Annotated in this window: 189 protein-coding genes and 3 pseudogenes (2 of these 192 cut by a window edge); 91 read left to right on the forward strand and 101 right to left on the reverse strand. The window is 62.5% G+C overall.

Translation table 11 applies throughout. The features are described from left to right. Both C9990_RS13305 and C9990_RS13310 read left to right on the forward strand, forming a co-directional pair. Nucleotides 1–1,416, forward strand: the 3' portion of a protein-coding gene (locus C9990_RS13305; RefSeq protein ID WP_106803565.1) for a glucosidase. Its footprint begins 1,221 nt before the window's first position; 1,416 of the gene's 2,637 nt are visible here — the last part of the coding sequence; its start codon lies off the left edge, out of view; the stop codon is at nucleotides 1,414–1,416. A gap of 213 nt (nucleotides 1,417–1,629) precedes the next feature. Further along, nucleotides 1,630–2,223 carry a hypothetical protein gene (locus C9990_RS13310; protein WP_106803566.1) on the forward strand — a complete coding sequence of 198 codons (594 nt, stop codon included), beginning with the start codon at nucleotides 1,630–1,632 and terminating at the stop codon, nucleotides 2,221–2,223. A 62-nt stretch (nucleotides 2,224–2,285) separates the two neighbouring features. Here the strand turns inward: C9990_RS13310 and C9990_RS13315 are convergent, their stop codons facing one another. After that, entirely contained in the window at nucleotides 2,286–2,600 is a 315-nt protein-coding gene (locus tag C9990_RS13315; protein ID WP_016969749.1) for an SCP2 sterol-binding domain-containing protein, read from the reverse strand. Between the two features lie 56 nt (nucleotides 2,601–2,656). Continuing rightward, nucleotides 2,657–3,367, reverse strand: a complete 711-nt coding sequence (locus tag C9990_RS13320) for a histidine phosphatase family protein (RefSeq protein ID WP_106803567.1) — start codon at nucleotides 3,365–3,367, stop codon at nucleotides 2,657–2,659. Between the two features lie 193 nt (nucleotides 3,368–3,560). Between C9990_RS13320 and sohB the strand changes: the two genes are divergently transcribed. Then, the gene (gene sohB / locus C9990_RS13325; RefSeq protein ID WP_065907712.1) at nucleotides 3,561–4,586 is read left to right on the forward strand and encodes a protease SohB; all 1,026 of its coding nucleotides are present in this window, start codon (nucleotides 3,561–3,563) and stop codon (nucleotides 4,584–4,586) included. A gap of 114 nt (nucleotides 4,587–4,700) precedes the next feature. Here sohB and C9990_RS13330 read toward each other — a convergent pair whose 3' ends face one another. Beyond that, nucleotides 4,701–6,233: an MFS transporter gene (locus tag C9990_RS13330; RefSeq protein WP_106803568.1), complete on the reverse strand. Its 1,533-nt coding sequence runs from the start codon at nucleotides 6,231–6,233 to the stop codon at nucleotides 4,701–4,703. After that, the gene (locus tag C9990_RS13335; RefSeq protein WP_106803569.1) at nucleotides 6,230–6,715 is read right to left on the reverse strand and encodes a heme-binding protein; all 486 of its coding nucleotides are present in this window, start codon (nucleotides 6,713–6,715) and stop codon (nucleotides 6,230–6,232) included. The genes C9990_RS13330 and C9990_RS13335 overlap by 4 nt, the downstream gene beginning before the upstream one ends. Before the next feature lie 103 nt (nucleotides 6,716–6,818). Here C9990_RS13335 and C9990_RS13340 point away from each other — a divergent pair, with 103 nt between their 5' ends. Continuing rightward, complete coding sequence (locus tag C9990_RS13340; RefSeq protein ID WP_106803570.1) at nucleotides 6,819–7,715, forward strand: LysR family transcriptional regulator; 897 nt, start codon at nucleotides 6,819–6,821, stop codon at nucleotides 7,713–7,715. On the opposite strand, the gene dhaL is transcribed toward C9990_RS13340, so the two are convergent. The 7 genes from dhaL to C9990_RS13375 form a co-directional block, all read right to left on the reverse strand. Beyond that, nucleotides 7,672–8,319, reverse strand: coding sequence for a dihydroxyacetone kinase subunit DhaL (gene dhaL / locus C9990_RS13345; protein WP_106803571.1), 648 nt, complete (start codon nucleotides 8,317–8,319; stop codon nucleotides 7,672–7,674). The two genes, C9990_RS13340 and dhaL, sit on opposite strands and share 44 nt — an antisense overlap. 3 nt (nucleotides 8,320–8,322) lie before the next feature. Then, a complete protein-coding gene (locus tag C9990_RS13350) occupies nucleotides 8,323–9,324 on the reverse strand; it encodes a dihydroxyacetone kinase subunit DhaK (protein ID WP_106803572.1) in 1,002 nt (333 codons plus the stop codon). A 69-nt stretch (nucleotides 9,325–9,393) separates the two neighbouring features. Next, nucleotides 9,394–10,509 carry a zinc-binding dehydrogenase gene (locus C9990_RS13355; RefSeq protein ID WP_065907723.1) on the reverse strand — a complete coding sequence of 372 codons (1,116 nt, stop codon included), beginning with the start codon at nucleotides 10,507–10,509 and terminating at the stop codon, nucleotides 9,394–9,396. Nucleotides 10,510–10,535: 26 nt separating this feature from the next. Continuing rightward, entirely contained in the window at nucleotides 10,536–11,291 is a 756-nt protein-coding gene (locus C9990_RS13360; protein WP_065907725.1) for an SDR family oxidoreductase, read from the reverse strand. Between the two features lie 142 nt (nucleotides 11,292–11,433). Then, the gene (locus tag C9990_RS13365) at nucleotides 11,434–12,441 is read right to left on the reverse strand and encodes a substrate-binding domain-containing protein (RefSeq protein ID WP_106803573.1); all 1,008 of its coding nucleotides are present in this window, start codon (nucleotides 12,439–12,441) and stop codon (nucleotides 11,434–11,436) included. A gap of 34 nt (nucleotides 12,442–12,475) precedes the next feature. After that, nucleotides 12,476–13,462, reverse strand: a complete 987-nt coding sequence (locus C9990_RS13370) for an ABC transporter permease (RefSeq protein ID WP_106803574.1) — start codon at nucleotides 13,460–13,462, stop codon at nucleotides 12,476–12,478. Next, complete coding sequence (locus C9990_RS13375; protein WP_106803575.1) at nucleotides 13,459–14,946, reverse strand: sugar ABC transporter ATP-binding protein; 1,488 nt, start codon at nucleotides 14,944–14,946, stop codon at nucleotides 13,459–13,461. Before C9990_RS13375 ends, C9990_RS13370 begins: the two co-directional genes overlap by 4 nt. A 283-nt stretch (nucleotides 14,947–15,229) precedes the next feature. Here C9990_RS13375 and rpiB point away from each other — a divergent pair, with 283 nt between their 5' ends. The 3 genes from rpiB (at nucleotide 15,230) to C9990_RS13390 (ending at nucleotide 18,680) form a co-directional block, all read left to right on the forward strand. Continuing rightward, nucleotides 15,230–15,691 carry a ribose 5-phosphate isomerase B gene (rpiB, locus tag C9990_RS13380; RefSeq protein ID WP_016969738.1) on the forward strand — a complete coding sequence of 154 codons (462 nt, stop codon included), beginning with the start codon at nucleotides 15,230–15,232 and terminating at the stop codon, nucleotides 15,689–15,691. Between the two features lie 63 nt (nucleotides 15,692–15,754). After that, on the forward strand, nucleotides 15,755–16,735 hold the full coding sequence (locus C9990_RS13385; protein ID WP_025857542.1) for a sugar-binding transcriptional regulator: 981 nt from the start codon (nucleotides 15,755–15,757) through the stop codon (nucleotides 16,733–16,735). Between the two features lie 376 nt (nucleotides 16,736–17,111). Further along, nucleotides 17,112–18,680 (forward strand): TerC family protein, encoded by a 1,569-nt coding sequence (locus tag C9990_RS13390; RefSeq protein ID WP_106803576.1) that lies wholly within the window; start codon nucleotides 17,112–17,114, stop codon nucleotides 18,678–18,680. A gap of 28 nt (nucleotides 18,681–18,708) precedes the next feature. Here C9990_RS13390 and C9990_RS13395 read toward each other — a convergent pair. Both C9990_RS13395 and C9990_RS13400 read right to left on the reverse strand, forming a co-directional pair. After that, nucleotides 18,709–18,996: pseudogene (locus tag C9990_RS13395) on the reverse strand (thioredoxin family protein); the annotation flags it as partial. A 69-nt stretch (nucleotides 18,997–19,065) separates the two neighbouring features. Further along, nucleotides 19,066–19,320, reverse strand: coding sequence for a hypothetical protein (locus tag C9990_RS13400; protein WP_065907734.1), 255 nt, complete (start codon nucleotides 19,318–19,320; stop codon nucleotides 19,066–19,068). Between the two features lie 404 nt (nucleotides 19,321–19,724). On the opposite strand from C9990_RS13400, the gene C9990_RS13405 reads away from it, so the two are divergent. The 8 genes from C9990_RS13405 to C9990_RS13440 all read left to right on the forward strand — a co-directional run bounded on the left by C9990_RS13405 (nucleotide 19,725) and on the right by C9990_RS13440 (nucleotide 26,306). Continuing rightward, nucleotides 19,725–20,573, forward strand: a complete 849-nt coding sequence (locus C9990_RS13405) for a transporter substrate-binding domain-containing protein (protein ID WP_065907736.1) — start codon at nucleotides 19,725–19,727, stop codon at nucleotides 20,571–20,573. A gap of 52 nt (nucleotides 20,574–20,625) precedes the next feature. Continuing rightward, entirely contained in the window at nucleotides 20,626–21,288 is a 663-nt protein-coding gene (locus C9990_RS13410) for an amino acid ABC transporter permease (protein WP_065907738.1), read from the forward strand. Between the two features lie 11 nt (nucleotides 21,289–21,299). Then, entirely contained in the window at nucleotides 21,300–21,962 is a 663-nt protein-coding gene (locus tag C9990_RS13415) for an amino acid ABC transporter permease (RefSeq protein WP_065907739.1), read from the forward strand. Then, on the forward strand, nucleotides 21,959–22,741 hold the full coding sequence (locus C9990_RS13420; protein ID WP_065907741.1) for an amino acid ABC transporter ATP-binding protein: 783 nt from the start codon (nucleotides 21,959–21,961) through the stop codon (nucleotides 22,739–22,741). Before C9990_RS13415 ends, C9990_RS13420 begins: the two co-directional genes overlap by 4 nt. A gap of 26 nt (nucleotides 22,742–22,767) precedes the next feature. After that, entirely contained in the window at nucleotides 22,768–23,157 is a 390-nt protein-coding gene (locus tag C9990_RS13425) for a RidA family protein (protein WP_032896881.1), read from the forward strand. A 167-nt stretch (nucleotides 23,158–23,324) separates the two neighbouring features. Beyond that, nucleotides 23,325–24,089, forward strand: coding sequence for an IclR family transcriptional regulator (locus C9990_RS13430; protein WP_065907743.1), 765 nt, complete (start codon nucleotides 23,325–23,327; stop codon nucleotides 24,087–24,089). A gap of 9 nt (nucleotides 24,090–24,098) precedes the next feature. Beyond that, nucleotides 24,099–25,307 carry an amino acid deaminase gene (locus C9990_RS13435; protein ID WP_106803577.1) on the forward strand — a complete coding sequence of 403 codons (1,209 nt, stop codon included), beginning with the start codon at nucleotides 24,099–24,101 and terminating at the stop codon, nucleotides 25,305–25,307. A gap of 90 nt (nucleotides 25,308–25,397) precedes the next feature. Further along, entirely contained in the window at nucleotides 25,398–26,306 is a 909-nt protein-coding gene (locus C9990_RS13440; protein WP_106803578.1) for a sugar kinase, read from the forward strand. Between the two features lie 242 nt (nucleotides 26,307–26,548). Here C9990_RS13440 and C9990_RS13445 read toward each other — a convergent pair whose 3' ends face one another. From C9990_RS13445 to C9990_RS13515, 15 genes are all read right to left on the reverse strand, one after another. After that, entirely contained in the window at nucleotides 26,549–26,824 is a 276-nt protein-coding gene (locus C9990_RS13445) for a peptidylprolyl isomerase (RefSeq protein WP_003174397.1), read from the reverse strand. 43 nt (nucleotides 26,825–26,867) lie between these two features. Then, the gene (locus C9990_RS13450) at nucleotides 26,868–29,405 is read right to left on the reverse strand and encodes a PAS domain-containing protein (RefSeq protein ID WP_106803579.1); all 2,538 of its coding nucleotides are present in this window, start codon (nucleotides 29,403–29,405) and stop codon (nucleotides 26,868–26,870) included. Nucleotides 29,406–29,547: 142 nt separating this feature from the next. After that, complete coding sequence (locus C9990_RS13455) at nucleotides 29,548–31,500, reverse strand: acetoacetate--CoA ligase (RefSeq protein WP_106805649.1); 1,953 nt, start codon at nucleotides 31,498–31,500, stop codon at nucleotides 29,548–29,550. Nucleotides 31,501–31,566: 66 nt separating this feature from the next. Further along, entirely contained in the window at nucleotides 31,567–32,340 is a 774-nt protein-coding gene (locus tag C9990_RS13460; RefSeq protein ID WP_106803580.1) for a 3-hydroxybutyrate dehydrogenase, read from the reverse strand. Nucleotides 32,341–32,347: 7 nt separating this feature from the next. Next, nucleotides 32,348–33,739, reverse strand: a complete 1,392-nt coding sequence (locus tag C9990_RS13465; RefSeq protein WP_065907757.1) for a GntP family permease — start codon at nucleotides 33,737–33,739, stop codon at nucleotides 32,348–32,350. Nucleotides 33,740–34,025: 286 nt separating this feature from the next. Further along, nucleotides 34,026–35,432, reverse strand: coding sequence for a sigma-54-dependent Fis family transcriptional regulator (locus C9990_RS13470; RefSeq protein WP_106803581.1), 1,407 nt, complete (start codon nucleotides 35,430–35,432; stop codon nucleotides 34,026–34,028). A 138-nt stretch (nucleotides 35,433–35,570) separates the two neighbouring features. Further along, the gene (locus C9990_RS13475; protein ID WP_106803582.1) at nucleotides 35,571–37,142 is read right to left on the reverse strand and encodes an ABC transporter ATP-binding protein; all 1,572 of its coding nucleotides are present in this window, start codon (nucleotides 37,140–37,142) and stop codon (nucleotides 35,571–35,573) included. Nucleotides 37,143–37,152: 10 nt separating this feature from the next. Beyond that, nucleotides 37,153–38,175 (reverse strand): ABC transporter permease, encoded by a 1,023-nt coding sequence (locus C9990_RS13480; RefSeq protein WP_065907762.1) that lies wholly within the window; start codon nucleotides 38,173–38,175, stop codon nucleotides 37,153–37,155. Then, nucleotides 38,175–39,236 (reverse strand): microcin C ABC transporter permease YejB, encoded by a 1,062-nt coding sequence (locus C9990_RS13485; protein WP_106803584.1) that lies wholly within the window; start codon nucleotides 39,234–39,236, stop codon nucleotides 38,175–38,177. The genes C9990_RS13480 and C9990_RS13485 overlap by 1 nt, the downstream gene beginning before the upstream one ends. After that, nucleotides 39,236–41,095 carry an extracellular solute-binding protein gene (locus C9990_RS13490; RefSeq protein WP_106803585.1) on the reverse strand — a complete coding sequence of 620 codons (1,860 nt, stop codon included), beginning with the start codon at nucleotides 41,093–41,095 and terminating at the stop codon, nucleotides 39,236–39,238. The genes C9990_RS13485 and C9990_RS13490 overlap by 1 nt, the downstream gene beginning before the upstream one ends. 130 nt (nucleotides 41,096–41,225) lie before the next feature. Then, the gene (locus C9990_RS13495) at nucleotides 41,226–41,507 is read right to left on the reverse strand and encodes a peptidylprolyl isomerase (RefSeq protein WP_065887453.1); all 282 of its coding nucleotides are present in this window, start codon (nucleotides 41,505–41,507) and stop codon (nucleotides 41,226–41,228) included. A gap of 87 nt (nucleotides 41,508–41,594) precedes the next feature. Then, entirely contained in the window at nucleotides 41,595–42,440 is an 846-nt protein-coding gene (locus tag C9990_RS13500; protein WP_106803586.1) for a helix-turn-helix transcriptional regulator, read from the reverse strand. A 65-nt stretch (nucleotides 42,441–42,505) separates the two neighbouring features. Continuing rightward, nucleotides 42,506–43,924: an aminotransferase gene (locus C9990_RS13505; protein ID WP_106803587.1), complete on the reverse strand. Its 1,419-nt coding sequence runs from the start codon at nucleotides 43,922–43,924 to the stop codon at nucleotides 42,506–42,508. A gap of 25 nt (nucleotides 43,925–43,949) precedes the next feature. Further along, nucleotides 43,950–45,050, reverse strand: a complete 1,101-nt coding sequence (locus tag C9990_RS13510; RefSeq protein WP_106803588.1) for a polyamine ABC transporter substrate-binding protein — start codon at nucleotides 45,048–45,050, stop codon at nucleotides 43,950–43,952. 104 nt (nucleotides 45,051–45,154) lie between these two features. Continuing rightward, a complete protein-coding gene (locus tag C9990_RS13515; protein WP_065907782.1) occupies nucleotides 45,155–45,649 on the reverse strand; it encodes a DUF1543 domain-containing protein in 495 nt (164 codons plus the stop codon). 106 nt (nucleotides 45,650–45,755) lie between these two features. On the opposite strand from C9990_RS13515, the gene C9990_RS13520 reads away from it, so the two are divergent. Next, complete coding sequence (locus tag C9990_RS13520) at nucleotides 45,756–46,577, forward strand: aldo/keto reductase (protein ID WP_106803589.1); 822 nt, start codon at nucleotides 45,756–45,758, stop codon at nucleotides 46,575–46,577. Between the two features lie 52 nt (nucleotides 46,578–46,629). Here C9990_RS13520 and C9990_RS13525 read toward each other — a convergent pair whose 3' ends face one another. After that, nucleotides 46,630–47,145, reverse strand: a complete 516-nt coding sequence (locus tag C9990_RS13525) for an Hcp family type VI secretion system effector (RefSeq protein WP_106803590.1) — start codon at nucleotides 47,143–47,145, stop codon at nucleotides 46,630–46,632. 478 nt (nucleotides 47,146–47,623) lie between these two features. Here C9990_RS13525 and tssA point away from each other — a divergent pair, with 478 nt between their 5' ends. The 16 genes from tssA to C9990_RS13605 are packed head-to-tail and all read left to right on the forward strand — an operon-like array spanning nucleotide 47,624 to nucleotide 67,319. Then, nucleotides 47,624–49,177 carry a type VI secretion system protein TssA gene (tssA, locus tag C9990_RS13530; protein ID WP_106803591.1) on the forward strand — a complete coding sequence of 518 codons (1,554 nt, stop codon included), beginning with the start codon at nucleotides 47,624–47,626 and terminating at the stop codon, nucleotides 49,175–49,177. Between the two features lie 32 nt (nucleotides 49,178–49,209). Next, nucleotides 49,210–49,707: a type VI secretion system contractile sheath small subunit gene (tssB, locus tag C9990_RS13535; RefSeq protein ID WP_065907795.1), complete on the forward strand. Its 498-nt coding sequence runs from the start codon at nucleotides 49,210–49,212 to the stop codon at nucleotides 49,705–49,707. Nucleotides 49,708–49,735: 28 nt separating this feature from the next. Then, entirely contained in the window at nucleotides 49,736–51,211 is a 1,476-nt protein-coding gene (gene tssC, locus C9990_RS13540; protein ID WP_106803592.1) for a type VI secretion system contractile sheath large subunit, read from the forward strand. 14 nt (nucleotides 51,212–51,225) lie between these two features. Beyond that, nucleotides 51,226–51,627 (forward strand): type VI secretion system baseplate subunit TssE, encoded by a 402-nt coding sequence (gene tssE / locus C9990_RS13545; RefSeq protein WP_106805650.1) that lies wholly within the window; start codon nucleotides 51,226–51,228, stop codon nucleotides 51,625–51,627. Then, entirely contained in the window at nucleotides 51,617–53,404 is a 1,788-nt protein-coding gene (gene tssF / locus C9990_RS13550; protein WP_106803593.1) for a type VI secretion system baseplate subunit TssF, read from the forward strand. The genes tssE and tssF overlap by 11 nt, the downstream gene beginning before the upstream one ends. Continuing rightward, entirely contained in the window at nucleotides 53,368–54,375 is a 1,008-nt protein-coding gene (gene tssG / locus C9990_RS13555; RefSeq protein ID WP_065907802.1) for a type VI secretion system baseplate subunit TssG, read from the forward strand. The genes tssF and tssG overlap by 37 nt, the downstream gene beginning before the upstream one ends. A 12-nt stretch (nucleotides 54,376–54,387) precedes the next feature. Continuing rightward, nucleotides 54,388–56,820, forward strand: coding sequence for an AAA family ATPase (locus C9990_RS13560; RefSeq protein ID WP_106803594.1), 2,433 nt, complete (start codon nucleotides 54,388–54,390; stop codon nucleotides 56,818–56,820). Continuing rightward, on the forward strand, nucleotides 56,817–58,349 hold the full coding sequence (locus C9990_RS13565; RefSeq protein WP_106803595.1) for a sigma 54-interacting transcriptional regulator: 1,533 nt from the start codon (nucleotides 56,817–56,819) through the stop codon (nucleotides 58,347–58,349). Before C9990_RS13560 ends, C9990_RS13565 begins: the two co-directional genes overlap by 4 nt. Nucleotides 58,350–58,390: 41 nt before the next feature. Continuing rightward, nucleotides 58,391–58,522: a type VI secretion protein gene (locus C9990_RS32750; protein WP_106803596.1), complete on the forward strand. Its 132-nt coding sequence runs from the start codon at nucleotides 58,391–58,393 to the stop codon at nucleotides 58,520–58,522. Nucleotides 58,523–58,538: 16 nt separating this feature from the next. Continuing rightward, nucleotides 58,539–59,708: a type VI secretion system-associated FHA domain protein TagH gene (gene tagH, locus C9990_RS13575; RefSeq protein ID WP_106803597.1), complete on the forward strand. Its 1,170-nt coding sequence runs from the start codon at nucleotides 58,539–58,541 to the stop codon at nucleotides 59,706–59,708. 5 nt (nucleotides 59,709–59,713) lie between these two features. Then, on the forward strand, nucleotides 59,714–60,193 hold the full coding sequence (tssJ, locus tag C9990_RS13580; protein WP_065907870.1) for a type VI secretion system lipoprotein TssJ: 480 nt from the start codon (nucleotides 59,714–59,716) through the stop codon (nucleotides 60,191–60,193). A 1-nt stretch (nucleotide 60,194) separates the two neighbouring features. Beyond that, complete coding sequence (gene tssK, locus C9990_RS13585) at nucleotides 60,195–61,523, forward strand: type VI secretion system baseplate subunit TssK (RefSeq protein WP_106803598.1); 1,329 nt, start codon at nucleotides 60,195–60,197, stop codon at nucleotides 61,521–61,523. Between the two features lie 5 nt (nucleotides 61,524–61,528). Further along, complete coding sequence (icmH, locus tag C9990_RS13590) at nucleotides 61,529–62,392, forward strand: type IVB secretion system protein IcmH/DotU (protein WP_065907813.1); 864 nt, start codon at nucleotides 61,529–61,531, stop codon at nucleotides 62,390–62,392. Nucleotides 62,393–62,407: 15 nt separating this feature from the next. Next, entirely contained in the window at nucleotides 62,408–65,770 is a 3,363-nt protein-coding gene (gene tssM, locus C9990_RS13595; RefSeq protein ID WP_106803599.1) for a type VI secretion system membrane subunit TssM, read from the forward strand. Continuing rightward, entirely contained in the window at nucleotides 65,767–66,480 is a 714-nt protein-coding gene (locus C9990_RS13600; RefSeq protein ID WP_106803600.1) for a PP2C family serine/threonine-protein phosphatase, read from the forward strand. The genes tssM and C9990_RS13600 overlap by 4 nt, the downstream gene beginning before the upstream one ends. Continuing rightward, nucleotides 66,477–67,319, forward strand: coding sequence for a serine/threonine-protein kinase (locus tag C9990_RS13605; protein ID WP_106803601.1), 843 nt, complete (start codon nucleotides 66,477–66,479; stop codon nucleotides 67,317–67,319). Before C9990_RS13600 ends, C9990_RS13605 begins: the two co-directional genes overlap by 4 nt. Before the next feature lies 1 nt (nucleotide 67,320). Here the strand turns inward: C9990_RS13605 and C9990_RS13610 are convergent, their stop codons facing one another. The 3 genes from C9990_RS13610 to C9990_RS13620 form a co-directional block, all read right to left on the reverse strand. Beyond that, a complete protein-coding gene (locus tag C9990_RS13610; protein ID WP_065907827.1) occupies nucleotides 67,321–67,656 on the reverse strand; it encodes a DUF6388 family protein in 336 nt (111 codons plus the stop codon). Nucleotides 67,657–67,684: 28 nt separating this feature from the next. Then, a complete protein-coding gene (locus tag C9990_RS13615; protein ID WP_106803602.1) occupies nucleotides 67,685–67,930 on the reverse strand; it encodes a hypothetical protein in 246 nt (81 codons plus the stop codon). Between the two features lie 95 nt (nucleotides 67,931–68,025). Beyond that, complete coding sequence (locus tag C9990_RS13620) at nucleotides 68,026–69,345, reverse strand: serine hydrolase (protein WP_177410331.1); 1,320 nt, start codon at nucleotides 69,343–69,345, stop codon at nucleotides 68,026–68,028. Nucleotides 69,346–69,592: 247 nt separating this feature from the next. Between C9990_RS13620 and C9990_RS13625 the strand changes: the two genes are divergently transcribed. Then, complete coding sequence (locus C9990_RS13625) at nucleotides 69,593–71,668, forward strand: PTS sugar transporter subunit IIC/EAL domain-containing protein (RefSeq protein WP_106803604.1); 2,076 nt, start codon at nucleotides 69,593–69,595, stop codon at nucleotides 71,666–71,668. Here the strand turns inward: C9990_RS13625 and C9990_RS13630 are convergent. From C9990_RS13630 to C9990_RS13640, 3 genes are read right to left on the reverse strand one after another with little or no spacing between them, the layout of a single operon-like run. Beyond that, nucleotides 71,665–72,498, reverse strand: coding sequence for a metal-dependent hydrolase (locus C9990_RS13630; protein WP_106803605.1), 834 nt, complete (start codon nucleotides 72,496–72,498; stop codon nucleotides 71,665–71,667). The two genes, C9990_RS13625 and C9990_RS13630, sit on opposite strands and share 4 nt — an antisense overlap. Before the next feature lie 15 nt (nucleotides 72,499–72,513). Beyond that, nucleotides 72,514–73,404, reverse strand: a complete 891-nt coding sequence (locus C9990_RS13635) for an SDR family oxidoreductase (protein ID WP_106803606.1) — start codon at nucleotides 73,402–73,404, stop codon at nucleotides 72,514–72,516. Beyond that, a complete protein-coding gene (locus C9990_RS13640; RefSeq protein WP_106803607.1) occupies nucleotides 73,401–74,939 on the reverse strand; it encodes an NAD(P)/FAD-dependent oxidoreductase in 1,539 nt (512 codons plus the stop codon). The genes C9990_RS13635 and C9990_RS13640 overlap by 4 nt, the downstream gene beginning before the upstream one ends. 275 nt (nucleotides 74,940–75,214) lie before the next feature. Here C9990_RS13640 and C9990_RS13645 point away from each other — a divergent pair, with 275 nt between their 5' ends. From C9990_RS13645 to C9990_RS13690, 10 genes are all read left to right on the forward strand, one after another. Continuing rightward, nucleotides 75,215–76,213, forward strand: coding sequence for an alpha/beta fold hydrolase (locus C9990_RS13645; protein ID WP_106803608.1), 999 nt, complete (start codon nucleotides 75,215–75,217; stop codon nucleotides 76,211–76,213). A 306-nt stretch (nucleotides 76,214–76,519) separates the two neighbouring features. After that, nucleotides 76,520–77,800: an alkane 1-monooxygenase gene (locus C9990_RS13650; RefSeq protein ID WP_106803609.1), complete on the forward strand. Its 1,281-nt coding sequence runs from the start codon at nucleotides 76,520–76,522 to the stop codon at nucleotides 77,798–77,800. A 135-nt stretch (nucleotides 77,801–77,935) separates the two neighbouring features. After that, the gene (gene praA / locus C9990_RS13655; protein WP_065907845.1) at nucleotides 77,936–78,430 is read left to right on the forward strand and encodes an alkane oxidation protein activator PraA; all 495 of its coding nucleotides are present in this window, start codon (nucleotides 77,936–77,938) and stop codon (nucleotides 78,428–78,430) included. A gap of 134 nt (nucleotides 78,431–78,564) precedes the next feature. Next, a complete protein-coding gene (praB, locus tag C9990_RS13660; RefSeq protein WP_083221472.1) occupies nucleotides 78,565–79,077 on the forward strand; it encodes an alkane oxidation protein activator PraB in 513 nt (170 codons plus the stop codon). A gap of 202 nt (nucleotides 79,078–79,279) precedes the next feature. Beyond that, nucleotides 79,280–80,713: an outer membrane protein transport protein gene (locus tag C9990_RS13665; RefSeq protein ID WP_065907847.1), complete on the forward strand. Its 1,434-nt coding sequence runs from the start codon at nucleotides 79,280–79,282 to the stop codon at nucleotides 80,711–80,713. Nucleotides 80,714–80,994: 281 nt separating this feature from the next. Then, the gene (locus C9990_RS13670) at nucleotides 80,995–83,520 is read left to right on the forward strand and encodes an acyl-CoA dehydrogenase (protein WP_106803610.1); all 2,526 of its coding nucleotides are present in this window, start codon (nucleotides 80,995–80,997) and stop codon (nucleotides 83,518–83,520) included. Between the two features lie 157 nt (nucleotides 83,521–83,677). Further along, nucleotides 83,678–85,021, forward strand: coding sequence for a 3-oxoacyl-ACP reductase (locus C9990_RS13675; RefSeq protein ID WP_106803611.1), 1,344 nt, complete (start codon nucleotides 83,678–83,680; stop codon nucleotides 85,019–85,021). Between the two features lie 3 nt (nucleotides 85,022–85,024). After that, a complete protein-coding gene (locus C9990_RS13680) occupies nucleotides 85,025–85,915 on the forward strand; it encodes a MaoC/PaaZ C-terminal domain-containing protein (protein ID WP_106803612.1) in 891 nt (296 codons plus the stop codon). Beyond that, on the forward strand, nucleotides 85,908–87,206 hold the full coding sequence (locus C9990_RS13685) for an acetyl-CoA C-acetyltransferase (protein ID WP_106803613.1): 1,299 nt from the start codon (nucleotides 85,908–85,910) through the stop codon (nucleotides 87,204–87,206). The genes C9990_RS13680 and C9990_RS13685 overlap by 8 nt, the downstream gene beginning before the upstream one ends. A 31-nt stretch (nucleotides 87,207–87,237) precedes the next feature. Beyond that, nucleotides 87,238–88,944, forward strand: a complete 1,707-nt coding sequence (locus tag C9990_RS13690) for an AMP-binding protein (protein WP_106803614.1) — start codon at nucleotides 87,238–87,240, stop codon at nucleotides 88,942–88,944. A 655-nt stretch (nucleotides 88,945–89,599) separates the two neighbouring features. Here C9990_RS13690 and C9990_RS13700 read toward each other — a convergent pair. Then, nucleotides 89,600–90,715 carry a Gfo/Idh/MocA family protein gene (locus C9990_RS13700; RefSeq protein ID WP_065907858.1) on the reverse strand — a complete coding sequence of 372 codons (1,116 nt, stop codon included), beginning with the start codon at nucleotides 90,713–90,715 and terminating at the stop codon, nucleotides 89,600–89,602. Between the two features lie 391 nt (nucleotides 90,716–91,106). Here C9990_RS13700 and C9990_RS13705 point away from each other — a divergent pair, with 391 nt between their 5' ends. Further along, the gene (locus C9990_RS13705) at nucleotides 91,107–92,135 is read left to right on the forward strand and encodes a YCF48-related protein (RefSeq protein ID WP_177410370.1); all 1,029 of its coding nucleotides are present in this window, start codon (nucleotides 91,107–91,109) and stop codon (nucleotides 92,133–92,135) included. A gap of 16 nt (nucleotides 92,136–92,151) precedes the next feature. Then, nucleotides 92,152–94,527: an RND family transporter gene (locus C9990_RS13710; protein ID WP_065907861.1), complete on the forward strand. Its 2,376-nt coding sequence runs from the start codon at nucleotides 92,152–92,154 to the stop codon at nucleotides 94,525–94,527. A gap of 1,130 nt (nucleotides 94,528–95,657) precedes the next feature. Here the strand turns inward: C9990_RS13710 and C9990_RS13715 are convergent. Next, nucleotides 95,658–100,307 (reverse strand): hypothetical protein, encoded by a 4,650-nt coding sequence (locus C9990_RS13715; protein WP_106803616.1) that lies wholly within the window; start codon nucleotides 100,305–100,307, stop codon nucleotides 95,658–95,660. Between the two features lie 40 nt (nucleotides 100,308–100,347). Next, entirely contained in the window at nucleotides 100,348–105,171 is a 4,824-nt protein-coding gene (locus C9990_RS13720) for a dermonecrotic toxin domain-containing protein (protein ID WP_106803617.1), read from the reverse strand. A gap of 139 nt (nucleotides 105,172–105,310) precedes the next feature. Here C9990_RS13720 and C9990_RS13725 point away from each other — a divergent pair, with 139 nt between their 5' ends. The 3 genes from C9990_RS13725 (at nucleotide 105,311) to C9990_RS13735 (ending at nucleotide 107,099) form a co-directional block, all read left to right on the forward strand. Next, nucleotides 105,311–105,601, forward strand: a complete 291-nt coding sequence (locus C9990_RS13725; protein WP_106805651.1) for a DUF5629 family protein — start codon at nucleotides 105,311–105,313, stop codon at nucleotides 105,599–105,601. Beyond that, complete coding sequence (locus C9990_RS13730) at nucleotides 105,588–106,763, forward strand: lactonase family protein (protein ID WP_065907866.1); 1,176 nt, start codon at nucleotides 105,588–105,590, stop codon at nucleotides 106,761–106,763. The genes C9990_RS13725 and C9990_RS13730 overlap by 14 nt, the downstream gene beginning before the upstream one ends. A 156-nt stretch (nucleotides 106,764–106,919) precedes the next feature. After that, nucleotides 106,920–107,099 carry a hypothetical protein gene (locus tag C9990_RS13735; RefSeq protein WP_065907868.1) on the forward strand — a complete coding sequence of 60 codons (180 nt, stop codon included), beginning with the start codon at nucleotides 106,920–106,922 and terminating at the stop codon, nucleotides 107,097–107,099. 504 nt (nucleotides 107,100–107,603) lie between these two features. Here the strand turns inward: C9990_RS13735 and C9990_RS13740 are convergent. The 5 genes from C9990_RS13740 to C9990_RS13755 all read right to left on the reverse strand — a co-directional run bounded on the left by C9990_RS13740 (nucleotide 107,604) and on the right by C9990_RS13755 (nucleotide 114,416). Continuing rightward, complete coding sequence (locus tag C9990_RS13740; protein ID WP_065899479.1) at nucleotides 107,604–108,440, reverse strand: IS3 family transposase; 837 nt, start codon at nucleotides 108,438–108,440, stop codon at nucleotides 107,604–107,606. After that, nucleotides 108,437–108,739 carry an IS3 family transposase gene (locus tag C9990_RS32755; RefSeq protein ID WP_065899480.1) on the reverse strand — a complete coding sequence of 101 codons (303 nt, stop codon included), beginning with the start codon at nucleotides 108,737–108,739 and terminating at the stop codon, nucleotides 108,437–108,439. Before C9990_RS32755 ends, C9990_RS13740 begins: the two co-directional genes overlap by 4 nt. Nucleotides 108,740–108,943: 204 nt before the next feature. Next, nucleotides 108,944–109,543, reverse strand: a complete 600-nt coding sequence (locus C9990_RS13745; protein WP_106803618.1) for a glutathione S-transferase — start codon at nucleotides 109,541–109,543, stop codon at nucleotides 108,944–108,946. Then, nucleotides 109,540–113,178, reverse strand: coding sequence for an SbcC/MukB-like Walker B domain-containing protein (locus C9990_RS13750; RefSeq protein ID WP_106803619.1), 3,639 nt, complete (start codon nucleotides 113,176–113,178; stop codon nucleotides 109,540–109,542). The genes C9990_RS13745 and C9990_RS13750 overlap by 4 nt, the downstream gene beginning before the upstream one ends. Beyond that, nucleotides 113,175–114,416, reverse strand: a complete 1,242-nt coding sequence (locus C9990_RS13755) for an exonuclease SbcCD subunit D C-terminal domain-containing protein (protein WP_065907877.1) — start codon at nucleotides 114,414–114,416, stop codon at nucleotides 113,175–113,177. The genes C9990_RS13750 and C9990_RS13755 overlap by 4 nt, the downstream gene beginning before the upstream one ends. Nucleotides 114,417–114,553: 137 nt before the next feature. Here C9990_RS13755 and C9990_RS32310 point away from each other — a divergent pair, with 137 nt between their 5' ends. The 3 genes from C9990_RS32310 to C9990_RS13765 all read left to right on the forward strand — a co-directional run bounded on the left by C9990_RS32310 (nucleotide 114,554) and on the right by C9990_RS13765 (nucleotide 118,817). After that, nucleotides 114,554–114,829 (forward strand): hypothetical protein, encoded by a 276-nt coding sequence (locus C9990_RS32310; RefSeq protein ID WP_157955073.1) that lies wholly within the window; start codon nucleotides 114,554–114,556, stop codon nucleotides 114,827–114,829. A 30-nt stretch (nucleotides 114,830–114,859) separates the two neighbouring features. After that, entirely contained in the window at nucleotides 114,860–116,806 is a 1,947-nt protein-coding gene (locus tag C9990_RS13760) for a hypothetical protein (RefSeq protein ID WP_106803620.1), read from the forward strand. A gap of 97 nt (nucleotides 116,807–116,903) precedes the next feature. After that, nucleotides 116,904–118,817, forward strand: coding sequence for a hypothetical protein (locus C9990_RS13765; protein ID WP_106803621.1), 1,914 nt, complete (start codon nucleotides 116,904–116,906; stop codon nucleotides 118,815–118,817). A gap of 95 nt (nucleotides 118,818–118,912) precedes the next feature. On the opposite strand, the gene C9990_RS13770 is transcribed toward C9990_RS13765, so the two are convergent. The 8 genes from C9990_RS13770 to C9990_RS13815 form a co-directional block, all read right to left on the reverse strand. Then, nucleotides 118,913–121,954: a hypothetical protein gene (locus tag C9990_RS13770; RefSeq protein ID WP_106803622.1), complete on the reverse strand. Its 3,042-nt coding sequence runs from the start codon at nucleotides 121,952–121,954 to the stop codon at nucleotides 118,913–118,915. 848 nt (nucleotides 121,955–122,802) lie between these two features. Further along, complete coding sequence (locus C9990_RS13780; RefSeq protein ID WP_106803624.1) at nucleotides 122,803–124,443, reverse strand: BatD family protein; 1,641 nt, start codon at nucleotides 124,441–124,443, stop codon at nucleotides 122,803–122,805. Next, a complete protein-coding gene (locus tag C9990_RS13785; RefSeq protein WP_065907890.1) occupies nucleotides 124,440–126,179 on the reverse strand; it encodes a tetratricopeptide repeat protein in 1,740 nt (579 codons plus the stop codon). Before C9990_RS13785 ends, C9990_RS13780 begins: the two co-directional genes overlap by 4 nt. Continuing rightward, entirely contained in the window at nucleotides 126,176–127,264 is a 1,089-nt protein-coding gene (locus C9990_RS13790) for a VWA domain-containing protein (protein WP_106803625.1), read from the reverse strand. The genes C9990_RS13785 and C9990_RS13790 overlap by 4 nt, the downstream gene beginning before the upstream one ends. Continuing rightward, entirely contained in the window at nucleotides 127,257–127,751 is a 495-nt protein-coding gene (locus C9990_RS13795; RefSeq protein WP_065907893.1) for a DUF4381 domain-containing protein, read from the reverse strand. Before C9990_RS13795 ends, C9990_RS13790 begins: the two co-directional genes overlap by 8 nt. Then, on the reverse strand, nucleotides 127,748–128,680 hold the full coding sequence (locus tag C9990_RS13800; protein ID WP_106803626.1) for a DUF58 domain-containing protein: 933 nt from the start codon (nucleotides 128,678–128,680) through the stop codon (nucleotides 127,748–127,750). Before C9990_RS13800 ends, C9990_RS13795 begins: the two co-directional genes overlap by 4 nt. Before the next feature lie 5 nt (nucleotides 128,681–128,685). Continuing rightward, the gene (locus tag C9990_RS13805) at nucleotides 128,686–129,645 is read right to left on the reverse strand and encodes a MoxR family ATPase (protein WP_017739127.1); all 960 of its coding nucleotides are present in this window, start codon (nucleotides 129,643–129,645) and stop codon (nucleotides 128,686–128,688) included. An 823-nt stretch (nucleotides 129,646–130,468) separates the two neighbouring features. Next, nucleotides 130,469–130,822 (reverse strand): hypothetical protein, encoded by a 354-nt coding sequence (locus tag C9990_RS13815; protein WP_065907894.1) that lies wholly within the window; start codon nucleotides 130,820–130,822, stop codon nucleotides 130,469–130,471. A gap of 493 nt (nucleotides 130,823–131,315) precedes the next feature. Here C9990_RS13815 and C9990_RS13820 point away from each other — a divergent pair, with 493 nt between their 5' ends. Next, entirely contained in the window at nucleotides 131,316–136,184 is a 4,869-nt protein-coding gene (locus C9990_RS13820; protein WP_065907896.1) for an NAD-glutamate dehydrogenase, read from the forward strand. Nucleotides 136,185–136,232: 48 nt separating this feature from the next. Here the strand turns inward: C9990_RS13820 and C9990_RS13825 are convergent, their stop codons facing one another. Continuing rightward, the gene (locus C9990_RS13825; protein WP_106803627.1) at nucleotides 136,233–136,844 is read right to left on the reverse strand and encodes a hypothetical protein; all 612 of its coding nucleotides are present in this window, start codon (nucleotides 136,842–136,844) and stop codon (nucleotides 136,233–136,235) included. A gap of 145 nt (nucleotides 136,845–136,989) precedes the next feature. Here C9990_RS13825 and C9990_RS13830 point away from each other — a divergent pair, with 145 nt between their 5' ends. Beyond that, complete coding sequence (locus C9990_RS13830; RefSeq protein WP_106803628.1) at nucleotides 136,990–137,568, forward strand: TIGR00730 family Rossman fold protein; 579 nt, start codon at nucleotides 136,990–136,992, stop codon at nucleotides 137,566–137,568. 137 nt (nucleotides 137,569–137,705) lie between these two features. Here C9990_RS13830 and C9990_RS13835 read toward each other — a convergent pair whose 3' ends face one another. From C9990_RS13835 to C9990_RS13860, 6 genes are all read right to left on the reverse strand, one after another. After that, nucleotides 137,706–140,120: a TonB-dependent siderophore receptor gene (locus C9990_RS13835; protein WP_157955074.1), complete on the reverse strand. Its 2,415-nt coding sequence runs from the start codon at nucleotides 140,118–140,120 to the stop codon at nucleotides 137,706–137,708. Nucleotides 140,121–140,214: 94 nt separating this feature from the next. Continuing rightward, nucleotides 140,215–141,144, reverse strand: a complete 930-nt coding sequence (locus C9990_RS13840; RefSeq protein WP_106803630.1) for a FecR domain-containing protein — start codon at nucleotides 141,142–141,144, stop codon at nucleotides 140,215–140,217. Then, nucleotides 141,141–141,677, reverse strand: coding sequence for a sigma-70 family RNA polymerase sigma factor (locus C9990_RS13845; RefSeq protein WP_106803631.1), 537 nt, complete (start codon nucleotides 141,675–141,677; stop codon nucleotides 141,141–141,143). The genes C9990_RS13840 and C9990_RS13845 overlap by 4 nt, the downstream gene beginning before the upstream one ends. Before the next feature lie 72 nt (nucleotides 141,678–141,749). Then, entirely contained in the window at nucleotides 141,750–142,436 is a 687-nt protein-coding gene (locus C9990_RS13850) for a GntR family transcriptional regulator (protein WP_106803632.1), read from the reverse strand. Nucleotides 142,437–142,453: 17 nt separating this feature from the next. Then, nucleotides 142,454–143,155 carry a FadR/GntR family transcriptional regulator gene (locus C9990_RS13855; protein ID WP_065907910.1) on the reverse strand — a complete coding sequence of 234 codons (702 nt, stop codon included), beginning with the start codon at nucleotides 143,153–143,155 and terminating at the stop codon, nucleotides 142,454–142,456. 169 nt (nucleotides 143,156–143,324) lie between these two features. Beyond that, a complete protein-coding gene (locus C9990_RS13860) occupies nucleotides 143,325–144,650 on the reverse strand; it encodes a C4-dicarboxylate transporter DctA (protein WP_177343961.1) in 1,326 nt (441 codons plus the stop codon). Nucleotides 144,651–144,867: 217 nt separating this feature from the next. Here C9990_RS13860 and C9990_RS13865 point away from each other — a divergent pair, with 217 nt between their 5' ends. Then, a complete protein-coding gene (locus C9990_RS13865; protein ID WP_106803633.1) occupies nucleotides 144,868–145,497 on the forward strand; it encodes a DNA-3-methyladenine glycosylase I in 630 nt (209 codons plus the stop codon). Nucleotides 145,498–145,551: 54 nt separating this feature from the next. On the opposite strand, the gene C9990_RS13870 is transcribed toward C9990_RS13865, so the two are convergent. From C9990_RS13870 to C9990_RS13880, 3 genes are all read right to left on the reverse strand, one after another. Further along, nucleotides 145,552–145,953: a cupin domain-containing protein gene (locus C9990_RS13870; protein ID WP_065907916.1), complete on the reverse strand. Its 402-nt coding sequence runs from the start codon at nucleotides 145,951–145,953 to the stop codon at nucleotides 145,552–145,554. 96 nt (nucleotides 145,954–146,049) lie between these two features. Further along, a complete protein-coding gene (locus C9990_RS13875; protein ID WP_065907918.1) occupies nucleotides 146,050–146,331 on the reverse strand; it encodes a putative quinol monooxygenase in 282 nt (93 codons plus the stop codon). Between the two features lie 84 nt (nucleotides 146,332–146,415). Beyond that, the gene (locus C9990_RS13880; protein WP_065907920.1) at nucleotides 146,416–147,849 is read right to left on the reverse strand and encodes a PLP-dependent aminotransferase family protein; all 1,434 of its coding nucleotides are present in this window, start codon (nucleotides 147,847–147,849) and stop codon (nucleotides 146,416–146,418) included. A 155-nt stretch (nucleotides 147,850–148,004) separates the two neighbouring features. Here C9990_RS13880 and C9990_RS13885 point away from each other — a divergent pair, with 155 nt between their 5' ends. Beyond that, nucleotides 148,005–148,448: a carboxymuconolactone decarboxylase family protein gene (locus C9990_RS13885; protein ID WP_065907921.1), complete on the forward strand. Its 444-nt coding sequence runs from the start codon at nucleotides 148,005–148,007 to the stop codon at nucleotides 148,446–148,448. Here the strand turns inward: C9990_RS13885 and C9990_RS13890 are convergent, their stop codons facing one another. The 7 genes from C9990_RS13890 to C9990_RS13920 all read right to left on the reverse strand — a co-directional run bounded on the left by C9990_RS13890 (nucleotide 148,449) and on the right by C9990_RS13920 (nucleotide 153,941). Beyond that, a complete protein-coding gene (locus C9990_RS13890; RefSeq protein WP_003190816.1) occupies nucleotides 148,449–149,216 on the reverse strand; it encodes an SDR family oxidoreductase in 768 nt (255 codons plus the stop codon). A gap of 22 nt (nucleotides 149,217–149,238) precedes the next feature. Then, entirely contained in the window at nucleotides 149,239–150,306 is a 1,068-nt protein-coding gene (locus C9990_RS13895; protein WP_106803634.1) for a phosphotransferase family protein, read from the reverse strand. Between the two features lie 129 nt (nucleotides 150,307–150,435). Continuing rightward, the gene (locus C9990_RS13900; protein ID WP_106803635.1) at nucleotides 150,436–151,389 is read right to left on the reverse strand and encodes a 2-hydroxyacid dehydrogenase; all 954 of its coding nucleotides are present in this window, start codon (nucleotides 151,387–151,389) and stop codon (nucleotides 150,436–150,438) included. Between the two features lie 109 nt (nucleotides 151,390–151,498). Beyond that, nucleotides 151,499–152,023 (reverse strand): cysteine hydrolase family protein, encoded by a 525-nt coding sequence (locus C9990_RS13905; protein ID WP_106803636.1) that lies wholly within the window; start codon nucleotides 152,021–152,023, stop codon nucleotides 151,499–151,501. 182 nt (nucleotides 152,024–152,205) lie between these two features. Then, a complete protein-coding gene (locus C9990_RS13910; RefSeq protein ID WP_106803637.1) occupies nucleotides 152,206–152,799 on the reverse strand; it encodes a TetR/AcrR family transcriptional regulator in 594 nt (197 codons plus the stop codon). 152 nt (nucleotides 152,800–152,951) lie between these two features. Further along, nucleotides 152,952–153,386: a hypothetical protein gene (locus tag C9990_RS13915; RefSeq protein ID WP_106803638.1), complete on the reverse strand. Its 435-nt coding sequence runs from the start codon at nucleotides 153,384–153,386 to the stop codon at nucleotides 152,952–152,954. Nucleotides 153,387–153,440: 54 nt separating this feature from the next. Beyond that, the gene (locus C9990_RS13920) at nucleotides 153,441–153,941 is read right to left on the reverse strand and encodes a DUF4822 domain-containing protein (protein ID WP_106803639.1); all 501 of its coding nucleotides are present in this window, start codon (nucleotides 153,939–153,941) and stop codon (nucleotides 153,441–153,443) included. A 451-nt stretch (nucleotides 153,942–154,392) separates the two neighbouring features. Between C9990_RS13920 and C9990_RS13925 the strand changes: the two genes are divergently transcribed. Both C9990_RS13925 and C9990_RS13930 read left to right on the forward strand, forming a co-directional pair. Then, nucleotides 154,393–155,670: a serine/threonine transporter gene (locus C9990_RS13925; protein ID WP_065907935.1), complete on the forward strand. Its 1,278-nt coding sequence runs from the start codon at nucleotides 154,393–154,395 to the stop codon at nucleotides 155,668–155,670. A 120-nt stretch (nucleotides 155,671–155,790) separates the two neighbouring features. After that, nucleotides 155,791–157,440, forward strand: coding sequence for a SulP family inorganic anion transporter (locus C9990_RS13930; protein ID WP_256595078.1), 1,650 nt, complete (start codon nucleotides 155,791–155,793; stop codon nucleotides 157,438–157,440). A gap of 160 nt (nucleotides 157,441–157,600) precedes the next feature. On the opposite strand, the gene acnB is transcribed toward C9990_RS13930, so the two are convergent. Next, nucleotides 157,601–160,210, reverse strand: a complete 2,610-nt coding sequence (gene acnB, locus C9990_RS13935; protein WP_065907939.1) for a bifunctional aconitate hydratase 2/2-methylisocitrate dehydratase — start codon at nucleotides 160,208–160,210, stop codon at nucleotides 157,601–157,603. Nucleotides 160,211–160,605: 395 nt separating this feature from the next. On the opposite strand from acnB, the gene C9990_RS13940 reads away from it, so the two are divergent. Then, nucleotides 160,606–161,076, forward strand: a complete 471-nt coding sequence (locus tag C9990_RS13940) for a DUF1289 domain-containing protein (RefSeq protein WP_065907941.1) — start codon at nucleotides 160,606–160,608, stop codon at nucleotides 161,074–161,076. 42 nt (nucleotides 161,077–161,118) lie between these two features. Here the strand turns inward: C9990_RS13940 and C9990_RS13945 are convergent, their stop codons facing one another. Next, on the reverse strand, nucleotides 161,119–161,982 hold the full coding sequence (locus tag C9990_RS13945) for a universal stress protein (RefSeq protein ID WP_065907943.1): 864 nt from the start codon (nucleotides 161,980–161,982) through the stop codon (nucleotides 161,119–161,121). A gap of 150 nt (nucleotides 161,983–162,132) precedes the next feature. Here C9990_RS13945 and C9990_RS13950 point away from each other — a divergent pair, with 150 nt between their 5' ends. After that, entirely contained in the window at nucleotides 162,133–162,735 is a 603-nt protein-coding gene (locus tag C9990_RS13950; RefSeq protein ID WP_078048732.1) for a tRNA-(ms[2]io[6]A)-hydroxylase, read from the forward strand. Here C9990_RS13950 and C9990_RS13955 read toward each other — a convergent pair. Then, the gene (locus C9990_RS13955) at nucleotides 162,691–163,890 is read right to left on the reverse strand and encodes an MFS transporter (RefSeq protein WP_106803640.1); all 1,200 of its coding nucleotides are present in this window, start codon (nucleotides 163,888–163,890) and stop codon (nucleotides 162,691–162,693) included. The genes C9990_RS13950 and C9990_RS13955 overlap by 45 nt on opposite strands. Nucleotides 163,891–164,047: 157 nt before the next feature. On the opposite strand from C9990_RS13955, the gene C9990_RS13960 reads away from it, so the two are divergent. Together C9990_RS13960 and C9990_RS13965 are read left to right on the forward strand one after the other, a co-directional pair. Continuing rightward, the gene (locus C9990_RS13960; RefSeq protein ID WP_065907949.1) at nucleotides 164,048–164,755 is read left to right on the forward strand and encodes a response regulator; all 708 of its coding nucleotides are present in this window, start codon (nucleotides 164,048–164,050) and stop codon (nucleotides 164,753–164,755) included. Then, nucleotides 164,756–166,033 carry an ATP-binding protein gene (locus tag C9990_RS13965; protein ID WP_106803641.1) on the forward strand — a complete coding sequence of 426 codons (1,278 nt, stop codon included), beginning with the start codon at nucleotides 164,756–164,758 and terminating at the stop codon, nucleotides 166,031–166,033. A 68-nt stretch (nucleotides 166,034–166,101) separates the two neighbouring features. Here the strand turns inward: C9990_RS13965 and C9990_RS13970 are convergent, their stop codons facing one another. The 4 genes from C9990_RS13970 to C9990_RS13985 all read right to left on the reverse strand — a co-directional run bounded on the left by C9990_RS13970 (nucleotide 166,102) and on the right by C9990_RS13985 (nucleotide 170,244). Further along, nucleotides 166,102–166,893: a MipA/OmpV family protein gene (locus C9990_RS13970; RefSeq protein ID WP_083221476.1), complete on the reverse strand. Its 792-nt coding sequence runs from the start codon at nucleotides 166,891–166,893 to the stop codon at nucleotides 166,102–166,104. Nucleotides 166,894–166,913: 20 nt separating this feature from the next. Then, complete coding sequence (locus C9990_RS13975; protein WP_106803642.1) at nucleotides 166,914–168,737, reverse strand: serine hydrolase; 1,824 nt, start codon at nucleotides 168,735–168,737, stop codon at nucleotides 166,914–166,916. Nucleotides 168,738–168,831: 94 nt separating this feature from the next. Then, complete coding sequence (locus C9990_RS13980) at nucleotides 168,832–169,320, reverse strand: GFA family protein (RefSeq protein WP_106803643.1); 489 nt, start codon at nucleotides 169,318–169,320, stop codon at nucleotides 168,832–168,834. Nucleotides 169,321–169,353: 33 nt separating this feature from the next. Further along, nucleotides 169,354–170,244 carry a LysR family transcriptional regulator gene (locus C9990_RS13985; protein ID WP_065907961.1) on the reverse strand — a complete coding sequence of 297 codons (891 nt, stop codon included), beginning with the start codon at nucleotides 170,242–170,244 and terminating at the stop codon, nucleotides 169,354–169,356. 191 nt (nucleotides 170,245–170,435) lie between these two features. Between C9990_RS13985 and C9990_RS13990 the strand changes: the two genes are divergently transcribed. From C9990_RS13990 to dctM, 8 genes are all read left to right on the forward strand, one after another. Continuing rightward, nucleotides 170,436–171,254: a MaoC family dehydratase N-terminal domain-containing protein gene (locus C9990_RS13990; protein WP_106803644.1), complete on the forward strand. Its 819-nt coding sequence runs from the start codon at nucleotides 170,436–170,438 to the stop codon at nucleotides 171,252–171,254. A 29-nt stretch (nucleotides 171,255–171,283) separates the two neighbouring features. After that, nucleotides 171,284–172,447, forward strand: coding sequence for an acyl-CoA dehydrogenase family protein (locus tag C9990_RS13995; RefSeq protein WP_106803645.1), 1,164 nt, complete (start codon nucleotides 171,284–171,286; stop codon nucleotides 172,445–172,447). Nucleotides 172,448–172,457: 10 nt separating this feature from the next. Beyond that, nucleotides 172,458–173,807: an MmgE/PrpD family protein gene (locus C9990_RS14000; protein WP_106803646.1), complete on the forward strand. Its 1,350-nt coding sequence runs from the start codon at nucleotides 172,458–172,460 to the stop codon at nucleotides 173,805–173,807. Nucleotides 173,808–173,820: 13 nt separating this feature from the next. After that, complete coding sequence (locus tag C9990_RS14005) at nucleotides 173,821–175,014, forward strand: CaiB/BaiF CoA-transferase family protein (protein WP_106803647.1); 1,194 nt, start codon at nucleotides 173,821–173,823, stop codon at nucleotides 175,012–175,014. A gap of 123 nt (nucleotides 175,015–175,137) precedes the next feature. Continuing rightward, nucleotides 175,138–175,953, forward strand: a complete 816-nt coding sequence (locus C9990_RS14010) for a CoA ester lyase (RefSeq protein WP_106803648.1) — start codon at nucleotides 175,138–175,140, stop codon at nucleotides 175,951–175,953. Between the two features lie 172 nt (nucleotides 175,954–176,125). Further along, entirely contained in the window at nucleotides 176,126–177,109 is a 984-nt protein-coding gene (locus tag C9990_RS14015) for a TRAP transporter substrate-binding protein (RefSeq protein WP_106803649.1), read from the forward strand. Nucleotides 177,110–177,284: 175 nt separating this feature from the next. Then, the gene (locus tag C9990_RS14025; protein WP_065907970.1) at nucleotides 177,285–177,917 is read left to right on the forward strand and encodes a TRAP transporter small permease; all 633 of its coding nucleotides are present in this window, start codon (nucleotides 177,285–177,287) and stop codon (nucleotides 177,915–177,917) included. Next, entirely contained in the window at nucleotides 177,917–179,197 is a 1,281-nt protein-coding gene (gene dctM, locus C9990_RS14030) for a C4-dicarboxylate TRAP transporter large permease protein DctM (RefSeq protein WP_065907971.1), read from the forward strand. Before C9990_RS14025 ends, dctM begins: the two co-directional genes overlap by 1 nt. Nucleotides 179,198–179,276: 79 nt before the next feature. On the opposite strand, the gene ampC is transcribed toward dctM, so the two are convergent. Continuing rightward, nucleotides 179,277–180,431, reverse strand: a complete 1,155-nt coding sequence (gene ampC, locus C9990_RS14035) for a class C beta-lactamase (protein ID WP_106803650.1) — start codon at nucleotides 180,429–180,431, stop codon at nucleotides 179,277–179,279. Nucleotides 180,432–180,556: 125 nt separating this feature from the next. Here ampC and C9990_RS14040 point away from each other — a divergent pair, with 125 nt between their 5' ends. Then, nucleotides 180,557–181,432, forward strand: a complete 876-nt coding sequence (locus C9990_RS14040) for a LysR substrate-binding domain-containing protein (protein ID WP_106803651.1) — start codon at nucleotides 180,557–180,559, stop codon at nucleotides 181,430–181,432. Between the two features lie 394 nt (nucleotides 181,433–181,826). Beyond that, nucleotides 181,827–182,720: a LysR family transcriptional regulator gene (locus C9990_RS14045; protein ID WP_106803652.1), complete on the forward strand. Its 894-nt coding sequence runs from the start codon at nucleotides 181,827–181,829 to the stop codon at nucleotides 182,718–182,720. Here the strand turns inward: C9990_RS14045 and C9990_RS14050 are convergent, their stop codons facing one another. From C9990_RS14050 to C9990_RS14060, 3 genes are all read right to left on the reverse strand, one after another. Further along, the gene (locus tag C9990_RS14050) at nucleotides 182,721–183,296 is read right to left on the reverse strand and encodes a DUF1349 domain-containing protein (protein ID WP_106803653.1); all 576 of its coding nucleotides are present in this window, start codon (nucleotides 183,294–183,296) and stop codon (nucleotides 182,721–182,723) included. A gap of 69 nt (nucleotides 183,297–183,365) precedes the next feature. Then, the gene (locus tag C9990_RS14055) at nucleotides 183,366–184,868 is read right to left on the reverse strand and encodes an APC family permease (RefSeq protein ID WP_065907977.1); all 1,503 of its coding nucleotides are present in this window, start codon (nucleotides 184,866–184,868) and stop codon (nucleotides 183,366–183,368) included. Then, nucleotides 184,865–186,136 (reverse strand): aspartate aminotransferase family protein, encoded by a 1,272-nt coding sequence (locus C9990_RS14060; protein WP_106803654.1) that lies wholly within the window; start codon nucleotides 186,134–186,136, stop codon nucleotides 184,865–184,867. Before C9990_RS14060 ends, C9990_RS14055 begins: the two co-directional genes overlap by 4 nt. 243 nt (nucleotides 186,137–186,379) lie before the next feature. Here C9990_RS14060 and C9990_RS14065 point away from each other — a divergent pair, with 243 nt between their 5' ends. After that, on the forward strand, nucleotides 186,380–187,564 hold the full coding sequence (locus tag C9990_RS14065) for a DUF2252 domain-containing protein (RefSeq protein ID WP_106803655.1): 1,185 nt from the start codon (nucleotides 186,380–186,382) through the stop codon (nucleotides 187,562–187,564). Nucleotides 187,565–187,635: 71 nt separating this feature from the next. Here the strand turns inward: C9990_RS14065 and yghX are convergent, their stop codons facing one another. Both yghX and C9990_RS14075 read right to left on the reverse strand, forming a co-directional pair. Next, nucleotides 187,636–188,523, reverse strand: coding sequence for a YghX family hydrolase (gene yghX, locus C9990_RS14070; RefSeq protein ID WP_065907982.1), 888 nt, complete (start codon nucleotides 188,521–188,523; stop codon nucleotides 187,636–187,638). 44 nt (nucleotides 188,524–188,567) lie between these two features. Next, the gene (locus C9990_RS14075) at nucleotides 188,568–189,062 is read right to left on the reverse strand and encodes a PaaI family thioesterase (protein WP_065907984.1); all 495 of its coding nucleotides are present in this window, start codon (nucleotides 189,060–189,062) and stop codon (nucleotides 188,568–188,570) included. A 121-nt stretch (nucleotides 189,063–189,183) separates the two neighbouring features. On the opposite strand from C9990_RS14075, the gene C9990_RS14080 reads away from it, so the two are divergent. Then, nucleotides 189,184–189,738: a YceI family protein gene (locus tag C9990_RS14080; protein WP_106803656.1), complete on the forward strand. Its 555-nt coding sequence runs from the start codon at nucleotides 189,184–189,186 to the stop codon at nucleotides 189,736–189,738. On the opposite strand, the gene C9990_RS14085 is transcribed toward C9990_RS14080, so the two are convergent. Beyond that, the gene (locus tag C9990_RS14085) at nucleotides 189,735–190,625 is read right to left on the reverse strand and encodes a DMT family transporter (RefSeq protein ID WP_065907988.1); all 891 of its coding nucleotides are present in this window, start codon (nucleotides 190,623–190,625) and stop codon (nucleotides 189,735–189,737) included. The genes C9990_RS14080 and C9990_RS14085 overlap by 4 nt on opposite strands. Nucleotides 190,626–190,715: 90 nt before the next feature. Between C9990_RS14085 and C9990_RS14090 the strand changes: the two genes are divergently transcribed. Further along, nucleotides 190,716–192,044, forward strand: a complete 1,329-nt coding sequence (locus C9990_RS14090) for a PLP-dependent aminotransferase family protein (protein WP_106803657.1) — start codon at nucleotides 190,716–190,718, stop codon at nucleotides 192,042–192,044. Here C9990_RS14090 and C9990_RS14095 read toward each other — a convergent pair. Then, nucleotides 192,041–192,682 carry a LysE family translocator gene (locus tag C9990_RS14095; protein WP_065907990.1) on the reverse strand — a complete coding sequence of 214 codons (642 nt, stop codon included), beginning with the start codon at nucleotides 192,680–192,682 and terminating at the stop codon, nucleotides 192,041–192,043. The two genes, C9990_RS14090 and C9990_RS14095, sit on opposite strands and share 4 nt — an antisense overlap. A gap of 80 nt (nucleotides 192,683–192,762) precedes the next feature. Further along, entirely contained in the window at nucleotides 192,763–193,194 is a 432-nt protein-coding gene (locus C9990_RS14100) for a nuclear transport factor 2 family protein (protein WP_065907991.1), read from the reverse strand. A gap of 249 nt (nucleotides 193,195–193,443) precedes the next feature. On the opposite strand from C9990_RS14100, the gene C9990_RS14105 reads away from it, so the two are divergent. Genes C9990_RS14105 through C9990_RS14115 form a run of 3 tightly spaced genes read left to right on the forward strand, consistent with a single transcriptional unit; the run spans nucleotide 193,444 to nucleotide 194,868 of the window. Continuing rightward, nucleotides 193,444–193,662, forward strand: a complete 219-nt coding sequence (locus C9990_RS14105; protein ID WP_065907993.1) for a DUF6434 domain-containing protein — start codon at nucleotides 193,444–193,446, stop codon at nucleotides 193,660–193,662. Next, entirely contained in the window at nucleotides 193,659–194,129 is a 471-nt protein-coding gene (locus C9990_RS14110) for a RidA family protein (protein ID WP_065907995.1), read from the forward strand. The genes C9990_RS14105 and C9990_RS14110 overlap by 4 nt, the downstream gene beginning before the upstream one ends. Nucleotides 194,130–194,133: 4 nt before the next feature. Then, nucleotides 194,134–194,868: a CPBP family intramembrane glutamic endopeptidase gene (locus C9990_RS14115; RefSeq protein WP_065907996.1), complete on the forward strand. Its 735-nt coding sequence runs from the start codon at nucleotides 194,134–194,136 to the stop codon at nucleotides 194,866–194,868. Nucleotides 194,869–194,978: 110 nt separating this feature from the next. Here C9990_RS14115 and C9990_RS14120 read toward each other — a convergent pair whose 3' ends face one another. Both C9990_RS14120 and C9990_RS14125 read right to left on the reverse strand, forming a co-directional pair. Then, nucleotides 194,979–196,688 carry an amidase gene (locus C9990_RS14120; protein ID WP_106803658.1) on the reverse strand — a complete coding sequence of 570 codons (1,710 nt, stop codon included), beginning with the start codon at nucleotides 196,686–196,688 and terminating at the stop codon, nucleotides 194,979–194,981. A gap of 54 nt (nucleotides 196,689–196,742) precedes the next feature. Further along, entirely contained in the window at nucleotides 196,743–197,531 is a 789-nt protein-coding gene (locus C9990_RS14125) for a helix-turn-helix domain-containing protein (protein ID WP_106803659.1), read from the reverse strand. An 84-nt stretch (nucleotides 197,532–197,615) separates the two neighbouring features. Here C9990_RS14125 and C9990_RS14130 point away from each other — a divergent pair, with 84 nt between their 5' ends. Next, complete coding sequence (locus tag C9990_RS14130; RefSeq protein WP_106803660.1) at nucleotides 197,616–197,936, forward strand: DUF2834 domain-containing protein; 321 nt, start codon at nucleotides 197,616–197,618, stop codon at nucleotides 197,934–197,936. Nucleotides 197,937–198,094: 158 nt separating this feature from the next. On the opposite strand, the gene C9990_RS14135 is transcribed toward C9990_RS14130, so the two are convergent. The 3 genes from C9990_RS14135 to C9990_RS14145 are packed head-to-tail and all read right to left on the reverse strand — an operon-like array spanning nucleotide 198,095 to nucleotide 201,032. Next, on the reverse strand, nucleotides 198,095–199,018 hold the full coding sequence (locus C9990_RS14135; protein ID WP_106803661.1) for a sugar ABC transporter substrate-binding protein: 924 nt from the start codon (nucleotides 199,016–199,018) through the stop codon (nucleotides 198,095–198,097). Nucleotides 199,019–199,053: 35 nt separating this feature from the next. Next, complete coding sequence (locus C9990_RS14140) at nucleotides 199,054–200,187, reverse strand: phytanoyl-CoA dioxygenase family protein (RefSeq protein ID WP_106803662.1); 1,134 nt, start codon at nucleotides 200,185–200,187, stop codon at nucleotides 199,054–199,056. After that, complete coding sequence (locus tag C9990_RS14145; RefSeq protein ID WP_065908005.1) at nucleotides 200,187–201,032, reverse strand: SDR family oxidoreductase; 846 nt, start codon at nucleotides 201,030–201,032, stop codon at nucleotides 200,187–200,189. The genes C9990_RS14140 and C9990_RS14145 overlap by 1 nt, the downstream gene beginning before the upstream one ends. Before the next feature lie 124 nt (nucleotides 201,033–201,156). On the opposite strand from C9990_RS14145, the gene C9990_RS14150 reads away from it, so the two are divergent. After that, nucleotides 201,157–202,182, forward strand: a complete 1,026-nt coding sequence (locus C9990_RS14150; RefSeq protein ID WP_106803663.1) for a LacI family DNA-binding transcriptional regulator — start codon at nucleotides 201,157–201,159, stop codon at nucleotides 202,180–202,182. A 33-nt stretch (nucleotides 202,183–202,215) separates the two neighbouring features. Continuing rightward, complete coding sequence (gene iolG / locus C9990_RS14155; RefSeq protein ID WP_106803664.1) at nucleotides 202,216–203,220, forward strand: inositol 2-dehydrogenase; 1,005 nt, start codon at nucleotides 202,216–202,218, stop codon at nucleotides 203,218–203,220. 51 nt (nucleotides 203,221–203,271) lie between these two features. Here iolG and C9990_RS14160 read toward each other — a convergent pair whose 3' ends face one another. Next, nucleotides 203,272–204,435, reverse strand: coding sequence for a GGDEF domain-containing protein (locus C9990_RS14160; RefSeq protein WP_106803665.1), 1,164 nt, complete (start codon nucleotides 204,433–204,435; stop codon nucleotides 203,272–203,274). Nucleotides 204,436–204,544: 109 nt separating this feature from the next. Then, a complete protein-coding gene (locus C9990_RS14165; protein ID WP_065908015.1) occupies nucleotides 204,545–205,756 on the reverse strand; it encodes an MFS transporter in 1,212 nt (403 codons plus the stop codon). Nucleotides 205,757–205,853: 97 nt separating this feature from the next. Here C9990_RS14165 and C9990_RS14170 point away from each other — a divergent pair, with 97 nt between their 5' ends. Then, nucleotides 205,854–206,675, forward strand: coding sequence for a helix-turn-helix domain-containing protein (locus C9990_RS14170; RefSeq protein ID WP_065908017.1), 822 nt, complete (start codon nucleotides 205,854–205,856; stop codon nucleotides 206,673–206,675). Between the two features lie 3 nt (nucleotides 206,676–206,678). Continuing rightward, a pseudogene (locus C9990_RS14175) lies at nucleotides 206,679–207,068 on the forward strand (helix-turn-helix domain-containing protein); the annotation flags it as partial. On the opposite strand, the gene C9990_RS14180 reads toward C9990_RS14175, so the two are convergent. Together C9990_RS14180 and proP are read right to left on the reverse strand one after the other, a co-directional pair. After that, on the reverse strand, nucleotides 207,043–207,549 hold the full coding sequence (locus C9990_RS14180) for a GAF domain-containing protein (protein WP_065908023.1): 507 nt from the start codon (nucleotides 207,547–207,549) through the stop codon (nucleotides 207,043–207,045). The pseudogene C9990_RS14175 and the gene C9990_RS14180 overlap by 26 nt on opposite strands. Nucleotides 207,550–207,600: 51 nt before the next feature. Continuing rightward, nucleotides 207,601–209,103 (reverse strand): glycine betaine/L-proline transporter ProP, encoded by a 1,503-nt coding sequence (proP, locus tag C9990_RS14185; RefSeq protein ID WP_065908025.1) that lies wholly within the window; start codon nucleotides 209,101–209,103, stop codon nucleotides 207,601–207,603. 528 nt (nucleotides 209,104–209,631) lie between these two features. Between proP and C9990_RS14190 the strand changes: the two genes are divergently transcribed. After that, nucleotides 209,632–210,156, forward strand: coding sequence for a GNAT family N-acetyltransferase (locus tag C9990_RS14190; protein WP_065908027.1), 525 nt, complete (start codon nucleotides 209,632–209,634; stop codon nucleotides 210,154–210,156). Nucleotides 210,157–210,300: 144 nt separating this feature from the next. Then, complete coding sequence (locus C9990_RS14195) at nucleotides 210,301–211,704, forward strand: MFS transporter (RefSeq protein WP_106803666.1); 1,404 nt, start codon at nucleotides 210,301–210,303, stop codon at nucleotides 211,702–211,704. Nucleotides 211,705–211,746: 42 nt separating this feature from the next. On the opposite strand, the gene C9990_RS14200 is transcribed toward C9990_RS14195, so the two are convergent. The 4 genes from C9990_RS14200 to C9990_RS14215 form a co-directional block, all read right to left on the reverse strand. Further along, nucleotides 211,747–212,667 carry a bifunctional helix-turn-helix transcriptional regulator/GNAT family N-acetyltransferase gene (locus tag C9990_RS14200; RefSeq protein ID WP_106803667.1) on the reverse strand — a complete coding sequence of 307 codons (921 nt, stop codon included), beginning with the start codon at nucleotides 212,665–212,667 and terminating at the stop codon, nucleotides 211,747–211,749. A gap of 69 nt (nucleotides 212,668–212,736) precedes the next feature. After that, nucleotides 212,737–214,029, reverse strand: coding sequence for a sorbosone dehydrogenase family protein (locus C9990_RS14205; protein WP_106803668.1), 1,293 nt, complete (start codon nucleotides 214,027–214,029; stop codon nucleotides 212,737–212,739). Continuing rightward, nucleotides 214,026–214,448 carry a DUF2231 domain-containing protein gene (locus tag C9990_RS14210; protein WP_106803669.1) on the reverse strand — a complete coding sequence of 141 codons (423 nt, stop codon included), beginning with the start codon at nucleotides 214,446–214,448 and terminating at the stop codon, nucleotides 214,026–214,028. Before C9990_RS14210 ends, C9990_RS14205 begins: the two co-directional genes overlap by 4 nt. Before the next feature lie 90 nt (nucleotides 214,449–214,538). Further along, a complete protein-coding gene (locus tag C9990_RS14215; protein ID WP_065908037.1) occupies nucleotides 214,539–214,862 on the reverse strand; it encodes a hypothetical protein in 324 nt (107 codons plus the stop codon). Between the two features lie 262 nt (nucleotides 214,863–215,124). Here C9990_RS14215 and C9990_RS14220 point away from each other — a divergent pair, with 262 nt between their 5' ends. From C9990_RS14220 to C9990_RS14240, 4 genes are all read left to right on the forward strand, one after another. Then, the gene (locus C9990_RS14220; protein ID WP_106803670.1) at nucleotides 215,125–215,604 is read left to right on the forward strand and encodes an ATP-binding protein; all 480 of its coding nucleotides are present in this window, start codon (nucleotides 215,125–215,127) and stop codon (nucleotides 215,602–215,604) included. Beyond that, a complete protein-coding gene (locus C9990_RS14225) occupies nucleotides 215,601–216,395 on the forward strand; it encodes a nucleotidyltransferase domain-containing protein (protein ID WP_106803671.1) in 795 nt (264 codons plus the stop codon). The genes C9990_RS14220 and C9990_RS14225 overlap by 4 nt, the downstream gene beginning before the upstream one ends. Before the next feature lie 1,257 nt (nucleotides 216,396–217,652). Further along, nucleotides 217,653–218,555: a LysR family transcriptional regulator gene (locus C9990_RS14235; RefSeq protein WP_106803673.1), complete on the forward strand. Its 903-nt coding sequence runs from the start codon at nucleotides 217,653–217,655 to the stop codon at nucleotides 218,553–218,555. Nucleotides 218,556–218,634: 79 nt separating this feature from the next. Next, nucleotides 218,635–219,429 carry an alpha/beta fold hydrolase gene (locus C9990_RS14240; protein WP_106803674.1) on the forward strand — a complete coding sequence of 265 codons (795 nt, stop codon included), beginning with the start codon at nucleotides 218,635–218,637 and terminating at the stop codon, nucleotides 219,427–219,429. Here the strand turns inward: C9990_RS14240 and C9990_RS33070 are convergent. From C9990_RS33070 to C9990_RS14250, 3 genes and pseudogenes are all read right to left on the reverse strand, one after another. Next, complete coding sequence (locus C9990_RS33070; RefSeq protein ID WP_371920697.1) at nucleotides 219,419–220,186, reverse strand: methyl-accepting chemotaxis protein; 768 nt, start codon at nucleotides 220,184–220,186, stop codon at nucleotides 219,419–219,421. The genes C9990_RS14240 and C9990_RS33070 overlap by 11 nt on opposite strands. Before the next feature lie 87 nt (nucleotides 220,187–220,273). Next, nucleotides 220,274–221,371 (reverse strand): annotated as a pseudogene (locus C9990_RS33075) (cache domain-containing protein); the annotation flags it as partial. Nucleotides 221,372–221,509: 138 nt separating this feature from the next. Further along, complete coding sequence (locus tag C9990_RS14250; RefSeq protein ID WP_106803675.1) at nucleotides 221,510–225,511, reverse strand: bifunctional nitrate reductase/sulfite reductase flavoprotein subunit alpha; 4,002 nt, start codon at nucleotides 225,509–225,511, stop codon at nucleotides 221,510–221,512. 573 nt (nucleotides 225,512–226,084) lie between these two features. Here C9990_RS14250 and nirB point away from each other — a divergent pair. Together nirB and nirD are read left to right on the forward strand one after the other, a co-directional pair. Beyond that, complete coding sequence (gene nirB, locus C9990_RS14255) at nucleotides 226,085–228,628, forward strand: nitrite reductase large subunit NirB (RefSeq protein ID WP_106803676.1); 2,544 nt, start codon at nucleotides 226,085–226,087, stop codon at nucleotides 228,626–228,628. Further along, nucleotides 228,628–228,990: a nitrite reductase small subunit NirD gene (gene nirD, locus C9990_RS14260; RefSeq protein ID WP_106803677.1), complete on the forward strand. Its 363-nt coding sequence runs from the start codon at nucleotides 228,628–228,630 to the stop codon at nucleotides 228,988–228,990. Before nirB ends, nirD begins: the two co-directional genes overlap by 1 nt. A 358-nt stretch (nucleotides 228,991–229,348) precedes the next feature. On the opposite strand, the gene C9990_RS14265 is transcribed toward nirD, so the two are convergent. Beyond that, entirely contained in the window at nucleotides 229,349–229,846 is a 498-nt protein-coding gene (locus C9990_RS14265) for a MarR family winged helix-turn-helix transcriptional regulator (RefSeq protein WP_256595080.1), read from the reverse strand. A 49-nt stretch (nucleotides 229,847–229,895) separates the two neighbouring features. Here C9990_RS14265 and C9990_RS14270 point away from each other — a divergent pair, with 49 nt between their 5' ends. Then, nucleotides 229,896–230,150, forward strand: the start of a protein-coding gene (locus tag C9990_RS14270; RefSeq protein WP_106803679.1) for an FAD-dependent oxidoreductase. 1,236 nt of this gene lie beyond the right edge of the window; 255 of the gene's 1,491 nt are visible here — the first part of the coding sequence; it begins with the start codon at nucleotides 229,896–229,898; its stop codon lies beyond the right edge, outside the window.

A 230,150-nucleotide genomic window follows, 5' to 3' on the forward strand; every position in this document is an offset into this window, starting at 1 on the left:
CTGTCCAACTTCGACATCCTCTCCATGCCCGACACCTGGGAGTACCCGTGGTACGCCTCCTGGGACCAGGGCTTCCAGGCCGTGGCCTTTGCGCTGATTGACCCCGGGTATGCCAAGCAACAATTGCTGCTGCTGGTCAAAGACCGGTTCATGCACCCCAACGGCCAGCTGCCGGCCTATGAGTGGCGGTTCGATGATGCCAACCCGCCGGTGCATGCCTGGGCCAGTTGGCGTGTGTATCAGCAGGACAAGGCGCTGACCGGCGTCGGCGATATGGATTTCCTCGAGCGAATTTTCCACAAGCTGCTGCTGAATTTTTCCTGGTGGGTCAACCGCAAGGACGCCGAGGGGCGCAACCTGTTCCAGGGCGGTTTCCTCGGCCTGGACAATATCGCCTTGTTCGACCGCTCGGCCGCGTTGCCGCCGGGCTATCAACTGGACCAGGCCGACGGCACGGCGTGGGTCGCGGCGTATGCACTGGACCTGATGCGCATCGGGCTGGAGCTGGCCAAGCGCAACGTCGTCTATGTCGATATCGCGGTGAAGTTCTTCGAGCATTTCCTCTATATCGCCGGCGCGATCAACCGGGTCGATGACAGCGCCGAAGGGTTGTGGGACGAGCAGGACCGGTTTTTCTACGACGTGCTGCACCGTCCCGATGGCCAGAGCGAGCCGGTGCGCCTGCGTTCGATTGTCGGCCTGATGCCGTTGTTCGCGGTGCTGGTGCTGGAGCAGCGCGAGCATGAGGGCCTTGAAGGTCTGCGCGAGCGCCTGCTGGGCTTCATGCACCATCGGCCGGACCTGGCCAAGCTGGTGTCGCGCTGGAACGAACCGGGGCAGGGCAATCGCCTGTTGCTGGCCTTGTTGCGGGGCGAGCGCACCAAGGACTTGCTGCGGCGCATGCTCGATGACAACGAGTTTCTCTCGGCGTTTGGTGTGCGCTCCTTGTCCAAGGCCTTCGCCGAGCAGCCGCTGGGGCTGAAGATGAATGGCGACACTTTGTGCGCGCGCTACCAGCCTGGCGAATCCGATTCGCGCCTGTACGGCGGCAATTCCAACTGGCGCGGGCCGCTGTGGATGCCGGTGAACTACATGCTGATCGAATCGCTGCGCGAGTTTCACCGCTACTACGCGGATAACTTCTCGGTGGAGTACCCGACGGGCAGCGGTTATCTGGCGTCTCTTGAAGAAGTCGCCGACAGCCTCAGCCAACGTCTCACGCGATTGTTTTTGCGCGATGAAGATGGCCTGCGCCCGTCGATGGCGGGCTATGCGCAATTGGAAGCAGACCCGGCCAGTCGCGACCTGGTGTTGTTCCATGAGTATTTCCATGGCGAAACCGGGCGTGGGTTGGGGGCGTCGCACCAGACGGGGTGGAGTGCGTTGGTGGCGTTGTTGCTGCAGCCGAAAATCTAGGTTGCGCCACGGATCTGCTTTTCTGTGGGAGCTGGCTTGCCTGCGATGGCGTCGGCACTGCCTGCATCAAGGTTGTCGGCTCCACCGCTATCGCAGGCCAGCCAGCTCCCACATTGAAACTCCATGGCTTGCGAAATGGCAGGCAAAAAAATCCCGCCACCGAAAGGTCTGAATCAGGTAAATTCGCCACCCCTTCAGACAAGGATGTAGACGATGGCGAATGTTATCGCGCGGGTTGGCAGTGCAGGCCTATTAGGGGCACTGCTGATCACCTGCGCAGTGTTGATCACTTCACTGTATCCCCGGGAAAGCGCTGCGGCGCCGCTGATGATGCATTGCCGCGATTGCGAGAAAGGTGACGACACCTTCGATGCGACAAAATGGTTCAGCAGCGGTATGTACCGCCTTGAAACGGATATTGTTCCCAACCCGATGCGGACGATGACTCGCACTCATCCGGTGGTCTTCAAAGCCAAGGACAATGACCAACTGGTCGAGGCCGCGCTGCGTGGAATCGGCGATGTGCTCCCATCCTTCGATCCCCGCGCGTTTGAAGCACAGTGGCCCGTGTTAACCAAGCGCGTACGTTACAGCTACAGCTTTTTTATGCTGCCCGATGAACCCCGGGACCTCTATGACATGTACTTGCAAGTGGGCAAATACAAGCTGGTGATCGTGGTTGGGCTTGACGTCAATACCGGTGAAATCACCGCCGAGTATGACGGGCGTGTGATTCGTGAAAACGATGGTAATGACCCTGCGTACATGGACACGTTCGAAGAAATGGATGACGCCAACACCCGCTGACCGGGAGGCTGGCTGAACGAAAAATCCCGCCGAAAGGCGGGATTTTTTTGAGCGCGGGCTTATCAGGCCGGGAACAGCTCGCTCAGTTTCATGGCCAGCATCATGTCGCCTTCGGTGCGCAGCTTGCCGCTCATGAAGGCCTGCATGCCGTCGGTGTCGCCGCTGACGATGCCTTCCATGGTTTCGCCGTCGGTGACCAGGGTCACTTGGGCGTCAGGGTTTTCGCCTTCTAGCAGTTCGCAGGTGTTGTTCTTGACCACCAGCGAGAAGTTCTGGGTGTCGTCGATACGGAAACCGAACACCAGGTCCAGGCCGTCAGCAGCGGCTGGGTTGAATTTGGCTTTCATTGCTTCTACAGCTTTGGCTACGTCAGTCATGGTTTCGATCCTTTAGGGTAGAGTCCAGTGACCTTGGGGTCACGGTTGGCCGCAGTTCATCGGAACGTGATGAGCTGCGGCGCCTTCAACAGTTGCAAGTGGGTATGACTGTTGAAGGAAGCCAGTGCCACCTCGCGACCACGGAATTTCAGCTGGTTGAGCGAGGTGTTAACAATTTGCCAGTTCAGTTCGAAGGCCTGGGCCGCCGGCATTCGGGTTATCAGGTGGAGCAGGGCGGTGATGGTGCCGCCGGAGGTGAACACTGCAATCTTCTGTGCGTTGTCCGCGGCTTCCAGAATGCGTTGCAGGCCACCCTGGACCCGTTCGACGAAGCCCAGCCAGCTTTCCAGGCCCGGCGGATCATAGGTGCCGGCCAGCCAGCGCTCGATGATCAGGGCGAAGATGCGCTGGAATTCGCTGCGGTTCTGCGCGGCGTTGCGCAGGATCTCCAGGGCTTCGGGTTCGGTGGTCAGCAGGGCTGGAAGCAGGGCGCGGATAATCGCGTCGGCGTCGAATTCGTTGAAGGCGCTGTCGATTTCCAGGGCCGGTACCGGCAGGCCGAGGGCGCTGTACTGATCGAAGGCGGCCGTGGCGGTGTGCTGCTGGCGGCGCAGGTCGCCGGCCACGCAGCGGTCGAACACCAGGCCCAGGTCCGCCAGGTGGCGCCCGAGCACTTGCGCTTGTTCCACGCCGACGGGCGACAGGACGTCATAGTCGTCTGCACCGAAGGAGGCCTGGCCATGTCGAATCAGATAGATGCTGCCCACGTCCGTTTTCCCGGTACGTTGAAAGTCTGGCGAGGTTATGAGGATGCCAGGGAGCTGTCAATGAAAAAACATACGCTTGTTTTAAAAGCTCGTTAGAGGCCGCTTACTGGCGGTTTGATCACTGGCCCGAACGCGGTGCCGCCGGTATGCTGGGGCAATCCGCGCCTGGCGCACTGCACTTGTAAGGAGTCACATGGATTTTTTGGCCGAATACGCGAGTTTCCTGGCGAAGACCGTCACCCTGGTGGTCGCTATTCTGGTGGTACTGATCAGCTTCGCGGCGCTGCGCAGCAAAGGCCGTCGCAAATCCGCCGGACAGCTGCAGGTCAGCAAACTGAATGATTTCTACAAGGGCCTGCGCGAGCGCCTGGAGTCGAGCCTGCTCGACAAGGACCAGCTCAAGGCCCTGCGCAAGTCCGAGAGCAAGACCGAAAAGAAGAAAGGCAAGAAGAAACCCGAGGCCAAGCCACGGGTGTTCGTGCTGGATTTCGACGGCGACATCAAGGCCTCGGCCACCGAGAGCCTGCGCCACGAAATCACTGCCTTGCTGAGCCTGGCCACCCCGAAGGACGAAGTGGTGCTGCGCCTGGAAAGCGGCGGCGGCATGGTCCACAGCTATGGCCTGGCGTCGTCGCAGCTGGCGCGTATCCGTCAGGCGGGCGTGCCATTGACCGTATGTATCGACAAGGTCGCGGCCAGCGGCGGCTACATGATGGCGTGCATCGGCGAGAAGATCATCAGCGCCCCGTTCGCGATCCTCGGCTCCATCGGCGTGGTGGCGCAGTTGCCCAACGTCAATCGCCTGCTGAAGAAACACGACATCGACTTTGAAGTGCTGACCGCTGGTGAGTACAAGCGCACCCTCACGGTGTTTGGCGAAAACACCGAGAAGGGCCGCGAGAAGTTCCAGGAAGACCTGGACATCACCCATCAACTGTTCAAGAACTTCGTCTCGCGCTATCGCCCGCAATTGGCGATTGATGATGTGGCGACCGGAGAAGTGTGGCTGGGTGTTGCAGCGTTGGACAAGCAACTGGTCGACGAGCTGCAGACCAGCGACGAATACCTGGCTACCAAGGCCAAGACCGCCGAGGTATTCCACCTGCACTACGCCGAGCGCAAGAGCCTGCAGGAGCGAGTGGGCCTGGCGGCCAGCGGCTCGGTGGACCGTGTGCTGCTGACCTGGTGGAGCCGGTTGACCCAGCAGCGCTTCTGGTAACGCCGTAATTTGCGTGATGCCCCTGTGGGAGCGGGCTTGCCCGCGATAGCGATGTACCAGTCGATACCTCTACCGACTGGACTGGCGCCATCGCGGGCAAGCCCGCTCCCACATTCAGTTCTGCGTTAGCACGCAGGCCTGTTGCACCGCAGGAATCGGCTTTCGCATCAGCATCCCCACCACCAACGCGCCCAGCAGGCCCAACAACCCTGCCACCCACAGCACAGCGCCGAACCCGCCGACAAACGCCTGCCGCGCCAGTGGTTGTGCCACCGCCCGTGCCGTCTCCGGCAACAAGCCCATCGCCGCCGGCATGTCCCCGGCCACCACCCGCGAGGCAATTCCCGCTAGCTGCGCCTGCCACTGGCTGTCGAGACTCGCACGCAGCAGTTGCTCGCTGTGGCTGCTCAGCAATGCCCCGTACACGCCAATCGCCAGCATGATCGCGCTGAACCGCATGGTAGTGCTCATGCCCGAGGCCATGCCGGCACGGTCTCGTGGCACGCAGGCCATGATGTTTTTTTGCGTGTCGCCATTCAGCAGGCCCGCTCCGGCGCCCGTGACTGCAATGGCCAGGGCGAAGGGCAGGTAACCACCGATGTTCACCGCCCAGGCGCTCAGCAAATTGCCGCTGCCGACCAATGCGAGTCCCGTCGCCATCATTGTCGACGGGGTAAAACGGCTGGCCAGGCGTGCGCCAATCCTTGGACAGATCAACATCGTCAGGGCGAAGGGCAGCATGCCCAGCCCTGAAGCAATCGCGGAAAAGCCCAGGCCGTTCTGCAGGTAGAACGGCAGCAGCGTCATCATCACCTGGGCGCAGCCGGCGTAGGCAAACATCCCCAGCAGCGCGCCGATGAAGCGTGGATGCCGGAACAGTTGCAGGTCGACCATCGGCCGTTGTTGCAGGCGTTCGGCGAGGACAAACGCAGCCAGCAAGGCTGCGCCGCCCAGTAGCCGCGCATAGGTCAGCGGGTTGTCCCAGCCGATGCGGTTGGCCTCGATCAGGCCCCAGATCAAACACAGCAAGCTTGCGCTGAAGGTCAGGCTGCCCCACGGGTCGAGGCGTGCAGACTGGGTGTCTCGGGACTCTGGAATGGCGCGCAGCACCAGGCCCATCAACACCAGGCCCACGGGCAGGTTGAGGTAGAAGATCCAGCGCCAGCCCAGGTATTCGGTGATCAGGCCGCCCAGCGTCGGCGCGGCGGTCATCGCCACGCCCATGCAGGCGCCCCAGAAGGCCCAGGCCTTGGCGCGCTCGACCTCGTCGTGGAAGGTGTGGCCGATGGAGGCCAGCGCCGAGGTCAAGAGCAGGGCTGCGCCGACACCTTTGACGGCCCGCGCGATATCCAGCCACAGCGCAGTGGGCGCCGCGCCGCAGCCGAGAGAGGCCAGGATGAAAATCCCCAGGCCCCAGACCAGGGTCTTCTTGCGACCAAAGCGGTCGGCGATGCTGCCGGCTGGCAACAGCAGGGCGGCGAACGCGAGCATGTACGCACTGACCACCCATTCGATATCGGCAAAGTTCGCCCCCAGGTCGCGGGCGATGCTCGGCAGGGTCACGGCGACGATGTTGGTGTCGAGCACAATCAGCGAACAGACCCCGGAGGCGGTCAGCAAGGTAAACCGTGGGCTGGCGCTGCTCATGGCTGCACCGCCGCCAACGCCGCCTGGGCGATCTGTTCATCGTGGGCCGGGGTGTCGGCGCTGATGCCGAGGGCGCCCACGACCTGGCCTTCGAGGATGATCGGCAGCGCGCCCTTCATCATCAGCAGGCCGGCTGTGACAGCCGCCGGGCGCCCACCGTTGATGGCATTTTCGAGGTCGGCCGAAGGCCGTTTGAACAGCGCCGAGGTGCGCGCCTTGCCTTGGGCCAGCTCGATCCCGGCGACTACCGGCGCACCGTCCATGCGCGTGGTGAGAATCGGCCAGCCGCCGTCATCGACAATTGCCAGCGCGCAGGGCCAACCGTTATCCGCGGCGACTTTACGCGCCTGCGCGGCAATCTGCTGGGCCGTGGCCAGGGTCAGTGTTGCCTTGTGGGCAACGCTGGCGGGTGGTTCGTTCGCCATCGCCGCGGGGGCGAGGCTCAGGCCGGTCAATACCAGTACCAGCGATTTGACTAACATAAGCGGGTCTCTCTACTGTGAGCGTGCGCCTAGCTTATCTTCGGTCCACCGTGGCTTTATTAGGTGCCAGTGTGATCTTCATTACCTTTGAGCTAATCCTGCGATGGAAATACGTCATTTCCGCTATTTCCTGGCGGTTGCCCGGCACCGAAACTTCACCCGCGCGGCGGAGCAGCTGGGCATTGCACCGCCGACCCTGAGTCGGCAAATCCAGGACATGGAGGCGACCCTGGGCACGCGCCTGTTTGTCCGCCAGCAACGCGAAGTCAGCCTCACCGAGGCGGGTGCGGCACTGTTGATCGAGGCCGAGGCGACGGTGCGCCAGTTCGAGTTCGCCCAGCGCAATGCCCAGCGCGCCGGCCGTGGCGAGATCGGTCATATCGAATTGGGCTATGTGGCGTCGGCGGTGTATTCGGGCCTGTTGCAGCGGCAAATCCAGGCGTTCAGCCAGGCGTTTCCGGATGTCAGCGTGAACGTGCGCGAATGTGCGATGGCGACGTTGCCTGGCGCGGTAGCGGACGGGCGTGTCGATATCGGCTATATCCGCTCGCCCATGACCCTGCCGGAGGGTGTCGAGGCGGTACGCCTGGACAGTGAAGGGTTTGTATTGGCGCTGCCGCAGGACTCCTGGCTGCTGGGGCTGAAGGCCATCGGTTGCGAGCACCTGCAAAACGAGACGTTCATCTTGCCGGAGCAAATCAGCGGTACCTTGCAAGTGGCGGCGCAAGGCGGCTATGCACCGCGGCTCGGACCGCAGCCCGGCGGATTGGTGGCGGTGGTGGCGCTGGTGTCACTCGGGCAGGGCGTGGCGGTGGTGCCGGCGTCAATGGTCGGGCATGTGAGTTTGCCAGGCGTGGTGTACCGCAGCATCCAGGGCAGTGACGCGTCGTCGTGGCTGTCGCTGATTCACCGGCGCTTCGAAAAAGCGCCGGCGGTGGCGCGGTACATCCAGCAGGTCAAGCAGACAGTCGCGGCTGTACCGAATCGGCCAGGCGCGTAAGGATCAGCCAGCACGACACGGCCCCGGCATCCAGCACGCCGAGGGAGCGTTCGCCCAGGCGACTGGCGCGGCCGATCTTCGCCACCAGGTCCTTGGTCGAATCGCGGCCCTGTGATGCGGCGGCTTTCATCGCGTCCAGTGCGTCGCTGAAGGCGGCCCCGGAGGCATGCGCCCGCTCGAAGGCTTCGACGGCCGGGATCAAGGTGTCCATCAGGCACTTGTCGCCCACACCCGCCTCGGTAATGTCCTGCAACGAGGTCAAGCCGCCGCGCAGCAAATGGGCAAAGGTTGCGGCGTCGATGTCGTCGCTGTTGCGCACTTCATCGGCCATGCCAATGAACAGACTGCCATACAGTGGGCCCATGGAGCCGCCGATGCCTTCCATCAGGCTGAGGGTCAGTTCGTCGAGTGCTTCGGCCAGGGTCAGTTGGCGGCCTTCGATGGTGCGCCCGCAATGGGCGAAACCCTTGGCCATGTTGATGCCATGGTCGCCATCGCCAATGGCACCGTCGACTTCGCTGAGGTATTCGCGGTTGGCCACGATCACGCTGACCAGGTCGGCGACGATGGCGCTGCCGTCACGGGTGGAAAAATGCTGGCTCATGGTTCACTCCGCCTGGGTCATGCCGATGGAGCGGCAGGGTTGGTCGATCAGGGTTTTCAACTCGGCGTCGAGGCCGAGCAAGGTCAGGGTCACGCCCATCATCTCAAGGGACGTGAAGTAGTTGCCGACATAGCAGCGGTGAATCTTCAAGCCTTTGGCCTTGAGCTGTTTTTCGACCTCGGCATAGAAAATATACAATTCCATGACCGGCGTGGCGCCCAGGCCCGAGACCAGCACCACCACGCTGTTGTCCTGGCTGAAGTCACGGTCGGCGAGGATCGGCGCGAGCATGCGTTCGGCCATGGCTGCGGCCGGTTCGATCGGAACCACTTCGATGCCCGGTTCGCCATGATGGCCGATACCCAGTTCCATCTGGCCGTCGGGGATCTGGAAGTTCGGCTTGCCCACTGCCGCAATGGTGCACGGCGTGAGGCCGATACCAATCGAGCGGCAGTGGTCGACGGTTTTCTGCGCGACCCGGATCACCCCGTCCAGGTCGTAGTGCTGGGCCGCAGCGGCGCCGCCGATCTTCCACATGAAGATTTCCCCGGCCACGCCACGGCGCTTGGCAATGTCGGCCTTGGGCGCAGATGCCACGTCATCGTTGGCGACCACGGTGCGGATACGCATGTCTTTGCTGGCGGCCATTTTCATCGCCAGCTTCACGTTCATGTTATCGCCGGCATAGTTGCCGTAGAGGCAGGCTACGCCGGCGCCCTGGTCTGCGGCGCGGAACGCGTCGAAAAAACTCTTGGCAGTGGGCGAGGAGAAGATCTCGCCGACGGCTACCGCATCCACCAGGCCTGGGCCGACGTAACCGAGAAAGGCCGGTTCATGCCCCGAGCCGCCGCCGGTGACAATGCCGACGCTGCCTTGGGCCGAAGGCCTGGCCTTGACGATCACCCGAGGGTTGGCCTCGTATTGGCGCAGTTCGGGGTGCGCGACCAGAATACCGCGCAGCATGTCCTCGACCACTTGGTCCGGATCGTTGATGACTCGATTCATAACGCGGGTTCCTGTTTTCTTGTTCTAGGGGGCAGCATGGATCAACGCCAGGGCGTGTTCGCCTGTGGATCAGGGTTCCAGGACTACCTTCAGTGATTTGTCGCCGCGCTCCATCACTGCGAACGCTTCCTTGAAGTCTGCCAGCGCAAACTTGTGGGTCACCACGTCGCGCATGTCGATCTTGCGGTTGCCGATGAAGTCGATGGCGCGCGGGTACATGTACGGGCCCAGGTGCGAGCCCAGCACGTCCAGCTCCTTGCGGTCGCCAATGATCGACCAGTCCACCGTGGCTTCGTCATTGAACACGCTGAACTCCACGAAACGCCCCAGCTTGCGTAGCATCGCCAGGCCCTGGTTCACGGCCTTGTGGTGCCCGGTGGCCTCGATGTAAATGTCGCAACCGTAGCCTTCGGTGATCTCGCGGATCTTCGCCAGTACATCGACCTCGGCCGGGTTCCAGACCTCGTCGGCGCCCATGCGCAAGGCAAGGGCAGCGCGTTCGGGTTTCATGTCCAGCACGATGAGCTTTTTCGGGTTGCGCATGCGCACCGCGCCGATGATCCCCAGCCCCAGGGTGCCGGCGCCGGCGACCACCACCACATCGTCGAAATCCACATTCGCGCGTTCCGCCGCGTGCAGCGAACACGCCAGCGGTTCGATCAGTATTGCTTCGTCGGGGGCGATGGAGTCTGGCACTTTGTGGATGATGCCTTCCTTGGTGAAGATCATGTACTGGGCCATGGCGCCCTGCACATTGTTCTGGAAGCCATAGAGGTCATGCTTCTGGCACATCCAGTATTGGCCGTGGTTGCAGAAGCGACAGCCCCAGCACGGCACGATCTGCTCGGAGATCACCCGGTCGCCGACCGCCACGCCACGTTTCTCCGCGCCTGGGCCCAGGGCAACCACACGGCAGACGAATTCATGGCCGGGAATCATCGGCGGTTTCACATAGCGGGGTTGCTCGGCATCACCCCAGAACGAGGGGGCGCCGCGATAGGTCTTGATATCGCCCATGCAAATGCCGCACAACTCGACTTTGGTGAGAATCTCGTCGGGGCCGGGCGTGGGCACGTCGACGGTTTCCAGGCGGTAATCTTCAGGGCCGTGACAGACCACGGCCTGCATGGTTTTCGGGATGACCGGTGACAGTTGTTCGGGGGTGCGTTCGGTGACGGTGGACATGACAAAACCTCACGACAAAAAATGAATTACTGAATGCTGTAGCCGCCGTCGATCACCATGTTGGCGCCGGTGACCATCTGCGCGGCGTCGCTGAGCAGGTACAACGCCAGCCCGGCGATTTCCTCCGGCTGGGCAAAACGGCCCGCCGGGATCTGCAATTTGGCTTTTTCGCCGACTTCACCGGCCCAGGCTTTTTTACCCAGCGCGGTCTCGACGATGGTCGGGGAGATGGCGTTGACGTTGATGTGCGGCGCCCATTCCATCGCCAATACCTTGGTCATGCCGACAATGGCCGCTTTGCTCGCGCAGTAGGCGACGTGGCGGTCCAGGCCAATCACGGCAGCCTGCGAAGCAAGGTTGACGATGCGCCCGCCGCCGTTGGCGAGCATGTGCTTGGCGCAGGCCTGGGCGACAAAAAAGCTCGCCTTGAGGTTGATGTCCAGCGTGGTGTCCCACGCGCTTTCGCTGACATCAATAGCCTTGTCCAGGAGCGCCACGCCGGCGCTGTTGATCAGGTAATCGAGGCGTTGGAAGTGTTCGAATACGCTATCGACGGTGGTTTGTATCTGGCCGATCTGGCTGAGATCAACGGCAATGCCCAAGTGCCCGGCGCCCAGGCTGGCGGCCACTTCAGCCACGGCGGGGTCGCGGTCGAGCAACGCCACGCGGGCGCCGCGTTCCGCCAGCAGGGTGGCGCAGGCCAGGCCGATCCCGGCGGCGCCACCGGTGATCACTGCGCACCGGCCGGTGAGGTCGAAGGCTTGGTTCCAGAATCCAGACATGCATGACTCCTCTATCGAAAGCGCTGGAGATCCAATGTGGGAGCTGGCCTGCGATGCAAGCGACTCGGTCTTTCAGTCAAACCGAGGTGATGCCATCGCAGGCAAGCCGGCTCCCGCACTTGACCCTATTTCAGGGTGAAAGCTACTTACCGCCGCTGACTTGTTTGTACAGCGCATCGGCGTTGGCATTGGTCACTGGCACCCACGGCAGGATGTAGTTCTTGGCGGTGCCATCAGCCCATTTCACGTCCTTGGCGTAACGCTCCCAGATCACCGATTGCGGCTTGTAGTCCTTGCCGGCCAGGGCGCGCAACGCCACGTCCAGTGCGCCTTGGGATTGGGCTTGGGCGTCTTGCAGGAAGGTGGTGACTTCGTCTTTTTTCGCGGCCTGGATCGCGTCCGGCATGCCGTCGATGGAGGTCACCGGCACGTCTTTGGAAGTCAGTCCGTGAGACTTCAGCGCCTGTACGGCGCCGAGGGCCATGTCGTCGTTTTGCGCGATCACGCCGTTGATGCCTTTGGGGTGCGCGTTCAGCCAGTCTTCGGTCAGGGTCAGCGCCTGCGCACGGTCCCAGTTGGCGGTCTTTTTCTCGATGATCTTGATGTCCGGGTGCTTGCCCAGCACTTCCAGCTCGCCTTTTTCCCGGTCGATTTGCGCCGACTGGCCGATCGGGCCCTGGATGATCACCACGTTGCCTTTGCCATTGAGCTTGTCGACCATCGCCTGGGCCTGCAGGCGGCCGCCTTCCACATCGTCGTTACCCACGTACGGCACAGCGGCATCGGCTACTTTCGTGTTCGAGGCGATGACCACCACGTCGTTGCTCATGGCTTGCTTCACGGTGCCGACGCCGGCCTTGGTGTCGATGGGCACGAACAGAATGGCGTCGTAGCGCTGGGTCACCATGTTTTCGATCTGGTTGTTCTGGGTCAGGGCGTCATAGTTGCCGTCGAACACCGTCAGCTGCACGGTGCCGTCCTTGACCGCCGGGTGTTCTTTCAGCTCGCGTACCCAGTTCTGCATGAACTGGCCCTTGAGGCCGTAGACGGCGGCACCGATTTTGTAGGTCTTGCCGTCGGCAGCCATGGCGATACTGCAGGAGAGCAGGGAGAAAGCCGCTGTGGCGGCCAAGGTGGTACCAAGTTTCATGAGTAGAACTCCGGTTATTGTTGTGGGTCGTTCTCTAGCGTTTTTTCTTGCGCCACACGTCGATCAGTACTGCGAACACGATGATCAGGCCCTTGGCGACCTGCTGGTAATAAGAGGACACGCCGAGCAGGTTCAGCCCGTTGTTGATCACGCCGATCAACAGTGCGCCGAACAGCGTGCCGACAATGCTGCCGGTGCCCCCCGACAAGCTCGTACCGCCGATCACCACGGCGGCAATCGCGTCCAGTTCGTAGGAAACCCCGGCCTGCGGCAGGGCAGAGGTGGTGCGGGCCGACAGCACCACGCCAGCCAGTCCGGCGAGCAGGCCCGAGACCACGTAAACCGAAAACATCACCTTGCGCACGCCGATGCCTGAGGTGCGTGCGCTCTTTTCATTGCCGCCCACTGCGTACACATAGCGGCCGTAGGTGGTGTAGCGCAGCACCATCCAGAAGATCAGCGCGACCACGGCGAAGATGATGATCGGCACGCCGATCGGACCGATCTTGCCGATGCCCAGCGCCAGGTAGGTGTCGGGCAGATCGGTGATCGGGCTGCCATCGTTGAGGATGAAGGTCATGCCCCGCGCAATGCTGAGCATGCCCAGGGTGGCCACGAACGGCGGGATCGACAGGTTGGCGACCATGAAACCGTTCACCACGCCGAGCATCGCCCCGGCAAACATCCCGGCGCTGACCGCCGCGAGCAGGCCGTAACCCTGGGTGGCGACCATGGCGCTGCACAGTCCGGCAAAGGCCAGGATCGAGCCCACCGACAAGTCGATGCCCTTGGTCAGGATCACGTAGGTCATGCCCACCGCGAGGATGCCGTTGATGGAGGTCTGGCGCAGGATGTCCATCCAGTTGCGCCAGGTCATGAAGTACTCGCTGGAGAACGCCATCACCACGCACAGCAAGATGAATACCAGCGGCAGGCCGAAACGGTCGAGGGACAGGCGCAGGCGATTGCGGGGTGTGGCAATAGGTGCGGCGGCGGGTGTGGACAGGGTTTTGGCATTCATGAGGCAAGACTCAACAAGGCTTCCTGGGAAAGGGCGGTGTCGGTGCTGATGGTCACCAGCCGGCCGCCCTTGAATACGGCGATGCGATCACTCAGATGCAGCAGCTCCGGCGCTTCCGACGACACCACGATGGCCGCGCCACCGGCGCGTACGAACTGGTCGAGCAAGTGGTAGATCTCCTGCTTGGCGCCCTCGTCGATCCCACGGGTCGGTTCGTCACACAGCAGGCACACCGGCTCGGTGGACAGGCATTTGGCGAGGACCACTTTCTGTTGGTTGCCACCGCTCATGGACGCCACCGGCAATTCCAGGGAAGTGGTCTTGATCTGCAGGCGCTTGACCATGTCCTGGGCCAGTTGGGTTTCCTTGCGCGCATTGATCAGCGACCAGCTCGACAGGCGCTTGTAGGCCGACAGGGCAATGTTGGAAAGAATGCTGCCGGTGAGCACCAGGCCGCTGTCCTTGCGGTCTTCGGTGACCAGCGACATGCCGGCACTGATGGTCGCCTTGGGCAGCCCGATGGGCATGGGCTTGCCTTGCAGGGTCACGCTGCCGGAGTCCGCGACCGTGAGGCCGTAGATGCAGTTGAGGAACTCGCTGCGCCCCGAACCCATCAAGCCGTAGATGCCGAGGATTTCACCCTGGCGCAGTTGCAGGCTGATGTCGTGGAACTCACCGGCGCGGCTCAGGTTGTCGACTTGCAGGCAAGTGTCGGCGGCGCATTCGCGGCCGACCTTGTGATCGATGCGGGTCAGTTCCTGGCCGACGATGCCGCGCACGAGGTGGTTGCGGTCGATATCGGCCATGCGCCCGCTTTCGACAAAGGCGCCGTCGCGAAAGATGCTGTAGTCATCGGCGATCTGCGCCAGTTCGCTCAGGCGGTGCGACACATACACGATGCCGGCGCCCCGGGCAGTCAGGCGACGGATGGCCTTGAACAGGGTCTCTGCCTCGCGCTCGCCGATGGCCGAAGTGGGTTCATCCATGATCATCACCTGGCAGTCATGGCTGAAGGCCTTGGCGATTTCCACCAGTTGGATCTGCGCGACGCTCAGGCGGTGCATGGGGCTGGTGGCGTCGACCTCGAACTCCAGGCTGTCGAGCAGCTCGCGGGTGCGGCGGTTCAGGGTCTTGTTGTCGACGATGCAACCGGCGCGGCGCGGTTCACGGCCCAGCCAGATGTTTTCGGCAACGGTCATGTAGGGGATGGGTTCCAGCTCCTGGGTGATCATCGCGATCCCCGCCGCCAGCGCTTCACTCGGGCGGTTGAATTGCACCGGCGCGCCGTTGAGCAGAATGCTGCCGGCATCACGCTGAGTGATGCCCATCAGGATGCTCAGGAATGTCGATTTGCCTGCGCCATTGCCGCCGCACAGGGCGTGGACGCTGCCGGCCCGCAGAGAGAGGCGCCCGTCACGCAGGGCAGGGACCCCGGCGTAAGCCTTGGCGACGTGTTCAGCCTGGAGCAGTAATGGCGTGGCCATCGGCGTGTCCTCGTGCTGTGAATTCTTATTAGGTCGCACAGTCGTGTTTCGCTGTGATCATATGTGTATCAAATGAAATTCTGATCAGTCAATCTCTTTCATGTAAAAGCGATGATTCTCATCTTGTTGGTCTATAAGGCCGTTTTTGACGCCTTTGACTGCAGGGTCAGTTAAATCATGCTTGACATAGAGGGTTGGATGACCGCGAAATGTCTGAGCGGAATTTCACTGAATGATCATTTGATCAGTCATAAATACGATCACGGCAGCGGAGCCAGACGCCATGAACACACCTTTCCCGGTGGCTATCGGATGCGATGAAGCAGGTTTTGAGCTCAAAGAGCTGTTGAAGCGCCATATCGAGGCGCTGGGCTATCCGGTGACCGACTTCGGCACCCATTCCACTGCGCCCGTGCTTTATCCGGACATCGCCCTGGCCGTGGCCACGGCGATCAATGCCGGGCAGCAGCGGCTGGGCGTGCTGGTGTGCGGCACCGGGATCGGCATGGCCATTTCGGCCAACAAGGTGCTGGGCATCCGCGCGGCCCAGGCCCATGACACCTATTCGGCGGAGCGTGCACGCAAGAGCAACGATGCGCAGATCCTGTCCATCGGTGCGCGGGTAATCGGCGCCGAGCTGGCCAAGAGCATCGTCAAGTCGTTCCTGGAATCGGAGTTCGAAGCGGCGCGTTCCGGGGCCAAGGTCGAGCGCATCAATGCAATCGAGCGCGATGGGCATCAGTAGTGGACTAAACGGGGCAAGAGTCGGGAGAATGCGCCTTTGACGCCGAAACGGAAGCCCGTCCCCATGAGTGACAGTACCCAGCGCATCGCCAGCGATATCGATCAGATGACCGAAGTGGCGATGCTCTATTACCTTGAGAACGTCACTCAGGAAGCCATCGCCAAGCGCTTCGACCTGTCACGCGCAAAGGTCAGTCGCCTGCTCAAGCGTGCACGCGATGAGGGCATTGTCGAGGTGCGCGTGTTGCAGCATCCGGCCATGAACAACGAGTTGGAGCAGGCCCTGGTCAAGCGCTTCAAGCTGGATCGCGCGTTGATCGCTGTCGATCACAGTGAGCCCGACACCCAGCGCTCGGCCGTCGCCAGCCTGGTCGCCAACTACCTGAACAAGACGCTCAGCGACGGCATGATTGTCGCCGTGGGCATGGGGCGCAACGTCGGTGCGGTGGCCGATAACGTGTTCCTGCCGGTGACGCGCAACTGCACGTTTGTGTGTGCGATCGGCGGTTCGCTCAAGGCGGGCGAATACATGAACCCCGACCATATCTGCCGGCGCCTGGCGCTGCGGTTTGGCGGTGAAAGCGAAAGCCTGTACGCCCCGGCCCTGGTGGCCAACCCGGAGCTGCGCGGGGTGTTGATCAATAACGACACGGTGCGCTCGACCCTCGACCGGGCGCGGCGTGCCGATATCGCCTTGATCGGTATTGGCGACATGAGCGAGAACAGCAACATGGTGCGCATGGGCTGGTTCTCGCCCCAGGAAATTGCCCAGGCGCGGTTGTCCGGCACCGTGGGCGACATGATGGGCTATGACTTTATCGATATTCACGGGCAGCCGGCGGTCAACGCGATTCAGGGGCGGGTGATCGGGTTGACGGTGCAGGAGCTGTTTCGGATTCCAGACGTGGTGGCGATTGCCAGCGAGAACACCAAGGCCGCGGCGACGCTGGGGGCGTTGCGGTCGGGGGTGATTAATACGCTGGCGACGACGGTGACCAATGCGCATACGATTTTGGCGCTGGATGATGCTACCCGTAAAAGCTGACACCACGCAGGGCAAAATGTGGGAGCGGGCTTGCTCGCGAAGGCGGTGATTCAGTTAATTCATGTGTTGACTGACACACCGCACTCGCCAGCAAGCCCGCTGCTAAATGAGTTTTGTGTTGGCTTGGTGTACAGATCTTGTAATAGTTTTGCGTTGTAGGAAATTTGTATTTCAGCTGTAGGATTCAAGTCCTTTTGTCATTTCAGGACTTGCATGAACACCCTCTCGGAGCCTCCCAGTCGTCTTTCCCCAAGACATCCGCTGTTGCTGTTCCCGCTGAAGCACCCCGTATTTCGCTTGCTAACCTTGTCCCGGTCATCCACTGATCGCGCCTTGCCGTGCCCGGCATTCTGAAACCTTTAAAGAGACTCTATAAATGGAATGGTTAGCGGATCCAACGGCCTGGCTCGGCCTGTTGACCTTGATTGTGCTGGAACTGGTGCTGGGTATCGACAACCTGGTGTTTATCGCGATCCTGGCGGACAAATTGCCACCGGAGCAGCGCGACCGTGCGCGCTTGATCGGTTTGTCGCTGGCGCTGCTGATGCGCCTGGGCTTGCTGGCGAGTATTTCCTGGCTGGTCACCCTGACCCAGCCGTTGTTCGAGGTGTTCGACAAGAGCTTCTCGGGGCGTGACCTGATCATGCTGTTTGGCGGTGTGTTCCTGTTGTTCAAGGCCACCATGGAATTGCACGAACGCCTCGAAGGGCATGTGGCACAGCGCTCCGGCAATGTGGCTTATGCGATGTTCTGGCCGATCGTGGCGCAGATCGTGGTGCTTGACGCGGTGTTCTCCCTCGACGCGGTGATTACCGCCGTGGGCATGGTGGATGAGCTGGCGGTCATGATGATCGCGGTGATCGTGTCCATCGGCCTGATGATCGTGGCGAGCAAGCCGCTGACGCGATTCGTCAACGCGCACCCGACGGTGATCATGCTGTGCCTGGGCTTTTTGATGATGATCGGTTTCGCGCTGACCGCCGAAGGCCTGGGCTTCCATATCCCGAAAGGCTATCTGTACGCGGCGATTGGTTTCTCGATCCTGATTGAGGTGTTCAACCAGATTGCCCGCGCACGTCGCAAGAAGTCTGCACAAGGTGTGCTGCCGGTGCGTGAGCGTACCGCGCATGCGGTGATGCGCTTGCTCGGCGGGCGCAGCCTGGCGGTGGAGGAGGTGGGTGAAGAGGTTGCCGACCTGCTGGGCGAGTCGGATGCTGCACAGGGCCCGCTGTTCGATCGGCGTGAGCGCGTGATGATCAGCGGTGTGCTGCAACTGGCCGAGCGGCCGATTCGCACACTGATGACGCCGCGGGCCAAGGTCGACTGTATTGACCTGGCGGACGATCCCGAGAATATCCGCCTGAAACTGATGCATTCGTCTTACTCGCGGTTGCCGTTGATCCGCAACGGCGATGTCGATGAGCCTTTGGGCTTTGTGCACAAGAAGGAGTTGCTCAAGGAATACCTGGCCGGCAACGAGCCGAACCTGGAGCACCTGGCGCGCCGCGCGATCAACTTGCTGGAGAGTTTTTCGATTCTCAACGCGCTGGAGCAGATGCGTCAGGAGTCGACCCATATCGCCTTCGTGATCAACGAATTCGGCGACTTCATGGGGGTGCTGAGCATGACCGACATCCTTGAATCCATCGCCGGTGAGTTGCCGGACGCCAGTGAAATCGAGGGCCCGGACATTGTCGAGGAAGCGGGTGGCTACCGTGCCAATGGCGCCTTGAACCTGAACCTGGTGCGTCAGCGTACCGGTTTCAAGGCTGCCGCAACCGAGGATTATCAAACCCTGGCGGGTTTAGTGATGAGCCTACTCGACCGCCTGCCGGTGGTGGGCGATAGCCTGGAGCATGAGGGCTGGCGTCTGACGGTAGCCGCAGTGGAGGAGCGCCGGGTGACGCAGGTGCTTTTGCACCCAGGCTGCGGTCATAGCGGCTGAACAAGGCCTGCACACACTGCACTTGGTCTTCTTCAGGGCCGAAACCTTTGAGTTTGTCTACCAGGGCTCCGTTCAGGTAGATCAGTAATGTCGGGGTGCCCGTCACATCAGGGTGCCTCGGCGTGTGCGCGCAATCGAGTATAAGGCTGACGATCCAGGGATGCCTGCCGGCCGTCCTGGCAAATAGCGGCCCTGCAGTCGCACAGGCAGCGCAGTGTTCGCTAACAAACAGAATGAACACCGGGCGTGGTGTGTTAAGTACCCTGGCAAACTCCTGCGCATTGGAAATTTCTTGCGTGGCCACTCCCATGGTCATCTCCCTTCAGGCCGCGTGGGTGTGTTGCCAACGCTAAGCCGGGATATCACCTGCGTCTACTGTCAACCTTCACAGGTCATCGTCGCGCTCCACCCGCTCGCGCGCCTTGCGGGCCTGGCTCGCGCATTTCTTGTATTCCAGATTGTCCCGCGAGGCTTTCGCCTGGCGGTAACCGTGATGATTCTGGCTGGTGTAGTTGGTGCTCAAGGCATCGTTGAGCTTGCGCAGTTCTTCCTTGCATTCACGGCGGTCGTTACTGGCCGCAGCGTTGCCAGCCACCAGCAACGTCAGCAAGCCGGCGACAAGACAGACTTTTATCGACATAGACCCTCTCAACCAAATGGCGCCCATCTGTCGGCGCCGGCGTCTGCGTTGACGATTTTCGCCGGCAAGCCGACTCCTGCAGCGGGGCGTGTAGGCATTGCATCAAGGCTAGCCGAGCGCCGCGATTTTTCCATGCCTGCCGCGCACCGTGATGGTGCGGGGTAACACCGTTGTGGCGCACGGGCCGGTGGCTGTCACCGGCGTCTGGGGCCTTGGGTAGCAAAATGATTCCAGGTAGTGGCGCAGCGCCTGTTGAATCGCGAGTGTTCATCTAGCTGATTTATAAGCAATTTAGTCCTGTCATATTTTTCTGTTACTGCGTGTGGCACACTTTCTGCTGTCTATTCCGTTGTTACATACTAGGTTCCGGTATAGCGGAATACACAACTCCTGGAGTGCTTGTCATGCATCACCGACCTTCCGTGTTTAAAGCGTGTGTTTTTCTCTTCGCCGCATCGGCTTCCCTCGCCAGCGTAGTGCAGGCGGCGGACAGCAAGCTCGATGATGTGCTCAAGCGTGGGCACCTGATCGTGGGTACAGGCAGTACCAATGCGCCGTGGCACTTCCAGGGAGCGGATGGCAAGTTGCAGGGGTTTGATATCGACATCGGCCGCATTGTGGCCAAGGGTCTGTTCAACGACCCGAGCAAGGTCGAGTTTGTGGTGCAGTCGTCCGACGCACGGATTCCCAACCTGCTGACCGACAAGGTCGACATGAGTTGCCAGTTCATCACCGTCACCGCCAGCCGTGCGCAGCAAGTGGCGTTCACCCTGCCTTACTACCGTGAAGGTGTGGGCCTGCTGCTGCCGAACAACAGCAAATACAAGGAAATCGAAGACCTGCAGGCCGCCGGTGATGGCGTCACCGTCGCCGTGCTGCAGAACGTCTACGCCGAGGAACTGGTGCACCAGGCCCTGCCCAAGGCCAAGGTCGACCAGTACGACAGCGTCGACCTGATGTACCAGGCGGTGAACTCCGGCCGCGCCGATGCCGCCGCCACCGACCAGTCCTCGGTCAAATACCTGATGGTGCAGAACCCCGGCCGCTACCGCAGCCCGACCTACGCCTGGAGCCCGCAAACCTACGCGTGCGCCGTCAAGCGTGGCGACCAGGACTGGCTGAACTTCGTCAACACCGCGCTGCATGAAGCCATGACCGGCGTGGAGTTCCCGACCTACAAGGCCTCGTTCAAGCAATGGTTCGGTGTGGATCTGCCGGAACCGGCGATCGGCTTCCCGGTTGAGTTCAAGTAATTCGTAAACGCTGGGGCGTCGCTGACGGCGCCCCATTCAGGTACTGCCGACCATGAACTATCAGTTGAACTTTGCCGCCGTGTGGCGCGACTTCCCCAGCTTGCTGGCGGGGCTCGGCCTGGGCCTCGAGCTGGCGCTGCTGTCGATCGCCATCGGTTGCGTGATCGGCCTGTTGATGGCATTTGCCATGCTGTCCAAACACAAGGTCTTGCGTGTGCTCGCCTCGGTGTATGTGACGGTGATCCGTAATACGCCGATCCTGGTGCTGATCCTGTTGATCTACTTCGCGCTGCCCAGCCTGGGTATCCGCCTGGACAAGATCCCCTCGTTCATCATCACCTTGTCGTTGTACGCCGGGGCTTACCTGACCGAAGTGTTCCGCGCCGGGCTGTTGAATATTCCCAAGGGCTTGCGCGAAGCCGGCCTGGCCATCGGCCTGGGCGAATGGCGGATCCGTGCCTATATCACCGTGCCGGTGATGTTGCGCAACGTGTTGCCAGCCCTGTCGAACAACTTTATTTCGCTGTTCAAGGACACCTCGCTGGCCGCTGCCATTGCGGTGCCCGAGCTGACTTATTACGCCCGCAAGATCAACGTCGAAAGCTACCGGGTGATTGAAACCTGGCTGGTCACGACCGCGCTCTACGTGGCTGCCTGTTACCTCATTGCCATGCTGCTCCGTTACCTGGAACAGCGTCTGGCGATCCGTCGTTAAGGAAGGTTTCCATGTACGAATCCCCCAGCTGGTTGCATGAGTTGTGGATCGCCCGGGACACCCTCTGGGCGGGGTTCCAGGCCAGTGTGTATGTCTCGGCACTGGCGATTATTTTCGGCACGCTGATCGGTATCGTCGCCGGGTTGATCCTGACCTACGGCAAATTCTGGATGCGCGCGCCGTTTCGCCTGTATGTCGACCTGATCCGTGGTACGCCGGTGTTTGTGCTGGTGTTGGCATGTTTCTACATGCTGCCGGCGCTCGGTTGGCAGATCAGCGCATTCCAGGCCGGTGCCGTCGGGCTCACGCTGTTCTGCGGCTCCCACGTCTCGGAAATCGTGCGCGGCGCGCTGCAAGCCATTCCCCGTGGGCAACTGGAAGCGGGCAAGGCCATCGGCCTGACGTTTTACCAGTCCCTGGGCTACGTGCTGTTGCCCCAGGCGCTGCGCCAGATCCTGCCGACCTGGGTCAATTCCTCCACGGAAATCGTCAAGGCCTCGACCTTGCTGTCGGTGATCGGCGTGGCCGAATTGCTGCTGAGCACCCAACAGGTGATCGCACGCACCTTCATGACCCTGGAGTTCTACCTGTTCGCAGGCTTTATGTTCTTTGTCATCAACTACGCCATCGAGTTATTCGGGCGCTACATTGAAAAGCGGGTGGCCTTGCCATGAACCAACCTCAAACCAACCAACCGCTGCTGAACATCCGTGGCCTGCGCAAGCAATACGGCCAGGTCGAAGTGCTCAAGGGCGTCGACCTGTCCATGCAGCGCGGCAACGTGGTGACATTGATCGGCTCCAGCGGCTCGGGCAAGACCACGCTGCTGCGCTGCGTCAACCTGCTGGAGGAATTCCAGGGCGGCCAGATCACCTTGGATGGCGAGTCCATTGGCTACAGCGAGATTGCCGGCAAACGCGTGCGTCACCCCGAGCGGGTGATTGCCCAGCACCGCGCGATGACGGGCATGGCGTTCCAGCAATTCAACCTGTTCCCGCATTTGACCGCGTTGCAGAACGTGACCCTCGGCCTGCTCAAGGTCAAGAAGATGGGCAAGGACGAAGCCGTGGCCCTCGCCGAAAAATGGCTCGACCGTGTCGGCCTGCTGGAGCGGCGCAATCACTTCCCGGGGCAACTCTCAGGTGGCCAGCAGCAGCGTGTGGCGATTGCCCGCGCGATTGCGATGAACCCCAGCCTGATGCTGTTCGACGAAGTCACCTCGGCCCTCGACCCGGAACTGGTCGGGGAGGTGCTCAGCGTGATCAAGGGCCTGGCGGAAGAGGGCATGACCATGTTGCTGGTCACCCACGAAATGCGCTTTGCCTATGAAGTGTCCGACAAGATCGTGTTCATGAACCAGGGCCGCATTGAAGAGCAGGGCACCTCGAAGGACATCTTCGAGCGGCCGCAATCGCCGCGCCTGGCGGAGTTTTTGAAGAACATTCGTTTTTAATCGATTTTTTCGCAGGAGATATATTTATGAGCATTACTCGTTACGGCACCGGCAGCACCGCCGGCGGTGGCCAGCCACGTCCTTTCGCCCGCGCGGTGGAAGCGGACGGCTGGCTCTACGTCTCGGGCCAGGTGCCAGCGGTGGACGGTGAAATCATCAACGGCGGCATCATCGAACAGACCCGCCAGACCATGCGTAACGTGGTCGCGATCCTCGAAGAGGCCGGTTACGAATTGAAAGATGTGGTGCGCGTCGGCGTCTGGCTGGAAGACCCACGGGATTTCTGGAGTTTCAACAAGGTATTCGGTGAATACTTCACCCCGGAACACGCCCCGGCGCGCGCCTGCGTGCAGGCCAACATGATGGTGGACTGCAAGGTCGAGATCGATTGCGTGGCCTACAAGAAAAAAGGCTAAATGCCCGGATCTGAAGCCCAAAGCTGATCAAATGTGGGAGCGGGCTTGCTCGCGAATGCGGTGTGTCATTAAGCGCACCTGTAACTGATCCACTGCATTCGCGAGCAAGCCCGCTCCCACAGGGGATTTGTGTTGATAGCAACATTCTGACCGGACCGAAAACCGCCATGACCGAAGACACCATCAAACGCCGCGCCAAGGGCCTGGACCGGGCGTTCGATATCCTCGATTTTCTCAAGGAAATCGGCCAGCCCCTGCGCCCGAATGATATCGCCAGCGGCATCGGCAGCCCGAAATCCACGGTCTACGAGCTGGTCGCGTCCCTGCTCGAACGGCGCATCCTGGAAACGGTCGGCAAGGACGGTCACGTCTACCTGGGTCGCCAGCTGTACTTCCTCGGCCAGGCGCACTTGCGGCATTTCGACCTGACCCGCGAGGCCGACCAAGCCCTACAGGAAATCGTCAGCCAGACCCACGAAACCGCGCAGATGTGCCTACTCAACGGGCGCAAGTACACGGTGGCGCTGATGCGCGAGGGTGAGCGGCATTTTCGCATTTCCTCGGACATCGGCGAAAACGCGCCGATCCCGTGGACCGCGTCCGGGCGCCTGTTGCTGGGGCACTTGAGCGATCAGCAGATCATCGACCTGATCGACTACGCCGACTTCATCCTGCCGGACGGCCAGCGCCTGCCGCTGGAGACCTTCCTGGCCCAGATCCGCCAGGCCACGCTCGATGGGTTCTTCTCCTTCGACAGTGTGGCCGATACCTTTACCCATTGCTTTGCCGCCCCGGTGCGGGACGCGCAGGGCATCAGCATTGCGACCCTGTGCATCGTCGCGCCGCGCGCCGATGCGATCAAAAATTACAACGACTACCGCCGGGTGCTGATCGAAAGCGCCAACAACCTGGCCCGTCGCATCAACGAATAGGAACCTTCCATGCCTGCCAACAATGCCGTTGAAAAAGGCGCCGCCGCCGTCGGTGCACACCTGGTCCGCGACGTCAGCCTGCCTGCCCTGGTGCTGCACCGCGAGGCCCTGGAACACAACATCCGCTGGATGCAGGACTTTGTCAGCCGCAGTGGCGCAGAGCTCGCGCCCCATGGCAAGACCAGCATGATGCCGGCGCTGTTCCAACGCCAGATCGAGGCCGGCGCCTGGGGCATCACCCTGGCCAACGCCGTGCAGGTTCGTGCTGCGTATGCCGGTGGCGTGCGTCGTGTGTTGATGGCCAATCAACTGGTCGGCGCGCCGAACATGGCATTGATCGCCGACCTGCTGGCCGACCAGGATTTCGACTTCCACTGCATGGTCGATCACCCGGACAACGTCGCCGACCTCGGTTTGTTTTTCGCTGCCCGTGGCCTGCGCCTGAACGTGATGATCGAATACGGTGTGGTGGGGGGGCGTTGCGGCTGCCGCAGCGAGCAGGAAGTGCGTGACCTGGCGAAGGCGATCAAGGCCCAGCCGGCGCTGGCCCTCACGGGGATCGAAGGCTATGAAGGCGTGATCCACGGCGAGCACGCCATCAGCGGCATCCGCGACTTCGCCGCCAGCCTGGTGCGCCTGGCTGTCGATCTGCAGAACAATGGCTCCTTTGACCTGCCCAAACCGATCGTCACCGCCTCGGGTTCGGCCTGGTACGACTTGATCGCCGAGTCGTTCGAAGAGCAGAACGCCGCCGGCCGGTTCCTCAGTGTGTTGCGCCCTGGCAGCTACGTGGCCCACGACCATGGCATCTACAAGCAAGCACAGTGCTGCGTGCTTGACCGCCGCAGCGATCTCAACGAAGGCCTGCGCCCGGCACTGGAAGTCTGGGCCCATGTGCAATCGCTGCCCGAGCCAGGTTTTGCGGTGATCGCCCTGGGCAAGCGCGACGTGGCCTACGACGCCGGCCTGCCGGTGCCGCTCAAGCGCTACAAGGCCGGGATCGTGCCGGCGGAAGGCGATGACGTAAGCGCCTGCACCGTCACCGCGGTGATGGACCAGCACGCCTTCATGACCGTGGCGCCGGGTGTGGAACTGCGTATCGGCGACATCATTTCGTTCGGTACTTCGCACCCTTGCCTGACCTTCGACAAGTGGCAGGTCGGCTGCCTGGTGGATGAGCAATTGCAGGTGATCGAGTCGCTGCAGACCTGCTTCTAGTCCGCGTCGCCCCATTGCCGGCCTGGCAGCGCTTTCCCCTGCAGGCGCCCCCGGCGATGAGGCCCCAAAGAACACCAGAGATGAGAAGGCATGAACACACCCTTGCGCATCGCCCTGATCGGCGAATGCATGATCGAACTGCAACACCGCGCCGATGGCAGCCTGCACCAGAGCTTCGGCGGCGACACCCTCAACGCGGCGGTGTACCTGCGCCGCGAGCTGGGCGATAGCGGCGCCGTCGACTACGTCACCGCCCTGGGCGACGACAGTTTCAGCGATGCCATGTGCGCGCAGTGGGCCGAAGAGGGCCTTGGCCTGGCGCAGGTCCAGCGCCTGCCTGGGCGCTTGCCGGGACTTTATTGCATCCAGACCGACGCCAACGGCGAGCGCAAATTCCTCTACTGGCGCAACGAAGCGGCGGTGCGCGACTGCTTCACCACGCCGGCCGCCGAGCCGATCCTGGCGGCCTTGCCGGGTTATGACGTGGTGTATTTCAGCGGTATTACCCTGGCGGTATTGGGTGAAGTCGGGCGCGCGCGTTTGCTGCAAGCGCTGGTGGAAGCCCGTCGGCGCGGCGGCCGAGTGGTGTTCGACAACAACTACCGGCCGCGCCTGTGGGCCAGTGTCGAAGCGGCACGCGCGGCGTATCACACGGTGTTGGCCGAGGTGGACATCGCCTTGCTCACCGAGGATGACGAGCGCGCCTTGTTTGGCTATGCAGACAGCGAGCAGGTGTTCGCGGCCTATCCGAGTATCGCCGAAGTGGTGCTCAAGCGCGGGGCGGATGCGTGCTTGATTCGCTGCAACGGCGAGCGCTTTTCAGTGCCGGCGCTGAAGGTCGAGAAAGTGGTGGACACTACGGCGGCGGGGGATTCGTTCAGTGCGGCGTATTTGGCGGGTCGGCTGAAAGGCGGCTCGCCAGAGGAGGCCGCCTTGGCCGGACATCGGTTGGCGAGCCGGGTGATTCAAGTGCCTGGTGCGCTCATCCCGCGAATTTAAGTCGCTCCGTGTGGTGAGCGGGCTTGTGGTTGTGGCAAGTGGGGGGCTTGTGGTGGTGAGTGGGCTTGTTGTGGTGAGTGGGCTTGTTGTGGTGAGCGGGCTTGCCCCGCGTTGGAGTGCGCAGCGCTCCCAGGCTTTTTGGGGCCGCTACGCAGCCCAACGCGGGGCAAGCCCGCTCACCACAACAAGCCCGCTAGCCACAACCAACCACAACTACTCACAACCACCGCAGCAACAAGCGATCAATCCCGGTAAAACACCTGCACCAGGTGATACCCGAACTTGCTCTTGATCGGCCCGTGCACCACTTTCACCGGTTTCTTGAAGATCACCGCATCGATCGCCCCGACCATCTGCCCCGGCCGCACTTCACCCAGGTCCCCGCCGCGCTTGCCGGACGGGCAGGTCGAGTACTTCTTGGCCAACACATCAAACGCTTCGCCCTTGGCAATGCGCTGCTTGAGTTGTTCGGCTTCTTCGCTGGTTTTCACCAGGATATGGCGGGCTTGGGCTTTCATTGATCTCTACCAGGTGTGCGACGGCGCGCGATTATGCCTGAACTCACTCTTCGACGCTGATCATGCTGCGGATTTTTGTCGCCAGCAAGTCGATGGAAAATGGCTTGGCGACCATGTCCATGCCGTCCTCCAGGAAGCCCTGGCGCTCGGCAGCTTTTTCAGCGTAACCAGTCATGAACAGCACCTTGAGCCCCGGTCGATGCTGGCGTGCGATTTCCGCCAGTTGCCGACCATTCATGCCCGGCAGGCCGACGTCGGTGACGAGCAGGTCCACGCGTAAATCCGATTCCAGCAGCGGCAGCGCGGTGCGGGCATCGGCGGCCTGGTGCGCGGTGTAGCCGAGTTCGTCGAGCACATTCACCACCAGCATGCGCACCGCCGGGTCATCCTCGACCACCACCACGGCTTCGCCGGCCAGCGCCAGCGGTGCCTCGCTGAGGTTCGGCGGCAGGCTGCTTTCCAAGGCGGTGCCGTGCAGGCGTGGCAGGTACAGGCGCACGCAAGTGCCCTGGCCTGGTTCGCTCTGAATGGTCACGTGGCCACCGGATTGCTGGGCAAACCCATAGATCATCGACAGCCCCAGGCCGGTGCCCTGGCCGATGGGCTTGGTGGTGAAGAACGGGTCGAATGCCTTGGCCAGGATCTTCGGCGCCATGCCGGTGCCGTTGTCGCACACGCCGAGCATCACGTAGTCGCCGGCGCGCACCGGTTCAAGGGTGGTGATGTCGGTGCCGTCGAGATAACTGTTGGCGGTCTCGATCAGGATTTCGCCGCCATCGGGCATGGCGTCACGCGCGTTGATCACCAGGTTGAGCAGGGCGTTTTCCAGCTGGCTGGCGTCGGTGTTCACCGGCCAGATGTCGTGGCCCAGTTGCACCTTGAGGCTGATGTGCGCGCCCTTGGTGCGCCGGAACAGGTCTTCCAGCGAGGCCACCAGCTGGTTTGGATCAGTCGGGCGGCGGTCCAGCGACTGGCGCCGGGAGAACGCCAGCAGCCGATGGGTGAGGGCGGCCGCGCGATGGGCCGAGGACACCGCGGCGTCGGCGAAACGGCCGATGTCGTCGCTGCGCCCGGCAGCGATGTAACGCTGCATCAGGTCGAGGCTGCCGATGATGCCGGTGAGCATGTTGTTGAAGTCGTGGGCGATACCGCCGGTGAGCTGGCCCACCGCTTCCATTTTCTGCGCATGGCGCAGGGCATCTTCGGCGCGTTCGCGCTCGAACATTTCGTTCTGCAGGCGCTGGTTGGCCTCGGCCAGCGCCTGGGTGCGCTGGGCCACGCGTTCCTCGAGGTTCTCGTTGAGGTGGCGCAGGGCTTCTTCGGTGAGCTTGCGTTCGGTCTCGTCGATCACAAAGATGTAGAAACCATTCACCGAACCGTCATTGCTGAAGCGCGGCAGGTACTTCATCAGCGCATGGCGCGGTCGGCCGTCGCGGTGCGGGGTGATGGTCATGAAGCTGCAGGCCTTGCCCTTGAGCGCGGCGGCAATCTTGTCCGCGCGCCCGGCATACACCTCCTCGCCGAGCACTTCGCGGATGCTCTTGCCGTACAACTCCTGGGGCGTCATGCCGTACCACTCAAGGTAGGCACTGTTGTTCAGCCGAAAGCGTTGTTCGTGGTCGACATAGCCGATCAGCACCGGCATGGCGTTGATGATCAGTTGCAGCTCGGTCTGGCTTTGGCGCAAGGCCTGCTCGGTGTGCTTGCGCTCGGTGAGGTCCAGCGCGGCGCCGAGGAAGCGCGCCGGGCGGCCGTGCGCGTCCTTGTAGCAGCGGCCACGGGCGAACACCCAGCGCACCTGGCCATCGGCCTGCAGCAGACGGTATTCCTCGGCGTACTCGGTGCCGAAGGTGATGCAGTGCTTGATGCTGCGCGCCACCATGGCACGGTCTTCGGGGTGCACGCCTTGCAGGTAGGCGCTGATGGGCAGCAGCCCGGCATCGTCTGGATCAACGCCATGCAGGTAGGCGAAGTGCGCATCGGCGATAAAGCGGTCCTCGCCGATGTCCCAGTCCCAGGTGCCCACCGCGTCGGTGGCGGCCAGGGCCAGTTGCAGGCGTTGCTCGCTGTTGTGCTGGGCCTTGAGGCTGTCTTCGGAGCGCTGTTGCAGTTCGAGGGTGACGCGCCGACGCTCGTTGGTTTCGATGGCGGTGACCAGGATGCCGGCCACGCAGCCGCTTTCGTCGCGGATCGGGCTGTAGGTCAGGTCCAGCCAGATGTCGGTATCGCGGTGGTCGCGTTGCAGCACGAAGCGCTGCTCGCTGAAGGTGCGTACCTGGCCGCTGAGGACGGCGTCGTAGACCGGTCCGGTAAAGCTTTCCAGCTCCGGCCAGGTCGCATGGGCCGGCTGGCCCATCGCCTCGGGGTGCTTGTTGCCCGCCAGGCGTGCGAAGCCATCGTTGTAGAGCTGGGTGAGTTGGCTGCCCCACAGCAGGAGCATCGGCATCGGCGAATTGACGACGATATCCACGGCTGTGCGCAGGCTTTGCGGCCAATCATTGGCCTCACCGAGGGGGCTTTGCGCCCAGTCCAGCCGCGCAATCAATGCAGCAGCTTCGCTACCGGTGGATGTTCCTTTCATGAAAAAGCCCTGAGCATGACGCTTTGAAAATGACAAAGGCCGATTATCCCGTGAGTCGGGAACGGCTGACTACCCCTCGAAAAATAGCATGCATTGGGGCTTTGTCTTCAAATGAGTGCTTCAGGGCTGAAACCTTTCATCTTCAGGCCAGTTCAGGACGGTCGCGAAACTGCGCCAGCGCCTCCGGATTGGCCAGTGCGTCGGTGTTCTTGACCGGCTCGCCATGCACTACATTGCGCACCGCCAGTTCGACGATTTTGCCGCTGATGGTGCGCGGGATATCGGTGACGGCAAGGATCTTCGCCGGCACGTGACGTGGCGTGGTGTTGGCGCGGATGACCTGGCGAATCTGCTGCTCCAGCGCCTCGTCCAGCGTGACGCCGTCGTTGAGCCGCACAAACAGCACCACCCGCACGTCGTCCTGCCAGCGTTGGCCGATGGCGAGGCTTTCCAGCACCTGCGGGACTTTTTCCACCTGGCGATAAATCTCTGCCGTGCCGATACGCACACCGCCCGGGTTGAGCACTGCGTCGGAGCGTCCGTGGATCAGCAGGCTGCCGTTGGGGCGCTGTTCGGCGTAGTCGCCCTGCGCCCACACGCCACGGAACTGGCTGAAGTAGGAGGCGCGCAGCTTCTTCTGGCCCGGATCGTTCCACAAGCCAATCGGCATCGCCGGGAAATGCCGGGTGCACACCAGCTCGCCTTTTTCGCCGACCAGCGGCTGGCCCTGGTCATCCCAGACTTCGATGGCCATCGCCAGGCTCTTGCACTGCATTTCACCGCGACGCACCGGCAACACCGGGTTGCCGATCACAAAGCAGGAGACGATATCGGTGCCGCCGGACATCGACGACAGGCACAGCTCACCCTTGATTTCGCGGTACACGTAGTCGTAGCTCTGCGGCGAGAGCGGCGAACCAGTGGAAATCAGCCCCTTGAGGCTGCCCAGGTCATGGCTCAGGCGCGGTTGCAGCCCGGCCTTTTCGAGGGTGGCGAGAAACTTGGGGCTGGTGCCGAACACGCTGATGCGTTCCGCGTCGATCAGATCGATCAAGCGTTCCGGCCCCGGATGAAACGGCGAGCCGTCATACAGTACCGCCGTGGCTCCCAGGGCCAGTACCGACACCAGCCAATTCCACATCATCCAGCCGCAGGTGGTGTAGTAGAACAGGCAATCCTCACGCGAAAGGTCGGCGTGCAGGCCGTGTTCCTTGAGGTGGGTGAGCAACACGCCACCGGTGCCGTGGATGATGCACTTGGGCACGCCGGTGGTGCCGCTGGAATACAGGATGTACAGCGGATGATCGAACGGCACCGGGACAAATTCCGGCTCGCCACCGGCGCGATAGAAGTCCTCCCACAGCGCGACTTTGGCCTGGGTCCGGTAGTCCTCGACCTGCGCCTGCGGCCGTGCGTACGGCACGATGATCAATTGCTGCAGGGACGGCAGGCGCTCCAGGATTTCATTCAGCTTGGTGCTCTGATCGATGGTTTTGCCGGCATAGCGGTAGCCGGCGCAGGTGATCAGCACCTTGGGCTCGATCTGGCCGAAACGGTCGATCACGCCCTGGGTGCCGAAGTCCGGCGATGAGCATGACCAGATGGCGCCCAGGCTGGTGGTGGCGAGCATGCCGACCAGGGTTTGCCAGGTGTTGGGCATGCACGCGGCGACCCGGTCACCCACGCCGACCCCGGCCGCACGCAGGCTGCGCTGCAGGCCGGCGACGTGGGCCGCAAGTTCCGCGTAGGTCAGTTGTTCGCGCCGGCCGTCTTCGCTGATGGCAACCACGGCGGGGTGGGCATCGCGGCGGCGCAGCAGGTGTTCGGCAAAATTCAGCGTGGCGCCGGGAAACCACTGGGCGCTGGGCATCTCGCGGTCTTCGATCAGCGTAGCCGTGGGCGGGCTGCGAAATTGCACCTCGAAGAATGCCACGATCGCCTGCCAGAAGGCCGGGCGCTGGTCGATGCTCCATTGGTGCAGGGCGGCGTAGTCGTAGAGCTGCACGCCGTGGTGTTCGTTGATATAGCGCCGGAACTGGTCCATCCGCGTGTTGCGGATGCGTTCGGGGGAGGGTTGCCAGAGGATGTCGGACATCAGCACGGTCTCTAGTTCTTGTATGAAGTCAGCCAGAAATCACCGGTGTTTGGCGCATCGGACGGGTTACTGGGCCAGCCAGCCACCGTCGATGTTCCAGGCGGCCCCGCGGACCTGGGCACCCGCCTCACTGCACAGGAACAGCACCAGCTCACCCAGTTGTGGCGGCGTGACAAACTCCAGCGACGGCTGTTTCTCCGCGAGCAGATCATGCTGTGCCTGCTGCGGGTCGACACCATTGGCGGCACGGTCATCGATCTGCTTCTGCACCAGTGGCGTCAGCACCCAGCCCGGGCAAATCGCGTTGCAGGTCACGTTGCTGGTGGCGGTTTCCAGGCCGACCACCTTGGTCAGGCCGATCACGCCATGCTTGGCCGCGACATACGCGGCCTTGCCCACCGAACCGACCTGGCCGTGCACCGAGGCGATGTTGACGATGCGCCCCCAGCCCTTGGCCTTCATGCCCGGCAAGCTCAGGCGCGTGCTGTGGAACACCGAGGACAGGTTGATCGCGATGATCGAGTCCCAGCGTTCCGCCGGAAAATCTTCCACGGCCGCCACATGCTGGATGCCGGCGTTGTTGACCAGGATGTCCACGCCGCCGAACTCACGCTCGGCGTAGGCGATCATGTCGGCGATCTGCGCCGGGTCGCTGACGTCCGCCGGGTGATGGCCGACCTTGCCGCCGAACGCCTGCACCTGGGCAATCACCGCGCTGGCGTCGCCGAAACCGTTGAGGATCAGGTTGGCGCCGGCCTTGGCCAGGCTCAGTGCGATGCCCAGGCCGATGCCGCTGGTGGAGCCGGTAACCAGGGCGGTCTTGCCGTTCAATGTCGTCATGAAAACCTCACACAATGCCGGTGGCGTAGAAAGTACCGATCACCACGAACACCGCGAGGGTCTTGATGATCGTGATGCCGAAAATGTCCTTGTAGGCTTCGCGGTGGGTCAGGCCGGTGACGGCCAGCAACGTGATCACCGCGCCGTTGTGGGGCAGGGTGTCCATGCCGCCGCTGGCCATGGCGGCGACCCGGTGCAGCACTTCAAGGGGGATATTGGCCGCATGCGCCGCCGAAATAAAGCTCTCGGACATGGCCGCCAGGGCGATGCTCATGCCGCCCGAGGCCGAACCGGTGATGCCGGCCAGCAAGGTCACGGTAATTGCTTCGTTGACCAGCGGGTTGGGGATGCCCTTGAGCCAGTCCGCGAGCACCAGAAAACCTGGCAACGAAGCGATCACCGCGCCGAAGCCGTATTCCGACGCGGTGTTCATCGCCGCCAGCAGCGCACCGCTGACCGCACTTTTACTGCCTTCGGCAAGCTTGCTCTTGATTGCCGACCAGCCAAACACCAGCACCATCAGGATCCCCACCAGCAACGCCGCCTGCACTGCCCAGATCGCGGTGAGCTTGGCGATTTCGGTGGTCACCGGCGCACTCATGCCCGGCAGGCTGAGGCTGTGGGTCTTGCCATACCACTGGGGGATCCAGTGGGTGAACAGCAGGTTCATCACGCCGACCAGGATCAGCGGCGACAGCGCAATCCACGGGTTCGGCAGGCTGAGGTTGTCGGCGGTTTCCGGCTCGTTGCGCAGTTCGGTGCCGTAGCCTTCACCGGCGCGCTGGGCCTTGTTGCGTTGGCGCGCGAGGTACAGCATGCCGGTGCAGAACACGAAGATCGTGCCGATCAACCCCAGCCACGGCGCGGCCCAGGCGGTGGTGTTGAAGAAGGTGCTGGGGATGATGTTCTGGATCTGCGGCGTGCCGGGCAGCGCGTCCATGGTGAACGAGAACGCGCCGAGGGCAATGGTCGCCGGGATCAGGCGCTTGGGGATATTGCTCTGGCGAAACATCTCCGCGGCAAACGGGTACACCGCAAACACCACCACAAACAGCGACACGCCGCCGTAGGTGAGCAGGGCACACACCAGCACGATCACCAGCATCGCCTGGCGCGTGCCGAGCAAGCGGATCGCCGCCGCCACGATGGAGCGCGAAAAGCCCGACAGCTCGATCAGCTTGCCGAACACCGCCCCGAGGAGGAACACCGGAAAATACAGTTTGATGAAGCCAACCATTTTCTCCATGAACACCCCGGTAAACGCGGGGGCAACGGCAGAAGGATCGGTGAGCAGGACAGCGCCGAGCGCGGCGATGGGGGCAAACAGGATAACGCTATAGCCACGGTAGGCAGCCAGCATCAGCAGCGCGAGGGCTGCCAGGGCAATGATCACACTCATGGTGTGTCTCCATCGGATTGTTATTTTTGTGGGGTGTTGTGGTGGGGAAGGGCTATAGCGAGATGTGTGCCAAATAGTTAACCTGTTGAAATATAAGAATATTTTGTGTTTTGACTAAGCGTCTTGTGAAATTTATCTCTATTTTGAGACTGGGGGAGATCCCCTGTGGGAGCGGGCTTGCCCGCGAAAGCGTCGCGCCAGTCAGCTTACAGGGCACTGATACACCGCAATCGCGGGCAAGCCCGCTCCTACACTGGAGTGTCTTTATTTGTGGAATTGTGTCTCTTTATTGAGACTGGGCAATGCCCAACGCCACCATCTTCTTGTACAGCGTCGACCTGCCGAGCCCCAGCCGCTGCGCCGCGTCCACCACATTGCCTTCACAGGCCGCAAGCGCCGCGGCAATCACCTGCCGATCAAAGCGCTCGCGTGCTGCGCTGAATGTTTCACCGGCTACTGCCGCCACTGCGGGGCGCTCGACCGGGGTAAAGGTGCCGATCGCCGCGCGAATTTCCTCGGCATCCAACACCAGGTCATCACTCAACAACGCCGCGCGCTCCAGCACATTGCGCAGCTCGCGGATATTTCCCGGCCACGCATGCTGCGCCAACAACCCCAGGGCGTCACGGTCGAGTTCATGCTGGCTGCGCAGCTCCTCCAGGATCGCCTCGCTCAGCGCCGGAATATCCTCCAGGCGTTCACGCAGTGGCGGCACCTGGATCGGCAGCACGTTCAGCCGGTAATACAGGTCTGCCCGAAATTCCCCGCGCTTGATCGCTGCTTCGAGGTCCATCGACGTCGCGGCGATCACCCGCACATCGCTGTGCAGCATCTCGTTGGAGCCCACCGGTTCGAATTCCTTTTCCTGCAGCACCCGCAGCAGCTTGCTTTGCAGCGGCAGTGGCATGTCGCCGATTTCATCGAGGAACAGCGTGCCGCCCTGGGCAATCTGGAATTTGCCGGGACGGCCCTTGCGGTCGGCGCCGGTAAACGCGCCGGGCGCAGTGCCGAAGAACTCGGCCTCGAGCAAATCATGCGGAATCGCCGCGCTGTTGATGCTGACAAATGCCTTGTGCGCCCGCGGCGAGGCGCCGTGGATCGCTTGCGCCAGCAGCTCCTTGCCGGTGCCGGTTTCGCCGAGCAGCAACACTGGTGACTCGGCACTCGCGCTGCGCCGGGCGCGGCGCTTGACTTCGAGGCTGGCCGCGCTGGTGCCGATAAAATGCGCAAAGTTGTACTTGCTCTGGCGTTTGCGCAGCAACGAACGGGTCGAGGCCAGCTCCTGCTGCATGCTCAGGTAGCGTTCGATCAGCGGCGACAGGTTGCGCAGCTCATCGAACAGCGCGAACCCAATCGCGCCGATTACCGCGCCGGCATCGTCGTGGATGGGCAGGCGCATCACCACCAGCGGGCCTTTGGGCGTGTCCTGGATATCCAGCAGGATCGGCTGGTCATTGCGCACCACCTGGCGCAACAGGCTGTTGGAAATCACCTGTTCACACGGCTGGCCGATGGCTTCATCGGCACTGTTCAGGCCGAAACGCTTGGCGTAGCGCTCGTTCATCCAGACGATATTCGCGTCACGGTCGACAATCACCGTGCCTTCGCTGGACTGCTCGATAATCTCGAACAACGACTGGATCGCCAGGCCACGAACCTGTTGGTAGTCCTTGAGGTTTTCGTTGATGTTCATGCTCACGCCGTCAACACAAATGGGGGATGGGCGCGATCCTGTGGCAGCGGACTTGCCCGCGAAGGCGGCGTGCCAGCCAGTAAATCCGGCACTGATACAGCGCTTTCGCGAGCGAGCCCGCTCCCACAGGAGGCGCGTTTACAAGGGTATATGCGCCGCCGCCAGCAGCTCTTTGGTGTAGGGGTGCTGCGGCGCGTCGAAAACCGCATGGCTCGCGCCACGCTCCACCACCTTGCCGTCCTTCACCACGATCATGTCATGCGCCATGGCGCGCACCACGGCCAGGTCATGGCTGATGAACAGGTAGGTCAGGCCATACTTTTCCTGCAGTTCGCGCAGCAGCGCGACCACTTGTTTCTGCACCGTGCGATCGAGCGCGGAGGTCGGCTCGTCGAGCAGCATCAGCGCCGGCTTGAGCACCAGCGCGCGGGCGATGGCAATGCGTTGGCGCTGCCCGCCGGAGAACTCATGCGGGTAGCGGTGCCGGCTGGCAGGGTCGAGGCCCACGTCCTTGAGCACCTGGATCACTTGCGCGTCACGCTCGGCCAGGCTGCACGGCGCATGCACTTCCAGGCCTTCGCTGATGATCTGCTGCACCGACATGCGTGGGCTGAGGCTGCCATAAGGGTCCTGGAACACCACCTGCATCTGCTTGCGCCACGGGCGCATCTGCTGGTGGTTGAGCGGGTCGAGGGCGGTCCCCTGGAAGCGGATGCTGCCGGTGGAATCCAGCAGGCGCAGGATCGCCTGGCCGAGGGTGGATTTGCCCGAGCCCGACTCGCCGACAATCCCCAGGGTCTTGCCGCGCTGCACGCTGAGGCTGATGCCGTCAACCGCGCGCAGGTAAGTCTTGCGCCGCAGCAGCCCGCCCGTGAGGGGGAATTGCACGCTCAGGTCGTCGACCTGCAACACCGTTTCGCGCGCATCGCTGCACAGCGGTTCGCCGGCCGGCTCCGCATCCAGCAGCAGGCGGCTGTAAGGGTGCTGCGGTGCGGTGAACAAGGTCTGGCAGTCGGCCTGCTCGACGATTTCTCCGGCGCGCATCACGCAGACGCGTTGGGCAATGCTGCGCACCAGGTTGAGGTCGTGGCTGATCAGCAGCAGCGACATGCCCAGGCGCTGCTGCAACGACTTGAGCAGCAGCAGGATCTTGCGCTGCACGGTCACGTCCAGCGCGGTGGTGGGCTCGTCGGCGATCAGCAACTCTGGCTCGCAGGCCAGGGCCATGGCGATCATCACTCGCTGGCGCTGGCCGCCGGAGAGCTGATGCGGGTAAGCCTTGAGACGTTCCTGGGGTTTCTGGATGCCGACCAGCTCGAGCAACTCCAGAATGCGCGCCTGCGCCGCCTTGCCGCCCAGGCCCTTGTGCAACAGCAGGGTTTCGCCGATCTGCTTTTCGATGCTGTGCAGCGGATTCAGCGAGGTCATCGGCTCCTGGAAAATCATCGCAATGCGGTTGCCACGCAATTTCTGCAGGGTGGCGGCCGAGGCGCCGACCAGTTCCTGGCCGCGATACTTCACCGAGCCGGTGGTTGCAGTACCGGCCTCGGGCAGCAATTGCAGGATCGAATGGGCCGTCACCGACTTGCCCGAGCCGGACTCGCCGACCAGCGCCAGGCACTCGCCGGGGCGCACATCCAGGCACAGGTTGCGTACCACGGTCTGGCCGCTGAAGGCGACGCTGAGGTCACGGATCTCGATCAGGTTCATACGCAGTTACTCATGAGCGGGGGTCGAAGGCGTCACGCAACGCCTCGCCGATAAAGACCAGCAGCGACAGGATCAGCGCCAAGGTGAAAAACGCAGTCAGGCCCAGCCAGGGCGCCTGCAGGTTCTGCTTGCCCTGGGCGATCAGTTCCCCCAGCGACGCGCTGCCCGCTGGCATGCCGAAGCCGAGGAAATCCAGGGCGCTCAAGGTGGAAATCGCCCCGGTCAGAATAAACGGCAGGTAGCTCAAGGTGGCGGTCATGGCGTTGGGCAGGATATGCCGGCGAATGATCTTGCCGTCGCCCAAGCCCAAGGCCCGCGCCGCCTTGACGTACTCCAGGTTGCGGCCGCGCAGGAATTCGGCGCGCACCACGTCCACCAGGGCCAGCCAGGAGAACAGCGCCATGATCCCCAGCAGCCACCAGAAGTTGGGCTCGACAAAGCCCGACAGGATGATCAGCAGATACAGTACCGGCAACCCGGACCACACCTCCAGGATGCGCTGGCCAAGCAAATCCACCCAGCCGCCGTAGTATCCCTGCAATGCACCGGCGGCGATGCCGATGGCGGCACTGATCGCGGTGAGCGCCAGGGCAAACAGGATCGACACCCGGGCGCCGAAGATCACCCGCGCCAGCACGTCCCGCGACTGATCGTCGGTGCCCAGCCAGTTCACCGCCGAGGGCGGGCTGGGGGCAGGGCGGGTCAGTTCGTAGTTGGGGGTGTCCTCGCTGAACGCAATCGGCGGGAACAGCATCCAGCCACCGTCCTGCTTGATCAGCTGTTGCACGTAGTCACTGCGGTAATCGGCCTGGAACGGCAGTTGCCCGCCGAACTGCTGTTCGGTGTAGCGCTTGAACACCGGGAAATACAGTTCGTTCTTGAAGCTGAGCACCAGGGGCTTGTCATTGGCGATCAACTCGCCGCCCAGGGTCAGGATGAACAGGCCGATGAACAGCCACAGCGACCACCAGCCGCGACGGTTCTTCTTGAAGCGTTCGAAACGCCGACGGGCCACCGGAGACAGATTAAGCATCAGGCGTTCCTCGCGGCGAAGTCGATACGCGGGTCCACCAGCGTGTAGCAGAGGTCGCCGATGAGTTTTATCAGCAGGCCAAACAAGGTGAAGATAAACAGCGAGCCAAACACCACCGGATAGTCACGCGACACGGCGGCTTCGTAGCTCATGCGCCCGAGCCCATCGAGGGAGAAGATCACCTCGATCAGCAGCGAACCGGCAAAAAACACGCTGATAAACGCCTGGGGAATCCCCGAAATCACCAGCAGCATGGCATTGCGGAACACATGGCCGTACAGCACTCGCCGTTCGCTCAAGCCCTTGGCGCGCGCGGTGACCACGTACTGGCGGGTGATTTCGTTGAGAAACGAGTTTTTGGTGAGGATGGTCAAGGTGGCGAACCCGCCGATCACCAAGGCGCTGACCGGTAACACCAGGTGCCAGAAGTAGTCGGCAATCTTGCCTACTGTGCTCAGCTCTTCGAAATTCTCCGAGACCAGCCCGCGTACCGGGAACCAGTTCAGCGAGGTGCCGCCGGCGAACACCACGATCAGGAACATTGCGAACAGGAACGCCGGCATTGCATAACCGATCACGATGGCGGTGCTGCTCCACACATCAAAGCTGCTGCCATGGCGCACCGCCTTGCGAATTCCCAGGGGGATCGATACCAGGTAGGTGATCAGCGTGGCCCACAGGCCGAGAGATACGGTGACCGGCATTTTCTCCAGGATCAGGTCGGTCACCGTGGCGCCGCGAAAGAAGCTGTTGCCGAAATCCAGCTTGGCGTAGCTCTTGAGCATCAGCCACAGGCGTTCCGGCGCGGGCTTGTCGAAGCCGTACTGTTTTTCGATGTCCTTGATCAGTTTCGGGTCCAGGCCACGGCTGGCGCGGGAGCCGCTGCTGATGCCCTCGCCGGATGAACCGCCGATTGCGCCGCCGCCGATGCCTTGCAGGTGGGCGATGGCTTGTTCCACCGGGCCGCCTGGCGCGGCCTGCACGATGACGAAATTGACCAGCAGGATAATCACCAGCGTCGGGATGATCAGCAGCAGGCGCCGCACGATATAGGCAAACATCAGCGCGTCCCTCCGCGTTTTTTCAGCTCGGCGTCCATTTGCTCATTGGTCAGCGGCGTCGGGCTGATCTCCCACCAGGTTTCCAGGGCCTCGTCGTTCTGCGCCTCGATGGCCGGGCGACCGAACCGGTTCCACCACGCGGCGGACGTGCCGGGCGGGTAGTAATTGGGGATCCACAGGTAATTCCATTGCAGCACGCGGTCCAGGGCATGGGCGTAGTTGAGCATCTGCGCCTGGGTATCGGCCTTGACCAGGCCCTTGATCAGCGTGTCGACGGCCGGGTCCTTGAGCACCATGTAGTTGTTGGCGCCCGAATCAAACGCGGCCGCCGAACCGAAGTAGTTGTACAGCTCCATGCCAGGCGATGTCGTCACCGGGAAGCCGGTCACGATCATGTCGTAGTCGCGGGCCATCAGCCGGTTCACGTATTGCGAGGAGTCGATGCGGCGAATATTCAAGGTGATGCCGATCTGCGCGAGGTTGCGTTTATACGGCAACAGCAAACGCTCGACGCCGTTCTGGGCATTCAGGAAGGTGAATTCCAGTGGCTCGCCCGCGGCGTTGACCAGCTTGTCGCCCTGCGGTTTCCAACCGGCCTCTTCAAGCAGGGCCAGGGCTTGCAGTTGCTTGTCGCGGATCATGCCGCTGCCGTCGGTGACCGGCGCCTTGAACACCTGGGTGAACACCTCGTCCGGCACCTGGCCGCGCAAGGGCTCGAGAATTGCCAGTTCCTCAGCGGTCGGCAACTGGGTTGCGGCCAATGGGCTGTTGGAGAAGTAGCTCTGCTGGCGGATGTACATATTGCGCATCATCTGCCGGTTGGCCCATTCGAAATCCCACAGCATCGCCAGCGCCTGGCGCACACGGCGGTCCTTGAACATTGGTTTTTGCACGTTGAACACATAACCCTGGGACGGCTGCGACATCGCTTTGGCCAAGTGCGCGCGTTGCAGGCGGCCATCGTCGAGTGCCGGGCCGTTGTAGCCGATGGAGTAACCGGTGGCGGAGAACTCACGGTTGAAATCGTAGGCGCCGCCGCGCAGTACCTGGCGGGCCACTTCGGTGTCGCCGAAGTATTCCAGGCTCAGGTGATCGAAGTTGTACAGGCCGCGGCTGACGGGCAGGTCCTTGCCCCACCAGTCCGGGTCGCGGGTAAAGGTGATGGTGTTGCCCGAATCGATCTTGCTGACCTTGTACGGGCCGCTGCCCAGCGGAGCTTCGTAGCCGCCGCCGTTGGCGAAGTCGCGGGTTTTCCACCAGTGCTCGGGGAACACCGGCAGGGTGGCGATATCCAGCGGCAGGGTGCGGTTCTCGTTGCTGGAAAAATCGAAGCGCACCTGGCGCGGGCCTTCGACCTCGACGTGCTTGACGTCGGCGAACAGTGTGCGAAAGCGCAGGCTGCCCTGGGTCATCAGCAGGTCGAAGCTGTAGCGCACGTCTTCGGCGGTGATCGGCTTGCCATCGGCAAAACGCGCCTTGGGGTTGAGGTAGAAACGCAGCGACAGGCCGTCGTCGGCGCGTTCCATCTTCTCGGCCACCAGGCCATACACCGTGTAGGGTTCATCCAAGGAGCGCTGGGCCAGCGGCGCGTACAGCCAGCCGTCGACCTGGGACACGCCGATGCCTTTGTCGATATACGGCAACACGTGGTCGAAACGCCCGATTTCCAGGGCCGAGCGCCGCAGCGTGCCGCCCTTGGGCGCATTCGGATTGGCGTAGTCGAAATGGGTAAAGCCGGCAGAATATTTGGCCGGTTCGCCGTACACCGTCAGGTAGGTTTGCGGGGCCGCGATCACGGCCGTACTGGCCATCAGCAAGGCCAGGGTGGAACTCAGCAGAGATGAAAAAGCCAATCGCATTGTCAGCCTTGAACGCCGGGTGAAGAAGATTAGGGATTTGTACGCTAACGGCATCAACGTCGCCAGTCACCACATGCACAACGGCCCACCAAAAGGCGGGCCGTTGTTTATAGCATCAGCGCAGACTGGATCAGTCCTGGCGGCTGGTCACTTCCAGCAGGTGGTAGCCAAACTGGGTTTTCACCGGGCCTTGCACGGTGTTGACCGGGGCGCTGAACACGACGCTGTCGAATTCCTTGACCATCTGGCCTGGACCGAACGAACCCAGGTCACCGCCTTGGCGGCTGGATGGGCAGCTGGAGTTGGCTTTGGCAACTTCTGCGAAATCAGCGCCGCCTTCGATTTGGGCCTTGAGTTCGTTGCACTTGTCTTCAGTGGAAACGAGGATGTGACGGGCGGTGGCTTTGGCCATGGGGATTAACTCCTTGAGTAAAAACGGTGAGCGTACCGGATTCAGGCGGTTATTTCCTGGCAAAGTTCCCGGTAAATGCCCAGTGGCTCACGCGCGGGCCATGGCGCCGCTGCGGGTCAACCATTCGATAAACAACGCAAACAGCTCCGCCTGGGAATTGATCGCGAGCTTGGTGTACAGGTTCTTGCGGTGCATGCGCACGGTTTCCGGCGAGATCCCCAGCACCTGGGCCGTGGATTTCACCGAGTGGCCGCGCAGGATCAAGTGCGCGATCTCGCGCTCGCGCACGGTCAGCACGCCACTGGCAAACCCCATGAACGCCGCCTCGATTTGCTGGTGCGCCTGGGTCTGGGTAAACCCTTCATCACGGATCACCTTGGCCAGGCCCCCGGTGGTGCCAAAGCGGCGCAGCAATTCGCGGACCATGGCCTGGGTGGCCTGCTGCAACGCCAGTTGCGCGTCGCTGAACTGCCCGGCGCTGAGGCCCTGGAACATGCACAGCGAGATCTTGCTCTGTGGCCCCAGGTCGACAATGTAGTAACTCTCCTGGGCACCGCCGCTGCGCAGGTAGTAGGTCTTGTAGTACTCGCTGTTGAAAAAATCGTCCGGGGCGATCTGGGCCAAGTGATAGAAGCCCTCGGCCAGGCCCTTGTCGACTGCCAGGCAGAACGGGTCCAGCAGGTAGCCGCGCGAGAAGTAGCGGTGGATGATTTCGTCCTGATAGGTGCGGGGAATACCCTGCTGATAGAGCAAGTGCGGGGCCAGGCCCTGGCGCTCCAGGCTGATCATCATCGATTCGATGGGCGTGAGCACACACAGCGCGCTGGCCAGGTGTTCGAGGAAGCACGCCTCGTCCACATGGATCAGTGCCTGGGCCAGGGCGCGGTGCCAGGCTTCCAGTTGCTGCAGGGTCGGGTCGGGGGCTGTCGTCATGCTGGCCAGTCTACCCGCAGGCCAACCCCCAGGCAAAAACGCCGAGACAGGCTCGGCGTTGAGGTTCATTGGCCCTGGTACTCGCCCGTCTGGCGCAGTTCGGCGGCGGTGTCGAGGATGCATTGGCGCAGGGTCTCGACCACCTCGTCGACCTGGGCATGGGTGATGATCAGTGGCGGTGACATCACATTCAAGTGACCGATGGGGCGTACCAGCAAGCCCTTGGCCTGAGCGCGAAGATGGATTTTTTCGCCGATATTGACCGCGTCCGGCAGCAGCGCCTTGGTGCGCTTGTCGGCGACAAACTCGATGCAGGCCATCAGGCGCTGGCAGCGGATATCGCCCACCAGTGGCAAATCGACCAGGGTTTGCAGGCGTTGCTCCAGGTACACCCCGACATCTTCCACATGTGCCAGCAGGTTTTCGCGCTCGATGATCTCGATATTCTTCAGCGCCGCCACGCAACTGACCGGGTGGCCGCTGTAGGTGAAACCGTGGGTAAAGCAACGGCCCTTGCCCGGCTCGCCGATCACCTGCCAGATACGCTCGGAGAAAATGCACGCGCCCAATGGCAGGTAGCCGGAAGTCAGGCCCTTGGCGGTGGTGATGATGTCCGGCTGCATGCCAAACACATCCTCGGAGGCAAAAAACGCACCGAGGCGTCCGAAGGACGTCACCACCTCATCGGCCACGTACAGCAAGTCGTAGCGCTGACAGATTTCCCACATGCGCCGGTGGTAGCCCTTGGGTGGAATGATCACGCCACCCGACCCCATGATCGGCTCGGCAAAGAACGCTGCGACGTTGTCCGCGCCCAGGGTAAGGATCTTGTCTTCGAACTCGTTGACCAGGCTGTCGAGAAACTCCGCCTCGCTCATCCCCTGTGGCGCCCGGTAGTAATTGGGGCAGGCGATGTGGTGGAACAGGTCGCTCATGAAATCGAATTCCGGCGCGCGGTCGGCGGCCTTGTTGCCGATCGACATGGTCAGGAACGTGCTGCCGTGGTATGCGCTGAAGCGCGAAATGATGTGTTTCTTGGCCGGCTTGCCACGGCTGTTCTGGTAGAACTGCACCAGCCGGTAGGCGGTGTCCACCGCCGTTGAACCGCCGGTGGTGAGAAACACATGGTCGAGGTCGCCGGGGGCCAGGCTGGCAAGCTTGGCGCACAGCTCGATGGCGGTGACATTGGCCATGTCGCAGAACGGGTTGGAATAGGCCAGCTGACGCACCTGATTGGCGATGGCCTCGGCCATTTCCTCGCGGCCCAGGCCGATATTCGTACACCACATGCCGCCGACCGCGTCCAGGTAGCGATTGCCCTGGGTGTCGTAGATGTAGGCCCCGTCGCCGGCGGCAATATTCAGCGAGCCCTGTTCACGGTGCTCGTCGAACATATGGAAACCGTGCATGTAGTGAGCTTTGTCGGCGGCGTCCAGCTTGGCATTGTCGAACTGGGCGAAGAAAGCAGGATTTGGCAGAGTCATGGCATTTACCTTCAATGGCTGGGTGTCACTTGCCGGTCTTCACGGCATTCCAGGTACGGGTGATCAGGCGCACGGCGGCCGGTGGCTGGCTTTTTTGCGTGAACAGGCGCTGCAGGGTCGCGGCGTCGGGGTAGATCGCCGGGTTGTCGCGGATATCGGCATTCACCAGCGGCTTGGATGCCAGGTTGCTGTTGGCGTAATGGATGGTGTTGCTCACGCCGGCCATGGTCGCGGGCTGCAGGAGAAATTCGATGAATTTGTGGGCATTGGCGACATGCGGCGCATCCGCCGGGATATAGAAGTTATCGAACCAGATCAGCGAGCCTTCCTGGGGAATGAAGTAGTCCAGGTTGATCTTCGCCCCGGCCTCTGTCGCGCGCGCCTGGGAGGTGGCGTAATCGCCGGACCAGGTGGTGGCCAGGCACAGATCGCCGTTGGCCAGGCCGTTGATGAAACCGCTGGAGTCGAATTTGCGAATGTACGGTCGCACGGCCATCAACACCGCCTGGGCCGCCTTGAGGTCTTTGGGCGCGACACTGTTCGGGTCCAGGTGCAGATAGGTCAGGGCCAGCGGGATCATGTCGGTGGGCGAATCCATGAAGGTGATGCCGCAGTCGGCAAATCGCGACACGATCTTCGGATCGAAAATCATCGCCAGCGAACCGATGGGCGCATCCGGCATGCGTGCCTTGATCATGTCGACGTTATAGGTCACGCCATTGCTGCCCCAGGTATACGGCGCGGAATAGGTGACACCCGGGTCATGGGCTTCCAGGTGCTTGAGTACCAACGGGTCGAGGTTTTTCCAGTCGGGCAGTTGCGTTTTGTCCAGTGGCTGGAACACCTTGCCCTGGATCAGCAGCGGCACCAGCGAGGCGTTGAGCAAGGCCAGGTCATAACCGGAACGTCCGGAGAGCAACTTGCCCTGCACGGTCTCGTAGGAATCGTAGGTGTCGTAGATCACCTTGATCCCCGTGGCCTTCTCGAAGTCGGCCAGGGTGGTCTCGCCGATATAATCCGCCCAGTTGTAGATACGCAGGGTGTTGTCCGCGGCGTCTGCGGCCTGGCTCAGGGCCGGCAAGGCCAGCAATACGGTGCTGAGCAGGGCGATAAAGGCTTTATGCATGGGGACCCACCTTGTGTTGTGCTGTTATCAGGCGAAGGGACTGATGGCACTGTCAGGCAGGTGGCGGGCAGGGCGCCATACCCCGTTCGGGTAGGGCGCCGGATTCAGGGCAGGACGATATAGTCGTTGCGCTGGATGATCGGCCGGTGCGGGCCCTGCACCAGGTGCAGGTAGCGGCCGTCCACGAGGTCGATGGGCAGGCAGTCGTCGATATCCAGCACGCCGTCGGTGTGGGCCTGGGACCAATGGCGCAGCATCTGTTGCTTGCCCTGGCGGGTGGCGTCCTGTTTGTTGCGCGCGACTACCAGCAGGTAATGATGGGCCTCGCCGAAGCTGTTGGCTTCATAACCGCCGAGGTTGATGAAATACAGGTGATGCGCTCCCGCCTCGGGGGCCAGGTGGCTGAGTTCGACCTTCCAGCCGTCGACGCCATCCACTGCCATCCATGAATCGATATGCACGCCCTTGGGGCTGCCGAACCAGCCATCGCGCAGTTGCGGATAGGTGGCTTCCAGCGTGTCCGCCGCAGCGAACACCACATCATGCACTTCAATTTTCGCCCTGGGGTGCTTGCCCCCGAGCATCACGACAAACAGCATTGCAGGTCCTTCCTGGCGACTTGGCAGAGCGCAACCATACTTCGATTGAACCCTTTTGTCCGGCCAATGCCACACTGTTAATCCGCACATTCATCAGGAGATTGTCATGCGTACCATTGATCTGGCGGGCGTTCCCGTCCCTGTCGTCGGCCAGGGCACCTGGCGCATGGGCGAGGATCCGGACCAGCACCGCGCTGAAGTCGCGGCGTTGCAACTGGGCATCGACGAGGGCCTGACCCTGATCGATACCGCCGAGATGTACGGCGAAGGCGGCGCCGAAACGGTGGTCGGCGAGGCCATCCGCGGCCGGCGTGACCAGGTGTTCCTGGTGAGCAAGGTCTACCCGCACAATGCCAGCCAGAAGGGTATCCCGCGTGCGTGCGAAGCCAGTCTCGCGCGCCTGGGTACCGACTATATCGATCTGTATCTGTTGCACTGGCGTGGCCAGTACCCGCTTGAAGAAACCGTCGAGGCCTTCGAACGTTTGCGCGAGGCGGGCAAGATCGGCCGCTGGGGTGTCTCCAATTTCGATGTGGCCGACCTGCAGGAACTTGCATCCCCGGCCTGCGCGACCAACCAGGTGCTCTACAACATCGAAGAGCGTGGTATCGAATTCGACCTGCTGCCGTGGTGGCAACAACATCACTTGCCGTTGATGGCGTACTGTCCGATTGCCCAAGGCAGAGCGTTGTTGTCCAGCACGACCCTCAAGCAGATTGCGCGCCGTCATCAGGTCTCACCCGCCCAGGTCGCCCTGGCCTGGGTGTTGCGCCAGGACGGCGTAATCGCCATCCCCAAGGCGGTCAACCCCGAGCATGTGCGGCTCAACGCTGCTGCGGCCAAGCTGGTGCTGGACGAGCATGACCTTGACGCCATCGACCGCGTGTTCGGCGCCCCCAAGCGCAAGCACCCGTTGGCCATGGTCTAGCCACCTGGCCGCAACGGCGCCGTCCCTGGCTGCCGTTGCGGCACGAGTTGCCTCAGCCCGCTACCGGGCTGCGCCAGTCATCCGACCCGGACGTGCCAGAGACTTCGTGCGTCCAGACGATCTTGCGATAGGTGAAGTACACCTCCTCAAGATGAGTGAAGTGGGCATTGTCCGGGTCCTGGCAATTGGGCATGCGTGACTGGATATCGACGATGGTCGCGCCTTCAAGCTCGATGGTGAAGTAATGCTCCTGGGTGCCGGCCGAGGACGTGCGCAGCCATTCCAGCCGGCACTTGACCTCCTCGCCGCTGGTCAACGCGCTGAACAGCAGTGGCGAGGACTTATCGAACACCTTGCTGATCATCAGGGGCTTGTGGACCCTCTGGCCCGTTGGCTGGCCGGACTGCGGATCACGGGGAATGATCACCTGATGAGAAAAGGCCTGCACCAGGATCTGGTCCTCGTGGCCTTCCTGATAAATATTGCCTACCGAGTCCTGGGTGAATGTACCTGCCGTTATCAAACCTTGCTTGACGCCGGTGATGGAAAGATACGCGGGTGTTGGCATGACGGTTTCCTTGCCTGATTGATGAGGTAGTTCCAACGGGCAAGTGTGCCGGTCGGAGACGTACCCTTAACAAGAAGCGTGCCGGAAAGTGCGAGGGCCAATGAAAGTAATGGTCTGGCAGGTTCTTGATCGAACTATTGAGTCAGTAGGAGTGTTTTTAAGCGGTTTTAAGTGAGGTGTGTTGCGCAGAAGTGCGCAATTAGTTGCTCATAGGCTTTGTATAAGCCGCATTTGGGGTAGGGGCGGAAGTTACGGCTTGGATGCTTGTTTACCTGTGCAATCTGCTGCGCACGCCTCGATTTACAAGGGTTGTAGGAAATTCCTTAAGTGCACTTCCCTCGCTTGCTGGATGTTCAATGCATGGCTAAGGTTTGCGAACTTCGTTGCGGATCGAGCGAAGGTCAGGTGGCATTCTGATGCACGAATTTAATGTGCTTAGTTGGCCTTTGCTGTCTTTGGTAGTTGTGCGCGGTGCTCAATGTCTTATTCGGACAAGTTGTGTGATCATTATCTTGAAGTCGCAAAAATGCCTTGCTCGCAAACAAGTTTTGCTGGCAGCGACATGCGCTTTTCGAATGAGTATGACGCGCTCGAGACCGAGTTGGAGAAGGCGCAATCGCTGCATGGCAGCGGCCAGCCCGATTGGCACAAGGTCCTCGAAATCAGTGAGTCGCTGTTGTGTCGCCAGTCCAAGGATCTGCGCGTAGGCGTCTGGTTGACCTGGGCATTGCATCAGCGTGACTCCTTCCCCGGGTTGCTGGCCGGCCTCGGGTTGTTGCGTTATCTCTGCGAGCAGCACTGGGCGGCGCTGTATCCTGCAAAGCTGCGCACCCGGAGCGCAGCGCTGCGTTGGTTGGTATTACGGCTTGAGCCGTTGTTTGCGCAGAGTGTATCGGTACAGAGCCAGCAGCCTTTGTTTCACTGCGTACTCGAACAACTGGTGCGGCTCGATGAACTGTGGACCGAACACCTGGGAGATGACGCGCCGCTGTTGCTGCCGATTCGCCGACAACTGACGCAGCGATTGGAACGCGTTGCACACGATGAGCCGCAGCCTGCCGGGTTGAGCGATGCGATTGCGCAGGTCAAGCAGGCCACCACTCAACTGCTGAAGCCCGAAGCGGTGGTGGAGAACGAAAAACAAGCGCACAGAATGTTGCGCACCTTGCAGGAGCAAGCTCGTCCCTTGTGTGCCTGGTGGTTGCGACAGAGCGCCACCGACCTGCGGGCATTACGCCTGAATCGAACCTTGGCATGGCTGGCGCTGGTCAGTTATCCGGACGCCGACAACCAGCACGTCACCTCATTGCGCGGACTGGCCCCCGACAAACTCACACGATTCCAGGAGCGTTTTGCCCAAGGGCATCACGCCGACCTGATACTCGAACTTGAGGCCAGCCTCGCCGGTGCCATGTTCTGGTTCGACGGGCTGCATAGGCTCTGGCAATGCCTGGAGGCGCTGCAGGCGGATCAGGCCATGACCGAGCTGGAAGTGTCTTTTGCCTTGTTGCTGCAGCGCTTGCCCAACCTGCCCGAGTATCGCTTTCACGACGGCACACCGTTCGCCGACCCGGCAACCCGCGATTGGATCGCGCTGCAGGTAACCCGTCACCTGCGCAGGCCTGAGTCACCGGCGGTCGCGGCCGATGTCGATGCCGAACCATGGGAGAAGGCCTTGCAGGAGGCGGTGCCCAGGCTGCGCAAGGACGGGCTCAAGAGTGTCATCCCTGTGTTCAAGCAGGGCATGCACGGCGCCCACAGTGATCGTGCCCGGTTTCATTGGCGTCTCGCACAGGCCCGGGTGTGTGTACACGCGGGCAAGCATGAGCTGGCAAAGATCCAGCTCGAATACCTCGATCACGAGTTGCAACGGTCGGCGCTTGAGCGCTGGGAGCCGCAGTTGGCACTGCAGGTGGCCCAGCTCCTGCACCGCTGCTGCGACCTGATGCCACAAAACCACGCCGTGCGCGAGCGCAAGGAAGACACCCATCGCAGGCTGTGCCTCTTCGATCTTGAAGCGGTACTTGAATAGGCTTTCGAGCCACTTGAAAACGGAGCAGCACCATGGCCAAAGACGGTTCGGTAGCACCCAAGGAACGTATCAATATCACCTTCAAGCCAGCTATCGGTGGGGCGCAGGAAGAGGTTGAGCTGCCGCTCAAGCTGCTGGTCCTCGGTGATTTCACCCAGCGTGAAGACCTGCGCAAGCTTGAAGACCGCAAGCCCGTCGCACTCGACAAGAACACGCTCGACGAGGTGCTGGCCAAGCAGGCACTGAGCCTGACGCTGAATGTACCCAACCGGCTCCAGGAAGGCGACGACGCCGCCGAGTTGGCCATCCAGGTGCGTATCAACACCATGAAGGATTTCAACCCTGCGAACCTGGTGGAGCAGATTCCCCAGCTGCACAAGTTGATGGCGTTGCGTGAGGCGCTCATGGCGCTCAAGGGACCGTTGGGCAATACGCCAAGCTTTCGCAAAGCAATCGAGCAGGCCCTGGCCGATGACGTTTCCCGCGCAAGGGTATTGGCAGAGCTAGGGCTGAACAGCCCCACCGCCTGACATTCTCAGTTAAAAGGACACTGACAGCATGACCACCCAACAGAACGCGACGCCTGCACACGCCGTGGATGAATACAGCATCCTCGACAACATCATTGCCCAGACTTTGCTCGGCGCCGACGACGAAGCGTACGGGATTGCCAAGCGGGGCGTCTCGGCGTTTATCGAAGAACTGATCAAGCCGCAGAACAGCGGCGAGCCGGTCAAGAAACGTTTGGTCGACCGCATGATCGCCGAGATCGACACGAAGCTCAGCCAGCAAATGGATGAGATCCTGCACCACCCGGATTTTCAGGCGCTGGAAGCCGCCTGGCGTGGCTTGCAGTTACTGGTCGAACGCACCGACTTCCGTGAAAACATCAAGATCGAACTGCTGAACGTCTCGCGGCAGGACCTGCTGGATGATTTCGAAGACTCACCGGAAGTCACCCAGTCGGGGTTGTACAAGCATATCTACAGCGCTGAATACGGTCAGTTTGGTGGTCAACCGGTGGGCGCGGTGATCGCCAACTACTTTCTTTCCCCCAGTGCGCCCGACGTGAAGCTGATGCAATACGCTTCCAGTGTGGCCTGCATGGCCCACGCGCCTTTTATCGCGGCTGCCGGGCCGGGTTTTTTTGGCCTGGAAAGTTTCACCGGCCTGCCTGACCTCAAGGATCTCAAAGACCACTTCGAAGGTCCACAGTTTGCCAAATGGCAAAGTTTCCGCCAGAGCGAAGACTCGCGCTACATCGGGTTGACGGTGCCGCGCTTTCTGCTGCGCACGCCTTACGATCCCCTTGAATGCCCGGTCAAGACCTTCGCGTACCAGGAAAATGTGGTGAACAGCCACGAGCACTATCTGTGGGGCAATACGGCCTATGCCTTCGCCACCCGGTTGACCGACAGCTTCGCGCGCTTTCGCTGGTGCCCGAATATCATCGGACCGCAAAGCGGAGGGGCCGTGGAAGACTTGCCGTTGCATCACTTCCACAGCATGGGTGAAATCGAAACCAAGATTCCCACCGAAGTATTGGTCTCTGACCGGCGTGAATACGAGCTGGCGCAAGAGGGCTTCATTGCCCTGACGATGCGCAAGGGCAGCGACAACGCCGCGTTCTTCTCCGCCAGCTCGGTGCAGAAACCCAAGCAGTTCGGTATCAGCGCCGAGGGCAAGGACGCCGAACTGAATTATCGCCTGGGTACCCAACTGCCCTACATGATGGTGGTCAACCGCCTGGCCCATTACCTGAAGGTCTTGCAGCGTGAGCAACTGGGTTCGTGGAAGGAGCGCACCGACCTGGAGCTGGAGCTCAACAAGTGGATTCGCCAGTACGTCGCCGACCAGGAAAACCCCAGTGCCGAAGTGCGTGGGCGACGTCCATTGCGGGCGGCACGCATCGTTGTCAGTGACGTCGACGGTGAGCCTGGCTGGTATCGCGTGAACCTCAGCGTGCGACCGCACTTCAAGTACATGGGGGCGGATTTCACCCTGTCGCTTGTTGGCAAGCTCGATAAAGCATGAGCAGGGGGCAGGGGATGACCCACAACCGAAGCCTGTTCGAACGCCTTGATCGCCCGGAAACTGCGCCCGTTTGCGGCGTGACGTCTGTAGCAGCGCACCTGGGGAAAATGCTCAGCATCCGCGCGGGCAGCGTTCTGACACTGTCGGACTATGGGTTGCCCGACCTCAATGATATGAACCAGAGCCTGCATGAGTCATTGAGCCAGTCGCGCCTGCTGATCGAGCGGTTTATCCGTGCTTATGAGCCGCGGTTAAAGGAGGTGCGGGTCATCGCGCTGCCACGGGATCACGACCCGTTGGCACTCGCATTTGTCATTGAGGCGGTGATGACGGGCGCTGGGGGCAAGCAACCAGTGGTTTTTACCGCGCGGCTGCGTGATGCCGGGCAGGTCGAGGTCTTGCCGGATGTCCTTTAATCGCTATTACCAGAGCGAGCTCAGTGCGCTGCGTCAACTGGGGCGACGTTTCTCCGAACGCAATCCGGCGCTCGCACCGTTTCTTGCCGAGCCCGGCCAGGATCCGGATGTCGAGCGGTTGCTGGAGGGCTTTGCGTTTCTCACGGGGCGCTTGCGGCAGAAACTGGACGACGAGTTGCCGGAGCTGACCCATTCCCTCATGCACTTGTTGTGGCCCAACTACATGCGGCCGATGCCTGCTTTCAGCATCCTGCAGTTTGATCCGCTGAAGCATGCGGGGCCGGGAGTGAGTGTTGCGCGGGATACACCGGTCGAAAGTGCGGCCATCAACGGCGAGCGCTGTCGCTTCCGTACCTGTTACGCCACACAGGTCCTGCCGCTGCAACTGAACGCTGTGGACTACAGCGTTCAGGGCCAGCAGGGCCGGTTGAGCCTGCGCCTGGAGATGAGTGCCGAAGGCAATTTCAGTGAGTGGACCTTCGATCAATTGCGCCTGCACCTGGCCGGCGATCGCTATCTCGGCCAAGGGTTGTACCTGGACCTGTTGCGCCATCTCGAAGGTATCGAGGTGTTGCCCTTCGGCCAGGATGGCTTGCCGGTCTGCGACGTTGATGGCCAGGCGCTCGCGCTGCGGCTCGGTGCCGACCAGGTGAGCCCGGTGGGATTCAACGAGGAGCACGCGTTGATTCCCTACCCGATGAATACTTTTCGCGGGTATCGCCATTTGCAGGAGTACTTCGCCTTTCCTGACAAATACCTGTTTGTCGACGTCGGCGGGCTGAATGCGCTGCGCAGCTTGCCGTCAGAGCAGCTCAGACAGGTGCGTGGGGTGGTGATGCGTTTCGAGCTGCGCAATCCGTGCCATGGGGCCCGACACCCCACGTTGGAGAATGTGAAGCTGTACTGCACGCCGATCGTCAACCTGTTCAAGCATGACGCGGTGCCCATCCGCCTGGACGGCAAACAGGACGAGTACCTGCTGATTCCGGGGGAATATTCGCGCGAACACGCCTGTGTGTTTTCCGTGGACAGCATCACCGGTTGGCAGCCCGGCGGGCAGGGGTATCGGACCTACGTACCGTTCGAGTCCTTCGAGCATGACGGCGCGGCCGAGGCATCCAAGGCGTCACCCAGCTACAGCATCCGCCAACGCCCATCCGCACAGCACGCCGGGCTCGATACCTGGCTGGGGTTCGACAGGGCGCCGGAGCACGATCAGGAAACGCTGTCTATCGAGTTGACCTGTACCAACCACAACCTGCCCAGGCTGCTTCAGATCGGGATGATCAACCAACCGTGCGAGCAGACACCACAAGGGTTGTCGTTTCGGAATATCAGTGCACCGACGGCGAGTTTCTCACCGCCCCTGGACCAGGACTTTCTCTGGCGGCTTATCAGCAACCTGTCGCTCAACTACCTGTCACTGAGCGACATCAATGCCCTGAGGGTCATCCTCGAAACCTATGACTTGCCGCGCTACCACGACCGGCAAGCGCAGAAGGTCAGCGAGAGACGGCTGGGCGCATTGCACTCCGTCAGGCATGTGGCCGTCGACCGATTGCAGCGTGGCCTGCCGTTTCGAGGGTTACGCATCGACCTGACGATCGATCCGCAAGGCTTTCTCGGCCAGGGCGAAGTGTTTGTGTTCGCGTCGGTACTCAATGAGTTCTTCGCACTCTACGCCAGCCTGAATGCCTTCCACGAACTACGAGTCATCAGCACACAAGGAGACGTGTATCTATGGCCACCCCGGATGGGCCAGCAACCCCTGCTTTGACGGCGCTGTCCTGCGTCATCCGTGAGTACTCGCTGTTCCAGGCGGTTCTGCAGGTGATCAAGCGTCTTCGTGTTGCCCATCCGACCTTGGATGACGACGCGCTGTATGACCAGTTGGAGTTTCAGGCCAACCCGGGCCTGGGGTTTCCCGGTCACGATATTGACCGGGTGGAGTTTTTCGTTGAGCGCGGCCTGCTGCGAGCGCGGCTGCGCCTTAACGTGCTGGGCCTGTGCGGTGCCGGTTCGCCACTGCCTGCGTTTTATGGCGAGCAGGCGTTTGCAGACAGCGTAGGCGGCAACACGACGCGCGAGTTTCTCGACCTGTTTCACCATCGCCTGCAGCGGCTGATGCTGCCTATCTGGCGCAAATATCGCTATCGGGCGTGTTTCCAGGCGGGGGCGCGCGATGCTTTTTCCGAGCAGATGTTTGCCTTGATCGGCTTGCGGGGGCCGCAGATCCGCAACGCTGTGCCATTGAACTGCAAGCGGCTGCTGCCCTACCTGGGCCTGCTCAGCCTGCGCGCGCATTCGGCAGCCTTGATCGAAACGGTGCTGCGCTACTACTTCAAGCACCGTCGCGTGCACATCGAGCAATGGGTTGAACGCACGGTGGTGATTGCCGATTCACAGCGAAATCGCCTGGGTACTGCCAACAGTGTGCTGGGTGTGGACCAAGTGCTGGGAAGTCGGGTTGCCGATCGCAGCGGCAAGTTCAGGGTGCACGTGCAAGGTCTCGACTGGCAGCGCTTTCACGGGTTTTTACCCACGGGCACGGACTATCCATTGTTGTGTTCATTGGTGCGACTGACCGCACGGGACCCTTTGGAATATGACCTGCGCCTGGTGCTGGCCAAGGAATCGATAAGGCCATTGCACCTGGGCGAACAGAACGTTTGCCACCTCGGTTGGACCAGCTGGCTGACGCATGAATGCGCTGACGGTGTGGTCATTGTGGCCAGCAACGCTAATTAGGGATGAATCATCATGATGAATGTGGACCTGCAACACCTGATCCAGACGTTGACCGCCCAAGCCCGCCAAGACCTTGCCCGTTCAGCCGAGCGTTGTGTGGCTCGCGGCGGCACGCAAGTGCTGGTGGAAGACTTGCTGTTGGCCTTGCTGGACGATCACGAAGGCCTTCTGATGCGAGCGTTGGCGGATGCGGGGATCGACGCCGGCGAGCTGCGAGCCACCTTGCAACCCAAGGGCGAGTCGAGCGCGTCACGCAACCCGGTATTTGCCCTGGCCCTGGTGCAATGGCTGCAACAAGCCTGGATGGTTGCCCACCTGGAGCTCAAACACACCGAAGTTGATCATGGCGCCTTGTTGCTGGCGCTGTTGCGCCATCCGTTGGAGCACGCAGGCAGTGGCTATCAGGCGGTGCTGAGCCGATTGGACACGCGGCGCGTGCAGGATTTTCTGATGGCCCAGGCGCCTCGAGGTCCCTGCGCATCGAATGGCGAATCCTTGCTGGAACGCTTTACCCATGACCTGACGCGGCAGGCCCAGGACGGGCGTATCGACCCGGTGTTGTGCCGCGATGCCGAGATCCGGCAACTGATCGACATCCTTGTGCGCCGGCGCAAGAACAACCCGATTCTCGTCGGCGAAGCCGGGGTGGGGAAAACCGCAGTTGTCGAAGGCCTCGCCTTGCGTGTGGTTAGCTCGCAGGTGCCCGAACCTCTCAAGGGTGTACGAGTGCTGACGCTGGACCTGGGCTTGCTCCAGGCGGGTGCCAGTATCAAGGGTGAGTTCGAACGGCGCCTCAAGGGTGTGATCGATGAGATCAACGCGTCGGCGCAACCGGTGATCCTGTTTATCGACGAGGCTCATACGTTGGTCGGGGCGGGCGCCCAGGCCGGGTCCTCGGACGCGGCCAATCTGCTCAAGCCGGCCCTGGCGCGTGGCGAGTTGCGCACCATCGCCGCGACCACGTGGAGGGAATACAAACAGTACTTTGAAAAGGATCCAGCGCTGGCACGGCGTTTTCAGCCCGTGCTCATCGGTGAGCCGAGTGTCGACCAGGCGGTTTCGATCCTGCGCGGGTTGGTGCCGGTGTATGAGCGCAGCCATGGGGTCTACGTTCGTGACGATGCCGTCGTTGCGGCTGCACAGTTGAGCGCCCGTTACCTGGCAGGGCGTCAGTTGCCGGACAAGGCGGTGGATGTGCTGGACACCGCCTGTGCACGCTTGCGCACCAGCCGGGACAGCGCGCCCGAAGAGTTGCAACGCCTGTATGCCGAACAGGCGGCAGGTGCGCTGCAGCACCAGGCGTTGAGCCGTGACAGGGACACCGGGCTTGTCGTCGATGAACAGGCCTTGCAGGCGTTGAACCTGCGCATGGCGGCAGTGGAATGCGAGCGGCAGCCGCTGGAGCAACAGTGGCTGGAGCGGCAAGCGTCTGCGCAACACGTGTGCCCGCGCCTGGTCGCGCAGGTCATCAGCGCCTGGACCGGCATCCCCGTTGAACAGCTGGCCCTTGAGACCAATGAGCGGGTTATGGGGTTTGCCGACGCGTTGCGTTCGCGCCTCCTTGGTCAGGAGCAAGCCGTACAAGCCCTTGATCGCAACCTGCGCGCGGTGGCCGCCGGGCTCAACAAGGTCGACGCACCCGTCGGGGTGTTCCTGCTGGTGGGCCCGAGTGGCGTGGGCAAGACCGAGACGGCCTTGGCCCTTGGTGACCTGCTGTACGGCGGCGAGCGTTTCGTCACTACCCTCAACATGACCGAGTATCAGGAAAAACATGCGCTGTCGCGGCTGATTGGCGCACCACCCGGCTATATCGGCTATGGCGAGGGCGGGGTGCTCACGCAAGCCGTGCGCCAACGTCCGTATTCAGTGGTGCTGCTCGATGAGGTGGAGAAAGCCGACCCGGACGTGTTGAACCTGTTCTATCAGATTTTCGACAAAGGGCTGGCCAATGACGGCGAAGGGCGGGAGGTGGATTTTCGCAACACGTTGTTCCTGATGACCTCCAACCTCGGCAGTGAGGCCGTCGGCGACTTGTGCGCGGATGGCCGGCGCCCGGATGTGCAGGTGTTGCAAGAAGCGCTTGAACCGCTGCTGCGTGCCCACTTCAAGCCTGCATTGCTGGCGCGGATGCGGGTGGTGCCGTACTACCCGCTCACCGGTGAGCTGCTGCATGAAATGGCCCGGCTCAAGTTGGAGCGCCTCGGGCAAAGGCTGCAACTGCGCAAGCTCTCCTTCAGCTACACGCCTGAGCTGGTGGCGCACATGGCTGAGCGGTGTACCCATGGTGATAGCGGTGCCCGGTATATCGATCAATGGATCGAGATCCACTTGCTGCCACAGGTGGTGGATCGGTTGCTGGAGGCCATGGCCAGTGGCGAGCCCCTGTCGCGGGTGCATGCCGGCCTGGGCAGCCGTGGCGAGCCCAGCTGCGAGTTCAACCAATGACGGATGACCGCTTGAACCCGCTGACCCATCCCGTGGCTTACGCCGAGGCGTTGCTGGCGTGGTTCGCCCGCCTGGGCATCGATGGCGACGAGACGACGTTGGCGGGTCTGTGTGTCGAGGCGGCCGCGCAACTGAGTCAGTGCGAACTCAGCCAATTGTATTGGCGCGACGAGCCAACCGGCGGACTGGGCCTGATTGCCGAGCATTTGCCTGCGGGGCTGCCGGCCGCCGAGCCGGTTTTAAACGCGGACTCCCAGTGTGAGCAAGTGCTGCAGCATGTGCTCAGTCAGCGAAAGGGCCTTTGCATTGATGACCTGCCGACCAGCGTCTACGACACCGGGTTCTTGCCCGCGATGGCGACGCCTTGGCAGTCATTGTTGTGCGTGCCGCTGTTCAACCGGCAGAAGACCCTCGCGGGCGTATTGCTGTGTGCGAGCCACCACTCGAAACCGTTGCAGGACTACAGCGTTTCCCTCGGCCATCTGGCGAGCTTCGCCTTGATGCAACTGGCGTTGCTGCGACGGATGCGCACTGCGCAAAGTGTCGCGCAGCCGCAGGACTGTGCACCCGTTCCTCGCGCGGCGTTGGGCTTGATCGGCAACAGCGCTGCCATGGATGCCACCTGTCGACTGATCGCCAAGGTGATGGGGACCCCATACACGGTGCTGCTGCGCGGCGAAACCGGTACCGGCAAAGAGGTGGTGGCACGCGCCATCCATGCCGCCGGGCCGCGCAGCAGCAAGGCTTTTGTGGTGCAAAACTGCGCGGCCGTTCCGGAAGGCCTTCTGGAAAGCGAACTGTTCGGTTACCGCAAGGGCGCCTTCACAGGCGCCGAACGCAACCACGCTGGGCTGTTTGATACGGCGCACGGCGGCACTTTGCTCCTGGACGAGATCGGCGATATGCCGCTGTCGCTGCAGGCCAAACTGTTGCGGGTATTGCAGGAAGGTGAAATTCGCCCATTGGGGTCCACAGCGGCGCATAAAGTCGATGTACGCATCATTGCCGCGACCCATCGAGACCTCGCTGCGATGGTCGCACAAGGGACCTTTCGCGAAGACCTGTACTACCGGCTGGCGCAATTTCCGATTGAACTGCCGGCCCTGCGTGAACGCGATGGCGATGTACTGCTGCTGGCGCGTGATTTCACGCAACAGGCCTGCACTGCCCTGGGGCGCGCGCCCGTGGAGTGGTCGAGTGCTGCGCTGGATCAGCTCTCCAGGCATGGTTTTCCCGGCAATGTGCGCGAACTCAAATGCCTGGTGGAGCGCGCGGTGCTGCTCTGTGACGACGGCGTGATCCTGCCGGAGCACCTGTCCTTGTCAGCGGTGCCCACCGATGAACCCGTCGACACCACGTTGCGCCAACGCCTGGAGCGGGTGGAGCGCGTATTCCTGATCGACTGCCTGCACAAGAACCGTGGCAATCGCACGCGTACCGCTCGCGAGCTGGGCGTCGCGCGCCGCACGCTGCTCTATCGGCTGGCCCGCCTGAAGATTCCCATGGGCGATGCCCGTGAGGAGGGCTGAATGAGTGCGTGCGCATACCTGATTTCCCTGGGAGGAACCTGATGCCTTTTCGTTCGTGGCGAGCCGTGGTGCTTGTGTTGTGTTTGCTGGGTGGCTGCAACGCCAATTATGTCTTTGATGATGCTGACTATCGTCCGTTGGGTGATCCCCTGGCGGCCCGTCGCGGCCATTGAACAGGGAGGTCCTGCGATGCAATTAGTGCTTGAAGTGTGTGAACCCGCGGAGGGTGAGTTGCCGGCGCGCAAAACGTTTGACGGCATCGGCGGCGTGATCGGTCGTGGCAAGGCGTGTGACTGGATCATTCCGGACACCGCGCGTTTGATCTCCAGTCACCATGGCCTGGTCAGCTACCGTGACGGTGGCTACTTCCTCACCGATATCAGCAGCAACGGTATCGGTGTGTCCGGCAGCGTGGAGCGCCTCTGCAAGGGGCAGGCGCGGTTGATCAACGAGGGCGATGTTTACCAACTGGGCGCGACGCAGATTCGAGCCCGGCTGATCGGACATCAGCGCCATCCAGGCGTCCAGGGGCAACCCATTCCCGACGATGCGTTCCTGGGGTTGGACCCACTCCAAGCGTTGGAGCGTGAACAACGCGGTGGCGAATCATCGCCGGAGCTGGACGCGTTGGACACGTGCACAGACGCGGTCGGTCACTCGATGGATCACCGGGCTGTGGACCATGACCACCTGGTCGTGCCTCAGTGGGCTGAGCCGGTCAGGGAGATTGAGTCGCCACCACCCGACAGGATTGCCCCGGCAACCACAGAGACCTTCTGGGCGCAGTTCGGCGAGGCGTTGGGCATGCAGGTGGATACGCTCGATATTCCCGGGCGCGAAGCCCTGGCGATCAAGGCCGCCGGGTTGCTCAGGCAAACCATCGATGGTTTGCAGCAAGGCCTGCGAACCCGCGACGAGCTGTACACCGAGATGGGCCTGGATGGCTGCACTCCGGTGATGCGTCAGAACCCCTTGAAAGACTGCGGCGATCCCCAGACGGCCCTCGCGTCGCTGTTGGGCGGCGGCGATCCGCGCCAATGCCAGGCCGAGCGGGCGGTCGTCCAGGCGTGGCAGGAATTGCAAGTGCATCAACTGGCCCTGGTCGTGGCTTGCCGTACCGCCGTGCGCAGCGCATTCGCGCGCTTTGCGCCAGGCCATCTGCTGCTGTGTTTCGAACGCGAGGGTAAGCCGCGTCGTTTGCTCACCGATGGCGCGCATTGGCGCGCGTACCAACGCCACTACCGTCGGTTGTGCGACGAGGCCTGTCCGGAGGAGCCGCTATTGCGCATTGATTTTTCCAAAGCCTACACGGAGCAGGTGCGCCTGATCTCCACCCTGCACGCGGCGTACCCGGGATGATGTTCATGTATCGATTTGCATCAATGGTGGTAGCGCTGGGCCTGTTAGTCGGTTGCAGCAGCGTGTCGCCATTTTCGACCCTGACCAAGCTGGACCTGACGTTGACGGCCAGCGACGAGGTCAACCCCGATCTTCATGGCCGTCCTTCGCCGGTGGTCGTGCATTTGCTCGAGCTGCGGCATCCCGTGGCATTCGAGCATGCCGACTTTTTCAGCCTGTATGGCCGGGCCGAACAGTCCCTGCCCAAAGACTGGGTCAGCAGCGAAGAACTGACACTGCGGCCCGGGGAGCGGTTGGCGCTCAAGCTTGGCGTTGGGCCGCACAGTCGTTACGTCGGCGTCCTGGCGGCCTATCGCGATTTGCCCCATGTGCAATGGCGGCTGGTGTTGCCGGTCATGCCAGCGCACCTGACGCGTGCCGACCTGGTGCTGGACCAGACCGGTATTCGTTTCGCCGTCCCGCACACCGACAGGCAGGAGGATTGAGATGCAGGTGCATAACGTTATCTGGCGCGAAGGCATGCTGCTCAAGCCCCAGCATTTGCAGCACAACGATCGCTACTACCATCAGCAGCTCAACCGCACTCGGTTACTGGCCGGTGATGCCTGGGGGTTCCTCACCCTGGAAGTCGACTTGCAGTACCTCAATCTGGGCAAGGTGGTGGTCAACCAGGCCAGCGGTGTATTGCCGGACGGCAGCCTGTTCGAGCTGAGCGGCGCGATGCAACCCCTGGTCTTGCAGGTGCCCGCCGACGCTGGCCCGCAAGCCGTGTACCTGGCCTTGCCCTTGGTGACCTTGAATCAGATTGAAGCGCGCAACCCTGAGCAAGTCGATGTGCTGGCGCGCTATGTGGCCTGTGAAACCGAGATTGGCGATTCCAACGCCGGCGTCGACTCGCGCTGCCAGATCAACTGTGCACGCCCGGACCTGCGCCTGATCCTGGGAGAGCAGGCCAGCGACCCGTGCTACGTGAAACTGCAGGTCGCCCAGTTGCTGGATTCGACCCGCGAAGGCGGGGTACGGCTGGACACGGATTTCGTCCCGACGTTCATCTATCTCCAGGAGGCCGGCTATGTGTCGTCGTGCGTCAAGGAGGTGATCAGTCTACTTGCAAGCCGTGGCGATGCGATCGCCGCGCGCGTCCAGGGTAATGGCACCTCCGCAGGCGCACAGGTCGGCGACTTTCTGATGCTGCAACTGATCAATCGCGCCGAATTGATTGTGCGTCACTACCTGGGCCAGACCCAGGTTCGTCCAGAGGCGGTGTACCGCGAGTTACTCTCGATACTCGGCGAGCTATCGACGTTTGCGACCGATAGCAAGCGTGCGCAATGGGACGTGCATTACCGGCACGCCGACCAGGGTGCGGGCTTTCGCGGCTTGATGGTCGGCTTGCGCGCCGTGCTGTCGTCGGTGCTCGAACAGCATGCCATTGAGCTGGTGTTGCAACCGCGCCAGTACGGGGTGCTGGTCTGCCCGGTGAGTGATCTCAAGTTACTCGGGACGGCGACGTTTATTCTGGCGGCAGCCGCGCAGTGTGATGCGCAAGAGCTGCGCCATCGATTGCCCGCCCACCTGAAGATCGGCCCTGTGGAGCGCATCCGCGAACTGGTCAACCTGCATCTCGCCGGTATCAAGGTCAAGCCACTGCCGGTGGCGCCGCGACAGATTCCTTTTCACGCCAACAAGACCTATTTCATGCTCGAACTCAGTGCCCGTGACATCACGCAGTTGGAGCAGTCGGGTGGTTTTGCCTTCCATGCCAGCGGCGAGTTCGCCGAGCTGGAACTCAACTTCTGGGCCATCAGGAACTGACTGCCATGAACAGGGAAAGTGAATACGCGCAGGATGAGAAAACCGTGCTGCTTGATCGCGACGGGGTCGGACCGGCGCAGGGGCCGTTGACGGACGCTCCCTCGCCACCGCGCTTCGAGCAACTGGAAGACCGGATGATCTACACCGCCCGCCTGCAGGAGGCCCAGCGCTTCAATATGGGCCCCAATGCGTTGCTGGCGGCGGCGTGGGAACTGCTGTCGCAGGTGGTACAGCTCAAGGCCAGCGCCGGGCGTGAAAACCTGCAGGCCCTCAATGAGCGGCTGTCATCCGGCGTGGCGATGTTTGAGGCGCATGCCTTGCAACAGGGCGGCGAGGCGGGCCAGGTGATGTCGGCGCGTTATGTGTTGTGCAGTGTGATTGACGAGGCGGTGGTCACCACGGCGTGGGGCAGTCGCAGTGAGTGGCCGCGGATAAGCCTGTTGAGTCGCTTTCACAATGAAACGTTTGGCGGCGAGAAATTTTTCCAGCTGCTTGAGCGGCTGTCGCGTGATCCCTTCAAGCACGTGGCGATGCTGGAGTTGATGTACCTCTGCCTGTCGATCGGCTTTGAAGGCAAATACCGTGTCATGGAGCGAGGCGGGGCCCAGCTCGATTCGGTGAGGGATGCCTTGTACCGACAGATCAAGCATGTGCGGGGTGATCGTCCCTCGATGGCCGCACCGTCCGGTGCAGCGCAGGGCCGCCATTCTCGAATACGCATGCTCTCTACCCCTGCGGTCGTGGCCGTAGGGTTGGCCGCTGTGCTGGCGATGTACCTGGGTTTTGCCTGGGTACTGGGCAAGGAACGCATGACGGTGCTGCAACCTCTTCAACTGTTGGCGTCGGCTCAGGCTCGAACGCCCTTGTAACGCTGGGAGCAAGGAATGAACGCATTCTTCAAGGGCGCGGGCAGGGTGCTGCGCAAAATCTGGGTCTGGAGCCTGTTGCTGGTGTTCGCCGGCGCACTGCTGGTGTGGTGCTTCGGGCCATTGCTGGCCGTCGATGACTATCGTTTCTGGCACAGTGCGACGGCGCGCCTGCTGACCATCAGTGGCTTGTTCCTGCTGTGGGGGCTGGCAATGGTGTTGGTGGATGCGCGCCGGTCGGCGCGGCTCAACCAGCCGGCGCACCAGGCGAAGCATCAGCACCAAGGGCTGATCAGCAATGAACGCCAGCAGGTGCGCGGACGCTTCAAGGAGGCGCTGCAGACACTGAAAAGCACCCGCCGCTACGGTGAGCGCAGCGAGCGTTGGCGCAGCGAGTTGCCCTGGTATTTGCTGATCGGGCAACAGGGCAGCGGCAAGACTCACTTGCTGGCCGCCAGTGGCCTGCAAGGTCCGCTTGATCGAACCGGGCCCGCCCCTCTGGGGGCGACCTCCTGCTGTGATTGGTATTTCGCCGACGAAGCGGTGCTGGTGGAGACTGCCGGCCGTTACCTGACTCAGCCTGACCCTTCAGTGGATGCGGCCGGATGGTTGACATTGCTGGGTCTGCTGAAGGCACGGCGCAGGGCGCGGCCGCTCAATGGCGTGGTGGTGACGTTGTCGGTGGACACGTTGCTGGGCAGCAATGAGCATGATCTGGAAATGCAGGCGCGTCATGTGCATAGCCGCCTGCAGGACATCCAGCAAAGCTTGCATGTGGATGTGCCGGTTTACCTGGTGTTGACCCAGGCCGACCGGTTGGCGGGCTTTGCCGAATTCTTTGATGTGCTGCAAGGCGACGGCCCGGAGGACGTCTTCGGCGGGCGCCTGGAGACCGACGGGGCCGGCGTGGAGATCGCCCAGGTGAGAGTCGCGTTCGAGGCACTGTTGCAACGCCTTGGGGCGGAGTTGATCCCGCGTTTGCACCAGGAGCGAAACATCGAGCGACGTGGCCTGATTCTCGATTTCCCACGGCAGGCTGCCCGTCTCGGCGAGCGCTTGTGCCTGTTCGTCGAGGCGGCGTTTTCCGCTCATCGCTACCAGCGTATCAATGGGTTGCACGGGTTCTACCTGACCTGTGCGAAGACGAGCGAGGTGCGCGCGCATTTTGTCCAAGCCCTGTTCAACCGCGTGATTTTTGCCGGGGCCGACCTTGCAGGGCTGCAGGCTCCGGAGCGGCATCGCCTGCGACGGCGCCAGGGATTGCTGGCGTTGACGGCAGCGTTGGTCCTCGGCGCTGCGGCGGTGTTGTGGGGGCACAGTTATTCGTTCAACCATCAACGCCTGGCGCAACTGCCGGAGCTGCTCAAGCCTGCGCCACCCACGCCACCCGGTGCAGACGAGACCCTGGTATTGCTGGCGCTGCTGGACAATCGCCTGGCGGCGACGCGGGTGTTTGCCCCGTTGGCAGAGGTGCGCTGGGTGGATCGGGCCGGGTTGTACCAGGGGCAGGTGAGTCGGCCGGTGTTGGCCAACGCTTATGAGCAAACCCTGCTCCAGCAACTGCTGCCGCAGGTGAGCCGCCTGCTGGAGGAGCAGTTGCAGAACAGCCTTGGCGAGCGTGAACGACTGCTGGAGACCTTGCGCGCGTACCTGATGCTCAATCTGCGCGAGCGGCGCGACACCCGCTGGTTGACCGAGCATCTGGCTGGCCTGTGGTCTGCGCGTTATGCCGGGGATATGTCAGTGCAGACGCGGTTGAATGAGCACTTTGCGCGGTTGCTGGAGCAACCGTTCGCAGTGCCCGTGAACGAGACGCTCGTGGCCGAGGCGCGGCAGGTATTGCGCGGTGAGTCGCTGGCAGACGTGGTCTACCGGACATTGCGCGAGCAGGCCAGCAACCTCGAACCTTACCGGTTGGCCGAGAGTCCGGTGTTCTCCCCACTGGAGCCGCCCATCCCCGGCTTCTACACCAAGAGATACCTGCAGTATTTCGAGAAGCAGGGCCCCCGACTGGTGAATGCAATCGCCCAGGACAACTGGGTGCTCGGAGAGGGTACCGACCTCAGTCCCATGGATTTGCGCAGCTTGATGCTGGCGTTGGAGCAGCGCTACTTCAGTGAGTATGCCGATGCCTGGAGCCAGGCCCTCAGCCGCATTCGGCTGCAGGAAAGCGACGACCTGAGGCAAACGGCGGACCAGCTTGCAAGCCTCACATCAGCCCAGTCTGCATGGGTCCAGCTGTTGCAGCAGGTCCGTGAAAACACTCAACTGTTGCCGATCCATGAACGGCTTGAGGCGATCGGCCAGCAGGCGGGCGCAGCAGGTGTGGCAGTGCCTGGCGCCTTGCTTGCGCAGGTCGTCCCCGATGCCGCCCGGCGCGCGCTACAGCGTCGCTTCGAGCCTTTGCATCAACTGCTTGATGAAACGCAAAATCCAGGCGCCAAGCTCACACAGGCATTGCGCCTGCTCGATGAGTTACACCTGCAACTATCGGCGTTGAACCGGGAAAGCTCGCCGGAGCAGGCCGCGTTCAAACTGGTCAAGCAACGCATGGAGGGGCAGCAGCCGCTGTTGAGCAACCTGCGCGATGCCGCTACGCGCCTGCCGTTGCCGCTCAAGGGCTGGGTCGAAGGCATTGCTGATCAGACTTGGCGTCACCTGCTCGATGACGCGTATCGGCACGTGAACCAGCGTTACCACAGTGAGGTTTACGCCTTTTACGCCAAGGCGATCCAGCGTCGATACCCGTTCAATGCGCATGCCGGCAGTGATGTTGCCTTGGGCGATTTCCAGGAGTTTTTCAAACCGCGGGGGGCAATGGCGCGCTTCCATGAGGGCTACCTGCGGCCTTTCGTCAGCGTCGAGGGTGCGCGTTTTCGCTTGCGAAGCGTGGATGGGCGCAGCCTGCCGATGTCGCGTTCACTGCTGGAACAACTCAACAAGGCCCAGATCATTCGCCAGGGTTTTTTCACCGAGGAGCAGGGGGAGTGGGCGGTTCGATTCACCCTGGCGCCCTATAGCCTGGACCAGGCGGTGAGCCGGGCGATCCTGCAGGTGGGTGAGCAGCAGTTGGAATACCGTCATGGTCCGATCGTGCCGATGGCCTTTCATTGGCCTGGCGAGGCGGACAACCGGCGCAGCAGCCTGGTGCTGGAGCGCGGTGCGCAACGGCCACTGGGGATTGAAAAGAACAACGGGGACTGGTCGCTGTTTCGCCTGTTCGATCTGATGCAGAGTGAGCCGGCCAGCGGCAGGGAGGCGCATATCATCAAGGCCGACCTTGCCGGCCTGCGCGCCAATTACCTGCTGACCAGCCAGCGCAATCCCAGCCCGTTCCAGATGGCGGCCTGGCGCACCTTCCGCTTGCCGGAGCAGTTGTGAGCCAACGACCGGCCTGGCGCAGCGCCGGGCGTACCCTGCAAGGCAAGGCGCGCTCGCGCAACGAGGACGCTTTTCTCGATGCACCGCAGGCCGGTTGTTGGGCGGTGGCGGATGGAATGGGCGGCCACCAGTCGGGGGACGTGGCCAGCCAGCGGGTGATCAGTAGCCTGGCGGCGTTGCCTGAGGGTGGCTCTTTCGAGCAACGCATCGAGGCGGTCCGGGTTTGCCTGCGCGGGCTCGACAGTCAGTTGGGCCAGGTGCTTGCGCAACCGGGCATCGTTGGTAGTACGGTGGTCGCCTTGCTGCTTGAAGCCAGCCGTGCGGCCTGCATCTGGGCCGGGGACAGCCGCTGCTACCTGTGGCGTGGGCAGCGCCTGTATCAACTGTCGCGTGACCATTCGCTGCAACAGCAACTGATGGACACGCAGCAACTGAGCCTGGAGCAAGCCCAGGCCCACCCGAGCGCCAGGGCCTTGACCCGTGCGATTGGCGCGCGCCGACCGCTGAGCCTGGAGGTCCTGGAACTGCGCACGCGCCCAGGCGATGTGTTTTTGTTGTGCAGCGATGGGCTCTACCAAGGGCTCAGCCATGGTCAACTTGGCAGCGCCATGAGCCTGGACGCACCCTGGCAAGTGGTGGAGCGCTTGTTCAGCGAAGTGTTGCGCGGGCCGGCGCGGGATGACCTCACCGCTGTGGTGATCCAGCCATGAGCGTCGCTGCAGCCTTGCCGAATCTGCTGGCGGGGCGTTATCAACTGGAGCGCATACTCGGCAGTGGGGGCATGGGCGTGGTCTATCGTGCCCGCGACCTGCTGCATGAGGCGTTTGGCGAGCCCAGCGCCGGCATCGCGCTGAAGGTGTTGGGCGAGACATTGTCCGCGTCTTCCGATGCCCATGTGTTGCTCTACAGCGAATTCGCCCTGACCCGCAGCGTGCGGCATGACCACGTGGTACGGGCGTTCGCTTTCGAGGTCGATACGGTTCATCAGCTGGCATTCTTTACCATGGAGCTGATGCAGGGCATGACCCTGGACCGGGTGCTCAAGGGCTGCTTGCAAGGATTGCCGTGGCATGAACTGCAGCCCCTGGCCTTGCAACTGCTCGACGCGCTCGCCTGCAGCCATCGGCAAGGCATCCTGCATGGCGATGTGAAACCCGCCAATATCATGCTGGGAGAGCAGGGGCTGCGCTTGTTCGATTTCGGCCTGGGTTACGCCGAAGCGCAGGAAGCGGCGGGGCTGCCGGGCTTGAGCCGGGGCCGCCTGAACGCCTGGACACCGGCGTATGCGGCGCCGGAACTGATGGCCGGTGGCGCACTGTCGACCCGTACCGATCTGTATGGCGCTGCGTGTGTGCTGTATGACTTGGCCCAGGGGCAGCGCCTCGGCGGGCGCCAGCTCGATCAGCAACTGCCACGGCCACGACGTTTGCCCAGGCACTGTTGGCCGGCGCTGCGTTCAGCCCTGGCGGCCGATCCGGAGCAGCGGAACGTGAGCATCGCCGAGTTGCGCGAGGCGCTGGCTGGCCCTCGGCGGCGCTGGTTCCTCTAGTTCAAGGCTCCGGTGGAAAGTCATGCAATTGGCAGTACTCGTGCCAACTCAGCCCGGCCATCTGCGCGACCTCCTTGTGCACTTCGCGGCGCTGGGCTTCAAAGACCTCGCTGGAGTCGCTGGTGAGTTTGAGGGTCAGCTCCCAGGCGAACAGGCCTTGTTTTTCGGCTTCTGCTTCGAACGCTTCATGCAGCCGTTCGGCTCGGTACTGTGCCAGGGTTTCGCCCTTGGCCTGGGCGGCCAAGGGGTTGAGGGTGTCCAGTTGCATGGCCACGTCCGGGTGTTCGTTCAAGAATCTGTCCAGTGCAAGCTGGTGGTTATCGCCGGGTGGTGACAAAGGTGTACTCCTGTGGGGCTGGTAGTGTTTAGTGCGTGTGACGACGGGCTCGGCGCTGTAGGTGTTTTCGCATATGGCGGCTGATCCGGCAACGTATCGGTTCCAGCAAAAACAGTAGCACGTAGGCGGCCAGCACCAGGGCAAGGTCCAGCAAGCCATCGTCGATAGGGGCGTTGAACCGTCCGATGATGTCCCTGACCGTGAACAATAGTGTGATGCCGCACAGCCAAAGCACGGCGTTGAACAGTAACGGGCGCAAAAGTTTGTCTTGCATGATGAGCGAACCTCCTTGATGTCGGACTCCCGCTCCTTCGGGAGGAACAGCACGTCGAGTGTAGCGCCGACGCCGCAATCCTGAACTGGCGCAGATCAAGCCCTCGGCTGTGCCAACAGATAACGCGCCATGGCCTCGTACGCCGGCAACGTGACGGCGTCATTGGCCGCATTGGCCGCGATCGGATGGGAGGCGAACCGCACAATCACCATCTCGGCCGCAGGATCGATATAGATACTCTGGCCATGGACCCCGCGCGCCATGAAGGCGCCATCCGGGTTGTGGGTGACCCACCACATGGCGCGGTAGCTCCAGCCTTTCAATTGACTATAGCCTGCCTGGGCAAAAGCCTGTTTGTCGCCGCCCTGGCGAATCGTTTTCAGCACCGCCTCGGGCACGATTTGCTCGCCGTTGTAGCGCCCGTTGTTACGCAGCATCTCGCCAAAGCGCGCCATGTCGCGCAGCCCGGCGTTCAAGCCACCACCGGCGAACGGCGTGCCGATGGAGTCGACGGTGAAATAGGCATCCTGTTCACTGCCCAGGCGGCTCCAGATGCGTTCGCTGAGCAGTTGGGCAACGTTGCGGCCGGTGGCACGCGCGATCACCCAACCGAGCACGTCGGTGTTGACGGTCTTGTAGCCGAACGCCTGCCCATGTTCGCCGCGCTGCTTGACGGTTTGCAGGAACTCGAAGTAGCTGCGCGGCCCGACGTAGTCCTTGGGCTTGGGCAGCGGATTGCCCGCCTGGGCATGGGCCCAGACCTCTGCCGTGGGGTCGGCATAGTCTTCGCTGTAGTCCAGTGCCGTAGTCATGTTCAGCACCTGCTCCAGCGTGGCACTGCCGAACGCGGAGTTCGCCAGTTCGGGCACATAAGTCGCGACCTTTGCCTGCGCATCGAGGGTGCCCTCGGCGACGAGCATGGCGCCCAGTGTGCCGACCACCGATTTGGTCACAGACATTGCCGCATGTTGCCCGTCTTCTTTCAACACGCCGAAATAGCGCTCGTACACCACGGCCCCGCGGTGCAGTACAACAATGCCATCGGTGTAGGTGGCATCCAGGCTCTGGCGCCAGGTCAACGCTTGGCTGGCGCCATTGGGGACGACGCGCAGTTCGTCGATGCGCGGGTCGAGACGCCGGGGCAACGCCGTGCTCACACCGAGCCCACGGGACACATTGATCGTGGGCATCAATTGACGAAAGTTCGCCACGCTCCAGCGCATGGCCGGGAAGCGAAAATAGCTGCCATCTTCAAATCGCAGGGTTCGCTCCGGCGGTGGCGGAGCACCGACCATCCACTGGAGGCGGGCCGGGTCACTGGCTTGGGCGTCGGCAAAGCTGGTTTCGGCAGCGTTGGCCACGGTGGTTGAAAGACCCAGCAGCGCGCCGGTCATGAGGGGCAGGATTCGTCGCATCAACAGGCACCTTGATCGCGGATAAGACACACGGAGCAAGGCCTGGGCTCGAGTCCGTTCGAGAATGACAGGGCAAAGGATGGGCTAACTGACCGTACCCGACAAGCGCCAACGGATAGCGTGAACGGGGAATGTTGCGTGTGCCGCGGCAAAAGCCTTTCGCTCCCGGCATCAGGACGTGTAGCGTTACGCAGGGTTTTCAGGCCTGCCAACCACGGGCAGGGTGCGATGGGCAGAGGGACGGGTCATGGCGCAAACGCTGTTCAAACTTTTCTTTACCCAACGTCTGGCCGCCTTGGCCAGTACCGAGTCGCTGCGCGCGATCCGCGAAGGGTTGTTGTGGATCCTGCCGTGCCTGCTGGTCTCGGCAGCTTTTCTGATCCTGTCCGAGTTCGCCCGTGTGCTGGGCTTCGACCCACAAGTGGTGGCGTTCCTGGCCGCGCTGCACAACCAGATCAGTTCGGTGATTCCGCTGCTGGTCGGTGCGTCCATCGGCTACATGTTGGCGATCCAGCATCGGCTGCCCCAATTGCCGGTGGCATTCCTGTGCCTCGCCCATGTGGTGGTGGCGACGTTTATCCTGCGCGAATACCCCCGGGCCTCGGCGACGTTCGTGCTGTTTATCGCCATCGCCTCGCCGCTGCTCAATGTGCCGGCCATTGCCTGGCTGCACCGGTACCGCTGGACACGCCTGGTCAATGAAGACCTGGTCGGGCACAACCTCAGGGGCACGATCAACATGGTGCTGCCCGGGGCGATCACGGCCTTGGCGCTGGTGCTGGTGCTGTCCTTGTTGTTGCAGGTCCCTTACGTCGCGCAGATCCAGGGGCCGCAAGTGCTGGATGCGCTGGAGTCGCCCTACGGCAGTGGTTTATTCGTGACCCTGATGAACTCGCTGTTGTGGTTTTTCGGGATTCACGGCGTGTACGCGATGCAGCCGCTGTTCAATGTGCTTGACCAGGCGGTAGCCCTCAACGGTGCGGCGTTGGCGGCGGGCGAGCCGATCAAGTATGTGCTGAACGGTGGCTTGCTGGGCTGTTTTGCGTTTATCGGCGGCTCCGGTGGCGCGTTGTGCCTGCTGGTGGCGATCCTGCTGTTTTCCAAGAGCCAGTCCATGCGCCTGGTGGCGATGGCGAGTGTGCCGCTGTCGCTGTTCAACGTCAGCGAGGTGCTGCTGTTCGGCTTGCCGATCATTCTCAACCCACGCCTGTTCATACCCTTTTTGATTGTGCCCGCGCTGAATGCGACGGTGGCGCTGACGGTGGTGCAAATGGGCTGGGTGTCGCCGGCTGTGGCAAGCGTGCCGTTTACCGCGCCGGTGTTGCTCAACGCCTACCTCAGCACCCACGGCGATGTCGCGGCCGTCGCGCTGCAAATCGCGCTGCTGGCCTTGGGCACGCTGGTGTATGCGCCGTATGTCCGGGCGATTCATCGCCAGGCCACCGAAGGCGGCACGGTCTACCTCAAGTCCCTGGACATGACCTTCCGTGGCCTGGAGGAAAAAGGCCGGCTACGCGAACTGGACCCGGTATTGGCGTCCCACCGGACCCTGGCGCGCCAGGCCAGCGAGCTGAGCCATATCCAGCAGATCAGCGACTATGAGTTCTACCTCGAATTCCAGCCCCAGGTCTCGACCCGGACCGGGCTGTGCACCGGTTGCGAGGCGTTGATGCGCGCGCGCGACGCCCAGGGCACCGTGCATTCGCCGTGGGAGTTCCTGCAATGGCTGGCCCAGGCGCGGCTGATGCCGGACGTGGATATGTGGGTGGCGTCGCAGGCGGTGCGCCAATACCAGAAGTGGCAGAAGCTGGGCTTCGGGTTGCCGATGACCATCAATATTTCCAGCGCCACCCTGACCGACGCCGCCTATGGCGAGCGTCTGGTGGAGATCCTGGCCCAGGCCCATGGCCAGGTCTCGGTGGAGATCACCGAAGATGCGCTGGTCTCGGACATCCAGGCTACCCGCCAGATCATTCAGAAGCTGCAGGCCATTGGCGCCAAGGTGTATATCGACGACTTTGGCACCGGGTTTTCGGCGTTGAGCTACCTGCACCAGTTCCCGGTGGACTTTATCAAGATCGACCGCAGCTTCGTGGTCGCCCAGCACGACCCCAAGGGCGCCCAGGTGATGACCGGCATGCTGCGCTTTTGCGAGGCGCTGAACCTGGGCGTGGTGGTGGAGGGGGTGGAAACCGCCGAGCAGTTGGCTTTCCTGAACGGCGGCACCGAATTGATCATCCAGGGCTGGTATTTCAGCAAGGCGCTGCCCGGCGATCAGTTGCAAGGCTTTGTACGCGAGCGCGCGGACCTGGCGAAGGTTTAATAGCTGCGCCGGGTCTGTTCGATGTCCTCGACCAGGCCGTCGATCGCCGCCAGGCGCGCGCGGTTGTCGTGGTCCCAGGGATGGAAGCCGGGTTTGAAGTAGTGCAGCCAGGGCACCAGCATCCGTGGGAAAACCCCCTTGGGTCCGTAGAGAAACTTCAGCATGCGCCAGAACCCCTTGAGGAATCCGACGGACTGGCGGTCGGCAATCAGCAGGCGCACGTGGAAATCCAGCACCACCAGCCAGAAGAACACCGTGGTGGTCAGCATGGTGCCGGTGCGCAGCAGGTAGCGTTTGGGGCCGGGCTTGATCACGTGGTTCCACACATCGAAGGCCACGGCCTTGTGCTCGGTTTCTTCCAGCGCGTGCCAGTACCACATCTGTTGGTAGCCCTTGAGCGAGTCGCCAAAGCGTGACGGGTCGCTCAGCAGGATTTCCGCGAGCATCGCCGTGTAGTGTTCAAGCGCGATGGTGATCGCCAGGTTGAACGACGGCGCGAAGTGTTTCTTTTGCAGGTCGAGGATGAATTTCAGGCGCCGGTCCAGGGTGTGTGCGGGCAGGCCCGCTGCTTGCAACAAGTCGTTGTAGGCCACGTGTTCACGGCTGTGCATGGCTTCCTGGCCGATGAATCCCTGGATCTCTTTCTTCAGTTGCGGATCATCGATGCGCTGGCGGTAATGGCGCACGCTGTCCATGAAAAACAGCTCGCCCTGGGGAAACAGCAGCGACAGGGCGTTGAAGAAATGCGTGATGAACGGGCCCTGTTCGTGCCAGTTGGTGATGCGCTCGGCAGGCAGGTCGAAATGAATATCGCGACGGATCGGCAACATGGTGCGTGCTCCTGTTCAGAGTCTGGGCTCGTCGTTGGTTTCAAACACTGGCGTGCGCGGCTTGGGCGCCATGCGCCGGCTGGCGAACACCACGAGCGCCTGGTACGCCGCCGGCAGGCAGCGGGCGAGCAGGTCGAGAAAGTACGCGTCGCGGCCAATCAGCACGCGGCGTTTGTTTTTGCGCACGCCGTGCAGGATCACCTTGGCGGCCTGGTCGGCGTCAGTGATGAAGAGCTTTTCGAAGTCGGCGCGGGCCTGCTGTTCGCTGTGGATCAGAAAGCCGGTCATGTTCGCGTCGATTCGGCTGCTGCGGCAGATATCGGTGCGAATGCCGCCCGGGTGCACGCAGGTGGCCGAGACGCCGCAGCGCTGCATGTCGAGCTCCTGGCGCAGGGACTCGGTAAAGCCGCGCACCGCAAACTTGGTGGCGTTGTAGCCGCTCATGCCGGGCTGCGCGAACAGGCCGAACACGCTGGACGTGTTGATCACGTGGCCCTCGCCGGACGCTTTCAAATATGGCAGGAACGCCTTGGTGCCATGGACCACGCCCCAGAAATTGATGCCGACGATCCACTCCAGGTCGGCGTAGTCGACGCCCTCGACAGTACTCGACAAGGCCACCCCGGCATTGTTGAACACCAGGTTGACCTGGCCGTGTTCGGCCACACAGCGCGCGGCCCAATCCTGCATGGCCTGGCGGTCGGCAACATCCAGCACCTGCAGGGTGATGTGTACGGGTGAGAGGGTCGAGGCCTTGATCATCTCCAGCGTCTGTTCCAGCCCTTGGCTGTTCTTGTCCGACAGCGCCAGGTGGCAGCCTTCCCGTGCTAGGGCCAAGGCCAGGGCACGGCCCATGCCGGACGCGGCGCCAGTAATTGCCGCCACGCGGCCATTGAAGGTCTTCATGACAGGCTCCCTTCTGCAGTGGAGTGAGGCGCTTGGACGGCACGCGTCGGCGCATTGATCGGCACCAGGCTGGCCACGTAGTCCTTGAGCGCAAACTGGCGGGTCACCTGCTTGAAGCGCCAGGTCGAACCCGGCCACAAGGTGGTGTTCTTGCCGGTGCGCGGGTCGAGGTACCAGCTGCGGCATCCGCCGGTGTTCCAGATGGTGCGCTTGAGCTTGTCCTGCAGTTGCTGGTTGTAGGCGCTTTCCACCGCCGGCTTGACGTCCACACTGGCAATGCTATGGCGCTGCATCTGCCGAAGCGCGTCGAGGATGTAAGTGACCTGGGCCTCGATCATCAGGATCATCGAGTTGTGTCCCAGGCCGGTATTGGGCCCGACAATCAGGAACAGATTGGGATAGCCCGGCACGGTGGTGCCTTTGTAGGCGTGGGCGCCGTCGTGCCAGGTGTCCATCAGGTCCACGCCGTTACGCCCAATGATGCAGTCGCGGGGCAGGGGATCGGTGGCCTGGAAGCCGGTGCCGAAAATCAGGCAGTCGGCCGGGTGCTTGATGCCGTCGGCAGTGATCACGCCGTCGGCTTCGATGCGTGCCACGGCGTCGGTCACCACCTCGACATTGCTGCGCGACAACGCCGGGTAGTAGTCATTGGAGATCAGCACGCGCTTGCAGCCGATGGTGTAGTCAGGCGTCAACGTCTTGCGCAGGGAAGGGCGGGCGACTTGTTTGTGCAGGTGGCGCAGGGCGATTTTCTGCACCATTTTCATCAGCCGCGGATGCAGCGCAAAGCCGACCACGCGGCCTTCCAGGGCCCAGTAAAACGCACTGCGTACCAGGCGCTGGGTGAAAGGCAAGTGCTTGAACAGCCAGCGTTCGAAAGGGGTTATCGCACGGTCAGGCTTGGGCATGATCCACGGCGGCGTGCGCTGGAACAGGTCCAGGTGAGCCACCTGTGGCGCGATGTGCGGCACAAACTGAATGGCACTGGCCCCGGTGCCGATCACCGCCACGCGCTTGCCTTTCAGCGAGTAGTCGTGGTCCCACTGCTGGGAATGGAAGCGTTTGCCCTTGAAGTTCTCCAGCCCTGGAATATCCGGCAATGCCGGGCGCGACAAGCCGCCCATCCCCGACACCAGCACCCGCGCACTCACCTGGCGACCACCGTTGAAGCTCAGTTGCCAGCGTTGCTGCTGTTCATCGAAGACCGCGCGTGTCAGGCCCATGCCGGAGCGCAGGTAGGGCTTGAGCTCGAAGCGCGTGGCGCAGCGTTCCAGGTAAGCACGGATTTCCGCTTGGGGCGCGAATTGCCGCGTCCAGTCCGGGTTGGGCGCAAACGAAAACGAATACACGTGCGACTGCACATCACAGGCGCAGCCCGGGTAATGGTTGTCTCGCCAGGTGCCGCCGAGGGTCTCGGCCTGCTCGGCGATAAAGAAGTCGGTGAAGCCGGCCTCCTTGAGCTTGATGGCCATGCACAGGCCGGCAAAGCCTGAGCCGATGATGGCGATATCGATCAAATCACTGTGGGCATTCATAGGCAGGCCCTCGTAGGCATCGGATGTGCTCCTGTTTTTGTTTTGTCTTTTAGATAGAACACCATTGCAAAGGAAAATTGAATTATTTATTTTAAAAAAGATTTTAAATAATCTACCTGAAAATATCGCCTACGCTAGTCACTGGCTCCTCATGTGCGACTTGTCCGACGGACGAGCAGGGTCTGCACGTAGTTTAGGTCCAGGGTTGGACGATAGGCCGAGGCCTGATCAATTCCGGTCAGGTTCCCGGCAGCAGGGAAGCAGAGGACCGAGCTATGGCTGTCGAATGGATGATTGCTGCGGCGGTGTTTATCGGCGTGAGCGCGCTGTTGTGGGGCGTCAGTGCCTGGATGACACGGCGTATTGAAGCCGCTGTTCCGATCAACGGGCGCTTCGTGGAGGTCAACGGCGAGCGCTTTCATTATGTAGAAGAGGGTAAAGGCCCGCCGCTGGTGATGATTCACGGGCTGATGGGCAGCAGTCGCAACCTGACCTATGCCTTGTCCGGGCAGTTGCGGGAGCAGTTCCGGGTGATCACCCTCGATCGTCCGGGGTCAGGTTATTCCACCCGTCATGCCGGCACTGCTGCCGACCTGCCGGCCCAGGCGCGACAAGTCGCGGCGTTTATCAACACGCTGGGCCTGGATAAGCCCCTGGTGCTGGGACATTCCCTCGGCGGGGCGATTTCCCTGGCGCTGGCTCTCGACCATCCCGACGCCGTATCGGGCCTGGTCCTGGTGGCGCCGCTGACCCATCCCCAACCGACCTTGCCGCTGGTGTTCTGGTCGCTGGCAGTACGCCCTGCCTGGCTGCGTCGCTGGGTGTCGCACACCCTGACCGTGCCGATGGGCCTGCTGACCCGCCGTGCAGTGGTCAAGGGCGTGTTCGCGCCGGACCCGGCCCCGGAGGATTTCGCCACCCGTGGCGGCGGGCTGCTGGGCATGCGCCCGGACAATTTCTACGCCGCCTCCAGCGAGATTGCGCTGGTCAATGATTATCTGCCAGGCATGGTCAAGCGCTACCCGCAGCTGACGCTGCCCATCAGCCTGATCTACGGGGCCCGGGACAAGGTGCTGGACTTTCGCCAGCACGGCCAGGCACTCGCCGACAAGGTGCCGGGCTTGAAGATGCAGGTAGTGGAGGGCCGCGGCCATATGCTGCCGATCACTGCCACGGCGCGTGTGGTCGAAGCGGTGCAGCACCTGGCCAAGCGCATGCGACCCGGCGAAACCGCGACGATTCTGCAGCCGTCCTTTGCGTTGGCGAGCAAATAGTCATGCCTCACGTTGCGGGTTCGAACGTCCGGAATGCCTGCTCTAGAGACCTGACCAAACGGCTGAAAAAGAGACTGCTCAGTCACGTAAAAAAGGCCTCGAAAAAGTAGTTGACGACCTATCGATTCCGCGCTATTTATTTAAAAAAATATTTCAATATTTATTTTGAAATGATTTTTGAAATGCCTAAGAGCGAATAAAAATGAAAAAAACGTCTTTTATCGCATGGTTGAATTCCCGGAGCATCCATCGCTCCCTGAACCTGTTTTTTGTAACCCTGCCAACCCGTCTCATCCGGAGGCTGCCATGAATCAGACACTGGCAGCCCCAAGCGTATGGACCGACGGCAAGCGTCACCTGTGGTGGCTGGGGATCATGCCGCTGGCCACTCCGCTGTTGTCTGGCGCCCTGGCGATCACCACCGGTATCCAGCAACTGTGGTGGGTCGGCGTGCTGGTGATCTTCGGCCTGATCCCACTGATCGACGGCCTGCTCGGTGAAGACGTCAGCAACCCGCCCGAATCCGCCGTTGGCCACCTCGAATCCCAAAGCTACTACCGTTGGATCGTCTATACGGGCGTGCTGTTCGTGATCTCCTCGGTGGTGATCACCGGCTGGCTGGCCGCCGGCGGGATCGGCTGGATCATCCAGGGTGGCCTGTTGCAGGCTGCCGCGAACCTGGACCCTTCCAGCTGGCTGTCCCACGCCGCCAGCTACATCACCGCCCGCACTCAACTGCATGGCGAGCCGAGTTGGTTCACCTACCTCGGCATGGCGATGTCGACCGGCGCCGCCACCGGTATTGCAATCAACACCGCCCATGAACTGGGGCACAAGCCCAACGCGCTGGAAGTGTTTCTCGCCAAGGTCACCCTGGCGCCGACCTTCTACGGGCACTTCTACACCGAACACAACCGTGGCCATCACGTGCGTGTCGCCACACCGGAAGACCCGGCCAGTTCGCGACTGGGTGAAAGCTTCTGGGCCTTCCTGCCGCGCTCGGTGTGGTTCAGCGCACGCTCGGCCTGGAACCTGGAGCGCGAGCGCCTGCGCAAACTCGGCCTGCCGGCCTGGCACTGGAAGAACGCTGTACTCAGTGCCTGGATGTACAGCGTGGTGTTGTGGGGCGCGATGATCTACTGGCTCGGGGCGGCGGTGATTCCCTTCCTGATCATCCAGGGCATCTACGGCTTCTCCCTGCTGGAAGTGGTGAACTACGTGGAACACTACGGCCTTAAACGCCAGAAGTTGCCCAATGGCCGGTATGAACGTTGTTCGCCTCGGCACTCCTGGAACAGTAACCGTATTGTCACCAATATCTTCCTGTTCCAACTTCAGCGGCACTCTGATCACCATGCCAACCCGACACGCAGTTATCAGTCGTTGCGACACTTTGATGAATCACCACAACTGCCTTATGGCTACGCGAGCATGATTGTCTGGGCGTATGTGCCGTACTTGTGGCGCCGTCGCATGGATCACCGCGTTCTTAATCATTACGCCGGGGATATTTTCCTGACCAACCTTCAGCCCTCACAACGGTTGAAGTACCTGGAGAAGTACAGCAACAGCGCTACGCCGTTCTAAGTGTAAGTAACATGTTGTTGGCGTACTCGGGGCCTGCGTGCCGCGCAGGCCCCTTGCGCCCAAGGTTTATCGATTGAGTTGCACGTAAGTTGTTTGACCCGAACAAAAAAATAATTAAAGGGAAGGACGTACACCATGCAATCACCTGCCAAGTTCACCACCCACATCGTATTGGCCGCGCTGGGGCTTATCGCCTATCACCAGGCCCAGGCCGCCCGCATCGAACCAGCCGGCAGCGCGTTTACCGCCCAAGGCCCGATCAGTTTTTCCAAGGGCGCGCTGATCAGCGCCGATTGCACCATCAAGGTGGCCGGCAAAGTTGCGGCCGATGGGTCATCGGTAGATGTCGAGAAAGTTGAATTCGATGGCGGCCTCAAGTGCAGCCGTGTCGAAGCCACCAACTTGCCCTGGGTGTTGATTGCCAAGGACACCAAGAGTGGCTCCATGTCGAAGATCAGCGTAGATGTCCACGCCTTCGGCCTGGGCGGCAAGTGCGGGCCTTCTACCGCCGATGGCACCTGGGATAACGCTACCGGCAAGTTGGAGGCGGCCAATGTACCGATTGGCGAAGACTGCAAGATCAAGACGGTGTCGATCAAGATGCCGCCGAACTTCAAAGTTGTGGAATAACACTGGACTGTTGTAGCAGTCATTGAATTGAGATTTGGCTGGAAAGGGAAGTTCCGCTTTGTTTCACCGTGACCTCTCGTTCATGGCCATTACCCCTGGCGAAATGACTTCGCCATAACATGTGAGGAAAAACAATGAAAAGCCTTAAAACCCTCGTTTGTGCAACGTCCTTTGCTCTGAGTTTCGGCGCAGCCTCGATGGCCAGTGCGGCGTCGATCGTTCCTAATGGACCGTTCACCAATTTGACCGGCAGCATTACCGTACTGTCGCCGTCTTCGTCCGCCCCTGTTACTTGCACCCTTACTGCCAGCGGCACTGTTGCAGGTGGTGTAGCGACTATTTCAAACGCTACTTTCACTGGCGGCATTCTGTGCCCATTGGCGCAACTGAAAAGTCTGCCTACCCCAGGCTGGGTGTTGACCGCTACTAGCCTCACCGCCGGCACTCTGTCCAATGTGGGCTACGTGATCAATGGTGCTCCTCCGCTGATTCCTCGGTCGGACTGCGGTCCTACCGGCATTGCAGTGACCTGGAATCAATCCACCCACGTTCTTGGCGCCACCAATCAAACCCTGCTTGGTCAGGGAACTGGCAACTGCACTATTCAATCGCTCACTGTTAACGCACCAGGCCTGACTGTTCAATAACCCGTTGGGTTAGAACCAGGGGCTGATCACCCGCTGTAGGCAGGTGCCTCGAAAGAGGCACCTGTTTGAAGTAAATAAGGCGTGACACCCGCAGCATCTTAAAAACGTATCAGCGATATGACGCGCAGGTGCTTCAACAAGTGCCTAGCATTTTTAAGACGCTTCCGCAGAGTCGGCCGTTGATAATAATAAGGAGTGCCGCATGAACAATAAGAAATTACAAGTGCAGGTCGCGCTGGGGCTGGCGTTGTTGGGTGGGATGGCGGTAACAGTACCAGCTCAGGCCGGGGGTTTTGCTACTCCGACCGTGGGCGCCGCTGGTTGGGGGCGTGGCTTCGGTGGGGGATCGCTGTTCAAGGATGATCCAGGCGCGGCTTACAACAACCCAGCAGCAATGGCTTTTATTGATCATAGCGTTGCGCAGTTCACCGTTGACTATGCTCGCATCAATATCAAATACAAAGGTCAGGCCTATGACCTCAATGGTAACCCTCTGGAAAAAACACCTCTGAACCCGGACGGGTCTTTTGGTACGCCTTATTCTCAAGGTGACGGCGGTGAGGGTGGTTTTACCGCCTGGCTGCCTACCGGTTTCATGGTTATACCGATCAATGATCGTTTCGCTTTCGGCCTGAGCCAAGTAGTGCCTCAGGGTATGCGCAGTACCTGGGATCAGGACTGGAAGGGGCGTGATTTTGCCGTCGACACCAAGATCGAAACGGTAGGGCTCACCGGCTCTTTATCGTTCAAGGTCAACGATCAGTTCTCCATTGGTGCGGGGGCGATCGTCCAGCACAGCAAGGGCTTCGTCAGCCAGAACATTGACCTGCTGGGGGCGGCGGCTGCCTCGCCAGCGGGCATTCCTTTCCCGTCAGGCGTAGGCGACGCATTGATGCGCGTCAAGGTCGATAACACGTCCGTGGGCTGGTTCACAGGCGTCGTCTGGAAACCCACCGAACGTGACACCCTGGGTTTGAACTACCACGCGAAAATCAAGAACAAGATGGAGGGCAAATACAACATTCGGGCTGATGCAGCGTTGAAAAGCCTGATGACTGATCCTGCGTTGCCCGATGGCACGACGCTGGTGGGGGTTCTTTACCCCGGCTTGAGGTTGCAACCGGACGGCGCCAACGCCGAGACTCAGTTGGATATCCCGGCGAATGCTTCCTTTGACTGGGTGCATGAAGTCAATGAACGGTTGACCCTGGGCGTCAGTGCGACCTGGACTCAATGGTCATCCTTCAAGGCTTTGACGCTGACATCGGACGGTAACCTGATCGTATCGATTCCCTACAAGTATCGCGACGCCTGGCAGTACTCTTTCGGCGGCGATTACAAGCTCACCGACGACCTGACCTTGCGCAGCGGTGTGTCGTTTGACCAGACCCCTACACGCAACTCCACACGTGACCCGCGTATCCCCGACGGGGACCGGATCTTCGCTTCGCTGGGGTTTGGCTACAACGTCAGAGCCATTCCTGGTTTCAGCGTTGACGCGGCCTACTCGCGGCAGTTTGTGCAGGACGTGAAACTGAAGACACAAAACCAAGACCGCCTGGGTGGATCGCGACTTGATGGCAAATCCGAGGGCAAGGGAGAAGTGGTCAGTCTGTCAGCGACCTATCGGTTCTGACCCAAACGGTGTGACGCCGTCATGACGTAGTTGGCTCATCAGGCTGCCTCTTCATGCAGTCGCTTATCGACGGGTTGCCCACGCGACCCGTTCCGATTTTCTGATCCCATCAACCCATCAGGCTGACCCTTTCAGCCGCCAATTTTTTCGCCCAAGCATTAAATAAAAATTTCAAAACAAAATTTGAATTTAGCTTTCCAAGTTTGTAGTGTGGCTTTACGCCGCAGGTCAATCCGACCTTCCGCACGTAAACCACGCCCTGAATCGAGTCGAGGTATCCCATGGTTATCTGGTTATTGGTGGGTTTCGCAGCTGCGATTGCCCTGGCGTATCGACAAGCCGCTGCCACCCTGTGGTTGGGCGCTGGCCTGGTCTGGTTGGCGATTGGTTACCTGTTCAACGTGGTGGCGGCGTTCGGCGCCACCGTCGCGGCGGTGCTGGTGGTGTTACCGGCTTTGCTGATGACCCTCAAACCGCTACGCCGCACGCTGTTGACCAGCAAGGCCCTCGGCCTGTTTCGTACGATCATGCCGGCGATGTCCGACACCGAACGCGCGGCCATCGAGTCCGGCACCGTGTGGTGGGACGCCGAGCTGTTCAGCGGCAAGCCTAACTGGCAGCGCCTGCTGCAAGCTGCGCCGGCCAGCCTGAGCGCGGAGGAGCAAGCTTTCCTCGACAATGAGGTGGAAACCCTCTGTGACATCGCCAATGACTGGGAAACCACCCAGGTCTGGCAGGACATGTCGCCCGAAGGCTGGCAGTACACCAAGGACGCCGGCTTCCTCGGCATGATCATTCCCAAGCAGTACGGTGGCAAAGGCTTCTCCCACTATGCGCATTCGCAGGTGGTGATGAAGCTGTCGACGCGCTGCTCGGCGGCGGCGATCTCGGTGATGGTGCCCAACTCCCTCGGTCCGGCCGAGTTGCTGTTGCACTACGGCACCGATGCCCAGCGCAACTACTACTTGCCGCGCCTGGCGCGTGGTGAAGACATCCCGTGCTTTGCCCTGACCAGCCCGTATGCGGGCTCGGACGCCGGGGCGATTCCCGACCTGGGCATCGTCTGCAAAGGCACGCATGAAGGCGAGGAAGTCCTGGGTTTCCGCGTGACCTGGGACAAGCGCTACATCACCCTGGGCCCGATCGCCACGGTGCTTGGCCTGGCGTTTCGCGCCGAAGACCCGGAAGGCCTGTTAGGCGCTCCCGGTTCGCTCGGCATCACCTGTGCGCTGATCCCGACGTCGCACCCAGGCGTCAATAGTGGCCGTCGCCACTGGCCGCTCAACGCGGTGTTCCAGAACGGTCCTACCACCGGCAAGGATGTTTTCATTCCGCTGGAATGGGTGATCGGTGGTCGCGAGCAAGTCGGTAACGGCTGGCGCATGTTGATGGAATGCCTGGCCGCCGGACGCGCGATTTCCCTGCCTTCGGCCAACGTCGGTCTGGGCAAGGTCGCAGTACGCGGCACCACCGCCTACGCGGCGATGCGCAAGCAGTTCGGCCTGCCCATCGGCAAGTTCGAAGGCGTGCAGGCGCCGCTGGCGCGCATGGCCGGGCACTTGTATGCCTGCGATGCGGTGCGCAAGGTCTCGGTGGCGTCCCTGGACGCCGGTGAGAAACCGTCGGTGATCTCGGCCATCGCCAAGTACCACGTCACCGAACGGGCGCGGATTATCGTCAACGACGGCATGGACATTGTCGCCGGCAAGGGCATCTGCATGGGGCCCAATAACTTCCTCGCGCGCGCCTACCAGCAGAGCCCCATCGCCATCACGGTGGAAGGCGCGAACATCATGACGCGCTGCCTGATCATCTTTGGCCAGGGCCTTATCCGCTGCCATCCTTATGTGTTCCGCGAGATGGAAGCGGCGCGCCACCCGGACCGGCGCAAGGCCCTGGAAGATTTCGACAGCGCGATGTTCGGCCATATCAGCTTTGTGTTGGCCAATACCGTGCGTGCAGCGGTGCATTCCCTGACGGGCGGGCGGCTGATTTCCGCCCCGGCCAAGACCGACCCGGCGTTGGCGTCCTACTATCGCCAGGCTAATCGCCTGTCGGTGGTGCTGGCGCTGATTTCGGATATTTCCATGGGCGTGCTGGGCGGTGCCCTCAAGCGCAAGGAAAGTATTACCGGGCGCCTGGGCGATATTCTCTCGCAGCTGTACATCCTGTCCTGCGTACTCAAGCGCTTCGAGGACGACGGTCGGCCCCAGGCGGATTTGCCGCTGGTGCATTGGGCGGCGCAGGACGCGTTGTTGCGCGGCCATGAAGCGCTGGCCGAAGTGCTCGACAACTACCCGTCGAAAGCCGCCGCCGCAGTGGTGCGAGGCTTGAGTTTCCCATTCGGCATTCCCCTGCACAAACCCTCGGATCGCCTGCTGGCCCAGGTGGCCGATGTGGTGCAGACCCCCGGCGAAACCCGCGACCGTCTGCTGGCCAATTCCTACATCCCGCGTCCGGAAATCGACAAGCTGGCCTACGGCGAACTCGGCTTCCGCCTGTTGCCGCAAGTCGAGTTGATCGATGCTCGCCTCAAGCCTGCGGTCAAGCAGGGGCTGATCGAGCCGATGCCGATCTCGGCCACGGCCTTCACCGCCTGGCGCGTCAAGGCGCGGGCGCTGGACCTGATCAGCGACGACGAAGACAGCTTGTTGGGGCGCTACGTGGAATACGCCGATCACGGCATCCAGGTGGACGACTTCCCGCAGGACTTCGGCTTGCTGGAGGCGTTGCAACAGCGCAAGCAAGCGCTGGAACCGCCGGCAAAGCGCAAGTCCAGCCAGGGTGAAAACGCCTCGGTCAATTGAGTGGTACTGAATGAACACGCTCAGTGTGGGAGCTGGCTTGCCTGCGATGCAGGCGACTCGGTCTATCAGTCAAGCCGGGCCGCTGCCATCGCAGGCAAGCCAGCTCCCACATTGATCGGGTTTACAAGGCAGGAATGTGTTGTGAGTGGATCTATCTATGAGTGACAGCTATCTAGCGTTCGTCAGTTCTCCTTGGGGCCGCCGCCTGGCCGGGGCCATCGGTTTGCCCCAACCCTTGCCGTTGCAACGCCATCGCAGCGGCCAGCAAGGCCTCGCCAACCCGGTGATCCTGGCCGGGGCAGGGCGCCTGGCCGGCGAAGTGCAGCGTATTTTCGGCGACACCGACACGGTCACCGCCACTGCGGCCACGCTCAAGGCGCCGTCCACGGTGAAAGTGCAGGGCGCGGTGTTCGATGCCAGCGGCGTGACCGACCTGCAGCAACTCGACGAGCTGTATGTATTCTTCCACGCCAACGCCAAGCGCCTCGGCCAGCACGGTCGCGTGGTGGTGCTCGGCACGGCGCCGGAACACTGCGCCGATTTGCCCCAGGCCATCGCGCAGCGCGCCCTCGAAGGCCTGGTGCGCTCATTGGCCAAGGAGTTGCGCCGGGCCATCACCGTGCAGTTGCTGTACGTGGCGCCGGGGGCCGAGGCGGCGCTGGACAGCAGCCTGCGGTTCTTCCTGTCGCGCCGGTCGGCCTATGTGTCCGGGCAAGTGGTGCGCCTGGAAGCCCCGGTGGACGGTCACGTCACGGTCAATTGGGACAAGCCCTTCGCCGGCCGCCGCGCGCTGGTCACCGGCGCGTCGCGTGGCATTGGCCTGGCCATCGCCCAAGTGCTGGCGCGTGACGGTGCCCATGTGGTCTGCGTGGACGTGCCCCAGGCCCACGACGCGCTGCAGCAAGCCGCCAGCAGTGTCGGCGGCTCGGCCCTGCCGCTGGATATCACCGCTGCCGATGCCACCGCGTTGTTGCAGGCGCATATCAGCCAATACGGCGCCTTCGATGTGGTGGTGCACAACGCCGGGATCACCCGCGACAAGACCATCGCGAAGATGACCGAGGCAGCCTGGCGCAGTGTGCTGGCGGTCAACCTCGAAGCGCCGTTGCAACTGAGCCAGGCGCTGCTCGACCACCAGGGCCTGAACGCTGGTGGGCGCATCGTGTGCGTGTCGTCGATTTCCGGCATCGCCGGCAACCTCGGGCAGAGCAACTACGCGACCTCCAAGGCCGGCGTGATTGGCCTGGTGCAAGGCCTGGCCCGGCAAGCAGCGGCGCAACAGGTGACGGTGAATGCGGTGGCGCCGGGGTTTATCGAAACCCAGATGACCGCAAAAATCCCGTTGATGATTCGCGAAGCGGGGCGGCGCATGAACTCGATGTCCCAGGGCGGCCAGCCGATCGATGTGGCCGAGACCATCGCCTGGCTGGCACACCCGGCATCCGGCGCAATCAATGGCCAAGTCGTACGCGTGTGCGGGCAAAGCCTGCTGGGAGCCTGAGCCATGGACTACGTGACGCAGATCATCGACCCGCCACCCTCGCGCACCCGCCTGCTGCTGGATGGCGTGCGCGCCCTGCGCAAGCCCAAGCTCGACGGTGTGCCGGTGCTGCCCAAGGAGCGCCTGGTGCGCCCGGCGGTGGAGCTGAGCGCCACCGGCATTGCCGGCTATGGCCGTGCGTGTGGCTTTCGTCACGAGCAGGGGGTGCCGTTGTCCTACCCGCATGTGTTGGCGTTCCCGTTGCACCTGATGCTGTTGACCCGGCCGAGCTTCCCGTACCCGGCCAGCGGCATGGTGCACCTGGCCAACCGCATTCGGCAGCACCAGCGGTTGCACCCAGGCCAGGCGTTGCGCATCGAGGTGTACGCCGAGCGCTGGGTCGCGCACCCCAAGGGCCAGGCATTGAGCATCGCCACCCGTGCCTACAGTGCCGATGCGCTGGTGTGGGAAAGCGACAGCCTGTACCTGCGCCGCGACGTGAAGAACCCGCTCGGCGAGCCGTGGGGCGAGGCGCTGGAGTTGCCGGAAGAGGGCCTTTTGCGCACGCAACGCTGGGTATTGCCGGCCGACCTGGGCCGACGTTTCGCCAAGGTGTCGGGGGATTTCAACCCGATCCACACCTCGGTGATCGGCGCGAAAATCTTCGGTTTTCGCCGCGCCATCGCCCATGGCATGTGGACCCTTGGCCGAGCGCTCGCCGCCCAGCAACCGCCGGGAGGCCTGGACCAGGCCGAAGCCCATTGCGATTTCAAACTGCCGATCTACCTGCCCGGCCAGGTCGCCCTGTGGAGCCACCCCGTGACCGGCCCGCGCCGTGCATTCGAGGTGCGCAATGCTGCCGGCGACAAACCCCATATGCGTGGGCTCTTTATTTGGAAAGCCTTAGATGAGTGACTACAGCTTCAACCCGGCCCCGACGCGCCGCGTGGCGATCATCGGCGGCAACCGCATTCCGTTTGCCCGCTCCAACACCGTGTACGCCCATGACAGCAACCAGGATTTGCTGGTGGCGGCGCTGCAAGGCCTGGTCGACCGCTACAACCTGCACGGCCAGCGCCTGGGCGAGTTCGCCGCCGGCGCGGTGATCAAGCATTCGCGCGATTTCAACCTGGCGCGCGAGTCGTTGCTGTCCACCACGCTGTCGCCGCAAACCCCGGCCTACGACGTGCAACAAGCCTGCGGCACCGGCCTGGAAGCGGCGCTGCTGGTGGCGAATAAGATTGCCCTGGGCCAGATCGAAGTGGGCATCGCCGGCGGCGCCGACACCACCTCCGATGCGCCCATCGGCATCAACGAATCCCTGCGCCACACGCTGCTGGCGGCCAATCGCGCCAAGGGCATGGGCGACAAGCTCAAGGCATTGCTGAAAGTGCGCCCGTCGATGTTGTTCAAGCCGCTGCTGCCCCGCAACGGCGAGCCGCGCACGGGCTTGTCGATGGGCGAGCACTGCGAAGAAATGGCCAAGCGCTGGCAGATCAAGCGCCTGGCGCAGGACGAGTTGACCCTGACCAGCCACCAGCGTCTGGACGCTGCCTATAAACGCGGCTTTTTCGACGACCTGATCAGCCCCCATCGCGGCCTGGCCCGCGACAATAACCTGCGTGCCGACGCGAGCCTGGAGAAGCTCGCCGGCCTGTCCCCGGCCTATGACCGGCAGAACGGCACGCTCACGGCGGGCAACTCCACGCCGCTCACCGATGGCGCCTCGGTGGTGTTGCTGGCCAGTGAAGAGTGGGCAGCGACCAATGGCTGGCCGGTGCTGGCCTACCTGCGCACTGGCGAAACGGCGGCGGTGAATTTTGTCGACGGCACCGAAGGCCTGCTGATGGCTCCGGCCTATGCAGTGCCGCGCATGCTCAAGCGCGAAGGGCTGAGCTTTGCCGACTTCGACTTCTTCGAGATCCACGAAGCCTTCGCCGCCCAGGTGCTGTGCACGCTCAAGGCTTGGGAGGACGCCGATTATTGCCGCGAGCGGCTAGGCTTGGAGGCTCCGCTCGGCCCGATCGAACGCAGCAAAATGAACGTCAACGGCGGCTCGCTGGGCTGTGGTCACCCGTTTGCCGCCACCGGTGGCCGGCAGTTGGCGGCGCTGGCCAAGGCTATCCATGAGCGGGGTGGCGGTCGCGGCCTGATTTCGATCTGCGCGGCGGGCGGGTTGGGCATTACTGCCATCGTCGAAAAGTAGCTCTATCAAAAACAACAACAAGGAGACTGCCATGAACGCTGTAAGCCAGGAACAAACCGAACGGATCTGGTTGAACGCTTACCTGCCCGGCGTACCGGCAGACATCGATGCTGCTATCGAGGACTACCCGTCGTTGCGCGAGGTGTTCGTGGAGCACCTGGAGAAGTTTCGCGAGCGGGTCGCCTACGTCAGCATCGGCACCGAAATGACCTACGCCGACTGGCACGTGCAAGGCATTGCCTTTGCCGCCTGGCTGCAAGGCCAGGGCGTACAGCCGGGCGACCGCGTGGCGCTGATGATGCCCAACTGCTTGCAGTACCCGATCTGCCTGTTGGGCACGATCCTGGCCGGCGCGGTAGTCGTCAACGTCAACCCGTTGTACACCTCCCATGAGCTCAAGCATTTGCTCAAGGACAGCGGCGCCGAAACCGTGGTGATTTTCGAAAACTTCGCCCACACCCTGGAAAAAGTCATCGGTGGCAGCAGCGTCAAGCGCGTGGTGGTGGCGGCCATCGGCGACTTGCTCGGTACGCTCAAGGGTGCGGCGATGAACTTCATCCTGCGCCGCGTGCAAAAGCAGGTGCCCACGTTCAACCTGCGCGGCGCGGTGCGTTTCAATCAGGTGCTCAAGCAGGGCCGGGGGGTGAACCATTTTCCGGTGGGCATGCACCTTGATGACCTGGCTTTCCTGCAATACACCGGCGGCACCACGGGCGACGCCAAGGGCGTGATGCTCAGCCACCGCAATATCATTGCCAACCTGCTGCAGGCCAAGGCCTGGGTCGGCGATCAACTGGACCAGGACAAGCAGGAAACCAACGTCACCCTGCTGCCGCTGTACCACATCTTTTCGCTGACGGTGAACTGCCTGATGTTCATGTGCCTGGGCGGGCGCAACATCCTCATCGCCAACCCGCGGGATGTGAAGCGCGTGCAGATGATCCTGCGCAAGGAGCGCTTCAACGGGATTGCCGGGGTCAATACGCTGTTCAATGGCTTGCTGGAAAACCCGGAGTTCTGCGCGCGGGACTTTTCCGACCTGCGCATGGTGATCGCCGGTGGCATGGCCACGCACACGGCAGTGGCCAAGCGCTGGAAGGAAGTCACCGGGCTGCCGATCATCGAAGGCTACGGCCTGACCGAGTGTTCGCCGGTGGTGAGCATCAGCCCGATCAACATCGCCCGCATGCGCGAGATGGACTTCACCGGTAGCATTGGCGTGCCGTTGCCGTCGACCTGGGTGCGGTTTGTTCGCGAAGACGGCGAGCTGGCCGAACTCGGCGAGCAGGGCGAACTGCAAGTGCGCGGCCCGCAGGTGATGCAGGGTTACTGGCAGCGACCGAAGGAAACCGCCGAGGTGCTGGATGCCGAAGGCTGGCTGTCGACCGGTGATATCGGGGTGATGGATGAGCGCGGTTATATCCGCCTGGTGGACCGCAAGAAAGACATGATCCTGGTCTCGGGCTTCAACGTGTACCCGAATGAAATCGAGGACGTGGTGGCCTTGCACCCCGGCGTCGGGGAAGTCGCGGCGATTGGCGTGGAAGATGGCGTGACCGGCGAGAAGGTCAAGATCATCGTGGTGCGCAAGGACCCGAACCTGACCCAGGAACAGATCCTCGCCCATTGCCGTGAATACCTGACGGGCTACAAGATGCCGAAGTATGTGGAATTCCGAACCACGGAATTGCCGAAAACCACCGTCGGCAAAGTCCTGCGCCGCGCCTTGCGGAGCTGAAGGTCCGGCCCCTGTGGGAGCTGGCTTGCCCGCGATGACTAGGGTGACAGACACACCGCTATCGCAGGCAAGCCAGCTCCCACATTTTTGGCGTGTATTCCAAGGTTGGAACCGGGTTGTGCCGTCGGTGGAAATGTGGGCGCAGCACCGCGAATCCCAAGCCGAACAACGATCAAAACTGTGGGAGCGGGCTTGCTCGCGAAAGCGGTGTGTCAGTCAATGAATAGGGTGACTGATCCAGCGCCTTCGCGAGCAAGCCCGCTACCACATTTGGCTCGTATTCCAAGGTTGGAACCGGGTTGTACCGTCGGTGGGAATGTGGGCGCAGCACTGCGAATCCCAAGCCGAACAACGATCAAAACTGTGGGAGCGGGCTTGCCCGCGAAAGCGGTGTTTCAGTCAATGAATAGGGTGACTGATCCAGCGCCTTCGCGAGCAAGCCCGCTCCCACATTTGGCTTGCAATCCAAGGTTGGAACCGGGTTGTGCCGTCGGTGGAAATGTGGGCGCGGCACCGCGAATCCCAAGCCGAACAACGATCAAAACTGTGGGAGCGGGCTTGCCCGCGAAAGCGGTGTGTCAGCCAATGAATTGGGTGACTGATCCAGCGCCTTCGCGAGCAAGCCCGCTCCCACATTTGGGGTGTATTCCAATGTTTAAACCGTGTCCACTGTTACCCAGCGTTCTTCACGGGCCGCGACGCGAATCGCGGTGGCCAGCCGTTCCACTGCCCACGCGGCGTCAAAGTCGGTGCCGTCCGCCCCCTGGCCGGCCACGGCCATGATCAACTCCTGGACTTCCAGCGTCTTCAGTTCGTTGTACCCCAATTGGTGCCCGGCCGCCGGGCTGAACGCTGCGTAGCCGGGCAGGGCGGGGCCTGCCAGCAGGCGCTGGAAACCGTCCTGGCCGGCACGGCACAGGCGCAGTTCGTTCAAGCGCTCCTGGTCGAAGGCCAAGGTGCCCAGGGTGCCGCTGATCTCGAAACTCAGGTGGTTCTTGTAGCCATGCTTGAGCCAGCTGCTGCTCACCGTGCCGCGCGCGCCATTGGCGAAGCGCAGCAGGGCATGCACCTGGTCATCCACCGCGATGGCTTTGCGCTCATCGCTGCCGTGTACCGCAGGGCGCTGGGCGTGGACGGTCTGGGTGTCGGCGCACACGCTGGCCACATCGCCCACCAGATAGTGCGCCATCGACAGCAAGTGGCTGCCCAGGTCCGCCAGCGCGCCGCCGGCATGCGCCACTTCGCAGCGCCATGACCACGGTGACGCCGGGTCGGCCATGAAGTCTTCGCTGAACTCGCCCTGGAAGCTGATGATTTCGCCAAGATCGCCGTTGGCAATCATCTGCCGAGCCAGGCCGATCATCGGGTTGTGCTGGTAGTTGTAGCCGACCCGCGTCACCACCCCGGCCGCACGGGCGGCGCGGCGCATGGCGTCGGCCTGTTCGAGGCTGACGGCCAGCGGTTTTTCGCAGTACACCGCCTTGCCGGCCGCAATTGCGGCCATGGCCATGGGGTAATGCAGGTGGTTGGGGGTGGTGATGGCCACGACATCGACGGCAGGATCATCGATCAGCGCCTGCCAGTCGCCGTGGGCCTGGGCAAAGCCCCAGGCCTTGGCGCAGCGCTGGGCGCGCTCGGTATCGGCATCGGCCAGGGCGGCCAGCTTGAGGTGTACCGGCAGGTCAAATACCGCCCGGGCGTTATTGAATGCCAGGGCATGGGCGCGGCCCATGAAGCCTGTGCCGATCAAGCCGATTCCGAGTTCACGCATAGCCGTGGTCCTTTGGTTTATTGTTTTCAGGTGGCTATTAATGGAATAAAAATTCACATAATTCAAGATATGGAATAAAAATTCATTGAGCGGAAGGTTGATCGTTCCCACGCTCTGCGTGGCAATGCAGCCCCTGACGCTCCGCGTCACTCGTCACGCCTCGGCAGCGGTAAACGATCAATCAGTGCGACTGATGGCGCCATATTCAGCACGTGGCCAAACGCCGCCAGTTAACAAAAGATAACGTAGCGCCGATTGTCAGACGATTCGAAAGCCCGATAGGATGGCCCCTGCTTCCTTCAGGCGCTCTAGATTGCAGGTTTCAGGCGCCAGGAAGGCAAGACGACCTAACAATAATAAATCGGGAGAAAGGTCTATGAGTGAGCCTGTCATGGGTTGGGTTGTTTGCCGCCCACGCGCCGCACGCAAGGTTGCGTTGCTGGCCGCAGCGCTCTCGCTGTTTGGGGCAGTCGCGTTGCCGACTGTTGCCCAGGCCGCCAGCGATACCACTTTTGCGATTGAATCCCCCAAGGCCGCCAAAGGCCTGATGATCGATGTCGTCCATGCCGGCAAGCGCCTGGTGGCCGTCGGTGATCGCGGGCATATCCTCTATTCCGATGACCAGGGCAGTACCTGGACCCAAGCCAAAGTGCCTACCCGGCAGCTGCTCACGGCGGTGTTTTTCGTCGATGACAAGCACGGCTGGGCAGTCGGCCATGATGCGCAGATCCTCGCCAGTGCAGACGGCGGCGCCACCTGGACCCAGCAATACCAGGACCTCAAGCGCGAAGCGCCACTGCTCGACGTGTGGTTCAAGGATGCCGAGCACGGCCTGGCCGTGGGCGCCTACGGTGCGCTGATCGCGACCGACGACGGCGGCAAGACCTGGGCAGACGTCAGCGACCGCCTCGACAACGAAGACCAGTTCCACCTCAACGCCATTGCGCACATCAAGGACGCCGGCCTGTTTATCGTCGGCGAGCAGGGCAGCATGTTCCGCTCCAGCGACGACGGCCAGACCTGGGAAAAGCTCGAAGGCCCCTACGAGGGCTCGCTGTTTGGCGTGATCAGCACGGCGCAGCCGCAGACCCTGTTGGCCTACGGCCTGCGCGGCAATCTCTACCGCTCCACCGATTTCGGCAGCACCTGGGAGCAGGTTGAACTGCCGGCGGCACGCGGTGCCCTGGAGTTTGGCCTGTCGGGGGCGACCTTGCTCGACGACGGATCGCTGGTGGTGGTCGGCAATGGCGGCAGCGTGGTGGTCAGTCATGACGACGGCCAGACCTTCAGCGTGTTCAATCGCCCGGACCGCATTTCCCTCTCGTCGGTGACGGCAGCAGGCAATGGCAACTTGATTCTGGCCGGGCAGGGTGGCGTGCGTGTTGCCACTGCGACTGGCGCTGAACTGGCAAAACAATAAAAAAGGCGGGGAAAGAATGAGCAGTCATCACAACGATAAAGCGACCTTTCTTGAGCGCCTGATCTTCAACAACCGTCCGGCAGTGATCGTGATCTGCCTGCTGGTGAGTATTTTCCTGTTCTGGCAGGCGACGCTGATCCGCCCGTCCACCAGCTTTGAAAAGATGATCCCCCTCAAGCACCCCTTCATCGAAAAAATGATGGAGCACCGCAACGACCTGGCCAACCTGGGCAATACCGTGCGCATCTCGGTGGAGGCCAAGGACGGTGACATCTTCACCAAGGAGTACATGGAGACCCTGCGGCAGATCAACGACGAGGTGTTCTACATCTCCGGCGTCGACCGCTCGGGCCTCAAGTCGCTGTGGAGCCCCAGCGTACGCTGGACCGAAGTGACCGAAGAAGGTTTTGCCGGCGGTGAAGTGATCCCGCAGAGCTACAACGGCTCGCCGGAAAGCCTCGACCAGCTGCGCAATAACGTGCTCAAGTCCGGCCAGGTCGGGCGCCTGGTGGCCAACGATTTCAAGTCGAGCATTGTCGACATTCCACTGCTGGAGTCCTACCCGGACCCGCAGGACCAGGGCAAGCTGCTGGCCCTGGACTACCAGAAATTTTCCCACGAGCTTGAGGACAAGATCCGCACCAAGTTCCAGGAACAGAACCCCAACGTGCAGATCCACATCGTCGGCTTCGCCAAGAAGGTCGGTGACCTGATCGACGGGTTGATCATGGTGGTGCTGTTCTTCGGCGTGGCCTTTGTCATCACGCTGATCCTGCTGCTGTGGTTCACCAACTGCCTGCGCAGTACCATCGCGGTGCTCAGCACGACGCTGGTGGCGGTGGTCTGGCAGCTGGGGCTGATGCACTTTTTCGGTTTCGGCCTCGACCCGTATTCGATGCTGGTGCCGTTCCTGATTTTCGCCATCGGGATTTCCCATGGCGTGCAGAAGATCAACGGTATCGCCCTGCAGTCCAGTGAGGCCGACAACGCGCTGACGGCCGCACGCCGCACCTTCCGGCAACTGTTCCTGCCGGGCATGATCGCGATTCTCGCCGACGCGGTGGGCTTCATCACGCTGCTGATCATCGACATCGGCGTGATCCGCGAACTGGCCATCGGCGCCTCCATCGGCGTGGCGGTGATCGTGTTCACCAACCTGATCCTGTTGCCGGTGGCGATCTCCTATGTCGGCATCAGCAAACGCGCGATTGCCAAGAGCAAAAAGGACGCCAACCGCGATCACCCGTTCTGGCGCCTGCTGTCGAACTTCGCCAGCGCTAAGGTCGCGCCGGTGTCCATCGTACTGGCGCTGATCGCCTTCGGTGGCGGCCTGTGGTACAGCCAGAACCTGAAGATCGGCGACCTGGACCAGGGCGCCCCGGAACTGCGTCCGGACTCGCGCTACAACAAGGACAACAACTTCATCATCAACAATTACTCCACCAGCTCCGACGTGCTGGTGGTGATGGTCAAGACCAAGGCCGAAGGCTGCTCGCGCTACGAAGCCATGGATCCCATCGACCAGTTGATGTGGAAGATGCAGAACACCGAAGGCGTGCAATCGGCGATCTCGCTGGTGACCGTGTCCAAGCAGATGATCAAGGGCATGAACGAGGGCAACCTGAAATGGGAAACCCTGTCGCGCAACCCCGACGTGCTCAACAACTCCATCGCCCGTGCCGATGGCCTGTACAACAACAATTGCTCGCTCGCCCCGGTGCTGGTGTTCCTCAACGACCACAAGGCCGCGACCCTCGATCGCGCCGTGCATGCGGTGCAGGACTTCGCCAAGGAGAACAACAAGGACGGGCTGGAATTCCTGCTCGCTGCCGGTAACGCCGGGATCGAGGCCGCCACCAACGAGGTGATCAAGGAGGCCGAGCTGACCATCCTGATCCTGGTCTACCTGTGCGTGGCGACCATGTGCATGATCACCTTCCGTTCCTGGGCGGCGACCCTGTGCATCGTGCTGCCGCTGGTGCTGACCTCGGTGCTGGGCAACGCGCTGATGGCGTTCATGGGCATCGGCGTCAAGGTCGCGACCTTGCCGGTGGTAGCGTTGGGCGTGGGGATTGGCGTGGACTACGGCATCTACATCTACAGTCGCCTGGAAAGTTTCCTGCGTGCAGGGTTGCCGTTGCAGGAAGCCTATTACCAGACGCTCAAGTCGACCGGTAAAGCCGTGTTGTTCACCGGCCTGTGCCTGGCGATTGGCGTGTGCACCTGGATCTTCTCGGCGATCAAGTTCCAGGCCGACATGGGCCTGATGCTGACCTTCATGCTGCTGTGGAACATGTTCGGTGCGCTGTGGCTCCTGCCAGCACTGGCGCGCTTCCTGATCAAGCCCGAGAAGCTCGCAGGGCAGAAGGGCAACTCGCTGTTTGCCCACTGAGGCAGGACTTGGGGCTAGTGGGGTTCTTGTGGAAAGTGGGATTGGTTGTGGCTAGTGGGCTTCATGTGGAAAGTGGGATTGGTTGTGGCTAGTGGGCTTCATGTGGAAAGTGGGATTGGTTGTGGCTAGTGGGCTTCATGTGGAAAGTGGGATTGGTTGTGGCTAGTGGGCTTCATGTGGAAAGTGGGATTGGTTGTGGCTAGTGGGCTTCATGTGGAGAGTGGGATTGGTTGTGGCTAGCGGGCTCCTTGTGGAAAGTGGGATTGGTTGTGGCTAGTGGGCTTCATGTGGAAAGTGGGATTGGTTGTGGCTAGCGGGCTCCTTGTGGCGAGCGGGCTTGCCCCGCGTTGGGCTGCGTAGCAGCCCCATCCCCACACACTGCGGTTTGCCTGAAACAACGCGGCGGATGTAGTGGGGGCGCTGCGCACCCCAACGCGGGGCAAGCCCGCTCGCCACAACAGCCTTGCTCATCACAGGAGGACAGCTCATCACAACAGCCTTGGTCATCACAAGAGGGCTGCTCATCACAAGAGGGCTGCTCGCCAGCGTATCCCCTCAAGGCGCGAGCGGAGAGTGGGATTGGTTGTGGCTAGCTGGCTTCTTGTGGCGAGCGGGCTTGCCCCGCGTTGGGCTGCGTAGCAGCCCCATCCTCACGCACTGCGGTTTGCCTGAAACAACGCGGCGGATGTAGTGGGGGCGCTGCGCGCCCCAACGCGGGGCAAGCCCGCTCGCCACAACAGTCCTGCTCATCACAACAGCCTTGCTCATCACAAGAGGGCTGCTCATCACAACAGCCTCGCTCATCACAAGAGGCCCGCTCGCCAGCGTTTCCCCTCAAGGCGCGAGCGGAGAGTGGGATTGTTTTGGCTAGCGGGCTCCTTGTGGCGAGCGGGCTTGCCCCGCGTTGGGCTGCGTAGCAGCCCCATCCTCACACACTGCGGTTTGCCTGAACCAACGCGGCGGATGTAGTGGGGGCGCTGCGCACCCCAACGCGGGGCAAGCCCGCTCGCCACAACAGCCCCGCTCGCCACAACAGCTTTGTTCATCACAAGAGGACTGCTCATCACAACAGCCTCGCTCATCACAAAAGGATTGCTCGTCACAAGAGGCCCGCTCGTCAGCCTTTTCCCTCAAGGCGCGAGCGGCAGGAACCAGCGCTCGGCCAACGCCTTGCCTAGCAAGCCGCGGTGCACGTCCACCACCGCCTGCGGGCTTTGCGCGCGGGCCAGTTGCGAGTAGTAACTCACCTTGCGTTGCTCACGGGTTTTCAGGTGGGCGGCGGTGTAGTGGGCCTTGGGTGTATCGGCCGCCGGGTAGTGGAAGTGGGCGTACCACAAGGGATAGCCTCCCGCGTCGTTGACGGCGTATTCCTGCACAAAATCCCGACGCTCGCCGCGAAGTTGAATGCGCTCTCCGAGTAGCGCCATGTTCGCGCGCTTCTGTTCGATCAGATACTCCAGGTTGCCGTGCGTCGGCGGCAGTTCCAGGCTCAGTTGAATGCGCAGCGCCTGGCCACGCTCATTCAGGCGTACCGCCGCCTGGCGCATGTCATTTTCCAGGGCCAGGTCGGCCGGTGCTCGGGCCTCCGCGGGTTGGGCCTGGATCGCCAGGTGCAGTTCGGTGGCCAGCTTGTCGTAGCGCACCGACTCGTGCAGCAGCACCTCCTGGACTTCCTGCGGGTGTCGCGAGACTTTCTTGTACTGCTCGCCGCGCTGCAGGTGTTCCTCGAGCATGCCCAACAGTTTGCGAGCCTCGCCCTTGACCAGGCTCAAACTGCGCGGCACGCCTGGCGAGCGCGGTGGCGTCGCGTCCTTGAATTCGATCCATTGCTCGCCCCGCTGTGAATAGGTGCCAAACACTTCACCGGTGAGCTGCGAACGAAGCTCGACAGTTTCCAGGGTACCCACGGGTTTGACCTCGCCGATAAACGTGCCTTTTTTCGCCGTGCGAATGACTTTTTTCTGCACTTTGCCGGCGACTATCGGCGGGCGTCGGCTCGGGCGCGGGGCGGATTGGGCAGCCGGTTTGATTTCACTGGCGAGCTGCTTGGCGGCTTCCTGGTACAACCCCTCCACCAGCTTGACCAGCTTGGCGAAATACTCACCGTCCAGTTCGTCGATATTCACGATGCCGACCCCCTGCAAGGAGTCCAGGCCGCGGCCGTAATGCTCCACCAGGCTTTCGAGCACATTGATGCGTTCCTCGGCCGTCACCTCAAGCTCGTTCAGCTCGCTGTGGGTGCGCAAGTGCTCCTGCAGCGGCTCGAGGATATCGATCATCACGGTGACCAAGGGGTGGCCTGGGTGTTTATGGGTCATCAGCTCGAAATTGCGCATCAGCAGATCCTTGACCGCCAACGCACTGATTTCCGGAGGGCGATCCAGCGTCAGGCGGCGGTAGTGGTCGCTGCCGTCGTCGCCTAGCTTGAACAGTTCGTCGAGGTAGCGATCACGCAGTTCAAGCCAGTGGATCGAGCGTTCATTGATGGCAATCAGGCTGCGCACAAACTCTTGATACGCGGCGAAGTCGCCGAGAACAGCCTCGGCCAGGCGCGGCGCTTTGGCCATGAAGTGAGCGTGGGAGCGATACAGCGCGCCACGATCCTTCTCGGCCACCACCACATGCTTGCGCGCGTTGTTGACCATGTTTTCCAACAGGCCTGCGACGGAATGCGGCGGCAGGGGGATGTTCAATTCGTTGCGCTCTTTCAGGCTGTCCAGTTGCTGCTGGTAGTCCCGGGTCTGCTCTTGCAGGGCCGTGTCGAATCGCTGGCGGCTGTCAGCCGCCTGCGCTTCGCTGAAGCGTGGATCTTCGGCGGTGCGGGTCATGACCCCCAGGATAATATCGATTCGCTTTTGCTGGTTCGCCTGGCCCTGGACGAACCGTTCATAGTTGTCCTGCAGCTCGCGGATACGCTGCGCACGCCGTTGGCGATCGGCGGCAATCCGCTTGGTTGGCATGCCGCCGCGCAGGTGCAGGCGCGTGTCCACCGACCACACGCCGTGTGCATCGCTGCGCAGGTAAGGGCCATACACTTCGGCATCGCCTGGCATCACCACACGGGTTTCGCCCTGCGGCTCCAGGCTGACCTGCAACCACTCGCCGTTGGCCAGGGCGTACCACCGGTTTTCGACCCCATAGAGCCCGCGTCGCGGCCCGTTCAATACCGGTTGGGGCAGGGGCGACGGCCGCAGCGCCTTGAACGTCGCGAGACGGCTGCGCTGGGCCGGGGTCAGGCGCTGGCGTGCCTGCGCAAAGCCGAAATCCAGCACCGTGCTGTGTTTCTGCGCCAGCGCCCCGGCCAGCAGGACGGCGCCTTCACGAATGCTCGGTGCGGCTGGTTGCGGCCATTGCTCCGCGACCCACGGGGTGAGGGCCGAGGGCAGCGCCTGCTCCCTGAGGCCGGCTGCCAGCGGTGCCGGTGTTGGCACCACCACGGGAGCGGCCTCCAGCAACAGCAGCCCGAGGTTGAGCAGCAGGTCGACAGTGGCCAGCTCCCGTGCGTGCGGGTCCGTGGCGGCCAGCGCGGGAATGTCCTGACCCAGGCTGGCCATCAGCCCCAGCAGCCAGCCGGTGAGCATGGCCGGCCCGCGCAGCAGGGGCAGCAGCAGGTTGCCGAACAACAGGCTGCTGCCTTCGCGCAGCACCTGCCAGCGGCTTTCGCTGTTGGACACCGACGCGCGGTCGGCTTGTTGCACCAGGGCCCGCGCATGATCGCTGAACAGGTAGGTCATCAGGCGTCCGGTCACCAGGCACTGCTGCAGTTCGTCGTTGATGCCATCAGCGGACAACGTCGCCGGTGTCGGTGTGCCCAGGGTCGAGAACTCATCGCCCTGGCCGAAGCGTACGTAGTGGGGCTCGCGAAACCCGCCATTGGCGTAAATCGGCCGGGCCGTGTCACTCAGCCAGGTCAACACGCTGTCCTGCAAGGGCCCAGGTTCGGCGATGGCTTCAAACAACGCCTCGCGACTGGCAAATTCCTGCAGGGCTTCGGCGTACAGCGGTCGGTACAGCACATGAGGACCCAGGGCAGTGTCGCGGGCTTCGATCAGGTACATGGCGCTGACCGGGTCCGGCTGGGCGCCGGGCATTTGCAGCAGCGCCAGGTGACGGATCACCAACGGATTCTGATCGACCTGCTGGCCGGCGGCTGCCGGCTCCATCACGGCCGCCACCAGGCGCGCACCCTGAGGGCTCAGCCCGGCTTGCTGTTTCAGGCTCAATTCCAGTGCCAGCAGCGGCAGTTGCACGGCTTGCTGCGCGGCGAACAGCGCTTCACGCTGGCGTGCCTCGGGGCTGTCGCCAAGTAACTGGGTTTCCAGCAGGCGTGGGTAGTGCTGGCCAATGTCCACGCGTTCCACCAGGCCGCCGGTGCCCATCAGGTAGTCGGCGGTCAGCCACGCCGGCAAGGGCAGGCCTTGCCGGTTGGCGAGGGTCACGCTGGCGCTGGGACGGCTGGACAGGTTGTCGATCGCCAGCTCGGTCAGGCTCACGCGTTCGTGGCGGATGATCCCGGCGGTGCCTGGGTAGCCGGCGGCCACGGAGAAGGTTAGCAGCAGGTCGTCGGGGTGCAGGGCCGCGACCGACGGCGGCGTCGGCGCGTGATTGGCAAAGGTCACGGCATCCCCTTGCAGCGCTTGCAACAGCGCGTTGACGGTGTAGGTGCGGATGTCGTCGATATCGCTGAGCACGGTACGGCCCGCCGCGCGCTGTTTGGCGGTGGCCAGCGCCAGGGTGTAGCGGCGGTAAGCGGCCTGGTCGTCGGCGCTGGCGCTTTGCAGCCAGGCCGGCAAGTGGGTGCGCAAGGTTGCCAGGGCGGGCGCGGCGGGCGCGTCGCGGAAGAATCGCCCAGGGTCAGTGATGTCGTTATACAGCGTCTGCCACACCCTGAAGGGCTGGCCGGTGGGCAGGCTCAGGTTGCCGAGGTCTTCGAGTTGGTGATTGAGGATCAACGATGCCTGGTGCTCGAAGAGATCGCCGTCGATTTCGTAGCGTTGCAGCAGGATATCCTCGACCTGGTACTGACGCCCCAGGCGTTGGCCCACGGCCTGGATCAGCACATCCACGCTGGCGAACGTTTCGATACCCGTCTGCGGGCTGCACAGCAGCACCGACGTCTTGCCATTCAGCGCGCGGGCCAGCAACAGGTCCGGGCCGAGCAGGCTGACGCTGCGCGCCGCGCCCTTGAGGGTGGCTTGCAGCCCGTAGGCGTACACCGCACGGTCGCCATGGAGGGTGAGGCGGTCCTCGCGCTCAGGGTTGGTCAACACCTGGTCGAGGGTCTCGCGGGCCGTTTGATCCAGCTCGGCCTGGCGCAGGGCGGCGACGCGCAGGGTGTCCTTCAACACGTCGGCCAGCCAGCGCCAGTGGCCGGCATCCCAATAGGCGGCGAGGGCGTTTTGCAGTGCGATGCTCAAGGTCTGGGGGATCTCGCCAATCAGCGTGGCGATGACCTGCATATCGAGTTTTTCCGAGGTCAATCCCGGCAGTTTCAGGCGCTTGGGCGGCTCGTCGGAGAGGTACCAGGCCAGGCTGCCGACATCCCTGAAGTCCAGCGGCACGCCGCTGGCCAGGGCGTCATGCACCACCGGCATAAACGGTTGCAGCAGCCAGCTGCGGCGTTGCGGCCTGGCCAGCCGCGTGCGGCTCAGGTCCAGCGTCAGGGTCGGGTACCTCTCGCCAAGGGCGGTGGCGAGTTGCTGGCGAATCACGCTTTCCAGCGTCGGGCGATCAGCGAAGCGCGCGCTGACGGCGTGCGCGATAGAGTCAGGGGATTGCATACACATCCTTTTGGCAATTCGATGCCATTCATGGCGGGTTCTAGGCAGGGAGCAGGTTCAGGAACAGGCGTTGGTCGAGTGGCGGGGTGATCGGGTTGTACACATCACGCACGATGGCGCGGTTGTCGTTTCCGGCCTGGGCGAGCAAGTCCTTGAAGGTGATAAAGCGGTGTTCGGGACGCTTGAGATGGGCCTTGGTGTACTCAGCCGCCGGCACGCCGGCACGCGCGTAGTGAAAGTGTGCGTACCAGAGCACCGTGAGCGCGTTTTTCTCGCGTACCGCAAACTCGGTCACGTAGTCGCCGGCCGCGGTGCGTTGCGGGCCGTGGACCAGGCCGATATCCACGGCGGCGTGGATGCGCAGGTAGTCGATATTTGCCTGGCGGGGCCGCTGGGCCTTGAGCCCTTCGATGCAGTGTTGCCGGCCCTGGGTGCGCAATTCGCCGGCACGTGTGCGCAAGCGCTCGACCGTCTGCGGCTCCTGGTGCTGCCGCTGGATCTCATCGGCAATCGACTCGATGCGCTGGGCCTGATACTGGAGCATGTCGTCCCAGTCGCGGGGATTGAGGTCGTCGCGGCGTTGCGGGTCCTTGAGTTTGTTCTTCTGGAACTTGATGGAGCGCTCGATCGCGCCGACTTCCTCCAGCAACTGCTGGGACTGGGTACGCAAGCTGGCCAGGGAGCGGGCAGGGGGCTTTTCCGCCGGGCGGCTCGGCGGCGCGTCGACGATCTCGACCCAACCTTCTCCCGGGTGTTCGATGAACCGGCCGCTGGGCTGCTGAGTGATCGGGTTGCGAGTGATGATGGTGGGGAAAGGCGTATCTGCGTCAGGCGCTTGCAGCTCACCTACCAGTGCGCCCTTGTCCCGGGACTTGAACACGCGTTTTCCGGGAACGGCGATTTTCAGTGGCTTGAACACTCCCGTCTGCGGCGGCAGGAACTCATCCTCGCGCAACACATCGGCCAAGTCGGCCTCGGCCGCGCTGCGTACCGTTTCGAGGCGTTCGATCAGCAGCGGCATATAGCGCGGGATGATCAACGGGGAATTGATGTCCATCAGCGCGCGGTAGATCTGCAGGCGGTGGCTGTAATGGTCAATCAGGTTGAGCAGCACCGCCTTGCGTTCGGCGACGGTGAAGCCCTCGGTGGCCAGCAGGTCAAGGTGGGTGTTCACCCTTGAGGACTCGACGGTGTGCAGCAGTCGCTGGTTCTGGAAGAAATACAATTCCTCGGCGGTGTGCGGTTCGAATGTCAGGTCGATGCTCAGCAGTGCCAGCAGGTCGAGGGTTTCCAGGGTCGCGGTCACGCGGTTGTAGAAACGTCGGGCAGGCACTGCACTGAGGTACTTGTAGCGCTCTGCGGGCCCGCTCTTGAGATCACCCGCGAGTGTTTCGAGCGCATTCTCGATGTCGAGCACCGCCTTGAAATGGCGCTCGCTGGCGGCAAAGTTGGTTTGCACCAGATCATAGACATAACGGATGGCTGCTGTGTCGCCCGGCCTGCCGGCCAGTTCAACCAGGGATTCACCCTGGTCAGAGAAAAAGGTGCTGCGGTGCAAGGCGTCCGTGAAGGCGATGTGTAACTCATCACTAGCCAGCATGCTCGTGTAGACCTCCTGCGCATTGGCTTCATAGTCGAACTTGCCGTCCGCCACCTTGATTTTCCGGTAGGCCTCCAGCAGGTCGCGGCGATGCTGCTGTTGGGGGCCGGCGGTACGTTCGAAGCGTTCCAGCAGCACCTGGAAGCTCACCTTGGCGCGGGCCCTGGAACGGGCGGTGGCGGCGTGCGCCTGGATAAGCACCGGGTTCTCGGGCGCGGCCCGCAGGGCTGTGTGGGCAACCAGCAACTGCTGGTCGAGTGATTCAAGCAGGGCCTTGGCGGGGAATATCCCGTCGACAAAGCTCAGTTGCTCACGACTGACCGCCGCTATAAGGCCCTCAATGCGTTTGGCGTGCTCGTGTGCTTGTGCGCGTTGTTCTTCAATCTGCACCAGTTTGGCCTTGAACCGGTTCTTGGGCCCGCCACCACGCAGTTTCAGCCCCAGGTCCAGCGACCAATGGCCCTGGCCGTCGGTCTTGAGTTCAAAGCCCGGATGCTCAGGTTTTTGCGGATGCACGATAAATAACGCGTCGGTTTCGGCTTGGATGTTCACCTCGAACAGCAAGCCGCCCACTGAGGCATGCCAGCGTCGGTCGATGCTGTACAGCCCTCGGTGCGGACCAATCTCTACGGGCGTCGGCGGCGGCACGGGCCACGCCACATTGAGTTCGCGCAGGGCGTCCAGCAGGCGCCGACGCGAGGCATCCCGGGCGTTGGAATGGATAAAATCCACCAGGGTCTGGTCGCCCGCCACCGGTTCGGATGGCAGGCCGATGGGGCCGTGCTCGATCAGCGTGGGGGCCGACGGCGCAGAGGCCGGGCGGCGCAGGGCGGCGAGGGGCAAGGTCGGCTCGCCCGGCGTGCGCGTGGGCAGGCGTGGCGCGGGGTCGGTGGGCGAGGCCGCGTGCAGCACCAGCAGGCCGATATTGAGCAACACGTCGACCCAGGCCAGTTCCCGCGCGGCCGCGTCATCACTCTGCAGGCCGCCGAGGTCGTGCTTGAGGCTGACCGCCAATTGCAGGATCCAGCCCACGGCCATCGCCGGGCCGCGCAACAGCGGCATCAACAGCGCGTTGAACAGCAACCAGCCGCCCTCCAGCAGCACGGCCCAGCGGCTTTCGGCATTCGACACCGAGTCGCGATCAGCCAGGTCCACCAGGGCCCGGGCATTGCTGCCGTAGAGGTATTGCAGCAGGTTGCCGGTCGCCAGTGATTGCGCGAGCGAGCCTGGCACTTCGCCGCCGTTGAGGTCCTGCGCCAACTGCGCGGGCGGTGGTGCGGGCCACTGTACGGTGTCGTCACCCTGGCCGAAGCGCAGGATATGCGGGCTCTGAAAACCGCCGTGGCTATAGATCGACCGCGTCTTGTCCGGCAGCCAGGCCAGCACACTGTCTTGCAGGGCGCCAGGCTCGGCAATCGCGTCGAACAATGCCTGGCGACTCGCGAACTGGTGCAGCGCGTCCGGGTACAACGGTCGATAGAGCAGATGCGGGCCATTGCCCTGGTCTCGAGGCTCGATGATAAACATGCTCGCGACGCTGTCCGGCCGCGCGTCGGGCGTGCGCACGAAGGCCAGCGGGCGGATCACGATGTCCTCGCCCTCTACCACCCGGCCGGGTGCGCTGCGCTGCAACACGGCCTTGACGTAGCGATAACCCTGGAAGGTCAGGCCGTGCTCCTGGCGAATCGCCTGTTCCAGCGCCTGGCGTGGCAGCTGCACGCTCAGTTGCTCGCCAAACAAGGCTTCGCGCCGGCGTATGTCAGGGCTGTCCCCCAGCAGCCACTCGCGGATTTTTGCCGGGTAATGGCGGCCAATGTCCACCTGGCGAATCAGCCCCGGCGTGCTGTGGAATACGCCCTTTTCCCCGAGCACATAATCCTCGTTGAACCAGGCGGGCAGGGCGGCGCCCGAAGTGTCGCGCACGCTCATGCGGCCCTGCGGCGCAGCGGCGAGGTTGTGGATGGCCAGTTCGGTCAGGCTCATGCTCACCGGCGCCAGGTAGCCGCTGTGCAGGTCGCCTACCGGGACATGGAAGGTCAGTTGCAGGTTTTCCGGCTCCACGCTGGACTCGGGATGATCGCGGCGTATCTGCTCGCGCAGGGTGCGCACGGTGAAGGCCTGCAGGCTCTCGACGCCGTCGAGAAACGACGCGCCAGCGTTTTCTCGCTGCACTCGCGCCTGGTCCACCAGCCCCTGGCGATAGGCAAAGCGCTGGTCGGCGCTGGCCGCCTGCAGCCAGTCCGGCAGCGCCGTCTGGAGACGCGCCTGGTGCGTCGGGTCGGGGACCGGGGTGGCGAGGAAGGCCGGTACCGGGTCGGTGGCGTCGGCGAAGCGTTGCTCCAGCGCGCGTACACCGTCAGTGGCCGGCAAACGGAGGGCGTCGAGGTCGTCCAACTGCTGGTTCAGCAGCAGGGCGGCCTGGATATCGAACAAGTTGCCATCGGGCTCGTAGTGCTTGACCTGGATCTTCTCGGCCAGCAACGCGGCGGCCAGGCGTTGACCCCAGGCCTGGTTGAACGCGTCCACCGAGGCAAAGTTTTCAACGTTGCCCGAGGCCTGGCACAGCAGTACGTGGTCGCCTTGCACCAACAACAGGTCACTGCTCAGCAGGCGCGTGGTGCGGCCCTGGTGGATCACGCAGCCCTCCAGGCAGTACGCACGCACACCCTCGCGTTCGCGGCGATCGGGTTGGCGGCTGACGGCGTAGAGCATGTCTTGGGCGAACCCGGCTGGCAGCAGGCTGGCGGTGCTCTTGAGGTTGTCGGCCAGCAGGTCGCCGAGCCATTGCCAGCGGCTGGCACCGGTGTCGGCGGCGCCGTTCCAGTAGCGGGTCAGGGCATCTTGAAAGGCGATGGGCAGGGTGAAGGGCAGGTCCGCAATCACCCGTTCGATCACCGCCATGTCCGGCTCGCGCGGGCCGTTGGCCTCATAGGTCAAGTGCAAGGGCGGGCGCTGGGACAGGAAGCAGCGGCGCGTGTCGATCACCTCGGTCATGTTCAGGGGCGTGCCGTGGCCCAGGTAATCGAGGATGACATCGCTCAAGCGCCGCAGGTCCCAGCCGCGTCGTTGGTTGGGGACGGCCAGCTTGACGCTGGACATGTCCAGCACCAGTGAGGGGAATTGTTCCAGCAGGCGTTCGTGCACGTGCTGGTCGACCACCTGGCGCAACGTCGGGCGCCCGGTGAACTGCCGGGCCACGGCCCGGGCGAGGGTGTCGCTTCGATGAGGCAGCAACATTGGGGTGGCGGGTGTGTCTTGCGGCATAAACGAGTCCATTCTGTCAGGGGGTAGTCCCTAGAATCGCAAGCTACGGCGCAGCGGGTGCGGTAGCCCGCTATCGCGACACGACGGCACCGCCGGATTGGCCTATCATCAAGGTTTTTTCCACTGATGAATGATCCTGATGACTGTCCGCAGCCTCTCTAATGAACTTGCAACCAGCGACATGCTCGAAATCGATGGCCTGCATGCCTTTGACTTCGAACTCGACGACCAGAAGCTGTCGATCAAGTGCATGGATGGCCGCGTTGAAAAACGCTGGTCCTTCAGCCTGGCGCAAGTGCAGGCCGCAACCTTTGATGAAGCCTTGCAAAGTTGGACCCTCACCGGTGATTCGGGCGAGCACCGCCTGGTGTGCATGGCCGCCTTCACCGGCAACAATAACGACGAGGAAGACGAGCATGATGATGCGTAAATTCTGGCCCCTGCTGATGGCCGGCAGTGTCGGCGCGATGTCGGTACAGGCCGCGCCGGCCGACACTTATGAACTGTTGGTGGGCAGCTACACCGCCGGCACCAGCCAAGGCATCTACCGGTTGCAGTTCGACAGCCGCACCGGCCAGTTCCAGGGCGAGCCGGTGCTCGCGGCCAAGGCAGCCAACCCCTCGTGGTTGACGGTGTCCAAGGACCAGAAGCATCTGTTTGTGGTCAATGAAAACGGCCCGGGCCAGAAAGACCCGGTGGGCCGTGTGAGCAGCTACAGCATCGACCCGCAGAACCATCAGTTGACCCTGGTCAACCAGGTGCAAAGCCTGGGCAATGAGCCTACGTATTCCAGTGTCGCGGCTGACGGCCGTTACCTGTTCGTGGCCAACTATTCGGTATTGGAAGACCCGGGTGGCAGCCTGGCCGTGCTGCCGGTGGACGCCAGTGGCAAGCTGTCGGCGCCGGTGCAGTTGAGCGGGCACCCGGCCAGCCGCGTGAACCCTGAGCGCCAGGCGTCCAACCATGTGCATTCGGTGGTGTCGTCGCCGGATGGCAAGTACGTGTTTGTGCAGGATCTGGGGGCGGACAAGGTCTTTGTCTACCACTACGACCCCAAGGCCAACCACGAACTGCCGCTGACCCCGGCCGATCCAGCCTTCGTGCAATTACCGCCAGGCAGCGGTCCGCGTCACTTGCTGTTCAGCGCCGATGGCAAGCATGCCTGGCTGACCACCGAGATGAGCGCCCAGATCGCCGTGTTCGACTACCACGACGGCAAGCTCAACCAGACTCAACTGCTCGATTACGCCGCCGGGCAACCGGTGTCCGACAAGGCCGGTGCCGCGCTGCATGCGTCCAGTGATGGCAAGTTCCTCTATGTGAGCAATCGCGGCACGGCCAATCAACTGCTGGTGTTCAGCATTGACCCGGCGACCGCGCACCTCAAGGAGCTGCAGCGCCGCTCCGTTGAAGGCGATCACCCGCGCGAGTTCAGCCTGGACCCGAGTGGCAAGTTCCTGCTGGTGGCCAACCAGAAAAGCAATGCAATCGTGGTGGTCGAACGTGACCCCAAGACCGGCCTGCTGGGTAAAACCGTGCAGAAACTGGCGATCGATGCACCCAGCGACCTCAAGTTCCTGGTGCGTCAATAAGCCACAGGCCCCGCACGGCGGGGCCTGACTCCTTGTATTAATTCTATTAATAGCGGCTACTGTTTCAAAGCATTTCTAAGGTTCAGCCCTCGGGCGTAAGTTGGGTTCCAAGGCCTTCCCCGGCCACTCAACCAAACGAACACAAGGGTTACTGACATGAACTTGAACCTCTTCTCCATCATCGCCGCCTCCGCTGTTTCCGCGACCGTAGCCTTGCCTGCCGCCGCCAGCGTGGACGTTGCCGGTAAAAAATCCAGCACCAGCGCCTACACCCAGAAATACCTGCAACAAAGCGCCAACTTCTACGCCGCACTGGACCACAAGACCCAACACTGATTGCCAGGCAACACAGATCAAATGTGGGAGCTGGCTGGCCTGCGATGAACGCAACTCGGTAAATCAGTTGGACCGAGTCGTCAGCATCGCAGGCCAGCCAGCTCCCACATTTGATTGTGTGGATGGCAGGTTATGGTGTGTTGGCAAGTGATGGTTGTGGTTGTCAGGTGATGGTGTGCTGGCAGGTGATTATGGGGTTGGCAGATCTATTGTGGCGAGCGGGCTTGCCCCGCGTTGGGCTGCGAAGCGGCCCCATTGCAAGCGCCCGGTTTTGACCTGACACACCGAGGCGCCGGGTCCTGGGGCCGCTGCGCAGCCCAACGCGGGGCAAGCCCGCTCACCACAAGAAGCGAGCTCACCCCAAGAGGTCCTTTCACCATGAGAGGCGAGCTCACCCCCTAAGAGGTCCTTTCACCATGAGAGGCGAGCTCACCCCCTAAGAGGTCCTTTCACCATGAGAGGCGAGCTGAACTGGTCAAGTAATCTTGGACACCGATTAAGGTTTCACGCCACCAGCTTCTCCCTGGCGACTGGTGACCGATAGTCGTTGTAGCTATGCGGCCTGGTGATGTTGTAGCGCGATACATAGCGCTGCACATCCGCTCGGGCCTCATGTTCCGACCCGTAGCCTGCTTCTGGCACCCACTCTGATTTCAAACTTCCAAAGAAACGCTCCATCGGAGCGTTGTCCCAGCATTCGCCTTTACGGCTCATGCTTTGTCGGAGTCCATGTTCCAGCAGTTCATTTCTGAATTTATGGCTGGTGTACTGGCAACCTTGGTCGGAGTGAAACAGTACGTCTTTTGGGCGACCGCGCAGTTCAATCGCCATGCGCAGGGCTTCGCAGGTCAGCGTGGCATCAGAGATCATCGAAAACGACCAGCCCACAATCCGGCGAGCGAACAAGTCCAGAACCGCCGCAAAATACAGCCAACGCTTGCCGACTTTGATGTACGTCACGTCCCCACACCACACCTGATTGACCGTCGCAACATCAAACTTGCGTTTGAGCACATGCGGTGCCACCAAAGCCTCCACGCCAGGTGACTTGTACTTATGGCGCCGGCGTTGACGGCTGACAATGCCTGCTTCTCGCATCAAGCTGCGAGCCATGAACCGCCCGACATCATGCCCGCCGGCTTGCAGCTGTTTAGCCAAGGTACGAGCGCCCGCAGACTCTCTCGACGCCCTGTGGTGCTTGACCAGCATAGCCTTGAGTTTCTCTCGCTTAGGGCTCACCTTGCCTTGGCGCTGACGCCATGCGTAAAAGCTACTGCGGTTTATTCCGAACACACGACAGCAATCGTTAACGCCGTACTGCTCGCCCAGCTCACAGATCAACGAGAGTGATCTTTGGCGTCCAAAAGCAGGAGAGCACTGGCCTTTTTTAGGATTTCGATATCCCGGTCTCTTTGCCTGAGCAAGGCTTTAAGTTCCTGGATCTCTCGCTGATCCGCGGTGATCGCCTTGGCTCCCACCGGAGTCGAGCCCAAGCGTTCCTTGCGAACTTGATCGACCCAGCGGCGCAAGGCCGTAGGGCCAATATCCAAGCTGGCACAGACCTCGGGAACCGACTGCCCCTCGTCCAGCACCATGCTGGCAGCCTTGAGTTTGAACTCACATGAATAAGATTTACGCATATCCAAACACCTCAGATTTGGACGCCATCATAGCGCCCGATTGAGGTGTCCAAAATCATTAGGCCAGTTCAAGCTCACCCCCTAAGAGGTCCTTTCACCATCAGAGGCCAGCTCACCCCAAGAGGTCCTTTCACCATGGGAGGCCTGCCCACCATGAGAGGCCCTTTCACCCCAAGAAACCCGCTCCCGCATTTTGATCTGCGCTCAGCCTGAAGGTTTTGCCATTACCGCTGCAAACAGCGGCGACTCCAGAAAGCGTTGCAACCAGGTTTGCAGCCTGTGATAAGGAGTACCGGCAAACCACTCGCGATCCACATGGGCAAACTGGCGCACAAACGGTGCCAGTGCGACGTCGGCCAGGCTCAAATGCCGGGCCAGCAAGTAGTCATTTTTCGCCAGCAACCCCTCCAGCTGCTGCAAAAACACCTCGCCTTCGGCCCGATACTGTTCCATCGGCTGCTGCGGGTAGCGTTCGGCATACTTGTATCGATTCAAGTGATGTTTGAACACCTGGTCATTCTCGGCAATCAGTTCCAGCACCCGCGGGTCACCCCCGAGCAACCAATCCTCAGGGTCATTTTGCGCCAAGGCCCATTGCATGATCTCCAGGCTTTCCTCGATCACCCGACCGTCCACGCACAGCACAGGCACCGTGCCCTTGGGCGATAGCGCCAGCATCGCGGCCGGCTTGGCCTTGAGGCTCACCTCGACGATCTGCACCGGCACGCCGCAATAGCGCAACGCCAACCGCGCCCGCATGGCATACGGGCAGCGCCGGAACGAATACAGCAGCGCCTCGCTCACTTGACCTCCAGGGTGCTCAAGCCATTGCCTTGGCGCTTGACCTGGATCTGCACCGGGATGCGTTCGTGCATCTCCTGCACGTGGGAGATCACCGCGACTTTGCGGCCCTGGGCCTGCAGGCCATCGAGGGCGTCCATCGCCAATTGCAGGGATTCGGGGTCGAGGCTGCCGAAGCCCTCGTCGATAAACAGCGACTCGATCTTCAACGTACTCGACGCCATCGATGCCAGGCCCAGCGCCAGGGCCAGCGACACCAGGAAGGTCTCGCCTCCCGACAGTGAATGCACCGAGCGCAGTTCATCGCCCATTTCCGTATCCAGTACCAACAGGCCGAGCATGCTGCCGCCGCGCTTGAGGCGATAGCGGCGCACCAGTTGGCGCAATTGCACGTTGGCGTGGTGCACCAGCAGGTCGAGGTTGTAGGTCTGGGCGATCTTGCGGAAAGTGTCGCCGTTGGCCGAGCCGATCAGTGCATTCAGGCGGGCCCAGCGTTGCCATTCGTCATAAGCCCTGGCGATCTGCTCGCCGAGTGCATGGTTGGCGTCCTGGCGGCGCTGGTCTTCGGACTGGCGCGCGCGCAATTCCGCGCAGTGTTTCTCGCCCTCGGCCAGTTGCTGGTTGAGCGCGGCCAGGGTGCTGTCGAGGTGTTCGGCCTCCAGGTTGCCGTTGTGCAGGGCCTGGTGCTCGGCGAGGCGTTGCTCGCGTTCCTGCAGCAGGACCTTGGCCTGTTCGACGGCTTTTTCGCTGTGCTGCAGCTGTTGGCGCAGCGCGTTGATGTGCGACTCGTCGAGGGCCAGCAAACGGGCCAGGCCTTCGTCGTCCAGTTCGGGGTGCAGCGCGCGCCAGGCCTGCAGGCGCGTGGCGAGACCCTGCTGCTCGGCTTGCAGCGCCTGCTGGCGTTCCTGCTGGGCCTTGAGGTCGGCGGCCAATTGGATCAAGGCGTCGCGCGTGTCCTGCAGTTGCTGGTTGGCGTCGGTTTCGCTCTGGCGTGACTGCGCCACCGCCTGGTCGAGTTGCTGCTGCCAGTGTTCGGCGCTGGGGTGCTCGCCGAGCAGGGCGCTGAGTTTTTCCTCGGCGGCCTGCCGTTGTGCGGCCAATTCCGCGACCTGCTGGAGCAGGGCGTCGAGTTGCTGCTGGCGATGTTGCTGGTGGGTTTGTTCTTTTTCGATGGCCTGCTGGCGCTCCTGCTGCTCAGCCAGTTCATCGCGCTGATGACCCAGTTGCTCCAGGCGTTGGCTGACCTGCTGGTCCAGCTGCATGAACGTCGCGGCCGGTTCGCGGCGCAAGCCTTCGAGGGTGTCGGCGGGCAACAGGCTGGCGAAGGCGTTGAGTTCTTCGTCGAGGCGCTCGCGGTCGTTGGACAGCTCGCGCTGCTGGTCCACCAGCAACTGGCGGGCCTGCTGGCTGGCGTCCTGGGCTGCCTGCAGTTGTTGCTGCAGGCGGCCGGCGTTTTGTTGCAGGTTGAGCAGGGCGCCTTGGCGCTGTTCGTCCTGGGCGATGTTCTGGGTCAGTTGGCTGAGTTGCTGGGTCAGCCAGTCGCTGCGCTTGGCCGTGTCCTGATTGAACAGCGCGGCCGCCAGCGGATGCGCATCCAGGCTCGGCTTGAGGCCTTGCTGTTGGCTGACCACCTGCTCCTGTTGTTGCAGGAATTCCTTTTGCTGGGCAATCAGGCCGCCGACTTCGCCGCGCAGCTCGGTGAGTTTTTCCTTGAGCGTGTCGACGGCCGTCTGCGCCGCCGCCTCTTCGCTGTCGTCATGCCGACCGAGGCTTTGCAGCAAGGCTTCGGGCTGGTGATACGGGTGCTCATGGCTGCCGCACACCGGGCACGGCTGATCGTCCTGCAACTGCTCGCGCAACTCCTCGACGCTGGCACTGCGGGCCAGGCGCTGGCGTTCCAGCAATTGCTTGGTCACCGTCAGGGTTTGCTCGGCGACGGTCAGCTCGGCCTTGGCTTGCAGGCCGGCCTGGTTCAGTTGTTCGCGTTGTTGCTGGGCGTCCGCGAGTTTTTGCGTCAGCGCGCTGGCCTGCTGGTCCAGCTGTTGCTGGCTGTCCCACAACCGCGTGAGGTCTTCAAAGGCGCGCTGTTGCTTGCGATTGTCCTGTAGCAGGCTGGCCAGCAATTGGATCTGCTCGGCCACGGCATGGGGTTCGGCACCCGCTTCCTGATACAGCAGGTCCAGGGCGTCGCGTTGCTCGGCGAATTTTTCTGCGGCGCGGGTGGCCCGCTGTTCCAGTTGCGGCAGTTCGGCCTGGCCTTTGTTCAGGCGATTGCCAATCAGCATCAGCTGTTGCAGGCGGTCGCGATAGGCGATCCAGGCATCGCTCAGCGGCGCGAGGACGGCGCTGCGCTCAAGCTCGGCGGCCAGCCGCTGCAGGCGCTCGGCAACGTGGGTGTGCTTGTCCTGCAAGCCCTTGAGCAACGCCTGGCCTTCGGTGCAGGCGGTTTCTTGCTGGAGTTTATCTTCGGTGCGCTTGGCCAGGTCCTTGGTCAAGTGGGCGAGGGTGTTGTGTTCGGCGAAGGCTTGCAGCAGCAGCGGGGCGGCGTCAGCTTGTTGCTTGACGGCCTCGGCCAGCGCGGCGTGGGCCGCCGCCTGCTGCTGGAGTGCCTGCTCCTGGCGGGTCTGCAGTTCGGCCTGTTGCGCCAGATGCGCCTGAATCTGCGCGGCCAAGGGCGTGAGCAGATTGTCGAGTTCGGCCTGGCGCGCAAAGTGATGGCGCTGCGGCGCCAGTTGGTCCAGGCGGCTCAGGTCCTGGCGTTGCGGGCCCAGGCTGTCCCACTCGGCCTGCGCGCGCTGCAATTGCTCGGTCGCGCTGAGTTGGCGGTCTTGCCACTCACGCAGCTCCTTGAGCCAGGTGTGCTGCAGTTCCAGTTGCTTGAGTTGCGCCTGTTGCGCCTTGAACTGCTGTTGGGCAGCGTCGAATTGCTCGTCGAGTTCGGCGCGGGCCTCGGGGGCCAGGGGCACCACACCGGTGGCCTGGTCCTGCAGGTGTTTGTGCGCGTCCTTGGCTTCCTTGGCCTTGTCGAACGCGCGGCGACCGAGCTGAGTGTAGAGCGCGGTGTCGGTGAGCTTTTCCAGCAGTTCGCTGCGCTCGTTGTCATTGGCCTTGAGGAACGCACTGAATTCGCTTTGCGCCAGCAACACCGCGCGGGTGAACTGCTCGAAATTCAGGCCCAGGGCCAATTCCAGCTGGGTCTTGTATTCGGTTTTCTGGCTGGCCAGCAGTTGGTCGCTGTCGAGGTCAATCAGGCTTTGGCGGCTGTTCTGCAACTTGCCGCTGGCCTTGTCGCGGGCGCGATTGGCTTCCCAGCGCGCGCGATAACGACGGCCATTGACGCCGACGAAGTCCACCTCGGCATAGCCGCCGCCGGTACCGCGTCGGATCAGGGTGCGCGGGTCACCGATGGAAATATCCGTGTCGGCGTCCGGCATCTTGGCCTGGCCGGTATCACCCAGGCGTGGCACCGCGCCAAACAGCGCCAGGCACAGCGCATCGAGCAGGGTACTTTTACCCGCACCGGTCGGCCCGGTGATCGCGAACAACCCGGCACTCGCCAGCGGCTCGGCGGTAAAGTCGATCTCGAACGGGCCGGCCAGCGAGGCGAGGTTTTTCAAGCGGATGGCAAGAATCTTCATGGCTGTTCCCCCGCGTGTTGCACTTCCTGGAGCAGCACGGCGAAATCCTTCAAGGTCTGTTCATCCACCTCGCTGCCGTAGCTGTCCTGCCAGGCGCGGCTGAACAGCTCCTGGGGCGTGAGCTGGTCGAGTTCGACCAGGCGTTCTTCGTCGGTGTCGTCACTGCCGCGCTTGCCTGCATAGTCGGCGGCGATGCGCACGAGGCGCACAGCCTTGCCTTGCAGCGCGGTTTCGATTTGCTGGCGCAGGTCCGGTTGCGGTTCGTCGAGGCGCACGCGCACTTCCAGCCACGGATGGCGCTGCGTTTCGGCGAGCAGGTCGATGTCGGGCAAGTCCGCCAGCTGTTTGAGGATGTCCGCCAGTGGCGCGGCCTCCAGGCGCTGCAGGTTGACCGAACGCGGGATCAGGAGCGGCTCGACACTCACCAGGCACTGGCCCTGGAAGGTCACATCGAGAATCTGATGCTTGTAGCCGATTTCGGAAAAAGACAGCGGAATCGGCGATCCGCTATAACGAATGCGCTCTTCGCCATTGACCCGTTGCGGCTTGTGCAAATGGCCGAGGGCCACATAGTTCACGCTGTTATCAAACAAGCTGGCCGGCAGCGCCTCGGCGTTGCCGATGATCAGGCTGCGCTCGGAATCTTCCGACACCGAACCGCCAGCCATGTGCGCGTGACTGATGGCTATCAACGGCTGGCCTTTTTTGCGTTTGGCATTGGCCGCCGCGATCAACCGTTCATGCACCTGGCCAATCCCCCGCAGGTAATCGTCACCGAGGTGGGCGCCGGTGACTTCCGCCGGGCGCAGAAACGGCAGCGCCAGGCACCAGGCGGCGACCTTGCCGTTGGCGCCGGGCAGCGGGATCAGCAGGCGTTCGGCGTCCAGTTCGCCATCCTCCAGCCACAACACGCGGCCCAGTGCATGAGTGCGCAGGCGCCGCATTAACGGCGCGGGCAGTTCGATGCGCGAGCCGGAGTCGTGGTTGCCGGCGATCATCACAATGGTCAGTTTCGGATTTTGTTCGTGGGCGCTGATGATGAAGTCATACAGGCGCTCCTGGGCCTTGAGCGGCGGGTTGACCGTGTCGAAGATATCGCCGGCGATCAGCAGCACATCCGGGTGCTGGGTGCCGATCTGGCGCAGCAGCCATTCAAGGAAGCAGGCGTGTTCGAAGTCGCGTTCCTGGCCGTGCAGGTTTTGGCCAAGGTGCCAGTCGGAGGTGTGGAACAGACGCAAGGCGAACTCCGTGGGGAAGATGAAGAGGAGGGGGAGTTTACCTGTAAATGGCGCGATTCTTTCACCCTCCGAATGCTCAACGGTGAACGTCAGGCGGGTTCGCCTTGGAAACCTCTGACTCAAGGGAGAGATAGCGCATGGTCACAGACGCTATTCGTATCGTTCGTCGGCGCAGGACGGCAGTTGTTATTGCGTACATACGTGCTTGTTTCAATCTTGAATCATCAGATGAACGGTCGCCTCACCTGTTAAATATGACAGTAGACAGCCTATTTTCGGCAGCGCTTACTGTCTGTGCGTGTTTAGAGCAGGACAATATTCAACTTCATTATCCCAAAGACAATGGCGAAGGGCTGGTGCGTGAACGTGGTGAGGAGCTGATTATTCGCGCGGTGACTGAGTCTGAGGGTTAGTGTGATTTTCTAATAACTGAGGCTTATCTCATGTCAATTCCTGTAGCAACTAATGTGACGATTATCGGTGAGGCCGTTGCGGGTGCAGTGGTTCGCGGTAGTTATTTTTACGTTGATGATGTTCCCGAGCAAAACTCTATCTATCGCTGGTATATAGACGGCGTTAACTATCTCACTGCCAGAAGCCTCGACTTTCAAATCCAGGCCTCCCTCAGCGGGGCAAAAATCAGGTTTTCGGTAACGCCGATGAACGCCGATGGTGAAACCGGTATAGAAACTTTTTCGATGGAGATTGCCGTCGTAAACGGCTATCAAAATATCTCCGACGAAGAGCACCGTAATAGTTTTATGTCACAACGCGGTCATTGTTCTTATTATGTGCCCGACCCTAACGATAAAGTTTTCGTCGCGAGTGCGTTGGCTTTTTCGCTGACCGACGGCAAAACGCAAAGTGTGCATGTTAGAGGACGTGCTGATCATGCCGGTCAACCGCCACAGGCAATACGCGATTATCTGAAAAATAATCCAGCCACGCGTATGTTCTCGACCGAGCGGGATTTTGGTGCACTGGTCCCGGTCTTGGGCAGTACCAAGCGACTGTTGTTGTGGGGGACTAATATGGCCAATATTCCCCCGCAACTGGATTTGAATAACATTAAGTACGTGTATAGCAATCGCACCGCAGTGGCCTTTATTTACGACAATCCGGCGCCAGGGAAAAACACCATCGGTGCCTTTGGCAACGCCGCGAATGGCGGGGTGGTACCAGAGGATATTCAACGCAAACTGCTCTTCGATCTGCCCAAGGCAATCTATGCAACGGAATCTGCATTTTCAGTCGTCACTCTCAAGGGGAACGTCTATGCCTGGGGAAATGCTGCGGCCGGAGGCAGTATCTCGCAGGCGGCTGAGAACTATTTGATGGCGATGAAGGTTGAGCGGATTGTCAGCACTGCCGGTGCGTTTTGCGCCATTGGTCCGCAAACCGTCAATGACCCTGAAATCAAACACGTCGTGGCGTGGGGTGACGCAGCCAACGGCGGGCAAATCTCTTCCGAGGTCCTGACGTACATCCTTGACCAGGACGGTGTTGAGCAGGTGGTGGCTAACCGCAATGCATTCTGCGCCATTACCAAATACCGCAGAAGAGCGATCAGTTGGGGCGCTGCAGCCTATGGAGGCACCATGAATGAAGATGCCAAAAGACTCGCTGCCGGCGGCAATATCCTGTTATGCCGGGGGTCTGCCTGGGCGTTCTGCATGTTCAATAACTCCGGGCTGTCCGCCTCTTGGGGCCAGGCGGGTTACGGTGGGCTTGCCGGTCAAGACGATGGGCAAGATAACGATGCGGGGAAAGTCTTTGAAAAAAGCGGAGAAAAGTACCGCATTGAAGCGCTCTTCGACGATATGCACGTCAACGATTGGTATCAACAACATCGTTCGCCGACACGCCACAACGCCACCTGTGATCCAAGCGCAACCCCAGGTGCCAACTTAGGCGAAATTGTCACCCCCAATGGCATCATCAGCCTTTACTCCAATGACTCCAGCTTCTTCATGGTTGCCAAGGAATCCGATGGGAGTACCAAGGATCTGTTTTCGTGGGGCCAGCCCACGGGAGGTGGCGCTATTCCACCCGCTACCCGGCAAGTGCTGATGGGCAGTCTAATAACGGATGTGCACTGCACGAATGGCGCCTATGGCGTGATTAGCACACAAGGCTCTGCCAGTGGCGCGGTCAACGCATTTGGCGGTGGCACTGCTTATCAGGATGCAGGTGACGTTCCGGGTGAACTGCAAGAGTACATGAGGGCAAATGTGAGTGGGTTGTACGCGTTGAAGTTCTTGCCGCCTTATGCCCCTACCGGCGCACGATCAGCGTCAGCCTTCGCCGCCAGGCGAACAGATGGACAGTACGTGGTGTGGGGGGGCGGAACAAGTGTGACGGATGAGTTGTATAACCCGGTCGATTCATGAGGGCGTACGTTTTGGACGGCGCTCAGCGGCTTGCGTTTTTGAAGGCCGTTGCGGAGGGCTGCCAACACTTTTTATTCCCAGAGTTGGAGAGTCAGTCATGAGTAACGTGAAGAAAAAGGCGGTTGTTGATGCGGTCCCCACTGCCAGTGAAGTGCAGGTTCTGGGCTATATCTTAGTGCACGCCACGGTGCGTGGTTTTTATCGGTATGACGCGAATGGTGCCAGCCATGAAGGGCTGTCAAGCTTTTATTGGTACCTTAATGGTCAACGCCTGGAGGCGGAAGGGCAGCAGGACTTCAACATCAGGCCTTCCGATGAGGGTAAGTATCTGCAGTTTTCGGTGGTGCCTGTTGACTCGAATAACGTAGCAGGCAGCGAATATTTTTCGCCTCAGTACCTAATTGTTTCAGGCTTCCAGGGTATATCGGACGAGGAAAACGAGTGGTGTTATCTAAAACAGCGCGGTAATTTTTCATTTCACGTCCCGGAACCCGCAGACAGGCTGTTTGTTTCCAGCGGTGGGGTGTTCGCGTTGCTTGAGCCCACCAGCGGCGATGTTCATTTGGAAGGACAGACCGGCTGGGGGTTGCCTGTGCCGCCCGCGATCGTGAACTTTCTAAAGAATAATAAAGCGATAAAGTTGTTTTCGGCAGAGTTCAGTTTTGCCGCCTTGGTGAGTGTCGGCAGTACCAATCAATTATTATGCTGGGGCAACACCGTTCCCCCCACGGCGCCTATTCTTCGGGGCGTAAAGTCGGTTTACAGCACCCGAAGTGCGTTTGCCGTGATCCATGACAATCCTGCTCCAGGCGCAAACAGTATTGCTGCGATTGGCCCGGTTAATAATCCGGCCTCGACGGTGCCTGACCAGATCCAGCGAGAGTTGTGGTTCGACCCGCCCGAAGCCATCTACGCGGCAGACGATGCATTTGCGGTTCGAACTCGAAACGGCAGGGTGTATGCCTGGGGGCAACCCAATAATGGCGGCAACATTCCGCCCGATGTGCGCGCGCAACTGGATGCGATGTTTGTGACTCGAATAGTCGCGTCGGCGGTTTCGTTCTGCGCCATCGGAAGAGATGGCGACATTGCGGTGTGGGGCGCCGTCGACGGTGGTGGAACCATTCCCTCTGACAGATTGCTCAGAATCCTCGACGATGGTGGTGTGCAATCGGTTATTGCCGCGACGGCATCGTTCTGTGCCATCACGCGAGATAGGCGTAGAGCGGTCAGTTGGGGCCGGGCTGCTGAAGGCGGCGATATGAATGCCAGCGCCGCTGCACTCGCCGCACGTGGCAACATCATTTTGTGCAGGTCCGCACGTTGGGCGTTTCTGATGGCCAACAGTAGCGGCCAGGCGGAGGCTTGGGGAGCGCCTCAATATGGCGGCGCGCCCTTGACGGCTCAAGAAAAAGACAGCTACAGACAGGTGATCGAGGGTGCAAACGCCGAACCGGGTTATCCTCGCCGGCGGGGCGAAAGCGCCGAAGCGCCGAGACTGCGCAGGAACGTTTCGTCCTCGGCGATCATTGTCGACGGTAATCTCAGCCTGTATGGCAACGATGTCAGCTTCTTTTTACTGAGCCGTCGTGATGACGGCACCACCAACTCTATTGTGCTGACAGGGCTGAACACCCATGGCGGGACAATGGACCCGGCGGTGCGCCAGATACTGATGGCCAGCCTGATTCGTGATGTCTACTGCACCAATGGTGCGTACGGCGTTATCACTACGCAGGGAGGTACCGACGGGGCGGTATCCGTCTGGGGAGCCACACTGGCGATGGAAGATGCCGGTGAGATTCCTCCAGAGCTGTCTGAATACCTGCTCAGCGGGGTAACGGAGCTGTACTCTATCAAGCGTTTCCCCTACGTGGTCCTGCCACCGCCACCTCCTCCTAGGCCTCCGCATACTGATCCTTCCTTTGCAGCACGTCGCGTCGATGGTACTTACGTATTATGGGGCGGGAATGTCAGGAACCAGTATTTCGACCCGAGGGCTGCACGCTAGCGCTGCTCTTTATCCAGTCGCCCACATAAACAACCCGCGCATGTCGCGGGTTGTTTATGTGGGCAGGTTGGGCATTTTCACCTATGCGAGGTGGCTCACTGCACGAGGGCTACCTCCCGTATTTGGATCTGGTCCATGAAAAAGGTGCTGGTTGCATTAATAGAGAACGCTATTTTTGCCTGCAGTGTTTGTGTGGGCGGGGTCGCAGCCGTTGTAAAGATATGGCTGAACTTCTCCCAATTGCGGTCCGGGGTCACGATCCTCGTAACCGTCGTGTCACCTAAGCTGATCTTGGCTGTCGTCTGGGAGGCACTACCGGTGGTTTTGCAATAGAAACTGACTTCGTATCGGGTGGCTGCCTTCAAGTTTTCAAAGGTTTTCTGTATGCCGGGCTCAATGGCTTCAAAGTTGCTTTTGGTTGCGCGCCAGACGACATTTTCGGCGCCCTCAATCATCAGGTCTCCCTTGCCGTTGACGCTGTTCATCCAGCCGTTCCAGTTGAAGTTGTAGAAGTCGGTCAGGTCGCGGAAATAATCGACCCGGACGTTGTAGATTCGCGTCGGGAAGGCTACGGCCAAGGTTTTACTCAGGCTTTGAGAGAATCCGACCCATACCTGGATGGTCAGCGAGGATCGGTCCATGAGCCGCTGGAGAGCCTCGATGGGGGTTGGCGGTTGCAGTCCGCCGATAGCGTCAGCCTCGCCCAGGCGGTGGGAGATATAGGTCATCTCGTGATAGGCATCGCCGTTGTTCAATGTTCCGTGGTATTCCATCCAGATACGGCTGTCGGGATGAATGAACGGCCACACCGATGTCAGGGTGCGAGCCCCGGCTACCAACTGCGAAAGTACCAGGTCAACGGCGTCGCCGACGCCCTGGATAAACGGGGTGGGCAATCCGGTCAGCGGCAGCAGTTCCAGATTCAATATTTCCGACTCGTAGGGAATGGCACCGCGGAAAAAATGGTACTGCACGCTGATGCGGTTGCCGCCTTCGCGAATACCTTTGGCGATAAACTCACTTGGGATCGGGGCGCTGACCTCGTTGGTGACGGGGTCGCCCTGTACGTCTGTGGCGTAGCTACCAATGCCATCCGGGCTGAGCCAGTCGACAAAAATTCGATCGGTGGCGTGCATCGGCCGGAATTTCAACAACACGTTCGCGCCCGACAAGGCTGCCAAGGGGTCGAGACGATCCGGGAAGCGCTGGGCTTCAGCGACTTCCGGAGGCTCCAGTTCCACACCCGGGCCAACGGTGAGGTTCAGCACCTCCGAGCGCAACACCTGCCGGGGTGGTCCGACGCGTTCCAGGCTGTAGCTGATGCGCAGGCTGCCGTTGAGGTTGAAGTCGAGGATGGTGCGGCTGACCGGGAATGGCAGGGACCGGCCGGCCGTTCCGGGGTTGATCAAGATGGTGCCATTGGCCGAGCCGCCCAGGGCCGAACCGACACAGCTCCAGTGGTACACGTTGCCGTCTCGGGCCCCGAGGTAGGGCAAGGTCAGCACTACGTCAGGTCCGATGATGTGGTCCGGGTTGATATTGTTGCCTTCGGTACCTTCCAGTTGTGGCAGCGGCATGTCAGCGACACGCTCGCCCACTTGGGCGCCTACCTCAGTCGATTTGCGCGAGGTGACACCGTTAGTCACCACGTAGTAGAAATAAATCAGGCCCAGGCCGTTGAAACGTTGCAGGTCCTCCTTCTTCACACGGCGGCTGCCACCCTGGGCGCCCGCCAGCTGAGAGTCGATATAGGGGGTGCCACCGCCGCCGGGTATGCGGCGCTCGATGTGCAGGGTCTCCAGCCAGTCGGGGTCGTGCGGTTCGTAGAAAGGTATGGTGACGGTGATGTCATGGGCTGGGTCAATCAAGCCCAGTTCGATCGGGTTGATCGTCACCCCCGGCATCAATACCGGCGTGCCGATCACGGTGACGGTGTTGGTGCCGGACTGGCCCAGGGATTCGCCACTGGCGGTTTGCCAGAGGAACGACACCCGGAACGAGCCGCCGACCAATTGTTGGATAGTTTCACGGTCAACGGGCACCGTGGTCGAGCCTCGGTTGTTGTCTATCGCCGCCGGCAGCGCGAAGTCCCGCGTTGAGCCATCGGCCAGGGTGGCGAACAGGCTGACGAAAATCTGGTGCCGTGGGTTTGGCGCGGGGTTTTCTCGGACGGTGAAGACCAGTACTTCAAAGATCGAGTCGCTTTGGGTGTCGAAGTCGATCTGGTAGGACTCCTCGTCATCGACCAGGAAATTCGGTGCTTCCAGCAGGCTGGGGTCCAGTTCGCTCATCAGGATGTAAGGCTTGGAATACGCGTATTTTTCCCCGGACATGTTCTCCACCACATCCTGCACCCGAAAGCGCAAGTTCAGGGGCCCCATTAGGCCGCCCTGGAGGATGATGTCTTTGCTGACGAACACCCGGATCGGTCCGCTGCCGGCCGCCTCTGCAGGGCTGACGATGTGTATGACGAAGATGCCGTCCCAGGACAGTTCGATGCGGTCGTTCTGGCGGATATGTTTATACGGTTCGATCAGGCACCACACCCCGCGTTCGGCAATAGGCGGATTGATCGTCGAGCCTTCCGGCAAGCCCTCGACGGTCATCACCAGGCCGGTATGCCACGGGCAGCCCGGGTCAGTATCAGTGCCGCCGGGGCGAGTGGTCTTGATCAGGATGGTTTGCAGCGGCGAGGTGCTCTCCTGGCCGGAGCTGGGGCGCAATACCCGGCCGTAGATCTGTATCTCGCCTTCCGGAACGTGCTCTCTGGGCACGAACAGGCCATACCTTTGCTCGTCTTCGAAGACATTATCGGCCGCTACTGGGTTAAGCAGGTCCTCCAGGTAAAGGGCGTAAAAGTCGAAAAAGTTCCAATCGAACCACTTTTCAAACACGAAGTAGGCATACGGGGTGACATGGCGGATGCCCAGGCCGTACACGCCGTTTTCCGGGTAAAGGGTGGCGTGCAGGGGGATATGGGGGTAGGCGGAAAAAGGCGGGTCGAGGTCTTCGACCCGCCGAGGGCTGTTGGCCGTTGGATTGTGGGTGTTGTAGGCCACCATGTCCTGTGACAGCAGCAGCGGTGGGGCTTCATCACCGCGGGAATCGGCGGCGGGATCAACGGGTAGATTGGACATGGAACAGACTCCTTGCTGGAGGGGATGCGCGCGGAAACGGGCGCGCATGAGGCAAGGAAAATCAGACACCCGCCGGGGGTGGGCGTCTACCTGTCAGAATTGACAGTGGCGACGGATGGTCTGTCGTCTCCTGTGGGAGCGGGCTTGCTCGCGACTGCGGTGGGTCAGTCAGCGCAGGGGGAACTGATAGACCGCCTTCGCGGGCAAGCCCGCTCCCACATTTTTGAACCGTGGCCACGGGTGCCCCGCGATGCTTTACGGATCTGGACGCCTACCGCGTCTAGGCCAATGACGGCCATGAGCTGCGAGTCCTTCACGGGCGACGGAGTTCTGCCTCGCTTGCGCTAACCCATGTGGGAGCGGGCTTGCTCGCGAATACGATGGGTCAGTCAAATCACTAGTGACTGACACGCCGCTTTCGCGAGCAAGCCCGCTCCCACATTTTGAACCGTGGCCACTGTTGCCCAGCGATGCTTCACGGATCTCGACGCCAACCGCGTCTAGGCCAATGACGGCCATGAGCTGCGAGTCCTTCACGGGCGATGGAGTTCTGCCTCGCTTGCGCTAACCCATGTGGGAGCGGGCAAGCCCGCTCCCACATTTTTGAACCGTGGCCACTGTTGCCCCGCGATGCTTCACGGATCTGGACGCCAACCGCGTCTAGGCCAATGACGGCCATGAGCTGCGAGTCCTTCACGGGCGACGGAGTTCTGTCCCGCTTGCGCTAACCCCTGTGGGAGCGGGCTTGCCCGCGAAGGCGCTGGGTCAGTCAAATCACTAGTGACTGACGCGCCGCTTTCGCGAGCAAGCCCGCTCCCACAGGGTTTTGTGGTGTGGCTGAGTCCGGCTTACTTGGGGTACAGCGGCGGCAGGCTGGTGGTATCGGTCGCCGGATCGAGTTCACGCTCGGCCATCGGGATGGCCTTGATCGCGCGCCACAGGTCTTCGCCCAGCCAGTACTGGCCGCTCTCGCTGTACAGCGCGCCATTCAGGCCATCCAGCGCATCCGATAACGGCACAAAGCGCGCGGCCATGTCCGCCAGGGTTTCCGGCTGCTGGCGCGCCCAGGCGTCCAGCGCCTGGCGCGTGGCTTGCGGGTCGTTGGCCTGGGTGGCGCGCTTGAGGTCGTCGAGCAGGGTGCGCGGGCTCGGGCCGGTTTGCGCCGCGCGCAGCACCGCCGGTTGCCAGCGTGCACGCCACCACAGGCCGAAGCCCAACAAGGTGGTGCAGGCCAGGATCAGCGTACTCAGTTGCCACAGCCACAGGCGGCTGTCGTCCGGAGCGGTGATGATGGTCGGCGTGGCGGGGGTGTCCACCACCAGGCTCGGGTTGTTCGCCACTTGCAGGGTGCGCGCCGGCAGGCTGGTGCGTTCCAGATGGTCCTCGTGGGTGTTCCACCACACCACTTCGACGGCGGGCAACTCCAGGGCGCCGACGCGATTGGGCACCAAGGCTTCACGGTCTTCACGGCTACCGATCAGGCCACGGTCGTTGGTCTGGTTGCCAAGCACCGGCTGGTCCGGATAACGCCGCAGGCCGTTGATGTCGGTGCTCGGCAGGGCCGGCAGTTGCGCACTGGACAAACCTTCGGCCTTGACCGTGAGGCTGCGGGTCAGCGAGTCACCGACCTGCACGTGTTCGGGCTCGGGGTTCCAGCTTTCGCTCAGGGTCAGGCTGCGTGCCGGCAGCCAGGCGGCGTCGGCGGGGTAGAGCTCCGGCTTGGGTTTGACCGTCAGCGACAGGGGCGTCGAACTCACGTGGATCAGCTTGCCGGGCTTGGTGCCCTGCAAGGTGTTTTCCTGTGGCGGGCGCGATTCCACCAGGGTCGCGCTGAAGGTCTGGGCGGGAACCTCCAGGGCGCCGCTGTGCTGCGGGTAGATCGCGTAGCGGGTTTCGATCACGCCATGGCGAATGCTATTGATGACTTTCTCGTAGGTGCGCGACTCGCCCAACTGCTCGACCCGCGCATCCGGGATCTGCAACGGCGTGAGGCTGCTGTCGTCATACAGCGACACCGAGTGGTACACGCGCACGGTCAAGAGTGCCTGGGCCTGCACGTAAACGCTGGTCTGGTCGAGATTGGCCTCGACGAACACCGGCGCCAGTTCCGCGCTGCTGTCCTGGCTGGTGGTTTCGACCACTTGCAGGCTGATCGGCTGGGTCTTGTACTCGCCCACTTGCAGGGGCGGGATCACCACGGTGCCGTTTTGCTTGGGCAGCAGGGTGATGATCCAGCGCGTGGTGGCGTGGTTGTCGCCGCCCAGGGTGGTGAGTTGGTTGAGTTGGCGCGTGCCGCTGACTTCGAACTGCTCGTCCAGCGGCGACAGGTCGGGTTTGCCGAACTGGGTGACGTCGCTGGATTCCACCGTCAGCTCTACCGTCTCGCCGGAATTGAGGCGGCTGCGGTCGACACTGGCGACCAGGCTCGCCGCCTGGGCGTGGCCTGCCGACAGCGCGAGCAAAAGCAGTAGGGTCGTGCGGCGGCTCATCGAGTCTTGTCCTGATGTTGTTGCTGTTCGTACCAGAATTTACGCCGCAGCAGTTCGCCGGGGTTGTCCGGAATCTCCCGCAGCCACTGCTCCAGCGCTTGGCGATGTTCACCGTCGAGGCTGGCGTCGGCAGGGCGCAGTGGCGGGGTGGTGGTCTGCTCGTCCCCGAGTTCGCTGCCCGGTACTTCGTTACCGCCGGGTTGTGGCGTGGCGCCGGCCTTGGTATCACCGGTGCCGGCTTCGCCCTGTCCCTGGGACGACTGCTCGCCACCCGTGGCACTTTGCCCGCTGGCGCCTGGTTGCGCAGTTTGGCCGGGTTGCGTGGTTTCGTCATCCTGGTTTTTTGCAGGTTTTTGCGGCTCGGGGTTTGCCTGTTCCTGCATCAGGGTTTCCACCAGGGCCTTGTTTTTCAGGGCCGGCTGCAGGTCGGGCTGGGCTTCCAGGGCCTGTTCGTAGGCATCGATCGCCGCCTCCAGCTCGCCCGACTTGGCCAGGGCGTTGCCGCGATTGTAGTGGGCGTAGGCGTCATTGCTCTGGGCGAAACGCTTGATGGCCTCGGCATAGTTGCCGGCTTCGTACAGTGCGACGCCTTGCCATTGCGGGTCTTCGAAGTGCTCCGCGGCTTCGGCGGGGCGTTTTTTCTTCAGCAGGTATTGGCCTTGCTGGTCGGGGCGCAGCCACAGGTCCTGCAGGCCGAAGGCATAGCTGGGTTGCGGTGCGCCCAATAGCAGCAGCGGCAGGCAGAACAGCCAGCCACGCCGCCCGGCGCAGGCCGCGAGCAGCAACAGCGGGAGCAGCAGCCAATAACCCTGGTCGGCCCAGGTGTCAAGGTGCAGCAGTTGGCCGTCGTTGCGCAGGGTCTGCGGCGGGTCCAGCACGCCGAGCTGGCGCAGGTCTTTGTCGTCCAGGCGCGCGGCGCGGTAACGGCCGCCCATTTCGCTGGCGAAGGCCTTGAGCGTCGGGCTGTCGAGGCGCGGCACCAGGATCGCGCCCTGTTCATCCTTGAGGAATTCGCCGCTTTCCTGAGTCACCGGCGTGCCTTCGCGGCTGCCGATGCCGAGGATCGACAGGCTCGGCGCCTGGCCGCTTTGCAGCAACAGGCGGATGCCTTGGCGTTCCTGTTTGGACAAGGAAGAACCGATCAGCAACAGCCGGCCCTGGCCCAGGCCACCTTGCTTGAGCAGGCCCAGGGCTTTTTCCACCGCGAGGTCAGCGCGGTGGCCGACTTCGGGCATCAGCGAGGGGCGCAGCGCATCGAGCAGGTTGCGGCTGGTGGCCAGGTCGTCGGACAGCGGCACCAGCGTGTGGGCACTGCCGGCGTACACGACGATGGCGGTTTGCGCATCCGTGCGCGCCTGCAACAGGTCATACAGCTTGCGCCGCGCCTGTTCCAGGCGGTTTGGCGGACTGTCGGTGGCGAGCATCTCCGGGGTCAGTTCCAGCAGCACCACCAAGGGATCAGAAGGTTTCTGGCTCGACTGTTCGACCCGCTGCCAGCTGGGGCCAAGCAATGCCAGCACGGCCAGCAGCCAGGCGATGCCGAGCACCACCCACGGCGATTTGCTTTCGCGGCCATTGCCGCCGCTGAGCAGCACCGCATGAAAGGCCGGCGGCAGGATCATCTGCCAGCGCCCGGCGCGTTTTTGCCGGTGCCACAGTTGCCACAGCAGCCAGCCGAGCAGGGGCAGCAGCAACAGCCACCAGGGACGGAACCAGTGCGGCCACAGGTCGATCATCGACGCCTCCGCAGACGCAGGCGTTTGAGGCGCTGGCGCCATTCGGGATGCTGCTGCAGGAAACGCCCACGGGTCGACAATTTGTTCAACAACCGTTGCAGCGCGTTGTTCGGCCAGCGTTCCTGGATCACCAGCAGCATGCTCAATACCAGTGCCAGGGCCAGCGGCGCGCTGTACAGCGCGAGTGCCGGGCGGGCCTGGGTGGGTTGCTGTTCGACCGGTTCGAGTTTGTCGAGGGTGTCCTTGATCGCTTGCAGCTCTTCGCCGTCGCGGGCGCGGAAGTATTGCCCGCCGGTGGCCTCGGCAATCGCCTTGAGCGCGGGCTCATCGAGGTCCAGGCTCGGGTTGACGCCGAGGATGCCCAGCGAGCCGGTTTGCTCAGGGTCGGCGCCGATGCCGATCGGGTAGATCTTCACGCCTTCTTCAGCGGCCAGGCGCGCGGCGGTCAGCGGGTCGATCTGCCCGGCGTTGTTGGCGCCGTCGGTGACCAGGATCAGCACGCGGCTTTGCGCCGGGCGCTGGCGCAGGCGTTTCAAGGCCAGGCCGATGGCGTCGCCGATGGCGGTGTTCTTGCCGGCGATGCCGATGCGCGCCTCGTCCAGCCAGGTGCGTACGGTGTGGCGGTCAAAGGTCAGTGGCGCCTGCAGGTAGGCCTGGCTGCCGAACAGGATCAGGCCGACGCGATCACCTTCGCGCTCTTCGAGGAAGTCGCCGAGCAGATGCTTGACCAGGCTCAGGCGGCTGACGTCATCGTCCTGCCAGTGCATGTCGGGAAAATCCATCGAGCCGGACACGTCCACCGCCACCAGCAGGTCGCGGCCACTGGCGGCGATTGGCAAGGGCTCGCCGAGCCATTCCGGGCGCGCGGCGGCGGTCAACAGCAGCAGCCACAGGACCACGAACGGTGCCTGTTGGCGCCAGCCCGGCAGATTGACACGGGCACGGCGCCGGGCCAGGCCTTCGAGGTCGCTGAGGTAGCTGACCTTGAGGGCCGGCTCGCCGCTGTCGGCCACCGGCAACACCAGGCGCATCAGCCACGGCAAGGGCAACAGGATGAAGATCCACGGCCAGGCGAATTCAAACATGTTTGCGAATCCAGGTGTCGACGGCCTGGGTGAGGCCGGCGATGGCCTTGTCGTCGAGTTTGCATTCGGGTTTGTAGGCGCCTTCGACCAGCACCATCCAGCGCGTCAGGCCGGCGGCGGGGCAGCGGTTGTCGAGGAATGCCAGCCATTTGCGGCCGTTGAGGGTGTGACTTTGGCTGTAGGGGTAGTCGTTGCGGCACAGGCGCTTGAGCAGGCCGTTGAGTTGTTGCAGCCAGGCACCGGCAGGGGCGCCGTCGTAGGGCTTGGGCATCAGCGCCAGCTCCGCCAGGGCGGCGATGCGCAACGGGTCCAGCGGTTGTTCGGCGCGCGCCACGGGACGCCGCGCAGGCAGGAAACGCCGCAGCGACCACAGGCCCCAAGCGAGCAACGGGATGATCACCAGCAACAACCACCAACCCGGCGCAGGCGGCCAGAAGCCGATGCTCGGCGGCGCGATAAGCGGTTGCAGCTGGTCGAGGCTGCTCATTGCTTTTTAACCGGGCGTTGAGGGTTGAGGTACTCGCGCAGTTGCTCGACCATTTCACTCTGGGTGCTCAGGGGCATCAGCAGGATCCGCAGTTTTTGCGCGAGCAGTTCCCAGCGGGCGATGCGCGCTTCGGCCTGGGCCTTGTAGGCCTGGCGCAGGTCGAAGTTCAGCGTGTCCAGCTCCAGCTGCGCGCCGCGTTCGGCAAAGCGCAGCAGCCCGGCGGCGGGCAGGGCGTGGTCGAGCGGGTCGGAAATCGGCAACAGCAGCAGGTCGCAATGGCGTGACAACAGGCTCAGTTGTTGTTCGGCGCCTTCGGTCAGCGCGCGCTCGTCGCAAATCACGATAACCAGGCTGCCCGGGCGCAGCACTTCGCGGCCCCGACGCAGGGCCATGCCCAGGGCGTCGGCTTCCGGGCGGCTTTCGGTGTTGAGGCTATGGTTGACGCGCACCAGGCGGTTGAGCAGTTGCAGCAGGCTTTGCTTGCTGCGTCGCGGCTTGATTTCGTAGTGCTCGCTGTCGCCGAACACCAGCCCGCCCACGCGGTCGTTATGCCCCAGCGCGGCCCAGCCGATCAGGCTGGCGGCCTGGGCGGCGAGCACCGACTTAAACATCTGCCCCGAGCCGAAAAACAGCCGGCAACTTTGCTCGACCATGATGAAAATCGGCCGTTCGCGTTCTTCGTGAAACAGTTTGGTGTGCGGCTCCTGGGTGCGTGCGGTGACGCGCCAGTCGATGGTGCGCACATCGTCACCGGCCTGGTACACGCGCACCTGGTCGAAGTCGACACCGCGCCCGCGCAATTTGGAGTGATGCAAGCCGATCAGCGGGCTGCGCTGGCTGGGGGTGGAAAACAGCTGCACTTCGCGCACGCGGTGGCGCATCTCAATCAATTCGCTGAGTGTGACGCGGATTCCATCGCTTGCGTTCATGGGGTTCAAGCGACGGCAACGACGTCGAGAATGCGTTGCACCACGCGGTCCTGGTCAATGCCGGCCGCTTCGGCCTCGAACGACAGAATGATGCGGTGGCGCAGCACGTCGAACAGCACCGCCTGGATATCCTCCGGGCTGACAAAGTCGCGCCCGGCCAGCCAGGCATGGGCGCGTGCGCAGCGGTCGAGGGCGATGGAACCACGCGGGCTGGCGCCGTAGGCGATCCACTCGGCCATCTCCGGATCGAATTTGGCCGGGGTGCGCGTGGCCATGACCAGTTGCACCAGGTATTCCTCCACGGCATCGGCCATGTACAGGCCGAGGATTTCCTTGCGCGCGGCGAAGATCGCCTGCTGGCTGACGCGGCGCTCGGGCTTGGTCTCGCCATTGAGCGCCTCGCCGCGCGCCTGCTGCAGGATGCGCCGCTCGACGGCGGCGTCGGGGAAGCCGATCTTGACGTGCATCAGGAAACGGTCGAGCTGGGCTTCGGGCAACGGGTAGGTGCCTTCCTGCTCGATGGGGTTTTGCGTGGCCATCACCAGAAACAGCGGCGACAGCTCGTACGTGCTGCGCCCGACACTGACCTGGCGCTCGGCCATGGCCTCCAGCAACGCCGACTGCACCTTGGCCGGCGCACGGTTGATTTCGTCGGCCAGCACCAGGTTGTGGAAGATCGGGCCTTGCTGGAACACGAAGCTGCCGGTTTCCGGGCGATAGATCTCGGTGCCGGTGATGTCGGCGGGCAATAGATCGGGGGTGAACTGGATACGATGGAACTGCGCTTCGATGCCTTCGGCCAGCTCTTTGATCGCCTTGGTCTTGGCCAGGCCCGGTGCGCCTTCGACCAGCATATGGCCGTCGGCGAGCAGGGCGATCAGCAGGCGATCGATGAGTTTTTCCTGGCCGAGAATCTGCGTAGAAAGAAAGGTTCGCAGCGCGAGCAGCGCTTCACGATGTTCCATCGATGACGGTTCCTGGAGAGATGAGCCTGTACGTCTTGCAACAAACGACAGCCTGGGGCGCCTACTTTAATGCATGGCAGGGGGCGGCGACTAACGGCGTGACGAGTATTTTTGGGAAAACTTGTAGGAATTTTGTGTGGGCGCGCAAATTGCTCCTTTGTGCTGTGGCAATAGGGCTTATCTGGCAATAGGGTCTCTTGTGGTAATAGGGCTTTTTTTGTGGTGAGCGGGCTTGCCCCGCGTTGGGCTGCGGAGCGGCCCTAAAACCAGAGAACGCGGTCCCACTGGAGGAATGCGGCGATCTTGATGGGGCTGCTGCGCAGCCCAACGCGGGGCAAGCCCGCTCACCACAACAGGCCCGCTCGCCACAACAAGCCCGCTCACCACAAGGGTGTTGGGCCGCTGCACATTCAGCACTTCGTAAGGTTATTACTCAGTGCCTCGGCACTTGCGGCCCAAGCGAGCTTACATTGGCGAGCATGCTTCCTGTGGCAATAGGCTCTTTGTGGCAATAGCTTCTTGTGGCAATAGGGCTTGCTGTGGCAATAGGGCTTGCTGTGGCAATAGGGTTTCTTGTGGCAATAGGGCTCTTTGTGGTGAGCGGGCTTGCCCCGCGTTGGGCTGCGGAGTGGCCCTAAAACCAGAGAACGCGGTCCCCCTGGATGAACGCGGCGATCTTGATGGGGCTGCTGCGCAGCCCAACGCGGGGCAAGCCCGCTCACCACAACAGGCCCGTTCACCACACAACAAGCGCGCTCACCACAACAGGCCCGCTCACCGCACAACAAGCGCGCTCATCACAACAAGCCCGCTTGCCCGGCCACTACGTCCGGATAAATGTACCCGTGCCTTTGAGGATGTTCTGCAAGGTCGCTTCAACTTCGGCCAGGTCCGAGGCAGCAGTGCCATGGCTGATCTGCAGTTGATCCTTGCCACCCAGTGCATCGGCATCGCCGGCAGCGAGTTCGACCAGCAATGCCGTGTCACTCAGGGTGACTTTCAGGCCATCCAGGGTCGACGGCTCGTAGTCCCAGGTCAGCTCCACTTCGTCTTCGTCGGGGTAACGGGTGAGCATGAACATCTCGCCGTTTTTGCCGTGGCAGCAGAGCATGGCCATGTTGTCTTCTTCTTCGTCGCACGGCGTGGCCATCAGGGCGTCGGTCTTGATTTGCAGCATGGGGAATCCTGTCTGGGGTAGGGCATTGCGTGGGCAATTGTGCCATTGCGGCGAATTTTGTGCTGCATCCCGTGTCAGACCCAGTGCATGACCTGACGGGCTGAATCAGTCATTTCCGGTACTCGCGGGCGGGGAAAACACCTGTTTTTCCGCGAAAAAATCCGGGTTGCCCAAGTCGCAACCACTGGCCTGCTTACCGATGACCGAATATGTCGCAGCGCCGCAAGCAGCTGTCTTCCTACAGTCGTTAAGCTGCGCAACGGATGTGCATGTGCCAGGCGCCTGACCTGCCCGTCGTACCGTCACCTGGCAAGGTGCGCATCTTATGGAAGTTGTATGTGACCTCATTGTCTTGTCCAGCTTCACCCACCTGTCACCCTGATTCGTTTAAGGTACTTATCCACTTGTATCGACGAACAGAGCTGACGGTCTCCCCGCAAGGGGATAACACGCGACGCTTCCATCAATAACAAGCCCAAGCGGAGTACCACAGATGGCGTTCTTCACCGCAGCCAGCAAGGCCGACTTCCAGCATCAACTGCAAGCGGCACTGGCGCAGCACATCAGTGAACAGGCACTGCCACAAGTGGCGCTGTTCGCTGAACAATTCTTCGGCATCATTTCCCTGGACGAACTGACCCAGCGTCGCCTTTCCGACCTGGCCGGTTGCACCCTGTCTGCCTGGCGCCTGCTTGAGCGCTTTGATCACACCCAACCGCAAGTGCGGGTCTACAACCCCGATTACGAACGTCATGGCTGGCAGTCGACCCACACCGCGGTCGAAGTGCTGCACCATGACCTGCCGTTCCTGGTCGACTCGGTGCGTACCGAGCTGAACCGCCGCGGCTACAGCATCCACACCCTGCAGACCACCGTGCTCAGCGTACGCCGTGGCAGCAAGGGCGAGCTGCTGGAAATCCTGCCCAAGGGCACTCAGGGCGAAGGCATCCAGCAAGAATCGCTGATGTACCTGGAAATCGACCGCTGCGCCAACGCCGCCGAACTGAACGTGCTGAGCAAAGAGCTTGAGCAGGTACTCGGCGAAGTGCGTGTGGCCGTGGCCGATTTCGAACCGATGAAAGCCAAGGTCCAGGACCTGCTGGCCGGTATCGACGCCAGCCAGTTCGTGATCGATGGCGAAGAAAAAGCCGAGATCAAGAACTTCCTGGAATGGCTGGTGGGCAACCACTTCACCTTCCTCGGCTATGAAGAATTCGTGGTACGTGACGAGGCGGACGGCGGTCATATCGAATATGACGCCAATTCCTTCCTCGGTCTGACCAAGCTGCTGCGCGCCGGCCTCACCGCCGATGACCTGCGCATCGAAGACTATGCCGTTGCCTACCTGCGTGAACCGACCGTGCTGTCGTTCGCCAAGGCCGCGCACCCAAGCCGCGTGCACCGTCCGGCCTACCCGGACTACGTGTCGATCCGCGAGATCGATGCCGACGGCAAGGTCATCAAGGAACACCGCTTCATGGGCCTGTACACCTCCTCGGTGTACGGCGAAAGCGTGCGGGTCATCCCGTATATCCGTCGCAAGGTCGCCGAAATCGAACGCCGCTCGGGCTTCCAGCCCAAGGCGCATTTGGGCAAGGAACTCGCCCAGGTGGTCGAAGTACTGCCGCGTGACGACCTGTTCCAGACCCCGGTCGACGAGCTGTTCAGCACCGTGATGTCGATCGTGCAGATCCAGGAACGCAACAAGATCCGCGTATTCCTGCGCAAAGACCCGTACGGTCGTTTCTGCTACTGCCTGGCCTACGTGCCGCGCGACATCTATTCCACCGAAGTGCGCCAGAAAATCCAGCAAGTGCTGATGGATCGCCTGAAGGCTTCGGATTGCGAGTTCTGGACCTTCTTCTCCGAGTCCGTGCTGGCGCGCGTGCAGCTGATTCTGCGGGTCGACCCGAAGAACCGCCTGGACATCGACCCGCTGCAACTGGAAAAAGAAGTGGTACAGGCCTGCCGCAGCTGGCAGGACGACTACTCCAGCCTGGTCGTCGAAAGCTTCGGCGAAGCCCAGGGCACCAACGTGCTGGCCGACTTCCCGAAAGGCTTCCCAGCCGGTTACCGCGAGCGTTTTGCTGCGCATTCGGCCGTGGTCGACATGCAGCACCTCAACAGCCTCACCGAAGCCAACCCGCTGGTGATGAGCTTCTACCAGCCGCTGGGCCAGGTCTCCGGCCAGCGCGAGCTGCATTGCAAGCTCTACCACGCCGATACCCCGCTGGCACTCTCCGACGTGCTGCCGATCCTGGAAAACCTCGGCCTGCGCGTGCTGGGTGAATTCCCGTACCGCCTGCGTCACGCCAATGGCCGTGAGTTCTGGATCCATGACTTTGCGTTCATCGCCGCCGAAGGCGTGAACCTGGATATCCAGCAACTCAACGACACGCTGCAGGACGCGTTCGTGCACATCGTGCATGGCGACGCCGAGAACGATGCGTTCAACCGCCTGGTACTCACCGCCGGCCTGCCGTGGCGCGACGTGGCGCTGCTGCGTGCCTACGCGCGCTACCTCAAGCAGATCCGCCTGGGCTTCGACCTCGGCTACATCGCCAGCACCCTGAACAACCACACCGACATCGCCCGCGAGTTGACCCGGTTGTTCAAGACCCGTTTCTACCTGGCGCGCAAGCTCACCGCCGACGACCTGGAAGACAAGCAGCAACGCCTGGAACAAGCGATCCTCACCGCGCTGGACGACGTCCAGGTGCTCAACGAAGACCGCATCCTGCGTCGCTACCTGGACCTGATCAAGGCCACCCTGCGTACCAACTTCTACCAGACCGACGCCAACGGCCAGAACAAGTCGTACTTCAGCTTCAAGTTCGACCCGCGTGCGATTCCTGAGCTGCCAAAGCCGGTGCCGAAGTTCGAGATCTTCGTCTACTCGCCGCGTGTCGAAGGCGTGCACCTGCGCTTTGGCAACGTTGCGCGCGGCGGCCTGCGCTGGTCCGACCGTGAGGAAGACTTCCGTACCGAAGTGCTCGGCCTGGTAAAAGCCCAGCAAGTGAAGAACTCGGTGATCGTGCCGGTGGGTGCGAAGGGCGGCTTCCTGCCGCGTCGCCTGCCACTGGGCGGCAGCCGCGACGAGATCGCGGCCGAGGGCATCGCCTGCTACCGCATCTTCATTTCCGGCCTGCTGGACATCACCGACAACCTGAAAGACGGCGCCCTGGTACCACCGGCCAACGTCGTGCGCCATGACGACGATGACCCGTACCTGGTAGTGGCGGCGGACAAAGGCACCGCGACCTTCTCCGACATCGCCAACGGCATCGCCATCGACTACGGCTTCTGGCTGGGCGATGCATTCGCCTCCGGTGGTTCTGCCGGTTACGACCACAAGAAAATGGGCATCACCGCCAAGGGCGCGTGGGTCGGCGTGCAGCGTCACTTCCGTGAGCGCGGCATCAATGTGCAGGAAGACAGCATCACCGTGGTCGGCGTCGGCGACATGGCCGGTGACGTGTTCGGTAACGGCCTGTTGATGTCCGACAAGCTGCAACTGGTCGCGGCCTTCAACCACCTGCACATCTTCATCGATCCAAACCCGAACCCGGCGACCAGCTTCGTCGAGCGCCAGCGCATGTTCGAACTGCCGCGTTCGGCGTGGACCGACTACGACACCAGCATCATGTCCGAAGGCGGCGGGATCTTCTCGCGCAGCGCGAAGAGCATTGCCATCTCGCCACAGATGAAAGAGCGCTTCGACATTTCGGCCGACAAACTGACCCCGACCGAACTGCTGAACGCCTTGCTCAAGGCGCCGGTGGACCTGTTGTGGAACGGCGGTATCGGTACTTACGTCAAGGCCAGCACCGAAAGCCACGCCGATGTCGGCGACAAGGCCAACGACGCACTGCGTGTCAACGGCAACGAGCTGCGCTGCAAGGTGGTGGGCGAGGGCGGTAACCTCGGCATGACCCAATTGGGTCGTGTGGAATTCGGCCTCAATGGCGGCGGTTCCAACACCGACTTCATCGACAACGCCGGTGGCGTGGACTGCTCCGACCACGAAGTGAACATCAAGATCCTGCTCAACGAAGTGGTGCAGGCCGGTGACATGACCGACAAGCAGCGCAACCAGCTGCTGGCGAGCATGACCGACGAAGTCGGCCACCTGGTGTTGGGCAACAACTACAAGCAGACCCAGGCCCTGTCCCTGGCCGCCCGCAAGGCCTACGAGCGCGCAGCCGAGTACAAGCGCCTGATGAGCGACCTGGAAGGCCGTGGCAAGCTGGACCGCGCCATCGAGTACCTGCCGACCGAGGAGCAGCTCACCGAGCGCGCGTCCAACGGCAAGGGCCTGACGCGTCCAGAGCTGTCGGTATTGATCTCCTACAGCAAGATCGACCTCAAGGAAGCGCTGCTCAAGTCGCTGGTGCCGGACGACGAGTACCTGACCCGTGACATGGAGACTGCGTTCCCACCGAGCCTGGTCGCCAAGTTCTCCGAGGCCATGCGTCGCCACCGCCTGAAGCGCGAGATCGTCAGCACCCAGATCGCCAACGACCTGGTCAACCACATGGGCATCACCTTCGTGCAGCGCCTCAAGGAGTCGACCGGCATGAGCCCGGCGAACGTGGCTGGCGCCTATGTGATCGTGCGTGACATTTTCCATCTCCCGCACTGGTTCCGTCAGATCGAAGCCCTGGACCACCAGGTCTCTGCCGACGTGCAACTGGAGCTGATGGACGAGCTGATGCGCCTGGGCCGCCGTGCTACACGCTGGTTCCTGCGCAGCCGTCGCAACGAGCAGGATGCCGGGCGTGATACCGCGCACTTCGGTCCACACCTGGCCGCGTTGGGCCTCAAGCTCGACGAACTGCTGGAAGGCCCGACCCGCGAAGGCTGGCAGACCCGCTACCAGGCCTACACCGAAGCCGGCGTGCCGGAGTTGTTGGCGCGCATGGTGGCCGGTACGACGCACCTGTACACGCTGCTGCCGATCATCGAAGCCGCCGACGTCACCGGTCACGATGCCGCCGAAGTGGCGAAAGCCTACTTCGCCGTGGGCAGCGCCCTCGACTTGCCGTGGTACCTGCAGCAGATCAGCGATCTGCCAGTGGCCAACAACTGGCAGGCCCAGGCGCGCGAAGCGTTCCGCGACGACGTGGACTGGCAGCAACGCGCGATCACCATCGCGGTACTGCAAATGGCCGATGCGCCACAAGACATGGAAGCCCGCGTGGCCCTGTGGCTTGAGCAGCACCAGGACATGGCGGATCGCTGGCGCGCGATGATGGTGGAAATTCGTGCTGCGGTCGGCACGGACTACGCCATGTACGCGGTCGCCAACCGTGAACTGCTGGACCTGGCGTTGAGCGGTCAGTCGGTGCTGCAACCGGCTTGATCCAACCGCTGGACACAAAGCCCCGCATCGTAAGATGCGGGGCTTTTTTTATGGCGTGGCAGTCCCCAGGCACGGCTGGATAACTTTTTTCAGCCCGGTGTTATTGGCTGGCAGTAAAAACGTTGCGGTCAGCGGCTTGCCCCCCTCCTGGGCCGGCACCAATGACAGTGTCAGGCTTTGACCCCGTGAGGCATCACTGGCCCAGTAGGCGAGTTCGTCGCGGGGCACGGAGCCGCGGAGTACAAAAATCGTGCTGACCTGGAAAACCCCGCCGTGGGTCCACACGCCATTGATCGAGTGATCGACGCTGGCACGGGTTCCCGTCGTGATGCGCAGTGGTCCGTCTTTGGCGGCACCCTTGCCTTCAAAAGGCGCAACGTCGAAGCCCAGCGATTGTGGGGAGATCTCCAGTTCAATACCCACCGATGGGTTCTGCGGGTGACAGCTGATCGCCAGGTTGGCCTTGACGCTATACCCGTCATAGGCACTGGCACCAAACGTGCGGGCCGTCAGCATCGGGCCGTCTGCGTAAGGTTGCTCAAGCAACCAGACGGGGTGTGCCGGGGTGATCACTTGCGTGGCGTCGTCACCGAGATGGGCATGCGCATTCAGTGCTGGAATAAAAGCGCTGGCGATCAGGGTACGGATAAGGGGTCGCATAGGGGCACTCATCGGCAAAGGAATGTTGATAATACGGCCACCCATTCTGCCGATTGCTCGCCGACAGGGCTGTCAGTCAATACGCAAAGAACCTGGCGTGGTTTAATCCACCGGGTACTCAACAACACTCAGCAAGCGAGGGTCTATGCGACTGTGTATTTTTTCCGGCTCAAGCCCAGGCCGGTTGCCGGTGTATGCCGAAATGGCCACTCAATTGGGTCAGGCGCTCGCCAAAGCCGGTATCGGCCTGGTCTACGGCGGCGCCTCGGTCGGTTTGATGGGCGCGGTGGCCGACGCGGCGCTGGCCAGTGGCGGTGAAGTGATTGGTGTCATGCCGGCGTTCCTGGCCGATAAGGAGCTGGCCCACACCGGCCTGGCAGACCTGCGGATCGTCGGTTCCATGCACGAGCGCAAGGCGCTGATGGCGGATCTGTCCGACGGCTTTATCGCATTGCCTGGCGGCATCGGCACGTTTGAAGAGTTGTTTGAGGTGTGGACGTGGGCGCAATTGGGCCAGCACGCCAAGCCTTGCGCACTGTTGAACATCAACGGGTTTTACGATGGCTTGGCCGCCTTCCTCGACAACGTGGTCAGCGAGGCGTTTTTGAAGCCGGTGCACCGCGACATGTTGATTGTCGAACCGAACGTGGAGCGTTTACTGGCGGCAGTGCGCGACTATACGGCGCCTACCGTGGCCAAGTGGATCGAGCGCGAGCAAACCTGAGGCCGCAAGCGCCTGCAGTCGGGTGTGGCGCAGCGACTCTTCGCGACGCCACGTGCTGTTGATCCAGCGCCCCTTGCTGCCGACTTGAGGGCAAACCCGATGGCGCGGGCCTTCGCCATCGGTTGTCAGCGGCTGCCTTACCAGTCGTAGGTCAGCGTCGCGGTCACATTGCGCCGTGGGCCGTAGTAGCACGCGGTGGTGTTGGTGCAGGCGGTGATGTAGTCCTTGTCGAACAGGTTGCTGGCATTCAGCGCGACGCGGGTGCCTTTCAAATCATTGGCCAGCTTGCCCAGGTCGTAATGCACGGCGGCGTCGAACACGGTGACGTTGCCGCTCTGGATACGGTCGCGTGCGGCGGTGGTGGAGACGGCGGAGCTGCCCCACAACACGCCGGTGTAGCGTGCGCCGGCGCCCAGGCCGAGGCCGGTGAACGGGCCGTCATCGAGGGTGTAGTCCAGCCACGCCGACGCCCGGTGGCGCGGGGTGAAGGGCAGTTCGTAGCCTTTATCGGTGTAGGCCGAGGTCACGTAGCCGCTCTGGGTGATTTCACTGTCGGTGTAGGTGTAAGAGGCAATCAGCGACAGGTTGCGGTTCAGTACCGCCTTGCCTTCCAACTCGAAGCCACGGCTGCGCGCTTCGCCGATCTGCACGGTATTGCGCATGTCGAGCGGGTCGGCCGTGGTGAGATTCTTCTGGGTCAGGGTGTAGACCGACGCGGTGATAAAGCTGTCCTGGCCCGGCGGTTGGTACTTCACGCCGGCTTCATATTGCTCGCCTTCGGTCGGCTTGAAGATCGGTGTGGTCGCGCTGACGCTGGTATTGAGCGTCGGGTCGAACGATTGCGAGTAGCTGACGTAGGGCATCACGCCGTTGTCGAACAGGTAGCCGAGCCCCGCGCGCCAGGTGCCTTTTTCATCGTCCTGCTTGATCACGCGGTCGCGTGGCGTCGCGCGGTCCGGGCGGAAGTCGCTGGTGGACGTGGCCCAGTCGTAGCGACCGCCGAGGGTCAGGATCCAGCTATCCAGCTTGATCTGGTCCTGCAGGTAGACGCCGGTCTGCTTCTGGGTCTGGTACATGTCGCGACCCACGTACTGGCCGCTGACGCTGCCGCCGTAAGTGGGGTTGTACGGGTTGATCGGGCTGAACGTGCCGTTGACCACGTCGTTGTCCAGCGCGTTGCGCCGGAAATCCAGGCCCATCAGCAGGGTATGCTCCAACGCACCGGTGTTGAAGCGCGCCTGCGCCTGGTTATCGACGTTGAAGATCTGGATGTTGCGCTTGATGTCGGAGGCCAGCCGATTGAGCACCGGGCTGGTGGCGCTGGCATAGCCGTTGTTGAACGCCGAGCGGTTCTGGATGTTTACCTTGCTCCAGCGCAGGTTCTGGCGAAGGGTCCAGGTGTCGTTCAGATGGTGCTCGAACAGGTAGCCGAGCTGGAAGCTTTCGCGGCGCAGCTGATCGTAATCCGGATCGCCCAGCAGCGTGTCGCTGCCGATGTGGCCCCAGGGCGAACCCTGCTGCGAGCCTTTTTGCGGGTAGTACTGCTCGGTGGTGCCGCCCCAGTCGCGCTGGTATTGGGCAAGCAGGGTCAGCGAGGTGTCATCGTTAGGGCGCCAGGTCAGCGCGGGGGCGATGAAGTTGCGGTTGTTGTCGACGTGTTCGACCTGGGTGCCGCTGTCCTTGACCAGGCCGGTCAGCCGGTAGCTCCACACGCCCTGGTCGTCCAGCGGGCCGCTGAAGTCGAAGCCCAGTTGCTTGAGGTCATGGCTGCCGCCTTGAACCTGCAACTGATGCAAGGGCGTGGTGGTCGGCAGTTTGCTGGTGAGGTTGATCAAGCCACCGGGACGGCTCTGGCCATACAGCATCGAGCTGGGGCCGCGCAGCACTTCCACGCTTTGCAGGCCGTAGGGCTCGGACACGCTGCCCTGGCCACTTTCGCCATACGGCAGCATCAGGCCATCCTGGAACACGTAGGGCGAAAAGCCGCGCACGCGAAACTGCTCGCGGCTGTTGTTGCTGCCGGTGTATTCGCCATAGATACCGGGGGTGTAGCGCACCGCCTGGCTGACGTCCTGTACGGCCTGGTCATTCATCTGCTTGCGCGACACCACCGAGATCGACTGCGCAACTTCGGCCAGTGGCGTATCGGTCTTGGTTGCGCCACGGCTGCGCTTGACCACATAGCTGTTGTCGCCGTTCTCTTCACTGTCGAACGTGTTGGCGTTGATGCTGGTCTCGCCCAGGTTGAGGGTGCCGGAGGGCAGGGGCTTGAGCGTCAATACGCCGCCTTCGGTGGTGTCCAGGCCCAGGCCGGAACCTGACAGGGCGCGGCTCAAGGCCTGCTCAGTGCTCATGTCACCGCGTACCGCGGGCGCTTGCAGGCCGGACACCAGGCTCGGTTCATACACGATTTCACGCGCGCTTTGCTGGGCGATGCGGCCCAGGGTGGTCGCCAGCCCCGCGGGCGGCAAGTCGAAATTGGCGGCGTGGGCCAGGCCCAGGGGGGCCACCAGCAGGGCTAGCGGAAAGAGGGTACGGGTGCAGCGGGACATAACGAGGGCTCCATTGGCGGTCCGCATTCGTGGGCGGTTCATGGGGTATGTCCAGCGAGCATGAAAAAGCGATATAGGCGGATGAAAAAATAATTCAGGCGCGGTCGACGCTTACCCACCACTCGCCATAACGCTGGATGCGCAGCGGCATGGTTTGCGCCAGGGCGGCGAGGGCGCGGTCGCTGTGGTCGAGGGAGAACACGCCGGAGACGCGCATCGGCGCAGCGCTCGGGCTGACGCGCAGCACGCCGCGCCGGTACGGTTTCAACGCGGCGATGACGTCGCCCAGTGCCCAGTCCTGCACGTTGAGCCAGCCGTCCTGCCAACTGCTTTCGCCGCTGTGGTTGGCGGCCAGGCGTTCAATGCTGTCGTTGAAGCGTGCGCCCTGATCCGCTTTGAGCGTCAGTTGCGCGCCACGGCGGGTGGTGATGTGCACGTCCGGCCCCAGGGCCCAGACGTGGGTGAATGAGGCGTACGCCGCTACCATCAGCCGTGTGCCATTGCCCTGTATCTGGCCAAACGGGGTGCTGATATTGAAGGGGCGTGGCTCGTGGCGGATGTCGAGGATGATCTTGCCGGCGCGCAGCGACAGCCGGCGTTCGTCCGTACGCCAATCGATATCCACCGCGCTTTGTGCATCGAGTACCAGGTGGCTGCCATCTGCCAGCCATGTGTTCAGCCGCTCGCCGGTGCCGGTGCGCAGGTCGGCGCCGAATTCCGCCAGTGGCATGCCTGGCTGGCGCAGCGCCTGGGTGACCACTCCGAGTCCGGCGACGGCCAAGGCGCCGCGCAGCAATTGACGACGACTGGGGCGCGGTGCTTGCAAGGCGCGGCGGGCCTGTGCGTCATGGGCCGGCGCCAGGCTGCGTTGCACATGGCTTTGCACGGTATTCCAGGCCTGGGCATTCAGCGGATCGGCCTGCAGCCAATGCTCGAACGCATGGCGTTCACTGGGCAGCAGCGATTCATCGCGCAGGCAGGCACTCCACTCGATAGCTTGTTCAAGGGCGGCGCGCGAACTCATGATTCCAGCAACTCGCGGCAGCACAGGCGCAGTCCCTTGGCTACGTACTGGCGCACGCGAATCGTCGACACGCCCAGCAGCGCAGCAATGTCGGCGTACTTCATGCCATCGATCTGGCTGCACAGGAACGCGGTGCGCGCACGCGGCGACAACCCATCCAGCAAGGCATCCACGGCCAGCAGGCTTTCCAGGGTCAGGGCGTGCTCTTCCGGTGACGGCTCCACCGCTTCGGGCTGGGCGGCCAGCACTTGCAGGTAGGCGCGTTCCAGGTCGCGGCGACGCCAGGTGTCGTAGATCAGCCGCTTGGCAATGGTGGTCAGCAGCGCGCGCGGTTCGCGAATGGTTTGCGGCGCGGGCAGCGCAACGACTTGGACAAACGTCTCGGCGGCCATGTCGGCGGCATCATGACGGCAGCCCAGGCGGGCGCGCAGACGGTCGAGCAGCCAGCCATGGTGGTCGCCAAACAACTGCCTCAGGATCTGCTCACGCAGGGTCGAAGCGTCGGAAGAGGTGAGGGGCGTGGCTGGCGGCATGTTGTAACTGTCTGGGCGGGAATGAGAGCGATTATCAATTATTCGCCCTCAGGTGACAACCGCTCGCCGCGCTCAGTTGAGTTGCAGCAGCTTGGTTTCCAGGTGATCCAGATGCTCGGTCATCAAGCGCACTGCCATGTCCGTGTCGCGTTGCTCAATCGCATCGACAATCGCCACATGCTCCTGCCACGCGCAGTACGTGCAGGCCTGCGCTTCGTACTGGGCGATGATCAACGACGTCAACGGCACCAGGCTGTTGAGAAACTGCGCCAGCGGCGCATTGCCGGCCATCGCAGCCAATTGCAGGTGAAACTCGCCGGACAAACGAATCGCCGGCCCCCGTTGATCACGCTCGATACAGTCGCGCTCGCGCGCAATCAGCTCGCGCAGCTGGCGGATCTGTCCAGGCGTTGCCTGGGCGCAGGCCAGTTGTACCACGGTGATTTCGGTCATGCGCCGGGCTTCGAGGATTTGCCGGGTCTGCTGGCCATCCGGTGCGGCGACCTGGGCGCGCTGGTTGGGGCGCAGGATGATCACTTGCTGGTGGGACAGCTTGGCCAGCACCCGGCGAATCACGCTGCGGCTCACGCCAAAGGTCTCGCCCAGGCCTTCTTCGGTAAAGCGGCTGGACGGGGCGATGCGTTGCTCGAGGATGGCATCGAACAGCCGTGGGTAGATGTCATCCACCGAGGGCTTCTTGCCGGCCACCAGGCGCAGGGTGGGCAGGACGGGGTCGCGTTGCAAGGCGTGGGCGTTCATGGCCGGTCTCCAAAAAATCAACTGCCCAGGTGGTCGTCCGGGATGTTCAGGCGAATGCCCATGCGCAGGCCTTCCTGCAGGATATGTCGGCGCATTTCGGCGCTGGCCAGGGCACTGTTCTTGTTGCGGATGGCGCGCACCACGGCCTCGTTTTCCTGCAGGCGTTCGGCCAGGTGTTCCGGCGAGTTACGCAGCACCTGGGCGCTTTGCTTGAGCGCGTTGCTGGTTTGCTGCACCACGTTCTGGAAGATCGGGTTGGAGGTGAGGGCGAACAATTCCTCGTGGAAGCCGATGTAGGCGTTCATGCCCGCTTCAGCGTCACCGGCATCGAGGGCTTCGCGCATGTCCATCAGGGTCAGGCGCAGTTGCCCGACTTCCTTGCTGCTGATCGACTGCGCCACCAGGCCGACGATGAAGGGTTCGAGGGTGTAGCGCAGTTGCAGGATGTCTTCGAGGCTGGCGTCGGCCACGGCGTCACTGGACTGTGGATCGCTGACGCTGGTTTCCAGCACGACCACGCCTTTGCCGGGCATGGAACGCACCAGGCCGAGGGTTTCCAGCACGATCACGGCTTCACGCAGGCTCGGGCGGCTGATGCCCATCTGTTCGGCCAGTTCACGCTGGCCGGGGAGCATTTCGCCCCGGCGCCACTGGCCTCGCGCCAGGGCGGCGCGAAGTTTTTCGACGACTGAATTGACGACGGTTGAGGTGCTGATCACGTCTACCTCTCCTTTATGTTGCGAATACATTAGCGAGCATGGCGACTCTTGACTGTGGGAGCGGGCTTGCTCGCGAAAGCGCTGGGTCAGTCACAGATGTATTGACTGAATAACCGCTTTCGCGAGCAAGCCCGCTCCCACATTTGAACGGTGCCGCTGATGAAATCGGTCAGAACTCCTGGTGCGCGGGCAGTACCGGCTTCTTGGCCTGGAAGGCATAGCCCTGCTGGCCGTCGAGCACCTTGTTCGCACGCTGGATATCGATGTCTTTTTCCCAACGGGCAATGGCCACGGTGGCGACGCAGTTGCCGATCAGGTTGGTCAGTGCGCGGCCGATGCCCATGAACCAGTCCACCGCCAGCACCAGCACCAGGCCGACCACCGGAATCGCCGGGATCGCCGTCAGCGTCGCTGCGAGGATTACCAGCGCGGAGCCGGGGATGCCGTGGGCGCCCTTGGAGGTGATCAGCGACACCAGCAGGATGGTCAGCAAGTCGGTCATCGACAGCGGCGTGCCGGTGGCGTTGGCGATAAACACGATGGCCAGGGTCAGGTAGATCGAGAAACCGTCGAGGTTGAACGAGTACCCGGTCGGAATCACCAGGCCCACGGTGGAGCTGCCGATGCCCAGGTGTTCGAGCTTGCGCATGATCTGTGGCAGCACGGCGTCGGAGGAGGCGGTGCCCATCACGATCAGCAGCTCTTCGCGCAGGTACTTGAGCAGCGGCAGCATGCGCAGGCCCGACAGGCGCATGACCAGGCCGAGGATCACGGCGACGAAGGCAAAGCACGTCAGGTAGAACAGGCCGACCAGGCTGCCCAGGTGTTGCAGGGAATCCAGGCCGTAGGTGCTGGTGGTGAAGGCGATCGCGCCGAATACGCCGATGGGGGCCAGGCGCACGATCATGCCCATGATGCGGAAGATGATATGGCTCAGCTCGTTGATCAGCCGCGAGATGCCGGAAGCGGCTTCGCCAACCAGGTTCAGGGCGCTGCCGAACAACACCGAGAACAGCAGCACCTGCAGCACATTGTTGTCTGCGAAGGCGCCGATCACCGAGTTGGGGATCAGGTCCATCAGGAACTGGCTGGTGCCACGGATATGCTGGCCCTTGTCCGCCAGTTCATTGAGGCCGGCGGAGGACAACTGCTCCAGGTGGATATTGGCGCCGGTGCCGATCCCGGTGCTGAAGGCCATGATCAGGCCGATCACCAACGCGACGGTGGTGAGGACTTCAAAGTAAATCACCGACTTGAGGCCGATACGCCCGACTTTCTTCAAGTCGCCGGCACCGGAAATACCGCTGACCACCACGCAGAATACGATCAGGCCGATCAGCATTTTGATCAGCTTGATAAAGCCGTCACCCAGGGGTTTGAGTTGCGAGGAGAATTCGGGAAGGGCCAGGCCGCAGATTATGCCTAGAGCCAGGCCAATCACGACTTGCAGGAAAATCGAACGCGAGCACCATCTGAGCATGGGAGGGATCTCTATTCGGTGCCCTGGTGGTTCCAGGGCTTAATTGTTGTGGTCATACCGGTAAGTCCAGTGCGCGGCCAGTCTACGCCGGGTTTTTTTGAAATAACAAGTCATTCTTGGGCGGTTGACAAGTCCCGGTCTGACCAGTTGGTCGCCAACACCGATGCTTGAGCGGTTGGCGGAGGGGAATTTTTTTCGCTTATCATCCGCCGCTTGGCTTTGGAGGTGATGGATGGATAAACCCGGACTGACCACGGATGCAACCGGGCAGACCCACTGCAGTTGGCGCACGGCTGCGCCGCAGTACCCGCGTTACCACGACCATGAGTGGGGCGTGCCGGTGGCGGATGACATCCAGCTGTATGAAAAAATCTGCCTGGAAGGCTTTCAGGCGGGCATGGCCTGGATCACCATCCTGCGCAAGCGCGAGCAGTTTCGCGTGGCATTCGAAGGCTTTGATTTTCGCCGGGTGGCGCAGTATGGCGAGGCCGATATCGAGCGGCTGATGCAGGACCCAGGCATCGTGCGCAATCGCGCGAAGATCGTCTCGACCATCAACAATGCGCGCAAGGCGTGTGAACTGGTCGACGAGACCGGTTCGCTGGCGCGCTGGTTGTGGGCGTTCGAGCCCGACGAGACGGAGCGTCCCGCCGTGGTCGACATGGCGTACTGGACCGGCAACCCGACTTCACCGGCATCGGTGCGTTTGTCCAAGGCGTTGAAGAAGCGCGGCTGGACCTTCGTCGGGCCGACCACGATGTACGCGCTGATGCAGGCGATGGGCATGGTCAACGACCACCTCGAAGGCTGCGCGTGCCGGCCACGGATCGAAGACCTGCGCCGCCAGTTCAAGCGCCCCTGAACCCGGCTGAACCTGGAGGCGCCGGCTCGCCAGCGCCTGCAGTGGCGGGGAGGATTATTGCTTCAGCGGCGTCAGCACCTCGGCCTTGTCATCCAGCACCATCACCACCAGCAGCTTGGCTGGCTGGGTCTGGCTGGCATTGCTCGATTCAAAGTGCCGCGAGCCGGCCGGCTCGTAGAACGACTCGCCGACCTTGTAGGTCACGGCCTTCTCATCATTCACCCGCGAGGTGATCGCGCCTTCCAGCACGTAGGCCACGGCGGTGCCGGTGTGGCTATGCGGCACGGTGGCCTGGCCGGGGGCGTAGTCGACGGTGAGCATGATGGTTTTCTTGCCGGGCACATTGGTCAGGGCGTGCTCCTGCAGCACCTTGATCGATTCCTGGTTGTACACGGGTTCATGGGCGAAGGCGCTGAAGGAGGCGAGCATCAGGGTGGTGGCGAGCAGTCGTTTCATGGCGAAGTTTCCGAGAAGTTCGAGACCTCTTCACCCTACGCCGCGTGCCCCGGGTGACCAATGACCAATCCTGGAAAAGGCCAGGAGACCAATCGCTCAATGGTCGAAATGCAGGCGGCTGGCCAGTTGTTCAGCGGTGAGCGCGATAAAGCCTTGCAGGGCCGGCAGCTCGAAGTGCGCCAAGAGCTGCGCAGCACACGCCCAGCGGCCCTTGACGGTCCACAGGTCGGGGTCTTGCTGGCTGCGTTGTACGGCATAGTCGAGGCAACCGGGAGCGCTGCGCACGGCTTCGGCGATCTGCCCCAGGCGCTGGCCCAGTTGCGTCGAGCGCCCGGCAGCCGCGCGGACATGAACAGTGTTGAAGGCGCATTCGGTCATGGCGAGGGTCTCCAGAGTCTGGCGGAGTGCACAGGCTAGAGCCTGCTTGCGCCAGCACCAATGTCCAATCCGGCGGAAAAGCCGCTAGCCAATCTGCTGGAGAATGTCGCGTACCTTGTCCAGTGCCGGGTCGATGTCCAGCGTCTCGATCGCCCCAAAACCGATGATCAGGCCCGGGCGTACCGGCGCGTCGTGGAAGAACACGTCGAGCGGGTACAGGCCCACTTCCACCTGGCGCGCCAACTGCATCAGCAGCGCGATATTCACCGGCACTTTGCACAGCGCCGCCATGTGGAACCCGGCCACGGTCGGCACCGCTTCGAACCACGGCGACAGGTCGCCCGCCAGGCGTTGCAGGATGCGTTCGCGGCGCCCGGCGTACACCGTGTGGCAGCGGCGAATGTGCTTGAGCAGGTAGCCTTCGCTGATGAACTTGGCCAGCGCCCACTGGGGCAGGGTCGAGCTGTGCTGGTCGGTCAATTGCTTGGCCTTGAGCACCGCGCCGTAGATCGCCGGTGGCAGCACCGCATAACCCAGGCGCAGCTCCGGCAACAGGGTTTTCGAGAAGGTCCCGACGTAAGTCACCAGGCCACGGGTGTCCATGCTCTGCAGCGAATCGGTGGGGCGGCCTTCGTAGCGGAATTCGCTGTCGTAGTCGTCCTCGATGATGATCGCGCCCAGCTCCAGCGCCCGTGCCAACAAGGCTTCCCGGCGCGGCAGGCTCATGGGCATGCCCAGCGGGAATTGGTGCGACGGCGTGACGTAGATCAGCCGCGTGCCGGCCGGGATCTGCTCGACCTGAATCCCTTGCGCATCCACCGGCACACTCGCGACGCTCGCGCCCATGGCCATGAACAACTGGCGCGCGGGGCTGTAGCCGGGGTCTTCCATGGCGACAATGCTGCCCGGTTCCAGCACCACCCGCGCGATCAGGTCCAGGGCCTGCTGCGCGCCATTGGTGACGATGATGTCGGTGTCACGGCAGTTGACCCCGCGTGAAAACGCAATGTGCCCGGCGATGGCACTGCGCAGTGCCGGCAAGCCTTCGGGCTGGCTGTAGAACCCACTGTTCTGTGCGATGCGCCGCAGCGCGTCCTGGGTGCAACGTCGCCATTCATCCTGCGGGAACTGATGGCGGCTGGTGGCGCCGCCGATAAATTCGTAGCGCAAGGTGCTGTCGCGCGTGGGGTGGCGCATGGGCGAGGGCAGCGCCTGCCAGGTCGCCAGGTTGGCAGCGCAGGCCAGGTCGGCGCCGGTTTGCAGGCGTTCGGTCTGCGGTGCGCGGGCGTTGACGAAGGTGCCACGGCCGGTCTTGCCGACCAGCAGGCCTTCGTAGGTCAGGGTCGCGTAGGTGTCCGAGACGGTCTTGCGTGACACGCCCAATTGTTCGGCGAGCAAGCGGCTGGGCGGCAATTGCGCACCGGCGGCCAGGCGTCCGGAACCGATGGCTTCACGCAACTGCTGGTACAACTGTTCGGCCAGATCCTTGCGGCCGTGGATCACGATGTGCAGTTCCATGTTTCACCCAGGAGCATTCAATCTGCGCCAAGACTACTCGCTCGCGGGGCGCGCTCAAAATGGTCTCTGCGTAAACCACCGGATTGGCTATAGGGCTTATGCCTTGAGGGCTCTAGGCTAGGTTGTGATTGCATTCGCTGCCTGAGAGCCACCCCATGGAACCTCGTCTGGATTACTACACCGCTTCGCCGCAAGCGCTCAAGGGCATGCTCGTGCTGGAGGCAGCGATCTTTGGCCTGTCCATCGAACAGTCGTTGCTGGAGCTGATCAAGATTCGCGTCTCGCAGCTCAACCACTGTGGGTTTTGCACCGACATGCATTCGATGGCGGCGCGTCAGCGCGGTGAGACTGAGCGACGTCTGTTTGCCCTGTGCGTGTGGCGCGATTCGCCGTTTTTCACTGCGCGGGAGAAGGCCGCGTTGGCCTGGAGCGAGTCGGTGGCGTCGCTGCCGACCTCCAGCGTTTCAGATGAGCTGTTCGCGGCAGTGCGTCTGGAATTCAGCGAGCAGGAACTGGTGGACCTGACCATGGCGGTGTCCAGCATCAGTGGCTGGAACCGCCTGGCGGTGAGTTTTCGGCAGCAACCGCCGAATGCTTGATCAGGACAGGAAACCGCCGTCCACATTCAGCGACACGCCGGTGGTGTAGCTGGAGGCATCGCTGGCCAGGTACAGCACCGCGCCGGCCATTTCGCTGGGGGCCGCCACGCGCTTGAGCGGGATCTGCGCCAGGGCCATCTTCAGGATCGAATCGTTTTTCACCAGCGCCGAGGCGAACTTGGTGTCGGTCAAGCCCGGCAGCAGGGCGTTGCAGCGAATGCCGAACGCCGCGCACTCCTTGGCGAACACCTTGGTCATGTTGATCACGGCGGCCTTGGTCACCGAGTAGATGCCCTGGAACACGCCCGGCGAAATGCCGTTGATCGACGCCACGTTGATGATGCTGCCGCCACCGTTTTCGCGCATCAGCTTGCCGGCTTCCACCGACATGAAGAAGTAGCCGCGAATGTTCACGTCGACGGTCTTCTGGAACGCGCCGAGGTCGGTGTCCAGCACGTTGCAGAACTGTGGGTTGGTGGCGGCGTTATTCACCAGGATATCCAGGCGCCCGAACTGCTCGCGAATGCCGGCGAAGACCTGGGTGATCTGCTCCATTTCACCGATGTGGCAGGCAATGGCCGTGGCCTTGCCGCCGTCGGCGATGATCGCGTCCGCCACGTGTTGGCAGCCCTCCAGCTTGCGGCTGGAGACGATCACGTGGGCGCCTTGCTGGGCCAGCAACTTGGCGATGGCCTCACCGATGCCACGGCTGGCGCCGGACACAAAAGCGATCTTGCCGTCGAGGTCGAACAGGTTGGTCTTGGACATGGGGATTCCTTGTTATGTGCAATCAGAGCGCGGATTTGCCGATGACATTCAGGCTCATCTGCTCCAGCAGCTTGTTCATGTGGATGAACTGCGCAAAGCGTTTGTCCTGAGTCTGGCCATGGAAGAAGCGGTAGTAGATCTGCTGCACGATGCCGGCCAGGCGGAACAGGCCGTAGGTGTAGTAGAAATCGAAATTGTCGATCTGGATCCCGGCGCGTTCAGCGTAATAATCGACGAACTCGCGGCGGGTAAGCATGCCGGGGGCATTGCTCGGCTGGCGGCGCATCAGTTGCACGGGCGCCGGGTCGCCGGCCTCGATCCAGTAGGCGAGGGTGTTGCCCAGGTCCATCAGCGGGTCGCCGAGGGTGGTCAGTTCCCAGTCCAGCACGCCGATGATCTGCATCGGGTTATGAGGGTCGAGGATCACGTTATCGAAGCGGTAGTCGTTGTGCACGATGCTCGAGGTCGGGTGGTCGGCCGGCATCTTGTCGTTGAGCCAGGCGCGGACTTTCTCCCAGCTCGGCGCGTCGGGGGTCAGGGCTTTTTCGTAGCGGTCGCTCCAGCCACGGATCTGCCGCTCGACGTAGCCTTCGGGTTTGCCGAGGTCGGCCAGGCCACAGGCGTTGTAGTCGACCTGGTGGAGTTCGACGAACTTGTCGATGAAACTCTTGCACAGTGCCTCGGTCCTGGTCGCGTCCAGGCCCAGTTCGGCTGGCAGGTCGGAACGCAGGATGATGCCGTTGACGCGCTCCATCACGTAGAACTCGGCACCGATCACCGCCTCGTCGGTGCAATGCACGTAGGCCTTGGGGCAATACGGGAAGCCGTCTTTGAGCTGGTTGAGAATGCGGTATTCGCGGCCCATGTCATGGGCGGACTTGGCTTTGTGGCCAAACGGTGGACGGCGCAGCACGAATTCCTGGCCTGGGTATTCCAGCAGGTAGGTCAGGTTCGACGCACCACCCGGAAACTGGCTGATCGTGGGCGTGCCACTCAGGCCCGGGATATGGGCCTTGAGGTAGGGATCGATCAGGCTGGCATCAAGTTCTTCGCCTGGGCGAATCTGGGTCGATTGGTCGTTCAGCGCCATGCTTATCCCTTCTGCTTATTCTAAAGGCCTCGGACTATTTCCTAATCTAATGCGCACCACCGCCCAGCGACAAGGTCGGGGCGGCTTAATAGGTTAGCGTGTTGGACGATAATCAGCGTGCCTGATCGGTCATTTTTCGGGCGCTGGCAGGGTCACCGGCGTGAGCACCGGGCGGCCGGCAAAGTATTCCACCAGGTTGTCGGCCACGCGCTGCACGGTGTCGTGGGCGGCTTCGGGCGACAGGCCGGCCACATGCGAGGTGAGCACGGTATTGCTCAGGCGCTTGAGGGCGTCGGGCACCTTCGGCTCGTCGTCGAACACGTCCAGCGCGGCGCCGCCGATACGGCGTTGCTCAAGGGCCGCGACGAGGTCGGCGGTGACCACCACGCTGCCGCGGCCGATATTCACCAGGTAACCGTTGGGGCCCAGGGCGTCGAGGGCATTGCGGTCGATCAGGTGGCGAGTGCTGGCGCCGCCGGGCGTGGCCAGGATCAGGAAGTCCGAGGTGCGCGCCAGCTCTACTGCGGTGGCGCAGTAGGTGTAGTCGACATCATCGCGCGGCTGGCGGTTGTGGTAACTCACTTCCATGCCGAAACCCAGGGCTGCGCGCTTGGCGATTTCCAGGCCTACGGCGCCGAGCCCGAGAATCCCCAGTTGCTTGCCACCCAGGGACGGGCGCATCACCTTGGGCCACTCGCTGCGCCGCACCGCCGCGTCGTTCTGCGGGATGCCGCGTACCAGCGACAGCAGCAGCGCCATGGCGTGGTCGGCCACCGACGGCGCGTTGACCCCGGCGCCGTTGGTCACCACGATGCCGCGGTTGCTCGCGGCCTGCAGGTCCACGTGTTCGTAGCCGGCGCCGATCACGCAGATGATCTCCAGCAGCGGCAGGGCGGCGATTTCCTCGGCATACAACCCCAGTGGGCCGCGCGTCAGCACCGCCTTGATCTGTCCGCCATGGGCCTTGATGGCCTGGGCACGTTCGGCCGGCGTCGGCGCGAGGATCACATGAAAGTCATTGCTCTCGATGATTTGCAGGTATTCGTTGATGGTTTCAACCAGGACCAGAACAGTGGTGGTCATCGGAACGCTCTTCCTGAAGGGTTTGAAGGGACGAGTATGCGCGATTTGTAAGTAATATCGTTTCGCCGCGTCAGAAAAAATGCAGGGTCGAAGGCGAGCGCGTGCCGGTTCAGAAACTGACCTCGGCCGCTTTCACCCGCTGTACAAAGGCGCCCGCCAGCGTGGCGTTGTGGTGCTCGATAATCGCCTCGGCCTTCAGCACCGGGGTGTCCATGCAAGTGTGCGCGTCTTCCGGCAGTACCACGCCAAAGCCCAGCTCCACGGCCACCCGGCACGTGGTGTCGATGCAGAATTGGGTTTTCATCCCGGCGATCACCAGTTGCTTGACCTGCGCGGCGTGCAGTTGCTGCGCCAGGTCGGTGCCCAGGAAGCAACTCGGGCGAGTCTTGTCGAAGAGCTGATCGCGGGCCGCATCGACGTCCAGCGCAGGCCACAGCTGCCAGAACGGGCTGCCTGCGGCGATTGGAGAACCCGCCGGACCGGTGTGGCGGGCCACGAAGATCGGCGCATGGGCCGCGCGTGCGCGCTGGATCAGTTGATTGATGGTGTCCAGCACCCGCTCGCGTTCGAAGGGTTTCTCCGGGCCATCATACAGGCCGGTTTGCATATCGATGATCAGCAGGGCGTCAGCCATGGTGTTGCTCCTTGTGATTGCCAGGTGGCGGAGCAATAAAAAGGCCCCGTCCATTGCTGGCGGGGCCTTGGGTTGAATCTGCGGATGTTTAGTTCAAGCACCCACAGCCACCGCGCGACCCGCCTTGAGCGGTCGTGGTGGTGGTACGGGTGAGGTGCTGCGCGATCAGGTTCATGGCCCGATCATGCTGGGACAGGCGCGGGGCTGTCAACGGGCAACAAGGTGTTTCGTACGGCCTCAAGGAATTCGTCCGACAGCTGATTGCCGCGTGTCGCACGGGCGAGAGTGACGGCGCCGATCATCATCGCGTATTTCGCCAGCATCGCCTGGCGATCCTCATCCTGAAGCTGGGCAAAGATCTCCAGCGACTTTTCGACCCCGTCGATGAACGTGTGCTGCAGCGCTGTGTCGGCGGGCTCGTGGCACATATCCGGGGTGAACGCGGAGATCGGGCAGCCGTCACCCGGGTTGTCGCGGTGGGCCGCCGACAGATAGGGGGCCAGGACTGCCTGGCGCGCCGCTTGCTGATCTTCGCTGGTGCGGATTTTTTCCTGCCAGCCCAGGTTCGCGTGCTCGAAGGCCTGCTGGCAGGCCTCCGTGGCCAAGGCTTCCTTGGACGCGAAGTGGCCGTAGAAGCCGCCGTGGGTCAGGCCGGCCGCGGCCATCACATCCGACAGGGTGATGCCGTGCAACCCCCGCTCACGAAACAGGTGCGTGGCGGCCTCGACGATGATTTCACGGTTGAGTTCGGCTTGTTTGCGGGAGACGCGAGGCATGGCGGGGCTCACAGGAAGAATGGCGGGTGCTGTATGAAAACTACAGCAACGGGCGTCATTCTAAAATAGATTTGTGCGGGAATGTATTAGTCCCCGGAGGTCGCACGTGTTGCGCCCCTGGCCGCATTCGGGGCGCAGCAGCGCTCAGGCGATCACTGCGGGGCGCTGCGTCGCGCCTTGTCCTGCTCGGCTTGTGCGATGGGCATGAAATTGTAGGTGGGGAAAAATTCCGTGGTGTACACCCCCCACGCGCTGTTTTCGATTGCCAGGTTGACCTCTGCCAGGCGCGAGGCCGGCAGGCGCAGCACGACGACCTGGCCGATGCCCATGGTGATGTTCCAACTCACCACCTCCACCCCGGCGGGTGGGAATACGGCGTGAAACGCTTGTTTGGCCAGTTGCGTCTTCAGCTCGCCCAGAGGGCGCGATTGATCGTGTTTAAGAAACACGGTCAACATGACCGCGTTATCGGCAGTGATGGCCGTATTTTTTTCTGGCGGCGCGGCAACGGTCGCTGTAGCGGGCAACAGCGCGGCGGCCAGCAGTGCAGGTATTAACAGCAAACGAAGAGGGTTGCGTTTATTCATGGTCGGGCACCTTGTTCTTTGTTGTTTGGAAGAGTGCTAAACATCAATGTTTAATTAATTCGACATGGCTGTCTTGAGCGGGCCTTTATACGGAGCGTGTACTACGTAAATGCGTACGGGAGGTTGTGTGGGGATCATGTCGCGCGGAACTTCGCGAGAGTAAGTGAATTCGTTGTTATCAAGTTTTTCCAGGCGCCTGACGATGGTTCGGTTCGGGCCGAGGTCCGGGATCAGGATATGCGTCTTGCGGTCGCCCGTGACCATGAAGTATCCGCCGCCGCCATCGGCATGCTTTGAGCGGCCGGTGTCGGTGTAGAAGAACTCATAGCGATTGCGCAGTGGGTCCCACATGGATAGGCCAACGACGCCGGGGTAGTTGGCCTTGACGTCCTTGTCCGGCTCGCCTTCGATATAGACTTTGGTGGTTAGCCATTGCGGCGAAGACGCCAGCGCGTGAATGTCCGCTTCAGGTAACACGTGTTCTGTGGCACTGGCGTGCGGGATGAGAAAACAGCTGAGTAACAGGCTGGTAAATACAGCGTTAAGTCTTCGCATGGTCGAACTCCTGTTGTTTTAAATGAGCGGTGTTGTTGTTTTTCTTCGGGTCGGCTGTGGGCGATATTAGTTTCAAGTTCGGCGGTGACTCAATGGCTGTGTAGGCTTATGTAACAATTGTCGCGGTGGTGTGCTTGTTATTTTATTTAGATAGTCGTTAGTGTCTGATTGAGTTGTAGGTAGGTTCTCTAAATACATCGAGTCCAGTTAATACGCCAAGACTTGGCTGCATTCACGAATAGCACGCTGCAATCGCTCGAAACGGTTTCAACATTCCCGGCAACCATCGCCCAGGGCGGCCCTGGAGCGGCTGCACCGGCAAACCGTTCCTCAGCTAAGTCTTTGCTTATTCAAGAGAATCCCGGACAATCACGCCCCTTCTATGGTCGGGGCGCTGCCTGTCAGGTTTTTCTGACTCGTCCCGGCTATGTAAATGCGGAGATCCGACCGGATGAATGATCAGGCCAATAGCGTCGACGAACGCTATGCAACGACACCTGCAACCCTCACAAGCTGGAGCCGCCAGGACACCACCTGGATGCTTGGCCTGTTCGGCACCGCCATTGGCGCCGGTACCTTGTTCCTGCCGATCAATGCCGGCCTGGGCGGCTTCTGGCCCCTGGTGATCCTGGCGGTGCTGGCCTTCCCGATGACGTTCTTTGCCCACCGTGGCCTGACCCGTTTCGTACTGTCCGGCCGCGAAGGCTCCGACATCACCGACGTGGTCGAGGAGCACTTCGGCATCCGCGCCGGTGCGCTGATCACCTTGCTGTACTTCTTCGCAATCTTCCCGATCCTGCTGATCTACAGCGTGGCGCTGACCAACACCGTCGGCAGCTTCATGGAGCATCAACTGCACATCATGCCGCCGCCACGCGCGATCCTGTCGTTGGTGCTGATCCTCGGCCTGCTGGCTGTGGTGCGGTGCGGCGAGCAGGTAATCGTCAAGGCCATGAGCCTGATGGTGTACCCGTTTATCGTCGCCTTGCTGTTCCTGGCGGTGTACCTGATCCCTCACTGGACGGGCGGCATCCTCAGCACCGCCAGTGTGGTGCCGGCGCCGTCCGCGCTGCTCAATACGCTGTGGCTGGCGATCCCGGTGATGGTGTTTTCGTTCAACCACTCGCCGATCATCTCGGCCTTCGCGGTGGACCAGAAGCGCCAGTACGGTGCCCACGCCGATGAGCGCAGCTCGCAGATCCTGTCCCGCGCGCACCTGTTGATGGTGGTGATGGTGCTGTTCTTCGTGTTCAGCTGCGTGCTGACCCTGTCGCCGGCGCAACTGGCCGAAGCGAAAGCGCAGAACCTGTCGATCCTGTCGTACCTGGCCAACCACTTCAACAACCCGACCATCGAGTTCGCCGCACCGTTGATCGCGTTCGTGGCGATTGCCAAGTCGTTCCTCGGTCACTACATCGGTGCCAGCGAAGGCCTCAAGGGCCTGGTGCTCAAGAGCGGCCGGCGCCCGGCTGCGAAGACTCTCGACCGCATCACCGCCGCGTTCATGCTGGTGGTGTGCTGGATCGTCGCCACGCTCAACCCGAGCATCCTCGGCATGATCGAGACCCTGGGCGGCCCGATCATCGCGTCGATCCTGTTCCTGATGCCGATGTACGCGATCCGCAAGGTACCGGCGATGGCCAAGTACCGTGGGCAGGCGTCCAACGTGTTTGTCACGGCGGTCGGCCTGGTGGCGATTACCGCGTTGATTTACTCGCTGCTGTCCTGACCGCGGGACTCACGCCAAAAAGCCGATTCGCGCAGACCGCGAATCGGCTTTTTTTTGCGCTCGAAAAACCTCAATGCAGGCTAAGCTGACGCACCTCATTTGCCAGGATGGTCGGGCCGCTTGAACACTGAACCTGCTACCCCCGTGGCTGCGCCGCCCACCCGTACCCAGGACCTGCTCGCCGGCTTATCGATTGCCGGCCTGCTGCTGCCGGAAGCCGTGGCCTATTCGAGCATCGCCGCGCTGCCGCCCCAGGCCGGGGTGATTGCCTTGTTCGCCGGCCTGGTGTGCTACGGCCTGTTCGGCACCAGCCGTTTTGCGATTGTCTCGGCCACCTCGTCTTCGGCGGCGGTGTTGGCGGCCGCAACGTCCAGCCTGGCCGCAGATGACCCGGCGCTGCGGCTGTCCCTGGCGTTCGGGCTGGTGCTGGTCACCGGCGTGTTTTTCCTGCTGGCCGGGCTGTTCAAGCTCGGCGGCGTCACCTCGTTTATCGCCAAGCCGGTGTTGCGTGGCTTTGCCTTCGGCCTGGCGCTGACCATCATCCTCAAGCAGTTGGCGAGTGTGGTGGGCGTGCACCTGACCGATAACAACCTGGTCCGTTTCCTGCCGCAATTGCTCGAGCAACTGCCACAGTGGAACTGGCCGGCGGCCATGGTGGCCGGGGTGGCGTTGCTGCTGCTCTGGGTGTGTGCACGCATGCCGCGCGTGCCTGGCGGGCTGGTGGTCGTGGTGCTTGGCATCGCGGCCGGGCAATACCTGAATCTGCAGGCCCACGGCGTGGCCCTGATCGGCATGATCGACCTGCGCCTGGAGCTGGGGCATTTGCCGGTGTTGCCGTTCGCCGATTGGCTGCGCCTGGGGGAATTGGCGTTTGCGCTGGTGATGATCCTGTACGCCGAGTCCTACGGTTCCATCAGCTCATTCGCCCTCAAGCATGGCGACCGGGTGTCATCCAACCGTGATCTGCTCGCGCTCGGTGCGGCCAACCTGGTGTCCGGGCTGTTCCACGGCATGCCGGCGGGTGCCGGTTACTCGGCGACTTCGGCCAACGAGGCGGCCGGTGCCTACTCGCGCTTGGCGGGAATCTTCGCCGCGCTGGTGATCCTGGTGATTGTGCTGACGGTGTTGCCCTATGTCGCGCTCACCCCGGAGCCGGTGCTGGCGGCCGTCGTCATCTATGCCTTGGGCCGAGGCTTGAGCCTGCAACCCCTGGGGCGTTATTTCATCTGGCGGCGCGATCGGTTGCTGGTGGTCTGCGCGGTGGCGGCCGTGCTGGTGCTCGGCGTGCTGGATGGCTTGCTGGTGTCGGTTGCAATCAGCGTGATGCTGATGTTGCGCCAGATGTCCTCAGCCGACCTGCAGGTGCTCGGGCGCCTGGGCAACAGCCACGACTTTGTCGATCGCCTGCACCATCCCGATGCTGTGGCAGTGCCCGGGGTATTGATCGTGCGGCCCAGTGAGGCGCTGTTTTTCGCGAATGCCGAGCGCATCCTGGGCGCGGCGTTGCGCTTGATGCGTCAGTCTCCAGTCGACGCAGTGGTGCTGAGCCTGGAAGAGTCGCCCGACCTTGACGGCACCAGTATCGAAGCACTGGCAGGTTTTTTTGCCCAGGTGCGCGGGGAGGGCAAGCGCCTGGTGCTGGCCCGTGTGCGGCATGACGCCCGCGAGGTGCTGCAGGGACTGCCCGAGGCGTTGGCGCCGCAGGTGCTGCTCAGCGGCCTGAGCGTCGACGGCGCGGTGCAACTGGCGCTGGAGGCCAGCACAAGCTAGAAGCTGCAAGCTACAAGCTACAAGCTGCAAGCGACAAGCGACAAGCTCTAAGCTCTAAGCTCTAAGCTTGAAGCTTGAAGCTTGAAGCTTGAAGCTTGCAGCTTGCAAAAAAAACGCCGCGTACCTTGCGGTACGCGGCGTCTTTTACGTCAACACACCCTTAGGCTTGAATCACCGGGATGTTGGCGCTGGCTGCGATCTTGCGGAACTCAGCGATCTGGTCGAAGTTCAGGTAGCGGTAAACGTCACTGGCCATGGTGTCCAGTTTCGCTGCGTAGCCCATGTACTCTTCAACCGTCGGCAGGCGACCCAGCGTGGAGGCAACTGCCGCCAGCTCGGCGGACGCCAGGTAGACGTTCGCGCCGTCACCCAGACGGTTCGGGAAGTTACGGGTCGACGTCGACACCACGGTCGAGTTCGGTTCTACACGTGCCTGGTTACCCATGCACAGCGAGCAGCCCGGCATTTCCATGCGCGCGCCAGCCTTGCCGTAGATGCCGTAGTAGCCTTCTTCGGTCAGTTGGTGAGCGTCCATCTTGGTCGGCGGCGACAGCCACAGACGGGTTGGCAGCTGACCCTTGACCTGCTCCAGCAGTTTGCCGGCAGCGCGGAAGTGACCGATGTTGGTCATGCACGAACCGATGAACACTTCGTCGATTTTCTCGCCGGCAACGCTCGACAGCAGACGGGCATCGTCCGGGTCGTTCGGTGCGCAGAGGATCGGCTCGTTGATTTCGGCCAGGTCGATCTCGATGATTTCGGCGTATTCGGCGTCGGCATCGGCTTCCATCAGCTCCGGGTTGGCAACCCAGGCTTCCATCGCTTGAGCACGACGTTCCAGGGTGCGTGCATCGCCGTAGCCTTCGCCGATCATCCAGCGCAGCAGGGTGATGTTGGAGTTCAGGTACTCGGTGACGGAGTCCTTGGACAGCTTGATGGTGCAACCGGCAGCCGAACGTTCAGCCGAGGCGTCGGACAGCTCGAAAGCCTGCTCCAGCGTCAGGTCGTTCAGGCCTTCGATCTCCAGGATGCGGCCGGAGAAGGCGTTTTTCTTGCCTTTCTTCTCTACGGTCAGCAGGCCGGCCTGGATCGCGTAGTAAGGAATGGCGTGCACCAGGTCACGCAGGGTGATGCCAGGTTGCATTTTGCCTTTGAAGCGCACCAGGATCGATTCCGGCATGTCCAGTGGCATCACGCCAGTGGCTGCGGCGAACGCGACCAGGCCAGAACCGGCTGGGAACGAGATGCCCATCGGGAAACGGGTGTGGGAGTCACCACCGGTACCGACGGTGTCCGGCAGCAGCATGCGGTTCAGCCAGCTGTGGATGATGCCGTCGCCTGGACGCAGCGATACACCGCCACGGGTCATGATGAAGTCAGGCAGGGTGTGGTGGGTGGTCACGTCGATCGGCTTGGGGTAAGCCGCGGTGTGGCAGAAGGACTGCATTACCAGATCGGTCGAGAAGCCCAGGCACGCCAGGTCTTTCAGTTCGTCACGGGTCATTGGACCGGTGGTGTCCTGGGAGCCCACGGTGGTCATCTTCGGTTCGCAGTAGGTGCCAGGACGAACGCCTTTGCCTTCTGCCAGGCCGCAGGCACGGCCGACCATTTTCTGCGCCAGGGTGAAGCCCTTGGTGCTTTCAGCCGGTGCTTCCGGCAGCTTGAACAGGGTCGAAGGCGGCAGGCCCAGCTCGGCGCGAGCCTTCTCGGTCAGGCCACGGCCGATGATCAGCGGGATACGACCGCCGGCACGGACTTCGTCCAACAGTACTGGCGTCTTCATTTCGAAGGTGGTCAGTACTTCATCGCTGTTGTGCTTGGTGACTTTGCCAGCATGTGGGTACAGGTCGATCACGTCGCCCATGTTCATGTTGGTGACGTCGAATTCGATCGGCAGTGCGCCGGCATCTTCCATGGTGTTGTAGAAGATTGGAGCGATCTTGCTGCCGAAGCAGAAGCCGCCAGCGCGCTTGTTCGGCACGTAGGGGACGTCGTCGCCGAAGAACCACAGTACCGAGTTGGTCGCCGATTTACGCGACGAACCGGTACCGACCACGTCACCGACGTAGGCGATCGGGAAGCCTTGGCCGCGCATCTCTTCGATCTGCTTCATCGGGCCGGTCTTGCCTTGCTCGTCCGGCACGATGCCTTCGCGAGCCATTTTCAGCATGGCCAGGGCGTGCAGCGGGATGTCAGGGCGCGACCAGGCGTCCGGGGCAGGGGACAGGTCGTCGGTGTTGGTTTCGCCGGTGACCTTGAACACGCGCAGGCTGATCTTGTCGGCCAGGGTCGGACGGTTCTTGAACCACTCGCCGTCGGCCCAGGACTGGATTACGGCCTTGGCGTGTTCGTTGCCGTTACGGGCTTTTTCAGCGACGTCGTGGAACGCATCGAACATCAACAGGGTGTGCTTGAGTTGGGCGGCGGCGACAGGTGCCAGGGTGGCGTCGTCCAGCAGCTCGACCAACGTCACGATGTTGTAGCCGCCTTGCATGGTGCCAAGCAGTTCAACAGCGCGTTGCTTGCTGATCAGGGGGGAAGTGGCTTCGCCCTTGGCCAGGGCAGACAGGAAACCGGCCTTGACGTAGGCAGCTTCGTCAACACCTGGTGGAATACGGTTGGTGATCAGGTCAACGAGGAATTCTTCTTCGCCAGCCGGAGGATTTTTCAGCAGCTCGACCAGGCCTGCGGTTTGTTCGGCGTTAAGCGGCTGGGGAACGATACCCAGGGCGGCACGCTCTTCGATATGTTTGCGGTAGGCTTCAAGCACAGTTATTACCCTCATCAGTGGTCCCACGGGACGCTCATCCAGAAATGATCGGCACGCATGCGCTCGGGGGCTTTTTGGGCCGCAAAGCCAGCGCTGCCGGCATTCCTCACAGAAGCTGCTTTCAAAGTTTTACGCCTGCAGAACGGAGCTGATGAGGGTTGGCGGGGGTCCTGACCTACCGGGTCGAACCCACGCCAACACCGTTCTGAAGGAACGACTGTGCTCGTGACGCTTTGAAAACAGCTTCCAGCGGATTATTGGCGCCTTACAAGGCCGGATGATTCTACGGCAAAAAATTTCTAAAGGTAAGTTGCCTCGCCAAGTTTGCAGGGTGATGAAGGTTAGACAAAGGGCTAACATGGCGCACTGTTTCGCTGATTTGCGTGTCGTTGCCCATGTCCAACCAAACCATCAAGACCCCCTGCGTCGGCCTGTGCTCCACGGTTTACGGCGATCTCGTGTGCCGTGGCTGCAAGCGTTTCCACCACGAAGTGATCCAGTGGAATGGCTATAACGAAGAAGAAAAACGGGCAGTGTGGCTGCGCCTCGAGCAGCTGTTGGTGCAGGTGATGGCCGGCAAACTGGAGATTTTCGACCCCAAGACCCTGCGCGGCCAGCTGGAGCAGCGCAAGATTCGCTTCGTGCCGCACCAGTCCGAGTACTGCTGGGCCTATCAGTTGATTGCCCGGGGCGCGCGGGTGATTTCCAACCTGGAAGCCTATGGCATGGTGCTGTTGCCGGAGTTTCGTGACTGGAACCTGCCGGACTTGCGCGACGCCATCGACCGCGAGTTCTTTATCTTGTCCGAGGCCCACTACCAGCGCTATATCGCCCCGGGGTTTCTCAAGGACGCGTTTGGGCACTGATGAAGCTCCCACCTTTGAAGCCAGCCGGCACCGGCCTGCGTGTCAGGCCTGGGTGGCCAGTTCCTCCAAGTGATCCATCAGCTCCTGCGGCTTAAGCACCAGCACGTCGCTTTCCACCTCATCCAGCACCACCTCCGCCGTATTGCCGATCAGCGCCCCGGAAAGCCCGGTGCGCGCCACGGTGCCGATGATGGTTACCGCCGCCTGCCATTTATGCGCCGCGAACGGGATCAGCACATCCGCCGGGCCTTCCTCGATATGCAGGTGCGCATCGTCCACATCGAACTCAGCCTGGAAAGCCTTGCATTGCTCGCGATAGCGCGCCTCGATGGTCTCCTTGAGCTGGAAGGTCGGGTCCGCCGCCGACAGCATGGGCGACGGATGCGCGCTGATCACATGCAGCTGCGCCTTGGCCAGGCTGGCGATATCAAAGCCATGATCGATGATCGAATTGTGCAGCGAACGGTGCTCGCCATCGGTGTTGCCCACATCAATTGCGGCCAGGATCACCCCGCCAGCCCACGGCGTAGCGGTCTTGACCAGCAGCACGGCCGTTGGGCAGTAGCGCAGCAACTTCCAGTCTGCCGGGGTCAACAGGGCCTTTTTCAACGGGCTGTCGGGGAAATGCTGCTTGATCACCAGGCCACAGCCTTCGGCCTGCTGCACGTCGATGATGGTTTCGTGCAGGCTCTCATTCCAGGCCTGCTCGGTGGTGACGCTGTAGCCGTCCTCTTGCAGGGAGGATTTAAGCAGGCTCAACAGCGCCGAGTGCTCGTGCTTGCGGTCGCACACCAGCAGGTGCAGGTGCGCGCCGGTGACCCCGGCGATCAACTTCGCGCGCTTGAGGGCCAGGCTTTCCGAATGCTCGGGCTCGATGACCACCAGGATGCTGCGAATGGCTTGCATGATCGGGATCTCCAAAAAGGGGCGGGCTGGAACAACTATAGTTGCTGCTCGCCGGACGTCATGTTGATGCACATCAAGGCCGGTGGCTGGTGGTCTGCGGCGCGGTCGGTATAATCGGCGCCCTTTTGTGATCCTTTACCCGTGAGCCCGATGAACCTGCCCGAAATCCACGAATTCCTCGGCTGCCGCACCCCCGACGCCTGGGTCCAGGCCGCGCTGGCCGATCAGGACACCCTGCTGATCGACCACAAGAACTGCGAATTCAAGGCCGCCAGCACCGCCCTCAGCCTGATTGCCAAGTACCACGGCCATGTTGACCTGATCAACATGATGTCGCGCCTGGCCCGCGAAGAGCTGGTGCACCACGAACAAGTCATGCGCCTGATGAAAAAGCGCAAGGTTGAACTGCGCCAGTTGCACGCCGGGCGTTATGCCTCCGGGTTGCGCAAGGTGGTGCGCAGCCACGAACCGGTCAAGTTGGTGGATACGCTGGTGGTCGGCGCATTTATCGAAGCGCGCAGTTGCGAGCGTTTCGAAGCCCTGGTGCCGCATTTGGACGAAGAACTCGGCAAGTTCTACTTCGGCCTGCTGAAAAGCGAGGCGCGGCACTTCCAGGGTTACCTCAAGCTGGCCTACCAGTACGGCGACGCCAAGGACATCGCCCAGGTGATCGAGCGGGTGCGGGCGGCCGAGCAGGAACTGATCGAGTCACCCGACATCGAGTTCCGCTTTCACAGTGGCGTACCAGCCTGAGGCCACGGCCACGCCGATCAACGCGGTGATCGCGGTCAGCAGCAGGATCACCGTTTGCGTGCCCAACGGGCTGGCCAGCAGCGCAACCGCCAGGCCGGCCAACGGTTGTGGCAGGTTGTTGAGCAGGGTGATCACACCGACGGTCTTGCCGAAGTCCTGCACCGGGATGACTTTTTGCCGGACGCTGCGCATGTACACGCTATACATCTTGTCGAAGCCGATCACCAGCAAAAAGCCCAGGGTGTAAGCCCATAGCGTCGGGCTGAGGGCGGTGATCAATGCGCCGACGGCGATCAACACATACGACAGGCCACCCAGCACTTTCAGTGGCAGTGCGCTGCGCGCCAGGTAAAACAGAATCGCGATGGTCACCAGGGCGCCGGCGGCTTGCAGCAGGGCGTAGGCATCCTTGTCTGCCGCGTAGAGACCGATGACCATGGCGGCGGACGTGGCCAGCGTGACCCCGATGATCAAGTTGACCCCGACCGTCAGCGCAATCAAGCGCTTGAGCCCCGCCAACTGCTGGATATGCCCGAAGGCAATACGCAGCGGTTGCACCCAGATATCCCGGTGCTGCGCATGGTGTGCAAGCGTCACTGTATTGCTGCGCTGCCAGGCCCACATGGCCAGGTCCGCCAGCACAAACAGGCCGGCGATGCCCAGTACCACCCAATGCCAGGCCCACACTTGCAGCATCAGTGCGGCAATCAGCGGCCCCAGCACCAAGCCGCTCTGGTCGGCGATCTGCGAGTAGGAGAGGGTCTTGGCATAACTGTATTGCTGGAAAACATGCGGCATCAGCACTTCGCGGGCCATGATGCCCTGGGTGGTCAGCACCCCGCACAGCGCGGAAAGCCCCACGATCCAATAAATACCGTCGAACACCGCGTACAGTGCCACCGCCACCCCACACGCCAGCGCCCGGTAGACCTGGCTGATATGCAGAATGCGCACCGGAGAAAACTTGTCACACAATGCGCCGCACACCGGGAAGGCGAGAAAGCGTGGCAGTGACTCGACGAAAAACGCCAGCCCGGCCCACGACACACTCTGGGTGGTCTGAAACACGATCAACGGCACGATAAACAGCAGGATCTGGTCTGCCAGCCGTGACAGGAACAGTGAAACGAAGAACGCCAGGTAATCCTTGCGCATACAACTCCCTGTGAATGGCGTTAAAGAGTGCGGGCTATTTGTTAAAAACTCTTAAAAGCATGAAGCTTCGTCGGCCGCCGTTGACCAGTGGGGTCAGAGGCCCAGCTTGCCACCTATAATGCCCACTCTTCAATCCGCCTTTGCACACTGAGAACTTATGGAAAACCTGGGTCTGGGCAAGGTCCTGCTCGTTGAGGACGACGAGAAGCTGGCAGGGCTGATCGCGCACTTTCTGTCGCAGCATGGCTTCGAGGTGCGCGTGGTGCACCGCGGCGATGAAGCCCTGGCGGCGTTTCTCGAGTTCAAGCCGAAAATCGTCGTGCTCGACCTGATGCTGCCGGGGCAGAGCGGCCTGCATGTGTGCCGCGAGATTCGCAATGTGTCGGACACGCCGATTGTGATCCTCACCGCCAAGGAAGATGACCTGGACCACATCCTCGGCCTGGAGTCCGGAGCCGACGACTATGTGATCAAGCCGATCAAGCCCCCGGTGCTGCTCGCACGCCTGCGCGCGCTGCAGCGTCGGCAGGCGCCGGAGCCGACGGTGCGCGGCTCCATCGCCTTCGGGCGGCTGGCGATCGACCGCAGTTGCCGGGTGGTCAGCCTTGGGGAGGAGCAGGTCGACCTCACCACCATGGAGTTCGAACTGCTGTGGTTGCTGGCCAGCAGCGCCGGCAAGATCCTCTCGCGCGACGACATCCTCAACCGCATGCGCGGCATCGCCTTCGATGGCCTTAACCGCAGCGTCGATGTGTACATCAGCAAGTTGCGCAGCAAGCTCAATGACAATCCCCGCGAGCCGGTGTGCATCAAGACCATCTGGGGCAAGGGCTATCTGTTCAATCCGTTTGCGTGGGAGGTCTAGATGCTGCGGCTGTTTCTGCGCCTGTATGTGATTTTGGCGATCGGCCTGGCGGCGGCGATCTGGCTGGTCAACTACACCTTCGACGAGCTGTTGCCCGAGGCCAATGAAACCTATAACCGCGAAGCCCTGCGCGGTCCGGCCTATGGGCTGGTAGAGCAATTACGGCCACTGCGCGGGGACGAGCGCCAGGCCCGGCTGGACGAGCTGCAAGTGCATTACGGCCTGCGCCTCAAGCTGGTGCCCAAAGACACCCAGGCGCTGACCGCGCGTGAACAACAACTGCTGGCCGAAGGGTTGCTGGTGGTGCGTGGCGACTTCCGGGAATTCCTCACCAGCATCGACGGTGGCCCACAGTTGCTGGAAATCAAGCTGCCGGAAGAACCCAAATGGCTGTACCTGTGGGCCTATGGGTTTCTCGGGTTGTGCCTGGCCATCGTCCTGTACTTCTGGGTGCGCCCGCACTGGCGGGACCTGGAGCATATCCGCCTGGCCGCGCAACGCTTTGGCGACAACGACCTCGGCTCGCGCATCCTGCTGCCGCGACGCTCCACCGTGCGTGAGCTGGCCGGGCACTTCAACCAGATGGCCGAACGCATCGAAAGCCTGATCGCCAATCAACGTGAACTCACCAACGCGGTGTCCCACGAGCTGCGCACGCCGATTGCGCGGCTGTCGTTCGAGCTCGACCAGCTCAAGCAACAGGCCGACCCGCGCGAGAGCCGCGCGTTGATCGCCGACATGTACGCCGACCTCGGCGAGCTGGAAGAAATGGTCTCCGAACTGCTCACCTATGCCAGCCTGGAGCGCGGCGCCACCCAGGTGACCCGCGAGCGCATCGAGGCCCACAGCTGGCTCGACAGCGTGATCGGCAGCGTGGCGCTGGAGGCCGAGGCGGCTGGCATCCAGCTGTCGCTGCGCACCTGCGAGGTGGACTTTATCCAGATCGAACCGCGCTTCATGGCACGTGCGGTGATCAACCTGCTGCGCAATGCCATCCGCTACGCCGAGCGCCGGGTCGAAGTGTCGCTGGTCAAGTTCGGCAGCGGCTATGAAGTGCGCGTGTGCGACGACGGCCCCGGTGTGCCCGAGGACGGTCGCGCGAAGATCTTCCAGCCGTTCATGCGCCTGGACGCCAGCCGCGACCGCCGCACCGGTGGCTTCGGCCTCGGCCTGGCGCTGGTGCAGCGGGTTTCGCAGTGGCATGGCGGGCAGGTGCAAGTATTGGATTCAGAGTGGGGCGGGGCGTCGTTCCGGATGACCTGGGCGTATGCCGAGTAACAAGCGTCCATCGTGCAGAACTCACCGGTGGGAGGGGCTTGCTCCCACAGGTTGATCGGGTTACCTCATTAGAACGTGTACTCAAGCACGCCCATCACCGACGTTTGTAGCCTGCGCTCGACAATCGGGCTCTTGCCCGCTTCATCCGCCAGGTACTGCACATCGAGCAGGGTCGAGAATTCGGTGTGTTCGCTGATCGGCACGCTCCACACCAGGTTCAGGCCGTTGCTGATGTTGCCTGCACCGGCCTTGTAGGCCTGGAAGCGGCTTTGCGCCGCTTGGCCGGTGGTCACGCCGTACCAGGTCTGCAGGTAATTGCGGTCACCAAAATGGCTGCTGAGGCTGGCGTCGACCGAACCGTAGCGGCCGTCATAGAGGTTGGTGCCCAGGCTCAGTTCCAGGTGGGTGAAGGCCTTGCCGCTGTCCTTGTGGTCGTCTTCCTTGAGCGCGTGCTCCAGGGTCGCGCCGACGATTACGCCGCCCAGGTTGTAGCTTGCGCTTACCCCCACTTGCGGACGGGCCTTGATCTCGCCCATGCCCTTGAGTCGCTTGGAGCCGGCGTGCAGGCTTTCGTTCTTGTCTTTACGCGAACTGCTGGCGCCCACGTAGGTGCTGAAGCTCAAGGCGTTGCCTTCATACCCCCAGCCCAGGCCTTTGTCGGTGTCGAGGAAAATCCCCCACGGGCTGACGACTTTGCCGCCCAGCAGCGGCGCGCTCATGCGCTGGTCGCTGCCGCTGTAGCGCGGCGCGTTGGCCACGCCGGCCTTGAGGCTGTATTGCCAGTCTTCGGCCAGGGCGCGGTCGGCACCGGCCAGCAGGCACAGTGAGGAGAGCGACAGGCACAGGGTGGTCGAGCGCATAAGAATGTCCATCCAGGGGGTTAGAGAACCAGGGGTTTATGAGGGGATTGCGTGCGTTTGAAGGCGTAGCCCGAGGCGCTGAGGCCGTTGACCTGGCGGCTTACGGTGTCGCCCAGGCCATAGCCGTTACCGGCCAGCACCGCGTGGGCGTTGTCGACCGGCAGCAGGATGTAGTCGGTCAGCGGTTCGTCGTGCCGTTGGCCGCGCATCACCAGGAAGCCGTCTTCCAGGCGCACGCTGACACCGCTCAACGGTGCGTCGGGCTCATGGGTGTTGAGCACTTGATACGTGCCGATGGTGTCGGCCCAGGCCAGGGGCAAGGGCGGCGGCTCGATTCGCTCGCCGATGGCAATGCGTTGGCCGTGGCTGCGCGCGGTGAGCATCTGGCGGCCTTGCACCGTGACAACGTCCAACTGGATGCGGCTGAGTTCGCCGAGGTCCTTGAGCCAGAAGCCGAGGACTTTTTTCTGCGCGCGCAACCAGCCTTCGTCGTCGCGCAGCAACTCGAAATCGAAGCCGGCCAACTCGCCAGCCAGCCGGCTGTGGCCATCCTTGATGCGAAACACGCCCCAGGCGGTCGCATAGAACCCGGCCAGGCGCTTGCGGTCGATGGCCGCCGGCACGTGGCGCAACTTGAGGCCATGGCTGGGCGCCTGGCAGTCATCGGCGCAGACTGCCTGGCCGGTTTGTGCCTGCAGCATCAGGCGCAGGGTGTCGGTGGCCAGCGTGGCGACCAGTTCCTCGGCATGGCTGTCATTGGCCATGATGATCACGCCCAGTTGCTGGTCCGGCAGCAGGGTCAACTGTGCAGCAAAATCATCCCCTCCACCGCTGTGCTGGTAGGTGCGTAGGGCGGGGCCGACCGGTTCGTCACCGCAGGGCGCGAGGAACCAGGCCAGGCCCATCTGGCAGTCGAAGTCCAGCGCGTTGCCGGTGTTTTGCTGGGTGAACATTTGCTCAATCGAGGCACTGCGCAGCAGCCGCTGGTCTTTGTAGATGCCGTGGGCAAACAGCATCTGCAGGTAGCGCGCGAGGTCCTTGGGGCTGGTCCACAAACCACCTGCGGCGAGGTCGCGCACCTGGGCATCGGGGCTGGCGATGCCGTCCTCGTAGCCTTGGGCGCGGTAGTCCTGCGCGCTGCGGGTGCCGATAAACCCCGACTGGTTCATCTCCAGCGGCTTGAGCAGGCTGTGCTGCAACTGGGCTTCGAAGCTGTTGCCGCTGGCGCGTTCGATGGCGGCCCCGACCAGCGCATAAGCAAGGTTGGAATAGGCCACTTGAGAGCCCGGTGGACTGCTCAGCCACACGCCCGAGACGCGCATCGGCATCTGGCCCATGGCGAAGTCGCTGCGCAGGTCGCGCAGGTGTTCGCTGGGCAGGCCCGATTGGTGGCTGAGCAACCGCCGCAAGGTGATATCGCGGTCGGCGGCGGCCGGGTCGGCATGAAAGCGCGAACGCACATGGAACTCGCGCAGGGTCTGCTGGATCGGGGCATCCAGGGCCAGCCGCTGTTGCTCGACCAGTTGCAAGGCTGCCGTGGCGGTCAGCAGTTTGGAAATGCCGCCGGCGCGAAACGCCGTGTTCGGCGTGACCGGCACGCCCCGCGCCTTGTCGGCCAGGCCGAAGCCGCGCGCCCAGATCAGTTCCTGGCCATTGACCAGGGCAATCGACAGGCCGGCCACATTGTCGCGCGCCATGTCGCGCGGGATACGCGCCTGCAGGTAGCGAATGACGGCGCCGTAGTCACCCTTGGGAATCGGCGGCGGGGCCGGCGATTGCCCTTGGCAACCGAGACTGCCGAGCAGGCAACCCAACAGCGGAATACCGCGCAATGTGCGAAACATGAAGAGCACCCGGATGGCCGTTTGGATGCTCGAATGCTAGGGAAGCGCGGTCCGACAATCTTTGCGAGCTTTGTCGGGAAACTGTCAAAGACTGTTAACGGGTCAACCCCAGGCGCTCATGCCATTGGGCGATGGATTCCTCGGGGTATTCCTCGAACTGCAGGTCGCCCTTGCGCACGCTGACCTCGACCCAGGGCGCCTTCGAACCGAGCATCAGGTGCGTGTGTTGCGGCGGTACCGGCAAGGGCGTGTCGATGGCCGAGGCGAACGGGTGGATCAGTTCCGGCCATTCCGGGCTGAACAGCCACAGGGCGCTGCCGCACTGCGAGCAGAAGTGCCGCTCGGCGGTGCTGGCGTGGGCGCGACTGGCGCCCTCGGGCTTGAGCCGCGCGTGATAGATCGAAATCTGTTTGCGGCCCTGCACCTTCAAGCTCTGGGTGTCCCCGGCCAGGTTGATCGCGTAGCCGCCACCGCCTTGGGTCTTGCGGCAGATCGAGCAATAGCAACGCTGGTAAGGGTAGGGGTGGGCGCTGTTCAGGCTGAACGTCACGGCGCCGCAATGGCAGGATCCTTCGAGTTGCATGGGGCGTCTCCTCTGGCAAGGTGACTGCTGAGCTTAGGCGCTCTGCGGCATCAGCGTGGCAATCAATGCACGAATGGTCCCCGGCAGTGCTTCCAGCTCGCGTACCAGGATGCTGCGCTCGCGAATCGCCCAGGGCTCATCCAGCTTCACCGCCACCAACTGCATGGTGCGACTGTGCCGCACGGCGGCAGACTCTGGAATGATGCCGATCCCGACCCCGGCCTCGACCATCCGGCAGATCGCCTCGAAGCTCGACACCTGGATGCGCAACGACAAATGTTTGCCCAGGCGTTCCACGTGCTCACGCAGGAAACTCAACAACGTGCTGCCTTCATGCAGGCCGATATGCTGGTAGGCGAGCGTTTGCTCCAGGGTCACCGAGGGCAGCTGCGCCAGCGGGTGGTCGACCGGCACCATCAGTACCAATTCATCGGTGCTGAAGTGCAGCACCTGCAGACCCGCGGCCTCCACGGGGCCGGCGATGATGCCCATGTCGCTGGTGCCATCGAGCACGCCGCGCACGATATCGCGGGACAGGCGTTCCTGCAGGTCCACGGTCACGCCGGGGCGCTGCGACAGGAAACCCGCGAGTACCTCCGGGAGGAACTCGGTGACCGCCGTGGTGTTGGCGAAGATGCGGATATGCCCGGCAGAATCGACGCCGTACTGGGTGAACTCACTCTTCAGGTAATCGACCTGGCGCATGATCAACCGCGCATGGTGCAGCAGCCGTTCGCCCGCCGGGGTGATCTCCACGCCACGGCTGTCGCGGTACAGCAGGCGCGTGTCGAGTTGGCCCTCCAGGGCTTTGATCCGCGCACTCGCGGCAGCCGGCGAGAGAAACGCACGCTTGGCGCCCTGGGTCAGGCTGGGGGATTCGGCGATATGGATAAACAGGCGCAGGTCGGCGAGATCAAAGTGCATGCAAGACACCTATTCGGGCAACGGTGATGGCAACTGGGCGCTGGCAAGCCAGCGCCTACAAGGAATACGCTTGTAATTGAGGCTGGCGTTCAGCATAACCGAACGCTGGTTTATTGAAATGCAAATTCTCAGAACGGGCACGCGCTTGCATGATCCGGGGCAGACACTCACTGCCCGAGGACCTGCACCCGATGAGCGCCACTGATTGGATCGGCCGAAGCGAAACCGCCCACGATCACCTGAGCCCCAACCTGCTCAAGCGAATCGCCGCCACCTTCGGCGAACCCGTGCCAGAGCAGGGTGCTGACCTGCCACCGCTGTGGCAATGGTGCTTTTTCCAGGACCCGCTGCCGGAGACTGCCCTGGGCACCGACGGCCATCCGGCCCGGGGCGGTTTCCTGCCGCCGGCCGACAATCGCAATCGCATGTGGGCCGGTGGGCGTATCGAGTTCCTGCACGCCTTGCGTGCCGGTGAGGCGGCGACGCGCGTGTCGACCATCACCCAGGTCGAAGAAAAGACCGGCCGCACCGGTTCGCTGCTGTTCGTTACCGTGCGCCACGACTACTCCCAGGACGGCCGCCTGGCCATCCGCGAAGAACAGGACATCGTCTACCGCGAACCGACGCCACCCAAGGCCGGCAGCGGCGATGCCCTGGCCCGGGGCGAGTGGAAAGAGGCGGTCGACCCGACGCCGACCCTGCTGTTTCGCTACAGCGCCGTGACCTTCAACGGCCATCGCATTCACTACGACTACCCCTACGTCACCGGCACCGAAGGCTATGCCGGGCTGGTGGTGCATGGTCCGCTGATCGCCACCTTGAGCTTGCGAGCCTTTTGCCGTGCGCATCCGGACGCGACCTTGCGCCATTTTGCCTATCGCGGCGTACGCCCGTTGATTGCGCCGCAGCCGTTTGAAGTCGGCGGGCGCGTGACCGCCGACGGTGTCGCCGCGCTATGGGCGGGCAATGCGGACGGCCTCGCGCAGACCGCCGAAGTGCGTTTCGAATAATCCAAGAACAACAGGCGGAGAGCCGTGACATGCACCCCAATGACAACGAAGAACTGAATGCTATCCGCGACGGTGTGCGCGCCTTGTGCGCCGAATTCGACGCGGCTTACTGGCGCAAGATCGATGAAGAAAAGGGCTTCCCCGAAGCCTTCGTCAAGGCGCTGACCGACGCCGGCTGGCTGTCGGCAATGATCCCTGAAGAATACGGGGGCTCCGGCCTGGGCCTGGCGGAAGCCTCGGTGATCCTCGAGGAGGTCAACCGCTGCGGCGGCAATTCCGGCACCGTGCACGGCCAGATGTACAACATGTTCACCTTGCTGCGACACGGCAGCGAGGCGCAAAAACGCTTCTACCTGCCCAAGCTCGCCAGCGGCGAATTGCGCCTGCAGTCCATGGGCGTGACCGAGCCCACCACCGGCACCGACACCACCAAGATCAAGACCACTGCGATCAAGCGCGGCGACAAATACGTGATCAATGGCCAGAAGGTCTGGATCTCGCGGGTGCAGCATTCCGACCTGATGATCCTCTTGGCGCGCACCACGCCCCTGGCCGAGGTGAAGAAAAAGTCCGAGGGCATGTCGATCTTCCTGGTCGATCTGCGCGAGGCCATCGGCAACGGCCTGACCGTGCAGCCCATCGCCAACATGGTCAACCACGAGACCAACGAGCTGTTCTTCGACAACCTGGAACTGCCCCTCGATAGCCTGATTGGCGAGGAGGGCAAGGGCTTCAAATACATCCTCGACGGCCTCAACGCCGAGCGCACGCTGATCGCCGCCGAATGCATCGGCGACGGCCGCTGGTTCATCGAAAAGGCCAGTGCGTATGCCCGCGACCGCGTGGTGTTTGGCCGGCCCATCGGGCAGAACCAGGGCGTGCAATTCCCGATTGCCGAAGCGCATATCGAAATCGAAGCGGCCGACCTGATGCGCTGGCGCGCCTGCGAGGAATACGACAGCGGCCAGAACGCCGGGGCCAGCGCCAATATGGCCAAGTACCTGGCGGCCAAGGCGTCCTGGGAGGCAGCCAACGCCTGCCTGCAAACCCACGGCGGCTTCGGTTTTGCCTGTGAGTACGACGTCGAGCGCAAATTCCGCGAAACCCGCCTGTACCAGGTGGCGCCGATCTCGACCAACCTGATCCTGTCCTACGTGGCCGAGCACTTGCTCGAACTGCCACGCAGCTTCTGAGGCCCTGACCATGAGCCATACCCAAGCCCTGTGTCGGTTCCTTGCCGAGTTGCACTACGAACACTTGCCCGAGCCCGTGTTGGCGCGCACCGAAGACCTGTTCCTGGATTGGCTGGCGTCGGCGCTGGCCAGCCAGGGCGCACACCCGATTCCGTTGTTCGAGCGCTATGCGCAAAAGATGGGACCGAGCAGCGGCCCGGCGCAGGTGATCGTCAACGGTGGCAGCAGCAGTGCGTATTTCGCCGCGCTGGTCAACGGCGCCGCGTCGCATCTGGTGGAGCAGGACGACCTGCATAACAGCTCGGTGCTGCACCCGGCAACGGTGGTGTTTCCCGTCGCCTTGGCCGCGGCGCAGGACCTTGGCAAATCCGGCCGCGAGTTGCTGCTGGCCGCGGTGGCCGGTTATGAGGCCGGGATCCGCATCGGCGAATTCATGGGCCGTTCCCACTACCGCATCTTCCACACCACGGCCACCGTCGGCACGCTGGCCGCGGCCGTGGCGGTGGGCAAGTTGTTGGCGTTCAACCAAGAACAATTCATCAATTTGCTCGGCAGCGCCGGCACCCAGGCCGCCGGGCTGTGGGAGTTTTTGCGCGACGCCGCCGACTCCAAGCAACTGCACACGGCCAAGGCCGCAGCAGACGGATTGCTCGCCGCTTACCTGACGGCGGATGGGCTGACCGGCGCGCGCAATATCCTGGAAGGCGACCAAGGCCTGGCGGCGGGCATGTCCACGGACGCCGAGCCGGGCAAATTGTCGGCTGGCCTGGGCAGCCGCTGGGCGCTGCTGGAAACCTCGTTCAAGTTCCACGCCTCGTGCCGGCATACCCATCCTGCCGCCGATGCGCTGTTGGATTTGATGCAGCGCGAAGGCCTCAGCGCCGCCGACATCAGCCACGTGCAAACGCGCGTGCATCAGGGCGCCATCGATGTACTGGGGCGAGTGAACGTGCCGACCAGCGTGCACCAGGCCAAGTTCTCCATGGGCACCGTGCTGGGATTGATCGCCGTGCATGGCAAGGCCGGGCTCACCGAATTCCACGAACGGGCGTTGACTGATCCTGGCGTGGCGGCGTTTCGCGACAAGGTCAGCATGACCCTCGACCCCGAAGTCGACCGCGCCTATCCGCAGCGCTGGCTGGGCCGCGTCACCGTCACCACGGTTGACGGCCGCACGCTGCACGGCGCCATCGACGAGCCCAAGGGCGACCCGGGCAACACCTTGAGTCGCGCGGAACTGGCCGACAAATTCCAGCGCCTCACCCAGTTCAGCGCCGCGCGCACACCGGCCCAGGCCGACGCATTGATCGCCAAGGTCTGGGATTTGCGCAACGCCGCGTCCATGGCCGATTGGCTTTGAGGAAGGAACTGTCATGAGCAACCAACGACCGCTGGACGGCATCACCGTTGTCAGCCTGGAACATGCGATTGCCGCGCCATTCTGTACCCGCCAGCTGGCGGACCTCGGCGCCCGCGTGATCAAGATCGAACGCCCCGGGGCCGGCGATTTTGCCCGTGGCTACGACGAACGCGTGCGTGGGCTGGCCTCGCATTTCGTGTGGACCAACCGCTCCAAGGAAAGCCTGACCCTGGACCTCAAGCAGGACGCCGCCGGCGATATCCTCGAAGCCCTGTTGGCGGATGCCGACGTGCTGGTGCAGAACCTTGCACCCGGTGCGGCGGCGCGCATGGGCTTGTCGTTCGAGGCGCTGCACGAGCGTTTTCCTCGGCTGATCGTCTGCGATATTTCCGGCTATGGCGAAGGCGGCCCCTACGAGAAGAAGAAAGCCTACGACCTGCTGATCCAGAGCGAAGGCGGCTTTTTGTCAGTCACCGGTGGCCCTGGCGAAGACCAGATGGCCAAGGCTGGTTGCTCCATCGCCGATATCTCCGCCGGCATGTACGCCTACAGCGGCATCCTCTCGGCGCTGCTGCTGCGTGGCAAGACCGGCAAGGGCAGCCGCATTGACGTGAGCATGCTCGAAAGCCTGGTGGAGTGGATGGGCTACCCGATGTATTACGCGTTCGACGGCGCACCGCAGCCACCCCGTGCCGGCGCGGCGCATTCGACGATCTACCCGTATGGGCCGTTTCCCACCGGCGACGGCGGCACGGTGATGCTCGGCCTGCAGAACGAGCGCGAATGGGCGGCGTTCTGCGACAAGGTGCTGCTCACCCCGCAATTGGCCACGGACGAGCGCTTCAGCGCCAACTTCAAGCGCTCGGCCAACCGTGAGGTGCTGCGCCAGATCATCGTCGACAGCTTTGCGCAGTTGGATGCCGAGGCGCTGATCCAGCGCCTGGAGGACGCGCAGATCGCCAGCGCGCGTGTCAACGACATGCAAGGCGTGTGGGACCACCCGCAACTCAAGGCGCGTGATCGCTGGCGTGAAGTCGACAGCCCGGCCGGTCCGCTGCCGTCGTTGCTGCCACCGGGGCGCAATGCGGCGTTTACCCCGCGCATGGATGCCGTTCCTGCGTTGGGCCAGCACAGCCAAGCGATTCTCGACCAGCTCGGCTTCAGCGCCGAAGCCATTGAAACCCTGAAAACACGCGGCGTCATTTGACCCCGCACCCTTTGTAGGCGCCGGCGTGCCGGCGATGGCGTCCTTGAGTCTTGGTTTGACCTCTGGGCCGCTATCGCTGGCCAGCCAGCGCCTATCGGGGGGCGATAACAAGGAAATTGTGTGATGCCAAACCCTCTTGTGCGCTCGGCGCTGTTTGTTCCCGGTAGCCGGCCGGAGCGCTTTTCCAAAGCGCTGGCCAGTGGTGCCGACGCAGTGATCGTGGATTTTGAAGATGCGGTGGAAGAACCCCTCAAGCGCCAGGCGCGGGATAACCTTGCGGCGTTTTTGACCGCCAATCCCAGTGCCCAGGTCTGGGTGCGCATCAACGCGCCGGAGCATGCCGAGCACTTCGAAGATGTGGCGTTCTGCAAAGCCCATGCAAATGTGGCCGGCGTGTTGTTGCCGAAGGTGGAAAGTGCCGCCCAGGTCGCCGTGGTAGCCGCCACCGGCAAAGTGATCTGGCCGATTATCGAGAGTGCGCGCGGTTTGTTGGCCGTGGCTGAAATCGCCCGTGCGCCGCAGGTGCAACGCCTGTCGTTCGGTGGCCTGGACCTGGCGCTGGACTTGAACCTCAGCAGCCAAACGCCGGCCGCGCAGTTCGCCCTCGACCAGGCGCGCCTGGCGTTGATCGTGCATTCGCGCGCGGCAGGCTTGGTGGCGCCGCTGGATGGCGTGCACCCGGCCATCGATGACCCCGAGGGCCTGCGCCGTTCGATCCGGCATGCGTATGAAATGGGCTTTGCCGGCGCGCTGTGCATTCATCCCCGGCAGGTGGCGGTGATCCACGAGGCGCTGGCGCCGAGCGCGGCAGACCTGGCCTGGGCCAAGCGCGTGGTAGACGGCGGCGCCGATGGGGCAGGGGCCTATCAAGTCGATGGGCAGATGGTCGATGCGCCGGTGCTGTTGCGTGCGCAGCGACTGCTGGCTGCGCATAAATAACTCACACAACCCATCTGTAGGCGCCGGCCAGCCAGCGCCCAGATTGGATCTTCGTTGTGTGCCGGAGCCGCGTTCGTCCACGCCGAACGCAGGTATCTAAAATTCGAAATTCACTACACGCATGACATCAGGCACCTTGCCCTACAACACAACAATAAGAAGGTGATTTCCCATGCTCAAGCTTTCCCGGGCGCTGCTGTGCGCCGCCACCTTGTTCGCTGCGGGCCTGGCCCAGGCGGCGGATCCGATTGTCATCAAGTTCGCCCACGTGGTCGCCGAAAACACTCCCAAGGGCCAGGGCGCGTTGCTGTTCAAGAAACTCGCCGAAGAACGCCTGCCGGGCAAGGTCAAGGTCGAGGTGTACCCCAACTCGTCGCTGTTCGGCGATGGCAAGGAGATGGAGGCGCTGCTGCTGGGCGACGTGCAGATGCTGGCGCCGTCGCTGGCCAAGTTCGAGCAATACACCAAGCAAGTGCAGATCTATGACCTGCCGTTCCTGTTCAACGACCTCGCTGCCGTCGACCGTTTCCAGGCTGCCCAGGGCAAGGCCCTGCTGACCTCGATGCAGGACAAGAACATCCTCGGCCTGGCCTATTGGCACAACGGCCTCAAGCAACTCTCGTCCAACAAGGCCCTGCATGAACCCAAGGACGCCCGTGGCCTGAAGTTCCGCGTGCAGGCCTCCAGTGTGCTTGAAGAGCAGTTCAAGGCGATCCGCGCCAACCCGCGTAAGATGAGCTTCGCCGAGGTGTACCAGGGCTTGCAGACCGGCACCGTGAATGGCACCGAGAACACCTGGTCGAACTATGAGAGCCAGAAAGTCAACGAGGTGCAGAAGTACTTCACCGAGTCCAATCATGGCCTGATCGACTACATGGTGATCACCAACGCCACCTTCTGGAACGGCCTGTCGCCAGACATCCGCAGAACGCTGGAGCAGATCATGGTCGAGGTCACCGTCGAGGTGAACAAACAGGCCGAGGCGCTGAACCAGTCGGCCAAGCAGAAGATCGTCGACGCCAAGACCAGCGAGATCATCGAGCTGACCCCCGAGCAACGCCAGCTGTGGCGCGAAGCCATGCGTCCGGTGTGGCAGAAGTTCGAGGGTGAGATCGGGGCTGACCTGATCAAGGCAGCCGACGCTTCCAACCAGTAATTGATTGCTGAAACAAACCCGACTCCTGTGGGAGCGGGCTTGCCCGCGATGGCATCACCTCGGTGTTCCTCAAAGACCGAGTCGCCCGCATCGCAGGCAAGCCAGCTACCACATTGATCCGGTTTCGTCAGTGACTTGCCGTGAATACCCCCGTCCAGTTTCGCGAGGTTTTGCCATGCAAACGCTAAGGCGCGTCTGGGAGCACCTGGAGGAAGGCTTTATTGCCTTCCTGCTGGCCGCCATGACCCTGGTGACGTTCGTCTACGTCATGCTCAACAACATCTACACGCTGTTTTTCTCCCTGGCCGACAAATGGGCCTTGAGCAGCAATTTCTTCAATGCCCTGGGCGACCACACCATGACCTGGGCCCAGGACATGACCTGGAGCGTGGCGCTGACCAAGGCGATGTTCGGCTGGTTGATCTTCTTTGGCATTTCCTACGGCGTGCGCACCGCCGGCCATCTGGGCGTGGACGCCTTGGTCAAGCTGACCAAGCGCCCGGTGCAACGCGTGCTCGGGATGCTCGCGTGCCTGTGCTGCCTGGCCTACGCCGGGCTGTTCATGGTCGCCAGCTACAAGTGGGTCAGCGCGGTGATGACGGCCCATATCGGCGCCGAGGACCTCGACCAGTACGGCGTCGACGTCGGCGACATCGTGATCATCGTGCCGATCGGCTTTGCCCTGGTGTTTATCCGCTACCTGGAAATTTTCTACCGCATCTTTACCCACCGTCAGGTCGGGTTGGGCCTGGCCGACGAGGCCGGTGAGGCCAGCAAGTTGGCTGGCAGCCATGAGGAGCGTCACTGATGGCCGTGCTCTGTCTATTCCTGCTGTTGTTCGTGTTCATGTTTCTCGGCGTGCCCATCGCGATTTCCCTGGGCCTGTCCGGCGCGGTGTCGATCCTGATGTTCAGCCAGGACTCGGTGAGTTCGCTGGCGATCAAATTGTTCGAAACCTCGGACGCCTACACCTTCCTGGCAATTCCGTTCTTCCTGCTGTCCGGTGCGTTCATGACCACGGGCGGCGTGGCGCAGCGCCTGATCGACTTCGCCAACGCCTGTGTCGGGCATATCCGTGGCGGCCTGGCGATTGCGGCGGTGCTGGCGTGCATGCTGTTCGCGGCGCTGTCCGGCTCGTCACCGGCGACGGTGGCGGCGGTGGGCTCGATTGCCGTGGCGGGAATGGTGCGCTCCGGTTACCCGAAGGAATTCGGCGCGGGAATCATCTGCAACGCCGGCACCCTGGGCATCCTGATTCCGCCGTCGATCGTGATGGTGGTGTACTCGGCGGCGACGGAAACCTCGGTGGGCAAGCTGTTCATGGCCGGGGTGATTCCCGGCCTGCTGCTGGGGCTGATGCTGATGGTCGCGATCTACATTGTCGCGCGCATCAAGAAGCTGCCGGCGCAGCCGCGCGCGACCTTTCGTGAGTGGCTGACCTGCGCACGCCGTGCATTCTGGGGCCTGTTGCTGCTGGTGATTATCCTCGGCGGCATCTACAGCGGCATGTTCACCCCGACCGAAGCGGCGGCGGTGGCGGCGGTGTACTCGGCGTTTGTCGCGCTGTTCATCTACAAGGACATGACGTTTCGCGACTGCCCCAAGGTGCTGCTGGAGTCCGGGCGCCTGGCGATCATGCTGATGTTTATCATCGCCAACGCCATGCTCTTTGCGCATGTGCTGACCACCGAGCAGATCCCGCAGGAAATCACCGCGTGGGTGATCTCCGAAGGGCTGACGCCGATCGGCTTTCTGATCATGGTCAACATTGTGTTGCTGGTGGCGGGGAGCTTCATGGAGCCGTCGGCAATTGTGCTGATCCTGGCGCCGATCTTTTTCCCGATTGCGATGAAGCTGGGCATTGACCCGATTCACCTGGGGATCGTGATGGTGGTCAACATGGAAATCGGCCTGGTCCACCCGCCGGTCGGGTTGAACCTGTTCGTGACCTCGGCGGTGACCGGCCTGAGCCTCGGGCAGACGATTCGCGCGGCGTTGCCGTGGCTGATGATCCTGCTGGTGTTCCTGATCATGGTCACGTACCTGCCGTTCATCTCACTGGCGTTGCCGCACTGGCTGGGCATGTAACCGGCGAAAACACTGCAATACCCTGTGGGAGCCGGGCGAGTCGCACCGCCGCTCCCACAGTTCAGTTTTGTGTCGGATCTCAGTTATCCATCGCGCTCAAAAGCGCATGCGCGACTTTCACGCGCTCACCATTCGGGTAGTTCTTGTTCGCCAGGATCACCACCCCCAGCCCCTTGCTCGGTACGTAGGCCACATAGGCGCCAAAGCCATTGGTGGAACCGGTCTTGTTCACCCACGTATCGGCGTGCGGCGCTCGTGGCGGGGTCAGCCAGTTGACCGGGTGCGGCTGCATGGCCATTTTTGTGGAGTTACCGTCGAGCAATACCTGAAGCGGGACCGGGTAGGGGTACATTTCCCAGCCGAGTCCCTGGGTCATGCCGTCCACGGTGTAATAGCCGGTGTGAGTGGCGCCTATCGCCTGCTGCAAGGTTTTACTCAGGCGCGTCGGGTGCATGTTCACTTCAACGTAGTGCAGCAGGTCAGCGGCACTGGTCTTGATCCCGTAGGCTTCACTGTCCAGGGCGCCAGGGCTGACGCGTACCGGTTTGCCGTCCTTGCCATAGCCTTGGGCGTAGAGGCTCATTTGGCTTTTCGGCACGTTGATGAAGGTGTGCTTGAGCCCGAGTTGGGGCAGCAGGGTTTTTTCCATCAGTTGATCGAACGGCTGCTTCAGGCTTTGTGCCGCGAGGTAGCCGAACAGGCCCAGGCTCGGGTTGGAGTACAAGCGCTGGGTGCCCGGCGCGAAGTCGGGTTTCCAGTGCTGGAAGTAGCTGAGCATGCGCTGGTTGTTATCCGCCTCGGCAGGGAACAGCAGGGGCAGGCCGCCAGCGGTGTAGGTGCCGAGGTTGAGCACGCTGACGTGATCGAACGTGCCGCCGGCGAGTGCGGGCAAATAGTGGCTGGCTTTGTCGGAGAGCGTGAGTGTGCCGCTGGCCACCGCATACCCAGCGAGGGTCGCGGCGAAAGTCTTGCTCACCGAACCGACTTCAAACAGGGTGTCTTCACTGACGGATTGCTGCGTGTCTTTGCTGGCGACGCCGTAGTTAAAGTATTGCGCCTTGCCGTCCTTGATCACGCCGACGACCAGGCCGGAAATAGACTGCTGCTGCATCAGGGGTTTGATGCTGGCGTCGGCTACGGCCTGCAGGTCGGCGGCGGCCAGGCAGTGGCTGGCGCTGAAAAAGGCCGCGATGGCGGTGAAATTAAGCACGCCAGACCGTAAATGTTTGGGCATGATAACGCTTCCATGAGAATGATCGATTGATGAGAGCCTGCGCGGGCGAGGCAAATGTATGCAGTTCGCCAACCCTGGGCAAACGATGATATCTCGCAGCAGCCATTAGAAATTCTAGGGTCACTATGCTTCGCTCCCATCTGCCGCTGAATGCCTTGCGCGCCTTCGAAGCGGCCGCCCGGCACCTGAGCTTTACCCGCGCCGCCATCGAACTGTGCGTGACCCAGGCGGCGGTCAGCCATCAGGTCAAGAGCCTCGAGGCGCAGCTCAATGTCACCTTGTTCAAGCGCCTGCCACGCGGGCTGATGCTCACCCGCGAAGGCGAGACCCTGCTGCCGGTGGTGCGTGAATCGTTCGACCGCATTGCACATACCTTAGGCCAGTTCGAGGGCGGGCATTACCGCGAGGTCCTCACGGTCGGCGCGGTCGGCACCTTTGCCGTCGGCTGGCTGCTGCCACGCCTGCCGGACTTCCAGAGCCGCTACCCGTTTATCGACCTGCGCCTGTCGACCCACAACAACCGCGTCGACGTGGCTGCCGAAGGCCTGGATTACGCGATCCGCTTCGGCGCCGGTGCCTGGCACGGCACTGATGCATGCCAACTGCTCGAAGCCCCCTTGACCGTGTTGTGCGTCCCGCAAATTGCCGAGCAACTGCACGCGCCGGCCGACCTGTTGAAGCACACGCTGCTGCGCTCCTACCGTGCCGATGAGTGGAACCTGTGGTTCCAGGCCGCCGGGCTGCCCGCCGACACCCTGGTACCGCGCAGCATTGTGTTCGACTCGTCGCTGGCGATGATGGAGGCGGCGCTGCAAGGCATCGGCGTGGCACTGGCACCGGCGATGATGTTCTCGCGGCAACTGGAGAGTGATGCGATTCGCCAGCCGTTCGCGGTGGGCATTACCACGGGCAGTTATTGGTTGACGCGCTTGCAGTCGCGGGCTGAAACACCGGCGATGGCGGCGTTCAAGGCATGGTTGTGCGAAGTGCCTGATCACTGAAGTTGGGTCGACCTGTGGTGAGGGGGCTTGTCCTGTGGCAAGGGCTTTGTCCTGTGGTGATGGGGCTAGTCCTGTGGTGAGGGGGCTTGTCCCCCGTTGGAGTGCGAAGCGCTCCCGCTTTTTTTGGGGCCGCTTCGCAGCCCAACGGGGGACAAGCCCCCTCACCACAGGACAAGCCCTTCTACCCAGAACAAGTCCCCTCACCACAGGAAAACCCTTCTGCCCAGAACCAGCCCCCTTGGCACAGGACAACCCCTCTGCCCAGGACAACCCCCCTTGGCACAGGACAACCTCTGCAGAGGACAAACTCCCCCCACAGTATTTGTGCTGTCCTTGGTGTCACGCCTCATGCGATTCTCACCCTCGGCCCAAAGGCTTATCACAAGGAGCCTCGATGCAAACTTCCGGCGTGGACATCCGTCAACTCAAGGCCTTTGTGGTGGTGGCCGAGGAGCTCAGCTTTGTGCGCGCCGCGACTCGCCTGCATGTCTCGCAACCGGCGCTGTCCCAGACGATCCGCCAGTTCGAGGCGCTGCTGGACGTGCAGCTGTTCCAGCGCAACACCCGCAACGTCGCACTGACGGAGGCGGGCTTGGCGTTGCTGGTGGAAGCGCGAGACATCGTCAACGGTGTCAGCCGCCTGGTACGCACCGCCCAGGAACATGCACGCGGGGTACGCGGTTCCCTGAATATCGGTTTCTTGATCGGCGCGGGTGTCGACCTGATGCCACAGATCCTCAGCGTGTTCGCCAGGCGTTATCCCGAGATTGAACTGGTGGTGCGTGAATACGATTTCGGTTCGCCCCACGCCGGCATCGACGACGGCATGGACGTCGCGGTGTTGCGCCCGCCGCTGGGCCTGGCGGAGATCGAGTTGCACACGCTGGTCACCGAGCCGTGCGTGGCCTGCCTGGCTTCCGGGCATCGCTTGGCCGGGGAGAGTCGTGTGAGCATTCATGACCTGCTCGACGAGCCGATCATTGCCGCGCCGGGCAGCGGTGTATGGCGCAGCTACTGGACTGCCGATGCCTATCGCAATGGCCAGCCGGCGCGCATCGTGCACGAAGCCTCGACGGTGGAAACCGAATTGCAGGCAGTCGCCGCCGAGCGCGGCATCAGCATCACCGCGCTGTCCACGGCACGCTTCTACGCGCGGCCGGGGCTGGCGTTTCCGGTGATCGCTGATATGCCGATGTGCGCCGTCGCGGTGGCCTTGCCGCCACATCCCAGCGTGGCCGCGCGCAACTTTGCCGAATTGGCGCTGGAAGTCGCCCGCAGCCGGGGCTAGTCAGGACAGGTCGTGCAGCGACTTGCCGTTGGGCGCGCCCACCTGCCATTCGGAAAACCGCACCTGCAGCCCTGCGCGTTCCGGTGTGCAGCAGTAGGGGCCCACCTGGTAGGACGCGGCGACCGGGAAGGGCGCCAGGCGCACCAGCGGCCAGTGCACGCCGTCCACCGACACTTGCACCCGCAGCACGCCATTGGCCACCGTGGCGCGAATCCAGAATGCCTGCGGGTCACCGGGAAAGACACCGGTGGCCCAGTCCGAGACCTCGTCGGTCAACACGCTGCTGAGCAGCGTCACGCCATCCGACAACTCGGCGCCGATCTTCACCCAATGCGCTTCATCCACCCGCACCATCAAGCCGGCCTGGTCGTAAAGCTCGGCGAAGGCGCCTTCGACTTTCACCTGGGCGGTAAATGCGCCGGCGGTTTGCACGTGCAGGAAGTGGCCGTTGTCGCGGACAAATCCATAGTGGGTTTCACGCCAGAAGTCAGTGTGGGCATCGGTGACGACGGTCAGGTGGTCAGCCTGCCGCGTCCATTGTTGCGGCGGGTTGAGCCAGGTGGCCTGTGCAAACATCGGTCAATCTCCTTGAGGGTGACAACACAAAACCCCGCGTACGGGGTTTTATGCAGGGCCTGGTGCGGGTTAGTGATCCAGCAATTTGCTGCTCGGCCCGGCACTGCCATTGTTGAGGCGCGTGCGCAGCGAGAACAGCCACCACAGCACACCAACGCCCAGTGTAACGCCGGTGGTGAGGGCGCCGGTGTGGCTTTCTTCGGGCACGCTGAGGGTGAGGATTACCGCGATGGCCCAGGCGCCGCCCAGCAGGATCATCGGCAACAGCCAGCGGCCGAGGCTGAAGACGCCCTCGGGCGCGCCGGGCATGCGCCCGCTGCGGTAGGCCAGGAACGCCGCGATCAGCGTCAGCAGGTAGGTGCAGTAGTAAGTCAGCCCGACCATCGAGTAGATCGCGGTGACAAACCCGCCGCTCGCCAGGTTGAGCAGCACGGCGATGGCGGTGATCAGCACGATGGCGGCCACCGGCGTGCCGAAGTGCGGGTTGATCTTCGCCAGCACCTTGGAGCCCGGCAGCATGTTGTCGCGCGACAGGGCGAAGGTCATGCGCGTGGCCACCGCCATATTGGCGATCAGGCACGCGAGGATCGACGCGAACGCGATCACGATCATGCCCACCCCCGCTGCGTTGCCCAGTTGCAGGCGCACGATGTTGATCACCGGGTTTTCGCTGTGGCTGAGCAGGTCGCTGACCGAGCCGGGGATGGCAATGCTCAGCAGCGCGAACACCACGAAACCCAGCACGCTGGACACCAGCACCGCACGGATCATCGCCCGGGGCGCCGCGCGGCGTGGGTCCTTGGTCTCTTCGGAAAGGTCCGCCGCGCCTTCCCAGCCCAGCAGCACCGATACCGGCAGCAGGGTCGCGAGGGCGAGGGTGGTGAAGCTGATCTCGCCACCGCTGACCGGTTGCGCCGAGGTCAGGATCGCCACGCCCTGGGTGTGCTCGAAGAAGAACAGCACTCCCAGGAACAAGGCAATGGCCAGCAGCACCGTGCCGATGATTTCAATGATTGCGCCGATGTCATTGATCCGCGTGGCGAGGCGAATCCCGCAGATGTTCAGCAGGCCCACCACCAGCGTGGCGCCGATGCTCAGGCCCTGGATCTGGCCTTGGGTGGGATTGGCCCAGATCTCCGGCGCGAACACCGTGCCGATCGCCGCCGAGGTGGCGGCGGTGCCGGCGACAAACGAGGTGAACGCCACCCAGCCGGTGAACCAGCCGAAGTGATTGCCGGCCAGGCGGCTCGACCATTGATAGGCGTAGCCGGTCAGCGGAATGCGTCCGGCCAGGTGGCAGTAGACCATGACGATGCAGCACACCAACGGAATCACCAGCAGCCACAGGAGGATGCCGATACCGCCGACCCGGTTGAACGGGTCGGCAAACAGGGTGACCACGCCGGTGTTGATCGAGACCATGGAAAAGGCCAGCGCAAACGAGGTGAAGGCACTCATGGTGCGGTGCATTTTTTGCTCGTAGCCGAGGCTCGCCAGGTCGGCATCGTCGCCGGACAGTGGTGCCTGCGCATTCGGTGGGGCGGTCACCGGGGTGTCGACAATCGTGCTCATGACCGTTGCTCCTCGATGATGCCGATGACGTCGTCCAGCACATCCAGGGCCTTGGCCAGCAGCGGGCGCTCGATGTCCAGCGGCGGCTTGACCTTGATCAGGTTGCCCAGGCCGGCGTAGCGGCTCTCGCCGAACAATACGCCGCGTTCCACCCCAAGGCGATACACCTCCTGGGATTCACGGCACGCCGGTTCCTTGGTGGTGCGATCCTTGACCAGCTCGATGGACGCCATCAGGCCCGGGCAGCGCACATCGCCGATCAGCGGATGGCGGCTCTGCATGTCCTTGAGCCGCGCGGTGATGTAGTCGCCGGAATCGCGCGCCTTCTCGCACAGGTTGTCGGCGACGATGGCCTCCACGGCCGCGTAGCCGGCGGCCAGCGAGACCGGGAAGTGGCCGAAGGTCAGTGCTTCTTCGCCTTCGTCGAACCACTTGAGCTTGTCATCGGCGAGGATCCCGGCCAGCGGGAAGCCACCGCCCACGCCCTTGCCGAACACAATGATGTCGGGCAGTACGTCGTAATAGTCCGCGGCCCACATGGTGCCCATGCGCCCGAACCCGGTTTGCACTTCATCGAAAATCAACAGCACGCCGAGGCGATCACAGATTTCGCGCACGCCCTTGTAGTACGAACGCGGGAACTCGATATGCCCGCCATTGCCCTGGATCGGCTCCATCATCACCGCCGCCACGCCGCCGTCGACGCCCTTGAGGATGGTGTCTTCCAGCAGGCCGAGGCACAGCTGGGATTCGGTTTCCGGATCCAGGCCCAGGCGGGTGCGGTAGGGGTTGGGGTGCGGCACGCGGGTGAAGCGTGGCTGGATCGCCAGGAACGGGTTGTTCGGGTGCGGCCAGCTGGCGCCGAGCGTGGCCAGGGAACGGCCGTGGTAACCGTCCTGCAGCACCAGCAGGTTCTGCGCGCCGGGGCGGTTCTTGAACGCCAGCTTCATCGCCATTTCACCGGCGAGGCTGCCATGCAGGGCGAAGCCCATCTGGTTGAGGGAGGCCGGCGAGACTTCGCGCAGCTTGGCCACCAGCCGGGTGTGGGCCGGCGAGCCGAAGTTGGGGCGGATGTGGGTCATGTCGCGCAGTTGCGCGATCGCCGCCTCCACGACGCGAGGGTCATTGGCCCCCAGGTTGTTCGACCACGCCTGGGCGGTGCAGTCGATGTATTCCTTGCCTTGGTCGTCCCATACCAGCGAGCCACGGGCCTTGACCAGGTTGATCTTGGCGGACGCCTGGGGTGCGGTGTTCATCACGTCATTCATCTGCGTTATCTCTTTTATTAGGGCGGCAGTGTTTGTGGATGTGTGCAGTTAGGGTTATGACTCGCTGCATCGAGTGAGACCGATGCTAGCGCGCAGGGGACGGCGATTAGAAAGACCGATTGGTGTGGGATTGTTTGGCGTGGCTTATGAATGGTGGCGGCGTTATGCCATTTATTTTTGAAACATAATGAAACATTCTCCTGGGGGCGAGGCTCTACCGCTACACCTGCACTGAGTTCTTCCATGAAAATACCGCGTCCCTCCGCCCGCATGCCTCACCTCACCCAACTGCGCAACCTGAAGATGGCGCGCTCGGCCCACGCCTATGTGCGCGGCAGCACCGTGCAGTTCTACGAGTGGCTGCACAGCCAGATGGGCAGGCGCCTGCCGCAGGGGCCGGCCATCTGGATCTGCGGCGATTGCCACGCCGGCAACCTGGGCCCGACCGGCGACACCAAGGGCCGCATCGACATGCATATCCGCGACCTGGACCAGGCGGTGATCGGCAACCCGACCCATGACCTGGTGCGCCTGGCCCTATCCCTGGCCACTGCCGCACGGGGCTCGGACCTGCCCGGTGTGACCACCGCGCGCATGCTCGAAGAAATGATGATCGGCTACGAACAGGCGTTCAAGGACAAGCCCGACGAGGCGCCGCCGCGTCCGTCCCAGGTCAAGGCCGGGATGCGCAGCGCAGTGGCGCGCACCTGGAAGAATCTTGCGCGTGAGCGCATTGAAAATGCGCGGCCGACGATTCCACTCGGCAAGCATTTCTGGTCGTTGTCGCGCGCCGAAAAAACCGCGCTGGAAAGCGTCTGCGCCTCCGATGAAATCCACCAGCTGGTCACCTCGCTCAAAGGGCGGCCCAAGGATGCCAAGGTTGAATTGCTGGACTCGGCCTATTGGGTCAAGGGCTGCAGTTCGCTGGGCCTGCTGCGTTACGCAGCGTTGCTGGGGGTGGGGGACAAGGACGACCAGGAATATTGCCTGATCGATATCAAGGAAGCCGTCGGCGCCGCGGCACCGCGTTCGGCACGTGCCAAGATGCCGCGGGATAACGGGCGTCGGGTGGTGGAGGGCGCGCGCCAGCTATCACCGAGCCTGGGCGAACGCATGGTGGCGACGCGGTTTCTCGACCATGGGTTTTTTATCCGGGAACTGCTGCCCCAGGACATGAAGCTGGAGCTGGATGAGTTGAGCGAGACCGATGCGATGCATGCCGCCGGCTACCTGGCGCGGGTCGTCGGCATCGCGCATGCCCGGCAGATGGACCGTGACGCGCGCAAGGATTGGATGGCAGTGTTGCAGGAGAATCGCTCCAAGCAGCTGGATGCACCGTCCTGGTTATGGACCAGTGTGGTGCAACTGGTGGGGAGTCATGAGCAGGGCTATCTCAACCATTGCCGGCGCTACGCACTGGAACATTGATCTGCTGCAGGAGTCGGTGTGCCGGCGATCGCGGTCTGCCTGACACACCGTGATCGCCGGCCATGGCGTGATCAGGCCAGGTATTTTTTGAACCAGCCCAGTGTGCGTTCCCACGCCAGGTTCGCTGCCGCCTCGTCATAACGCGGCGTCGAATCATTGTGGAAACCGTGGTTGGCGCCCTTGTAGATATAGGCTTCGTACGTAGTGCCGGCCGCCTTCAACGCCTGCTCATAGGCTGGCCAACCCTCGTTGATCCGCGTGTCCAACTCGCCGTAGTGCAGCATGATCGGTGCCTTGATGCGCGGCACGTCCTTGGCCTCCGGCTGGCGCCCATAGAACGACACTGCCGCGCCCAGTTCCGGGTAGGCGACTGCGGCCGCATTGGTCACGCCGCCGCCGTAGCAGAAGCCGGTGATGCCGACTTTGCCGGTGCTGCTGTCGTGGTGCATCAGCCATTCGATGGCGGCGAAGAAGTCGTTCATCAGCTTGGTCGGATCGACTTTCTGCTGCAATTCCACGCCTTTTTCATCATTGCCGGGGTAGCCGCCGACCGAGGTCAGGCCATCCGGCGCGAGCGCGATAAACCCGGCCTTGGCCAAGCGCCGCGCGACGTCTTCGATATAGGGATTGAGGCCACGGTTTTCGTGCACGACCACCACCGCCGGCAACTTGCCGGCGGCTTTTGCCGGACGCACCAGGTAGCCGCGCACGTTGCCATTGCCCTTGGGCGAGGGGTAGGTGATGTAGTCGGCGACGATGTCCGGGTCGGTGAACTTCACTTGCTCGGCCAACGCATAGTTGGGGCTCAGGGCGGCGAGCAGGGCGGAGGCGGTGAGGCCGCCGAAGGTGAACAGCGCGGCGCGGTCGAGGAATTCACGGCGGTTGATCTTGCCGTGGGCGTAGCCGTCGTAGAGTTCCAGCAGTTCGGGGGCAAAGTCTTTCGCGGTGAGACGAGTCATCGGTGCAATCCTCGATTAGCGGTGACAGACACTGTAGACCAGCCTCAGTCTGCGCGGCCATGGGCGGCGGCGGCCAATTGACCGGTGTCGACCCGCACGAACAGCGAGTCGCCGATGGCCGTGAGCACGTCGCCGGCGTAGACCTCGCAGACCACGCGGGTCTTACGTCCCACCTCGCCCTCGACGCGGGCGCGCAAGGTCAGCGTCACGCCCATCGGCGTGGGCTTGATGAATTTGATCCCCAGGTTGCCGGTCACGCAGTCGATGCGCGGCAGGCTGCCGGGCTCGCGGTGTTCGGCGCGGTAGTGATAGGCCATGGCGGTCCAGTTGGAATGGCAGTCCACCAGCATCGCGATCAGGCCGCCGTAGACCAGGTCGGGCCAGCCGCTGTATTGGGCGTCGGGCAGGTGCTCGGCGACCACGTGGACGCCGTCGGCATCCCAGCGGCTCTTGATGTGCAAGCCGTGTGGGTTGCTGCTGCCGCAGCCGTAACAGATGCCTTGCGGCGCGGTGATGTCCTGTAGCGAAGGGGAGTGCATGCAACGTCCTTATTATTCTGGGGCGACTACTCTATTTAGCAGGGCGCGCGCCGGATGGGAATAAATCCGTGGCATGAGGTGTTAGCTCAGTACTGTGTCCTGTCCTCTTGCGGAGCGTTGCATGAAGCCTTTCATTTACCTGGCTGTCCTCCTCGGTGTTTGCGCCAGCGCCCAGGCGGTGGAGTACACGGACGTCAACCGCACCGCCAGCCAGATCAGCTTTACCTACCAGCAATTGGGGCAGAGCGTGTATGGCACCTTCGGTGATTTCGAGGGCACGCTGAGCTTTGACACGCAAAAGCCCGAGGCCGGGCATGCGTTGCTGAAGATCCAGTTGGCGAGCATCGACGCCGGCAGCCCCGACGCCAACGACGAGCTGCAACGCGCATCCTGGTTCGACACTGCGACTTACCCGGTGGGTGTGTATGAGTCCACCGCCGTCACGCCCCTGGGAGGTAACCGCTTCAAGATCAGTGGCAACCTGACAATCAAGGGCACCACGCGCCAGGTGGAGGTCGACGTGGTGCTCAAGGAGCAAGGCGGCATTGGCGTGTTCGACGGCAAATTCATCCTCAAGCGCAGCGATTTCAAGATCGGCGAGGGTGAGTGGGCCGGCAACAGCGTGGTCTCCGACGGCATCGACATCAAGTTCAAGATGGTCGCGCCACAGCGCTAGCGGGCGAAGCGCTTGGCGCCTGCGACGCAACCGATCACCGCCAGCGTCACCAGCACCATGCCCAGGCTCACCTGTTCATGCAGCAGTCCCGCCGCCAGCGCCAGGCCGAAGAACGGCTGCAGCAGTTGCAACTGGCCGACAGCGGCGATGCCACCCTGGGCCAGCCCGCGGTACCAGAACACGAAGCCGATCAACATGCTGAACAGCGCCACATAACCCAGGCTCAACCAGGCCGGCAGGCTGATCCCGCTCAAGGTCGACGGCGCCAGCAGCAGGCTCAGCGGCGCCACCACCGGCAGCGCCACCACCAGCGCCCAGCAGATCACCTGCCAACCGCCGAGGCTGCGCGACAACGTGGCGCCCTCGGCATACCCCAGGCCGCACACCAGCACCGCCAGCAGCATCAGCAGGTCACCCGCCGGGGCGGCGCTCAAGCCCTGGGCCACGGCATAGCCCATCACCAGCACACTGCCGAGGACCGAAAACAGCCAGAACACCGGGCGGGGTCGCTCGCCGCCGCGCAGCACGCCGAACACCGCCGTGGCCAAAGGCAGCAGGCCGATAAACACGATGGAGTGCGCCGAGGTCACGTATTGCAGCGCCAGGGCCGTGAGCAAAGGGAAGCCGATCACCACGCCCAGCGAGACGACCGCCAGGGGCGCCCATTGGTGGCGCGCAGGGCGTTTCTCCTTGAACAGCCGGAGCAACAGCAGGCCCAGCACGGCGGCAATGGTGGCGCGCAGCAGGGTCAGGAACACCGGGTCGAATTCCATCACCGCCAGGCGCGTGGCCGGCAGCGAGCCACTGAAAATCACCACGCCGATAAAGCCGTTGATCCAGCCTTGGGTACGGGTGTCCAGGTTGCTGAAGGGGGTTGTGCGTTCCATGAGGGGTATCCAAGAAAACTGCGATTGCGTTCGCGCCATCCTAGAGGTGAGTATTAGGACAATCAAAAAATTGTCATGGATACATCACCTATGCCGCGCGCGCGTTATAAATTCCTGGTCGATACCTTTGCCGACGACATCCGCAGCGGCAGGCTGGCCCCCGGCACGCGCCTGCCGACTCACCGGCAACTCGCCGCCGACCATGGCCTGGCGCTGGTCACGGCCAGTCGCGTGTACACCGAGTTGGAAGCGATGGGCCTGGTCAGCGGCGAGACCGGGCGCGGCACCTTCGTGCGCGAAATCGCGTTGCCGCCGGGGCAGGGCAGTGGGCAGATGAACGTCGCCGCCGGCCTGCTCGACCTCAATTTCAACTACCCGTCACTGCCGGGCCAGGCCGATTTGCTGCGCACCGCCTTGCGGCAGTTGGCGCTGTCCGGCGACCTTGAGGCGCTGCTGCGTTACCAGCCGCACGCCGGCCGCCTGCACGAACGCGCTGCCGTCGCGCGGCATCTGCTCAACCGTGGGCTGACGGTCGAGGCCGAGCAGGTGCTGGTGGTCAGTGGCGCCCAGCACGGCTTGGCGGTGACCCTGATGGCATTGCTCAAGCCGGGGGATGTGATCGCCGTCGACGCGCTGACGTATTCGGGCTTCAAGGTGCTGGCCGAGACCCTGCACCTGGAAATACTCGCCGTGCCGGTCACCCCCGCCGGGCCAGACTTGCAGGCCCTGCAAACGTTGTGTCGCCAGCGCCCGGTGCGGGCCGTGTACTGCATGCCGACCCTGCATAACCCGCTGGGCTGGGTGATGGAAATGTCGCAGCGCGAGCAGTTGGTGAGCATTGCCCGTCAGCACAATCTGATGCTCATCGAGGATGCGGCCTACGCGTTTCTGGTCGAAAACCCGCCACCACCGCTGGCGACATTGGCACCCGAGCGCACGGTGTATGTCGGTGGGCTGTCCAAGAGCATCGCCACCGGCTTGCGGGTGGGTTTTATTGCGGCGCCGCCGGCGTGGGTCAAGGTGCTGGAGCGCACCATCATGGCCACCACCTGGAACGTGCCCGGCGTGATGAGTGCCATCGCCGTAGCGTGGATCGAGGACGGCACGGTGGCGCAACTCGAAGCGCAGAAACGCCAGGACGCCCGCGCCCGGCAAGCCCTGGCCGCGCAGGTGCTAAAGGGGCTGGCGACCATCAGCCATCCCTCGTCGTACTTTCTATGGTTGCCCCTGGCGGAAGAGGTTCGCGCCGACCAGGTCGCCATGACCCTGCAGCGCGAGGGGGTCAGCGTGTCGACGGCCGAGCCGTTTGCCGTCTCCGCCCATGTGCCGCATGCGTTGCGCCTGGCCTTGGGGTCGGTGGACATGCCTGCACTGCGTGAAGCCTTGCTGACCGTGCGCCGGGTTGTCGGGCCGTACTAGAGTGTCTGGCGTCGCAGGCTCAGCAGCGCGGCGCCGAAGCCGATAAACGTCGCCCCCACCACGCGGTTGACCCACCTGGAAAACACCGGGCGCGCCAGCCAGCCCTTGGCCTGCGAAGCCAGCAGGGCATACAGGCTCAACGACAACGCCGAGAGCAGGATGAAAATCAGGGTCAACACCAGGAACTGCGGCACCAGCGGAGCGTGCTGGTCGAGGAACTGTGGAAACAGTGCGGTGAAAAACAGCACGGCCTTGGGGTTGGTCACTGCGGTCAGGAACGCCAGCTTGTAAAGCTTCCAGCGACTCGGTGGATTGACGCGGGCGGGGCCCTGCGAGCCGGGCGCGAGTGTGCCGGTTTTTTTCAGCAGGCTGCTGGCGCCCAGGTAGAACAGGTAGCCGGCGCCGAGCACCTTCACGGCATTGAAGACCCACTCGGAGCTGATGATCAACGCACCCAATCCCAGCATCGCTGCCGCCGACATGCAGAACAACCCGCTGGCATTGCCTGCGGTTGACCACAACGTGGAGCGCGCGCCATAGGCCAGGCTGTTGTTCAGGGCCATCAGGATGGCCGGGCCTGGGCTGGCAATGGCGATAGCAGCAACGAGGGTAAAGGCCAGGATCGAGTGAGTGTCCATATTCAGGCTCGGTGAGTATCGGAGTGCTGATGCTAACCCGATCCTCACCTTCGCGCAGAGGGTTCCTCAGTCACGGGCGATCAATATTTGTAAGCCTGGCGCCCGATCAGCAGCCACTTGCCTTTTTGTTTCTGCCAGACCTGGAAGTTGTCGATATCGGTCGGTACTTCGACGCCGCTGTTCACCGCCAGCGCGTGGAAGTGGTTGCGCACCAGCGCGGTGTCGCCGTTGAGGGTGATGGTCTGGTTTTGCATTTCCAGGGTCTTGAACGCGCTGGTGTGGGTTTCCAGGTCGGCGATGAATTGGTCCTTGTTCTGCACCTTGCCGCTGGAGTGGCCGTAGGTGAGTTTATCGGCGGTCAGCGCGTGCAGTTGCTTGAGGTCCAGGTGCAGCATGGCTTGGGTCAGTTGGTCGACCGCTTGGGCCACATCCTTTTCGGCGGCAGCCGGCGCGGCGGCGACATAACCGCTGAACAGGCACAGAAAACCGATCAGCACTTTGACGTTTTGCATGGGTGTTTCCTTATTGTTGTTGGGGGCTGGCACGACCGGTTAAGTCGTCGTACAACCATGCAATATTTCCTGCGCTGAAGGAAAGTGAAATTTTGAAATATCTTGAAAAGATTAGCCTTGAAGACGCTTTAAAAACCTGGGCGACTTATACGACGTCTCAACACAAGGCTAATCCTTACCGACTCTTCCTGTGCGGGTAGCACATCGCTATGCTACGCCCGGACACCCTGATTGCCCGGAGACGACAACATGGATTTTGATTGGCACAGCGATCCCATCACGCGTGCCACACCCGTCACCCGCCACTATAAAAACACCCAGAACGTTCGCCGTTTCATGCTTGAACACTGTGGTCCGGGGTTCAAGTTCGACCGGCCTTTTATGGCCTGGATTCGCAACGACGTGCCCAAGACCCTGGGCGATGTCGTGGATGAATGGCGACGTCGCCACGAGGAAGCACGCGCATGACCCCCGATGAGAAATACCAGGCAGCCCAGCAACGCCTCGGCTATCAGTTGGACGAATTCAAGGTGGGCGGCAACTACACGCCGCTGGTCCGTGACGGCAACCACTTGTACATCAGTGGCCAGATTCCACGTGTAGGCGACACCATCGTGCTGCCGGGCAAGGTTGGCGACAGCATCACCCTGGCCCAGGCGCAAATCGCCGCCGGCATCAGCGCCTTGCGTTGCCTGGGGCTGCTCAAGCAAGCCTTGGGTTCGCTGGACCGGGTCAAGGCCATCCCTCGCATTACCGTGTATGTGCGCAGCGCCGAGGACTTTGATCAGCAGAGTGAAGTCGCCAATGGCGCCTCCGACTTGCTGCACGAGATTCTGGGCAGCGCCGGGGTGCATACGCGCACGTCGGTCGGTGTGATGCAGTTGCCGAAGTCGGCAGCGGTGGAGATCGACATGATCGCAGTTGCCCACGACTGAACCGATGATCACCCAGGGCATCGCGGTTCTGGTCAATTACGGTGCCTACCTGGCGCCGGGGCTGTTGCTGTTTGGCCTGTGGTTCGCGCTGACGCCCAGGTCGCTTGCGGCGATGCGCATCCTGATCCTGCTGGCGGCATTTGTGCTGATGCGCGATGCCATGACGCCCTTGGGCCTGTGGGCATTGAGCGATGCGGTAAGCATCGCCTTCACCGACAATGCGTTGGTGCTGGCCGCCTTGGGTGGGTTGTCGCTGGTGCTGATCGGGGGGCTGGCCTATGTCGCCCCCGAGCTATGGCGGTGGGTGGTGTGGGTCAAGGGGCCGCGTGCAATCGGGCTTGTGGTCGGGCTGGGTGTCGGCGGCCTGATCGGGGTGCCGTTGCGGCTCTATCAAGGGATTGAGGTGCAGGCGATCCCCGGCTATTGGGCGTGGCTGCCGGGCATGCTGGTGCTGGCGTATGGCGCCAATGCGCTTGAGGAAGTGTTGTTTCGCGGGTTCTTGCAGGGCTACCTGGAACAACAGGTCACGCCGTTGCGCGCGGCCTTGCTCAGCGGCGTGGCGTTTGCCGCCTGCCATGCCTTTTTGGCCTTAAGCGTCACCCAGTTGGGCTGGCCGGTGTTGCTGTTTACCCTGATCGAGGGGCTGGCCTGTGCGCTCGTGCGCATGCGTTACGGCGTGCTGGCCGCGACGTTGACCCACGGCACGGCGATCCTGCTGATTGCCGTGCCGATGGTGTAACACCGCCTGTAGGAGCTGACTTGCCAGCTCCTACAGGACCGATATTGCTGGCGAGTCAGTGGGTACAGGCCGGCATCGCAGGCGAGCCAGCGTTTTCCGTTCCCACCGGCTTACGCGCAGGGCAATGGCGGGGTGCGCGGTGGAATCTGGCGTTTGCTGCCCGTCGCTTCATAGGCCGCTGCAAAGCGCAGCAACGCCGAGTCATCGTACGCGCGTCCGGCGAACGTCAGCCCGACCGGCATGCCGATATCCGCCATCACGCCCATCGGCACGGTGACGGTGGGCACGCCGAGGTGGCGGATCGCAAGGTTGCCGTTGGCCACCCACACGCCGTTGCTCCAGGCGATGTCGGCGCTGGCTTCGTTGACGTCGGCGTCCGCCGGGCCGACATCGGCCACGGTGGGGAACAGCACCGCGTCGAGCCCCAGCGTGTCCATCCAGTCTTCCAGGTCGATCCGGCGGGTTTGCTCAAGACCGCGCAGGCCATCGGGGACGGTGCTGATTTCGTTCCAGGGGGTGATGCCACGCTCGGCCATGCGCACGTATTCGTCCATGCCGGCGGCCAGGTCATCTTCACGGTTGGGCAGGGTGCCGGGATCGTGCGGGAAGATCTGCGGGCCGTCGACATCCGCCAGGCGGTTCAACGCCGGGTCGTTGTTGGCGCGCAGGAAATCATCGAAGGCCCACGCGGAAAGCTCCCACAGTTCATCGTGCAGGAATTCCTTGGACACCAGGCCACGGGTAAACACGGTCGGCGCGCCGGGGCGGTCGCCTTCGCAGTTGGACACCAGCGGGAAATCCACCTCGATGACTTCCGCGCCAGCAGCTTCGAGGGCCTGGCGTGCGGCGTGCCACAGGTCGATCACGCTGGCGCGGGTGTTGATCTTTTGCCCGGTCGGCCCGCCGATGCCGGGTTTTTCGCTGGTGCCGGCGTCCGGATCGGCGTTGATGTACATGCGCGGCACGCCGAAGCGTTTACCCACGAGGGATTCGGCCGTCACCGCCAGTTGCGCGTAAGACGCCGGGCGCACCGAAGTGGCGCTCGGAATCGGCACCCAGGGCTGCAGGCGCCACAGGTCGCCGCGCGTGTCCGGATCGTCGGCCACCACCACGTCAAGCACTTCCAGCAGGTCGGCCATGGTGCGCGCGTAGGGCACGACCACGTCCATGGTGGGCGTCAGCGGCCAGTTGCCGCGCACCGAAATCACCCCCCGCGACGGCGTGTAGGCGCACAGGCCATTGTTGGACGCCGGGCCACGCCCGCTCGACCAGGTCTCTTCCGCCAGACCGAAGGCCGCGAAGCTCGCGGCGGTCGCGGTGCCGGCACCGTTGGACGAGCCGGAGGCGAATGGCGCGGTCAGGTAGTTGGCGTTGTACGGGCTTTCTGCGCGGCCATACACTCCGCGTTGCATGCCGCCATTGGCCATCGGCGGCATATTGGTCTTGCCCAGGCAAATGGCGCCACCGGCGCGCAGGCGCTCGATGGTAAAGGCGTCACGCTGGGCGACCAGCTTGGCAAAGGCCGGGCTGCCCGACGCAGCCGTCAGGCCCTTGACCAGGTAACTGTCCTTGGCGGTGTAGGGAATGCCGTCCAATGGCCCCAAGGTTTCGCCCTTGGCCCGGCGCGCATCGGACGCCTCGGCCTCCTTCAGGGCCTGAGGGTTGCGCACCACCACGGCATTGAGTGCGGTAGCAGTCTGCGCACCGTCATAGGCATCGATCCGCGCCAGGTACGCCTGGACCAGTTCAACGGCCGTGGTCTGGCCGGTTTCAAGCGCCGCGCGCAATTGGGCAATGGAGACTTCGGTAACTTGCATCAGATTTTTTTCGCCGCCTTCAAGTGGGGGTATGGCGGCAGTCTACGTACAGATATTTCACAAAACCAGCGCCGCATAATCCGCATGGGCGCCGCGCATCACCTGCCAGGTGGCGTCGTCAGCAGGAATCAGATGTTCGATGCGCAGCGAGGCGAGGGTGATGTCCTGGGGCATGCCGAAGGTGGTGAAGGTCGACAGGAAGTTCAGTTCGCCACGGGTCGAGCGCACGCGGGTGAGCACCAACGGCGGCAGCGCCTCGGACCGCTCGGTGCTGGCCGGCGCCGGCAGAGAGGCCAGCAACGCCGCCAGCGTCGGATTACCCAGCGCCTCCCGGCTGGCGCGCTGCCAGGCCAGGGTGCGGATTTCGTCGGCATTGATCAGGTGATCGCCGAGGCCGCCCGGTTCCAGCAAGGTGGCCAGCAGGTTCAAGCCGTCGCTGGCCTGCGGTGGAATGCCCACCAGCTCGAACAGCACCGCGGTGCTGGCGTTGGCGGCCAGCACCTGCCATTCGCTGCCCAGCAGGATCGCCGGGGCCGGGTTGTTGGCGTGCAGCACATGGCTGACCGCCTCGCGAATCGCCGCCATGCCGGGTGCGGCGAGTGGCGTGGCGGTGTAGCGCGGCGCGAAGCCGGCGGCGAGGAACACGCGGTTGCATTCGTCCAGAGGCACTTCCAGCGCGGTCAGCAGGTTATGCAGGGTGCCGGGGCTCGGCTTGGCGCGGCCGGTTTCGAGGCAACTGAGGTGGCGCTGGGAAACACCGGTGATCAGCGCCAGGTCGAGCTGGCTCAGCTTGGCGTGCCGACGCAGTTGGCGCAGGTAGGTGCCGGCGGTAACAGGCGTGTCCATGGCGTGTTCATGACCTCCGAGGTCATTGCGAGGGCGCCCACCTTATCACTAGGGTGACGGCTCGATCACTACAAGGAAGAAACCATGCTCAGACCCTCTATCGCCCTGGCCGCCTTGCTCGGGTTTTCGCTGTATACCCTGGCTACGATGCTCATGGCCGAGCAGTCGCTCATGGCGTTTGGATTGGAATTGATCTCGCGTCCGGACACCGCGCAGGTGGTGATTGACCTGTACCTGATGGCAGTACTCGCCTGTGTGTGGATGTACCACGATGCCCGCGGGCGAGGGCGGTCGCTGGCGTCGGTGTTGCCGTATTTTTTGCTGACGGCGGTGTTCGTGTCGGTGGGGCCGCTGCTGTATATCGTCGTCAACCAGTGTTCGCGACGCGCACAGCCCCCGGTCTGACGCAACTCCCTGTGGCGAGCGGGCTTGCCCCGCGTTGGGCTGCGCAGCAGCCCCAGTCATCGCCACCCCGTTTCTTCAGACAGTCCGAGGTGTCAGGTTTTGGGGCTGCTGCGCGGCCCAACGCGGGGCAAGCCCGCTCGCCACGGAATAGAGGAGGGTCAAGGGTTGAGGAAGGCCTGGTAGTTGTCCTTGGTGATCTGCTGATAAGGGATGGTCAGCTCAGCCACGTAGGGCTCTTGCTTGACCATCTTCACTGCCAGGTCAATTGCGCCCACGGCCTGCCCCTTGTTGTCCTGATACGCCGTCACCAGCAACTGGCCTTTCTTCACGGCATCCAGCCCGGCCGCGCCGCCATCGCTGCCGGCGACCAGGATGTCCTTGCCCGGTTGCATGCCCGCCTGGCTGATGGCCATGGCCGCGCCAATCGCCATCTCATCGGCATTCGCCGCCACTGCGTCGATCTTGCGTCCGGACACGATCCAGTTGTTCATCAGGTCAATCGCCTTGCTGCGCTGCCACTCCGCGCTTTGCTCCTCGACAATCTTGATGCCGGGGTAGTCCTTGAGCACGTTTTTCACGCCCTGCGTGCGGTTGTGCGTGGCGTTGTTGGACAGCAGCCCGAGCATGATCGCGAGGTTGCCCTTGCCGCCCATTTTCTCGGCCAGGTAGCGCATCTGGATCTCGCCCGCCTTGATCTCATCCGAGCCGACATAGCCCACCCCCGGTGGCACCTCCTTGAACTCGGGACGGCGGTTGACGTACACCAGCGGGATCTTGGCCTGCTGCGCATTCAGGGTCATTTTCTGCGTGGCGGCGGTGTCGACGGCGTTGACGATAATCGCGTCCATGCCCTGGGCGCTGAAGTTCTGCACCTGGTTGAGCTGGCGGACCACATCGCCCTGGGCGTCTTCGAATTGCAGGGTCACGCCCGGCAGCTCCTTGGCGTGGCCGGCCATGTAGTCACGCATCTGCGCGAGGAATACGTCGTCGACCTGGGCGATGCTTACGCCGATACGGATATCGGCGAGTGCCCAGGGGCTGATGGCGAGGGTGAAGAGTGCCGCAAGGAGGTGTTTCTTCATGATGTTGCTCCGTTGTTTTTGTTGTTGTTAAAGCATCACGCCTGTCGCTTGGCCCGCAGCTGCACGACGGCCGCCGCGAAGTCTGCAGGTGTCCAGCGTTCGTCGAGGGCTTGCAGCATCAGTTCCTGTCCGGTTTGCGGGGCCAGGCCGTGCAAGGGTGGGTCGGTGTCGAGGTTGGTCGGGAAGGCATAGCCGTCGGCGGTGCAGGCCACCACCGCAGCAACCGCCTGCGCGTCCAGGCCGGTATTGGCCAGCAACGCCGGGTACACCGCCAGCATCATGCGGTCACGGTCGAGGGCTTCCATGGGCTTGCCGAACGCCGAGGAGATCTGCAGCAGATTGGCCATGCGCTGGCACTCGGCGGTGCGGTTGGTGCCGGCGGCATGGAACAGCGCCGGATTGAAGAACAGCAGGTCGCCCTTGTTCAGTGGCAGTTGCACGGCATGGTGCTGGAAGTAGTCGATAAACTCTGCGCGGCGCCAGGCCAGGTAGCCCAGGGCGTATTGCTGGGAAAACGGCAGCAGCTGGGTCGGGCCGGTTTCCAGCGGCATGTCCGAGTGAGCCACCGCGCCCTGCAACGTCAGGTACTGCGACAGCAGGTGCAAGGGCAGGGGGAAGCGCTCCACCACCTCGACGGTCTGGAAGCCCAAGTGATAATCGCGGTGCGGCTGTTGCGCCTGGCCGCCGGGGTGCACCACGTTTACCTGCGCCGTGACCTGGTAACTCGGGCCCAGCCACGCCTCGGCGATCAGCCCCAGCAACGGGTTGGCGTAATACTCGACAAACGATTCCGGCGACTGCAACGCGGCCTTTTGCAACGCGTTCCAGATGCGCCCGTTGCTGCCGGCCTTGGCAAAGTGGTCGGCGGCCACACCTTGCGCGGCCTCATGCGCGAAGATCGCGTCGAACACCTGGCTGTGCCGATCCACCACCTCCAGGTCTTCATAGGCGCGGCGCACCACCATCACTCCCGGCCCGTCGCGAAACAGGCGATGCAGTTCGTTCATGACCGCAAGGCGGTCGCTGTTGCGCAAGGTCTGCGCCTGGTAGATCGGCACGTTGCTGACCACTTCAGCGGCCAGCGGATAGTCCTCGGCATGCGCCTTCTGCGCGCAGACGCGGCTGAAGTCAGCCAGGCGCACGGCCTCTTCGGTCACAAATGCGGACATCACGCACCTCCTGGCAGGCTCAGCGCCTGGTGCGGTTGCGGGCTGCCGCCGTCGGTGCAACCGACCACGCCTTGTTCCAGGTCGATGATCGAGCCGGTCATCATCCCCGACTCGCGTGACAGCAAAAACGCCACGCTTTGCGCGACCTCCTCGGGCTTGAGCAGGCGCCCGAACGGCTGCGCGCTTTCGGCCTTGGCCAGCCAGCCATCCTCGGCACCGTGGTAGTGGCGCTGGATTTCATCCTCGTGGGGCGTGTCCATCCAGCCGATATTCAGGCCATTGACGCGGATGCGGTTGCGCAGCGCGCTGAACGCGACGTTCTTGGTCAGAATCGCCAGCGCGCCCTTGGACGCCGCGTAAGCACTGAGGAACGACTGCCCGCCATGCCCGGTCACGCTTTGGATATTCACCACGGCGCCTTCCACACCGTTGCTGATCATCAGTTTCAATGCGTCCTGCATCAGGAAGAACGGTGCGCGCACGTTCACCGCCATCAACCGATCAAACAGCTGCGGCGAGGTGTCGAGAATGGTGCCGCGATCCGACATGCCCGCGCAGTTCACCAGCCCGTGCAAGGTGCCGAAGTGGGTGCGTGCCGCCTCGATGATCGCGCGACAATCCTCGACTTTCTCAAGGTCGGCCTCGACAAAGAACGCCGGGCAATCGAGTTCAGCCAGCAGTCGCACCTGCTCTTCGCCCTGGGCGCGGCGGCGCCCGCAGATGATCAGCCCGGCGGCGCCACGGCGCGCCAGGGTGTGGGCGACTGCCGCGCCGAGGCCCTGGGTGCTGCCGGTGACGACAAAGTATTGGCCTGAAAACGAGGTGGCGAGATCGGTAGAGGGCATGCAGTTTCTCCTGGATTCTTGTTGTTGTGGATCGTCCGGCTCGACGCCGGGCAAAACTGAGACTAGCATTGCAAAACCTCAGTAACGCCCAAAAAAGACCTCAAAAACACCTCAGGCGAAACCCATGCTCGAACGCGCAAAACATTTCTCCATCAAGCAACTGGCCACCCAGGCCGGGGTGAGCAAAGCCACGGTCGACCGCGTGCTGCACCAGCGCGGCAGCGTGCACGCGCAGACCCGGCGGCGGATCGAGCAGGCGCTGGAGGAATTGGAGGCCCAGGAGAAAAACGGCCTGGCGGTGGGACGCACGTTTCATGTCGACGTGATCATGCACACCCCGCAACGCTTCAGCGCGGCGGTGCAGGCAGCAATCACCGCGCAGCTGGCGAGCCTGGCGCCGTTTCGGATTGCCCCGCGTTTTCACCTGTTCGAAGAAATCGAGCCGCAGGCCATGCACGACCAACTGCTGCGGTGCCTCGACACCGGCAGTCAGGGCGTGGTGCTCAAGGCGGCCGATGAGCCAGCGGTGAACCAGGCGGTCAAGCAACTGATCGCGGCAGGGATTCCGGTGGTAACCCTGGTCACGGACCTGCCGCAAAGCGAGCGCATCGGCTACGTCGGCATGGACAACCGCACCGCCGGCCAGACTGCCGCCTACCTGATGTCGCGCTGGTTGCCGACGCAGCCCCAGGACGTCGCGGTGGTGATCGGCAGCGAGCTGTTTCGCGGCGAAGAAGAGCGCGAGATGGGCTTTCGTGCCTGGCTACGCGGGCGTGCCCCGCACTTGCGCGTGCTCGATATCAGCGGTGGCTATGGCGTGTATGCGCGCACGTTCGAGCGGGTCACCCAGGCGCTGCAACAGCATCCCGACCTCAAAGCGGTGTACAGCGTCGGCGGCGGCAACCGCGCGATTGTCGATGCCTTCGCCGCGCTTGATCGCCCGCTGGAGGTGTTTATCGGCCACGACCTCGACCAGGAAAACCGCCAGTTGCTGCTCGACGAAAAAATCGCTGCGATCATCGATCACAACCTGCAGATCGATGCCCGCCACGTGTTCCTGCACATCCTGCACTACCACCGGTTATGGAAGGCCGGCCCGATTGCGCCGTCACAGGTGCAAATCGTCACGCCGTTCAATCTGCCGGACTGAATCTCCCTCAATAACAACATCAGGAGTTCGACCATGCTACGTATCGCCGTTCTGGGTGCCGGGCGCATCGCCAAGATCCACGCCGCCAACGTCGCCGCCCACCCCAATGCCACGCTGGTGCTGGTGGCTGATCCCTGGCGCGAAGGCGTCGATGCGCTCAGCGCGCAACTGGGCTGCGAGGCGGCCTACGATTGCGCCGCCGCGCTGACGCGCAAGGACATCGACGCCGTGGTGATCGGCACGCCCACCGACACCCATGTCGATCTGCTGCTGGCGGCGGTCGCCGAAGGCAAGGCGGTGCTCTGCGAGAAGCCCATCGACCTCGATATCGCCAAGGCCCGCAGCGCCGCCCAAGCGGTGGAGCGCCAGGGCGGCAAGGTGATGCTCGGCTTCAACCGGCGCTTCGACCCCGACATGCTGCGCCTGCGCCAGGCCCTCGACGCCGGGCAGATCGGCGCAGTGCGCCAGGTCATCATCACCAGCCGCGACCCCGGCCTCGCGCCCCGCGATTACCTCGAACGCTCCGGCGGCATCCTGCGCGACATGACCATCCACGATTTCGACACCGCCCGCCACTTGCTCGGCGAGGAGCCGGTGGAAGTCAGCGCCATCGCCAGCCGCCTGGTGGACCCGAGCCTGGAAGCGATCGACGACTACGACAGCGTGATGGTCTTGCTGCGCACCGCCTCGGGCAAGCAATGCCATATCAACTGCTGCCGCCAGGCGGTGTACGGGTACGACCAGCGGGTCGAAGTTTCCGGCGCCAACGGCGTGTTGCTCACCGATAACCATCGTCCCAGCACCGTGCGCCACTGGAGCGCCGAACACACCGAGGCGCTGGAACCGCTGCAGCACTTCTTCCTGGAGCGCTACGCCGATGCTTATCGCAATGAGCTGACGCAGTTCATCGAGGCGCTGAACCACGGCCACGCACTGCCCACCAGCATGCGCGACGGCCTGTACGCCCTGCACCTGGCCGATTGCGCATTGGCGTCGGTGCAGACCGGGCGCAGCGTGGCCGTTAACTACGACCTGTAGGCGCTGGCTTACCGGCGCTGACGCGTCAACATCGGGCCGATTGCGGCGTCACTAGGGCGCCTGCATCGCCCGGCGGTCCACCAACCGGATGCTATCGCGCCCGCCACGCTTGGATTCATACAACGTGGTGTCGCCTTGCTCGATCAATGCGGTGAGGCTCGCCGGCGGTTGGTCGAACAGGTTGGCGCCGATGCTCAGGGTCACCGGCTGCGGGGTAGGCACGGTCTGCGCGGCCAGTTGATAAAACTGGTCGCGCAGGCTGCTGCCCAGTTCGATGATCTGCTCGCTCGACGCCGGGGTGAGCAGGATCACAAATTCGTCACCGCCCAGGCGTGCGGCCAATGCGCCACGGGGCACCACACTGCGGATCATCTCGCTCAGGGAGATCAGCAGGCGGTCGCCGGCCGTGTGGCCGTAAAGGTCGTTGACCCCTTTGAAGTTATCGATGTCGATCAGCAGCAGCGCACCAGGTTGCGCCGGTGATACCTGGGCCAGCAGGCGTGGCGCGCGCAAGTCGAGGGCGCGGCGGTTGTACAGGGCGGTCAGCGGGTCGCGGGCGGCGAGGCGGGCGATCTGTTGTTCGCGCCGGTAGCGTTCCGAGCCGGTCATCGACAGTGCGATCAGCATGATCGCCATGGCGCCTTCCACCAGCGACACCTGGATAATTTCGCCCTTGAACGCGGCCAGGTCGATCAACGTGCCGGGGATCAGCACCGACAGCGCCTTGGCCAGATAGAACACGCCATGGATCAACAGCACGTACCGCAGCTGCACCGCGCCGATGCTCAGCGATTTACCGTGCGGACGCAGCAGGAAGCTCGCGCGCAGCGTCGGCAGCGCCACCAGCAGCGATTGCACGCCGAGCATGGCCTTGGACCAGGGCAGGTCAGCCGGCAGCATCAGCATCCCGAGCCAGACCACCAGCAGCAGCCACCACAGGCGCGAGAGGCGCACCTGGGTGAACCGCGCCACGCCGAGTAAAAACAACAGGTGCGCAGCCACCAGCAGGCCATTGGCGAACCAGATGCCGATCATCAGGAAACCGCTGCTGCGCAGCAGGGCCAGGGTTGAACCGAGGGTAATGGTGGCGAAACCGGCGCTCCAGAACAGCAGCGAAGGTTCGCGTACGCTGCGCCATTCAACGGCCAGGTACAGGGCGGCAGCGGCTGCCAGGGCAACGGTGAGTGCCAAAATCGTGGGAGGGTCGAGCGTCATTTCGTGCCGGGTCTGCCTGGGTGTGCGTTTAAACCGGGATTGTAAGCGCACACGCAGGTTTTTCAGAACACTTAGGGTGATGGCACACAGCCATCCGATGACCGGCGGTCTAGACGCCTTTGGTCGACGGCAACAGGATGGTCAGGATGCCCACCAGCGGCAGGAACGAGCACAGCTTGTAGACATACTCGATGCCATGGTTATCGGCGAGCAGGCCGAGCAAGGCCGCGCCGATCCCGCTGAAGCCGAACATCAGGCCGAAGAACACCCCGGCGATCATGCCGACGTTGCCTGGCACCAGTTCCTGGGCGAACACCACGATGGCCGAAAAGGCCGAGGCCAGGATAAAGCCGATCACCACGCTGAGCACGGCGGTCCAGAACAGATCGACATAGGGCAGGGCGAGAGTGAAGGGCGCGGCGCCGAGGATCGAGAACCAGATGACTTTCTTGCGGCCGATCTTGTCGCCAATCGGGCCGCCAAAAAACGTGCCCGCTGCTACTGCACCGAGGAACAGGAACAGGTACAGCTGCGAATTGGCCACCGACAGGTTGAATTTCTCGATCAGGTAGAAGGTGAAGTAGCTGGTCAGGCTGGACATGTAGAAGTACTTGGAGAACACCAGCACCGCCAGCACCACCAGGGCAAACGTCACCCGGCGTTTCGACAGGCCGTGGGTGGCTTTGCTGCCTTGCTTGAGCTTGAACAGGTTGAGGTGGTTGCGGTACCAGCGGCTCAAGCCATAGAGCACCAGGATCGCGAACACCGCAAACAGGCCGAACCAGGCGATATGGCCCTGGCCGTAGGGAATGATGATCGCCGCCGCGAGCAACGGGCCGAGGGCACTGCCGGTATTGCCGCCGACCTGGAAGGTTGATTGCGCCAGGCCGTAGCGCCCACCGGAAGCCAGGCGCGCGACGCGCGAAGTTTCCGGGTGGAAGGTCGACGAGCCGACGCCCACCAGGCCTGCCGCCAGCAGAATCGCCGGGAAGCTGCCGACAAACGCCAGCATCAGGATGCCGATCAGCGTGCACACCATGCCGGCCGGCAGCAGCCACGGCTTGGGATGACGGTCGGTGTGGTAGCCGATCCACGGTTGCAGCAGCGAGGCGGTCAGCTGGAATGTCAGGGTGATCAGGCCGACCTGGGTGAAGCTCAGCCCGTAATTGGCCTTGAGCATCGGGTAGATCGAGGGCAGTACGGCCTGGATCAGGTCGTTGATCAGATGCGCCAGGGCGCAGGCGCCGAGGATACGCATGACTAACGGGCTTACTTGAGGCGGACTCGAGGTGGCAGCAGGTGATGCGGTCAAGGTCGACATGCAGGCATTCCATACAAGGCAGCGATCAGGGACAGCCCGTACTTGAGCAGGCTGTCCATTTCAAATTGTTTCGATGGTTATGCTAGAGTCGCCGAAAATGCCTGTCTCGCGTAATTCGGGAAGCAACCATCGCAAAAAGGGCGAAATGATTAAATCACTTGATGTTTTTCTGCAGGAGATCGATGCGGGCGACTGGGCCGTGATCAGCTCGGCCACCGACTACCCGGAAAACTGGGTGATCCCCGACCATCGCCACGAAAAGCACCAGCTGTTGTACGCCACCGAAGGCGTAATGGTGGTGCATTCGGCGCATAACCAGTGGACGGTGCCGCCCAATCGCGGTTTCTGGATGCCCAGCGGGCAGGTGCATTCACTGCGTTGCGTGGGTGCGCTGAAAATGCGCAGCGTGTTTGTGCGCCCCGACAGTTTTCCCAACCTGCCGACCGAGACCAAGGCAGTCAGCATTTCGCCGCTGCTGAGCGAACTGATCAAGGCCTCGGTCAGCCTCAAGCCGCCGTACGCCGAGGATTCGCGGGATGCGCGGATCATGCACCTGATCCTCGACGAACTGGCGCTGCTGCCAGCGTTGCCGCTGTCGTTGCCGCAGCCCGCCGACGCGCGCATCAATCAGATCTGCGAGGCGTGGCAGGAGGATCCGGGTGATGCCTCCACCGTGGCCGACTGGAGCGAGCGCCTGGCCCTGGACCAGAAAACCATCCAGCGCCTGTTCCGCAAGGAAACCGGCATGACTTTCGGCCAGTGGCGCCAGCAGGCACGGCTGCTGCTGGCGCTGGAGCGTATTGCGGTGGGAGAGAAGATCATCGACGTGGCCCTGGAGCTGGGTTATGACAGCCCGAGCGCCTTTACCAGCATGTTCAAGAAACAGTTTGGCAAGACGCCGAGTCATTTTTTCAGGTAGCGCGGCGCGCTTCGACAGATCTGTTCGGTGGACGGCCAGGGTTACCGGATTGCCCGGGCAATCGACTGGCTGAAACTCAATTACCACGGCCCTTTGCGCGTAGATGAATTGGCCGCGCGCGTGCAAATGAGTGCCGCGACCTTTCACCATCACTTTCGCCAGCTGACGGCGATGAGTCCATTGCAGTATCAGAAATGGCTGCGCCTGAACGAGGCGCGGCGCTTGATGTTGAACGAGCATCAGGACGTGTCCAGTGCTGCGTTCAAGGTTGGCTATGAAAGCCCGTCACAGTTCAGTCGCGAATACAGCCGCCTGTTTGGCGTGCCACCCAAACGCGACATGGCCGCGTTGCGTGGCAAGGCGGCGGTCACTGATCTGCGGGGGTCAGATTAGCGTAGAAAATGCAGCCGATCAGGCGTGCAAACAGGCTGAGGGTTTCCGGCAGGTTGGGGTCATCAAACAGCATCGACCGCGAATCCAGTGCGCACAGCGCGCCAAACAGGCGGCCGTCGGGCAGGAAGATCGGCGCACCGGCGTAGCTCTCGATCGCGTATTGCTTGACCACCGGGCGCGATGCAAAGCGGCCGTTGTCGCTGATCTGCGGAATGAACAGGGCCTGGGGGTCGATGCAGAACTCGCTGCACAGGGTGGTTTCGAGGTCGAGGACGTCGTCGACGTGGATGCCCATGTCGACCGTGTCATGCACGGAGCAGACGATCCATTCCAGGTCGGTGAATTTGGCGATGCCGGCAAAGCGCATGCCGGTCAGGCGGGTGACCAATTGCAGGATGCTGGTGGTGGCTTCTATTTCGGCGATGGCAGCGCGTTCATCGGCGCTGAGTAGCGATTGTGCAGCGGTGACGCTTGAAACCATGCTTGACACTCCAATGGCGCGGCGGCCGGGGCCGCCACGCCGGGTAAGGGCTTAATTAATCCGTGGATGCTGCTGCACCAGGTTCTGGCGCTTGGCTTCCAGGGCGGCAATCTCGGCATCGATGTCTTCGATTTTCTGCTCGATATTGTCGTGGTGCTCCTGCAGGAGTTCCTTGGCTTCTTCCATGTCCGAGGCGGCCGGGGCTGCGCCGCGCAAAGGCTTGTTGGCGGTTTCCTTCATGGTCAGGCCAGTGATCAGGCCGATCACGGCAAACACCATCAGGTAGTAGGCGGGCATGAACAGGTCATTGGTGCTTTCCACCAGCCAGGCCACGGCGGTTGGCGTCACGCCGGCGATCAATACCGACACGTTGAACGCACTGGCCAGCGCGCTGTAGCGCAGGTGGGTGGGGAACATCGCGGGCAGCGTCGAAGCCATCACGCCAATAAAGAAGTTCAGCACGACCGCGAGGATCAGCAGGCCAGCGAAGATCAGCCCGGTCTTGCCGCTGGTGATCAGCATGAACGCCGGGATGGCCAGGAACAGCAGGCCGATGCTGCCGGCGATGATGAAAGGCTTGCGGCCGATCTTGTCACTGACAAAGCCAATGAACGGCTGCACGAACAGCATGCCGACCATGATCGCGATGATGATCAGCACGCCGCTGTTTTCGGCGTAGTGCAGGTTGTGCGAGAGGTAGCTGGGCATGTACGTGAGCAGCATGTAGTACGTCACGTTGGTGGCCGCGACGATACCGATGCAGGTCAGCAGGCTGCGCCAATGCTTGGTGGCGATTTCCTTGAACGACACTTTCGGGCCGTGGGTCAGGCCTTCGCGGTCGCCTTGTTCAAGCTTGTCGACATGTTGTTGGAACGCCGGGGTCTCTTCCAGCGCATGGCGCAGGTACAGGCCGATGATGCCCAGGGGCAGGGCCAGGAAGAACGGCAGGCGCCAGCCCCAGGCTTCGAAGTCCGCTTCGCCGAGCACGCTGGAGATCAGCACCACTACACCCGCACCCAGCACGAAGCCGGCAATCGAGCCAAAATCCAGCCAGCTGCCGAGGAAGCCGCGCTTGCGGTCTGGCGCATATTCGGCAACGAAAATCGACGCGCCGGTGTACTCGCCGCCCACCGAGAATCCCTGGGCCATCTTGCACAGCAGCAACAGGATCGGTGCCCAGATGCCGATGGAGGCGTAGCCTGGAATCAAGCCGATGGCGAAGGTACTCAGCGACATGATCACGATGGTCGCGGCGAGGACTTTCTGTCGCCCGTATTTATCCCCCAACGCGCCGAAGAACAGGCCGCCCAGCGGACGAATCAGGAAAGGCACGGAGAAGGTAGCTAGGGCGGCGATCATTTGGACGCTGGGCGAGGCGTCCGGGAAGAACACTTTACCCAACACATAGGCGACGAACCCGTAGACACCGAAGTCGAACCATTCCATGGCGTTACCCAGGGCGGCGGCGGTGATCGCCTTGCGCATCTTGGTGTCGTCGACGATGGTGATGTCTTTCAATCCGATGGGTTTGACGCTTTTCTTACGTAATTTCATGCGGGCCACTCTAAAGCAGAACAGGGGAGGTGCCATCGTTGCGATGGCACCGCTCTGTCACTTCAGATACAAGGGGACACGAAATAATTCACCACTATTTGTGTTTTTTTGCTTGGCGGGGAAACTGGTTTTAAACCGATTGGGTTTTATGGGGGGATTGGTTTGGGGTGAGCTGGCTTTCTTCGTAGCGAGCTGGCTTCTTTTGTAGTGAGCTGGCTGTCTTTGTAGTGAGCTGGCTGTCTTTGTAGTGAACTAGCTTTCTTTATAGTGAGCTGGATTTTTTTGTAGTGAACTGGATTTTTTTGTGGCGAGCGGGCTTGCCCCGCGTTGGGCTGCGCAGCAGCCCCAAAACCAGGCGCCACGGTATACCTGATGTTTAAAGGGGGTACTTATGGGGCTGCTGCGCAGCCCAACGCGGGGCAAGCCCGCTCACCACAACAAGCCTGCTCAGCATAAGTCAGCTCACCACAGGTCGGTGTGCCGCAAACAGCCACACTTCTATCTACAAACAGAAACGAGAGCTAGCCGATGACCGCCCCACGCCTTACCTACCGCCAGCCCCAGCCCACGGATGTGGCGCGATTGTTCGCGATCTTCGGTGACCCGCAAACCAACCTCTTCAACCCGGCCGGCCCGATGCAAGACCTGGCAGCGGCCCAGCGCCTGCTCGATCACTGGCTGCAGCAATGGGCGGCGCATGGCTATGGCTGGTGGGCGATTGCTCGGCGCGAAGCGCCGGCGCACATCATCGGGTTCGGCGGTATTGCGCCGCTGAACTACCTCACGCAACCGCGCATCAACCTGGGTTATCGCTTTGCCGTGGAGGCCTGGGGGCAGGGCTATGCCACTGAAGTCGCGCGCGATGCGCTGAGGCTGGCGTTTGACACCCTGGGGCTACCCGCCGTGTTCGGTTTGGTGCGGCCGGACCATGCCGCTTCGATTCGCGTGCTGGAGAAAGTCGGCATGCAGCCATTCGGTGAACTCGATGACGTACCCGGCCAAGCCCCGAGCGTGGTCATGTGCGTGCGTCATCCTACAACTTGTCGTGCCTGACAGTTTTCACACCGGTGTGATGCCCCACAAAAACCGCAATCTTTCAGATTGACAGCCGTTAGGCAGCCCGCTATAAAAGTCATAGTTGTACGACGACATATGACGTTACATATGTCCTGACTAACAAAAATAAAAAGTGATGCCATGAACTTGAATGAGCCCATCAACGCCCACCGCGTTGGCCAGGCGGTAGGCAACTATCGCTGGACCATCTGTGCGATGTTGTTTTTCGCGACCACCGTCAACTACCTCGACCGCCAGGTGCTCAGCCTGCTGGCGCCGCAGTTGTCGACGCAATTTGGCTGGAGCAACACCGACTACGCCAACATTGCCGCTGTGTTCCAGTTCGTCTACGCGATTTCGATGCTGTTCGCCGGGCGCTTCGTCGACAAGATCGGCACCAAGGCCGCGTATGTCGTGGCGATTGGCATCTGGTCCACCGGCGCAATCATGCACGCGTTCGCGGTGCCGATGGGCGAGGGCATCGCGACGGTCAGCGGGGCGATCGGGCTGGCGGTGATTCCGGTGTCGATTGCCGGCTTCATGCTCTCCCGCGCGGTACTGGCGATTGGCGAGGCGGGTAACTTCCCGATCGCGATCAAGGCCACTGCCGAGTACTTCCCGAAGAAAGAACGCTCGCTGGCCACCGGTATCTTCAACTCCGGCGCCAACGTAGGCGCGATCCTGGCCCCCATCTGCGTGCCATTGATTGCCGGCCTGTGGGGCTGGGAAGCCGCCTTCATGGTGATCGGCATGTTGGGCTTCGTGTGGGTGGCGGTGTGGTCGGCGCTGTACGAAAAACCCGACCAGCAAAAACGCCTGTCCGCTGAAGAGCTGGCGTATATCCGCAGCGACCAGACCGTGCAGCCGTTCACGGCGGCGCCGGCCGGCACGCCGGAGAAAAAAGTCTCGTGGTTCAAATTGCTCACCTACCGCCAGACCTGGGCCTTCGCCTTCGGCAAGTTCATGACTGACGGCGTGTGGTGGTTCTTCCTGTTCTGGCTGCCCACCTACCTGTCCGCGCAATACGGCATGAAAGGCGCCGACATCGTCATGCCCCTGGCGGTGCTGTACAGCATGACCATGGTCGGCAGCATCGGCGGCGGCTGGTTCCCCAGCTACTTCATGGCGCGCGGCGACGCACCGTACGACGGTCGCATGAAAGCCATGCTGGTGATCGCGCTGTTCCCGCTGGTGGTATTGCTGGCGCAGCCGCTGGGCTACATCAGCTTCTGGGTGCCGGTGCTGCTGATCGGGGTTGGGGCGTCGGCGCATCAGGCGTGGTCGTGCAATATCTTCACCACCGTGTCCGACATGTTCCCGCAGAAAACCGTGGCCTCGGTGGTCGGCATCGGCGGCATGGCCGGCGGTATCGGCGGGGTGGTGATGACCAAGATCGGCGGCTGGGTATTTGATTACTACAAGTCGATCAACGATATCCATACCGGCTATATGATCATGTTCGCGATTTGTGCACTGGCCTACCTGGTAGCGTGGAGCGTGATGAAAGCGCTGGTGCCGCGCCACAAGGAAATCACTGATTTGTAACGCCTGGCCTCCCGCGCCGAGTACAGCGCGGGAGGTATTTTTCTACAGGGCGCGTACCCATGTCTCACTGACCAGGGTCTTGCCGAAACTGACGGTGGGTTCCTCCTCGGTCAGTTCGAAGCCCGCCTTCTGATACAGCTTGCGCGCGTCGGTGAGGATGTTCACCGTCCACAGCAGCATGCTTGTATAGCCGGCCTGCCGGGCAAAACGCAGGCATTCATCCACCAGCCGCTGGCCAATGCCCATGCCTCGGGCGCTGGCGTCGACATACAGCATGCGCAACTTGGCGGTGGTGGCGTCATGGCGCACCACAAACACCGAACCCACCACCTCGCCGTCCTTTTCCGCAATCCAGCAGCGCTCGCACGTTGGGTCAAACTCGCGCAGGTACTTGGCGACAATCTCCGCCACCAGCGCCTCGAATTCCCAGTTCCAGCCATATTCACGCGCGTACAAGGCCGACTGCTGTTGCACCACCAGGCCCATGTCGCCAGGTTGCGGGTCGCGCAGCAGGTAGGTCGGCGCAGTGCCTTGCAGCAGGGCCTGGATGCGTTGCATCGCGCCGGTGAGTTGGCGTTGCTGGGCGTCGGGCAGGGCATCGAGCAGGGCGATGACTTCGTTCTGCGTCTGCTGCTCCAGCGGGGCCAGTACGGCGCGGCCCAGATCACTGAGGTGCAACAGCACCGCACGTGCGTCGGTGGGCGAACGGACTTTCTGGATCAGGCGGTTTTTTTCCAGGCCGCTGGTCAGCCGGCTCAGGTAACCCGCGTCGAGGCTGAGCATCTGGCACAGGTCGGCGCTGGTCAGGTCGCCTCGCGATGACAACTCGTACATCACACGGATTTCGGTCAGGGAGAAATCGCTCTGCAGCAGGTGTTCCTGCAGCACGCCGATCTGGTGGGTATAGAAGCGGTTGAAGCCGCGCACGATGCCGGCGCGTTCGACAAGCTGGGGTGTAGACATGGCGGATGCTCGAATGGTTGCCTGAGGCAATTATATTGTTGCTTCAGGCAACCAAGTCAAACATTTTACTCAGCGGTTACGTGTCACCCGCCAAACGGTGTTGGCCAGGTCGTCGGCGATGATCAACGCACCTTTGGGGTCCACCGTCACGCCCACCGGACGCCCGCGGGTCTTGCCGTCGTCGCCGCGAAAACCGGTGGCGAAGTCGATCGGATCGCCGGAAGGCTTGCCATTGCTGAACGGCACGAAGATCACTTTGTAGCCCACAGGGTTGTCGCGGTTCCAACTGCCGTGTTCGCCGACAAACACACCGTCGGAGAATTTCTCGCCCAGGGCCGGGATGGAGAAGTCCACGCCGAGTGCCGCCACGTGAGAGCCCAGGCTGTAGTCCGGCTTGATCGCGGCAGCGACTTTCGCCGGGTTCTGTGGTTGGGCGCGCGGGTCGACGTTCTGGCCCCAGTAGCTGTAGGGCCAGCCGTAGAAGGCGCCTTCGCGTACTGAAGTCAGGTAGTCGGGCACCAGGTCCGGGCCCAGCTCGTCGCGTTCGTTGACCACCGTCCACAGTTGCCCGGAATCAGGCTGGATGGTCAACGCCGTCGGGTTGCGCAAGCCGGTGGCGTAGGGCTTGTGGGCGCCGGTTTGCGCGTCGATCTGCCAGACCATGGCGCGGTCGATTTCGACTTCCATGCCGCGTTCGGTGATGTTGCTGTTCGAGCCGATGCCCACGTAGAGCTGGCGGCCATCGGCGCTCACGGCCAGGGATTTGGTCCAGTGGTGGTTGATCTGCGCCGGCAGGTCGGTGACCTTGGTCGGCGGCCCGCTGGCTTTGGTCTGGCCGTCGACGTAATCGAAGCGCACCAGCGCGTCCTGGTTGGCGACGTAGAGCTTGCCGTCGGCAAACGCCAGGCCGTAGGGCGCGTTGAGGTTGTCGGCGAACACGGTCTTCAGTTCGTAGGTGCCATCACCGTTGGCATCCCGCAGCAGGGTCAGGCGGTTGCCGCCCTTGACCTTGGTGTTGCCCTCGGCCTTGATCACGCTGGCGATCACGTCCTTGGGCTTGAGCTTGGCCGCGCTGCCGCCACGGCCTTCGGCGATAAGGATGTCGCCGTTGGGCAGCACCAGGGTCTGGCGCGGGATGGCCAGGTCGGTGGCAATGGCGGTGACGCTGTAGCCCTCGGGGACCTGGGGTTTCTGTTCGCCCCATGGCGTTGGTTCGGCGATCTTCATGCTCGGCAGCAGGCTGCTTTGCTGCTCCGGCAACTTCGGGTCGGGGCCGCGGGCCTGGGTCTTGTCACCTTCGCCACCGCAGGCGCTCAGCAGCAGCGCTGCACTCAATACGGTCAGGGTGCTGGACGTTTTCATTGGGCATCTCCCGAGCGCAGGTTGGTCAGGCCGGTCCACGTCGCCGCCACCGCCAGCAGCGTGACGATCGCCGACAGCACCAGGCCCGTGGGCATCATGGCGTAGGCGTCCTTGGCATGCTGGAAGGCGTTGACCAGCCCCACTACCCAGGCCGCGAGCAACAGCAGGAAGTACACGGTCGGGCGCCCTGCCTTGGGCCGGGCGCGCAGCAGATTGACCAGTGCGAACAGCAGGGCAAAACCGCTGAACACCAACGCGCCGGCGATCAGCCAGGAAGCGAAGTTGGCCCATTGAATCTGGTAGGTCTGGCCGTAGGCAATGTCACTGAGCAAGGCCCCGAGAAACAGCGGGACGCTGCCGGCGAGCAACGTCGCATGCAGCGGCCCTGGGGTGTTGCGGTAGGTGGGGAGGGTGGTCATGGGGGGGGCGGCTCCTTATCGTTCTGCGCCCATGGGCTCAGGGGCGCGATGACTTCGCATAGGAAAGGAACGTGCCGTTTGTAAGAAAGTTCAGTGGGGTTTCGTGTCGAGATGTTTTTCGAACCAGGCGGCATAGGGCGTGTTGGCAACCTGGCACCGATTGAAATCGGGACTGCCATCGGTCCACCACACGGGACCGCGCTCGCCGAGGGCGACCTTGGCGCGCTGCACCTGTTGGCGTGCTGCCTTGAGTTGTTGGGGATCGCCGCTGGCCTTGGCCGCCTTGACCGCGCGGCGGGCATCCATCAAGTCATTGACCCAGCGTTGTCGCGTGGCGTCATCCAGCGCCGGGTCCGTGCAGCGCCAGAGTTGGCCCTTGACCACAAAGTAGCGCCCATCCGGCGTGCTAATCATGGTGCCAGCGCAGCACCCGCAGTACGCCCCACATCATTGAAATCACAATAGCCATCCAACCGGCAAACAGGCTGAAGAGTGTCATTGCAAGGTTCATAACCACCTCCATTGCGTTGTCGTCTCGCTGTCGTCCTTATAGGTGACCGCCCTGTAAACGCAGGAATTCAACTTAATTGATCGAGCGTGCATCGCTGTGCTTCGACACGCGGGGCAAAAATGTGGCAGCGTTGGCGTCCTTGATTCAGACAATGGAGCTGTGCCCATGCCTACCCTGCACCTGCTGTGCGGCAAGATCGCCGCCGGTAAGTCGACACTGGCCAAGACCTTGGCGGCCGAGCACGCGGCCATCCTGCTCAGCGAAGATGCCTGGCTTGCCCGCTTATACCCGGGTGAAGTGCTGTCGATCGCCGACTACCTGCGCTGCGCCCAACGGATTCAAGCGGTGTTGGGGCCGCTGGTGGTTGATCTGCTGGGAGCAGGCGTCAATGTGGTACTGGATTTTCCTGCCAACACCCTGGCCAATCGCGTAGCACTGCTGGGGTTGGCGCAGGCCGCCGGGGCGCCGCACTGCCTGCATTACCTGGAACTCGATGACGCCACCTGCCGCGCGCGGCTGCACGCACGCAATGCACGTGGCGAGCATGACTTCGCCGCCACCGATGCCGAGTTTGAGCTGATCACCCGCCATTTCTGTGTGCCGAGTGCGGAAGAAGGGCTGGTGATCGAGGTGCATCGTCCGTGAGTACCGTACATTCCACCGGCCTTGATGCCGAGGGCTTTATCCTGACGGTAGGCCAGGTGCCCGTGCAGCCGGCGTTCCAGGCGTTGCTGGCGGATGTGTGCAGCTCGTTGTCGCTGCCGTCGTTGGGGCTGGACGGTATTTACCTGTATGGCAGTGTCGCGCGCGGCGAGGCCACACCGGGTGTCAGCGACCTGGACCTGACGCTGGTGCTGCGCGAGCCGCCGACTGCGCAGAGTGTGCAGCAACTGGAGGTGCTGCGCCTTGCGCTGGAGCGGCGGCATCCCGAGGTCATCAAGATAGATTTCGATATCGGCAACCGTGCGCAGGTGTTGTCGGCTGAACACCGCAACAGTTGGGGTTTCTGGCTCAAGCATCACTGCCGCTGCCTGTGGGGTGACGACCTGTCGCTGCAGTTCGAGCGGTTTCGGCCCTGCCGAGAGATTGCGTCAGCGGTGAATGCGGACTTCGCCGAGGTGTTGAGTGCTTACCTCACCCGCATCGCACAGGCCGGCACTGAGCAGGAGCGCCTTCGCTTGCAGCGCGAGGCGTCGCGCAAGTTGATCAGGGCGACGCATGTCTTCAGTGCTGAGTCGGCAGTGACATGGCCGCAGACGCTGGAAGAATATGTGGCGCTGTTCGTCCAGCGGTACCCGGCGAGGGTCACTCATGTGGCGTTCTTTCTGTTTGAAGCCAGGAACCCGAGTGCGGCGGGCGACCAGTTCTGTACCCTGCTGCAGGCGTTCCTGGACTGGATGGTGACTCATCCTCCTGTGGGAGCCGTCGAGCTTTAGCCAGGCCGCGAAGGCGGTGTGTCAGGCACAGAAGGGCCAGTCAGTGCCGCCGCCTTCGCAGCCTCGCTGGGGCTCGACAACTCCCACAGTGGGGCGGTGGGGTAGCTGGAATCCAAGCCATACAGCGAAACCCGGTGCTTGCTCAAATCCCAGCCACACAGCACACCTCCCTGTGGGAGCCGTCGAGCTTTAGCGAGGCCGCGAAGGCGGTGGGTCAGGCAAAGAAGGAGTGTCAGTACTGCCGCCTTCGCAGCCTCGCTAAAGCTCGACAGCTCCTACAGTTGGGCGGTGGGGTGGCTGGAATCCAAGCCATACAGCGAAACCCGGTGCTTGCTCAAATCCCCTTCATATACTGCTGAATATAGCGAACCCCTGTGCTGGCTTGCTGCAGAAGATCCCACTCACACAGGCGCTCTCCTGTGGGAGCCGTCGAGCTTTAGCGAGGCCGCGAAGGCGGTGGGTCAGGCACAGAAGGGTTGTCTGTACTGCCGCCTTCGCAGCCTCGCTAAAGCTCGACAGCTCCTACAGTTGGGCGGTGGGGTGGCTGGAATCCAAGCCATACAGCGAAACCCGGTGCTTGCTCAAATCCCAGCCACACAGCACACCTCCCTGTGGGGCAAGGTGCTGCTCAAATCCCCTTCATATACTGCTGAATATCGCGAACCCCTGTGCTGGCTTGCTGCAGAAGATCCCACCCACACAGGCGCTCTCCTGTGGGAGCCGTCGAGCTTTAGCGAGGCCGCGAAGGCGGTGGGTCAGGCACAGAAGGGTTGTCTGTACTGCCGCCTTCGCAGCCTCGCTAAAGCTCGACAGCTCCTACAGTTGGGCGGTGTAGTGGCTGGAATCCAAGCCATACAGCGAAACCGGTGCTTGCTCCAATCCTAGCCACACAGCACACCACCCTGTGAGGCAAGGTGCTGCTCAAATCCCCTTCATATACTGCTGAATATAGCGAACCCCTATGCTGGCTTGCTGCAGAAGATCCCACTCACACAGGCGCTCTCCTGTGGGAGCCGTCGAGCTTTAGCGAGGCCGCGAAGGCGGTGGGTCAGGCACTGAAGGGTTGTCAGTGCCGCCGCCTTCGCAGCCTCGCTGGGGCTCGACAACTCCCACAGTTGGGCGGTGGGGTGGCTGGAATCCGAGCCCCTTAACGCGCCCGAGGAAACCGGTGATCAAAAGACCCATGCCGGTCGACATCAATGATAGGTATATTGGCGATCAACGCATCATTACATACGCACAGCCTATGGACCGCCCATGATCAACTTCCGCCTGATTCGCCACCTCTGGCTGTTCCTCGCCGTTGCCGAAGAGCAGAACTTCGGCCGCGCCGCCAAGCGTCTCGGGATGTCGCAGCCGCCGTTGAGCGAGCAAATCCAGGTGCTGGAGCAGGCGCTCAAGGTCACCTTGTTCGAGCGTTCGCGGCGTGGGGCGAAGTTGACGCCGGTGGGCGCGGCGATCCTGCCGGCGGTGCGCAAGTTTGCCGAGCAGTTGGAGCGCCTGGAGCTGGCAGTGGAAGAGGCGGTAGCGGGGCAGTCCGGCATGCTGACCATCGGCGCGATTTCCACGGCGATGTTCGATGTGTTGCCCGGCTTGATCGACCAACTCAAGCAACGCTACCCGCACCTCACCGTGTCGGTGCGCGAGATCGACAGCGTCGAGGCGGTGCCAGCCCTGGAAGCGGGTGATATCGACCTGGCCTTCGCCCGGTTGGATGGCGACCTCGGCCAGGCAATCCAGTCGCTGCCGCTGCGCGAGGATCGCCTGATGGTGGCCTTGCCCAGCAATCACCCCTTGGCGTCGCGCACGCGCATCAGCCTGTCGAGCTTGGCCAGCGAGCCGCTGGTAATGTTTTCGCGCAAGGTCAGCCCGGTGTACTTCGATAACCTCATCGCCACCTGCCGTGCCAGTGGTTTCTCGCCACGGGTCCTGCACGAAGTGCGCTCGGTGGCCTCGCAAATCGCCTTTGTCAGCTGCGGCCAGGGCATTGCGCTGGTGCCGGCAGCGCTGAAAAAACTGGCGCCGGACAACGTAGTGCTGCGCGCCCTGACGCAGAAACTCAACGTGGTGACCACCGCAGTCGCCTGGAACACCGAACGGCCCAACCCGCTGGTCAGCGAGCTGATCGAGCACTTCCAGACCCATACGATTGGCGTATGAATGCGTTCCGTTATCCGTCATTTACAGTAGGCAGGAAACCGCTGAAATTGCCGGGCTGTCTGTTCCAGGAATCCCCATCATGTCGTTCACTCACACCTACTTGCCGCTGACGGTAGACGGCGTATCGCTGGACATCGCCGCGATCCATCGCGCTGGCGACCGCGCGCCCATCGTGTTCCTGCACGGATTTGGCTCGACCAAGGAAGACTACGCCGATATCGACCTGCACCCGGCGTTCGACGGGCACCCGTTCATTGCCTACGACGCCCCCGGCTGCGGTGAAAGCCAGTGCTCCGATCTGACAAAGATCAGCATCCCGTTCCTGCTCGACACCGCGTTGCAGGTGCTGGCGCATTTCCAGATCGAGCGCTTTCATTTGGTCGGCCACTCCATGGGCGGCCTGACGGCGCTGATGCTGGCGCACCGTTTTCCCGGGCGTGTGCTGAGCTTCACCGACATAGAGGGCAACATCGCCCCGGAAGACTGCTTCCTCAGCCGCCAGATCGTCGACTACCCGGCGGACGATCCCGAGGCGTTTTTCCGCGCCTTCATCGAGCGCACCCGCCAGGCCCCGGCGTATGCCAGCGCGCTGTACTCGGCCAGCCTGCGCTACAAGGTGCGGGCCGGCGCGGTGCGCGGGATTTTCCAGTCGATGGTGGAGCTGTCGGATAACGCCGGGCTGATGGACAAGTTCCTCGGCCTGCCGTGCCCGCGTCTGTTCATGTACGGCGAGCAGAACGCCGGGCTGTCCTACCTCGCGCATATCCAGGCACACGGTGTGCGCCTGGCGCCGATTGCCGAGTGCGGGCACTTCCCGATGTATTCCAACCCGCGTGCCATGTGGCAACAGATCTCGGCGTTCATCAGGACTTGAAGCGGCCCACCAGCCCATTCAGCTCATCCGACAGGTTCGACAGCCGTCCCGAGTCGTCCTGCGCCGAGTTGGCCAGGCTTTCCACCAGCCGTGCCTCGTCGTAGATCTGCTGGATATGCCGGTTGATCTCTTCGGCGACGCTGTGTTGTTCCTCGGCGGCGGCCGAGATCTGCAGGTTCTGGTCACGGATCTCGTTGACCGACAGTTGAATGCCTTCAAAACTGTCGCGCGCGCTTTCGATGGACGACACACTCGCGCGTGACAGACCCAGGCAACTGCCCATCTTTTGCGTGACTTCCTGGGTCTTGTTTTCCAGGGTGCCGAGCAGTTGCTCAATCTCGCCGGTGGAGTCGGAGGTGCGCTTGGCCAACGCGCGCACCTCGTCGGCGACCACGGCAAAACCACGGCCCTGGTCACCGGCGCGGGCGGCCTCGATGGCAGCATTCAGCGCCAGCAGGTTGGTCTGTTCGGCAATCGCGCGAATGGTGCCGAGGATCTGATTGATGCTGCGACTGCCGGCTTCCAGCTCGACCATCGCCTGCGACGATTCGGTCAGGCGGCGGCCCAGGCGGTTGACGTTGTCGGTGGTGACTTCGATCTGCTGCTTGCCCTCGGCGACACGGCGGTGGCCGTTCTCGGCAGACTCCGCGGCGCCGCTGCAGGAGCGTGCGACTTCGTTGGCGGTGGCGACCATTTCGTTGAACGCGGTGGAGACCAGTTCCACCGCTTCGCGCTGGCGCCCGGCGGCCTCGTTCATGTTGTGCGCGACTTCGCTGTTGACCTTCGAGGCGTTCTGCAAGTTGGCCGACGCCGCGCCGATATGCTGGATCAGTTGGCGAATGGCGGCGAGAAACTTGTTGAACCAGCCGGCCAGTTCGGCGGTTTCATCCTTGCCCTGCACCTGCAGTTCATGACGCAGGTCGCCTTCGCCCTGGGCGATCGACTGCAGGCCGGTGCTGACCTGGCCGATGGGCTTGACGATGACCTTGGAGAACGCCGCGGCGATCAGCCCGAAGATCAACACCAGCACGCCGACGATGACGGCGGTGAGGTAGGTCATGCGCATGGCTTCGGCCATGACTTCGCGATGTTCGATCAGGCCGATGTAGCGCCAGCCCAGGCCCGGGGAAGTCCAGACGTTGGCCATATAGCGCACGCCGTCGATCTCGACCTCGGTGGAACCCTGGGGCGTCGCGGCCAGTTGGGCGTAAGCGGCGCCGAGGTCCTTGAGTGGCTTGAAGCTGTGGGCGGCGTCGCGCGGGTCGACCAGTACCACGCCGTCTTCGATCAGCATCACGTAGCCGCTTTCGCCGAGCTTGATGCTCTTGACCAACTCGGTGAGGTTCTTCAGCGACACGCTGACCACGAACACGCCCTTGGCCTTGCCGCTGTTATCCAGCAAGGCGCGCGCAGTGCCGACCAGGGCCACGTCGTCCTTGTCGTAATAGTACGCAGGGGTGCGCACGGTCTTGCCGGGGCTGGCCATTGCCGCCTTGTACCAGGGGCGTGTGCGCGGATCGTACTTGGCCAGCTGCGGGTCATCCGGCCATTTCACGTAGGTGCCGTCTTCCAGGCCGATGGACAGGATGGCCGCCGCCGGGTGCGTGGCACCGAAGCGCGCGAAGCGCTCGATCATCGCTTGGGCCTCGGCCGGCATAGGCTGGCTGGCGGCATCGGCGGGTTGATAGTTCTTCAGGGTGTTCACGGAAGTGTATACAGGATCCATGGCCATTTGATCGACGTTCTGCAGCGTGCCATCAAAGAACTGCCGGATGTTGCCATCGATCTGGCGGATTTCCCGCGTGCTGCCGTCGATGAACTGATCGACGGCCTGGGTCCGCGTGTTCATCACCGAAATCACGGCGACCAGGCTTACCGGGATAAATGCGACCGAGACAAACGCGAGTACAAGCTTATTTTTTATTTTCATCGAGACGACCATCAGCGTGGAGGGCGGCCAAATCGACGCCGTCCAGCCTAGAGTGGCGGCGATTTGCTATGCCTGCTGTTTCGGCCCGGGGCGGATAAATCTTTAGGGTTTTTTGTACACAATACAAAGTGCTTATTGTTCTGTATCCAATCAGTACACATCACGCAGATAACGCTTCTGCTCGCTCAATGCGCGCCAGTACTCCGCCGCGCTCTCCGCGCCAAGCCCGCCGTGGGTTTGCGCGATCTGACGGAGTGCCTGGTCGACATCCTTGGCCATATGGCTGGCGTCACCGCAGATATACAGCTGCGCGCCTTCCTGCAACCAGCGCCACAGCTCCGCACCGTGTTCGCGCAGGCGGTCCTGCACGTAGACCTTCTGCGCCTGGTCGCGGGAAAACGCCAGGCTGAGGTGGGTCAGCAGGCCATCGTGCTGCAAGTCTTGCAGTTCCTCCTGATAGTAAAAATCGCTGGCCGCATGTTGTTCACCAAAAAACAGCCAGTTGCGGCCCTGATGCCCCTGTGCCCGGCGTTCCTGCAAAAACGCGCGGAACGGCGCCACGCCAGTGCCGGGGCCGATCATGATCATCGGCACATCACCGTCGGTGGGTGTCCGAAAGTGCCGCGACGGCTGCACGAACACCGGCACCTCGGCGTCGCCGGCGCGGTCGGCGAGGAAGGTCGACGACACGCCTTTGCGCCGGCCATAACGTACCGCGGCCACCGTCAGATGGACTTCGCGCGGATAAGCCTTGGCGCTGGAGGCGATTGAATACAGGCGCGGTTGCAGGCGCTTGAGGGTGCCGAGCAGCTCCTGTGCCGTGCATTCAATTGGATAGTGGTGCAGCACGTCCGCCAGCTGTCGGCCCCACAGCCAGTCCTTCAGCTCGGCTTTGCGCTCGGGTTCGAGCAACTGCTTGAGGCCCGGATTGGCGCTGCGCTCGGCGATAAACGCAAGCGAGTCGCTGCTGGGACGGGCAATTTCGAAGTGCTGGGTCAGCGCCTGTTGCAGGGCAACCTCGCCGAAAGTGTCGACATTCACGCAGGTGCTGGCGGGCAGGCGAGTCAGGTCGAGCAGTTCGCTGACCAGTTCCGGACAGTTGCGCGGCATCACCCCTAACGCATCGCCGGCTTCATAGCTCAGCCCGGAGTCGGCCAGGTCGAGGGCGAACTGGCGGGTTTCCTTGTGCGCGCTGTGCGGGTTCAAGTGCCGGTTGAGCAGCAGGCGTGACCCGAACAGCTTGGTTTTGCCGGCGGGTGTGGCGGGCGCTGCAGGTTTGGCCGGGTTGAGGGTTTGCTGCAATTGCGCCAGCCAGGCGTCGGCACGGCTTTCGAATTCGGTGTCACAGTCGACGCGTTCCAGCAGGCGAGTGGCGCCCAGTTCCTGCAGGCGCTGGTCGAGCTGTTTGCCGTGCTTGCAGAACTGGTCGTAACTGGGATCGCCCAGCGCCAGCACCGCATAGCGCAACGATTCAAGGCGGATGTCGGCGCTGTTGAGGCTGCGCCAGAAACTTTCGCCATTGTCCGGTGGGTCGCCGTCGCCGAAGGTGCTGCTGATGAGGGCCAGGGTGTGGGTACTGGCGAGTCTGCTGGCGGGGAAGTCAGCCATGGCGCTGAGCACCACCTCTATGCCGGCGTCGCGCAGGCGTTGGGCACAGCGCTCGGCCAGGGTTTCGGCGTTGCCGGTTTGCGAGGCCCACAGCAGGGTGACGGTCGGGCCGGGCAGGGCGCTGGCTTCGACCGCTTCCGCACGACTGAACAGCCCACCCAGCAGGCCGTCGAGCCACAACCGAGTGTCTTTGGCCAAGGGGGCCTGCGCCGGCATCACCGGTACGCCGGCTTCGTGGCCAGTGCTGGCGCGCAGGCCACTGAGAAAGCCCGCAAGGTAGGTGCGTTCGCTGTCGCTGAGTGCCGGCGCCGGCACGTTGCGCAGGCCCGCGAGATCGGCGAAGGCGTCGAGGCGCGACATGGTGAGGTCCTCTGCTGAAGGGGAGATAACGCGGGTTGCGGGTTTGGGCGCGTCGAGGAACTGATGGTCGATCAGCTCGATCCGCGTCAGGGCCACGGCGCAGAATTTGAACTCCGGCTGCAGCGAAATCGGGTCGACGGCGTCGTTGGTCACTGCATTGATCGCCAGGTGTTCGCCAAACACATCGTTCCAGTGAAACGGCGCAAAGCAGTTGCCCGCCCGCACGCGGTCGGTGACCACCGCAGGCAGCACGGCATGCCCGCGTGATGAGCGAATTTCGACTCGGTCCTGGTCCTTGATGCCCAGTTGCGCGGCGTCTTCGGGGTGCAGTTCCACGAACGGGCCGGGGTTGAGTTTGTTCAGCGTGGCGACCTTGCCAGTCTTGGTCAGGGTGTGCCACTGGTGCTGCAGGCGGCCGGTGTTGAGCACAAAGGGAAACGCCGCATCGGGCATCTCCGCCGGCGGCATGTGTGGACGGGCGAAGAATTGGCCCTTGCCGGTTTCGGTGGCGAACTTGAGTGTGTCGCCATGCCGGTAGCGGATCGGGTTGCGGTCGGCGCCATCTGCGGATGCGCAGGGCCATTGCAAGGGCGTTTCGCGCAGGCGTGCATGGCTGGCGCCGCGCATGTCATAGCCAGTCTTGGGGTTCCAGGCGCGCTTGATTTCGTCGAATACGTCGGCGGCGCAGGTGTAGGTGAAGGCCTCGGCAAAGCCCATCGCGCAGGCGACCCGGGCGATGATCTGCCAGTCGGGCAAGGCCTCGCCGGGGGCGTCGACGGCTTTCTGCATCAGGGTCAGGTTGCGCTCGGAGTTGATCATCACGCCTTCGGCTTCGGCCCAGAGTGCGCCGGGCAACAGGATGTCGGCGTAGCGGTTGGTCTCGGTGTCGAGGAAGGCGTCCTGGGTGATCACCAGTTCGGCGGCCTGCAAACCTTCAATGACCTTGCGTCGATTCGGCGCGCTGGCCACCGGGTTGGTGCAGATGATCCAGCAGGCCTTGATCTGCCCGGCGGCCATCTGCTCGAACATCGCCACGGTGCCGCCGCCGACCTGGCGCGGCAGGCTGCCTGCGGGCAGTTGCCAGAGGTCTTCGATAAAGGCGCGGTCGGCCTCGACCAGCACCGAGCGCTGCCCCGGCAGGCCCGGGCCCATGTAGCCCATTTCGCGCCCGCCCATGGCGTTGGGCTGGCCGGTGAGGGAAAACGGCCCGCTGCCGGGGCGGCAGATCGCGCCGGTCGCCAGGTGCAGGTTGCACAGCGCGTTGGTGTTCCAGGTGCCGTGGGTGCTCTGGTTGAGGCCCATGGTCCAGCAGCTCATCCATTCGCTGGCCTGGCCGATCCAGGCGGCGGCCTGGCGGATGTCGGCTTCAGTCAGGCCGGTCAGTTGCGCAACCCGCGCCGGCGGGTAGTCCTCGAGGAAACCGGGCATGGCGTCCCAGCCTTCGGTGAAGGCCGCGATAAAGGCCGGGTCTGTGTGGCCGTTTTTCACCAGCAGGTGCAACAGGCCGTTGAGCAGGGCGAGGTCGGTGCCGGGGGCGATCTGCAGGAACAGGTTGGCCTTGTCCGCCGTGGCACTGCGTCGGGGGTCGACCACGATGAGTTTCGCCCCGGCCTTGACCCGGTCCATCATGCGCAGGAACAGGATCGGATGACAGTCGGCCATATTCGCGCCGATCACGAAGAACAGGTCGGCGCGGTCGAAATCTGCATAGGACCCCGGAGGTCCATCGGCGCCCAGGGACAGCTTGTAGCCACTGCCGGCGCTGGCCATGCACAGGCGCGAGTTGGACTCGATGTGCTGGGTGCGCACAAACCCCTTGGCGAGTTTGTTGACCAGGTATTGGGCTTCCAGGGACATTTGCCCGGACACGTAGAACGCCAGCGCGTCGGGCCCGTGGGTGTCGAGGATGTGGCGCAAACGGCTGGCCGTGTCGCTGATGGCCGTGTCGATGCCGATGCGCACCGGGTCGTGATCGCGCGCCTGACGCACGTAGGCGTTTTCCATGCGGCCGGACTCGGCAATGGCTTGCCCGCAGGTGGTGCCCTTGGTGCACAGGCGGCCGAAGTTGGTGGGGTGGGCCTTGTCGCCGATCACCTTGACCACCTTGTTGTGCTCGACCTGCATGACGATGCCGCAGCCCACACCACAATAAGGGCACACGCTGCGCACGCTTTGAATGGCCATCCGTACCCCTCGACTGCTTTGTGCCCGGCATAAAAAAAGCGCCCTGCAACCCTCCGTTGGAAACGGGGATTGCACGGCGCCTTTGTCGTGATTGGGCAGTCAGCGTTGACTGCTGTATGTGGGGTTCCTAGCAAGTCACGCGCCAGGTTTGAGCGCAGGCGGGCTCACGTGTCGTGACGAGGGCGCTGGCTCCCGCCGGGCTGCGCAGCGGCGCCAAAATCCTCGGTGCGCTACCCACGCCAACGGGAGCCAGCTCCCTCGCCACACAAGCGCTCCAGTGCGCAGTTATGAAGCAGGGCGCACCAGTTGGAGGCGGGATTCGGCGTATTGGAGGGGCAGAGGAGGCGCCGGGTGTGGCTGTTACGGGCACCTGGGCGGGTTGGCACGCCGCCTGCAAGTTCATCCTCAACCCATCTCGGTCAACGACGATCGACACCAGGGGCAATCGCGGCAGAGCCGGCGCAGTCGCCGATCCTATTCCGCAGAAGAACAGGCAAAGACGCCTGGAACCGCAAGGTTTCAGGCGTTTTTTTTTGCTTTTAAAACCGTGATGAACGTTGCCGGGTGCTTGGAATGAATAAACAGATGAAAACCCTGATCGTCGTCGGCAATGGCATGGTCGGCCACCACTGTGTGGAGCAACTGATCGAGCGCGGCGCGCTGGCGCATTATCGGTTGCACGTGTTCAGCGAAGAGCCGATGCGTGCCTATGACCGCGTACACCTTTCCGAATACTTCACCGGCCGCGATGCCGAGTCGTTGGCGCTGTCCGAGGCGTCGCTGTACCAGACGCCGGGCGTTACCCTGCACCTCGGCGTGCCGGTGCTGGAAATCGACCGCGCGCGTTGCGAGGTCATCACCGCCAATGGCTGCGTGGCGTACGACAAGTTGGTGCTCGCTACCGGTTCCTACCCGTTTGTGCCGCCGATTGAAGGCGCCGAAGGCGATTCGCGGCTGGTCTACCGTACCCTTGAAGACCTCGACGCCATTCGCGCGGCGGCAGCCAATGCCCGGCGCGGCGTGGTGGTCGGCGGCGGCCTGTTGGGCCTGGAAGCCGCCAACGCCTTGAAGAGCCTGGGCCTGGAAGCCCATGTGGTGGAGTTCGCGCCGCGCCTGATGCCGGTGCAGCTGGATGATTTTGGCGGCCTGGCGCTCAAGGCCCAGATCGAGCGGCTTGGCGTCGGTGTGCATTTGTCGCGCGCCACTCAATCGATCAGTGCGGGCGAGCAGTACCGCTACCGCATGAACTTCGCCGGTGAGGCGCATCTGGAGACCGACCTGATCGTGTTCTCCGCCGGTATCCGCGCCCAGGACGCCTTGGCTCGCCAGGCCGGGCTGGAGATCGGCCCGCGCGGCGGGGTGGTGATCAACGACGAATGCCTGAGCTGCGACCCGAACATCTACGCGATTGGCGAGTGCGCATCCTGGAACGGCAGCCTGTTCGGCCTGGTCGCGCCGGGCTACCAGATGGCCCGCGGCGTGGCCGCATTGTTGAGCGGGGAGGCCGCCGAGCCTTTTGTGGGCGCCGATATGTCGACCAAGCTCAAATTGCTTGGCGTCGACGTCGGCTCCATCGGCGATGCGCATGCCCACACGCCCGGCGCGCGCAGCTACCAGTTCATCGACGAGGCGAGCGCCAGCTACCGTCGCCTGGTGGTGGATGCGAGCGGCAAGCGCGTGATCGGCGCGGTGCTGGTCGGTGACAACAGCTACTACGACACCTTGCTGCAATACCTGCAGAACCGCATCGCGTTGCCGGCGGAACCGGCGAGCCTGATCCTGCCGTCGTCCAGCGGCGCACCGACACTGGGGCCTGGCGCGTTGCCGGAATCGGCCACGGTGTGTTCGTGCCACAACGTCACCAAAGGCGCGATCTGCTCGGCCATCGACGGCGGCTGCAGCGACCTCGGCGTGCTCAAGTCCCAGACCAAGGCGTGCACCGGTTGTGGCGGCTGCGCCGGGTTGCTCAAGCAGGTGTTCGAGCATGAGCTGATCGCGCGTGGCGTCAGCGTCGATAAAAGCCTGTGCGAACACTTCGCCCACACCCGGCAGGCGTTGTATGCGCTGGTGCGGGTGGAGGGGCTGAGCACCTTCGAGGAACTGCTGGCCAAGCATGGGCGTGGCCACACCGGCTGCGATGTGTGCAAGCCGGCGGTGGGTTCGATCCTCGCCTCCTGCTGGAACCAGCCGATCATGGACCCGTCCCTGGTGCCGCTGCAGGACACCAACGACACGTTCATGGCCAACATGCAGAAGAACGGCACCTACTCGGTGGTCCCGCGTATTCCGGGCGGTGAGATCACCGCCGACAAGCTGATCGTGATCGGCGAGGTCGCGAAGAAATACGACCTCTACACCAAGATCACCGGCGGCCAGCGCATCGACCTGTTCGGCGCGCAACTGCATGAGCTGCCGGACATCTGGGCCGAGCTGATCGCCGCCGGCTTTGAAACCGGGCATGCGTATGGCAAGTCCACGCGTACGGTGAAGTCCTGCGTGGGCAGCACCTGGTGCCGCTACGGTGTGCAGGACAGCGTGAAAATGGCGCTGCTGATCGAAGACCGCTACAAGGGCCTGCGCTCGCCGCACAAGCTCAAATTCGCGGTGTCGGGCTGCACCCGCGAGTGCGCCGAAGCGCAGAGCAAGGACGTCGGCGTGATCGCCACCGAGAAGGGCTGGAACCTGTATATCGCCGGCAACGGGGGCATGCGCCCACGCCATGCGGAACTGTTCGCCACCGACCTAGATGACGCCACGCTGATCCAGTACATCGACCGCTTCCTGATGTTCTACATCCGCACCGCCGACAAGCTGCAACGCACCTCGGTGTGGCGCGAAAGCCTGGAGGGCGGATTGGAGTTCCTCAAGGACGTGATCGTGCACGACAGCCTGGGCCTCGGCGCGGAACTTGAAGCGCAGATGCAACGGGTGGTCGACCGCTACGAATGCGAGTGGGCCAACGCCCTCGAGGACCCGGAGAAACTCAAGCGCTTCCGCACGTTCGTCAACGACAAGCGCGCCGACCCGGACATTCACTTTGTGCAGGAACGCGGCCAGCGCCGGCCGATCATGGCCGCCGAACTCAACCTGATTGCCGTCACCGAGGAGATTGCCTGATGAGCCAGCCCAACAGCCAGCGACACCTGGCCAGCTGGAAACGCGTGTGTACCGAACAAGACCTGGTGAGCAATTCCGGCGTGGTGGTATGGGTCGACGGCGTGCAGGTGGCGCTGTTCTACCTGCCGCAGGCGCCGGACCAGACGCTGTACGCCATCGACAATCATGACCCGCAGTCCGGCGCGAACGTCATCGGCCGCGGCCTGGTCGGCAGCATCAAGGGCCAGCTGGTGGTGGCTGCGCCGATCTACAAGCAGCATTATCGGCTGCAGGACGGCCAATGCCTTGAGGCGCCGGAGCAGCGATTGCGGGTATGGCCGGTGCGGTTGAACGGCGGGGTGGTGGAGTTGGCGGTGGATTGATAGGGCGCGGGGCGGTTGTGCCTATGTGGCTGGCGGGTTTGTTGTGGTGAGTGGGCTTCCAGTGGCTAGTGGGGCTTGGTGTGTTGAGTGGGCTTCCAGTGGCTAGTGGGCTTGTTGTGGTGAGTGGCTTCCTGTGGCTAGCGATCCTGTTGTGGTGAGCGGGCTTGCCCCGCGTTGGGGCGCGCAGCGGCCCCTCTCAAGATCACTGCGCTGTTTCAGGTAAACCGAGGGGTTGGGTTTGGGGCTGCTGCGCAGCCCAACGCGGGGCAAGCCCGCTCGCCACAACAATCCCGCTCACCATAGGATGCCCGCTTGCTTCAACAACTCAGCCTGGCTCACCAGAGCGCAGTGCACGGCTTCATTTCATCCCCTTCGTCGCCCGCACTGAATCGTCCTTGATGTCCTCGGCAAACTTGCGCATCAGCCGCACCAGGTTGTCGAAATCACCCTCGTCCCAGGTCGAGAAGATCGACTGGCCAATCCTCTCCCGCGCCGCATCGACACGGTCCGTCATGGCCTTGCCCTTGTCGGTAATCACCGACTCACGCACGCGGCGGTCCGCTGCACTTTCCTGGCGCAGGATCAGGCCGAGGCTTTCCAGTTTCGCCACCTGCCGGCTTACGGTGGTGTAGTCGCGGCCGACACGATCGGCCAGTTCGACCACGCCAATCGGGCCCAGCCGCTCCACCAGCACCAGCAGCGGAAACAGCGCGCGATCCAGGGAAATCCCGGCTTCGCGCACCATCGCCTCGTCGCGTTGCGGGCGATTCATCACGCCGACGATTTCCACCAGCGATCCATGCAGGTCGCGCAGTTGGGTGGATATATGTGCGCTTTGCACATTTTTAATTGACACTGTGCTTCTCCCTCTTAATATGTGCGTATTGCACATATAGGTGGCCCGTATGAACGAGCGATGCGCTGTCGATGTACTGATTTGCGGTGCCGGTGCTGCCGGCTTGACCCTCGCGATCGACTTGGCCAGACGGGGCATCACCTTCCGTCTGATCGAGAAGAGCCCACAGCCGTTCCATGGCTCGCGCGGCAAGGGCATCCAGCCAAGGTCACAGGAAGTCTTCGAAGACCTGGGGGTTCTCGACCGCCTGGTGGCAATGGGGGGAGTCTATCCGACTGAACGGCGCTACCGCGACGATGGCAGC

The organism is Pseudomonas sp. S5D5 (assembly GCF_003013355.1).
Taxonomy (GTDB): Bacteria; Pseudomonadota; Gammaproteobacteria; order Pseudomonadales; family Pseudomonadaceae; genus Aquipseudomonas; species Aquipseudomonas aylmerensis.

What these genes read in the sequence shown, in the direction of transcription:
- C9990_RS13710 (WP_065907861.1), top strand. Translation starts at nt 92,152, where the DNA reads ATGAGCAGTCATCACAACGATAAAGCGACCTTTCTTGAGCGCCTGATC.
- C9990_RS13955 (WP_106803640.1), bottom strand. Translation starts at nt 163,890, where the DNA reads ATGCGCAAGGATTACCTGGCGTTCTTCGTTTCACTGTTCCTGTCACGG.
- C9990_RS13985 (WP_065907961.1), bottom strand. Translation starts at nt 170,244, where the DNA reads ATGCACTTTGATCTCGCCGACCTGCGCCTGTTTATCCATATCGCCGAA.
- C9990_RS14235 (WP_106803673.1), top strand. Translation starts at nt 217,653, where the DNA reads ATGATCAACTTCCGCCTGATTCGCCACCTCTGGCTGTTCCTCGCCGTT.
- C9990_RS14105 (WP_065907993.1), top strand. Translation starts at nt 193,444, where the DNA reads ATGGATTTTGATTGGCACAGCGATCCCATCACGCGTGCCACACCCGTC.
- C9990_RS13490 (WP_106803585.1), bottom strand. Translation starts at nt 41,095, where the DNA reads ATGCGATTGGCTTTTTCATCTCTGCTGAGTTCCACCCTGGCCTTGCTG.
- C9990_RS13830 (WP_106803628.1), top strand. Translation starts at nt 136,990, where the DNA reads ATGCGACTGTGTATTTTTTCCGGCTCAAGCCCAGGCCGGTTGCCGGTG.
- C9990_RS13450 (WP_106803579.1), bottom strand. Translation starts at nt 29,405, where the DNA reads ATGAAAGGAACATCCACCGGTAGCGAAGCTGCTGCATTGATTGCGCGG.
- C9990_RS13405 (WP_065907736.1), top strand. Translation starts at nt 19,725, where the DNA reads ATGCATCACCGACCTTCCGTGTTTAAAGCGTGTGTTTTTCTCTTCGCC.
- C9990_RS13900 (WP_106803635.1), bottom strand. Translation starts at nt 151,389, where the DNA reads ATGACCACCACTGTTCTGGTCCTGGTTGAAACCATCAACGAATACCTG.
- dhaL (WP_106803571.1), bottom strand. Translation starts at nt 8,319, where the DNA reads ATGAGCCAGCATTTTTCCACCCGTGACGGCAGCGCCATCGTCGCCGAC.
- C9990_RS13885 (WP_065907921.1), top strand. Translation starts at nt 148,005, where the DNA reads ATGGAACCTCGTCTGGATTACTACACCGCTTCGCCGCAAGCGCTCAAG.
- C9990_RS14085 (WP_065907988.1), bottom strand. Translation starts at nt 190,625, where the DNA reads ATGGAACGCACAACCCCCTTCAGCAACCTGGACACCCGTACCCAAGGC.
- tssG (WP_065907802.1), top strand. Translation starts at nt 53,368, where the DNA reads ATGGCCACCCCGGATGGGCCAGCAACCCCTGCTTTGACGGCGCTGTCC.
- C9990_RS13675 (WP_106803611.1), top strand. Translation starts at nt 83,678, where the DNA reads ATGAGTGACAGCTATCTAGCGTTCGTCAGTTCTCCTTGGGGCCGCCGC.
- C9990_RS14250 (WP_106803675.1), bottom strand. Translation starts at nt 225,511, where the DNA reads ATGGCCATTCAAAGCGTGCGCAGCGTGTGCCCTTATTGTGGTGTGGGC.
- C9990_RS13460 (WP_106803580.1), bottom strand. Translation starts at nt 32,340, where the DNA reads ATGACGACATTGAACGGCAAGACCGCCCTGGTTACCGGCTCCACCAGC.
- C9990_RS14055 (WP_065907977.1), bottom strand. Translation starts at nt 184,868, where the DNA reads ATGAGCACGATTGTCGACACCCCGGTGACCGCCCCACCGAATGCGCAG.
- C9990_RS13645 (WP_106803608.1), top strand. Translation starts at nt 75,215, where the DNA reads ATGGCTGTCGAATGGATGATTGCTGCGGCGGTGTTTATCGGCGTGAGC.
- C9990_RS14240 (WP_106803674.1), top strand. Translation starts at nt 218,635, where the DNA reads ATGTCGTTCACTCACACCTACTTGCCGCTGACGGTAGACGGCGTATCG.
- C9990_RS14140 (WP_106803662.1), bottom strand. Translation starts at nt 200,187, where the DNA reads ATGTCCGCATTTGTGACCGAAGAGGCCGTGCGCCTGGCTGACTTCAGC.
- C9990_RS13520 (WP_106803589.1), top strand. Translation starts at nt 45,756, where the DNA reads ATGCGTACCATTGATCTGGCGGGCGTTCCCGTCCCTGTCGTCGGCCAG.
- C9990_RS13510 (WP_106803588.1), bottom strand. Translation starts at nt 45,050, where the DNA reads ATGCATAAAGCCTTTATCGCCCTGCTCAGCACCGTATTGCTGGCCTTG.
- C9990_RS13845 (WP_106803631.1), bottom strand. Translation starts at nt 141,677, where the DNA reads ATGCCGCCAGCCACGCCCCTCACCTCTTCCGACGCTTCGACCCTGCGT.
- icmH (WP_065907813.1), top strand. Translation starts at nt 61,529, where the DNA reads ATGAACAGGGAAAGTGAATACGCGCAGGATGAGAAAACCGTGCTGCTT.
- C9990_RS13910 (WP_106803637.1), bottom strand. Translation starts at nt 152,799, where the DNA reads ATGCCTCGCGTCTCCCGCAAACAAGCCGAACTCAACCGTGAAATCATC.
- C9990_RS14195 (WP_106803666.1), top strand. Translation starts at nt 210,301, where the DNA reads ATGAACTTGAATGAGCCCATCAACGCCCACCGCGTTGGCCAGGCGGTA.
- C9990_RS14015 (WP_106803649.1), top strand. Translation starts at nt 176,126, where the DNA reads ATGCTCAAGCTTTCCCGGGCGCTGCTGTGCGCCGCCACCTTGTTCGCT.
- C9990_RS13960 (WP_065907949.1), top strand. Translation starts at nt 164,048, where the DNA reads ATGGAAAACCTGGGTCTGGGCAAGGTCCTGCTCGTTGAGGACGACGAG.
- C9990_RS13420 (WP_065907741.1), top strand. Translation starts at nt 21,959, where the DNA reads ATGAACCAACCTCAAACCAACCAACCGCTGCTGAACATCCGTGGCCTG.
- tssB (WP_065907795.1), top strand. Translation starts at nt 49,210, where the DNA reads ATGGCCAAAGACGGTTCGGTAGCACCCAAGGAACGTATCAATATCACC.
- C9990_RS13560 (WP_106803594.1), top strand. Translation starts at nt 54,388, where the DNA reads ATGATGAATGTGGACCTGCAACACCTGATCCAGACGTTGACCGCCCAA.
- C9990_RS14190 (WP_065908027.1), top strand. Translation starts at nt 209,632, where the DNA reads ATGACCGCCCCACGCCTTACCTACCGCCAGCCCCAGCCCACGGATGTG.
- C9990_RS33070 (WP_371920697.1), bottom strand. Translation starts at nt 220,186, where the DNA reads ATGAACGAGGCCGCCGGGCGCCAGCGCGAAGCGGTGGAACTGGTCTCC.
- C9990_RS13795 (WP_065907893.1), bottom strand. Translation starts at nt 127,751, where the DNA reads ATGAGCAGCCTCGACCAGCTGCAACCGCTTATCGCGCCGCCGAGCATC.
- C9990_RS13625 (WP_106803604.1), top strand. Translation starts at nt 69,593, where the DNA reads ATGGCGCAAACGCTGTTCAAACTTTTCTTTACCCAACGTCTGGCCGCC.
- C9990_RS13340 (WP_106803570.1), top strand. Translation starts at nt 6,819, where the DNA reads ATGGAAATACGTCATTTCCGCTATTTCCTGGCGGTTGCCCGGCACCGA.
- tssM (WP_106803599.1), top strand. Translation starts at nt 62,408, where the DNA reads ATGAACGCATTCTTCAAGGGCGCGGGCAGGGTGCTGCGCAAAATCTGG.
- C9990_RS32750 (WP_106803596.1), top strand. Translation starts at nt 58,391, where the DNA reads ATGCCTTTTCGTTCGTGGCGAGCCGTGGTGCTTGTGTTGTGTTTGCTG.
- C9990_RS13465 (WP_065907757.1), bottom strand. Translation starts at nt 33,739, where the DNA reads ATGAGTGTGATCATTGCCCTGGCAGCCCTCGCGCTGCTGATGCTGGCT.
- C9990_RS13790 (WP_106803625.1), bottom strand. Translation starts at nt 127,264, where the DNA reads ATGTTTGAATTCGCCTGGCCGTGGATCTTCATCCTGTTGCCCTTGCCG.
- C9990_RS13890 (WP_003190816.1), bottom strand. Translation starts at nt 149,216, where the DNA reads ATGTCCAAGACCAACCTGTTCGACCTCGACGGCAAGATCGCTTTTGTG.
- yghX (WP_065907982.1), bottom strand. Translation starts at nt 188,523, where the DNA reads ATGACTCGTCTCACCGCGAAAGACTTTGCCCCCGAACTGCTGGAACTC.
- C9990_RS13440 (WP_106803578.1), top strand. Translation starts at nt 25,398, where the DNA reads ATGAACACACCCTTGCGCATCGCCCTGATCGGCGAATGCATGATCGAA.
- sohB (WP_065907712.1), top strand. Translation starts at nt 3,561, where the DNA reads ATGGATTTTTTGGCCGAATACGCGAGTTTCCTGGCGAAGACCGTCACC.
- C9990_RS13685 (WP_106803613.1), top strand. Translation starts at nt 85,908, where the DNA reads ATGAGTGACTACAGCTTCAACCCGGCCCCGACGCGCCGCGTGGCGATC.
- C9990_RS13565 (WP_106803595.1), top strand. Translation starts at nt 56,817, where the DNA reads ATGACGGATGACCGCTTGAACCCGCTGACCCATCCCGTGGCTTACGCC.
- C9990_RS14145 (WP_065908005.1), bottom strand. Translation starts at nt 201,032, where the DNA reads ATGCCCTCTACCGATCTCGCCACCTCGTTTTCAGGCCAATACTTTGTC.
- C9990_RS13865 (WP_106803633.1), top strand. Translation starts at nt 144,868, where the DNA reads ATGGATAAACCCGGACTGACCACGGATGCAACCGGGCAGACCCACTGC.
- C9990_RS13330 (WP_106803568.1), bottom strand. Translation starts at nt 6,233, where the DNA reads ATGAGCAGCGCCAGCCCACGGTTTACCTTGCTGACCGCCTCCGGGGTC.
- C9990_RS14010 (WP_106803648.1), top strand. Translation starts at nt 175,138, where the DNA reads ATGCCAAACCCTCTTGTGCGCTCGGCGCTGTTTGTTCCCGGTAGCCGG.
- tssA (WP_106803591.1), top strand. Translation starts at nt 47,624, where the DNA reads ATGTCTTATTCGGACAAGTTGTGTGATCATTATCTTGAAGTCGCAAAA.
- C9990_RS13835 (WP_157955074.1), bottom strand. Translation starts at nt 140,120, where the DNA reads ATGTCCCGCTGCACCCGTACCCTCTTTCCGCTAGCCCTGCTGGTGGCC.
- C9990_RS13820 (WP_065907896.1), top strand. Translation starts at nt 131,316, where the DNA reads ATGGCGTTCTTCACCGCAGCCAGCAAGGCCGACTTCCAGCATCAACTG.
- ampC (WP_106803650.1), bottom strand. Translation starts at nt 180,431, where the DNA reads ATGCCCAAACATTTACGGTCTGGCGTGCTTAATTTCACCGCCATCGCG.
- C9990_RS13805 (WP_017739127.1), bottom strand. Translation starts at nt 129,645, where the DNA reads ATGGAACATCGTGAAGCGCTGCTCGCGCTGCGAACCTTTCTTTCTACG.
- C9990_RS13840 (WP_106803630.1), bottom strand. Translation starts at nt 141,144, where the DNA reads ATGAGTTCGCGCGCCGCCCTTGAACAAGCTATCGAGTGGAGTGCCTGC.
- C9990_RS13825 (WP_106803627.1), bottom strand. Translation starts at nt 136,844, where the DNA reads ATGCGACCCCTTATCCGTACCCTGATCGCCAGCGCTTTTATTCCAGCA.
- C9990_RS13495 (WP_065887453.1), bottom strand. Translation starts at nt 41,507, where the DNA reads ATGGCCAAAGCCACCGCCCGTCACATCCTCGTTTCCACTGAAGACAAG.
- C9990_RS13950 (WP_078048732.1), top strand. Translation starts at nt 162,133, where the DNA reads ATGAACCTGCCCGAAATCCACGAATTCCTCGGCTGCCGCACCCCCGAC.
- C9990_RS13370 (WP_106803574.1), bottom strand. Translation starts at nt 13,462, where the DNA reads ATGAATGCCAAAACCCTGTCCACACCCGCCGCCGCACCTATTGCCACA.
- nirD (WP_106803677.1), top strand. Translation starts at nt 228,628, where the DNA reads ATGAGCCAGCCCAACAGCCAGCGACACCTGGCCAGCTGGAAACGCGTG.
- C9990_RS13715 (WP_106803616.1), bottom strand. Translation starts at nt 100,307, where the DNA reads ATGCAATCCCCTGACTCTATCGCGCACGCCGTCAGCGCGCGCTTCGCT.
- C9990_RS14100 (WP_065907991.1), bottom strand. Translation starts at nt 193,194, where the DNA reads ATGCAAAACGTCAAAGTGCTGATCGGTTTTCTGTGCCTGTTCAGCGGT.
- C9990_RS13980 (WP_106803643.1), bottom strand. Translation starts at nt 169,320, where the DNA reads ATGCAACTCGAAGGATCCTGCCATTGCGGCGCCGTGACGTTCAGCCTG.
- C9990_RS13880 (WP_065907920.1), bottom strand. Translation starts at nt 147,849, where the DNA reads ATGGAACTGCACATCGTGATCCACGGCCGCAAGGATCTGGCCGAACAG.
- C9990_RS13485 (WP_106803584.1), bottom strand. Translation starts at nt 39,236, where the DNA reads ATGTTTGCCTATATCGTGCGGCGCCTGCTGCTGATCATCCCGACGCTG.
- C9990_RS13990 (WP_106803644.1), top strand. Translation starts at nt 170,436, where the DNA reads ATGAGCGCCACTGATTGGATCGGCCGAAGCGAAACCGCCCACGATCAC.
- C9990_RS13515 (WP_065907782.1), bottom strand. Translation starts at nt 45,649, where the DNA reads ATGCTGTTTGTCGTGATGCTCGGGGGCAAGCACCCCAGGGCGAAAATT.
- C9990_RS14170 (WP_065908017.1), top strand. Translation starts at nt 205,854, where the DNA reads ATGCCTGTCTCGCGTAATTCGGGAAGCAACCATCGCAAAAAGGGCGAA.
- C9990_RS13435 (WP_106803577.1), top strand. Translation starts at nt 24,099, where the DNA reads ATGCCTGCCAACAATGCCGTTGAAAAAGGCGCCGCCGCCGTCGGTGCA.
- dctM (WP_065907971.1), top strand. Translation starts at nt 177,917, where the DNA reads ATGGCCGTGCTCTGTCTATTCCTGCTGTTGTTCGTGTTCATGTTTCTC.
- C9990_RS13780 (WP_106803624.1), bottom strand. Translation starts at nt 124,443, where the DNA reads ATGAGCCGCCGCACGACCCTACTGCTTTTGCTCGCGCTGTCGGCAGGC.
- C9990_RS13455 (WP_106805649.1), bottom strand. Translation starts at nt 31,500, where the DNA reads ATGTCCGACATCCTCTGGCAACCCTCCCCCGAACGCATCCGCAACACG.
- C9990_RS14180 (WP_065908023.1), bottom strand. Translation starts at nt 207,549, where the DNA reads ATGGTTTCAAGCGTCACCGCTGCACAATCGCTACTCAGCGCCGATGAA.
- C9990_RS14150 (WP_106803663.1), top strand. Translation starts at nt 201,157, where the DNA reads ATGCTCGAACGCGCAAAACATTTCTCCATCAAGCAACTGGCCACCCAG.
- C9990_RS14130 (WP_106803660.1), top strand. Translation starts at nt 197,616, where the DNA reads ATGCTCAGACCCTCTATCGCCCTGGCCGCCTTGCTCGGGTTTTCGCTG.
- C9990_RS13415 (WP_065907739.1), top strand. Translation starts at nt 21,300, where the DNA reads ATGTACGAATCCCCCAGCTGGTTGCATGAGTTGTGGATCGCCCGGGAC.
- C9990_RS13400 (WP_065907734.1), bottom strand. Translation starts at nt 19,320, where the DNA reads ATGTCGATAAAAGTCTGTCTTGTCGCCGGCTTGCTGACGTTGCTGGTG.
- C9990_RS13895 (WP_106803634.1), bottom strand. Translation starts at nt 150,306, where the DNA reads ATGGCGCTGAACGACCAATCGACCCAGATTCGCCCAGGCGAAGAACTT.
- C9990_RS13850 (WP_106803632.1), bottom strand. Translation starts at nt 142,436, where the DNA reads ATGAACGCCCACGCCTTGCAACGCGACCCCGTCCTGCCCACCCTGCGC.
- C9990_RS13615 (WP_106803602.1), bottom strand. Translation starts at nt 67,930, where the DNA reads ATGCAAGACAAACTTTTGCGCCCGTTACTGTTCAACGCCGTGCTTTGG.
- C9990_RS13525 (WP_106803590.1), bottom strand. Translation starts at nt 47,145, where the DNA reads ATGCCAACACCCGCGTATCTTTCCATCACCGGCGTCAAGCAAGGTTTG.
- C9990_RS14115 (WP_065907996.1), top strand. Translation starts at nt 194,134, where the DNA reads ATGATCACCCAGGGCATCGCGGTTCTGGTCAATTACGGTGCCTACCTG.
- nirB (WP_106803676.1), top strand. Translation starts at nt 226,085, where the DNA reads ATGAATAAACAGATGAAAACCCTGATCGTCGTCGGCAATGGCATGGTC.
- iolG (WP_106803664.1), top strand. Translation starts at nt 202,216, where the DNA reads ATGCTACGTATCGCCGTTCTGGGTGCCGGGCGCATCGCCAAGATCCAC.
- C9990_RS14060 (WP_106803654.1), bottom strand. Translation starts at nt 186,136, where the DNA reads ATGAATGACGTGATGAACACCGCACCCCAGGCGTCCGCCAAGATCAAC.
- C9990_RS13505 (WP_106803587.1), bottom strand. Translation starts at nt 43,924, where the DNA reads ATGACTCTGCCAAATCCTGCTTTCTTCGCCCAGTTCGACAATGCCAAG.
- C9990_RS13765 (WP_106803621.1), top strand. Translation starts at nt 116,904, where the DNA reads ATGAGTAACGTGAAGAAAAAGGCGGTTGTTGATGCGGTCCCCACTGCC.
- proP (WP_065908025.1), bottom strand. Translation starts at nt 209,103, where the DNA reads ATGAAATTACGTAAGAAAAGCGTCAAACCCATCGGATTGAAAGACATC.
- C9990_RS14005 (WP_106803647.1), top strand. Translation starts at nt 173,821, where the DNA reads ATGAGCAACCAACGACCGCTGGACGGCATCACCGTTGTCAGCCTGGAA.
- C9990_RS13365 (WP_106803573.1), bottom strand. Translation starts at nt 12,441, where the DNA reads ATGAAACTTGGTACCACCTTGGCCGCCACAGCGGCTTTCTCCCTGCTC.
- C9990_RS13965 (WP_106803641.1), top strand. Translation starts at nt 164,756, where the DNA reads ATGCTGCGGCTGTTTCTGCGCCTGTATGTGATTTTGGCGATCGGCCTG.
- praB (WP_083221472.1), top strand. Translation starts at nt 78,565, where the DNA reads ATGAAAAGCCTTAAAACCCTCGTTTGTGCAACGTCCTTTGCTCTGAGT.
- rpiB (WP_016969738.1), top strand. Translation starts at nt 15,230, where the DNA reads ATGAACACACCTTTCCCGGTGGCTATCGGATGCGATGAAGCAGGTTTT.
- C9990_RS13915 (WP_106803638.1), bottom strand. Translation starts at nt 153,386, where the DNA reads ATGAATAAACGCAACCCTCTTCGTTTGCTGTTAATACCTGCACTGCTG.
- C9990_RS14205 (WP_106803668.1), bottom strand. Translation starts at nt 214,029, where the DNA reads ATGAAAACGTCCAGCACCCTGACCGTATTGAGTGCAGCGCTGCTGCTG.
- C9990_RS13925 (WP_065907935.1), top strand. Translation starts at nt 154,393, where the DNA reads ATGAATGATCAGGCCAATAGCGTCGACGAACGCTATGCAACGACACCT.
- C9990_RS13630 (WP_106803605.1), bottom strand. Translation starts at nt 72,498, where the DNA reads ATGTTGCCGATCCGTCGCGATATTCATTTCGACCTGCCTGCCGAGCGC.
- C9990_RS14000 (WP_106803646.1), top strand. Translation starts at nt 172,458, where the DNA reads ATGAGCCATACCCAAGCCCTGTGTCGGTTCCTTGCCGAGTTGCACTAC.
- C9990_RS14050 (WP_106803653.1), bottom strand. Translation starts at nt 183,296, where the DNA reads ATGTTTGCACAGGCCACCTGGCTCAACCCGCCGCAACAATGGACGCGG.
- C9990_RS13800 (WP_106803626.1), bottom strand. Translation starts at nt 128,680, where the DNA reads ATGAACGCAAGCGATGGAATCCGCGTCACACTCAGCGAATTGATTGAG.
- C9990_RS32310 (WP_157955073.1), top strand. Translation starts at nt 114,554, where the DNA reads ATGGTCACAGACGCTATTCGTATCGTTCGTCGGCGCAGGACGGCAGTT.
- C9990_RS13920 (WP_106803639.1), bottom strand. Translation starts at nt 153,941, where the DNA reads ATGCGAAGACTTAACGCTGTATTTACCAGCCTGTTACTCAGCTGTTTT.
- C9990_RS13425 (WP_032896881.1), top strand. Translation starts at nt 22,768, where the DNA reads ATGAGCATTACTCGTTACGGCACCGGCAGCACCGCCGGCGGTGGCCAG.
- C9990_RS14160 (WP_106803665.1), bottom strand. Translation starts at nt 204,435, where the DNA reads ATGACGCTCGACCCTCCCACGATTTTGGCACTCACCGTTGCCCTGGCA.
- C9990_RS14210 (WP_106803669.1), bottom strand. Translation starts at nt 214,448, where the DNA reads ATGACCACCCTCCCCACCTACCGCAACACCCCAGGGCCGCTGCATGCG.
- C9990_RS13905 (WP_106803636.1), bottom strand. Translation starts at nt 152,023, where the DNA reads ATGGCTGACGCCCTGCTGATCATCGATATGCAAACCGGCCTGTATGAT.
- C9990_RS13815 (WP_065907894.1), bottom strand. Translation starts at nt 130,822, where the DNA reads ATGCTGCAAATCAAGACCGACGCCCTGATGGCCACGCCGTGCGACGAA.
- C9990_RS13735 (WP_065907868.1), top strand. Translation starts at nt 106,920, where the DNA reads ATGAACTTGAACCTCTTCTCCATCATCGCCGCCTCCGCTGTTTCCGCG.
- C9990_RS14040 (WP_106803651.1), top strand. Translation starts at nt 180,557, where the DNA reads ATGCTTCGCTCCCATCTGCCGCTGAATGCCTTGCGCGCCTTCGAAGCG.
- C9990_RS13870 (WP_065907916.1), bottom strand. Translation starts at nt 145,953, where the DNA reads ATGAAACGACTGCTCGCCACCACCCTGATGCTCGCCTCCTTCAGCGCC.
- C9990_RS14090 (WP_106803657.1), top strand. Translation starts at nt 190,716, where the DNA reads ATGCCGCGCGCGCGTTATAAATTCCTGGTCGATACCTTTGCCGACGAC.
- C9990_RS14110 (WP_065907995.1), top strand. Translation starts at nt 193,659, where the DNA reads ATGACCCCCGATGAGAAATACCAGGCAGCCCAGCAACGCCTCGGCTAT.
- C9990_RS13770 (WP_106803622.1), bottom strand. Translation starts at nt 121,954, where the DNA reads ATGTCCAATCTACCCGTTGATCCCGCCGCCGATTCCCGCGGTGATGAA.
- C9990_RS14200 (WP_106803667.1), bottom strand. Translation starts at nt 212,667, where the DNA reads ATGTCTACACCCCAGCTTGTCGAACGCGCCGGCATCGTGCGCGGCTTC.
- tssF (WP_106803593.1), top strand. Translation starts at nt 51,617, where the DNA reads ATGTCCTTTAATCGCTATTACCAGAGCGAGCTCAGTGCGCTGCGTCAA.
- tssC (WP_106803592.1), top strand. Translation starts at nt 49,736, where the DNA reads ATGACCACCCAACAGAACGCGACGCCTGCACACGCCGTGGATGAATAC.
- C9990_RS13410 (WP_065907738.1), top strand. Translation starts at nt 20,626, where the DNA reads ATGAACTATCAGTTGAACTTTGCCGCCGTGTGGCGCGACTTCCCCAGC.
- C9990_RS13360 (WP_065907725.1), bottom strand. Translation starts at nt 11,291, where the DNA reads ATGTCTGGATTCTGGAACCAAGCCTTCGACCTCACCGGCCGGTGCGCA.
- C9990_RS14095 (WP_065907990.1), bottom strand. Translation starts at nt 192,682, where the DNA reads ATGGACACTCACTCGATCCTGGCCTTTACCCTCGTTGCTGCTATCGCC.
- C9990_RS32755 (WP_065899480.1), bottom strand. Translation starts at nt 108,739, where the DNA reads ATGCGTAAATCTTATTCATGTGAGTTCAAACTCAAGGCTGCCAGCATG.
- C9990_RS14025 (WP_065907970.1), top strand. Translation starts at nt 177,285, where the DNA reads ATGCAAACGCTAAGGCGCGTCTGGGAGCACCTGGAGGAAGGCTTTATT.
- C9990_RS13720 (WP_106803617.1), bottom strand. Translation starts at nt 105,171, where the DNA reads ATGCCGCAAGACACACCCGCCACCCCAATGTTGCTGCCTCATCGAAGC.
- praA (WP_065907845.1), top strand. Translation starts at nt 77,936, where the DNA reads ATGCAATCACCTGCCAAGTTCACCACCCACATCGTATTGGCCGCGCTG.
- C9990_RS13665 (WP_065907847.1), top strand. Translation starts at nt 79,280, where the DNA reads ATGAACAATAAGAAATTACAAGTGCAGGTCGCGCTGGGGCTGGCGTTG.
- C9990_RS13730 (WP_065907866.1), top strand. Translation starts at nt 105,588, where the DNA reads ATGATGATGCGTAAATTCTGGCCCCTGCTGATGGCCGGCAGTGTCGGC.
- C9990_RS13310 (WP_106803566.1), top strand. Translation starts at nt 1,630, where the DNA reads ATGGCGAATGTTATCGCGCGGGTTGGCAGTGCAGGCCTATTAGGGGCA.
- tssE (WP_106805650.1), top strand. Translation starts at nt 51,226, where the DNA reads ATGACCCACAACCGAAGCCTGTTCGAACGCCTTGATCGCCCGGAAACT.
- C9990_RS13445 (WP_003174397.1), bottom strand. Translation starts at nt 26,824, where the DNA reads ATGAAAGCCCAAGCCCGCCATATCCTGGTGAAAACCAGCGAAGAAGCC.
- C9990_RS14045 (WP_106803652.1), top strand. Translation starts at nt 181,827, where the DNA reads ATGCAAACTTCCGGCGTGGACATCCGTCAACTCAAGGCCTTTGTGGTG.
- C9990_RS13335 (WP_106803569.1), bottom strand. Translation starts at nt 6,715, where the DNA reads ATGTTAGTCAAATCGCTGGTACTGGTATTGACCGGCCTGAGCCTCGCC.
- C9990_RS13875 (WP_065907918.1), bottom strand. Translation starts at nt 146,331, where the DNA reads ATGACCGAATGCGCCTTCAACACTGTTCATGTCCGCGCGGCTGCCGGG.
- C9990_RS13750 (WP_106803619.1), bottom strand. Translation starts at nt 113,178, where the DNA reads ATGAAGATTCTTGCCATCCGCTTGAAAAACCTCGCCTCGCTGGCCGGC.
- C9990_RS13350 (WP_106803572.1), bottom strand. Translation starts at nt 9,324, where the DNA reads ATGAATCGAGTCATCAACGATCCGGACCAAGTGGTCGAGGACATGCTG.
- C9990_RS13640 (WP_106803607.1), bottom strand. Translation starts at nt 74,939, where the DNA reads ATGAATGCCCACAGTGATTTGATCGATATCGCCATCATCGGCTCAGGC.
- C9990_RS13975 (WP_106803642.1), bottom strand. Translation starts at nt 168,737, where the DNA reads ATGTTTCGCACATTGCGCGGTATTCCGCTGTTGGGTTGCCTGCTCGGC.
- C9990_RS13620 (WP_177410331.1), bottom strand. Translation starts at nt 69,345, where the DNA reads ATGCGACGAATCCTGCCCCTCATGACCGGCGCGCTGCTGGGTCTTTCA.
- C9990_RS13970 (WP_083221476.1), bottom strand. Translation starts at nt 166,893, where the DNA reads ATGCGCTCGACCACCCTGTGCCTGTCGCTCTCCTCACTGTGCCTGCTG.
- tssJ (WP_065907870.1), top strand. Translation starts at nt 59,714, where the DNA reads ATGTATCGATTTGCATCAATGGTGGTAGCGCTGGGCCTGTTAGTCGGT.
- C9990_RS13945 (WP_065907943.1), bottom strand. Translation starts at nt 161,982, where the DNA reads ATGCAAGCCATTCGCAGCATCCTGGTGGTCATCGAGCCCGAGCATTCG.
- C9990_RS13705 (WP_177410370.1), top strand. Translation starts at nt 91,107, where the DNA reads ATGGGTTGGGTTGTTTGCCGCCCACGCGCCGCACGCAAGGTTGCGTTG.
- C9990_RS14215 (WP_065908037.1), bottom strand. Translation starts at nt 214,862, where the DNA reads ATGATTAGCACGCCGGATGGGCGCTACTTTGTGGTCAAGGGCCAACTC.
- C9990_RS13635 (WP_106803606.1), bottom strand. Translation starts at nt 73,404, where the DNA reads ATGAAGACCTTCAATGGCCGCGTGGCGGCAATTACTGGCGCCGCGTCC.
- C9990_RS13700 (WP_065907858.1), bottom strand. Translation starts at nt 90,715, where the DNA reads ATGCGTGAACTCGGAATCGGCTTGATCGGCACAGGCTTCATGGGCCGC.
- C9990_RS13940 (WP_065907941.1), top strand. Translation starts at nt 160,606, where the DNA reads ATGTCCAACCAAACCATCAAGACCCCCTGCGTCGGCCTGTGCTCCACG.
- C9990_RS13470 (WP_106803581.1), bottom strand. Translation starts at nt 35,432, where the DNA reads ATGAACATCAACGAAAACCTCAAGGACTACCAACAGGTTCGTGGCCTG.
- C9990_RS14135 (WP_106803661.1), bottom strand. Translation starts at nt 199,018, where the DNA reads ATGAAGAAACACCTCCTTGCGGCACTCTTCACCCTCGCCATCAGCCCC.
- C9990_RS13785 (WP_065907890.1), bottom strand. Translation starts at nt 126,179, where the DNA reads ATGATCGACCTGTGGCCGCACTGGTTCCGTCCCTGGTGGCTGTTGCTG.
- C9990_RS13355 (WP_065907723.1), bottom strand. Translation starts at nt 10,509, where the DNA reads ATGTCCACCGTCACCGAACGCACCCCCGAACAACTGTCACCGGTCATC.
- C9990_RS13315 (WP_016969749.1), bottom strand. Translation starts at nt 2,600, where the DNA reads ATGACTGACGTAGCCAAAGCTGTAGAAGCAATGAAAGCCAAATTCAAC.
- C9990_RS13500 (WP_106803586.1), bottom strand. Translation starts at nt 42,440, where the DNA reads ATGACGACAGCCCCCGACCCGACCCTGCAGCAACTGGAAGCCTGGCAC.
- C9990_RS13650 (WP_106803609.1), top strand. Translation starts at nt 76,520, where the DNA reads ATGAATCAGACACTGGCAGCCCCAAGCGTATGGACCGACGGCAAGCGT.
- C9990_RS14165 (WP_065908015.1), bottom strand. Translation starts at nt 205,756, where the DNA reads ATGTCGACCTTGACCGCATCACCTGCTGCCACCTCGAGTCCGCCTCAA.
- C9990_RS13475 (WP_106803582.1), bottom strand. Translation starts at nt 37,142, where the DNA reads ATGAACCTGATCGAGATCCGTGACCTCAGCGTCGCCTTCAGCGGCCAG.
- C9990_RS13760 (WP_106803620.1), top strand. Translation starts at nt 114,860, where the DNA reads ATGTCAATTCCTGTAGCAACTAATGTGACGATTATCGGTGAGGCCGTT.
- tssK (WP_106803598.1), top strand. Translation starts at nt 60,195, where the DNA reads ATGCAGGTGCATAACGTTATCTGGCGCGAAGGCATGCTGCTCAAGCCC.
- C9990_RS14220 (WP_106803670.1), top strand. Translation starts at nt 215,125, where the DNA reads ATGCCTACCCTGCACCTGCTGTGCGGCAAGATCGCCGCCGGTAAGTCG.
- C9990_RS13385 (WP_025857542.1), top strand. Translation starts at nt 15,755, where the DNA reads ATGAGTGACAGTACCCAGCGCATCGCCAGCGATATCGATCAGATGACC.
- C9990_RS13995 (WP_106803645.1), top strand. Translation starts at nt 171,284, where the DNA reads ATGCACCCCAATGACAACGAAGAACTGAATGCTATCCGCGACGGTGTG.
- C9990_RS14080 (WP_106803656.1), top strand. Translation starts at nt 189,184, where the DNA reads ATGAAGCCTTTCATTTACCTGGCTGTCCTCCTCGGTGTTTGCGCCAGC.
- C9990_RS13605 (WP_106803601.1), top strand. Translation starts at nt 66,477, where the DNA reads ATGAGCGTCGCTGCAGCCTTGCCGAATCTGCTGGCGGGGCGTTATCAA.
- C9990_RS13390 (WP_106803576.1), top strand. Translation starts at nt 17,112, where the DNA reads ATGGAATGGTTAGCGGATCCAACGGCCTGGCTCGGCCTGTTGACCTTG.
- C9990_RS13670 (WP_106803610.1), top strand. Translation starts at nt 80,995, where the DNA reads ATGGTTATCTGGTTATTGGTGGGTTTCGCAGCTGCGATTGCCCTGGCG.
- C9990_RS14065 (WP_106803655.1), top strand. Translation starts at nt 186,380, where the DNA reads ATGAAAATACCGCGTCCCTCCGCCCGCATGCCTCACCTCACCCAACTG.
- C9990_RS13680 (WP_106803612.1), top strand. Translation starts at nt 85,025, where the DNA reads ATGGACTACGTGACGCAGATCATCGACCCGCCACCCTCGCGCACCCGC.
- C9990_RS13690 (WP_106803614.1), top strand. Translation starts at nt 87,238, where the DNA reads ATGAACGCTGTAAGCCAGGAACAAACCGAACGGATCTGGTTGAACGCT.
- C9990_RS13375 (WP_106803575.1), bottom strand. Translation starts at nt 14,946, where the DNA reads ATGGCCACGCCATTACTGCTCCAGGCTGAACACGTCGCCAAGGCTTAC.
- tagH (WP_106803597.1), top strand. Translation starts at nt 58,539, where the DNA reads ATGCAATTAGTGCTTGAAGTGTGTGAACCCGCGGAGGGTGAGTTGCCG.
- C9990_RS13430 (WP_065907743.1), top strand. Translation starts at nt 23,325, where the DNA reads ATGACCGAAGACACCATCAAACGCCGCGCCAAGGGCCTGGACCGGGCG.
- C9990_RS14075 (WP_065907984.1), bottom strand. Translation starts at nt 189,062, where the DNA reads ATGCACTCCCCTTCGCTACAGGACATCACCGCGCCGCAAGGCATCTGT.
- C9990_RS13725 (WP_106805651.1), top strand. Translation starts at nt 105,311, where the DNA reads ATGACTGTCCGCAGCCTCTCTAATGAACTTGCAACCAGCGACATGCTC.
- C9990_RS14125 (WP_106803659.1), bottom strand. Translation starts at nt 197,531, where the DNA reads ATGGACACGCCTGTTACCGCCGGCACCTACCTGCGCCAACTGCGTCGG.
- C9990_RS13480 (WP_065907762.1), bottom strand. Translation starts at nt 38,175, where the DNA reads ATGCTTAATCTGTCTCCGGTGGCCCGTCGGCGTTTCGAACGCTTCAAG.